The sequence below is a fragment of the Mesorhizobium sp. M1182 genome, assembly GCF_040318335.1.
Taxonomy (GTDB): domain Bacteria; phylum Pseudomonadota; class Alphaproteobacteria; order Rhizobiales; family Rhizobiaceae; genus Mesorhizobium.
In genome coordinates this window covers 345,497-544,464 of sequence record NZ_JAMYMD010000001.1, presented here as the reverse complement: position 1 = coordinate 544,464, position 198,968 = coordinate 345,497, and the positions used below count along the sequence as shown (strand labels likewise).

Genomic DNA, 198,968 nt, shown 5'->3' with positions numbered 1-198,968 from the left:
TCGCAGATGCACGTCAAAGCCAAGCATGCCGCATACTCATGTCGATCCCCGGCATCGGCGCCATTACCGCAACCTCTTTCGCCACGGCCATTGAAGATCCGGGCAACTTCAAGAAGTCCCGCTCTGTTGCCGCTTGGATCGGCCTGACAACTCGCCGCTACCAATCGGGAGAAGTCGATTATGACGGCCATATATCCCGACGCGGCGATCGACATTTGCGGGGACTTCTCTATGAGGCTGCGGCGGTCATCCTGACACGCAGCTCGATCGACAGCAGCCTGCGCACGTGGGGCCTCAGGCTCCGGGAGAGGGTTTGGCTTCAAATGAGCTGCCGTGGCTGTGGCGCGCAAACTGGCGGTGATAATGCATTCGATGCTCAAGACCGAGTTCTTTGATCGAAATGCAGGCGCCACAGCATGAAATCTTGCGAATAGCGTTCAGGATCTGAGCGCCTGAGACGTCCCTGCCGGGACGTGAGCCGAGCCATTCCGCTGATGGGATTGCACCGCTGTCTCAGCAAAGTGCGTCGTCCACATTGAAGGCTCGTCCGCGGAGCTCCATCATGCGGCGACTGATGTCGACCGCGAAGACAACCATGCACCCGGCAGCGTCGTCTCAACGCAATTACATGCTTGACGTCCCAGCGGCGATTAGACAACCCCGTCAATTCGACAGGGGTGGTTGCTAGGAATTCCTCTCGGCCCGCCGGGCGGCCTAACTCTTGGCGGTCTCTCCCGCCTCACGCAGCCTGGCGTATTGCAAGGTGACACCGCGCAGGTTCTGCCTCAACCAGTCGGCCATTTTCTCTTCTTCGCTGAGATTCTGCTGAAGGGAATTGGTTGCCTGACTAAACCCTCCGGCCTCGGCGAGTACGAGCAACGAGTTGTAAGCGGCGATCTCGTAATTTTCGAATGCAAAGTTGGCGAAGCTGTTCTTGAGGATTTCGTCGCCGGCTACGGAATGTCCCATCGCGGCCATGCTGCCGACCATCGACATGGCCGTGTCCTTCAATGTGGAATGGTCCTCACCGAGGCCATCCAGAATGGATTCCAGGCGGGCCATCTGCCCTTCGGTCTCCGTGATATGCTGCTGCAGGCGGTCGGCGACCTGCGGATAGTTCTCGATCCGCTTGACCTGAGGTTTCATGATCGACAGTGCCTGGTTCTCCATGGCGTGGGCGTTGCGCAGCCCGACAATGAAGATCGAGCGGGTTTCGGAATTGACATCAGTATCCATAGGATTTCCTCGCGGTTTGACGTGTAGAACCAAACCGTGGCTATGCCGATTTGTTCCTGGCGAGGTGTTGACTGTCGAGCTTTTACACCTAACCCTGCTCTTCAAGAAGTGCAGCATAAACAGCTCTCACAACCTGCGACAGTACGTCGAAAGCATAGCCGATATGCAAACGATCGCACGGCGTATGGTAGTCTCGTTCCCCACCATATTGAGGGTAGGAATGTTGCCCACATCGGCGTGTTGCGGACGACGACGTCGGACCGGACTCGGGCCCCTCGCCAAAGAAGCTCATATCCGAGATGCCCGCGAAACAATCCGCACCAGCAGATTGCCCGGGCCATAGCGGGCGCTCGCGTCGGCCGCGATGTGCGACGCGACCGCGGGCAGCCTCGCCGATGCGGGCCGGTTCCGAAAGGTTCGTCGGCAAGCAAGGCATCGAGCCGAAGGCGGTGACGATTGCCGGTCCGGCAAACCGGCATCGGTAGACTGCCGGCAGTGTTTGATCTCGACTAGGCGAGCAACGATGTCATTTCAGCGAATAGAGGTAGGCAGCGACGTCCCGCGCCTCCTGATCGGAAATTCTGGTCGAAGGCATTGCCGTATGCGGATTGATCTCCCTTGCCGCACGGATCCAGCGGATCAGGTTCTCCGGCCTATTGCGCAAGACGCCGCCGACATAGACCCGGGTGGCCAGGCTTGCGTCGAGGCGTGGACCGACTAACCCTTGCGCGCCGGGAACGCCGGTGATGGTGTGGCAACCGGCGCAGCCATTGGCCATCATGATCGGAATGGCGCGGGCGCCGACGCCGCCGGTCGCATTGTCGGCCTTCTGCTCGACCCGACGGCTTTGCTCGAAGTACAACAAAATTCCGGCCAGGGCTGCAACGAGCACGACAATAACCGCAGCGCCGATTACGGCTTTAGACAGCGTGAAGCGCATGCGACGCCTCCCGGTCCTTTCGGCTGCTCGAGCGGATCCACAGGCCGGCCAGCAGCAACGCCGCGCCGCCATAGATCAGGCCGGCCGGAACCCACATGACCAGACCGGCGAGTTGCTGGTCCTCGAGCGGGCTAAGATTCCATAGGTCTGCGCCTGCGCCATTTTCCGGATACCACAGCCTTGGCGAGACCAGGAGCAGCACTCCGAGCAGGCCAGTGTGCAGCGACGTGAAGAAGAGGTGCATGACTGCGCTGCCACAGGCTTGTTCGCGGCCTGAACGCGGCAGCAGGACCCACCAGAACAGCAGGCCGGAACCGAAGAAGCTGGCATGTTGCGCGTAATGCAGGACACCCTGTGCAAGCGCCGCCTCGAACAGCGCCGGAATATGCCATGCCCATATGGCGACGCCGTGCAGGACGGTGGCCGTTACAGGGCGGCTGATGGTGGCCCAAACCGCCTGCAGCATCTTCGCGTGCCCGGCTGCGCCAAATGCCAGCCGCAGCTTGATCGGCAATGCCCACATCATCGCCGCCGCCGGCCGGGAGGCGACCAGCAGGGGTGCCGCCACCGCCATCAACAGTTCGTGCTCGATCATGTGGGCGGTGAAGACCCGCTCACCCAATGCATGGAGCGGACTGACCAGTGCTGCCGCCAAAATGGCCCAGCCGGTCGCAAACAGCAGGGCTTGCCGCAACCGCAACGGGCGGCTGCGGGCACTCCGCCGCCACAGCCGAAAGGCGCCTGCCGCGTAAAGCAGTGCGACCATGGTTAGCGGCAGCGTGATCGGCAACGCCAGCGTCCAGCCGGCCTGCGCGGCGCCGGCACCGTAGCAGATCGTGGTAGAGAAGAGCGCGTCGAAGCTCATCGCAGGCAGCCGTCAAGAATGAGCGAGGCGGCGCCTTGCATGACAATTACCAGCGCAAACAGCACCGCGCTGAGAATGCCGATATTGGCGACGAAATCCTCGGTGCCGCGCGTACGATCCGGTTTAAAGGCGGCGCCACCTTGCTGGCGCGCCCGCCACGAAAGCACGCCGCCGAGCAGGGCCAGCACTGTCAGCACCAGCGCAATGACCAGTATGAGGGGAACGCCGTGGGCGCACTGCCACTCCACGAACGCATAGTTCAGCTGCGTCGATACCGCCCAGGCCAAAGGCCCGGACAACAGCCCGCCCCATGATGTGCCCAAGCGAAGCGCACGCATCTCAGTCAAGCCTCGGCATCCAGTAGATCAACAGATAGATCGGGATCCAAGTCGCGACCACGAAATCCCAGTAGAAGACGTTGTCGCCAACGTCCCCGAAACGCCGGCCGTTATAGCCATGGCGCGTGAACATCAGGACCGTCAGCACCAGCGTGTCGCCGACGTCGGTAATCAGATGCGTTGTGTGGAGGCCGAGCAGGACCCACAGCATTGAGCCGTACGCATTGGTATCCCAATAGATGTTGAGGGCCGGAAATTCGAACCACCGCACGACAAGCGGTGCGATACCGAGCAGCGACATGACGATCAGGCCGATGCGCACGGGCACCATGGCACAGGCTTCGGCATAGCGGTTCAGTATGTGGTTGGGCACCACGCTGGCGAGCAGCAACAGCGTGACGATGGTGCCTGGCCAATGGTTGGGCGGCGGCACGCCCAGCGGCCATTCGGGCGACAGATAGGCAAGGTAAAGATAGGCGCCTGCGGCGAGCGCGAACCCAGTGCCCTCCAGCGCCATGAAGGCGAGAGTGCCCCACCAGGTCGGGCTGCGTGGTCCGAGCCCGAAGGTCGGGAGTTGGGAAAGATCGGCGGTAGGGCGCTGTTTCATTCCTCATCCTCCGGGTCGCCTTTCGGCCAGAACCAGCCGATCAGAGTGATGGCGATCGGCCCGGCTCCCCAGACCACCGCCCACGGGCTGAAGATCGAATAGAGAAAGGTGGCGCCGACGGCGAGCGCGGCGAACAATGGCCAGATCGACGGTGTCGCCGACTTCTCGCGCACATCTGGATGCGCCTCTGCCACGGTCGATATGACAAGTTCGCGCGCGTCGACGCGAAGCCCGGTCGCGACAGGCAGCGTGTCACGTTCGGCCCAGAGCGGCTCGGCGTGGGTAACCACCGGGATCCGAGCGAAATTATAGCTCGGCGGTGGAGAGCTCGTCGCCCATTCCAGCGTGCCAGCATTCCAGGGATTGTCCCCCGCCGGGGCGCCCCTCGAGGCGCTGTACACCAGGTTTATAGTGAACAGAACGAAGCTTAGGAACAGGATGACCGCGCCGGCTGTGATGAACAGGTTGATGTTGCCCCAGCCGAGTTCCACCGGATAGGTGTAGACCCGCCGCGGCATGCCCCACAGGCCGACAATGTGCATCGGAAAGAACGCCGCATTGAAGCCTAGGAAGGCAAGCCAGAAGTGCCAGCGTCCGAGACGTTCGCTCATCATCCGGCCGGTGATCTTGGGGAACCAGAAATAGGTCGCGCCGAGCAGCGGGAACACCGACCCGCCGATCAGCACGTAATGGAAATGCGCGACCACGAAATAGGTGTCGTGCACTTGCAGGTCCAATGGCACCGACGCCAGCATCACCCCAGTCAGGCCGCCCGCGACGAACGTGAAGAAGAAGCCGAACACAAACAGCAGCGGCGTCCGGATTATCGGGCGTCCGTCCCACAATGTCGCCAGCCAGCAGAAGATCTGCAGCCCGTTCGGGATGGCGATCAGCATGCTTGAGGCGGTGAAGAAGCTCGCGCCGAGCTTGGGCAGACCGGTTGCGAACATGTGGTGAACCCACAGGCCGAACGACAGAAAGCCGACCGCGATCAAGGCCAGTACCATGCCCAGATAGCCGAATACCGGACGCCGGGCGAAAGCGGCGATGATCGAGGACACCACGCCGGTAGCCGGCAGGAATATGATGTAGACTTCGGGGTGGCCGAAGAACCAGAACAGGTGCTGGAACAGCAAAACGTCGCCGCCCTCGGCGGGATTGAAGATATGGGTGCCGACCAGCCGGTCGAGGATCAGGAACGTCGACGTGATCATGACCGCCGGCATGGCGAACACGATTACGAAAGAGGTGACCAGCATCGCCCAGACGTAGAGCGGAATCTTATCGAGCGACATGCCCGGCGCACGCTGCTTCAGCACGGTTACGATGGTGGCGACCGCGACCGCCAGCGATGACACTTCGGTGTAAGTGATCATCTGCGCCCACACGTCGGAACGCTTGCCTGGCCCAAATTCAGGACCGGACAGCGGCACGTAGGAGAACCAGCCGACGTCGGGCGCCATGTCGAGTGCAAACGACACCCAAGCGAAGAGGCCACCGGAGAGATAAATCCAGAAGCTGAATGCATTGAGGCGCGGAAAGGCGATATTGCGGGTGCCGACCATCAGTGGCACGAGGTAGATGCCGGTCGCCTGAACGATCGGCACTGCAAACAGGAACATCATGGTCACGCCATGCATGGTGAACAGCTGGTTGTAGCGGTCGGGCCCGATCAGCCCACGCTCCGGCCCCGACAGTTGGATGCGCATGGCAACGGCGCTGAGGCCACCGAGGCACAGGAAGACGAAAGCGGTGATCAGGTAGCGCCGCGCGACAATTTTGTGGTCGACGCTCGAGAGCGCACCGATGATGCCTGGCGCCGTCTGCCATGTCCGCGCCAACCAGCCGTCAAGGCTGGCGTCGTCGAGGCCGGTATCACGAGGACCGTCGCGCTCGGGAGCTAGGTCACCCTTTTGTGCTGCGGCGCGTTGCTGGGCGAGGTCACGCCCATGGGCCAGGTCGGCGCTACTCATTTCAAGCCCTCGAGATAGGCTACGATTGCATTCAGCTCGTCCCCGTTCAGTCCCACCACGGGCATGTGGGCACCTGGCTTGATCCCTTGCGGATCGGCTATCCAGGCTGCGAGATTGCCCCGGCTCATCGCCAGCGTTCCGGCAGCGAGCGTCCGCCGGCTTGCGATATGTGTAAGGTCGGGAGCGACCGTACCGCCGGCGATGGTGCCGCCGATCTTGTGGCACATCACGCATGGCCGTTTGAGGAACAGGTCGTGGCCGGTTTTGGCCTCGGCCGACACGGGGGCGGCCGCCGGCCGCAGCTGATCGTTCAGCCAGGCGTCGAATACAGGCCGAGGTTCGGCGATGATGAAGGTGCTCATATTGGCATGCTGCGCGCCACAGAACTCGGCGCACTGGCCGCGATAGACGCCGGGTTTGTCCGCCTTCAGATCGAGAACGTTCTCGTGGCCTGGAATGAGGTCCAGCTTGCCCGAGAGGTTCGGGACCCAGAAGGAATGGATGACGTCGGTCGAGGTCACTACAAGCCGCACCGGCTCGCCCGCCGGGATGTGGATTTCATTGGCGGTCGTCAGGATGCGGTTCGGCTGATCATTTTCGTAGCGCACCTCCCACCACCATTGATGTCCGGTCACCCGGATCGTCAGCGCCGCATCCGAGCCGATAGCAGCGAGCGTCCGGTTGGCGAAGTAGCTCAGCAGGGTCAGGCCTACCAGGATCAGGGCGGTAGCGGCGAGTGCGGCGACGACAATTCGCATCTTGCTGCGCTCGGCGGCAGCGTCGAGTACAAGTGGATCGCCGAGCGGCGCCGTGCGCCGGGCCAATGGCATGATCAGCACAGCCAGCACTAGAAGCCAGACCACCGTGCACAGCGCGGTGAAGAACCAGATCAGCCACGCAAGCTCACCCGCGGCCGAGCCTTTTGGGTCGAGCGCCGATTGCCAGCCGCTGCATCCTGCAAGGAGCAGCATGAAGGCTGCGCCGCAGCACACCCTGCAAACAAGGCGGTTCACGGCGACTTCCCCAGAGTCGCGGCATCCGGCAGGCGATTTTCGGATGGATGGGGCATCATGTCGTCGTCGCGGCTCGGCGCAGCGGATTTTGGCGCGTTGCCGCTCAACGCGCGGACGAAGGCGGCAAGCTCCCAGATCTGGTCGTCCGGGATCTTGTCGCGGAAGCTCGGCATGCCGTTTGGCCGACCGTCCCTGATCGTGGCGTGGATGCTTTCGATCGAGCTGCCATAGAGCCACTTCTTGTCCATAAGGGCCGGGCCCATGCCGCCACCGCCATTGGCATGGCAACCGGAACAGTTGAACCAGTTGAACAGACGCTTGCCCTCGCTGAGGTGGAAGGCGTTGGCCTCGAACACGCCGGCCTTGGTATCGGACGAGGCCGGCCGTTGGCCGCCCGGCTCGAGGGCCGTCACGGCTGCCGGTTGGTCGCCCGAGCCGAGCGCCGACTGTGGACGCGTGTCGCGTTCCTCACGCTGGCACCCGGAAACCGCGAGGATCGCGAACACCAGCAAGGGAAGACCGCGCTTCATTTCAAGGCGCTCCGACAGGATCGAGGCGGGGCACCTGGTAGGCCGCCAGGATCGCGTCGATCTCGTCGCGGTGTCTGGTCAGGGCGGCGTTCACCTCGTTGCGCAGCGTATCGTCGCCACGGCGCACGCCCATCGAGATGTCGTAGATCATCGGCAGTTGCGGGCCGTCCACGCGCGGCGAAACCGGCGTGATCCGCAGCGCCACCTTCTGCTTGGATGCGAAGTAGCCGGCCAACGGTCCCCAGACGACGGCCATGTCGATGTCGCCATTCGCGACCGCCTCAATAATGCGCGCTGGCGGGTTCGGCGCCGAATAGTCGCCATAGACGGGGAAACCGATGAGATGGCCGACGATGCCGCGGCGGCCAAGCGCCTGGACGGGCGGCGAGTTGGCGCCGTCGTCGCCGATCAGTTGGACGCCGATGTGCAGATCGCGCAGGCGAGGATCGTTGAAGGACGTGATTTCTGGCACATCCTTGCGTGTCACGAACACATAGGAAGACCGGTAGTAGGGCGCGGTCGTGCGCAGCATCTCGAGATTGACGGGCGTGCCGGGCACCAGATCGCACAAGCCGGCTTTCAGCGTGTTGCGGACGAAGCCGCGCCGCTGTGCCCACCACGTGTAGGACACCGTCGCACCAAGCTCCCCGGCGACGAGTTCGGCAATCTTGTTTTCAAAGCCTTCCCTGGCGGCATTGGAGAACGGCATGTTGTTGGGATCGGCGCAGATCCTCAGCTCGCGCGCATCGGCAAGGGTGGCGACAAGCGAGAGCGCCAGTGCGCCAACCGCGACGGCTAACCGCCGCGAACGCGTTCTCCGTGGCCGCGCAACTCGGCCGATCGTCTCAAGGCAGCCGGAACACATACAGCGTACCTCCCGGCGTGGTTACATCCTTCAGATCTTTCATGACGTTGACGAAGCCGAGCGCGGCGGTGGCGTCGCGCGGATCGAGATCGCCGGATACGATCGCGCCGGCCCAGCCGCCGACACCCGAAAGGATCGCAACATATTGGTGCCCGTCCGGGCCGCGATAGGTGATCGGCTGGCCGATGATGCCGGACGACGTTTTGAACTGCCACAGCAGTTCGCCGGTCCTGGCGCTGACCGCCTTGAACCAGCCTTCCATGGTGCCATAGAACACGACGTTGCTGGCGGTGGCGACGGCGCCGCTCCACACCGGAAAGTTCTCCTTCAGGCTCCACGCCGGCTTGGCGGCGGCGACATCCCAGGCGGTGAAAGCACCGCGATTGCCGCCCGGCCCGGGGATCATGCGCACGTTCATGCCGACGTAGGGCGTGCCGGCGATGTAATTCACCTCGACGCCCTCTTCGTCCATGCAGAGATTGTTGTGCGGGATGTAGAGCAGACCGGTCTTGGGCGAGAATGCCGAAGGCTGCCAGTCCTTGAGGCCGGACGCGGTCGGGCAGATGTCGCGCACGACCTTGCCGGTGCCGGTTTTTTTGTCCGGATTTACAATCAGCCGGCCGGTCTTGAGGTCGACGCCCTTGCTGGAATTGACCGGCCCGAACGGCACTGCCGACAGGACCTCGCCCGTGGTGCGATCCAACAGATAGACGTAGCCGTTGCGTTCCGGCCGCACCAGCACCTTGCGGGGCTTGCCCTGCCAGGTCATGTCGAGCAGCACCTGTTCGTTGATGCCGTCGTAGTCGTGCAGATCGTGCGGGGTCCATTGATAGAACCATTTGGCTGCGCCGGTGTCGGGATCGCGGGCAAAGATGCCGGCGGTCCATTTATTGTCGCCAGGCCGCAGATCCGGATTCCACGGACCGGGATTTCCGGTGCCATGGAAGATCAGGTTGAGGTCCGGGTCATAGGAGATCCAGCCCCACACATTGCCGCCGCCGATCTTCCAGGCGTCGGGCGGCCACGACGTCACGCCGAGATCCTTGCCCTTGTCCATGTCGTAATGCGGGTTGAAATCCGGGCCGATCAGCACCTCGGTGTCCGGGCCGGTGTTGTAGGCCGTCCAGACGACGTGGCCGTCGCCGGCGTCGAGCGCCTTGATCCAGCCGCGTACGCCCATTTCGCCGCCGGAATTGCCGACCAGCACCTTCCCCTTTACCACCAGCGGCGCCATCGTGATGGTCTCGCCGACATTGATGTTGCCGATATGGGTGTTCCAGACCGGTTTGCCGGTGGCCGCATCCACGGCGATGGTGTGGCCGTCGAGCGTGTTGAAATAGATGCGCCCGTTGAAGAAGGCCGCACCGCGGTTCACCACGTCGCAACAGGCAACGCCCTGGGCGGCAGGCTCCGGATTGGGCTCGAACTTCCACTTCATCGGCGCGCCGGGCTTGGTAAGGTCAAGCGCATAGAGGATGTTGGGAAACGGCGTCACTATGTACATCGTGTTGCCGACCACCAGGGGCGCAGCCTCCTGGCCCTTGTTGACGCCGGTCGAGAAGGTGAAGGCCACCTGCAGGGTCTTGACGTTGTCTTCGGTGATTTCCGCGAGATCGCTGTAGCGGGTCGAGGCGTAGTTCTTTGCCGGCATCGCCCACTGGCCGTCGTCGGGCGGAGCGGCTGCGGCCGGCGGATTTATCGCAGGGCTTGACGTTGACTGAGCAACCGCCGCGGTAATCAGCGCGAAGCCCGCCAGCAGCGTCCATCCCAGCATCGCAGCCATAGACCTTTTTCCCCCGTTGGCTGACACACTGGTTTGCACGGCCACCTGTCGCACTTTCTTCATTTGTGTATTGACCCGCCCACGCCGGCGCCGAGCTCCGCCGCCACGTCCGCCTCACTTCCGGCACACAATGGATGCCCCCAGCCGGAGGCGCTCTTGCCGCCGGGATCGAGGTCGTAAATGATGGCGTCCTTGCGGTCTGGGTTGATGCCGGCCGGCACCTTGTCCAGCCCCAGCGCGGCGCGCACGCGCCAGGCGACATTGTGGTCGGCACAAGAGGAATCGCCGCTTATGCCAAGCGCCCCGACGATCCCCTTGGCGTCGTAAAGAGCCAGGCCGCCGCCAAATGCGACGACACCGCCGATGGGCTTTCCCAGCAACGGATCGCTGGAGCTTCCAAATGTCGAAGGATCGCCGGCATAGGCTACCGCTGGATTGACCGGATTGGTGGCCTGCAGGCCGTATAGAGGACCGCCGGGCTGCACCGGCGCATAGAGGTTCGCGGTGGACAACGCCATCTGGGCGAGGCTGAGCCCGTTGGCGGTATTGGCTTTTTCGGCGGCGATCAGCCGGCTGCCGGGCCACTGGGCGTCGGCGGTAGGCCCGCTGAACGCGACGGCGCAGACCGTTCCGTCGCGAGCCACGACTGCGGCCCATTCATGAGTATCGAAGCCGCCATTGCCCGGGCCGCCGCTTGCTTTGACGTTGGCCTTGAGAGCGGCCAACAATTTGTCGTGGTCGGCCGGGCAAGGTGCTTGAGCCCAAGCTTTTTGCTGGACGGCGCAGATCGTAAGCAGGAACAGACATAATGCTACTGAGACAATCCGATTGCGATCCATCAGCTGCGCCGTGTTTGTTGAACACTCCCAACGCGTGACAGGCGCAGAAGTGCCAAATGGAATGAAATAAATATCGGATGGGGTGAGCTAAACTCGGCGGCGGGCGCTCGGGAGGCATTCAATCCGAAATCGGAGTTATTCTCCCGGTGGTCCGGGCTCGGCTGGAACGGAGCGGTATCTATTGCAGTTGTGTCGAATGCTGTCTGCAGTCGAGCAACTGGCCCAATCGGTGAAAGAGCGACGAGCGATCCTGTTCGTTGGAGCCGGGGTGTCGATGAGCGTCGGCTTGCCGTCTTGGCAAAAGCTCATCGAGCACATGCAAAACGAGCTCGGCCTTCACGAGGACATGATAGGCGCACCAGAGGCCAGCTATCAGGCCATTGCAGAATATTACCGGCTGAAGCAGGGGAGCCTCAGCCATTTGCGCAGTTGGATGGATCGCGAATGGAGCGTCTCGCGGGAAGAAGTGCAGCGATCGGCAATCCACAAGCTGATCGTATCGCTCGATTTTCCGATCATCTACACCACCAATTATGATCGCAACCTCGAGGTGGCCTTCGAGATCCATAGCCGCCCCTTTGTCAAAGTCGCCAATGCGAAGGACTTGCCAAAGGCCACCGGCGAGGTGACGCAGATCATCAAGTTCCACGGCGATTTCGACGACGATAAATCGTTGGTCCTGGCGGAGACCGACTATTTTGAACGGCTGTCGTTCGATTCGCCGCTCGATGTGAAATTTCGAGCCGACGCGCTAGGGCGCACCATCCTGTTCATCGGCTACAGCATGTCCGACATGAACATCCGTCTGCTGCTGCATCGGCTTTGGCAGACCTGGCGCAGGTCCGGTTACGAGAAGAACCGTCCGAAATCCTTCATCTTCATGTCGCAGCCGAGCATCGTCCAGGAGGCTGTTCTCGGCCGCTGGGGCATCGATATGCTGACCGAAGAGGCCGACGATCCTGAAGACGCGCTCCTCGCATTCCTGAACGAACTCAAGGACAGGGTCGGCCGGCCGGACGGCGCGTGAGAAAACCTGCGGAAACGAATTGGTCAGGCAGTGGGAACCGGCTGATCCGATGTGAGTTCGGGAGGACTAACATAGCCGGGACCGAGCCTTGGTGGGCGCACGCAAACACAAGCGAAGAATGTATGCCAAACACGACCTGTCGGCCGAGTTGGCCTATGAGATCGATTTTTTTGCCCGCAAGTGCGGCCTGACGAGGGACGAAGCGCTCAAGATGATGCGAGATGCCGGCCAGTTGAAGGACGGCGCAAAGGCATCTTGCGAAACCGGGGCGAAGTAGCGACGTGGATCCCGCTTCGTGGACGGCTTTTGTCGGAACGGTCATCCTGATGCAGATGCCGCCGGGGCCCGACAGTCTGCTGGTGATTGCGCGCGGCATCGGGCAGGGCCGTGATGTTGCCCTGTTCACCGTCCTGGGAATGACCCTCGGCGCCGGTATGGTCCAGCTGCCGCTGCTTGCCCTCGGCATATCGTCGCTGCTCCAGGCATCGCCGTTTGCCTTTGCCATGCTTCGATGGATGGGCGCAGCCTATCTGGTTTGGCTTGGATCGCGTCTGGTGCTGCTGCCGTCGGCCGGCGTCGCCGTCGAGGAGCCCCGCAGTGTCGGGGCGCTTGTGGCCGCACGCGAAGGAATGATCGCCAATCTGATAAATCCCTGGCCGATAACCTTCATGCTAGCTTTCCTTCCACAGTTCGTCGATCCCTCCCGCGGATCGGTCACGCTGCAATTGCTGCTGCTCGGTGGCACCCAGAAAATGACCGGTGTGTTGGTGCTGGGCACATATGCACTCGCATCCGGCACGCTCGGGACCTGGGTCATGAAACGCCCGAAGGTAAGGCTCTGGCAGCAGCGCGTGGCAGGCTGCTTCGTCGTCTGTCTCGGTATCCGCATGGCAGTCGGTGGCGCGCACCGCTGAGGATCAAGCGATGCACCGGCCACCGCCGATGGAACATCCGCCGACAATTTTCGTTGACCTGCTCCACAAGGCGAGAGGTCGAACATGTCGAAGTTCCAAGCCGCTACCCCGGAGCGTTTGCAGCAGCTCAGGCTTGAGGCGACGGCGCACTTTGCGCCACTCATACTGCGCGAGGCGCTGGTGCGTCTCTGCCGGGCCTGCGGAAACGATAATCTCGACCGGTTCGAGAAGACGATGGTCGACCAAATCGAGGCATCGCGTGACGAAAAAGCCGATTTCGACACGATGAAGGAATTTGCCATCGAACAGCTCTACGGCTGGATTCGAGAGGTAAAGTCTTCACCGGACATGAAGCAGCCACTGGAGAACGTAGATACCCGAAGGACCCCCGGCCGGTCTGAAGAGCCGCAAACGCTGGAAGACCAGTTGCAGGCGGGTCTGGAGGATTCTTTCCCGGCAAGCGACCCACCGGCTGTTGTGTCCACCGCGATTCCCGGCGGATCGAAGAAGCTGGTCGGAACCGACGAGGTCCTCAGGCAGCAGCGCGAGAAAAAGGCCGAGAACGCCAATCATTCGCGATAAACCAAGCTTTGGACGGAACTGCGGGAAAACAGCGTGCCGGTTCACCCGCTGTCCGACATGAAGGCTGTCAGGCCACGCGCGTCATGCGGCTCGCCTTCGACAAGAATGTTCGCCTCCCAAGCGGCGTCGACAAATGCTTGCCGCGCTTTGCCGGCCGTAATTTCACCGGTCCGGGCGCGATTCAATACATCAGCGGCCGCCAGCGCCAGCGGAGCATTGCGCGCCGGCCATTTCTCGCTTTTCAGGCAATGTACTGCTTCGAAAACGGAACTGACCAATCGCGATCGCCCAGGCTTGCCGAAATAGATGCAAACAGGGGTATCGAACTCTGTTCTCAGCACCGTATTCCTCCCGGTTCAAGCAAGGTGGCCGCTTCAAGCAAGGTGGCCGCTTCAAGCAAGGTGGCCGCTTCAAGCAAGCTGGGCGTCTTCAGGGTCTACACGGCCGTCCGATGGGCGTTTCGGCCAGACGTCGTGGGCCTTCGCAGCTGTTGTGGGGCGTGCTGGTATTTCGGCTGCGATATCGTAGGCCAGAATGCCCGCCTTGCGGGCGAACGTATCGAACGCCGCGCGCACCGTCTCGACGTCGACCTCGTCAGCCAGCCCGGCGCGACAGGCGTCGAACGCCGCCTTGTGCGCCGGACCGCGGCTCGGCCATTCGTTTAAGACGTCATAGGCCTGCCAGATATTCTCGACATGGCGAGGGAAACCAAGGCCGACGAGAATTGGAACGGGGCGGCCAAACGATTTTTTTGTCATCTGTGTCTCCGCGAAAGAGCCTGTCGCATCAACGTCCGGGGCGGACACGAGGCTCATGCTCTTTAACGCGGGATTGCTGCACGGGTTGCAGCAGGTTTGTTCGATCGTGCGCAGCCGGTCACTTGTTGGTCCGCATCTTTTGCCGGGGATTGATACCGCCTTGCGGCGTGGTGTCGTTCTCGACATCGCCTTCGAACGTATTGTTGCCCTGATCGAGCCGGTCGCCCTCCTTGATCGTGCCCCTGGAACTGCCGATGCCGGGATCGTTGGCAAGATCGCTATCGGCCGGCGTTTTGCCTTTGGCGTGCTTGTTTCCTGTCATGGACTCCTCCTGTTTCTTGAGGTGGCGGGCCGCCCTTGAGGTCGCAGCCAAGGCTCGCTGCGAGATCGCATTTCGACGCGCCAAATGTCGGCGCGCGAATTTGTCGGACGACCTTGATTTTGAACTCCGCGATCCCGATGGTTGTTCCGTCAAAAATATCGCCGTCGGCCGGGATTGCTCAGCCAAGTCCTCTCCGGTTTCTGGAGCCGGGTGCTTTCGCCAACCGGAACGATCTTTCGCCCAATGCATTTAACTGGTCTGCGCTCACGAACTCATTCTGGACGGGAGCTGGACCATTGCCACCTGCAGCCTACGCCTTGGCGACTCGCGAAACCGAAGAAGTTTCCATCGTCGACCTCATACCCGCTTTGAGGGCTTTCGCCCGCACCTTCTGCCGCACCCCCGATGATGCCGACGACCTGGTCCAGGAGACGCTGACCAAGGGCTTGGCCAACATTGACAAATTCGAAGCTGGAACGCGCATGAAGTCATGGCTCTTTACGATCATGCGCAACACCTACTACACGCGTGTCAGGGCCGCGGTGAGGGAAGCGCCCGGCCTGCTCGACTGCGCATCGCTGCGGCCGATCTCGGAAGCGACGCAGGAATGGTCCGTGCAGGGCAAGGAGGTCCACCAGGCCATCCAGAGCCTTCCTGAGCACCAGCGCGAGGTTCTGATGTTGATAGGCGTTCTGGGCGTCAGCTATGAGGAAACGGCCGAAATATGCGGTTGCGCGGTGGGAACCGTGAAGAGCCGGCTCAACAGGGCACGCGCCGGCGTGCTGGAATACCTTGGCGAAAGTTCCTCGCAAACCCTGATGGAAAGGCGCAGCTATCTGTCCGAAGGACAACTGGACTTCGAAGCCGAGAGGCGCCGCTAATACACGTCACGTTAGTTGCTGGTCTCGCGCAAGTGCCTTTCGACAAGCGCATGCTGCAACTCGATCGCAAGTTTGGTCAGCCGGTCAGGAACCCTTTCCTGCTCGATGGCCGCAAGCAAGGAAGCGATTTCCCGGTCTATCGTCAGATCGGCACGCGTGCTGACGGAATCTTCCCTTGAGCGAGACATCGCGCTCTCTTGGCAAATGTTGGTCCCTTCACCTCACTCTGGTGGCAACAGTGCGAGTTTGCAAGAATTTGCAGGGCGTCCATGCGACCGGCTTCGGTCCTTGCACAGCTTCGTCAGCGGTTGGGTTCTCGCGGTGTTTCAATTGCTCGCCGGCTGCAAGCCATATGCCGCCGCAACGATCAGTCTTCAGGCCGCCGATCCGCTGAATGATCCTGGTACTGCTCGGACTTGACCCGATTGCCGTCGAGCCCACGCTCCTTGGTGTGCTGCTTCTTGTCTCTGTTGGACAGAACGGCGTTCTCTCCGATCTTGTCCTTGGGAAGATCCGTCATCGCGCCAGCGCCAGCGCCTTTGCCGTGACTGCCGCGACCGATGTGCTTCTTGCTTCCGGACGCCATCTTGTCCTCCTTCATACCGTCGAATAGCGGCTTTTCCCGTTCGGCATCCGAACCAGCGTTGGGCCGCAATGTTCCGCCGGAAATCGTAAGCAGGAAGGCATCGCCGTCCCAGTGCCGGAACGGCTTTTCGCCGTCGACGAGGACTTGCATGCCATTTGCGTTGGCGAAGTTATGGACATCGGCGCGATCCAGCGCCGGCGAGCCGCGATATGAATAATTCAAAAGCGCGGCCATCCCCGGCCTCTTCAGCACGCGCGCGATTTCCACGAAATGTCGCTCCGCAAGGCCGGCCAGCACCAGATAGGGAAAGCTGTCGACGGCCAGCACGCGGTCGAAGCTTGCATCGCAAAAATCGGCAAGATCGAAACCGCGCGTAGGGCGGAATTCTACGTTGCCGAGCCCGGCGCATCGCCGGCGGGCGATCGAGATCATCGCTGGGGATATATCGCTGCCAACGATTCGGTGCGACAGAGCGGAGAGCGCCTGTTCGAACCGACCGATACCACAGCCGATATCCAGTATGTCGCGGCCGGTGCCGGTAAAGCCTCGCCTCTCCAGCCATGCAACGATCTCAGCCGTAGCGGCAGAGAGGTTTTCCTCATTGCCCAGCGATGACAGCTGGACGCTCGCCGCCGGGGAGATCGCCGCCGCCGCGTCAAACCCAGCCGCCAGCCGCTTGACGATCGCATCGTCGGTCTCGTCCTCGCCACGCTCGTGCCGAACGGCGCCACCTGTTTTGCGCAGCGTGGCGAAGATCTCGGGCCTGCGCCGAAGCAGGTCGGCAATCCGTTGCAGTTTTGCCGTGTTTCGCGGGTCAGCCGAGTGCGTGTTTTGCGCAATCTTCGCCAATTCTGCAGCATCGATTCCTGTCTCGAAACGGAGAGCCAGCCTGGCGATGACGGCTTCGACGCCGGCACCGTCTGCCATGCAATCCTCCAGCACCCGCCTTGCTGATATCGACCGCCGAGATTCTGGCTGGGTCGCGCTCATCGCCCTTTGCTCCGCGTCCAGATCTTGCGCATCGTCCACCGGTCGACGGCGCCCCAGCTGTACTTGTAGGCCTCTTGTCCGCGCAGAAAATCGAACTCTTCCGCGCCTTCGCAGATCGCCTGCCTTATCGCTTGGCCGATGAGCAGCGCGCCGGGACTTTCATCGGCATAGGCCGGATCGAAGCCACCGAGATAAGCGCAAGCGCGGCCACGATGATGGAACCCGTAATAGGCGCCCACGATCGCGTTACCGATCGTGACAAGCCAGCATCGGGCAAGCACCTGTGCGACCAGCTGCGGCAGCGCCTGACGGTGGAATGCTTCCACGCGGGAATCGGACAGAACGCCGTCGCCGTGTCCGGCCCAGCGCGCGCGGTGAAGGCGGATCAGGTGGTCGAGGAATATCTGCGGATCGGACAAAGCGGGTTCGATGGAGACACTGCCGCGTCTCGACGCGGCCCTGTGGGCGCGCCGCAATTGGCGCCTCCGCCGTGCCGGAACGCAGCCTTGAAGCGTCTGGTCGCCAGCGAGGGCGAGCACCGGGCAAGCGGCGTGACCGACGGGTTGGCACGATTCGAGCGCGGCATGCCTGATGGCAAGGCCGGCGCCGCCGGGAGGCAGATCCTGCAAGATCCACTGTGACCAGCCGACGGAAAGAACGGCGCCACCGATGACTGCGCCGACCGGTTCGGCCATCTCGGGAAGACAAAGGACATCCAGATAGTCGCTCAACGAAATGCCGAGCGGAAGCAATCGCGCGCCGGCGTCGTGGCGTTCCAGATAGAGTGGCGCCAGGCCGACCAGATCGTCGCCACGCCAGACGGCGACCGTCGCTAGCTCGCCGGGAGCAAATGTCCGCCACCATGGCAGCAACCATGCGGGAGACTGGAACGGCGTCGCCGAGGGACTGCGCGACCAAAGTTCCCACCAGTGCGGCTCGAGGGCTTCGAGGTCCGCCGGATCGTCGATGATCTCACTGCGGAGCATGTCCTGCTCACCTCGCCGTCGCGAGCTGCCCGCTGTCTGTGCCGAGCCGTGCCAGCGCCCGATAGGCGTCCATGTAGGAGGAAACCATGCGGTCGAGTGAAAAGCGCCGCCGCGCCTCGGCTCGGCAGGTCTCGGGGTCCAGGCTGGGTGCGGCAGCGATGGCTTCGGCCATCTCGTCGACATCCCCGACCAGATACCCGGTCTTGCCGTGCTCGACCACATCCGGCAGTGCGCCATTCGGGAAGGCCACCACGGGGGTGCCGCAGGCGAGCGCCTCCATTGCGACGAGCGAACTGGTCTCCGCGGCAAGGCTCGGGATGACTAGGCAGCGGGCTGTATTCAGCAGGCGCCGCTTGGCGACAAAGCCGAGCGGACCAAGGAAGCGGCGCCGGTCGTCCAGCCGGGGTTCGACCTCGTCGCGAAAATACGCTGTGTGCGTTTCATAGGGGTAGACCTTGCCACCGATGACCAGCGGCACGCTGGCCTTCTTGGCTGCGTCGAGCGCCAGATGGATGCCCTTTTCCGGGCAGACGCGGCTGAGCACGAGCGCAAAGTCGTGTTTGGCCTGCGGCTCGCTCAGCGCGTCGACGTCCACTCCGTTGGGAATCGGCCCAATCAGCCTGGCTCCCGGCGGCGCGGTTCTTTGCTGAGCCGCCGATACCGCATGCAGCCACAGATCCTCCCGCGCCGGATTGAGAGCGTCGGCCGGATACCAGTCGAGCGGCAAATGCAGGGTCACCAATGTCGGCCCGTCGCCCGGCAGATAGGCATCGAAATCGATACCGTGCAAATGGACCACCTCGATTGGCCAGCGAGCGCGCGCGGTGGCAATTGCGGCGCAATGAGCACGCTGCGCCCGGCGCTTGGCCGCTTCATCGAGCACGCCCGGTTCGGCCGGCGTCTCGATGAGGACACCCGCAGCGCTCGAGCCCTGGCAGCCGATCACGATCGAGCGGTGTCCGGCCTGTACGAGCGCCTGGTCGAGCATCGACAGCACCTGCTCGGCACCACCGACCGCATCCGGCCCGACCGGGGCGAGGGGATAGGCGACGTTGAGGATGGTGAGCGTCATGGCTGGAGGGCCGAAGCTCCTCACGCTGCGGAGGCGCGCAGCCTGCAGACCGAAGGGGCAGCGATGCTGCCGGCATATCGGCGCGTCATTGCCGCGCAGAAGTCGGCGAATTCCTCCGGCACCAGCGGCGGACTGCTGTGGTGCGGCATCATTCCGCGGTGTTCCGGCGTGAAGCAGAAAGTAACCGTCACGTCGAAGTCGGCCAAAGCCTCCATCTGCCGGTCGAACCAGTCAAGTGCGTTCGGCCTGAAGCTGTCGGCCCAGGAAAGCCCGGTACGCAGATTGGTGACGCCGAGGCGTTTCATCCAGGCAACGGCGTCGTCCAGCCGGTGATCTTCGAAATGGAACCACTGCACCAGTCCCATTGCCGGCGTGTGGTGAAGGAACTCCTCGAGCGCGGGCTTTGGCGTGCCGTCCTGGCGGAGCAGGCCCATGTAGAAATGGCGGTAGTAAGACGAGCCTTCCGCCTCGCGATGGCGTGTCGTCGCTTCCCACTCGCGCGGCAGGTCGTAGAGGCTGTACCATTGGATGCGCGGCGCGTTGCCGATCAGCAATTCCGCGGTCCGGCGCAGGCCCCAGACCTGTACCTCCTCGGCGCCGAAGGTCGATACGCCGACCTCGCTGACCCATACCGGAAGATCGGTGACAGCCGAAATCTCGCCGATCTTCTGCGGCCATTCGTGGATCTGCCAGAGGTTCCAGTCGAGCGGAAAGCCGTGCACGGCGACTGCGTCGACATGATCGAGCACGCCGAATTCCTTCATCCGTGTCATGAAGCCGGCATCGATCGGCGAGATGCCGCCAAGGACTTTGGTCAAGGCCGGATTCTCCAACGCGATCGCGTCGGCGGCCAGGATTGCCGTAGCGGCGAAGCGGCTCCAGTCGGGGTCGAGCTCGGGATCCCAGTGGGATTTGTTGTTGGGCTCGTTCCAGATCATCGCGGCTTCAATCATTTGTCGGTCCTTTCGACGGGTAGACGGCGCCGCCGCCGGCCGGCACGTCGCCGGTGCGGCAGAAATAGACCTCCTGCTCCGGTTGCAGCACGATCTCGAAGCCGGCGCTGCGCAGCATGGCTTCGGTGCAGGCGCGATTGGGAATCCACCAGTTGGTCGGGTCGTCGGCGTAACGATGCTCGATGAAATGTAGCTTTGGGAACTCCGGCCGGTCGAACAGGTCGTGGGTCCAGAAATGATAATTCTGCTCGAGCGCCGGCACGTTGGTGCTGCCGCGCTGCATCGACTGGAAGATCATCAGGTCCCGGGCGACGTGCTCCCGGATCAGATCGAGTGCGAGCAAGGGATGGCGCAAATGGTAGAGCACGCCCATGAACAGCACGATGTCGAACCGCTCATGCAGGGCGCCAACGTCGTAGACCGAGAGCTGCCGGAATTCGATGTCGCAGTCTGCTACCTCGGCGGCAAAGCGCGCCTGCGCCAGGTAAGCCTCATCGAAATCGATGCCAAGCACGCGGCCGGCGCCGCGGCGTTTCATCTCGATCGAATAGAAACCCGCATTGCAGCCTATGTCGAGCACCGCCTTGCCGGAAAGATCGGCGGGAATGGCGTCGGCGAATTTGCGCCATTTGATCAGCGGATAGTTGCCAAGGAAATGGTCGGGAGCGGTTTCGATGCCGGCCAGTTCCATATTGTGGAACCATGGGCCGAGCGCATCGATACGGCGGCGGATTTCGGCATCGGAATGCAGCATGGCTAGCCTCTTTCGCCTGCGAGGACAGGGACGTGCTGGTGGCTGGGCAGCGTAATGTCGACTTGATCGTCCCTGGTACCGGCGGCGCTTTCAAGCAGGCGAAGTGCGGTGCGGTAGCCGTTGAAGGTGCCGACGTCGACATAGGCGGTGCCAGCCTTGATGCCGCAGGCATCGCCTCCGGCGGCGAGATAGGCATTGACCAGCGTGCCGATATATTCGTCGCACCGGTCCCGTTCCCGCCACAGCGCGGCGAGCTGGTGAAGGGTGCGGCCGGGCATCTTGAACGCACCCCAGATCCAGTTCGATTGGGCATTCTGCTGCTTGACCTGGATTTGCTTCACCCGGCTGTCCTGGTCGACAACAACGGCGTCGAAGAACTCCGGCTGGTCCACCGGAAACAGCAGGAAGGACAGGCCGTCGTCCGGGAGGGCCAGGAAGCCGTCTTCGGGAAACCAGATCGTATCAGGCAACCCGACCAGAACGGTCTCATCGGCTGTGACGAGCGGTGCGGCACGGAAGATGGCGTCGCAAAGGCCGACCGGAGAGGGCTGCACCACAAACAGCGCAGTCGCGTCGGCATAGCCGGCAGAATAATATTCGAGGATATCCGACTTACCCGAGCCGATGACGAAGCAGATCTTGTCGGCCCCCGCGCGCACCATGCGGCGCACCAGGTATTCGCTGACCGCGCAAGGCCGTTCGGTGTTGCCGTCGATGCGGCTGCCGACCGGCAGAAGCTCCTTCGAAAAGCCGAGCGGCTGGATGCGGCTTCCCCGTCCGGCTGCGGGCACGATGCCCAACATCAAACTGCCTCCTTCAACGGCTCGCCATGCGTGGAGCCGTGCAGTGCATCGGACAGGATGCGGTCGAATTCCTTCGCGCGCCGTGCCGAGGTGTGTTCCTCCAGCACCCGCTCGCGCGCTCGACGGCGGATGGCGTCAAGCTCGGCGTCGGACAGGTCGAGCGCGGCGACCACGTCGTCGGTGCTGTTCGCCACGACGATCTCTTCGCCGGGCCGGAAAAAGGCCTCCAGTCCCGGCCATGTGTCGCTCACCATCGCGGCACCGCAAGCGGCGGCTTCGAACAGCCGGCCAGATGGGCACCAGCCCCTTTCTGCCATCGCCTCGCGGGTCACATTCAGAGTCAGCCGTGATGATGAAAAGAAGGCGGGGTGGTCGGCGGGCGGCAGGTGACGGACGAAGAAAATATTGTCGCTCCACGGGAATTCCTGCGGATATTGTGCGCCGCCAATGATGAAGCGGCGCTCCGGCAGGCGCGCAGCCGGACTGACCAGCAGCCTCTCGACCCCGGCCTGGCGGTCTGCCGCATAGGTCCCGAGATAGGAAAGGTCGCCGGCAAACTCCGGCCTGGGCGGAGCCGGCCGGTGTCGCTCTGGATCGACATGGCCGTAGAGCGGCATGACGTGGCGCGCACCCAGCATCGACCTCAATGCGTCGATCGCGGTTCCTCCCGTGTAGCTCAGCACGAGATCGAAATCGCGAAGCCCTTCCGGCCCGAAATAGGCCGGAGGCTCACCTTGTTCGATCCGCGCCAGCGTCACCGGCGTGTCCAGATCGTAGAACACCTTCAGTCCGCGGCAGGCCTGGTGGGCAAGGCGCGACGCGCTCACGGCATCGGGGCAATAGGAGGTGACGATGACGACATCGGCCTCACTCATCGCCTGCTCGGCAACGCTCTGGATGTCCTGCCAGTCCGGATAAAGGACAATGCTGCCGCCATCCAACTGATCGAGGTCGCGCGTCCCGGCATAATAGGGAGTGTTGCGTTCGAAGAAGGTGATGGACCAGCCCAGCCCGGCCATCGCCCGGATCAATCCGCGCCACAGTGTGGCGTGCCCATTGCCCCACGACGATGTCACGGTAAGACCGAAAATAGCCATACGCATCCGGCAATTCCTCGTCAGGCAGCTTCGTTGAGTCTGATCAGCTTCGACCCCCAGTCCCCCCAAACAACCGTGGTGATCGAGGCTGGGTCGATATCGAAGCGAAAGCAGTTCCCCAGCGACAGGCCGAGCACCTTGCACACGGCGGCCTTGATGACGTCGGCATGGCTGACCAGTGCGACGCCCTGGTTCTGGTAGGTGCCGCGGACCTGCTCGATCAATGAGACGACGCGTTGCTGCACGTCCAGCATGGTCTCGCCGCTCGGTGTTCTCGCCTGCTGACGCTGGTCGTTCCACACCCGCCAGTCGGCATCCTGGTTCAGCTCCTCGAAGGTCTTTCCCGACCAGGTGCCGAAGTCGATCTCATCGATCTCCTCGCGGATCGCGATTTCACCGGCATTGCAGGCGAGCGCGATCGGATTGGCAGTCTCCTGCGTGCGTTCGCGCGGGCTGCAGAAGATTGCCGCTATCGCCTCACGTGCCATGCGGTCTGCCAGATGCGAGGCCTGTGCCTTGCCGGCTTCGCCGAGGCAAACGCCGGCCATCCTTCCGGCAAGATAACAGCCGACATTGTCGTGCGCGGCGTGGCGCACCAGAAAGAACGTCGTCGTCATTCCGCGGCATCGAGCATCGGCTCGTCCTTGCCGGCGATAAAAGAGAGCGTGCGCTGGCGCGCTTCCGCGTCGGTGAACTGCTCGGGCGGCGATTTCATGAAATAGCTGCAGGGACCGGTCAGCGCGCCCGCGATACCGCGGTCGAGCGCCAGCTTGGCGCAACGCACCGCATCGATGACGACGCCGGCCGAATTGGGCGAATCCCACACTTCCAGCTTGAGCTCGGCATTGAGCGGTACGCCGCCGAAGGTCGTGCCTTCGACCCGGATATAGGCCCACTTGCGGTCGGTCAGCCACGGGACATGGTCGCTCGGCCCGACGTGAATGTTGCCGGGCTCCAGGGGAACGTCGATCTGGCTGGTGACGGATTGCGTCTTTGAGATCTTCTTCGATTCCAGCCGCTCGCGCTCCAGCATGTTGAGGAAGTCGGTGTTGCCGCCGAAATTGAGCTGGTAGGTGCGATCGATGCGCACGCCGCGCTCGCGGAACAGGTTGGCGAGCAGCCGGTGGACGATCGTCGCACCGACCTGGCTCTTGATGTCGTCGCCGATCAGCGGCAGGCCGTGCTGCTCGAAGCGCCGGCGCCACTCCGGCCGCGAGGCGATGAAGACGGGTATACAGTTGACCAAGGCACAGCCCGCCTCGAGCGCGCACTCGGCATAAAAGCGCGTTGCCTCCTCCGAACCGACAGGCAGATATGACACCAGGATTTCGGCGCCGCTTTCGGCGAGGATCTTGCTGATGTTGGCGACGGGTTCGTCGGCCTCCACGATCTCGTCACGCAGATATTTGCCGATGCCATCCAGCGTCGGTCCGCGTTCGACGCGGGCGCCGGTAGGCGCTACATTGGCAAAGCGGAAAGTATTGTTCGGCGCGCTGTAGATCGCGTCGGCCACATCGCGTCCGACCTTGCCCTTGGCGACGTCGAAAGCGCAGACCACTTCGATGTCCTTGACATGGTAGCCGCCAAGATCGGCATGCATCAGCCCGGGTATGGGCTCATTGCTTCTTGCGTCGCGGTAATAGGTGATGCCCTGAACAAGGGAGGAGGCGCAGTTGCCGACGCCGACTATTCCGATCCGAACTTTCTTCGATCCCACGAAACCGCTGCCTATGCTGTTGAAGGTAAGTTCTTCGTGCCAAACCGCCTGCCTCGCTGATTGTTCCTTGCCGGCTGCAAAAATCGTGCAACCGATGGTGGATCAAAGTAGCGCTCGCCGAGTTGTGCAGTGAGGCCAACCGGGACGGGACAATGATCGTCTATGGCGACCACAAGCGAATTGAGAGCGCGCGACATGTTCGCAGCTCGGCCTGCGAAGCGGCCGGGCACATTGCGGACATGCCCAGCGGGATCGAACGCCACGCAGCCCTGGTCGGCCTGTTCATCAAGACCTCGGAATTGGTCCGGGGCCTTGCCGATGCTGAATTCGAGGCCAACGGCATGGACAGGAATTCCCGACAGCGGATCGCGGGCGCAAATCTCCTGGTCGGCTTGGCCCGGGACGTGGGCAGATCGTGGAGGGCCGGATTCGCCGTCGACGGCCCGATCGATGCCGACGTGCCGCGAATGCTGGCCGAACTCGATTGCGACGGCGAAATCCTCATCGGCACGGCCGAGGGCTACGCCCATTACGCGCTCTATCCGGAAAGCTATTTGGTCGCCGCGCGGCAGTCGGGTCTCGATGCGAACACATGCGTAATCGGCATCCGCAGCATCGGCCTGGGGCTTGCAGCGATGGTGGCTGCAGCCATCGGCGCACAGGCACCCGTCGGTGTCCGTCCGATCGGTCATCCGTTTCGCAGGCGGCTTGCCGCCGATCCGGAACTGATCGGCGGCTGGAGGACAAGGCCATCGGCCCATTTCGCTGTCGTCGATGAGGGCCCGGGCCTGTCCGGCAGCTCGTTTCACGCCGTCGTCGCATGGCTGCAAGCGCTGGATATCGATGCCGGGCGCATCCATCTGTTCCCCAGCCATTCGGGTGGGCCGGGTCCCGAGGCATCGGCGGACATCCGTGAGGCATGGACGGTTTGCCAAAAACACACCGCGGATTTCGAACGGACTTTCCCCGCGGGATCCGCTCTGCCGGCGCTGCGGGATTGGGTGGCCAGGACGATCGGCCGCACAGCGGTCAGCCTGATGGAAATATCCGCCGGAGAGTGGCGTCGCTTGCATTATGGCTCGCAGGATCATTGGCCACCCGTCCACCGCGGCTTAGAGCGGCGAAAGTTTCTTGCTTCTGCGGGCCGGGAAAAATGGTCGGTCAAATTCGTCGGCCTCGGTGAAATCGGAATGCACAAGGCCGAGACTGCCAGGAGGCTGCATGACGCAGGCTTTGGCCCGGAAATTGCCGGGCTGTGCCATGGCTTTCTCGTCGAACGCTGGAGCGACGGTGCAACGCTGGAGCGGGCAAGGCATTCGAAACAAAAAATGGTCGCTCATCTGGCGCGCTATCTCGCCTGGCGCGCAGCCAATCTGCCCGCCTCCGGGCCGGGTGCCTCGCTGGAGGCGCTTGCCGACATGGCCGTGCGGAATACCAGCGAGGCGCTGGGCGAAAGCCGCGCGGCGGAGCTGCGGAACTGGTTCTCGAAACAGGCTTCACCAAAGACCATGCAGCGGGTCGAAATCGACGGGCGGCTTCATCCGTGGGAGTTCATCCTTTCGCGCGGCGGAACGCTGATCAAGACGGACGCCCTCGACCATTGCCGATCGCACGATCTGATCGGCTGCCAGGACATCGCCTGGGACATTGCCGGCGCCCGTGTCGAGTACAGCCTCTCCGACGCGGCGACTGCGGCACTGTGCAAAGCTGTCGAGGCGACTACGTCTCGTCCCGTCGATGCCAAACTGGTCCACTACTACGAGCCCTGCTATCTCGCCTTCCAGCTTGGCTTGTGGAGCATGGCTGAGCGATCGGGCGATGATCGGGAACAGATCCGGCTGGCGGCCGCGGCAAGACGTTACGCTGCCGCGCTGCTTCGTTTCCTGGAAAGCCAAGGCGACCTGCGGCCCTTCGAGCCCGATCAATCCAGCCGGCGCAGCATATCCGCTTCCTTTTCGAGGATGGCGGCTACCTCCTCGCGCTGAAGATGCGTCATCATCAGGCTCACACAACATTCCAGATAGGTGATAGAGGCGCGCCGCAGGAAGGCAGCCGTCTCCTTTGCGGCCATTTGTTCGATGTCTTTGGCGGATCGCTTCGGATGCACAGTCGTCTCCATGCCGGTACCTTGGCAGAACCAGAAGCTGGACGGGTTGTTCCCGCGACGAGAAAAAGTGACCAAATCCGAAACGACCGCGCGATCATACAGCGGCCAGACGCTCCTCGCCTCAGGCCGGCAGGTTTTGCAGCCGGCCTGATGCAGAACGCACGGTGGCGGCAATTCGACGTCTTCTGTCGATCATCTGCGCCGTCTCAAGCTCGGCAAAATAGCCGATCGTGTGCATCAAACCCTGCCTGAGCGGCACTTTTGGCGACCAGCCGAGAAGCTTTCTCGCGCGGGAAATGTCGGGTTGCCGACGACGAGGATCGTCTTGCGGCAGCGGCAGGAATTTCAGGCCCGATTTGGTTGCGGTCATGCCTCTCACCAGGCTCGCCAGTTGCAGGATGGTGAACTCCCCCGGATTGCCCAGATTAACCGGCTGGCGTGGATTGGGATCGACCTCCATCAGCCGGATCAAGCCGTCGACCAGATCGGAAACGTAGCAGAACGACCTGGTCTGCAGCCCGTCGCCGAATATCGTCAGCGGCCGTCTCTCGAGTGCCTGCATGATCAGATTGGAAACGATCCGTCCGTCCGCAGGGTCCATCCTGGGACCATAGGTGTTGAAGATGCGCGCGACACGGATATCGGCCTTTCCCATTCTCAAATAATCGAAGCATAAGGTTTCGGCGGTGCGCTTGCCTTCGTCATAGCAGGCGCGGGGCCCGATGCAGTTCACGTGGCCGACATAGTCTTCCTTCTGCGGATGCTGTTCGGGATCGCCGTAAATTTCGCTGGTGGACGCCTGCAGGAACCGGGCGCCATTGCGGGCGGCGAGCTCCAGCAGATTGAGCGTTCCGATGACGCAAGTCCGCGTCGTATGGACCGGGTCGGCCTGGTAACGCGGCGGCGAGGCCGCGCACGCCATGTTGAAGATGCGGTCAACCGGTTCGCCAAGCTCCAACGGTCGGCAAATGTCTTGCTTGATCAGCCGAAAATCCGGACGATCGGCGATCGATGCTATGTTCTCCATGCGGCCGGTAAGGAAATTGTCGACGCAGATCACGCGCCAGCCGGCCTGGAACATTGTCTCGCAAAGATGCGAACCGAGGAAACCTGCGCCGCCGGCGACAAGCACGGTCTTGGTCCGTTGCGCCTTTCTTGATAGCTGCATCTCTATCTTCTCCCGTCTGCGGGTCATGCTGCGCTCTCGACGTCCAGATCGAGAACAGAACCTGGCGATTTGGCCTGCGCCAGCAGCGAAACGAATTCGCGGGCTCTTGCGATGCTTGTGTGAGCTGCGAGGATGAGCACGCGCGCCTGCCTGGCCATGGCAAGCCGGGCGCCGTCGGATTCCCCGGACAGGATACCGACTACGTCCTCGGTCCTGCGAGCCGTGTGGATCGTCCGCTCTGGAAACAGGCTGTCCAGTCCGGCCCAGCTATCGCTGATGATCGCCGTGCCGCAGGCGGCTGCCTCGAAGAGGCGCACGCTGGGCGACCATCCGGCCGCGATCATGGAACTGCGCGTGACGTTCAACGTGTAGCGTTGGCGGCTGTAAAAGGCGGCGTGATCTGCCGGCGGCAGGTGTTCGATGCGATCCACATTGTCCGGCCAGGCGATTTCGCGCGGATATTGCGAGCCTGTCACGACGAAGCGGCGCTCTGGCATGCGACGCGCCGGTTCGAACAGCAGGGCCTCCAGCGTCGCCTGGCGGTCGGGGCTGTAGGTGCCGAGATAGCCGAGATCCCAGCGGATTGGATCACCGGTTCCGTGATGCCGTTCCGGGTCGACGGAGCAGTAGAGCGGCTCGGCCCGCCTCGCGCCGAATTCCGCCGTTAGACGGGCAAGCGTCGGCCCGCCGGTGAAGGAGAAGTAGACGTCGAAATACGGGACCTGCCGCCTGGCAATGTACTCGCAATCATCGGTCGAAAGCTTTGCCAGCGTGATCGGAGTGTCGATGTCGTAGAAGCAGAACTGACCCGTGCACAACGATGCCACGACGTCGATGATTTCAGGGCCTTCGGGAACGAAGGAGCCGACGACCACGATATCGGCATCGCGCAGGCAGCGCGCAAAATTGCGGCGAAGATCATCGATCGTTTCATAGTAGCGCAAGGCGCAGAAATCGGGATCGCGCAGATCCCGGTGACTTGCGTACCACGGCACGTCGCGTTCGAGAAAAGTGACGCGGTGGCCGAGTTCGTGGAGACCTTTAAGCAGCCCCCGAAAGGTGGTGGCATGGCCGTTTCCCCAGGATGAGGAGAGCGACAGGCCAAGAAAGACGATGTCGAGCGGCTTCGTCATTCGGCCGCCTCCACGGTCGGACGCTCGAAATGGCGCCTGAAGATGGCGTCGGCCAAAACGGCCCGTGTCGTATAGGTATGTTCGCCAAGTACCCGCCGAAGCGCCGATGCCCCGATCGCCTTGGCCCGTTCGGCACTAAGGCTTTGCATGATCTCGGCGACGTCCTCGCCATCGCGCGCGACCAGGATTTCCTCGCCGGGTTTCAGGAACAGGTCGACGCCGAGCCAGGCGTCGGTGATGAGGCATGCGCCGGCGCCCGCCGCCTCAAAAACGCGCGTCGCAGGTGAAAAGCCATTGGCCGCCATGCTGTCGCGGCTGATGTTCAGCACCGCCTTGGCCGTGACGTTCAATGCATTGTGGTCGCGCGTGCCGACATGGCCGAGCCATCGGACATTGGCGGGCATCTGCTTGTCGCCCCAGCCCGATCCGCCGAGCAGGAAGCGCTGATCGGCGGAGCGGCCGGCCGGGTCGAGGAAGAAGGCCTCGACGCGCGCCTCGCGGTCCGGCAGCCGGTTGCCGAGAAAGGCGAGATCGCAGGCAAAGCGCATGTCCTTGCCGACCGGATGATGCGTTTCCGGATCGAGCGCGTTGTAGATCGGCACGCATTCGGCCGCCCCCATTGCCCGATAGGCCCAGACCACCGGGTCGCCGCCGCCATAGGTCAGCACGAGGTCGATTTCCTGCAGCGCGCGATGCAGCGGATGGTCGGGCTCGTCGCGCAACTGGCCAAGCGTCGCCGGCGCATCGACATCCCAGAATACGGTGAGCGCATCGGCACGGGCGTGATCGAGCACCGCCCGCAACAGTGCGTCGTCGGCGAAACCGACGCCGCTCGCCTTGACGACGATATCTGCCTCCGCCGCTCGCGCCGCCACCTGCATCATGGCATGCGGAGTGGCCTCGTAGACGACGACGGCACACCAGTCCGGCGCCTCGATGTCGCGGTTCTTCTGGCGATCGTAGACATCGGGCTCATAGAAGGTGATGTCGTAGCCGAGCCTGGCCAAGGCCTTGAGCAGCCCGCGGTAATAGGTGGCCGCGCCGTTCCAGTAGGACGACAGCAGGCTTGACCCGTAAAATGCGATCTTCATTCGGCGGCCTCCTTTGCAAGGATCGTGTCGGCGGCTTGGCGGCGCCCGCATTCGGCGAGCACGCCGAACAATTGATCCGCCCGGTGCCGGCATGTGTGCCGCAAGCGGATGGTCTCGAGGCCCGATGTCGCCAGAGAAGCGGCGAGGTCCGCGTCGTGCAGCACGGCGCGAAGATGACGCCGCATCTCGGAACCGTTGTTTGCAAACAGAAAATCTACGCCGGGCCTGAACAGGCATTCGACATCGGACCACGGCGCCGAAACGAGCGGGATGCCGCAGGCGAGCGCCTCGAACATGCGGATGGTCGGGATGCCGGGCAGGCTTTCGCGGTATGGACGCCGCGGGATGTGAACCGTGATGCGGTTCGCCGCGAACGCCTTCGGCACGTCGGCATTGGCGATCCAGCCTTCGCAGCGCAGGCCGGCGGCCGCAAGGTCGGCGAGCGCCTCCCGCGGATAGCGAACGCCGTGGACGGTTCCGCTCAGGCCGAGTTCACGCACCGGGCCGACCAGGAACTCCCTGATTTCGGCACTGCGCTCGTCGTCGCCCCAATTGCCGATCCAGATAAGGTCGGAACTACGCTCGATTTCAGGATGCGGCTGGAACAGGTGGTCATCGGCTGCCTCGTGCCAGGTGAAGACCCGCTTGCCCCATCCGGCGCGAAGATAGCTTTCCCGCAGCGCCTCGCCGAAGGCGAGCACGCCGTCGTAATGTTCAAGCCGCAAGGCGGAAATCGCTTGCGTGGCCGAGATAGCGCGATGGTGCGTGTCGTGGAACAGCAGCGTGAAACGGCCGCCAGTTGCTTTCGCCCTGCCCAGCCGCGCAACAAGGTCCGGCTCGGTCCACTCATGCACGATCACCACATCGGCGTCGGAGATCCAGGCTTCGTGGTCGAAAGCGGCATCGTAGGTCACCGGCATCAACTCGGGGAAGTCCTTCCGGAATCGCTCGATTGCGAAGGACCCTTTCTCGGCCAGCAGGTTCGACCGGCTCCAGCCGTCGGCGGGCTCCAGCGCGATAGCCTGGTGCCCGCGCGCGACCAGCTCACGCATGATGCCGCGCAGGAAATGTGCGTTGCCGTGGTTCCAGTCGGAAACGATCGAATGGGTGTAGAATAAAAATCGCATAATCAATTATCCGCCATGGTGGCCAGGGCCGCCTTGTCGTAGACGCCGCGCATGGCGGTCGCCTGTCTTGCCAATGAAAATCTGCGGCTTCGGCGAGCGGCTGCTTCACCGAGCTCTCGCCGGCGCTGCGCGTCGCTGCAAAGGCTGTTGACGCATCTGGCGAGATCGCCCGGATCGCGCGCGTCGAAGAACATGGCCGCCCCGTCCCACAATTCGCGATAGGTCGAGATATCCGCGAGCACCAAAGGCGTCTTCGACATCGCGGCTTCCAGCGTGGCCAGGCCGAACGGTTCGTAGAGCGACGGCGATACGAAAATGCCTGCCCGCGCCATCAGCGAGCGCACTTCCTCATGTGGCACCGGTCCGACGGGAACGGCGTGACTGAAGCCAACATGCTGGCCGTCCGGGCCTTGCAAGGAGCCGGCGACGAAGACCGGCCATTGCGTCAGGGAGGCGGCCTGGTCCAGCACCGCCGCATTCTTTCCTTCGTCCCACCAGCGCGCGGCGGCGAAAACCACCGATTCCCGTCTTTCGCTCTTCGCGCCGGGCCGCGCCCCGTTGCCGACGACGCTCAGGCGGGCGATCGGCCCGTAGCAGGTTTCGAGCATGTCGGCATGGCTGCGGCTGGGTGCAACGACAATGCCTGTTTTGTCGAAACCGCGCCGGTTGCGGTCCTTCTGCCAGGCCCATTCGCCGTCCGCCGCCTGTCCCTTGACGGCGTGGAACCATGTCACCACGCAGGAATGCGACACCGTCACGATCGGGCAGGGCACATCGAGCCCCGCGGCCTGCGTCGGCGCGTTGAGATGGACGATTTCGACGGCGTAGTCACGTATGAGCGGGTGCAGCTCCGGCTGCAATGTATCGAGGTCGTGCTCGTTGCGGGTCATCCAGTCGGGCGGCGTGTTGAGCCAGGTCAGCGCCGCGAATGACTGGGCCTCCTCCGCCTGCTGCCTGGACGGTTCCGGACCAAGCCCGGCAAGCACGACGCTGTCGCCGCCGGCGACCAATTGCCTGGCCAGATCGAGCGCATAGCGCCAGACGCCACCGACGGCATCGACGGTCATCAGTATGCGACGCGGCGGGCTCAGCGTCCGCAACATGTGGCCTCCAATTCAGCCAGCGGACGCGGACGCTTCTCCTGGATGTCGCTGAACGTTCGGAAGGATGCGAGGTAATGTTCATGCGCGCGCTCCCAGGCGAGATCGTCCGGCTCGCCCCAAAGTTCGCGGTAGCTCGGCGAACTCGGATAAGGATAGAGCGGCACCGGTTCGTTGGCCCAAACGCCGTTGTCGATCAGGTGCTTCCGCCAATAATCGACGAGCGCGGGATCGTCCTCGACCACGCCGATCAGATTGGCCTGCACGAACGGCACGTGGCGCCTTGCGTCGACCAGCAGCGCGGCCAGCTCCTCGGTGCCCAAACGGCAGCGTTTTGCCAGCATGGCGCGGCCTTCCACAGTCAGGCTTTCGAGGCCCGCCTCGATCGAGACGCAGCCGGCGGCACCGAGCAGCTTCAGCAATTCCGGCTTCCAGAGGTCAATACGGGTCTGCACGCCGAACTTCACATCGCGATCGACCAGCGCCTCCAGCAATGCCTTTTGCGGCAGGAAGATCTCGTCGATGAAGTAGATGTAGCCGACACCCTGTGCGATCAGCCGGTCGATCTCGGCGATCACTGCTTCGTGGTTCCGGCGGCGGTAGGCATCGCGGAAATCGATCTTGGCGCAGAAGCTGCAATTATACGGGCAGCCGCGCGACGCCTCGACCTCCGCGCCAAAGCCGACCTGGTTGTCGTCGAAGCGATGATGGTGGTGCGAATGCGCGGCAATCCAGTCCGACGGCCATTCGAGCGGCGGGTGATCGATGAACGAGCTCGCATGCACGCCGCCGTTCGAGACCAGTTCTCCATCCTCGAAATAGGCCGTGGACGGCACCGCGCTCCAGTCGTCGCGCCGGGCAAGTTCCGCGACCACTTCCTCGCATTCGCCGCGCACGACGATGTCGACGCCTAGCTTGCGCAAAGTCGGCGTCGGCGTCGCCGAGCCATGCGGCCCGACGGCGACGGTGCGACCGCCGCACCCGGCAAGATGATTGAGGAAATCGGCCGGCACCCGCAACTCGGGCGGTGCGCAGCGCCAGAACAGGTAGGTCGGCGCGGTGCTGACGACGGTCATGTCAGGCTCGAATGCGGCGACGCGATCGGCGAGCGCGGCGTTGTCGAGCTTCTGGATCTGCCCGTCCAGCATCAGCACCTCGTGGCCGGCGGCGTCGAGCAGCGCTTTCGAATAGCCGAGTTCGAGCGGCAGATGCGGCTGGCGGCAGCCGAAATAGATGCTGTCCTGGTACGTCCAGGACGGATTGACCAGAGCGACCCTCATGCCACGTACCTCGCCGGTTCGGGATGCGGGTCGAGGCGATGACGCTGCAGCCAGTCGGCGAGGTCGCGGATGCCGTTTTGCCACGGGACGTGCGCTTTCCATCCCAGCGCCGCCTCGATCGCGCGTGTGTCGGCGACGAAGAACGGTTGGTCGCCGGTGCGTTCGCGGTCGTAACGGATCGGAACGTCCCGTTTCGTTATGTCGCGAATCTCGTTCAGCAGCGTGCGCAGGCTGACGGCGTTTTGTGGTCCGCCGCCGAGATTGAATGCTTGGCCGCTGATTTCCTCGATCCGGTCGAGCACGGCGCGATAGGCCGCGACCGCGTCGGCAACGTGGAGGATGTCGCGCACCTGCTTGCCGTCGCCATAGATGGTGATCGGCCGGTCCGAGAAGGCGCTAAGCAGGAAGTGGGCGACCCAGCCCTGATCCTCCGTCCCGAACTGGCGCGGTCCATAGATGCAGCTCATGCGCAGCACCGCCGTCGGCAGGTCGTATGACTTGGCGTAGTCGAGGACATACTGGTCCGCCGCGCCCTTGGAGCAGCCATAGGGCGTGCAGAAATCGAGGCCGCGCGTCTCGTCGATGCCGTGCGCATGGACGGCCGCGTCGCGAGGCGCGTATCTGCCGTCCTCTTCGCGCATGGCGAGATCGGCAAGGCGGCCATAGACCTTGTTGGTGCTGGCGAAAACGACGGGGGTGCGCTTGCCGCTGCGGCGAGCGGCTTCCAGGACGTTGAACGTCCCGCGCAGGTTGACGTCGAAATCCTCGTCCGGTCGAACCAGGCTCGTGGTGACGGCGGTCTGCGCTGCAAAGTGGAAAACCGCCTTTGAACGCGCCACCAGCGGCGCGAGCGCCTCGGCGTCGCGGATATCGGCGATTTCGATGGTCAGGCGGCTGCCGTGCTTTTGCGTCAGCCATTCCAGGTTCTGCTCGACGCCGGGACGGCTCAGGTTGTCGATGACCAGCACCAGTTCGCCATCCGACAACAGGCTGTCGGCGAGGTTGGAGCCGATGAAGCCGCTGCCGCCGATAATGGCGATGGGCATTTCGCGAAAATCGGGTGACTCCGGTCTCATGATACCAGCCCTCGCGCTTCGAGTTCCCGCTTCATCTCGGCGCTGCGATCGATGGCGACCGTGTTGCGCACCCAGGCGACGAAATCGCCGAGCGAATGCTCCAGCCGGTACTGCGGCTGGAAGCCGAGCAGTTCGCGCGCCTTGGAGATGTCGGCAAAGCAATTGCGGATATCGCCGGAGCGTGCCTTGCCGAGGATTTCCGGCTGGCGGCCAGGCACGCCCATCGCTTCGGCGAGCAGCCGGGCGACATCGCTGACCGCGTAGGCTCGCCCGCTGCCGATGTTGATGACGTGGCCGCGTGCCTGCGGCTGTTCCAGCGCCAGCCGGAAGGCGCGGGCGACGTCGCGTACATGCACGAAATCGCGCTGCTGTTCGCCGTCCTCGAAGATCAGCGGCCGCTGGCCGTTGGCGATGCGCGAGGCGAAGTTCGCGAGGACGCCGGTATACGGGTTCGAGAGCGCCTGTCCGGCGCCGAAGACATTGAACAGGCGCAGCGCCACCGCATCGACCCCATAGGCTTCGCCGAAGATCAGTACGGCGCGTTCCTGGGCGTATTTCGTCAGCGCGTAAATTGAGGCGAGATCGACCGGTTTCTGTTCGTCGGTCGGCAGCGGCGACAGGACTTCACCTTCCGGGGACAGGGGATTCCATTGGCCGCTGCGGATATCGTCCGGCTGCCGTCTTGCATTGTCGATGCGCCGGCCGTCCGGCGTCGCATAGAGACCCTCGCCATAGACGCTCATCGACGAAGCAACGACGATCCGTTCGATCGGGCGTTTGATCAGCGCTTCCAGCAACGTGGCGGTGCCGAGGTCGTTGGCGCCGACATAGCGGGCGATCTCGTACATGGACTGGCCGACGCCCACTTCAGCCGCCAGGTGAATGATCGCGTCGACATCGTCGACCGCCTCTGAGATGGCGTCGCGATCGCGAACGTCGCCTTTGATCAGCTTGGCGCCTGGCGGCAGGCTGATTGCCTCGCCACCATGCACCTGGTCCAGCAGCGCATCGAGAATTGAAACCCCATAGCCATGTTCAACGAGTTCCTGGGCGACGTGGCGGCCGATAAAACCGCAGCCTCCCGTGACCAGTATACGTTTCACGACAACTCCTCATACGAATGGCTTTGCCGCCCCAAACTTCCGGGCGAAAGGTTTGTTCCCTTGCTTCAACAAAGTTCCCGGAACGCTGCGCTCCGAAAGCGACCCCGCCTCGGGCTGGGCACGGGAACATCGAAGCGCGCTTGGTGTTAGGAGCCATAATCAACCAACCGCGCGCACATGCCGGGCAGCAATGCATCTGCTGGTTGTGTGAGGGCAGACCGGAGCAACGCGTGAGATCTCGCGGCCTGCGGTGGAATCGAAGGGAGATTGCGATGTCTGAATCCAGGACGACCACCGATCACGACGAAATCCGCCGTTGGGCCGAGGACCGCGACGGGCGACCGGCGGTGGTGCGCACCAAGGGCGAGGGAGGCATACTGCGCATCGACTTCGGCGAGCCTGAAGAGACGTTCGAGCCTGTCGAATGGGACGAGTTCTTCAGGATCTTCGATGAGAACGAACTGGCCTTCCTCTACCAGGATGAGACCAGCGGCGGAAAGACCAGCCGCTTCAACAAATTCGTCGAACGCAGCCGGAAGTAGGATCGCGGCAAACAGCGGCCACGGTCAGTGCAGCAGGTTTGGCCCGCGTGCCCTGACGATGTTTCGCATGATGCCGTTGAGCCAGTCCTCCGTGGAGGAGCCGGATCGTCTCTTGTCGATTTCGCCGATGGCCTGTTCGAGCGTTCGCTCGACCAGCCGGTCGGAGGCCTCCACATCTCCCAGCAGCAGGCGCGCCGCGAGCCTGAGCTTGGGCAGCAGCGAAAATACGTCGTCCGAGGGCTCCGACGATCGGCCTCCTTTCGATGCCGACGTCTCGGCTGGGAAGAGAGCATCGAAGACAGCCTGGCCGTTCGAGGATTTTCGGAGGCTGCTGGCATAGCGAAGGCGCTCAGGAATAACGATGTCTTCGTCGCCGCTGAAAAACACGAACGGCACGCCACGGCGCATCAACTCGTCGGCGATCGGGAATACCCGTCGTCCGTTGAGATTGACGTCCAGGATCGCGGCCTCCGCCTCGTCCGTATGTTTTGATGCCTGTTCGACCGTCGCCACCGGGCCAAGCACCACGGCGCCCATCTTGCTGAAGTAACGTGCAAGATCGCCCGCCAGCATCCATTCGTCCTCGACGATCAGGATATGCAAGCCTTGCAGGTCGCGCACCTCATTGTTCCTTCTTCCTGCGGGATTTACGGCTGTCGGCGCGGACTTCCGCAAAATGGCGGGCCAGGACCTCTTGCAACCGTTCCGCGAGCGCGAGCAGGCGAGGCGGGATGTTTTCAGATACCGGGAACTTGGTCAGATCCGGCGAGGGCAACAGGATTCGCTTGGCCGGCTTTATTTCAGGTGGTCGTCTTGCCATTGGAACCGCCTCCGAAGTCAAATGTTAATGCCCAGCCGCGGTGCTTTGTTCCGTTACTGGACTATTTACTGGCCTCAGGCTCGGCCCGGTCTTAGTCTGAGGCGTGATTAGGGTCTGAGGCCCGATTTGACGGCTTTGTGTTCGCGGCTGTTACCAGGGGCTTGGCGTGGCATCCCAGAATGGCAGATTTCCCATAGTCGGCGTCGGTGCATCGGCCGGCGGCATTCCGGCGATGGAGGGCTTGTTCAAGGGAATGACCGGCGGCACCGGCATGGCGTTCGTCGTCGTCACGCACCTCAGCCCGGAGCGGGAAAGCCTGCTGCACGAGGTCATCCGACGTTACACCGAAATGCCGGTCTTGGTGGCCGAGGAGGGGGCAGCGGTCCAACCCGACCAGGTCTATGTGATGCCGCAAAACGTCGTTCTCACCATCCGTAAGGGCGCGCTTTCGCTGCGCCGGCCGAACACGTTCAGCCGCGAGCGCAAGCCGATCGATATCTTCTTCAGCGCATTGGCCGAGGACCAGGGCGAGTATGCCGTCGGCATTATCTTGTCGGGTGGCGATTCGGACGGCACGCTCGGCGCCAGGGCAATCAAGGAGCATGGCGGGCTGACCATTGCCCAGGCCTCCAACGGTTCCGGCCCGCGCAATCCAGCCATGCCGCAGAGCGCGATTTCGAGCGGCCTGATCGACATAGCGGCGCCCGCCGAGCAGATCGGTGCAAAGCTTCAGGCGTTTGTCCGCGGTTTCGACGTGCTGAACGGCCTGACCGAAGCAGACGACGAACACAAGGCCGAGATGGATCGAGCCCGCGATGAAATCTACACCATTTTGCGCAGCCATTCCGGTCACGACTTTTCCGGCTACAAGGCCAAGACGTTCCTGCGTCGCGTAAAGCGGCGCATGCAGATAACGCAGCTGCAGTCGATCACCACCTACACAGAACGGCTGAAAAGGGATCCGGACGAGGTGGCGAAGCTGTTTCGGGACCTCCTCATCAACGTCACCAGCTTTTTTCGCGACGCCGACGCGTTCAAATTGCTGGAGGACAAGATCATACCGCAGATTTTCGAAGGCAAGAACGCCTCCGATGCGGTGCGTGTGTGGGTGCCCGGCTGCGCCACCGGCGAGGAGGTGTTCTCGATCGGCATGCTGATGCGCGAGCGCATGGAGAAACTTTCGGCGCAGCCGCGCGTCCAGATATTCGCGACCGACATCGATGAGCCGGCGCTCGCGGTGGCGCGTGCGGCACGTTATCCAGAAGCGCTGCTGCACGGGCTTTCGCCCGAGCGCAGGCAACGCTTTTTCCACAGTGACGGCGAGAGCTATGTGCTCGGCAAGGAGGTGCGCGAACTGTGCATCTTTTCGCCGCACAGCATTATCCGCGACCCTCCCTTCTCGCGCATCGACATGATTTCGTGTCGCAACCTGCTGATCTATTTCGGCCCGCAGATCCAGAACCGGGTCATCCCGATCTTCCACTACGCGCTGCGCCCGGGCGGCTATCTGTTCCTCGGGACCTCGGAAACCATCGGTCAGCACGGTGACCTGTTCGCCACGGTCGACAAGAAGCAGCGGATATTCCAGGCGCGGGAACATGCCACGCCGCGGCCGCCGGTCCTGATCGGCAATGGCCGCACGGGTGCCCTTCCGGTCGGACGCGGCGGCTCGAAGAAGGATGCGACCAGCCATTCACTGCGCCAGGCGATCGAGGCTCAGGTGCTGGAGCGGTTCGCCCCGCCTCACGTTCTGGTCAATGGCGATGGCGACATCGTCTACTATTCGGCGCGGACGGGCAAATATCTGGAAGCGCCGCAAGGCGCCCCGAGCCGGCAGTTGCTGACCCAGGCCCGCCACGGGCTGAGACTGGAACTGCGCGCCGCGTTGCGGGAAGCAGCCACGACGCGCCGCACGGTCGTGCGGGAGAATATAGCGGTCGAGGAAGACGACGAACAGCTTCAGTTCATTACATTGACGGTCGAGCCATACACGGAACGCGGTAATGGCGAGCCCCTCTACCTCGTCCTGTTCAATCCGGTGGGACAGTCCCAGATCCGCTCCGAGCCGGCACACGAAAGCCGCGGCACCGACGACGCGGCCGATCTCGAGCGGGAGTTGCGCGACACACGCGAGCGGCTGCAATCGACCATCGAGGAATACGAAACCGCGCTGGAGGAAGTAAAATCTTCGAACGAGGAACTCGTCTCCGTCAATGAAGAGGCGCAGTCGACCAATGAGGAGCTTGAGGCCTCGAAGGAGGAGATGCAGTCGCTCAATGAAGAGCTAAACACCATCAACGCGGAGCTGACCGGCAAGATAGAGGAACTCGATCGCGCCAACAGCGATCTCAGAAACTTGTTCGAAAGCACGGAAATCGCCACCATCTTCCTCGACCGCAACCTTGTGGTGCGGACCTTTACTCCCGCCGCGTCGTCGTTCTTCAACTTGCGTCCGTCCGATGTCGGCCGCCCGCTGACCGATCTTTCGAGCCGACTCGACTACCCCGAGTTGAAGCGGCACATCCAGGCGGTGTTCGAGACGGGAGAGACCCTGAACCATCACCTTGCGCGCGATGACAACGGCCGGTTTCACCTGGTTCGCATCAACCCTTATCGGGACAAGAGCGGCGGCGTCCAAGGCGTGGTCGTGACCATGATCGACGTGACGACGCTGGCGCAGGCGGAAGAGCGTCAGCAGGTGCTCATCTCGGAGCTGAACCATCGCGTCAAGAACATGCTGGCGGTCGTCGCCAGCATCACCAACCGGACCCGTGAAAACTCGGCGTCGAAAGACGAGTTCGCCGACGCCTTGATCGGCCGCCTGCAGGCGATGTCACGAGCATACAGTCTGCTCTCGCGAGAAAGCTGGACCGAAGCTTCCGTCGAGGAACTGCTGCGCCAGGAACTCGATCCCTTCGGGGCCGAACGGTTCGAACTCCATGGCAAACGGGTGAGCCTCAAGCCGGTACAAGGGCTTTCCTTCGGCATGGCAATCCATGAACTGGCGACGAATGCCGCTAAATATGGCGCCCTTTCGAAACCTGCCGGGCGGATAGTCGTGAAATGGTCGGTGGCGGACGGAACCTTCAGGCTCACTTGGCGCGAGAAGGGCGGCCCCCGCATCAAGGAGCCAACCGACAGCGGCTTCGGCCTTACCCTTCTGCGCGGAGAAATCGGCTACCGGCTGGGCGGAAAGGTTGAAACAACTTTCCACTCAAATGGTTTGGAGGCGGAAATCGCATTCCCTCTGACCCGTGAGGGCTCGTCGTGACCGGAAAGATGCGTGTGCTGATCGTCGAGGACGAATGGCTGATCGCCGACGACGCGGCGGCTTACCTGCGCAAAGCCGGCCATCAGGTGGTTGGACCTGTTTCGTCGGTAACGGCGGCACTCCGGCTCGTTGGCGAAGGCGGGATCGACGCCGCGTTGCTGGATATCCAGTTGAACGACGAGACCAGTTATCCGATCGCGGAAGCGTTACGGATGCGCGGTGTTCCGTTCGCCTTCCTCTCCGGGTATGGCGAACGCGAAATTCCAGCCGGGTTCCGCGCTTGCAGGATGGTGCAGAAGCCGGCGAGCCAGAGTGCGATCCTGAATGCCGTGGATGAACTCGCGCGAGCCGGCTGAGATCGCGATTGAAAGTCGCGCCAGGTCACATCGGCGTGGTGCGTGCCTGCCGCGAACGACGAACGCCTATGGCAATATCCGCACCGGTACCGATTTGACCGCCGGAACATGAGCCCTCTCGGCTCTGTGCCACAAAGGAACCAGCGGGTTGAGCTCGGGGTAGTAACCGGCACAATTTCCCTCCGGCACCGAGTAAGGCGTGATGCGCAGTCCGTGCACGCGGCGCCCCACACCGTCCCGCGCGTTGGCTTCGAGATCGACCTCCTGTCCCGCGCTCAAACCGAGGCGCTGGATATCCTTTTCATTCATCAACAGCACCATACGTGTGCCGCTGATGCCGCGCAGCCGGTCGTTGTAGCCGTAGACGGTGGTGTTGAACTGGTCGTTGGAGCGCACCGTGATCAGTGTCAGCACATCATCGCCGGCGACATCGATGTCGGGATCGGTTTCAAGGCCACTTGGCAGCTTGAAATTGGCCTTCTTGTTCGGCGTCTCCCACACCCGCTTGCTCGCCTTGATGTCGCGATGGAAGCCGCCGGGCGTCAGGAAACGCTCGTTGAAGTCGCGGAAATGTTGGGGGTAGCAGCGCTCGATTTCGTCGCGGATGCGGGAATAATCCCCAACCCACTCATCCCATGGGATCGAACTCCTGCCCGGCACCGTGGCCTTGGCGAGTTCGGCGACGATCCTGGGCTCTGAAAGCAGATGCGGCGAAGCCGGAGGTCGCGATCCGAACGAGCCGTGGATACAGGCGGTGGAATCCTCTACCGACACCCTTTGGTCGCCGCTTGCCTGATGGTCTCTTTCCAGCCGTGACAGGCAAGGCAGCAAATAGGTTGCCCGGCCGGCGGCCAGGTGACTGCGGTTGAGCTTGGTCGCGATCTCGACATGCAGGTCGAGCCCACGCCAGGCTTTCTCGACCAGGCCGGTTTCCGGCACGGCCCGCACGAAATTGCCGCCGAGCCCGACGAAGCCCTTGACCGATCCGTCGATGACGCCTTCGCAGGTTTCGACCGTATCGAGACCTTTTTCGCGCGGCGGTTCAAAGGCGTAGAATTCGGCGAACTTGTCGAGCGGGACGAGCTCGGGTTTTTCCGATATGCCGACGGTGCGCTGCCCCTGGACATTGGAATGGCCGCGCAGCGGCGAAATGCCGGCGCCGGGTTTTCCGATATTGCCGCGCAGCATCAAAAGGTTGCACAGCATCTGGACGTTCTCGGTGCCGTGCCGATGCTGGGTCAAGCCCATGCCGTAATTGCCGATCACCGCGTTGGCATGGCTGTAGACCTCGGCGACATGCTCCAGGTCGGTCTGCGCAATGCCGGATCGCGCGACGATATCGCTCCACTGGGTTTTGCGCAGGAAGGCTTCGAATTCGGCGAAGCCATGCGTGTGTTCGGCGATGAAAGCCGTGTCGAGGACACGCGTCCTGCCGCTTTCGCGGGCGTCGTCGTCGAGCGCCAGCAACGCCTTGGCGATACCCGTCATCGCGGCGATATCGCCGCCCGAACGAACCTGGAAGTAGTCGCTGGACATTTTGGTACCCGGTCCGGGCGACAGCATGTCGAGGGGGTTTTGCGGATTCTTGAAGCGCTTCAGTCCCCGCTCGGGCAAGGGATTGAAAGTGAAGACGGGCACGTTGCGTTGACGTGCCTCCTGCAGCGGATGCAGCAGGCGCGGCGCCGTCACCCCGGTGTTGTGCCCGAAGAAGAACATCATGTCGCATTTCGCAAAGTCTTCGAGCTGCACGGTCCCGACCGGCGAACCGATCGATTCCGGCAAGCCGACCGAGGTCGATTCGTGACACATGTTGGACGAATCGGGCAGGTTCGAAGAGCCATAGATCCGCGCAAAAAGCTGGTACACGAACGAGGCCTCGAGCGAGGCCCGGCCGGACGTGTAGAACACCACCGATTTGGGATCGAGCCGCCGCAGTTCGGCAGCGATGTCGCGGAATGCATCGTCCCAGGAAACCGGCTCGTAACGGTCGGTGGCGGCATTGTAGCGCATGGGCTCGGTAAGCCTGCCCTGCTTCTCAAGATCGTGGTCCGGCCAATCGAGCAGTTCCGTCACCGAATGCTCGGCGAAGAAAGCCGGTTCGCAGCGCAGCTTGGTCTGGTCCCACATCGTCGCCTTGGCGCCGTTTTCACAGAATTCGAAAGGCCTCGGCTGGGCTGGCTTTGCCCATGAGCAAGACACGCACATATAGCCGTCGGCCTTGTTCTGCTTGAGCAGCGTGCTCCATATCCCGGACAACAGCAGGCCTTCGCCGCGCGCCTTGCGGACCAGGGATTTGAGCGATCCCCAGCCGCCTGTCGGGTGGTCGTATTTCTTGGTTTCGATGCGATCGGTTACGGCGGGTTTCATGCGAGCCACTCCCTGTAAGAAGAGCATGCATAAGAACCCGCCGTAAGGCTGAATGTTCCGGGCCGGGTCCGTACCGTCTCGCCGGAACCATTTCCGCCATCGTTTGTTCGGCCCGAAGAAAGGAGCCGCGCGAAATGGAGCGACGTAACGCGTTAATTGCGATGGTGATTTCGGCCATCATCATCGTCGGCTTTCTCATCGGCTTTTTGTACGGCGATATGGGCTGGCGAACTTCGCCGCTCAAAAGAGCCCCTGAACAGAACCAGGGTGGCAATGCTCCGGCCGATACCTCGCCTGCCGCCGGCATCAAGAAGAACCCCAAGGAAAATACCGAAATGCCAGGCCAGCAATGAGTGAGGTCAGCAATGAAGGCAGGTAATGCCACGAACTGAAACGGGGTCCTGTTTTTGCGGCGCCATAACGGCGGAGATGCGCGGCGAGCCGTTCTGGATTTGCTCCGATCACGATGACGACTGCCGCAAGGCGATAGGAAGCCCGCTAACGGTGTGGGTCGGCTATCGGCCTTCCGAATTCACATTGCTCACCGGCACGCCCAAGACCTTTTCGAAAACCCCCGGCGTGCTCCGGTCCTTCTGTGCGGATTGCGGAACATCGATCGGCTATGTCGACCAGGGCCTGCCCGACGAACTCTATCTGTCGATCGGCTTTCTCGACCACCCCGAACGGTTTCCGCCGCAGGCCCACGCATATTGGGACATGAGGCTTCCCTGGGTCGACTTTCCAGACGAGCTGCCGCGGGTGGGAAGGTATTCGAGGCGGCGCGATCCCGCTTTCGGAAATCCGGCGGACCGCTAGCCTGCTGCCCGCTTGGAGGTGGAAAACGTACCGTTCGCAGTTTCGTACGAATACGACAATTGGCGCGCGGCCGAAAACGCGCAATTATAGGCCAATGGGCCGCCGTTTGGATGACAAGCTCGATTGCAAGGCGTGCGGGACGATCCTGATGGAAATTCCCGACAACCCGAAGGATTCGACGCCGATCTATTGCAGCAATTGCGGCGCCTATCTTGGCGAATGGGGCGATCTGCAGGAGGATTTCTTCAGGCAGGCGTTCGGTGCCCAGGCCTTCGATCTGAACAACGGAAACATCATCAAGAAATAATCCTGGATCCCGCCGGCCAAGCCACCGCCTGCGGGCCCGGCTATTCGCGGCAATTGCCGTTCGGACCGGGCCATCGGGAACCTTTCTCCCGAGCCGCTTGTTTGGGTGACGGAAGGAGACACGCCATGAGCACAAAACCTCCCCCTGTGCCGCCGAAGAACCTGAGCCCAAAGGGCACCGGTGACAAAAAACCGGTAGCAGCCGACCAGGCACCGCAATCAGCCGTTCCGGATCCCGACAAGCAGGGCCAGCAAGGCAATACGAAGGTCAACACCACCCATCAAGGCAACGTCCAGGATCGCTAGGTCATGTCCACGTCGAAGAAGACTCCTGCCAGCATCCGCCAGGGCGGTCCCGGCGCCGCGCACGAAAACGCCAAGAAGCCGCTGAGCGTCGAAAAGCCGCCGGCCGACTCCGACCGTCGCAGCCACAGCAAGGTTTCCGGCGGCGGCGGCGAACACGACAGCCACCATACCCACGACCCCGAAAAGAAAGGCGACACCCGGTCCGCGCATCAGGACAAGTGAAGTCGGCCGGCGACGCGACGATCGGTGAGGTTCGAGCGAAGTGTCAGCGGGGACGGCGCGCCGAGGCAATCGGCACGACGTTGTCGACCACCGGCAAGTCGAACAGCATCGGAAGCCCCCGCGTCGCGGCCATCTCCACGATCAGTTCTTCGATGGAGTGATCGGTCAGACGCGTCTCGACGCCCAGCCGGATCATCGCCGCCAGCTTGTGCACCGGCACCGGCACGGACTTCGCCCGGTCGTCGAGCAGCTTGCTGATTTCGATCACGACGTCGGCGTCGATATTCCTGGGCAAGTCTCGCATAAGCGCCTCCCCGCCAAACGAAACGAAAAGCCCGCCGCACCTTTCGATACGGCGGGCGATCCAGTAATGCGTACCGGCGAGGGATCGGGGTGGGCGTGCCGGCGCGCGCAGATCGCAAGTAATTTTAGTTAAATCCGTCAACTTCGATGTGTCACGGAAAAACGTCTGTACGTTTTTTACCGAACCGCGCGGATCGTTAGCTGTCCCCGCCGTGGCGCGGCGCGGCAGCACGGATGGCGCGATCCATTGCCCTCCGGACAGCGAACTCAAACAGTATACATTATAAACTTAAAACATCTTGCCAGGTGATCCAGCCTATGCTCCACTTGAGCCGGGAACATGGCTGATAGGTGGATTTCTGCCGACACGTGGCTGCATTTCAAACGGCACGACTGCGAGAACACAGCCTCAAACAATATACGAAATCTTCGCATGGGAAGGCGTGGATGACGGAAACGATAGAGCTCAAACGGGTTGGCGATGGCAATCTGCGTGCCCAGGTCTATCAACAAATCCGGCTGACGATACAGCATGGCGAATTGGCGCCTGGCCAGAAGCTCGTCGATGTCGATATTGCCGCCCAGCTCGGCATTTCCAGAATGCCTGTCCGTGACGCCTTGATGCAGTTGGTGCATGAGGGCTATCTCGTCGGCACGACACGCGGCTTCACCCTGCCCACGCTTACCGCGACGGATGTCGCCGACATCTTCGAGGTCCGCCGCCTGCTTGAGCCACGGGCCGCCGCGCACGCGGCACGGACACTTGACGCCGCTGGCCTCAAGACCCTGGCAGCCGCGCTTCGGGAGGCCGAGGCTGCGGCCGCCGCCGGCGATGCCGACCGCTTTTTCCAGGCCAATTCGGCATTCAGGAATTGTTGGCTCGGCGCCGTCGAGAACGAGCGCCTTTCCCAAACGATTGCAAGGTTCGCCGACCATGTGCTCGTCGTGCGCTTAAGGACGCTGTCGCACCAGCCGACGCAGGCCGTCATCGTTGCCGGCATGCGCGCAATCTATGAGGCATTCGTCAAGCGCGACGCCGTCGCCGCTTACGACCGCATGACCCACTTCATTCAGAACGCCGAGGAGCGTTTCATGAAGCTTAGCCCACCGTTTCAAAACTCCAACGGTGAAGGTGAGGGCATGTCGCGGCAGGGGAAAGCATGATCAGGAAGCAGCACCCGCTGAAAGGGCCGAACAGGTTCAAGCTCGGCGTATTTTCAATGAACGCCGATGGCGGCCTGGCAATGACTACCGTCCCCGAGCGCTGGCGTGCCCGCTGGGAGGACAACCTCAATTCCGCCTGCATCGCCGACCGCGCCGGCCTCGAGTTTCTGCTGCCGATCGCCCGCTGGCGCGGCTTCGGCGGTTTGACGCATGTGCGGGAATGGTCGTTCGAGACTTTCACCTGGGCGGCGGGCCTTGCTGTCGCCACGGAAAACATCGGCCTGTTCATGACGGTGCATGTGCCGCTGGTTCATCCGCTGCAGGCTGCAAAAGCGCTGGCGACGGTCGACCACATCTCCAATGGGCGGGCCGGCTTGAACATTGTCTGCGGCTGGAACCCCGACGAGTTCGCGATGTTCGGGCAGACGGTCGGCGATCGAACCTACGATCAAGCGGAGGAATGGATCAACATCATCGTGCGTGCCTATCAATCGAGGGAGCCGTTCGACTTCGGCGGCGAGTTCTATGATCTGAAGGGGGTCGTCAGCCGGCCGCCAAGCCTGCAGGCGCCGCGACCGGTGACCATGAACGCCGCCTTCGGCGCGCCGGGGCGCAACTACGCAGCGCGCCACTGCGATTATCTGTTTTCGACGTTTTCCGAAATTGCCGACGGCCGTGCGCATGTGGTCGACATCACCAACCGCGCGGCCGAAGTCGGGCGCGAAGTCGGCGTCTGTACAGTTTGTCACGTCGTCTGCCGGGAGACCCAGCAGGAAGCCGAGGATTACTACCGGCACTACGCGTTGGAATGCGCGGACGAGGGTGCGGTCGACGAGCACATGCGCAAGAAGAAGGAATTCGCGAACTCGCACGATGCGAAGGCTTTCACCGAATATCGGCAAAGGTTCGCCGGTGGTGCCGGGACGTTCCCGCTCATCGGCACGCCGGAAAAGATCGTCGACGACCTCACCGAGATCATGGAACAGGGTTATTCCGGCGCCGCCCTCACATTCGTCAACTACACCTACGAATTGCCCTTCTTCTGCGACCGCGTGCTGCCGCTGATGCGCCAGGCCGGGCTTCGAGTAAATTGATGCCGGCGGCCGCCATTCCGACGCCGTGGGTGGATGGGCACGACTCCATCAATCCGCGCGCGTTCAAGCAGGCTATGCGGGCCGTGGCGGGCTCGGTCGCCATCCTCGCGTCGGAACATGACGAGATCGGTTTTTGCGGCATCACGGCGACGGCTCTCTGCTCGTTCAGCGCCGAGCCGCCGTCGCTGCTGGCTTGTGTCAACCGCGGCAGCACCTTTGCCTCGGTCATTCACGAAGGTTTGCCGTTTTCGGTCAATCTTCCCGCCGGCGACCAGGAGAACGTTGTACGTGCCTTTGGCGGCATGACCAAAGCCAAGGGCGCCGCGCGGTTCTCGTCCGGATCATGGGTGCGTGGCGAAACCGGCGCGCCCTTGCTTGTCGGCGCACGGGCAATATTCGAATGCCGGGTGGCCGAAATCATCGTGCGGGCATCGCACATGATCGTCATCGGCATCGTGTCGGGCGTTGCGCTGGACCGCGCTCATCGATCGCCGGTCTTCTACGCGCATGGGCGGTTCCTGACAGTAGGAGATGATGCCAACTAACCGCCGTTCACGCGGCGGCGCGGCGATTGCAATTTTAGATCGAACCCGATCATGGACGAACTATCAAAGGGAGTATGGCAATGCGCATTTGGAAATCCCTTGTTCTGGCTGCACTCATGTCGGGTGTGGCGGGTAGCGCCGCGGCCGAAGAGGTCGTCCTCAACGCCGTGCATTTTACGCCGACGCAGAACGGCTACGCGCAGAGCTTCCTGAAGTTCGTTCAGAAGGTGAACGAAAAGGGCAAGGGCGTGGTCCAGATCAACGTCCGTGGCGGGCCGGAGGTCATTCCGCCGATCCAGCAGGGCGCGGCGCTCAGGAGCGGCCTGATCGATGTGATCGACACACCGGCAGGGCAGTTCCTCGAACTCGTGCCCGAAGGCGAGGTTTTCTCCGCATCGACGAAGACGCCGTGGGAGGTTCGCGACAATGGCGGCTGGGACTTCATCAGCGGGATTTTCGAGAAGAAGGCCAATGCCCATCTGCTGGCGCATGTCGACGCGGGCTCGGGCTTCAACGTCTTCACCGTCGACGAACCCAAGCTCAACAGCGAAGGCAGCATCGACTGGGGCAGTCTGAAGATCCGCTCGTCGCCGCTCTACCGCGATTTCCTTGAATCCTTGGGCGCAACGGTGATCGTGCAAGCGCCGGGGGATGTCTATACCTCGCTCGAGCGCGGCGTCGTCAATGCCAACGCGTATACCGTGTTTGGCTATGCGTCGTTCGGCTGGGACAAATTCACCAAATACCGTGTCGACCCGCAGTTCTTCAAAACCGACGTGCTGATCTCGATCAACAAGGCCAAATGGGACACGCTGTCGCCCGAAGCGCAGAAGCTGCTTGCCGACACGGCCGTCGAATACGAGCGCGCGAGCTATGACGCCAACCTTGCCCAGTCCGAAAAACAGGCACAGGCGATGATCGACGGCGGGCAGAAGGTGATCAGCTTGACCGGCGCCGGCCGCGACAAATTCCTGGCGGCTGCCACGCAGGCGAGCTGGGCGAGAATGGCCAAACGCGATCCCACCAACATCGATCAGTTGAAGAAATTCTTCCAGTAGCCCGAGCCGAGGGTGCCTTGCGTGCCCTCCATCAAAGCTGGGCCAAGAGGACGAAGGTGGACATGGGGGTCGTCGGGCATGGACAGATTGTTTGCAGCGATTGGGAAGCTGAGCCTTGCGTTGGCGGCGGCGGCAAAAGTGGTGCTTGGCCTCATCATCGTCGCGGTGGTTGCTGATGTGTGCGTCCGCAATCTGGGCCTGAGGCCGCTTGCCTGGGCGGTGTCGGCGACGGAATACGGCCTGCTCTACGCGGCATTCCTGCCGATGCCCTGGCTGGTCCACAGCAAGGGCCATGTCTTCGTCGAGTTCCTGCGCCAGGCGCTGCCGGTGCGGGCACGGGTGGTGCTTGAAAAGCTGGTCTATCTCGCCTGCATCGGCGTCAGCCTCTACCTCGGCAGCGTCGCTCTGTCTTCGCTGACAAGTGCCGTTGCGGGCGGCGAATACGAAACGCGCAGCTTCGATATGCCGAAATGGCTGGTCTTTCTGCCCATCATGCTCGCCTTCTATCTCTCGGCGCTGGAATGGCTCAGATATCTGCTCGGCCGTGACACGCTGTACACGCTCGATCCGCTGGAAATGGAAGGGCTCTGACCGGTGGCCTGGCTGTTTCCATTCGCCGTGCTCGTTGGCACCATCCTGGTGTTGATGGGCCTTGGGCTGCCGGTCGCCTTCGCGTTCTTCGTCACCAATGTGATCGGGCTGTATCTGTTCTTCGGCGGCTCGATCGGCGTGACGCAGATGGTCGCCAACTTCTCCGACGCTGTCTCGACCTACGCGCTTGCCCCGCTGCCGATGTTTCTCGTCATGGGCAGCCTGTTCTTCCGCTCCGGCCTCGGCGAGAAGGTCGTCTACGCGCTCGACCTGTGCATCGGCAATCTGCGCGGACGCCTCGCCTATGTCGTGCTGGCCGCCGGCACGATCTTTTCCGCGCTGTCGGGCTCGAGCCTCGCCAATACCGGCATGATGGGCTCGCTGATGGTGCCCGAGATGCTGAAGCGGGGCTACAAGCCGCACATGGCCTACGGCCCGGTGCTTGGCGCCGGAAGCCTTGCCGTCATCATCCCGCCATCCTCGCTGGCCGTCTTGCTCGGCTCGCTGGCCCAGATCGACGTCGGCGCGCTGCTCATAGCGGGGGCTCTGCCGGGACTGCTGCTCGTTCTCATGTACGCGGCGCTGATCTTCGCGCAGACAAAGATCGATCCGGACGCCGCTCCGCACTATCCGGTGCCCGCCGTCCCCGCGGCCGAGAAGGTGAGGGCGGTCGCCGTCAACATCATTCCGATGAGCGTCATCGTGTTCATGGTGGTCGGCACGATCATCCTTGGAATAGCGACCCCGACCGAGTCGGCAGGCCTCGGCTGTGCCGCTGTCTTCGCCTTGTTGTTTGTCTACCGGCGGTTCAGCTGGTCGGTTGTCTGGAAGTCGCTGGACGATGCGATGAAGGTCACCGGCATGACCTTCCTGATCATCTCGGCTTCGACGACGTTCTCGCAGATATTCGCCTTCTCCGGCGCCTCCAACGGCTTTATCCAGTTCATCGTCGGCTACGATCTTGGACCGTATCCCATGCTGCTCATGATGGTGCTCGTCATCCTGCTGCTCGGCATGTTCATGGATCAGGTCTCGATGATGCTGATCACGCTGCCGATCTTCCTGCCGATCGCCCAGCAATTCGGCTACGAGCCGGTATGGTTCGGGCTGATCCTGCTGCTCGCCTACGAGGTCGGCTTCACCACGCCGCCGTTTGGCCTGCTGCTGTTCATCATGATCGGCGTTGCGCCGAAAGGCACATCGCTCAAGACGGTTGCCATGGCTGCGGCGCCTTACATCGCGCTGACGCTTCTGCTGATCCTGCTGATTGTCCTCTTTCCGCAGATCGCTCTCTTTCTTCCGAATTTGATCTAGTCGAACTCGATCCAGCAGGTGTCCACATGCGCTTTGCCTATCTTGCTTTCTTCCATGATGACCGCGAGGCAAATTTGGCCATCGCCGGCGAAGATGTTGACGCCGTGCGGCGTGTGATTGCATCGACGCCGGGCCTTGCGCTTGCAAACATCTATCTGCCCGAAGTGGCGGACATGTTCAACAACGATGGTCCGCCGCCGGTCTTCGGCTTCCAGCTCTATTTCGACGAACTGGCGGACATGGAGGCGGCGCTGGCGCCGTCCGGCCATCTGCAGGCGCTTGCCGCACCTGGTATGCTGTCGAGCATCGCCGGTTCGAGGCCGACGCAACAGGCAATGTGCGTGCGTCCGTTTCCCGTCGACGACGCTGGCGTCAAGACGTCCGGGCTCCCCTGCAGCTATCTTGTCCACTATCCCGGGCCGGCCGAAGACATGAATGCCTGGCTCTACCACTATGTGACGCATCATCCGCAATTGATGCGGGGCTTCCCCGGCATTCGCCACATCGAGGTTCTGTCGCGACTGGATTGGTGCGGTTCGCTGCCCTGGCCGCGGATCGACCATATGCAGCGCAATCGCGTCATGTTCGACAGTCCCGCTGCATTGACGCACGCGCTGCAATCGCCGGCGCGGCTGGAGATGCGCGCCGACTACAAGACCTTCCCGCCGTTTTCAGGCGGCAGCCGGCATTTTCCGATGTCGACGGAAGCCGTGCATCCTTCGTCAAGGGCCACATAGGCAAACAGGTTTTTGCCGACGCCGAAAATTTCTGGAGATTTCATGTACGACTTTCGCAAGAAATGTATCTCTCTCGATCGCCTCATCGGCACCTTCTGCGCCATCCCGCACCCTGTGGCGGTCGAAGTGGCCGCCGCCAGCGGGGTCGATTTCCTGTGCATCGACTGGGAGCATTCGCAGATCGGCCGCGAACGGCTCGAGGATCTGATCCGCGCCGCCGATGTCCACAAGGTTCCCGCGATGGTGCGCGTTCCCGGCCACACGCCGGAGTGGATGGCCGCCGCGCTCGACGCCGGCGCGTCGGGTGTCCTGGTACCGCGCGTCTCCACGGCCGAGCAAGCGCGCATGGCGGTCATGGCCTGCCGTTACCCGCCGGTCGGCGCCCGCGGTGTCGGCCCGGGCCGCGCCGCCGGTTATGGCTACAGCATTCCGGACTACCTCAAATCGGCCAACGATGTCCTGACGGTCGCCATCCAGGTCGAGACGGCCGAAGGGCTCGCCAACATCGACGACATCGTCCAGGTCGACGGCGTCGACGTGATCTTCATCGGTCCCGGCGACCTGTCGGTTTCGATCGACGCCATGGGGCCGGCCGGCCAGGAAAAGCTCAATGCAGCGATTATGAGGATCGCGGCCGCGGCGCGCACGGCCCGCAAGGCCGTGGGCATCTTTCGCCCTTCGGCGGATGATGTCAGCAAATGGTCGCGGCACGGCATCAGCTTCTACATGCTGGCCAGCGACACGATGTTTCTCGGGGCCGGCCTTGCCGCCGGCGTCGCCTCGGCGCGCAGCGCCTCATAGCAAGAGTTTGCCATGAAGATCATCAAGACCGACGGTGTGCTGTCAGTCGAGGAGGAGCAGCTGCGCTACCTCGACGGCTTGAACGCCGAGTTTGTCGAAAAGACGCTGCTCACGGAAGATGCCCTGATCGAACACTGCCGCGACGCCGACGCATTGATGGTATTGCGAGAGCCGATCACGGCTCGCGTTTTGGCGGAACTGAAGGGGCTCAAGGTCATCGGACGGTTCGGCGTAGGGCTCGATTCGATCGACGTCGAGGCCGCCAGCCGTGCCGGTGTTCAGGTAACCTACGTGCCGGACGCCAATCTGGTTGAAGTCAGCACCCACGCCATGGCCCTGGTCCTGGCCTTGACGCGCAGGCTGAAGCAGTTCGACAGCGCGGTGCGCGCCGGCCGCTGGGCTGCAATGACCGACGGCGCCGGCATCACACGGCCCGACAGGCAGATCCTCGGCCTGATCGGCTTCGGCCAGATCGGGCGGCTGACTGCCGAGCGGGCGCGGGTCTTCGGCTACCACATCATCGCCTACGATCCGCATATGCCGGCCGAGCGAATCGCGGCCGGTGATGCCGAACCGGTCGGCTTCGACGAGTTGCTGGCCAGGGCCGACATCGTCTCGCTGCACGTTCCAGCGACACCGGAGACCAGAAACATCATGTCGGCGCAAGCCCTGTCGCGGATGAAGGAAGGGGCGATACTCATCAACGTGGCCCGCGGCGGCCTGGTCGACGAGGTCGCATTGGCGGACGCGATCCGGCGCGGCCATCTGGCAGGCGCCGGCATCGACACGTTCGAGCGGGAGCCGCCTTCGCCCGATAATCCGCTGCTGGCGCTGGACACCGTCCTGGTCAGTCCACACGCGGCGCACTACTCGACCCAGTCTTACGCGGAGGTTCGCAACAAGGTGTTTGCCGATGTCGCATCGGTCCTGCGCGGCGGCAAGCCTGTATATCCGGTCAACCGGATATGACCAATTCCCGATGTCGGCACCACCTCTATCCGCCTGCTCCGCGGAACCCAAGTCCTGCAAGTCGGGGTTCGCAGGGCGATAAGGGGCAGCGCAACCTGTCGCGATTTATCCGGTTTGCCACATTTTGTTCTTGCTTTGTGCCGGCAGCTATGCTACTAATTTGCGTATGGTGATGATTCACCGAGGACCCGCCGCAAGGCGGTTTTTTTGTCTTTAGGTTTCAGCGTCATCTGTCGAGGCTCTGCTCGGCTTGTCGCGACGCTCGACGATGTAGATGTGATCGGCGACCAGCACCACGTCGCCATGCTGGTTGATCACCTCGCAGCGCTCGACGACCCGGCCTGAATCGGGTCGCTTCGGGTCGTCTTCCCTAGCCGAGATGGTGGTGCGGGTCCTGATCGTATCGCCGATGAACACCGGCTTGATGAAGCGCAGCCGGTCGTAGCCATAGGAGAAGGCAACCGGGTTGACGACGCTGGCCGTCAGCCCGACGCCGACCGAAAACACCAGCGTGCCGTGGGCGATGCGCTGCCCGAACGGCGTCGTCTTCATGAACTCGGCGTCCATGTGGTGGGGAAAGAAATCACCGGTATGGCCGGCATGGACGACGAAGTCGGTCTCGGTGATGGTGCGCCCGCTGGTCATGCGCGACGAGCCGATCCGGTAGTCCTCGAAATAGACTGTCTGCTCCATGTCAGGGCCTCGCCGCTATCGGTGTTGCCGGCGCCGCGCTCGATCGGTAGGCGGCTTCGACCAGCGCCATGGTGTTCCAGCCGTCCTCGACGGAACTGACAAGCTCGGCGTCCTCGCCCGACGCGTAGCGCTGGACATTGGCCATGCGGCCGGCAAAGGCGTCCGGAAACCATGCGCCGACGAGTGGAACCGCAATCCATTCCGTGCCGCCTTTGGGGTAGATTTCGAGAATGTCCGGCTCGCCGCGCGGATAGTCGAGGTTGACGCCCAGTTTGAGGTAAGCGGCGCCTTCGGTGCCGCAGATGCGGAATTCGCAGGCCTGGTGTTTTCGACCGAATTTGTGATCGTGGTTGATCGACAGTGCACAGCGCACCGTGTCGCCATAGTCGAGGATCGCGCTGGTGCGCGTTTGCGCAACCTTGTGGCCGGGATGGCCGAGTGTCTTGGCGTGAACCCCCTTGGGGTCGCCGAGCAATTGCCGGATCAGGTCGAGATAATGGATCGAATGCATGGCGATCTCGACGCGCGGCGCCCGCAACAGGAATTCCCAGAGCTGCCAGGGTGTCGCCAGCGCCAGCCATGCGTCGAAATCGACCACTTCGCCCAGCCAGCCCTTGGCGATCGCATCCCTGAGCGCCAGCATCATCGGCGCGAAGCGCAGCTGGAAATTCACCGCCGCTTTCAGATCTTTGGCGCGGCAGATTTCGAGGATCTCGGTCGCCTCGGTGAGATTGCTGCCCATCGGCTTCTGGATCAGCGCCACCGCACCATCGGGCAACGCCCTGAGCACGCCGGCATGATGAGCCGGGGGCGTCGCCAGATCGAAGACGGCGTCCTTGATTGACGCAGCTTCCTCGACCGACCGGTAAGCGGCGACGCCCCATTTCTGCGCCAGTTTTTCCGCCTTGGCCAGGTCGGGGTCGAACAGCCCGGCAACCGGAAAACCGGCTTTCCCATAGGCCGGGAAATGCGCATCGCCGACGATCGAGCCGGCGCCGAAAATCACGATCGGCCTGGGCTTTGACGGCTGTGCCCAGGCCTGGGAAAGCGAGGCAGGATCGAAAATGTCATCAGTCATAATGGAAGACTTCGTCCATCGACGCCCACCACTCGCCGTCCTTGCGGGTCGGCAGCGGCTCCTGGCATGGCATGCAGAGCGCCCACCATTCCTGCGTCGTGGGATCGGCGGCCATCTTCGCCATGTCGGCGGCATAGTCGGTGCCGTGGTACTCGAAGGTGCTGAACAAAAGGTGCTCCGGCTCCCTCAGATAAATCGAATAATTCTTGATGTTGCAGGCGGAAATCATCTTGAGGACGTCCGGCCACACGGCAGCGTGAAGCCGCACATACTCGGCGACTTTCTCCGGCTTGAGGCCGAGCACCATTCCCATTCGCTGCATGTCCGCCTCCTACTTCACTATCGCCATGGTGAATTCCGCGATGCTCTTCGCCTTGATCGCATCCCAGTCCCAGTCGATGCCGATGCCGGGCTCGTCCGGCGCCAATGCGTGCCCGTCCTCGATACGCATTTTCTTGCCGGTCAGCTCGTCGAGCTGGGGAATATACTCGACATATCTGCCGTTCTGAACGGCGCATGTCAGGCTGACATGCAGTTCCATCAGGAAATGCGGGCAGACCGGTATGTCGAACGCCTCGGCTGCATGCGCCACCTTCAGCCACGGCGTGATGCCGCCGATGCGGCCGACATCGACCTGCACGATCGAGCACGCGCCCTTCTGCATATATTCGCGGAAATGCCGGATCGAGTAGAGCGACTCGCCGACGGCGATCGGCGTCGACGTCGCATTCGACAGGCGGATATGGCCGTCTATGTCGTCGGCCGGCAACGGTTCCTCGATCCAGGCGAGATCGAGTTCACGCCAGCGCTCGGCCCGGCGGATCGCCTCGTCGACCGAAAAGCCCTGGTTGCAGTCGGTCATGATCTCGTAGGAGTCTCCAACCGCCCGGCGCACCGCCGTCAGCCGGGCAAGATCCTCGGAGCCGTGCGGCTTGCCGATCTTGACCTTCGAGCCGCGAAACCCCTTGGCCTTGGCGGCCAGCGCATCCGCGACCAGCGCCTCGGTTTCGATATGCAGCCAACCGCCTTCGGTCGTGTAGAGCGGGCAGCGGTCCTTGGCGCCGCCGGCCAGCTGCCACAGCGGCAGCCTCTGTTTCCTGGCCCGCAGGTCCCAAAGGGCAGTGTCGATGGCCGCGAGCGCGATTGCCGTGATCGCGCCGATCGTCGTGGCATGGGTGGCGAACTCCAGCTCGTGCCAGATCGCCTCGATCCTGTCGGCGTCGCGGCCGATCAGCCGCGGCGCAAGGTGGTCGGCCAGCAGCCGCATCACCGAGGAGCCGCCGGTGCCGATCGTATAGCTGTAGCCGGTGCCGACCGCGCCGTCCGCGTCGGTGATGGTGACGATCGGTGTCTCCTGGCTGACAAAACTCTGGATGGCATCGGTGCGCTTGACCTTCGGCATCAGGTCGACCATCCGCAGTTCGATTTTCTCGATCTTTGCCATGGTTTTAACCTCGCAATGTCCTGCCCGTTTCGGCGGAAAACAGATGGGCCTGCGACAGGTCCAGGCTCATCTTGACCCGGTCGCCGGCTTTCAGCGGCTTTGGATTGAGCATCCGCGATACCCAGTCGCTGCCGTTGAATTCGGCAAACACCAGCGTCTCGTTGCCGAGCGGCTCGGTGACGGTCACCGGCAACTCCACCTGGTGGACGTCGACGTCTTCGCCGGAGCTGATGCCATGCCCGGTCGGATAGATGTCGTCGGGCCTGAGGCCGAACACGACTTTGTCGCCGGCCTCGATATTGGCCTTGAACTGGCTGGGCAAAGGCAGCCTCTCGCCGCTGGCGAACAGCAACTGTCCGTCGTCGACAACCGCCTCATGCAGATTCATCGGCGGCGAGCCGATGAAGCCCGCGACGAAGCGTGTCTGCGGCCGGCGGAAGACCTCGTCGGGTGTGCCGACCTGCTCGATGAAACCGTCACGCATGATGACGATACGGTCCGCCAATGTCATCGCTTCGACCTGGTCGTGGGTGACGTAGATCACTGTCGACTTGACCTTGGCGTGCAGCTTCTTGATCTCGGTGCGCATCTGCGTCCGAAGCTTGGCGTCGAGATTGGAAAGCGGCTCGTCGAACAGGAAGACGTCGGGATCGCGCACGATGGCGCGGCCCATGGCGACGCGCTGGCGCTGTCCGCCGGACAGCTGCGACGGCCGGCGCTCGAGCAATTGGTCGAGGCCGAGAATGCCGGACGCTTCGGCGACGCGACGGTCCATTTCTTCTTTCGCGGCGCCGGCTATCTTGAGCGAGAAGCCGAGGTTTTCGCGCACGGTCATATGCGGGTAGAGCGCATAGGACTGGAACACCATCGAGATGTTGCGCGAGCGCGGCGGCAGGTCGTTGACCATGCGGCCGCCGATCTCGATGATCCCGTCGCTGATCGCCTCGAGGCCGGCGATCATGCGCAGGGTTGTCGACTTGCCGCAACCGGACGGCCCGACCAGCGCGATGAATTCGCGGTCGGCGACCTCGAGATCGATGCCGTGCACCACCGCCACCGGACCGTAGCTCTTGGTGAGTTTCTTGAGCGATACTGTTGCCATGTCAGCCTTTCACCGCGCCGGAAGTGAGGCCGCCGACGAGGTGTTTCTGGACGATGAAGGTAAGCGTGAGCGCCGGTATGACCATGACCACGGCGAGCGCGCACATGCCGCGCCAGTCGATGGTGAATTCGGCCGTATAGTCGAGCAGGCCGACCGGCAGGGTCTTGGAGTTGATCGAGCGCGTCAGCTGCGAGGCGAGCGCGAACTCGTTCCAGGAGGTGAGGAAGGCAAAGATGCCGGCCGAGGCGATGCCGGGCCCGGCGAGTGGAAACTCGACCTGCCAGAAGGCCTGCCAGCGCGTGCAGCCGTCGATTTGCGCGGCTTCGGCGAGGTCTTTCGGCACCTGGCGGAAAAAGCCGTCGATCAGCCAGACGGTGAACGGCACGTTGAGCGCGACATAGACCAGGATCAGTCCGAAATGCGTGTCGATGATGCCGAGCCGCGCAAAGACGAAGAACAGCGGCAGCGACAGCGCGATGCCGGGCACCGTGCGCGTCAGCATCAGGCCGAGGAACATCGCCGACTTGGCGCGAAAGCGGTAGCGCGCAAAGGCATAGCCGCCGGCCATGCCGATGACGATGGCGATCACCGTCGAGGTCACCGAGATGATCAGCGAATTGCGGAAGTAGTCGAGCACCGGAATGCCGCCCTGGCCGACGCCGCTGAACATGGCGATGTAGGCGTCGAGCGAGAGTTGCTGCGGGATCCACACCGGCGGCTTGGCCATGATTTCGACGGTCGGCCGCAGCGACGACAGCACGATCCAGATGCCGGGCAGGCAGATGACCAGCATGGCCAGGAACAGTCCCATGCCGTGAACGATGCCGAGCGCTTTGTTGCCGACTCGATGCAGGCTGTTCTGGTCCATCCTCACCACTCCGCCGCGATCTGCGTCCGCGCCGCGGCGAGCTTGCGGTAGAAATAGACTGTGAACAGGATCGACAGCAGGATCGAGAAATAGGCCATGGCATTGGCCATTCCCATCCTGGCATCGCCATAGGCGGTGCGGGCGACCAGCGTCCAGACCAGTTCAGTGCGGCCGGCGGGGCCGCCGTCGGTCATGATCTTGACGATGTCATAGGCGCGCGCGACGTCGAGTGAGCGGATGGTCATGGCGATAAAGGCAAACGGCATGATGAACGGCCAGGTGACATAGCGGAATGTCTGCCACGGCGTGCAGCCGTCGACGCGGGCCGCCTCGACCGGTTCGCGCGGCATCGCCAGCAGCCCGGCCAGGATCAGGATCGCGAACACCGAGGTCGACGACCAGATCTCGGCGATCAGGATGGCGATGAAGGCGAGATTTCCGTCGATCAGCCACGGGATGGCGCGATCTGTCAGGCCGAGCCCCTGCAGGGCGTTGTTCACCAGGCCGATATTGTCGTTGAACATGAATTTGAACTGGAAGCCGACGAGGATCGGCGAAAACATCATCGGAAACATCATGATGGTGCGCAGGATCCGCTGGCCGCGCGACGCTTTCTCCACCAGCAGGGCCAGCCCGAGCCCGATCAGCATTTCCAGGTTGAGCGCCACCGTCAGCAGCACCACGGTGCGGGCAAAGGCGACCCAGAAAGCGCGGCTGGTCAGGATGGCGACGTAGTTGCGCGCGCCGATGAAGACCCAGAACGTCTCCGGCCTGGTCAGCCGGAACGGCGTGAAGCTGGAATAGAGCGAAAGCAGCAGCGGCACCACCACCACCGCCGCCAGAACGATCACCGCCGGCAGCAGGAGCAGCAATGGCGGCGAAGGTCTCCAGCCTTTCATGGCGATCCGGTTCTGTTTGGTGCCCGGACGCCGAAGGCCGCCATCGGCGAGCTGGGATCAAGACAAAGCGTGTTGCGCATGGTTCGTAAAAAGTTCGGGGACGCCGCTCTTCGATGAGCGCGGCGCCCCCTTGGGAGAATGGTCAAAGCTTGCCGGCGTCCTCGAGGATTTGCGTGGCCTTGGCGGCAGCGTCGTCCAGCGCCTGCTTGGAGGTCTTGTCGCCAAGGATGGCGGCCTGCAATTCGGGATAGACGGCGTTGGAGATTTCGATCCATTCAGGTGTCTGCGGCACGGCAAAAGCGTGCTTTGCCTCTTCCTGGAAAGCCGCCAACACTTCCTTCTTGTAAGGATCATTGGCCGCCTGCTGGATGTCCCAGTCCCACACTGCCGTGCGGGTCGGCAGTGGGCCGCTTGCCGCCTCGAGCTTCTGGCTGTCCTCATTGGTCAGGAACCAGACCAGCGATGCCGCGGCTTCCTTGCTGGCGCAGTTTTCGGTGACCGAAAATCCGTGGTGCCCCGACCAGCCGGTGCGAATGCCGGCCGATCCCTTCGGCGCCACCTTCACGCCGACATTGCCGGCGACCTTCGACGACTTCGGATCGTTGAAGAAGCCTGCCCAGCCCGGCCAGTCGAGGTTGATGGCGACGGTGCCCGAGGCAAAGCCCTGGCCGAGATCGTCCCACAGATAGTTGGTGGTGCCGGCCGGCACCGCCTTGGCCTTGTAGAGATTGACGAACCAGTCGAGCGCGTGCACGCCGGCTTCCGAGTTGAAGGCCGGCTTGCCATCCTTGTCGAGGTATTCGCCGCCGTCGGCGATGAGCATCTCGTAAAAGCGGCCGTTGATCGCCTCTTCCTTGCCGGCGAACTGGGTACCGTAGAAATCGGGCGGGCTGGCGAAGAATTCCGCCTGCTGAGCGACCTCGTCCCAGGTGTCGGGCGGTGTCAGTTCCTTGCCGTACTTGGCCTTGTAGGCGGCCTTCTTGGCTTCGTCCTGGTAGAGGCTCTTCTGGTAGTAGAGCGCCGAGACGTCGAACTGCGCGCGCGGCAGCATCACCAGCTTGTCGTCGAGCGTCGACGCCTTGATCGTCGACGGCACGAAGGCGTCGATCTCCTCCTTCGGCAGCAGCTTGTTGAGATCGGTGTAGATATCAGGATATTGCGGCGCGAAGGACGAGTGGTTCGACCCAACGCACCAGTTGATGCTGCCGGAGGCGATGTCCGACTTGATTTCCTTGTCGAGCTCGAAGTGGTTTTTCTTCGAGATCACGTTGACCTTGGCGCCGGTCAGTTTTTCCCATTCGCCGATGCGCGCGTACAGCCCTTCATATTGCTGGCCGCCGATCAGCTTGGCGTCGATGGTGACGCCGTCGAATTTGCCGGGCAGGTCGGCAGCAAGGGCACTCGCACCCAGTGCGAGCAGCGTTACGCCGGCCGACAGGCCGCAAAACAGTTTCGTCATCGGTATCCTCCCAAGAGTCCGCGTCGATCCATAGTGAGGGCGGATCGGCAGCTTCATTCATATACAAACAAAACATTTACAGGATCGTCAAGCCGAAAGTTCTTTCGGAAACAATACCGTTATGCGTATATGAAAAGTGCAATTCACTGGAGAAGCGGAATGGCAGAGGACGAGGAAGACGACCGCTATCGAGCCCCGGCGCTGGACAAGGGGCTCGACATCCTCGAGTTGCTGGCCGGTGTCGATGGCGGCCTGACGCAGGCGGAAATCGCCAAGAAGCTCGACCGCAGTCCGAACGAGTTCTACCGCATGCTGGACCGGCTGGTGCGGCGCGGCTACGTCACGCGGCCGGATGGCGACCGTTATTCGCTGACGCTCAAGCTGTTTGGCCTGGCGCAGCTGCACGCGCCGGTGCGCCGGCTGGTTTCCTATGCGACGCCGCTGATGCGCGAACTGGCCGAAACCACACAGCAGGCAAATCAGCTCGTCGTCTTCGACCGCGGTTCCGCGGTGGTGATCGCACAGCAGGAGGCGCCGGATTACTGGGGCATCTCCATCCGCGTCGGCTCGCATATCAGCCTGTTCGATACCGGCTCCGGCCATGTGTTGCTGGCGTTCCGCCCGCCGGAAGAGCGGCAGATGATGATCTCAGAACATCTGCGCAGCACCGACAAGCCACCGCAATCGCCGGAATTCTTCGCCCGCCTCGACCAGATCCGGGAACGCGGCTACGAGATGATGGCGTCGATGCAGACGGCAGGCGTGTTCAACCTATCGACACCCGTTCTCGGCTCGGACGGCAAGGCGATCGCCGCACTGTCGATCCCCTACATAACCCTGGTCAACGCACCCAAGGCGCCCGACATTACGAGGACGATTGAGCTGCTGCTGGCAGCGACCGAAAAGCTGTCGCAACTGGCGGGATCGACCGTCAAGCAATCGCGATGAATTCTTATTTGAATGAAGATTTTCTCCGTGAGATGATCTCGAAGCCCCAAGGAGGAGCGCGCCACCATGATCTTCGACACCCATCTGCACCTGATCGACCAGTCCGCGCTGCGCTATCCCTGGCTGGCCGGCGTGCCGGCACTCAACCGCGATTTCTCCTACGACGAATATGCAGTCCAGGCCCGCCGCGCCGGCATCGAGGGCGCATTGCATATGGAGGTCGATGTCGATCCTGCCGACATCGAGGCCGAAACCGGCCGTGTCAAAGCGCTGTCGCGGGAAAAGGCCAGCTTGCTGCGGGGGGCAATTGCCTCCTGCCGTCCGGAAGAGCCGGGCTTTGCCGCCTATCTCGAGCGCCAGCGCGCCGATCCTTTCGTCAAGGGCTTTCGCCGCGTGCTGCACGTCGTGCCGGATGAACTTTCGGAAGGCGCGCTGTTTCGCGAAAACATCAAGCGGCTAGCCGGCAGCGGCCTGACCTTCGACCTCGTCGTTCTGCCGCACCAGATCCCCAAGGCGATCGCACTCGCCGACCTCGCGCCAGATGTGCAGTTCGTGCTCGACCATTGTGGCGTGCCCGACATCAAGGGTGGTGCCGAGCACCCCTGGCGCGAGCACATGGCGGAGATCGCGCGGCGTCCGAACGTCGTCGGCAAAATTTCCGGTGTGGTCGCCTATGCGGATGCCGGATCCTGGACTGTCGAAACGCTGCGTTCCTATGTCGAGCACACCATCAAATGCTTCGGCTGGGATCGCGTCGTCTGGGGCAGCGACTGGCCGGTCTGCACACTCGGCGGCGGGCTTGCGACCTGGATTGCGGCAACGCATGCGCTGCTTGCCGGCACCAGCACCGATGAACGGCAGCAACTGCTGTCCGGCAACGCCAAGCGGCTGTGGAGTTTGTAGAGCATTTTGCAGCCAAGTGGAATCGGGCGTCGCACAAATGCGGCTAAAACGAATAGGTGGCCTCAGATCGTCGCCGACACGTGCCGCTCGCGACCGTAGAGCGAAACCAGGAGCACGATGACCAGGCCAAGTGCCGCCTGCACCGTCGAGGGCCGGAAGCCGAGGCCGATCAGCAGCGTGTTGATCTCCGTCAGCACCAGCACGCCGGCAATGGTGCCGAAATAGCTGCCACGGCCGCCGACAAGGGCGGCGCCGCCGACCACCACGGCCGCGATCGTCTGGAACAGATAGGGCTGGCCGACATCGCCATAGGCAGAGCCGGTGAAGCCGAGCAGTAGCACGCCGGCTGCGGCGGCGAAGAAGGCACTTGCCGCATAGGTCACGGTCCACATGCGGACCGGATCGATCAGCGCCAGCGGGGCAGCACCTGGATTGCTGCCAAGGGCGTAGAGACGGCGGCCGTATGGCGTGCGCGCCAGCACCAGCGCCACCAGCAAGGTCAGCACCAGTACGCATGGCACCAGCCCCGGCACCGGCAGCGGTCCGACCGAACCGCCGATCGAAACGAAGGCGGAAACCGCTTGCGGCGCCGATCCGGATGGAAAACCACCGGTCCACAACAGGACGGCGCCTTGCACAATCATGCCGATGCCGAGCGTGACGATCAGCGGGTGGATGTCGAGCCCGCGCGAGATCAGGCCGTTCAGCGCCCCGATCAGTAAGGCGAGCGCGCTGACGACCGCGCAGACAAGAGCAAAATTCCAGCCGACGCCGTAGAGCTGTGCGGCAACGACATTGGCAAAGCCGATGATGAAGGGGATCGACAGATCGATACCGCCCAAGATTACGACGAGGGTCTGGCCGATCGATGCCACCGCCAGCAGCGAGGCGATCACCAGCAGCGCCCGGATGGCGAACGGCTGGGAGTAGCCCGGGATGAGCAAGGTGCCAAGGAGATGCAAGGCGACAGCGACGGCAAAGGCACCGGCGACGCGGGCATTGGTGGACTGGAACCAGTTCCGGCTCATGCTTCTCAGCCTTTCCGTCCCGAGAGCCGCTCCTGCAGCGCCGTCATGATGACGGCCACAACCAGGATCGCGCCATAGGCGATCTGCAGCACATAGGTGGAGACGTTGAAGGCGGTCAGCACGCTCTGCAGCAGGAAGATGTCGACAGCGCCGATGGCGGCGCCGGCGAGCCCGCCGCGCCCGCCGGCAAGGCTGACGCCGCCGAGCGCCACCGCGGCAATCGCGATCAGCGTGTAGGTTGGCCCGATATTAGGGTCGGCCGAACCGATCAGGGCGGTCAGCATGAGGCCGGCACAGGCGGCAAGTATGCCGGTCATGACATAGGCGATGAAACGTACTTTCGTCACCGGAATGCCGGCCGTGTAGGCGGCGCGGTCGTCGCTGCCCACCGCCATCAGCTGGTCGTAATAAGGCGTCTGCCGCACCAGCCACCAGAACAGGAAGATCAGCGCCAGCGGCAGCGCCGACCAGGGTCCGGCCATTGCCTTCAGCCAGCCCGGCGCCGGGCCAATCGGCGCCGGCAGGATGGTCAGCGTCATGCCGGTGAGGATCAGATAGGTGCCGAGCGTTGCGACGATCGGCTGGATGCGGACGATGGTCGCCAGAAAGCCGTTGGCGGCGCCGACGATCGCGCCGATCAACAGCGCTGCCGGCACGATGACCAGCGGCGATGACATGCCAAGCCTGAGAAACAGCAGCTGGATCACCATCGCATTGACGAAGCCCATCAATGGTCCGACGGAAATGTCGATGCCGCCGCGCCCGGCGAGGATCACCGGAGCCGAGGCGAGCGCTGCGCCGATCAGCGGCGCGGCGAGCCCGATCAGCGCGCCCCAGGCGGCAGGATGGAAGCGCGCCGGATTGAGCAGCAGGTTGACCGCGATCAGGATGGCCAGCAGCACTGCCGCAAAGCCAGCGCCGCGCCATCGCGCCGCCATGCGCCGCAACCCGCTCATGCTGCGCGCCCGAACATGGCGGCGATCACAGTATCGCTTTTCATCGCGTCTCCGGTGATTTCAGCCGCCACCTGCTGTTCGCGGAACACCAGCACGCGATGGCAAAGCAGCAGGATCTCCTCGATCTCGCTCGACAGGATGACCAGAGCCATGCCGTCCGCCGCAAGCCTGCGGAACACATCGTAGAGGATATGGCGCGTCGCCACGTCGACACCGCGCGTCGGATCGTTGAGGAGCAGGATTGCCGGTTCCAGCGCCAATGCGCGGGCCAGCAGCACCTTCTGCTGATTGCCGCCGGAAAGCGTGGTGATCGGGGCGTCCGGCCGTGGCGCGATGATCGACAGTCTGTCCCGATAGCGTTCATAGCGCTGCCGCCGCGCGGCGAAGCTGAGCAGGCCGTACCGCGTGTCGCGCGACAGCGTCGAGACGGCAAAATTGTCGAGCACCGATTGGGTCGGAAAAATGCCGGTGGTGCGCCGGTCGCGCGGCAAATAGGCGATGCCGCCGGCGACCGCCTTGCGGAAATTGGTGATCGCGCGTGCTCCGGTTGGCGCCTCGACGGTCACCTCGCCGCCGGCCGGGCGTTCCAGGCCGGCCAGCACTTTCAGGAACCGCTCCTGTCCGTGGCCGTCGAGGCCGGCAAGGCCGACGATCTCGCCAGGCGCGATGGTTTGCGTCATGGGGCTTGCGCCCGGCGCGATCACCAGGCCACGCACCGAAAGGCTGGCGCGATCAGCCATGCGCCAGCTCCGCCGCCGTGCGTGGCGCCATCGCTCTGAGAAGTTCGGATGCGGAGGACGTGCCGCGTTCCTCAGTCGTCACCACGCTGCCGCCGCGCAGCACGGAAATCCGGTCCGAAAGCGACATCACCTCGTCCATGCGATGGGTGATGAACAGGATCAGGCAGCCTTCGGAGGCAAGCTTGCGCATCATGGCGAAGACCGCCTCGCGATCGGCAAAGTCGAGCGCCGCCGTAACCTCGTCAAGGATGAGAATGCGCGGGCTGCGCACCACGGCGCGGGCGAGCACTACCAATTGCTGAACCGCAAGCGGCAATTGCCCGGCCAACTGGTCGAGCGGGATCTCGGTCACCGCGAAGCGCTTCAGCACCGCTTGCGCGCGTTGCCGCCGCTCGGCACGCGGCACGGTGCGCGTCAGCAAGCCGTCGAGGCCGAGCAGGATGTTGTCCGTCACCGAACGGTCAGGCGCGATCAGCACTTCCTGGAACACGGTGGCGAACCCGGCGCCCTGGAACGCCGCCGGCGAGAGGCCGGTAAAGGGCGCTCCGTCGAGCAGGATCGCGCCGCTGTCCGGCTGGACGATCCCCGACAGCAGCTTGACCAGCGTGCTCTTCCCCGAACCATTCTCGCCCAGGATGGTGTGGATCGTGCCGGCGCGGAATGCGATTGAGGCATTGGCCAGCGCAATCGTTTCGCCGTAGCGTTTCGAGATGGCCTGGACTTCCAGCATGAGCAATCCTGATGGAGAAAGCCGGCACCGCCCGTGCGGAGCCGGCCTTCGTATCCTACTTGGCGCAGGCGTCCGGCACCTTCGAATAATCCCAGCCCTTGGTGGGTGCCGGATTGGCGAAGTAGGCATCGAGCCATTCCTCCGGCATCGGATCCTTCGGCGGGACCGGGAAGATCGAGACGGCGTCCGGCGTCATGCAGTCCTTGTACCAGGCGCCGAGGTCGGCATTGTGCACCGGCGGAATCGGGATCAGCAGCGTGTTGAGCTTCGCCTTCTGTCCGTCGAGCATGCGCACGCCGACACGAAACAGCGTCTCGGCCGTCCAGTGCGGCAGAACCGCATGGCCTTCGAAGCGGTATTTGTCGGGATTGGCCTTCCAGTAGCCGAGCGCATCGCCGGTGATCGAGCCGGTGATCAGCGGGGCAGGGCGGCCGGCCTCGGCAAAGGCCTCGGCGACGACGCGGCTTTCGCTGCCCGTCGTCCACACCGCATCGATCGGCGCCGGATTGGTGGCGATCGCCTGCAGCACCGCCGTCTTGGTGACGTTTGCAGTCCAGTTGCCGTTGACGCTGCGCGAGACCTTGAGCTTTGAATTTTCGGCCAGCGCCTTGTCGGCGCCCTGGCGCTCCTGCACGACGATCGGGTGACCGGCAATGCCTTCGACCAGAAGCACGCTGCCGCCGTCCGGCATTGCTTTGCCGATCGCGGTCATCATGTCGTAGCCCCAGCGCGCATAGTTGGAATCGACATTGATCGCATTCGGGCTGGTCACCGACCCAGCTGCCGTGATGAAGGGGATGCCGGCTTTGGCTGCGGCATCGATGGCATCGTCCAGCGCCGTCGCCGAGCCGGGGATCGAGGTGATGATCGAGCATTTCTTGTCGATGAAGGCGCGGATCTGGTTGATCTGCTGACTGGCGTCGTTGTTGGAATCCGACACCTCGAAGCTCGCCACGGTGCCGTCGGCGATCAGGCCGTCGACCAGCCGCTTCAACTCCTTGGTCACGGTGACGCGCCACGGATTGCCCTGGTAGGACTCGGAGTGGCACCATTTCCACGGCTTTGACGGCGGCGTGAAATTATCCCAGGCCGACGGCAGCACCTTTTGCGGCGCGCCGTCATATTGTGCCTTCAGTTCGGTCGGCAATCCAGCAATCACGCCCGAAACGTCTTGAGCGCAAGCTATGGTCGTGACCGATGCAAGTGCGGTTGCGGCCATAAGGCCGCGGATCAGGCTGTTCATGTTCTCCTCCGTTCGGTTGTTTCAGGCTCCTCCGCCGGCAACGCCGGACACCTGCGTCGAAAGGCTCTCCCGAAACAGGCGATTGAGATCGGCAACGACGCGAGCGGCATTGTGCCTTTCGCTCAGGCCGAGATTGATGCGATCGGACGCCGCCTGCTGGAACGCCATGTAGCCGTCGTGCCGCGGCCTCACCCAGGCACCTTCGAGCGTAGTCCGCGTGTCCTTGTAGAAATTGCCGGCGGCGGCGTTGACGGCGGCATCCGCCCAGGCTGCCGCATGGCCGGGCTGGCCGCCGGCCGAGGCGTAAGGGCCGCGCTGCACGTCACCGCTGGCGATCCAGTAGGCGAAGTCGATTGCTGCCTGTCCGGCCCTCGAGAAGGCCGACACGGCGATGCCGGTCCCGCCGAGCGCCGAGCCTTTGGGGCCGGCATTGCCAGCGGCCGGGATATCCGCGAAAGCCAGGCGGGTGGGTCGAAACCCGGCGATGGCATAGGAGACATAGCCATAGATCAGCGGCGCGCAGGCGATCCGCGAGCCGGATCCGGCCATTTGCTCCAGAACCGCGATCGGATCCATGCCAAGACAGGCCGGGTCGACGAGGGCTGCGATCTCGCGCATCATCTCGAAGACCTGCTTGCCCGCTGCCGGATCCACGTGGTCGCCAGGGCCTTCACCGGCGGGCCGGCCGAGATTGCCGGCAAGCGTGTAGAACACCATCAGCGAATGCGGCGGCCTCAGCGGCAACAGCACGTGGCCTTGCCGGGCCAGATCGAGGGCATCGGCCCAGCTCGCCGGCGCAGCCGAAAGCATGTCGGGCCGCCATGCCTGCACCTGGCTGGCCGCGTCGATCGGAAACGCCCACTGCCGGCCTTGCCAGTTGTAGCTCGGAAAGGACCGGCCGACACTGCCCGCCGCAAGTGCCGCGCGTTCGGCTTCCCGGCCGGCGACATCGAGCGGCGCCAGGCAATTCTCGGCGGTGATCTGGCCGACATGCGGATGGTCGACGACGATCAGGTCGTAGGCACGGGCCAGTTCCTCGACCGGGAAGGATTCGAAATCCTGCAGCGAGCGCTTGTCCCATTCAACGGCGATACCAGTTTGTTGCTTCCACAGTCTCGAACAGGCGACCATCGGGTCATAGCCGCGCGGATGGCTCCAGGTCATGCCTTTGAGCGTGGCGTCGCTCACAGCCCGAACTCCGCGCGGATTTTTGCGCTGTGCTCGCCGATGCGCGGCGCGGCCCGCTCGACCTTGGCGCGGATGCCGTCGACCCTGAGCGGCGAGCGCGTGGTGAGGATCGAAACGTCATCCTCGCGCGTCACCGTCTGCAGCATGTCGAGGACCTGGAAGCCTTCGCTGGCCATCATTTCCGGCCAGGTCAAAACCTTGGCGCACCAGATGTCGGCAGGCTCGAGGATGGCAAGCCATTCGTCGACCGTCTTCGTTGCGATCTTTTGCGCGATGATCGCCTTGATCTCGTCGCGGGCAGTGAACCAGGTCGACGGCTGATCGCGGTAGGGCGCAAGTTCCTCGAGCCCGAGGAGATCGGCGAGTTTCGAGATCGGCGTCATGGCGATCGCCAGATAGCCGTCCTTGGCCGGATAGACGCCGTAGGGCGCCGAGAGATAGGCGTGCGCGCTGCGGAAGCTCGACCGCCGCGGCAGCCGGCGCCCGTCATTGAGGTGCGTGGTCAGCACCTCGAATTGGAAGTCGACCAGCGCTTCGAGCAGGCTGGTCTCGACATGGCTGCCCTTGCCGGTCACGCCGCGCCGCACCAGTGCGGCGAGGATGCCTTGCGCGGCGGCGGAACCCGCCAGCATGTCGGCGATCGCCAGGCCGAAGGGCACCGGCCCTTGGTCCTCGTCGCCGTTCAGCCACATCACGCCGGAGCGCGCCTGCGCCAGCAGATCCTGCCCCGGCCGCTTGACCCACGGGCCTTCCTCGCCATAGCCACTGATCGAGGCATAGACCAGGCGCGGATTGATCTTGCGCACCGCCTCGTAATCGAAGCCCAGGCGTTCGATGACGCCGGGCCTGAAATTCTGGATCAGCACGTCGGCCTTGGCCAGCAGGCCGCGCAGCGCCGCAAGGTCGGCCTCGTCCTTCAAGTCGATGGCAAGGCTTTCCTTGGCGCGGTTGATCGCATGGAAAATGGTGGAATCGCCGCCGATCTCGGTGTCGCTGAGATAGAGCCGGCGCGACAGGTCGCCGCCGTCAGGCCGTTCGATCTTGATGACCCGAGCGCCGAGGTCGAGCAGCCGCAGCGAGCAGTAAGGCCCGGACAAGAACTGGCTCATATCGACAACGATGAGCCCGGTCAGCGGCAGTTCGGCAATGGCAGCCATTGCCTATTTCTCCGTCTTACCGGCGAAATCGGCCGGATTGCGGTACTTCACCGTCTGCAGGTGCTCGCAATAAAGCACGAGCTCGCCTTCACCCTTGAAGACTTCATAGCTGGCGCGGATCAGCCCCATTTCCTTGTATTTTGGCTTCTTGTCGAGGTTGGAGCGGATTGAATAGATCGTGTCGCCTATGAACACCGGCTTGATGAAGCGCAATTTGTCGTAGCCATACGAAAAGGCGTTGACGCAATTGGTGGCGACGAGACCGAGCCCGGCCGAGAACACGAAGGCCCCTGCCACCAGCCGCTTGCCGAAAATGCCTTGCGTCTCGGCGAACATCTGGTCCTGCACGTATGGATGGATGTCGAGCACCAGCGTGTTGAACAGATGGCTGTCGCCCTCGGCAATGGTCCGGCGCAGCGAGCGGATCTTCTGGCCGACCGGCCAGTCTTCGTAGAACCAGTTCTCCGCGTTCCAGACGGGAAGGTCGGCGTGATCCCTAGGCATGTTGGCGGGGTGTGTCGATGCCACGCCCACGGTTGGCGCGAAACTGCTCATGACAACTTCCTCTGGGAGCGGGAATCGTCCATCAGGGCGCGCCGCAGACCAGCGAAATGCATGATCGATCCTCCCGTCAATCTTCTTTTGTGAATAGTATTTTCACATATGGGGTTGCGTTGCAAGCGAGTCTCGGCGAAATTTTGCCTGCTCCGTTGGGGCCAATGCCGGCGGAACAAGGGAGGAAGTGATGCAGAATGCCTGTCTGATTTTCGTCGGCAGCCTCAATCGCGACGCCCCGTATTTTCAGGGCGCGCGCGGCATCGGGCTGGGTGTCTACAGTTTCGACGAAGGGACGCTGCAGACGAAGAAACTGGCCGAGACGGGAGACATCGACAATCCCACCTTCCTGTCGGTGACGCCGGACGGCTCCCACGTCTATGCCAACTCAGAAGTGTTCACCTGGCGCGAAGGGGTGGTCTCGGCCTACCGTTTCGACAGGCAGACCGCCACGCTGTCCTACATCAAGAAGCAGCCGACGCTGGGCAGCATCACGGCGCACAACACCATCACGCGCGACCGGACCAAGCTGCTGGTCGCCAATTACGGCATGGGCGAGGGCGGCCCCGATCGCTCGGTCGTGGTCTATGGGTTGGGTGAGAATGGCGGCCTGACAGCGCCGTTGTCGAGCGTTGCCCATAGCGGGACCGGACCAGATCCTGCCCGCCAGGAGCGGCCGCATGCCCATAGCGTAACCGAGACGGTTGCCGGCGGCATGGCGATCGTCGCTGACCTCGGCATCGACCGGCTGGTGTCCTATCGCATCGGGCGCGACGGCAGCCTGACGAAACTCGCCGAGTCGGCGCTTGCGCCAGGCGCGGGTCCGCGCCATCTCGCACTGCATCCGGGCGGTCGCTTCGTGTTCGTCATGAACGAGCTGGATTCGACGGTTGTCTCGCTGGCGCTGGACGAAGCATCAGGCAAGCTTACGGTGATCGACAGCAAGCCGGCCGTGCCGCCCGAGGCGCGCGACGGCAATCACTGTGCCGACGTCCAGATCTCGCCTGACGGCCGCTTTCTCTACGGCTCCAACCGCGGTCATGACAGCATCGTCGTGTTTTCGGTCGACCAGCAAACCGGCAGGATTGCTCTTGTCGACTATACGCCTTGCGGCGGTGCCACGCCGCGCAATCTGGCACTGACGCCCTCGGGCGGCCATCTGTTCTCGGCCAACCAGAATGCCGACCGCATCTCGATTTTCGCCCGTGATGCCGCAACCGGCCGGCTGACCGACACCGGCCGATCCATCGATATTGGCACGCCGATGTGCGTGAGGATCGTGCGTTGAGCGCTGGCGGGTGAAAATTCCGCCAGTACCATGGCCATAAGAACGTGTCGTTTCAATACGAGGATCGGGACGCCCGTCGCGCGAGATAGGGAGCCACCAGCGCGCGTATGTCTGCGGCCGCTACGTCACCGGCAGCACGCAATGCGCGCTCGCAGCGCCCATATTCGTCAACTGCGCCTTCGAAATCATTGCGGCACAGTTGCTCCTTTATCAGCGCTTTGCAGATCGGTCCGGCATCTGGATAGAAGTCCAATACCGCTAGATATATCGCCCGTGCTTTGTCGGCTTGGTCGGCCGCCTCCAGCCGCTGGCCGAGCCGCAGCCCAAGATCGATCAGTTCGCGACGCACGCGCTCGCAAGCCGGGAGCGACCAGGAAGCGGTTCGCTCGTGCAACAACAACGGACCCGGGAATGCATGGAAGAGCGCCTCCGCGTCTGGCCGCAATCCCTCCGCATTGACCTTTGCGACAGTCTTGAGCCGTGCTTCCCAGTCGGCGAGGTCGACCCAGACCTTGTCCGATGCAAGGCGAAGCTTGCCTTCGCGCTGGACGATGAGGTCGGTCCGTCCCAACAGCTTGCGCAGCCGATGAAGCGCCTGGTCGCACGCCGCCCGCGCCTGGTCGCCGTCGAGGTTGGGCCACAGCCAGTCCTGAATGGTCTCCTGCGAGCAGGTATTTTCCTTTGAGATCGCCAGCACTCGCAGGATGTCGAGGGCCTTCGTCGGCGGCTTCGCGCCGAGCGCGAGAGGGTTTGCATCGAGTTCGAGCCGAAAGCCTCCGAGGACGTGGACCCTGAGCGGCCAGGGCCAGGCGGCGGGCCGCCGGGGCGGCGGCTCGAGCCGGCGTTCGCGGATAACGACCGGCAGAACTCGGGCTCGATGCCGCGCTCAAGCGCATCGCCAAGCAGTTCGGCGAGCAATTCCGGGACATTGAGCAGCACCATTGGCCAGCTGATGTCGCGCAGCGCTTCCAGGAAGGCCTGCAGCCGGTCGCCATAGTGCGGATCGTCGCTCCACAGGTTCTCCAATGCGGCCGCTGCCAGAATGCATATCTCGGTTCGCTTGTGGGCGCCGCCGTCCAGCCGCGGCAGCAGATCGCTGAGAAGCACGGCGGCTTCGCGCGGCTTCCTGTCCGCCAGCAGCACCTGGAACTGCGTGATGTAGTGCGGCCAGCGCTCGATCATCGGCTCGTTGGCCGCCTCGATGGCAGTCATGAAGCGCTCGCAATCCTGGTAAGCGGCCGTGAAATCGCCTTGCCTGGCATGGAGCGCGGCGTGGCAATCGGCGACGACGGCGACCTGCGTGGTGAAACGGCTGTCGGCGATCTCGGCCAAACGCTCGACCACTTGGTGGAACTCGGCAAAATCGTTGCGGACCTTCATCTGCATTTGCAAATGATAGAGCCCCCCGAACTCCACGCCCCTCAGCGATTCGCGCTCGCCAATTGCGATCGCCGCCCGCAACGCCGCTTCGGCCGACGGATAGGGAAAATCCCTTCTCTTATAGGGAAAATAACGTCCACTTTCCGCACCAAAGGCGACCAGCCACATGCCGAGAATCCAAGGCAGCACGCTCTTGTCACTCAAATCGTCAACGACGCTGTCGACGGCCTTGGCGAACAGATCGGCGCGCATGGTCGATACCGAAAGATCGATCAGCGTTTCGCTGGCAAGCAGCCGCAATCCGCTCGGATCGTGCTCGGGATTCCGGGTCAACCGCTCCAGGAGTTCGGTTTCGAGTGCTTGTCCGGCGGGGCTGCTGCGATAGCAGTCGTCGCCGAAGTTCAGCGCCCGCATCATGCCAATGCGTACCAGCATCGCTTCCTCGGAAGGTAGTTCCGGAAGCCCGCGTTCGATCAGCTCGAACGCCCGTCGCGTCCACATGGACAGACCTTCGTACGTGCGCCAGCTGGCAGTCTTGACCAACACCGCCCGCGACACAGTGAGGCACAGGCCGCGCAGATCGTCGGCCTCGCCAAAGGCTTGCCACGCCTTGGACAGCCAACGCTCCGCCGCAGCGTCGTCGGGCATGTGGGCCACGCCCAGCCAATAGAAATGCCAGCCATTCATGATGGTTTCCGGCAATCGGCCGCACCACTCGATGAAGGTCGCGCGGCTCCCTTGCGCCAGCAAGTCCTCTGCGCGGCTCAGCAGCAGGTCGCTCGCTTGGTCCCAGTCGTCGGCCTGTAAGGCGAGGCGTATGGCTTCGTCATGACGGCCCGCCCCCGCAAGGACCTTCGCCGCCTTTCGCCGGAGCGATTGCTGCTCTTCCCTGGCAATTTGCTGTGCGAAACGACGCTCGAGGAAGTCGCGCAAGAGGTCATGAAGGTGAAAGATATCGCGGTTGTTTTCCGAGCGCGTGACCAGAAACTGTCGCCTGTAAAGCCTGTCGAGCAGCTTTCCTGCTTCGCCCGACCCGATCATCTCGTCAGCCAACCCGGCGCTGATTTCGGGCAGCAGATTGAGTTTCAGCAGCATGTCCTGGTCGACGGAGGGAAGGGAAAGGAAGAAATGACGACCGAGAACGTCGGGCAGCACGTTCTGCCCGCCGGGGACCGTCTCCGTTGTGCCGTCCAGTCCGGCTTTGGTGCCTTGGTCCGCGAGCAGGACGAGCCCGACCGCCCAACCGCGCGCCGCCTCGACATCGACCCGAGCGGCGTCCCTCGAACGCAGGTGGACGAGATCGCGCGCTTCCGCGGTCGAGAATTCGAGCGCGTGGCGGTCGATGACAGCCATTTTGCCCTTGAGAATGAGGTCGCCCAATTCCTCCTGGGGCAGCGTGCGTGAGACACAGATGCAGCGGACGGTGTCAGGAAGTTCACGGAACATCTCGGAAAGCACCGCCCGAAATTCTGCGGTATCGGCGTCGTGCAAATCATCGAGCACCAGAATTGTGCCGGGCTTTAGCCGAGCGAAATAGGCTCTGGAAAAGCGCCTGGCGAACTCCTTCGGCTGCTCGGCATACTCGACGCCGAAGATCGGCATGTCTCCAGCCGAGACTGAGTCCAGCGACTGCGCCAGATATTGAAAGAACCGCGCTATATCCTGGTCGCCCTCATCGACACGGTACCATATGTGCGGCGCCTCGACGCTTTCGAGATAATCGATGACCGCGGTCGTCTTGCCGTAGCCGGCCGGTGCCGCCACCCAGCATACGCTCGACCGCGACACCCGATCGATCGCTTCGAGAACGCGGTTCCGCCTCAATATCCTGGCGCTGCGCGGGGCCGCCAGCTTGGCGATCCGGCCTGTGCCCGAGAGCGGTTGCGTCGCATCGGCTTCAAAGGCATCTAAGGCGGCCATGGGGGCTCCCGCTCGACCAATCATCGAGCGACGGTCGTGCTGCCATGACCGTCCCGCCGATCCGATTGACGTTAGCCTGGCGCAGTCATGCGACAATTCGTGGGGGCTTCGTAGATGAAGCGGCACTGGCTGATCCCGGGAGGGCGGATCTCGATGGTTGCGCAACCTGAAACTGGGCAATGGACGGCGGGCGAACCTCGCACTCGGTCTTCGACCGTCGGCTCCAAATCCGGTAGAAGACCTGATCATGGCTATTCCCTCCGATTGGCAAGCTCATGGGCTGCCTGGCAGTCCTTTCCAAACGCACGAGCTCATCCTGTGCGCAGTGGCATCCGCGCACATCGGTACGGTCACCTAGTTTCCCGGCGATTGATCTCCCAGTTTTCGCAAGCGTGCCTAGTTTTCAAGGCTTGTTGGGCGCCGGGGTCTTCGGTGCCTTACGCAACCGGAAATCGGGAAGCGGACGGGACCGGATTGTGCGAGGGGATGGGCGACCGGTGGATCCCGCACTCTGTTTTCGACAATCCGCTCCAGCGGCCCGCGCGCGGATTGTCCGCACTGCCGCACGCGACGGTGCAGGGCGCACAACCGATCGAGAAATAGCCTTTTTCGATGAGCGGATGCCGGGGGAGGCGATGATGGTCGAGATAGACCTCGATCTGCTGCCGGGTGAAGCGGGCGAGTGGCTCGATCTTCAGGCGTCCGTCAGTTTCTTCCAGCGTCGCAACATCCGTGCGAACTCCGCCATGATAGCGCTTGCGGCCGGAAATCCAGGCCTTGAAACCGCTCAGGGCCTTCTCGAGCGGCAGCACCTTGCGGATGTGGCAGCACCGGTCCGGATCGCTGCGGTGCAGCGATCCAGAGCCGTCGAGCACCCGCAGGACGTTTGCCCGGGGCGTGACGATGCGCACGTCGGTGAGGCCGAGCAAGGCCGTCAATTGCGTACGATAGGCGACCGTTTCCGCAAACAGCTTTCCGGTATCGAGCGTGGCGATGGGGAGCGACCTGTCGATCGATGCGGCCATGTGCAGCAACACCGCAGATTCCGCGCCAAATGAGGAGACGAGCGCTACCTTTCCGCGGAACAAGTCGGTGACGAGTGGCGCCAGCAGCTCGGGTCCGTCGAGATGGTTCAGCTCCGCGATGATGCCTTCATGCATGGCGATTCGGTCCGGTTTTGGCGTGACGCGGCCGGTTCATAGTCTGCTCACGAAATCGAGGACCGCCTGGCGGTCGGCCTCGTCCAGGCCGAAGAAGCGGTCGCGGACGATCTGCGCCGTGCCGCCATGCGCGAACACTGCATCGCGCAGTGTGGTCGCGCGGCCGTCATGCAGGAAGCGCTGGCGCAGGCGGATGCCGACCAGCGGCGTTGTCCGCCATTCGGCGCCGATGGCGTTGCCCTGGATGATCTTGTCGTCGAGCGCCGATCCCATGTCGTGCAGTAAAAGGTCCGAGTAGAGCCTGACTTCGCCTTTTGTGCCCGCCAGCGCCGGCACATGGCATTTGGCGCAGCCGACCGAAGCGAAGAGCCTTCCGCCATCGCTGGCCAGCATTGCGCTTTCGCTCGAGACCGACGGCGAGGCCAGGAAGCCGGCCGAGAACGGGATCAGTGCGCCAGAGGCCAGGGTTGCCGACAAAAGCACTCCGCTGGAGCCGAGGCCGATCAGGCGCCACGCACCGCCGGCTTCGCCGAGACGGCCGATGCGTGTGGTGATCCCGAGCGCGACCATCACCATCAGGAACAGGAACTGGTCGACGTCGAGAATGCCGCGGCGCAATTGCGGATCGAGCGTGATTTGCGAATTGAGCATCACCACGCCGATGAAGGCGACGATGAACCACGGGAACGGGATCGGCGTTGCTCCGGGCGCGCTCTTGCGGCCGCGAAAGAACGTGCCGATGGCCAGCAGAAGCGGGATGAGCATCAGCACCTTGCTGAGCTTGACGAGGGTAGCGGTGTTCAGCGCCCCGTCCGAGACTGCGAAGGAGGCGCCGTAGACCTGCGCCAGTTCGAAGATGCTCGCGCCGACGAACACGCCGTAGAGCCGGTCGTCGAGATGCGGCAGCCAGCCGCCCAGGAACATCACGGGATAGACGAGCAGCGCCGCGGTGCCGCTGAGCGTGATCAGGGCGATCGCAACCCCCGCGCTCTGGTCGCGTGCGCGCATCAGCGCAGCCACTGAGAGAATGGCGGCTGCGCCGCAGACGGCGCTTCCGACCGCGACCAGCAACGCGATCTCGGCCTCCAGCCTGAACAGCCTACGTGCGATGGCGTAGAGCAAAGCCGCGACCAGGATCAGTTCGATGGCCGCCACCGCGAGCGGCATCAGCCCGAGATCGAGGAACAGTCGCGTCGTGATGCGGAAGCCGACAAGGACGACCGCCAGGCGCAACAGGTAGCGCTTGGTGAAGTCGAGCCCCGGGCGCAGGACGTCGGGGCAGGCAAAGCTGTTGCCGATCAGCAGCCCGAAGAGCATGGCGACGAGGACCGGATTGCGCGACAGCGGCTCGCCCAATCCGCCGGCAATCCAGCCGCCCGCAAGGGCGAGCGCGGCCGCCACGGCTATACCGGGCAAGATCGAGTGCGCTTGTTCCGGCGCATGCGAAAACGTCAGGGCGATGCTCATCGCCTGGCCTCCTCGGCCGGGGTGAGCGTTCGCAGATAGGCAGCCACCGCCTCGATCTCTCCGGACCCTTGTTCGACGGGTTGCGTGTCCGTCCCGCTGTGGCCGGAGACGACGCTGGTGATGCCGAGCTCCCTGGTGAAAGCGTCGGCGACCATCTCTTCGAGGACCGCAATGTCGGCCTTCCAGCCATAGCGGCCGACGCGCGTCGCGCCGTTGGCATCGAGGACATAGTGCGGGCGGCCCTTGATCCCGTCGCCTTTGCTGACTGCCTGCGCCTCGATGACGCTGTCGGGTATGTCGTCTATGCCAGCGACGCCGTAGAGGCTGGGCGGCATGCGCAGCGAGATGACATTGGCCTGCTGCGGCAGTGCAGCCGGTTCAGCCGCGATGCCGGCACCATCGCGCAGCATGTAGCGCCGGGCGACCGGGCTGTTGGGATGATCGATCGGGACCGTGCGCCCGGATCCCGGATCCATATGGGCTATCCTGCGCGCGAAACGGTTCTCATCCGCGCTCGCACCGCCGGGGCCGGGATGACAGGACAGGCAGGACGTCGCATTGAACAATGGTCCAAGACCGGTCCGCGGCGTGAAATCGGTGTGAAACAGCTCCCTTCCGCGAGCGGCGAGATCGGGGTTGGCGGCAGCATTTTGCGTCTGCTGGGCCGTCGCCGACACGCCGTGCTCGTCAAAAGCAGGAACCTCGAGCAGCGCTCCGTCGCGGCCGGGAAATCCGGGAAGCTCGCCGCCTATCGTTATCCAGATCCGCTGCGCGTCCGCCGACATTGCGATGGCTCGCAGGCGATCGCCGCCGAGAGGCCCAAGGCCAGGGATGTCGATCGTCGCTCGGGCGAGAAGCCGGCCGTCCTGGCTTATGCGCAGCAGCGAGCCGTCGCCGCGATTGGCGACGAACAGGTCCGACCCCCCGGCAAGCGTCGTATGGCTCGAAAAGTGCGGATTGGCGATCTCGGGGACAGCGGCGGCAATGTCGACTGGACGATCGAATTCCGGCAGCGAGACCATGCCAGCCCCGGCGACCGTGAAATGCCGCCGGTCGTCTTGCAGTTTCAGCAGCACCAGCCGGTCGCGGCCGGGGTCGGCGATGTAGAGAACACGGTCCGGGTTCCACTTGAAGGCAATGCCGATGACGCCGGGATCGTCGCCGCTGTTGCGGCCCATGCTCACCGTGCCAGGGCCGGCTAGGCCGTCGACACCGTCCTGGACATGGATCTGGACCACGCTGCCGTCCGCAGTGACCGCGCCGAACACGGCAAATCCGCTGCCGTCCGGTGACGGGCCGAGAAACGCCGTTCCGAGCGCACCGGTCTGCAGCCCGCCGGGCGTCAGTTGGCCACTTGCCCGGTAGTTCAGCCGCTTCGCCAGCCATCCGTTGGCCAGCCAGCCGCTCGCCAGCCATCCAGTGGGTTGAGCGATCTGCGCTTGTTCGCGATCGGTAGACCGGCCGGCGAACACGCCGCCGGCCTCGCGGCTTGGCGCATTGTCGAGCGGGGCTCCGTCGGGGTCGACGACGGTGACGCTGCCTTCGCCGGCCAATCCGTTCGGCGCGTTGGCGATCCAGGGCCTTCCAAAGGCGTTGTTGATCGAGATGTAGCGCGGTCCGGATGCCGCCGCCAGCCGCGCCGTTCGAGCCTGGCCATTGTAGCGCCGGTTGAGGAATGGCTCGCTCTGCGCCGTGTAGAGCTGGACTGGGCTCGCTCCGCCATAGTCGGCTAGATCTTGGTCGGTGAGATCCTGCGGAACCAGGATCGTGCCCGATTTGTCGCCGCGCGGATCGATTGACAGGATCGCGCCAGGTTTGAATACGAGATCGCATGCTGGCGCGCCGAAATTGCTGCCTACCGCGACCAGAATCCTAAGCGGATCGAGCACACGTCCTTCGCGCGTGGTCAGCAGGAATTCCGGATTTCCCGGTATCGGTCCGCCATTATGAAAACGCCCCACCTCGCGCACGCCGGCCACGCCCGGCAGCCCGACGGCGACGATACGGGCGCCCAGGCGCCAGGCGGAGATGTGATCGCTGGTGAAGCCCACCGTCGGCAGCAAGATGAAAGACACCGCTGTCATTCCGGAGATAATCCGGCCAAACGAAAGGTCCAGCGAGGCGCAGCTTCGCCGCGACCGACGAGCTCTGACGAAATCCATAAGCACCGCGGCAAGGCTCTTGCGCATTGCGACATCCCCGGCTCGATACCTCGATGCGTCTACATGCGGCCCCGAGCATGTGACGCTTATCTCGACGCAATCATTGAGCGGGTGCACTTACGTATCGTGTACGGCACCTCAACCGCCGGCCGTATCTTGCGCTTTGGGGGAAGGCGTGCGGCCGCGCGCGCTTCGCAAGGCAAGCGCTTGTCGGGCAAAGGTGATTATGGGCATGGCGAGGTTGCCGCGAACGGCAAATTTTCAGAACTCGAGCGCCTGCCTGAGTGCCGGGCCGCTCCTGACGCGCAAATCGAGGTCGGCCTCGATATGGTCGATGTGGTGCAGCATCAGCGCGCTGGCGCGTTCGGCATTGCCATTTTCCAGCGCCTCGAGGATCTGCGTGTGTTCGTTGTGGCCGCAGCTCGAGATGCCCGAGCGGCCATAGAGTGCGATCACCAGCGATGAACGAGCGACCAATTCCTCCATGAAGCGCTGCAGGATGACGTTTCCCGCGACCGACGCCAGAAGCAGGTGAAAATCCCCCGACGCCTTGATCTCCGATCGCCTTGCGTTCGGTCCGCGTTCGGCGATGAAACGGCCTTCTTCGTCGAGCTGGGCCTTGAACGCGGCGACATGCGCCGGCGTCATCCGTCCGGCGGCGGCGATCGCGATGCCTGGTTCGATGAGCCGGCGCGAAGCAAAAACCTGCCGCGCTTCCTCCGGCGACGGATTGGCGACGAAGGCGCCGCGATTGCGCTCGGTGCGCACCAATCCCTCGAAGGAAAGCATCTGCAGTGCGGCACGCGCCACGGTGCGGCTGACATCGAACAGCGTGCCGACTTCGCCTTCGGAAAGCTTTGTTCCCGGCGCCAGCCGGCGATCGACGATCGCGTCGCGCAACTGGTCGCGGATCGCCTGCGCGCGATCCTCGTTGGCGGCCTCGATAGCAGGGAAGGTCTGGTCGGCAATGTTCATGGCAGTGGTCCTGCCTTCTTCTACCCTGAATCGCATCGCTTGGACGAGAGACAAAGTGAATACAGAGATGAAAAAGATTGCATACGATCTTTGCGGAGATCGGCGGCAATCGCCTATAATTTGTGCATTGCACAAGGCCGACGTATCGGCAGCTACATAGAGGCGGCCCTGATTTCTTCGAGGATTCAGTCAGTTGGTGCGGCGGTGCGCAACTGGCACGCATGATGCTTTGGCTAATCCGACCAAAGGGGAAGCTGGATGTCCAAAGCCGCCGAAATCGACATTGTGTCCGTTTCGAAAGTCTATGGCGCGACGACTGCCGTCGAAGGCATCAGCCTGAAAATCCCTGCCGGAACCTATTGCTGCCTGCTCGGTCCGTCCGGCTGTGGCAAGACCTCGACGCTGCGCATGATCGCCGGGCACGAGAGCATATCGAGTGGCGACGTGCGTCTCGGCAACACAGTGGTCACCGACCTGCCGCCGGCCAGGCGCGGCACTGCCATGATGTTCCAGTCCTACGCACTGTTTCCGCATCTCGACCTGATCGACAACGTCGCCTTCAGCCTGAAGATGAAAGGCGTCGGCAAGGAGGAGCGCCGCGCCAAGGCGCTCGACATGCTGAAGCTGATGCAGATGGAGGCCTATGCCAGCCGCCGCCCGGCGCAGCTTTCCGGCGGGCAGCAGCAGCGCGTTGCCCTTGCGCGCGCCTTGATCACCGATCCCGAGGCGCTGTTGCTCGACGAACCGCTTTCGGCGCTCGATCCTTTCCTGAAGATCCGCATGCGAGCCGAACTGAAGAAGCTGCAGACGTCGCTCGGCATCACTTTCGTCCACGTCACCCACAGCCAGGAAGAGGCGATGGCGCTGGCCGACCTGATCGTGGTGATGAACGACGGCCGTATCGAGCAGGCGGCGCACCCTCGCACGGTGTTCGAGCGGCCGGCCACGGCCTTCGTCGCTCGTTTCATGGGCGACCACAATGTCATCTCCGGGCGCGTCGCCGGCAGTCGCGACGGCATGGTCGTTTTCGATGTGCCCGGCGGCGTCACGCTCGCCGCCAGCGGGCAGGGCAGGGAGACCGGGGAACCCATCGACATCGCCATTCGCACCGACCACGTGCGCATCGGCGAGCCGCCGGCAGCCGGGCTCGGCTTCACCGGCATTATTGCAAACGTCGAGTACCGCGGTTCGACCGTGAAGCTCTCAGTCAATGGCGCCGGCATCGAGGATTTCACGGTGATCGTCGACGACACCAGCTTCTTCGCCAGGCCGGTTGCCGTCGGCGACGCAGTGCCGATCGCCTGGGACGCCGAGGACGCGATCGTCCTTGGCCGTCTCGATTCCTGAAATCCAGCATAACCAACCAAAACAGGGGAACTGAACATGACCAACACCACCGACAAGAAGACTGGAATATCGCGACGTTCGCTGCTCAAGACAGGTGCCGCCGCCGTCGGTTTCGCCGCCGGTTCCGGCGCCATATCAGGCTTTCCGACCATCTGGGCGCAATCGAACATCACGCTGCGCCAGTTCGGCACCGGCGTATCCAACCTCAATGCCATCGCCGACAAGTGCAAGGCCGACCTCGGCATCACGCTGGAGATGACAGCAACCGATTCCGACGCCGCCGCGCAGCGCGCTGTGACGCAGCCCGACAGCTACGACATCGCCGACATCGAATACTGGATCTGCAAGAAGGTGTTCCCGACAGGCGTCCTGCAGCCGATGGATGTCAGCAAGCTGAAATATTACGACGAGCTGGTGCCGCTGTTCAAAACCGGCAAGCTGACGCCGGACAGCGTCATTGCCCAGGGCACCGCGCCGCATACCGTCGGTTACGTCGAGGCGCAGGACAGCAAGGTCTTCGCCAAGGCGCCGACCAACTGGTTCACCATGGTGCCGACGATCTACAATGCCGATACGCTCGGCATCCGCCCCGACCTCGTCGGCCGCGATATCACCACCTGGGCCGACATCATGGATCCGGCCTTCAAGGGCAAGACCGCCATCCTCAACATCCCGTCGATCGGCATCATGGATGCGGCGATGATCATGGAGGCAACGGGCAACATCAAATACGCCGACAAGGGCAACATGACCAAGGAGGAGATCGACAAGACGATCGACTTCCTGATCAAGGCCAAGCAAGCCGGCCAGTTCCGCGCCTTCTGGAAATCCTTCGACGAGAGCGTCAACCTGATGGCTTCAGGCGAAGTCGTAATCCAGTCGATGTGGTCGCCGGCCGTGGCCGCGGTCCGCTCCAAGGGCATCGCGTGCCGGTTCCAGCCGCTCAAGGAAGGCTACCGGTCCTGGGGTGGCGGGCTTGGCCTGGCAGCCCATCTCTCCGGCGCCGAACTCGATGCCGCCTATGAATACATCAACTGGTACACGTCCGGCTGGGTTGGCGGCTATCTCAACCGTCAGGGCTATTACTCGGCCAACATGGTGTCGGCCAAGAAGTTCATGTCCGAGGACGAGTGGGGCTACTGGATCGAAGGCAAGCCGGCAAAGGGCGATATCCTGTCGCCGGACGGCAAGGTCATGGAAAAGGCTGGCGCCGTGCGTGACGGCGGCTCGTTCGAAGAGCGCATGGGCAAGGTCGCCTGCTGGAACTCGGTCATGGACGAGGACCGCTACATGGTGAAGCGCTGGAACGAGTTCATCGCTGCTTGATGCCCTCTGCCTTCTCCCCTTGTGGGAGAAGGCAGATTGGCGCGCAGCGCCAAGACGGTTGAGGGGTGCTGGACGGAGCACTGTTGGTGCCAAGCTGGAACACCCCTCATCCGATCGAGCTTCGCTCGGCCACCTTCTCCCACAGGGGGAGAAGGGCACACCCCTCAGTCGCATCGCCGACTTCGACCGAGATATAGATGGCAGTAGCGCTCGAACAATCCACGCACGTTACGTCTGCAAAGCCTGCCAGACGTAGGCGCTCCTTTGCCGGAGTCGCACCCTATCTCCAGGCGGCACCGCTGGCGCTGATCCTCGGCGCGTTCCTCCTGCTGCCAATTCTGATGATCGCCGTGGTCTCATTCTGGGATTACGATTTCGCGGCGATGTATCCGGATTTCCTGACCACCAATTATTCCGACACGCTCGGCTCCTGGGTCACCTGGAAAACCTACCTGAATACGCTGAAATACGCCGCCATCGTCTGGGCGCTGACGCTGTTCATCGGTTTCTGGGTCGCCTATTTCCTTGCCTTCCATATCAGGACCACGGCCATGCAGATGGTGCTGTTCCTTGTCTGCACGGTGCCGTTCCTGACCTCTAACATCATCCGCATGATCTCGTGGATTCCGGTGCTTGGCCGCAATGGCCTGGTCAACTCGACGCTGGTGCAAATGGGGCTGATCCCGAAGCCGATCGAATGGCTGCTCTATTCCGAATTCGCCGTGGTGCTGGCCATGGTGCATCTCTATACGCTGTTCATGGTGACGCCGATCTTCAACACGCTGATGCGCATCGACAAGTCGTTGATAGAAGCCGCGCGCGACGCCGGTGCTTCCGGCTGGCAGGTTCTGTGGAACGTCGTCATTCCGCTCGCCAAGCCCGGCATGGCGATCGGCACCATTTTCGTCGTCACCCTGGTGATGGCCGACTTCTCGACGGTGCAGGTGATGTCCGGCGGGCAGAGCGCCTCCGTCGCGCTGATGATGAAGAACCAGATGTCGCTGCTGCAATATCCGGCAGCTGCCGCCAACGCCGTCGTGCTCTTGGTGCTGGTGCTGCTGATGGTCGCGGGCATCCTGCGCATCGTCGACATCCGCAAGGAGCTGTGAGGCGATGAGCCAGGACAAGCGCACCCTCGAATTCTATGTGTTGGCGGCGTTCTTCGGTCTTTTCGTGTTGTTCCTCTACGGCCCGCTTTCGGCGATCCTGATCCTCTCTTTCCAGGGCGAGAACGGCGGTCTGACATTTCCGCTGAACGGCGTGTCGCTGCACTGGTTCGCCAATTTGTTCGAGCGCCAGGCGGTCGGCGACTTCGGCGGCAGCTTCAAACGCTCGCTCGTCCTTGGCCTGATGGTGATGGTCGTCACTGTCGCCGTGTCGCTGCTCGCCGGCCTGGCCTTCCGGCAGAAATTTCGCGGCGCAACCGCACTGTTCTATCTGGCCGTCGCCAGCCTGGTCGTGCCGTCGATCATCATCAGTCTCGGCATCGGCGTCGTCTTCCAGCAGATCGGCTTCCGCCCCGCCTGGTACACCTCCGCTTTCGGCGCCCATCTGACCTGGACCTTGCCTTTCGGCGTGCTGATTATGTTTGCTGTCTTCAACCGGTTCTCGCCAGCCTATGAGGAAGCCGCGCGCGATCTCGGAGCATCGTCGTGGCAGACCTTTGCCCATGTCGTGCTGCCGATGATCGCGCCCAGCCTGATCGGCGTCGGCCTGTTCGGCTTCACTCTGTCATATGACGAGTTCGCCCGCACGCTGATGACCTCGGGCACGTTCAACACGTTGCCGCTCGAAATCTACGGCATGACGACGAATGTCACGACGCCGGTGCTCTATGCGCTGGGCACCGTGACGACCGTGTTTTCCTTCCTGGTGATCCTGCTGACGCTCGGCGCAATCGTCTATGTCGGCCGCCGCCGCGAGCGTGCCTGACAGTGCAGATCCTCGTCGTCAATCCAAACACCACCGCCAGCATGACCGACACTATCGCGGCGGCAGCCCGATCGGTCGCTGCTCAATCGACGAAGATCGTTGCCGTCACCTCGTCGATGGGACCTGTATCGATCGAAGGCTATTACGATGAAGCACTTGCCGTGCCCGGCCTGCTGGTCGAGATCGCCGCCGGCGAACGCTCCGGCGCGCAAGCCGCGATCATTGCCTGTTTCGACGACACCGGCCTCGATGCCGCGCGCGCCATGGCCAACATTCCGGTCATCGGCATTTGCGAGGCATCGCTCAGCACGGCCTCGTTCATCGCCCAGCGCTTCACCGTCGTCACCACCACCGGACGTTCGCGCGTGCCGGTCGAAGGCCTGGTGCAACGCTATGGCATGGCGGGGCGGGCACGCGTGCGCGCCGCCGACATCCCGGTTCTTGCCCTCGAAGATCCGGCGTCCGACGCACTGCTCAGGCTGCGCAGCGAGATTGCGCGCGCCATCGACGAGGATCGCGCCGAGGCGATCGTGCTCGGCTGTGCCGGCATGGCCGATCTGGCGGCGGCGCTGCAGCGGGAATTCGGGCTTCCGGTCATCGACGGCGTGGGCGCTGCCGTGAAACAGGCCGAGGCATTGATCGCCCTTGGCCTGACGACATCCAAGCGCGGCGCCTATGCAAGCCCGTTGGCAAAGTCTTATCATGGCGCGTTGAAATCCTTCGCGCCTGGCGCCGCCGAGTGATCGCAATGCCCCGAACGATCCGAACGCTCGCACGTGAAGAAGTGCAAACCCTTGTCGATTGGGCGGCGGCGGAAGGCTGGAATCCCGGCCTTAACGATGCCGCGCTGTTTCAGGCAGCCGACCCGCAGGGCTTCATCGGCGCCTTTATCGATGGCGAGATGGCGGCCGGCATTTCGGCCGTCGCCTATGGCGATGGTTTCGGCTTCATCGGCCTCTACATCTGCCGGCCGGACAGGCGTGCCCAAGGTCATGGCAAGGCGGTCTGGGATGCCGGCATAGCGCGGCTCGGCAAGCGCACGATCGGCCTCGACGGCGTTGTCGAACAGCAGGCCAACTACCGCAGCATGGGTTTTGCACCGGCCTACCGGACGATCCGGTTCATGGGGTCACCGAATGTCCCGGCAGCCGTCGGCAACGACGTTCGCGCCATAGGGCCGGAACTCGTGCCGGACATACTGGACTATGACCGCCGCTTCTTTCCCGGTCCGAGGCGATCCTTCCTGGAACACTGGCTGCGCCCGCCGCACATGGCGCTTGCGATCCTCAAGCACGGCGCCATTGCGGGATATGGCGTCGCGCGCCAATGCCGGGACGGCTGCAAGATCGGCCCGCTCTTTGCCGACAGCCTGGACGCGGCAAGCCATCTCTTCGCCGGGCTCGCGCACATGTCCGGTCCCGGAAACGTCCATCTCGACGTTCCCGAAACCAGCCGGCAATTTGCAGACTTGCTGTCGTCCGCAGGCCTTCAACCGGGCTTCGAGACGGCTCGGATGTACAAGGGAAAGGCGCCGCAGCTCGTGCAGTCCGGAGTTTTTGCGATAACGACGTTGGAGTTGGGGTGAGGCGGTACAAGCCGGCTTCCAGTGCAAAGTCGGGCAACAGGACTACGCGGTCTATTTTTCCTGAACTGAAATGCCGGAATCGTCGATGCGAAGTTCCACGCCTTTCGGCCTAGTCTCCTCGCGATAAACGTAAATCCCCAACGCAATAACGGCGACGGCCAAAGCGCCGATGATGAGATAAAGATAGTTCTGCTTCATCCGCTGTCGTTAACAACATGGTGTGGGCGAGTCTAGCAGTTCGGGTATCAGGACGGCGGCCAGAGACGCACGTCGATCAGCCATCCAGCCGGTCGCGCAGCATGCTCCAGGGGAGCACCATGTTTGGTGCATGCCGCATCAGGCTATGGAACGGGATCGGCGACGGCGGCGCAAACGGCAGCGGCAAATCCTGAGGCTTTGTTCCATCAGCCCAATCCGCAAGCACCTTGCCCATCGCAGTGGTCATGGCGATGCCGCGTCCGTTGCACGCGAAGCCGGCGATCAGCCCGGGGCCGAGATCGACGAGGTGCGGCAGGAAGTCGGGCTCGACGGCAGCCATCCCCGACCAGCTGTATTCAAGCGGCGGGATGTCCGGGAGATCGAGATATCTGGCAAGCCGCCGCCAGATCGCCCGCGGCACCCGCGTGTCGGCACCGGGGCCAAAAACATGCATGCCGCCGGTGATCAGCCTGTTTCCGCCGTCGAAGCGGAAGGTGAAGAGATTGCGTCTTGTGTCGCCGACGCCTTGCCCGCCAGGAAGCAGGCGAGTGCGTATTTCGCGCGGCAGCGGCGCTGTCGCGATCTGGAAGATTTTCAGCGGGAAATAGGTTCGCCGCAGCGCCCGATCCAGCGGCCCGCCATAGGCGTTGGTGGCGACCAGCACCTTTCCTGCGCGTACCGAACCGGAGGCCGTCTTCAAAGCCCAACCATCGCCTATGTGATCGATCGACGCGACACGCGTATTCTCGAAGATGCGCGCTCCGGCCTTTTCCGCCGCGTCGGCCAATCCGCGCGCATATTCGACCGGATTGAGGACGCCACCCGATCTGTCGATCCAGCCGCCGAGACAACCGCGAACGCCGGTCAGCTCTTCGACCGCCTGTCCGTCCAGCGCAACAGCCGGCCTTCCGCGCCTTGCCCATTGTTCGGCGCGCGATCTGGTCTTTTGCAAAGCGGCCGGTGAATGGGCTGGTTGTATCCAGCCGCTCTGGACAGAATCGCATTCGATGGCATGCCGCCTGATCAGGTCGAAGACGAGGTCGGCGCTGCCGGCGGCGAAATCGACAAGGCGTTCACCGCGTTCGGGGCCGAGCTGGGCAATGATATTGTCGGGGTCTCTTTTCGCGAAATTCGGCACGACGAAGCCGGCATTCCTGCCGGTTGCCCCCCAGGCGATGATTTCCGCCTCGAGGACGGCAACCGAGTTGCCTTTCTCGGCACTGTGCAGCGCGGTGGAAAGGCCTAAAAAACCGCCGCCGACAATTGCCAGATCGACATCGAGTGCGCCTTCGAGGGTGGGCCGGTCGCGGCGACTGCGGCTGACGGCATGCCAAAGGGAAACGCCGTGCGGCCCGGTCACGCCGTTCATGAGCCGCTCTCGCTCGGGGCCACGCGTCGACGTTTGCCGAACGTTGGACGCCGCGGCCTGTCGCCAAACAGGCCGTTCGGCCTGACCAGAAGGATGACGCACAGCATCACGCCGATGGCGACGATCTGCAGCGAAGCGGCGCGGGCCTGCTGTTCCGGCGAGAACAACATACTGGTCAAGGCTCCCGATCCGGCCCATATCGCCCAGACCAGGATGCTGCCGATGACGGCGCCGATGTTGCTGCCCGAGCCACCGACGATCAGCATCACCCAGACCTGGAAAGTCAGTGCCGGCAAATAATTGTCCGGGGCGATGAAGCCGGTGAAATGCGCCTGCAGCGCACCGGCAAGCGCCATGATGGCGCCACCGACGGCAAAGGCCTGGACGCGGTAGAACCGTGCGCTTTTGCCTAGGGATATCGCGGCCCGCTCATCCTCGCGAAGCGCCTTCAACACGCGCCCCCACGGGCTGCGCGACAGATGCTCCAGCGCGAGATAGACGATCAGCGTCACCACCGAGACGATCGCAAGGTTCGAAAGGTTGAACAGCAACGGCGTTTCGGCAAGGCCGCCGAACGGACGCGGAATAAAGCCGATGCCGAACGGCCCGCCGGTCAGCTTCTGGGCATTGAGCGCTACCAGTTGCACGACGACGGCGACGCCGAAAGTAGTGATCGCCAGATAGTCCGATCTCAAGCGTAGCGTGGCAATGCCGGTGATGGCGGCGGTGACGCCGCCCAATAGCATGGCGCCAAGCCAGCCGATAAGGATCGGCAGGTCGAAGCCGCCCAGGCGCGCGGCATCGTCGGGCGTGGTCAGCAGCGCCGAGGTGTAGGCGCCGATGGCAACGAAGCCGGCGACCCCGACATTGAAAAGCCCGGTCAGCCCCCATTGCAGATTGAGCCCGAGCGTGATGAGCGAAAAGATCAGCGCGGTGGTCAGGAAGAAGGCGCCGTAACCGAGCAGATCCATCAGCGTTCCCTCACTCCGAAAAGGCCGATGGGCCGCACGAACAGCACCGCCATCAGGATGATGAACGAGACGGCTGCCCGCCATTCGGCGCCGATCAAATGCACGGCAGCCGCTTCGGCCATGCCGATGATCAGGCCGCCGAGAACGGCGCCAGGCACGCTGCCGATGCCGCCGAGGATGGCGGCCGCGAACATCGGCAGCAGCATCTCGAAACCCATGAACGGGCGGATCTGGATGAGAATGCCGATCATGACGCCGGCGACGCAGGCCAGCGCGCCGCCGATGATCCAGGTGACGCGCACCACCCTGGCGACGTCGATGCCGACGATGCGGGCAAGTGCCGCGTTCTGACTCAATGCCTGCATCGAGCGGCCGGTCTGGGTCCGCGTCATCAGGAGATGCACGCCGAGCACCAGCACGGCGGTCAGCAGCAGCAGCGCGATCTGGTCCGGGGTGATGCGGATGCCGAAACCTATCGGCATGGCGATCTGGATCGCCCGGCTGAAATAGGTCGGACGCGAGGTGAAGATGAATTCGAGCAGGCTTCTCAGCGCCATCGAGGCGCCGAAGCTGGCCATCACCACGATGATCGCCTGGCCCTTGGCCCGCAGCCGCGCGAACAGCACCATGTCGAGCACCAGCGCCAGCAGGCCGGTGGCCGCCATGCCGATGATGAGCGCGACGATCAGCGGCCAACCGAAGGAGAGGGGCGCGATCGGCGCGATCTTGCCGAAAATCGCGCCAATGGCGCCAACCACGGCGAGCGTCGCATAGGCGCCCCAGGCCATGAAGTCGCCATGGGCGAAGTTCGAGAAGCGCAGGATCGAATAGGTGAGTGTCACGCCGATGGCGCCGAGGCCGATCATCGAGCCTGCCAGCAGTCCGTCGACGACGAATTGCAGGTTCATGCCGCGCTTCCTTGTCCAAGATCGAGGCGGCGCTGGCCAAGATAGAGTTCAGCCACGACCGGGTCGCTCCAGAGCTCGGAGGCGACGCCTTGGTGCCGCTCCTTGCCCTCAACCAGCACATAGGCGCGGTCTCCAATGGCAAGCGCTGCCTTGGCGTTCTGTTCGACCAGCAGGATGGTGACGCCGGACTTTCGGATGCCGGCCAGCATCTCGAACACCATCGCCACGAATTTCGGCGACAGGCCGGCCGACGGCTCGTCGAGCACCAGCACCTTGGGATGGACAATCAACGCCCGGGCGACGCCCAGCATCTGCCGCTGTCCACCCGACAGATTGCCCGCGGCCGTTCTGCGCTGACGGGCGAGATCGGGAAAGGCCGCATACATCTCCTCGATGCGGGCTGGGACCTCGCGCGGCCTCAGGATGCCGCAGGCGACCCTGAGATTGTCCTCGACCGACATCAGCGGGAAGATGTTCTCTGTCTGTGGCACGAAGGCAAGGCCACGGCGGACCATGATGTGAGCGGGCGACGCCGTGATATCCTTGCCGTCCAGCAGCACCGTGCCGCCGGTGATCGGGACAAGGCCGGCGATGGCCTTGATAAGGCTCGACTTGCCGGCGCCGTTGGGACCGAGAACGACGACGATCTCGCCCTGGTCGACGGTGATCGAAGCGCCGCGCACGATCGGAACGCCAGGCTCGTAGCCGGCTTCGAGATCGCGGACATCGAGTACCTTTTGGCTCATGCCGTGCCTCCGAGGTAGGCCTCGATGACGCGCGGGTCGCGCGCCACCTCCTCCGGGGTGCCTTCGCACAGAAGCTGGCCGCTTGCCATGACCAGGACGCGGTGGCAAAGCCGCGTCACCATTTCGATATTGTGCTCGATCAGCAGGAAGGTGATGCCGCGCGCATTGATGTCGCGGATGCGATCGATAATGATCTCGAGCAGGGTTGCGTTGACCCCGGCCGCCGGCTCGTCGAGCAGGATGATCGCCGGGTCGGCCATCATCACGCGGGCCAACTCGAGCAGCTTGCGCTGGCCGCCTGAAAGCACGCGCGCAGGTTCGTGCGCGAGGTGAGCGATCGTGACGAGCTCGAGCAGTTCGACGGCTCTTGTCTCGGCAGCCCTTTCTTCGGCAGCGACTCGCCGGGGCGTCAGGAAATTGGCGAGCAGTTTTTCTCCAGTCTGTCCTTGCGCGGCCAGCATGACGTTTTCGATCAGCGTCAGGTTAGGCAAGGGCCGGGGGATCTGGAACGTGCGGCCAAGGCCGCGGCCGATGCGGCGATGGGCTGCTTCCCCCGACACCGATACGCCATTGAGGAGGATTTCGCCGCTGGTCGGCAGAATGCTGCCGGCGAGCAGGTCGAACATCGTGGTCTTGCCGGCGCCGTTCGGGCCGATGAGGCCGAGTATTTCACCCGGCCGGACGTCAAACGAGACATTGTTGACCGCGACGAGGCCGCCGAAGCGCTTGACGACGTTCCTGGCCGTCAGAACCGGCGTGCGGATCTCCTCCTGCCGTTCCGTCGTGTCGCCCATGAATCCCTCAGGCCGAAAGCGATCTTCGCCGCCTATGATTTGATTTGTGATCACACTTGCTTTGATCACGCTATTCGGCTTTAATTTCTTCCGCAAGCCGAAAACGGCCAAGACCGGGATTGCCCATGCAGAAGGCCGCCATCGAAAAGAACAATGAGGTGATCGCAGCCCAGCTTACGCCGGTCGGCCGCGAGACCGTGCAGGATCGCGTCTATTCGGAGCTGCGCCGCGCCTTGATCGGCGGCCTTTTCGAGCCGAGCCAGGTGCTAACCATCCGCGGCCTCGCCGACGCGCTGGTCACAAGCACCATGCCGGTGCGCGAGGCGCTCGGACGGCTGATCACCGAGAAGGCGCTGGAGGCGCTTCCCAACCGTTCGGTGCGCGTGCCGCCGATCACGCTGGAGCGCATCGACGACCTCTTGCGGGCCCGCTCCCTGATCGAGGGCGAAGCGATCGCCCTGGCCGCCACGCGCATGAACGCGCGCCAGATTGCTTCGGTCGAGGCCATGCTCGGCGAATGGGACGAGATGCGGGCGCTGAAGCACAAGAAGGATATCGACCGCGAGGCCACGCTCAACCAGAGCTTCCACTTCGAGATCTACCGTTGCTGCGGTTCCGCCGTGCTGATCCCGATGATCGAGAGCCTGTGGTTGCAATCCGGGCCTTGCATCCGCGTTGCCATCTACGCCTTCTCCGACGCCGGCGAGGTCGATACGGCCCACTACCACCGCAGCATCGTCGCAGCGCTTGCGAGGCAGGATGCGCAAGCGGCGCGCGAGGCGCTGGTGGCCGATATCAGCCGGCCCTTCGCCTTTCTGCGCGACAAGCTCCAATCCACAAGCAAGGAAGGATTGAGGGCATGACGGCGCCTGGCATCAGCATCACCGAGCCACGCTCGAAGCTTTCCGTGACCGCGCTTCTGTTGCCTGAAAAGGCGCCCGACAACGCCGCCTTCCTGCTGGCGTATCTCGAGCAGCCGCGCGTCGTTTCCGGCATCCATGCTATGTGGACGGGGCCGGAAATCTCCTGCCCGGTTCCATCAGCCGAACTTGAGGGCCAAACCTATGCCAGGCCCTTGCCGGCGGAGAACGCAACGCTGACGCCGCAGCCGGGCGACATCGTGTTGTCCTACGTGCCGCCGCGCATGTGGGGCGGCAACCCGAATGCCATCTTTGACGTCGGCCTGTTCTACGGAGCGGGTGCACGCCTGCTGTTCCCGATCGGCTGGCTTGCCGGAAGCGTCGTCGCGCAGGTGGTGCCTGAGGATCGCGACAAATTCGCAGCTGCTTGTGGCGTGATCCGCCGCAACGGTGCCTGCGACATCACCTTCACCCGGGTGGAGATCTGAATGGCTGAGACCGACGACAGTTTTGAGCTCTTCGACCTTCGCGTCGAGGCGGTTATCCCCGAGGGCAAGCCGATCTATTGCGGCGCCAAGCCCGGCGACTATTTCGAGTTGAAGGGCGAGATGCTGTCGATGCCAGCGGGGCAAGGTTTCTCGATCTATTCCATTGCGGCAGTGTTGCCGCTTCTGGCCGCAAAGCAGCGCCCGACCCACAGGAACGACTGGATGACGTCGGACGCCGAGATCGCTTGTCCGGATCCCAATTGTGCCAGCCGGCTGAGGATCGTCAGGACCGGCAAGCGGCGGTTCAGCCATGCCGAAACGACGGCGATGCCGCTGCCGAAGGAGAATGACCGGAGATGACCGCCAAGGCTTTCGAGCTCAGCCCCGGCTATACGATCTCGCGCGTTATTCGCGGCGGCTGGCAGCTTGCCGGCGGGCACGGCGCGATCGACCGCCAACAGGCGGTAACCGACCTGATCGCCACCTTCGACGCCGGCATCAGGACCTATGATTGCGCCGATATCTATACCGGTGTCGAGGAGCTGATCGGCGCGGCACGCCTGCGCCTTGCCAATGAGCGTGGCCTTGATGCTGCCGCCAAGATGAAGGTGCACACCAAGCTAGTGCCTGACCTCGAACGGCTTTCCACGATCAGCCGCGACTACATCAGCAGCATCGTCGAGCAGTCGCTGCGGCGGCTGAAGACCGAGCGGCTCGATCTCGTGCAGTTCCACTGGTGGGACTATGCGCTGCCCGGCTATGTCGAAGCGATGGGCTGGCTCAACGAAATCCGCGGGGAAGGCAAGGTGCGCAACATCGGCACCACGAACTTCGACACGCCGCGGTTGGCCGAGATCCTGGCCGCCGGTGTGCCGCTGGTCAGCCAGCAATTGCAATACTCGGTGCTCGACCAGCGGCCAGCCAACAGCCTTGCAGCGCTCGCCAGCCGGCACGGCGTCAGTTTCCTCTGCTACGGTTCGGTGGCGGGCGGCTTCCTCAGCGAAAAATGGCTTGGCGCTGCCGAGCCGCAGACGCCGCTCGAAAACCGATCGCTGGTCAAATACAAGCTGATCATTGACGACTTTGGTGGCTGGGAGCTTTTCCAGGAGTTGCTTCGCACACTGAAGGCCGTCGCCGACCGCCACGGCGTCGATATCGCCACCATCGCCAGCGCCTGGGTGCTGGAGCAGCCGCAAGTGGCGGCCGTCATCGTCGGCGCTCGCAACCAGGCGCACGCCCTTGCCAATGCCAGAATCATGGACGTCGCGCTCGATGCCGACGACTGGGCGAGGATCGCTGCCGTGATCGCGCAAAGCCGTGGGCCGCTGGGCGACGTCTACACTTTGGAACGCGACCGTCACGGCCGCCACGGCTCGATCATGCATTACAATTTGAATGCAGGCAGGAAATGAACGCGGCCATGGACGAAAAGCCCTCCTTGCTTTCCCGCGCCAGCGCCGAGGTGGTCGATCTCCACCGCTTCTTCGTCGACTGGTTCAATGCGGCGAGTGCGGACAATTCAGATTTCAGGCGCTTCGAACGCGTCATGGGCGAAGGCTTCCGCATGGTTGTGCCGGATGGCCAGGTCCTCGATCGTGACGCGGTGCTCGACCATGTCAGGGCAAGCCGCGCCACTTGTGACGGCAATTTCACCATCTCGATCGAGGAAATCCGGGCCGGCTGGCAACAAGGCGACACGATCGTCGTCAGCTACATCGAAGCGCAGCAGCGCGCCGGCAAACATAGCCGCCGCCGCTCAAGTGCCGTTTTCACCACCAGTTCATCGGCGCCCAACGGCGTCGAATGGCGACATCTGCATGAAACCTGGCTGCAGATGCCGGAAGGCTGAACAGGCTCAAGACATCAATGAGAGTCGTGTAACGAAAGGGGAACAACAATGAAAAAGACCATACTTCAGATCACCACCGCGCTCGCACTGCTGACAGCGGCCGGCGCAGCGCAAGCCGCCGATTGCAAGATCACCGTCGGCCTCGTCATGGAACTGACAGGCCCGGCCGGCGAGTACGGCCAGGCCGGCGCCAAATCGGTCGAGATGGCCTTCCGCGACATCAACGATGCGGGTGGCGTCCGCGGCTGCGATCTCGCAACCGACACGCGCGACAGCCAGAGCCAGGGCAACATTGCGGTCGACGCCGCGACGCAGCTCGTGCAGGTCAAGAAGGTGCCAGTGATCATCGGCGGCATCATCTCCTCGGTGTCGATCCCGATCCTGACCTCGGTCACCGCTCCGGCCAAGATAGTCCAGGTGTCGCCTGCTTCCTCGTCGCCGACGCTGACGGCGCTCGGGCGCGACGGCAAGACCAACGGCATCTTCTTCCGCACCATCACATCTGATGCGCTGCAGGGCGTCGCCGCCGCCAAATATGCCATCGACAAAGGCTTCAAGAAGCTGGCGGTCATCCACGTCAACAACGACTTCGGCGTCAACATGGTGGCGGAATTTTCGCGCGCCTATAAGGCACTCGGCGGCACCATCGTCTCCGACACGCCCTACAATGAAAAGCAGTCGAGCTATGCCTCGGAAGTGACGGCGGCGATGGCCGGCGAGCCCGACGGGCTTTATCTCGTCAGCACGCCTGTCGACGGCGCAACCATCGCCCGCACTTGGATTTCGCAGGGCGGTGTCCAGAAATTCCTGCTCAATGACGGCATGAACAGCCCGGACTTCATCGAATCCGTTGGCGCGGATTATCTGAAGGATGCGTACGGCACTTCCTCCGGCACCAGCCCGACCGCATCGACCGAGTATTTCACCAAGAACTATAAGGAATTTTCGGGCATCGAACCGTCGAACCCGGCGGCCGACCGGTCGTATGATGCCGGCGCCATCGTCGGCCTGGCCATCGCCATTGCGGGCTCCGAGGATCCGGCCAAGATCAAGGAGGCGATGTACAAGGCGGTCGACCCGGCCGGCACGCCGATCTATGCCGGCAAGGATGAGTTCGCCAAGGCGCTCGGCCTGATCAAGGATGGCAAGCCGATCCGCTACGAAGGCGTCATCGGCCCGGTCGCCTTCGACAAATACGGCGACATCACCGGCCCGTTCCGCCTCTGGAAGATCGTCGACGGCAAGGTGACGACCGACGGCGAAATGACGACGGATGACGTCAACGCCCTGCAGGCGAAGCTTCAGTAAGCCGCCCATGTCTTGTCCGGCATCGATCCCATTCCATTGAGGTTGATGCCGGACACTTGCATGTCCTGTTGCTGGTCAGGCCGGCCTGGAAACGACCACCGCACCAGCCCAGAGCGGCCTCGGTTCAACGCAGCTTTGACACCACCCACGGTCGAGCCGACGAGATCGGCAATCTCTTCCAGCGAATAGTCGAAGACATCCTTGAGCAGGACGCAGGCGCGCTCCTTGGGCGGCAGATGGATCACCAGCCGCTCGATGGCGCGATCCGCGCCCTGGCCCGCCGTCCAGCGAAATGAAGCTGCCCACGATCAATTTTCTCATCGCGTGTCTCCGGTTGCGCAACAGGCATCCAGTCGGATCCAAGAACCGGCGCAAACGAACCGGCCCGACGGATGACCACAGGATGCTTGCCTGAGACGTTTCCGGTTCGACTTTGGATACGCGTGAGGACCGTTTGAGCTAATAAAGCGGCTTGGCCATGTGCCGGGGGGTCGGCCATTCCGTCGTTATCCCCGGCTGCACCGGCCGCTCGAGATAGGTCGACAGGACCACATAGCTTCGGGTCGAGGTGACGCCGGGTGTTTCGTAGAGGCGCGACAGCAGGCCCTCGAGCGCCCGCGTGTCCTCGGTGCGGACCTTGATCAGCATGCATGTGTCGCCGGCCACCGAATGGATCTCCTCGACTTCGGGGTGTTCGGAGATTGCCATCAGCTCCGGCGTCTTTCCCCACCCCTTTGTGTCGATATGGACGAAGGCAAGCAGCGGCTTGTGCACCGCCTTGGGATCGATGATGACCGCGGTGTTGCGGATGGCGCCGCTGCGCCGGAGGCGCTTGACGCGTTCATGGGCTGCCGGCGGTGAAAGGCCGACGCGGTCGCCGAGCTCGGCATAGCTGATCGTGGCGTCGTCGACCAGAACGCCTAATATTTTTCGGGTCGGTTGCATCGATATCGCGGGCGGCGGGCCTGTTCTGCGGAATGCCATCTGTTTCTTCATCCATATTAAAATTCCCGATTGATGCAGAATTTAATACGGCCATTATTGCCATATGTCGAACACTGATCAAGTCGCAACATTTACAGCAAGGCCGCCTATCCCGGCCCTCGCTTACCTCCTCACCGGATGCATTGCCGTGATCGGCTCGAACTCGCTGGTGCTCGGTCCGATCGCACCGGCGGTGGCCGCGTCCTTCGGCACAAGCGTGCCGGCGGTTATGATCGCGTCCGCCGCGTTCGGGCTCGGTACGTCGGCGAGCGCCTTGTTCCTGGCGCGCTATATCGATCGGCTTGGCGCCCGTCGCATGCTGCAAGGGGCGTTGCTGCTGCTGGCGATAGCGCTCGTCGCCAGCGCCGCTGCGCCGACCGTGACGACGCTGGTCGCGGCCCAGCTTCTCGCCGGCATCGCTGCAGGTGTCGCCATGCCGGCAATCTATGCCAGCTCCGCCGCGATTGCGCCGCCCGGTCGTGAAAGCGGCACCATAGGCGTCGTGCTGACCGGCTGGACGCTGAGCATGGTCGCCGGCGTTTCGCTGTCGGCCGTACTTGCCGATCTGGTGCATTGGCGCGCCGTTTTCGCGGCGGTCGCGGTGCTCGCAGCACTCGCATTGGCAAGCCTGGCGCTGACGTCGCAGAGCGATGTCAGGAAGAGCGGTCCGGCACCGACGCCGCTGGGTGCGTTGGCCGTTCCGGGCATAGTGCCGCTGCTGGTCGCCTGCGCCGCCTTCATGACCGCGTTCTACGGCATCTACGGCTATCTTGGCGATCACCTTCACAACGGCTTGGGACGGCCGGTCAGCGCGAACGGGCTGGCCGCGCTCGCCTATGGTGTCGGCTTTGGCGCGGCGGCGCTCCTTGACGGCGTTATCGATCGCCTGGGTGCGCGGCGTGTCATGCCGTTTGCCTACCTGCTCGTCGCGGTCGTCTATGTCGCGATTGCCGCGGCAAGCAGTAGTTTTCATCTGACCATAGCGGTGATAGCCGTCTGGGGCCTTGCCAATCATTTCGGGCTGAACGTGCTGGTGATGCGCCTGTCGGCGCTCGACCCTGCGCGCCGCGGCACGATCATGGGTTTGAACAGCGCGGTGACCTATCTTGCGGTGTTCGTCGGCACCACGGCGTTCGGACCGCTCTATTCCACGTTCGGTTTTGCGGCATCGGCGGTGGTTGCAGCCTTGCTCATGCTAATCGCTGCTGCGGCAGCGGCGTGGCGTTCGCCGAAGCTATAGCACAGCAAGGCTTGCGTCTCGGTCCCGTCCTTCGATAGATGCTTGGTGGATGGACAATACAACGCTTGAGACAACCGCCGACCCCTTGCCGCACGAGCTGGCTTTTCTCGGAGAGCGGCTTGCGGCGTTCAACGACAGTGATGTCGGCGCCTCCTGCAGGAAGGCATTGGCCGTGTTCGTGCGCGATGAGCACGGCGCTATTGTCGCCGGCATCTCGGGATACACCGCCTGGGGCTGGCTCTATGTGCAATGGCTCTGGGTCAATGAAAAACTGCGCGGTCACCGCATGGCCGGCAGGATGCTCGAGGCGGCCGAGAGGGAGGCGATCGCGCGCGACTGTCGCGGCGCCTGGATCGACACGTTCAATCCCAAGGCCGCCAAGGCCTATGAGCGCCAGGGCTATCAGCCCTTCGGCGTGCTTGCCGATTTTCCCGTCGGCCGCAGCCGCATCTTCCTGCAGAAGAGGCTGAAGCCTGACTAGCCGGCAAGGCGTCCGCCGCACATCGGCTTTGGCACGCCGGTCGTACTGGGGAAGCTGATCGGCAAGCCCCTGAGCACGCGCACTGCCAGGAACGCAAAACACTCCGCCTCCACCGCATCGCCCTTCCAGCCAAGCGCCTCGGCCGGAACCGCTTCGACGCCAGCGCGGCTGGCAAGCATGGCCATGATCGTTGGGTTGTGTCGACCACCACCGCTGACCACCAGCCGCTTCGGCCGGCGCGGCAGAAGATCGAGCGCCTTGCCGACGGCGGCCGCGGTGAAGGCCGTCAGCAGGGCTGCGCCGTCCTCGGCGTTCATTCCGTCCGCCATTGAGGCGCCGAAATCGAAACGGTCCAGCGATTTCGGGTAGGGTTTGGTCAAATACGGATGCTGCAGGAGCTTGGCCAGCCGCGCTTCGTCGACCGTGCCGGCGCGGGCAAGGGCGCCGTCGCGGTCCATTTCGCCGAGCCCCTTCGATTTGATGAAATCGTTCAGCGGTGCGTTGGCGGGCCCGGTGTCGAAGGCAACAACATTGTCCGTGCCATCCCACCAGGTGATGTTGGCGACGCCGCCGAGATTGAGCACCGCCGTGTCGCCGGTGGCGTCGGCTTCGCGCAGCAGCGCGGCGTGATAGGCGGCCGACAGCGGCGCGCCCTGGCCGCCGGCGCGCATGTCGGCCGAGCGGAAGTCATAGGCGACCCTGGTGCCAAGGATGGCATGCATCAGCTCGCCGTCGCCAAGCTGGCGGGTCTGGCCCAGTCGGCCCACTTGCGGGGCACGGTGCAGCACGGTCTGGCCGTGGAAGCCGACGACCCCTATATCGGCCATCGTCAGCCCGTGGCTTTCGACCAGATTCTTGACTGCCGCGGACTGGGCGCGCGTCAGCGCTTCCTCTGCCTCGTCGAAGATTGCCGGTTCCGGCCCTGTGAAATTCCAGCTCCTTGCCTGCCGCAGCGTCTCTTCCAGCAAGGTCCGGATCGACTGCGGGTAGGGGGCAAGCGTGTAGATGCCGAAGTCGTCAATCCGTTCGCCGTCGGTCTTGATCAGCGCGACATCGATATTGCCGTCCAGCACGGTGCCGGTCATCAGGCCGACGGCCCACATGGGTTCGCCATTTTTCGGATTCATGGTTGTCAGGCTCCGTTGACGAGATCGCCGACCGCTTGGCGAAGCGCTACGATCCCGCTGTTGAAATGACGTGTCGGATGGATCCGGTTGGTGAGCAAGGTCCAGGCTCTGCCTTTGTCGAAGTCGACCCACAGCCCGACACCGGTAAAGCCGGTATGCCCGATGGTTTCGGGGCTGCATAACCGGCCGCCGGACCAGCCTTCGTAGGGTCGCTCCCAGCCATGGGTGCGGGTTGCCGACAAGGGCGTGCGCATTAGCGCGATCGAACGCTGCGACGCGCCGGTCCCGTCCAGCAGCCCTTGCGCAAAGTCGAGGACCGAAGCCGCCGTTCCGAACAGGCCGGCGTGACCGGCACCTTGCAAGGCCGAGCAATTGTCGTCGTGGACTTCGCCGCAGAGCACGCGATGACGCCATGTGCAGTCTTCGGTCGCCGCCGCTTGATCTGGTTCGGCGGAGAACGCGAAGCCCGGACCGGGATCCATCTCGCGAATGGTCTTGCCAGACAGGCGCTCTAGGACGAAGCCGAGCAGGATGAAGTTGATATCAGAATAGACCGGCTCGCCAGCCTGCCATTCGCGCTGCAGGATGAAGGCGCGCAGCAGGTCCGGATCGTGGCCATAGGTGTAGATCGGCGCGACGGCGGGAAACGGTGTCTGATGGCCGAGACACTGGCGAAACGTTACGTTCCGTTCCCAGGCTTTTTCGTCATATTGGCGAAGGTCGGACAGGACGGAAATCAGCGGCGCGTCGAGGTCGATGACGCCTTCTTCCGCCAGTGCCAGGATACGCGACGTGGTGAAGATGACTTTGGTCAGGGAGGCCAGGTCGAACCATGTCCCGACATGCATCGGCCGTATCTTGGGCACGACTTGGGCTGAGCCGATTGCCCGGACGATGCGTTCGCCGTCCCCGTCAACTATGCCGAGCACGCAGCCCGGAATGCGCGATGCGGCCACGGCCGCTTCGAGCGGGGCGAATGCGCGGGAGAAGAAATCATGGTCGATCAACTACGCCTCCGTTTGGAAGGCAGCGAGGGGCTGTCCGTCTGACTCTGCATGCTTTCGAGCGACAATCATCACGCTTCCACCCGTGCCCTATGATCCGGCCCGAATTGCTGCCAATTGGCCGGCCCCGGCTCAAACCCCAGCGGACGCACGAGCGAGGGGACCTGGCGCGTGTCCAGCTCGAAACGTTCATGCCGCCGGTCTATAGTAGGAACGGCCGCGATAAGCTGTTTGGTATAGGAGTGCTTCGGCTCCGAGAGCACCGATCTGGCATCGCCGATCTCGACGATCTGGCCGGCATAGATGACCGCGATGCGATGGGCGATCCGCTCGACGACAGCCATGTCATGCGAGATGAACAGATAGGCCAGCCCGAATTCACGCTGCAGCTCGATCAAAAGCTCCAACACCCTGGCCTGCACCGACACATCGAGCGCCGAAACCGCTTCGTCGAGGACGACAACCGAAGGATTGAGCATCAGCGCGCGAGCGATGCACAGGCGTTGCCGCTGGCCGCCGGAGAATTCGTGCGGATAGCGCTGCAGGCTGTTTTCCGGAAGGCCGACGCGTTTCAGCAGCGCGGCCATTTTCGCCCGCGTTTCAGCAGTTATCCGTCCGCCGGTAGCGATCACAGGCTCTGCGAGGATGCTTTGGATGGTGAGTCTGGGATTGAGCGAGCCATAGGGATTCTGGAACACCATCTGCATGGGAAGGGCGCTCTGCCCGGTGACGGGCTTGCGCGCGCTGGCCGAGATCGTGCCGCGCGTCGAGCGCACCAGCCCCAGAATCGCGCGGGCGGTGGTGGACTTTCCGGAACCGCTCTCGCCGACGACCGCCAATGTCTCGCCCGGCATTAGCTCGAAATCCACACCGTCCACGGCATGGACGGCACCGCTGGTACGGCTGAAAAACCCAGCCTTGACCGGAAACCGCACTACGAGGCCATCGACCTTCAGCGCCGGCTCGGCAGCTTTTTGCGTTTCGCGTTGCACGTCCTTGCGTGCGGCACTGCCGCCGGCGAAATGCGGCACCGCATGAAGCAGATGCCGCGTATAGGGATGCCGCGGATCGTCCAATATCTGGTTCAATGCGCCCTGCTCGACAGCTTCTCCGCCTTGCATCACCATCACCTTGTCGGCGATGCCTGCAACCAGACCGATGTCGTGGGTGATGAAGATCATCGACATCCCGGTTTCCTGCTTCAACTCGGCGAGCAGCGCCATGATCTGCGCCTGCACCGTAACATCCAGCGCCGTCGTTGGCTCGTCGGCAATGAGCAGGCGCGGGTTGCACGCAATCGCCATGGCGATCATCACCCGCTGCAGCATGCCGCCCGAAAGCTGGTTGGGCGTGTATTTCAGCCGCCGTGCAGCGTCGGGAATACGCACGCGGTCGAGCGCGTCCTTGGCCGCCGCCGTCGCTCGCCGGTCGGTCAGGCCGCGATGCAGGCGAAACGATTCCTCGATCTGCCTGCCGATGGTCAGCACCGGATTGAGCGAGGTCATCGGCTCCTGGAAGATCATGCCGATTTCGCCGCCGCGGATCTTCGTCAATTGCGGCTCGGCTGCGGCTGTCAGGTCGAAGGTGCTGCCGTCGGCCCGCCTCAGCTTGATCGACCCGCCGGTGATGCGGCCGCCGCCATAATCGACGAGGCGATTGATCGACAGCGCCGTGACCGACTTGCCCGAGCCGCTTTCGCCGACGATGGCCAGCGTTTCGCCGTCGGCGAGATCGAAGCTGACGCCGCGCACGACCTCATTGGCTTGCGGGTTGCGACCGAAGCCGACGCGCAATCCGCTGACGGACAGCAGCGGGATCATGCGATCGATCTCCGCATCTTCGGGTCGAGGACATCGCGCAACGCATCGCCGAGCAGGTTGAAACCGAGGATGCCGATCATGATCGCCACGCCCGGGAAGATCATCAGCCAGGGAGCTGTCTCCATCAGATTGCGGCTGTCGCTCAGCATCAGGCCGAGCGACGCGGCGGGCGGCTGCGTGCCGAGCCCGAGGAAGCTTAAGCCGGCTTCGGTCAGCAGTGCCCAGGCCAGCGCCAGCGTCACCTGAACCGTCAGTGGCGCCACCAGATTGAGCAGCAGATGCCGTGTTACGATATAGCCCGCACTGCTGCCGAACGTGCGGGCCGCGTCGACGAACTCGCGCGCCTTGAGCGACAGAGCCGGACCTCGCACGACGCGCGTGAAGATCGGTGTGTAGACGACGGCGATGGCAATGACGCTGGTCGAGGTTCCCGGTCCCGCAACCGCGACGATCAGCAGCGCCAGCAGGATCGCCGGGAACGCCAGCACAACGTCCATGATGCGCATCACCATGCCGTCCCAGCGGCGCCCGAACCAGGCTGCCGCCAGCCCGAGCACGGTGCCGGCCAGTGTCGCAAAGGCGACCGAAAAGAAGGCCACGATGAAGGACTGGTCGATCCCGGTCATCAGCCGACTTGCGACATCGCGGCCGAACAGGTCCGTGCCCATCCAGTAGATGCCGTCAGGCGCATGCAGTCGCTCGACCCGGTGCTGCGTCAACGGATTGTGCGGCGTCAGCCCCAGCATGCCAAGCACGGCAAGCAGCAGATAAAGCGCAACGATGGCACCGCCGATCCGGCCGCTGGGATGCGCAAATATAGCCCGCAATGTCGCCATCAGTGCTCGCTTAGCCGGATACGCGGGTCGAGCGCGACATAGGCGAGGTCGACGAGGAGATTGACGATCATGAAGTTGAAGGCGATGAATAGCACGCTTCCCTGCACCAGCGCGTAGTCGCGCTGCAGGATGGCATCCAGCACCATGCGGCCGAGACCGGGCAGCGCATAGATCTGCTCGACGATGACAGCTCCGCCCAGGAGGTAGCCGAACTCTATGCCGCTCAGCGTCACGACCGGGATGAGCGCGTTGGGCAAAGCATGCCGCCAGATGACGCCGCGCGCCGAAACGCCCTTGCTGCGCGCCGTCCTGACATAGTCGTCGCTGAGCACATCGAGCATCGCCGAACGCGATATGCGGGTCACCGAAGCCGCGAAGGCAAATCCAAGCGTGACCGCAGGCAGCAACAGCTGGCCGAGATTGCGCAGCGGATCCTGCCACAGCGGCGAAAACTCGCCCATCGCCGGCAAAACGCCAAACCCCGCCGACAGCGTGTAGATGATCAGCAGGGCAAGGACGAAGTTCGGCGTCGACTGCCCGATCATTGCGACAACGCGCACGCCGAGGTCGGATAGCTTTTCATTATGGGTGGCGGCAAAAATCCCGGCCGGCATGCCGACAACCAGGGCGATGATCATCGACAGCAAGGCGAGTTCCAGCGTTAGCGGGAAACGCTCGAGGATGACGTCGAGCACCGGCCTGCCATAGGTGGACGAAATGCCGAGATTACCTTGGAAAAGACCAAGCAGCCAGCGCCAGTATTGGATGAACCAGGGCTGGTCGATGCCGAAATAAGCTGCAAGCGCATCGCGCTGCTGCGGCGTCAGCAGGCCGGCTTCGGTCCCCAGCATTGCCGTGATCGAATCGCCCGGAACCATCCTGATCGCCAGGAACACCACGATGGACACGCCAAGCAGGACGAGAGGGAAGGTCGCCAGTCGCCGCATCAGATAGTTCACGCGAAGAATATCCTCTCGTCCGGCATCAAAGCAGCTACTGGATCGTCACCTTGGCGAGGCTGAACAGCGAACCTGTCGGCACCGGTTCGAATCCTGCGATATTCTTCTGCTGTGCCGTGTAGCTGTAGGACGTGTAGAGCCAGATCCAGGGCGACATCTCAGTGATGTGCTTCTCGAAGTCGGCGAAGATCGCTTTGCGCGCTGCCGGGTCGGTCTCGGTGCGGCCCTTCTGCATAAGACTGTCCAGCGTGTCGTCGACATAGTTCGCCACCTTCTGCAGATTGCCCGTCTTGGTCCAGTAGCGGTTGTACATAGTGTAGGGATCGGCCCTGCCGCCGTTCAGCGCGACGGCCATGTCGAAATCGCCCTTCAGCCAGGCGTCGACATAGACGTTGAGCTCCATCATCTTGATGTCGAGCTTGACGCCGATTTCTGCGAGTTGCGACTGGATGACCTGGGCTTCCGCCGCTGCCGTCGGCGGCTCGCCGGTGGCGCCGATCACGGTCGCCGAAAAGCCGTCGGCATACCCGGCTTCGGCCATCAACTGCTTGGCCTTCTCAATGTCGCGCTTATAGCAGAACAACTGCTTCGGATCGGTCGCCAGTGCCGGGATGGTCAGCGGGCCGGTGACCTTGCCTTCGCCGAGCGAGGCGGTGTCCAGCACTTCCTGCCGGTCGATGGCGCAGGAAATCGCCTGACGCACCTTGAGTTCGGTCATCGGTTTGCGGGAGGGATTGAGCTGCAGCACGTGATAGGCAAGCACCGGCACGCGGTTCAACTGCAGGCTGGCTTCCTTGGGCACCAGCGTGGCGACAAGCGGATCGTTGAGCAGGGCAAAATCGATCTGCTTGGTGCGCATCGCCGCCAGGATCGCCGTCTCGTCCGGCAGCACGCTGATATCGATGCCGTCGACGCCGGTCGCGCCGCCTGCCCAGTCCTTGTTGGCGACAAGCACTTCCTTGGAATTCGGATCCCATTTTTCGAGCTTGAACGGACCCGAGCCGATCGTTGTCGTGCCGATCGAGCCAGTCGCGATTTCGCTTGCCGGGACGATCGCCGCGTTGACGTCGCTCATCGCCGTCAGGATCGGCACATCCGGCTGCGAGAGGTGGAACACGACGGTGGCTGGATCGGGCGTGTCGATGCTGGCGATCGAGAGAAAGTTCGCGCGCGCCGCAGCACCCGTCTTCTCGTCGAGTATGCGCTCGAACGATGCCTTGACGTCGGCCGAGGTCACGGCGGCGCCGTTCTGGAATTTTGCTTTCGGATTGAGCTTGAAGCTCAGCTCCTTGCCGCCCGGCGAGAACTGCCATGAATCGGCAATCGCGGGCGTGATTTGCAGGTTTGCGTCGAGCCGCACCAGCGGTTCGTAGATCAGCTCCAGCAGCCGCAGTGAGGAGAATGCCGTCTGCTTGTGCGGATCAAGACCGGTGGCGTCCTGCGACCACGCCATATGCAGCGTCGCCGCACTCGCCTGCACCGGTAGCGCGGCGATGCCAACCATTGCCGCGAGCGTCATGCCGGAAAGCAGTTTCTTGCCAATGTGCCGTACCATTGTCGTCTCCCATTATTGTTAAACCAGATGCCTTGCAGTTCCCCGGACCGCTTCAAAGGGACACACGCCCCGGAACATCGGCCCAGTATCCATGCGGTTTTACACCGTCTTTTCGCCTATCGCCTTGCGCAGGAAACCTCCCGCGTTGGCAAGCGCCTTACGTGCTTCTTCGACACCCATGCCGGTGATCGTCACGAGGATTGCCAGTTTTACATCATTGCCGGTCTGGTCGAGTGCCTGTCGTGCCTGCTGTGCCGCGCAGCCGGTCGTCTGCATCACGATCCTGACCGCCCTTGCGACAAGCTTCTTGTTGCTTGGATTGAGGTCAACCATCAGGTTCTGATAGCTCTTGCCGATGCGGATCATACTGGCGGTGGACAGCATATTGAGCACCAGCTTTTGCGCGGTTCCCGATTTCAGCCGGGTCGAGCCGGTGAGGACCTCCGGGCCAACCACCGGAGAGATGGCAATATCGGCAATGCCGGCAATGGTCGATCGAGGATTGCAGGACAACGCCACGGTGGTGGCTCCCACCTCCTTGGCATAGGTCAGGCCGCCGATGACATAAGGTGTGCGTCCGCTGACAGCGATGCCGACCACCACGTCGTCGGCGGTCAGCTTGATGTCCTGCAGCGCCTTTATTCCCTGTTTCGGATCGTCCTCGGCGCCTTCCGCAGAGTGCACCAGCGCGTCGACGCCGCCGGCGATCAGGCCCACCACCATGTCCTCGGGTACGCCGAAGGTCGGCGGGCATTCCGAGGCGTCAAGGACGCCGAGCCGGCCGCTGGTGCCAGCCCCCATATAGACAAGGCGTGCACCGTCCTGGAACGCGCTCACGATCCGGTCCACGGCCGCAGCAATATCGGGGATGACCTTCTCGACGGCTGCCGCAACGCCTTTGTCCTCGTCATTGATCTTGCGCAGCACCTCGAGGGTCGGCAACAGATCGATGTCCATGGTTTTCGGGTTCCGGTCCTCGGAAACCAGCCGCTCCAGCTCCGACATCAACCCTTGTTCGACCACTTCGCTTACTTTCAAGTGCGACTGCGAGCAGGACTGTGATGCCCACAGCAAGCGGCGTCCAGTGCCTGCACCTGGCCGTCGGCTCCGTACCGGCTGCGCCGGTTCTGTTTCGTTAACTTTTTAGAATTCGATATTCCCTGTGTCAACAGAAAGTAGGAATATTATATTCCTTGCGAGCAAGGCATCACTGGCGGCAGAGGGATTTTCTGGCCAGGATTATGGCTCCCGAAACCGCGTCGCCGTCGGCCGGCTTCAGCCGTCGGCGGACGTCGGGAGCGAGCCATGGCTCAAGCGGGCTGGACAACCCTCCGAGCAGCGTAACCCGCGGCGCGCCTTTTTCGAACAGCACCCGCACGAAGGTGTCGATCTGCTCGGCAGCGCCTTGCACGATCCGCCGACCGGCCGGATCGCCCTGATCGGCATGGCGGATCACCATCGGCGCCAGGGCGGCATAGTCAGTCGCACTGGCGCGGTCCATCCAGGCCACCGCCTCGAACGGATCGTCCTTGAAGCGCTGCATCACCTCGGCCAGCAGCGCCGTCCGCTCATGCCGACCGTCATGGGCTCGCAAGGCAAGCTGCACTGCCTTCAGTCCGAGATCGGCGCCGCTGCCCTCATCGGAAATCGGAAAACCGTAGCCGCCGACGCGCAGGTCGCGCCCTTCGACAAAGCCGAGCCCGATCGAACCGGTCCCGGCTATGACGATGGCGCCGTCTTGACCCGAATGCGCGCCAAGGCAAGCCGCGACGCCGTCGCTGACGAAGTCGATGCTCGCAAAGGGTTGTTCGATGCCATGAAACGCCTCGAGCGCACCCTTACGGCCGATGCCGGCAACACCGATACCCGCGCGGATCCTGGCGATTTCCGCCGCCGTGAACCCTCCCTCTTCGATCGCCGCGCCAAAGGCTTTGGCAATCGAGGCCCAGGCCACCTCTATACCGAGTCGCGTTGTCGCCGGGCCCGACAGGCCTTGCCCGAGCACGGTTCCTGCCTCGTCTTCGATACGCGCCCGGCAGCCGGTTCCGCCGCCATCGACGCCCAGGAAATAATGCGGAGACGCCCCACCGGCACTCATTGCCTTATTCGTTCGATCTGGGCACCGCACAGCCGGAGCTTGCGGTCCAACTGCTCGTACCCGCGGTCGAGATGATAGACGCGATTGATCGTCGTCTCGCCCTCCGACACCAGCGCTGCCAGCACCAGCGAGACGGAGGCGCGCAGGTCGGTCGCCATCACTTGCGCGCCCTTCAGCTTCTCGCCTCCGCGCACCAGCGCCATGGTGCCTTGCAGCTTGATATTCGCGCCGAGCCGCATCAGTTCAGGCACATGCATGAAGCGGTTCTCGAAGATCGTCTCGCGCAACAGCGAAGCGCCCTCGGCACAGCACATCAACGCCATGAACTGCGCCTGGAGATCGGTCGGAAAGCCCGGATATGGCTCCGTCGTCACGTCGACCGCCTTGAGCGGCCCGTCTCTCGACACGATCAGCCCGCGGTCGCCCGGCCATATTTTCACACCGGCTGCTTCGAGCAGCTGGACGATGGATGCCATGTGCTCGAGCCGCGCGTGGGTCAGCTCGAGCTGACCGCCGGTGATAGCCGCTGCGACGGCATAGGTGCCGGCCTCTATCCGGTCCGGGATGATGTCGTGCGTGGCGGCGCGCCAGTCTGTGCTGCCCCCGATCAGGATGCGGTGCGTGCCGGCGCCCTCGATCTGCGCGCCCATGTCGTTCAGGCAGGCGGCAAGATCGGCCACCTCCGGCTCGCGGGCCGCGTTGAGGATCTCGGTCTCGCCGTTTGCCGTCGTCGCCGCCATCATCGCCGTTTCGGTCGCGCCGACCGACGGCGAGCTCAAAACGATGCGCGCGCCTTTCAGTCCGCCCGGCGCAGACGCGACGATCAGTCCGTTTTCGATCGCGATATCGGCGCCAAGTGCGGCAAGTGCGGCGACATGCATGTCGACCGGCCGTGCGCCGATCGCGCAGCCGCCAGGCAGCGAGACCCGGGCATGGCCGAAGCGGGCAAGCAGTGGACCGAGAACCAGCACCGTCGCGCGCATGCGCCTGACTGTATCGTAGCTTGTCTCCCTGGAAGCGGCGGCACTGGTATCGATTGTGGCGGCATGCGCCGATCTGGTGACTTCGGCCCCATGAAGGCCGACGACGCCAAGCATGTTATCGACATCCGTCACCTCAGGCAGGTTGGTCAGCTGCAGCGGATAGGGGCTGAGCAACGCCGCCGCTATTTGCGGCAAGGCCGCGTTCTTGGCGCCGGAGATCGTAACCGCGCCCTCAAGCCTGTGCCCGCCGACGATCCGCAATTTGTCCATGGCTCTGACCTAATCCCGAGCTGTCGGCGAGTCTACGATCTTTTCATGTCCGAATCGTCGACATGCCCGAAGGCTGGGCCGCAACTGCATCAGTCGAGATTTGATGGTTCATTCTTGGCTGTCAATCAGAGACGGAATAATTTATTCCTTGGCTTGGCATTGTCGATGACAGGCAATGGGGGAACGCATGTCCGTCCTGAAGAAGATCGAGGCCAAGCTCGAAGTCATGGCGCCCGGCGACCGCGAGATCGGTCGGTATATCGTCGATAATCCCGACCAGATGCTCCGCCTGTCGACGGCGGCGCTTGCCGCCGAGATCGGCCGCAGCCAGTCGAGCGTCGTCAAGTTCAGCCAGAAGCTCGGCTATTCCAGCTATCAGGAGCTTAAGCTCGCCGTCAGCGAGGCCAAGTCGCAGGAATGGCACGTGCCGGCCGGCATGATCCACGGTTCGATCGAGGTCGGCGACAGCTATCTGGTCATCCTGCGCAAGCTGATCGGCAGCAAGCTCTTGTCGATGCAACAGACCGTCGCGGCCAACACCGAGCAGGAAATCGGCAAGGCCCTCGAAGCGTTGAACGGTGCGCGCCGCATTCATTTGGCCGGCGTCGGCGCATCCTCGCTGGTGGCGCGCGATTTTTCCTACAAGCTGATGAAACTCGGCCGCAACGTGCTGCACGACAGCGACAGCCATGTGCAAATGGCCAATGTCTCGACGCTTGGACGAGGTGACGTGCTGTTCGCGCTCTCCTATTCCGGGGCGAGCATCGAAACCCTGCGGATAGCTGAACTTGCCCGCAAACGTGGCACCACCGTGATCGCCGTCACCGGACTTCGCGACAATCCGCTGAGCCGGGTTGCCGACATTCGCCTCCACACGATCGCCGATGAAGAGCGCGCGCGCTCTTCATCGATAACTGCGCGTGATGCACAACTGACGCTGACCGACCTGCTGTTCATCCTGCTCGTGCAGAAGCAGCCTGACGCCAACGAATACGTCCACAACAGCGAATTGGCCGTCTCGGTGCTGAAGGCTTAGCGGTATTCGCGGCCTGGTGTTAAAGAGTCCCGTTTTTCGACGGAATCCCCGCGGCGTACGGACCTTCAGCGTGAGCACGATCGATACGTCGATACAGTCGCCAAGTGGACTGACTGGGCGTCGCCGAAATGCGGGCAGTCGACTGGAACGCTCAGCTTCAAACAAATATTGACAAGAGCATCTGTTGTTTAGAATATCGTACATTCAGCCTCGAATTTGGCGGGCCAGGTGAGACGATGGACGACATTGGAGCACAGGAACAAGCGGTTCTCGACCTCATTGCGGCGAATCCGTTCGCCGGCCAGCAGGATATTGCAACCGCGCTCGGCATTGCCCGCTCGACGGTTGCGGCCCACATCGTGCAACTCGTCAACAAGGGATACATTCTCGGCCGTGGTTACGTCTTGCCGACGTCAAAGCGCATGGTCTGCGTCGGCGGCGCGGTGCTCGACCGCAAATACCACGCCAAGAAGGATCTGATTTTCGAGACGTCGAACCCGGTCGACGGCTATCGCAGCTTCGGCGGGGTTGCCCGCAACGTCGCCGAAAACCTTGCCCGCCTCGGCGTCGACATAAGCTTCGTCTCGATCGTCGGCGACGATGAAACCGGCCGCTCACTGGTGCGGCATCTGCGCGACCTCGGCGCCGATGTCAGCCAGGTCATCACCACCACGGAACGGCCGACGGCGGAATACGCGGCCATCCTCGACCGCAACAACGACCTCGTGCTCGGCATTGCCGACATGGAGATCTTCGATCTGTTTTCGTCGTCCTATCTCGACCGCTTCTGGCCGCATCTGGCTTCGGCGACATGGGTGTTCATCGACTGCAATCTGCCGGCCGCGACCCTCGCAGCACTGATGTCGCGCAAGCAGGGTGCGCGCTTCAAGCTCGCCGTCGACACGGTATCGGCGCCGAAATCAGCGCGCCTGCCGAAGGACCTGACCGGCATCGATCTTCTGTTCACCAATCATGACGAGGCCAATACGATGCTCGGCATGACGGATGCCGACAGGCGGCTGACGCCGGAGGAAGCAGCGGCAGCGCTGCGCGCGGCCGGCGCCGGCGAGGTGATCGTGACCGTGGGCGCGCATGGATTTGCCGTTGCGACTGAGAGCGGTGTGACGACCATGCACTCCGTCCCGGCCAAGCCCGTCGATATCACCGGCGCCGGTGACGCGATGATCGCCGGCACACTGTACAAGGTGCTTTCGGGTGAGCCGGTCGCTCATGCCGTGCGCACCGGCGCGCTGCTTGCCACACTGACCACCGAGAGCGAAGCCAGCGTCCATCCCGATCTGTCGCCGCGCTTCCTTGCCGCCGGCATGTACCGCATTCCTGCCTGAAAGCGAGATGATATGAAACCTTTCCTTGTCCACCTGAACGATGAAGTCGCTGCTGCGCTTGATGAAGGCCGCGCGGTGGTGGCATTGGAATCGACGATCATCACCCACGGCATGCCCTATCCGGCCAATCTGGAAACTGCCCGTGGTGTCGAGACCGTGGTGCGTGAAAACGCCGCCGTGCCCGCCACAATCGCAGTGGTCGCCGGCAAGATCAAGGTTGGCCTCGACGACCGTGAGCTGGAAGAGCTGGCAGCGGCAAAGGGCGTGGTCAAGGCTTCCGGGCGCGATCTCGCCGCCATCATGGTGCGCGGCGGCTCGGCCGGAACCACCGTCTCGGCGACGATGCGGATCGCCGCGTTAGCCGGGATCGGCATTTTTGCGACCGGCGGCGTGGGCGGCGTGCATCGCGGCGCCGAAGCCACTTTCGATATCTCCGCCGACCTGACCGAACTCGGCCAAACCGGCACGACCGTGGTCTGCGCCGGAGTTAAGTCGATCCTCGATATTGCGAAGACGCTGGAATATCTGGAAACTCAGCGCGTGCCGGTGATCGCCTATGGGAGCGATGATTTTCCGGCTTTCTACACCCGCTCCAGCGGGCTCAAGGCCGATCATCGCCTCGACACGCCCGACGAGATCGCGCGAGCCATGCTGCTGCATGACGAGATGGAATCCGGCACCGGCATTCTCGTCGCCAACCCTATTCCCGAAGCGGACGCGCTCGATCCGGCGTTCATCGACGGCACGATCGCAGCGGCCGTGGCTGAGGCCGAGAAGCGCGGCATCGGGCGCAAGGAACTGACGCCGTTTCTGCTCGCACGCATCAATGAGCTTTCGCAAGGCCGCAGCCTGAAGGCCAACATCGCGCTGGTCCGCAACAACGCCGCGCTTGCTGCCCGCATCGCGGTTGCGCATGCGGAATTGAAGGGCGCGACCAGATAGAGACAGCGCCCGGCCAGCGCTACGCACCTTCGATTTCAGCCCGGCGCGAGGTCGAAGATGCGCCCGGCATTGAGGATGTTGTTCGGGTCGAAGGCTGCTTTCAGGCGCCGCATGGCCGCGATCTCGGCGTCGCTGCGCACAAGGTGCAGCCATTCCTTCTTGTCCAGGCCGATGCCATGCTCGGCCGAGACGCCGCCGCCAGCCGCGGCCACGCGCCGGTAGACGATGTCGTATGCGGCCGCCGGATCCCCGGTGCGAACCTGATAATGCAGATTGCCATCGCCAAGATGGCCGAAGACGTAGACGTCGGCGCTGCGGTCGACGGCCTTGATGACGGCTTCTGTTTCGCCCAGGAAAGTCGCCATTCTCGCCAGTGGGATGCTGATCGACGCCGATCAGGCCTGCCATCGAAAACAGGAAACGGTTGGCCTCCTCGCGCACCGCCCAGAGCGCCCGGAATTCGCGCGGCGATTGCGAGACGACCACGTCGTCGATCACGCCATCTTCAACCGCCTGCATCAGCACCGCGGCAAAACGTTCGCGGTCGCGGTCGGGCTCGCTGCCCTGTATCTCGGCAAGCACATAGACGGGCGAGCCGACCGGCAGCGGCGCCGGCGCCTCCATGCCGGCGATCATGGCGCCATAGAGCGGTGCGAAATTCACCTCATAGGCCGATAGCAAGGGCCCGAGCTTCCGCCTGAGCAGCGCAAGCAACGTGATCGCCGCGTCCAGCGAAGCAAGCGCGCAGAAGGCATTGATCTCGGTGGCCGGCTTCGGATGCAGCCGCAGGCATGCGCGCGTGACCACGCCGAGCGTGCCTTCGCTGCCGATGAACAATTGGCTGAGGTCGTAGCCGGAGTTGTCCTTCGCCAAACCCTTGAGCGAGGTCAGGATACTGCCGTCGGCAAGCACCGCTTCCAGCCCAAGCACCTGCGCCCGGTACATGCCGTAGCGCAGCACACGGATGCCGCCGGCATTGGTGGCGACATTGCCGCCGACGGTGGCCGTGCCGCGCGCTCCGATGTCGACGCCGAACAGCAAGCCGGCCGCATCGGCGGCTTCCTGCACCGCTTGCAGCGGCGCGCCGGCCTCGGCGATGATGGTCGCCGCCTCGCGGTCGATAGCCTCAACGGAAGTCATGCGCTCCAGCGACAGCACCGCTTCGCCGCGCTGGATGCGCGCCGCGCCCGCAAGACCGGTGCGGCCACCCTGGACGACGAGCCTTTGCCCGACCTCGTTGTACAGGCGCAGAATGTCCGACACCTCGCCGGTCGTGCGTGGACGCAAGACGATCGCCGGCGGCGCGCCGTCCCGGGCGCATCGACGCGGCCGGGAGAGGGAAGGGCGAGGGCTGTGAAAGCGGCCGTGGCTGATTTCTACTGTTCAGCAAATGTGCGGAAAACCCGCCAAGAATACAGCCGGTTGTCTTCGCCATGCGTCGCTCCTGTAACAGGTCGACCATAGGCGCGGCCGGCTATTTGTCAAACCTTTGACCGCAAGCGCTTACCTGCGGGCGGCCCAGTATTCTGGACCGAGGCAAACGCTCACTCACGCGTCCCAGGCGCCTCAGCCTCGGCGCAAATGAGCTTGATGTCGGCTCCCGCCGCCCAGGCGCCGATATCCTCCCGCCGCAGTGCCGCCGCCATCATGTCCGGAAACAGATCCGGGGTGCAGGCGAAGACCGGAATGCCAAGTGCCGCGAGCCGCGCTTCTCCCCGCCTCGACGCAGTATAGATAGCGGTTTGTGAAGAATTATTATAGCTCTGGCATGGTGAAGATTGGCATGCCTTGGCCCTGTTTTGATGGACCAGGACGTGCCTCAGACGCAAATAGTATCGACTGTTATTCGGCGGACAGAACGGGCTTTGGTAGCCGGCGGCCTTGGCGGAAGCTTCAGGCTCTGCCCTTCAGGAACTCGATCACCATTGCCGCGGTCCAGGTGAAGCGATTGCCGCCGAGCGGCTCGCCGTTGAGGGGATCGTAATATTCGGCAAAACCGCTCTCGGCGATCAGCTCGAGACTGGATTGCGTGATGCGTTGTGCGATTTGGCTGTGGCCGGCGACGGCAAGGCCGTCGGCGATCATGTAGTTGACCACCAGCCAGACCGGGCCGCGCCAGTAGCGCTTTGGGTCGAAGCGCCCATCCTCAGGATCGTGCGACGGGACGATGCAACGCGTTTTGCCGGCGATGCGCTCGATCGTTGCAGCGATGGTCGCTGCCCGGCTTTCCGGGATGGCCGAAAATACCGACAGAATGCCGCCGACCGACGCGCTGTCAACATGCTTTCCGGCCACTCGGTCGAAACAAATGTACTGGCCATGCGCGTCGCTCCACAGCCGTTCCATTGCCGAAAGCCCCTTTTCGGCACGGGCGCGATTGGCTTCTGCGATTTCGGTTTCGCCAAGTGCCTCGGCGAGATCGGCAAGGTCGGCGGCGGAACGGATCAGGATGGCGTTGAAGCCGGGATCGACGACCTGGAATGGCGAGGCATCGTGCAGCCGGGCATTGTCCCAGCCAAGCCCGCGGAAATGCTGCAACAGCCAGACATAGCGGTCATACTGTGCCTTGGTTGGACGATGCGCCGGATCGGCGTGCAGGATGTCGCGGCGGGTGTAGGGCTCGACGCCTTCGGTCGGCACGCGCTCGAACGCCTCGTCCCAGTCGATCGAGTTGTCGCGACCGGACTCCCATGGGTGGATTATGGCGACCAGCCCTTCGCCGTCCGGGTCGCGATTTTCGTAGAACCAGCGGTGCCAGGCATCGATTTTCGGCAACAGTGCGCGGGCGCGCTCGGCCGCCGGGGTCTTGTCCTTGGCCTGGTCGAACAAGCGGCGCACGGCAAAGCCGGCGACCGCCGGCTGGGTGATGCCGGAGGTGGCAGTCGGGCGATTGGTTCGCCAGACCTCCGGCCCGGGGAAATTGCCGTCGCTCCAGACATGGAAGACGATGTGCGGCACCATGCCGTCTGGCCATTGGTGGGCGAACAGCGTGTCGATCTCGGTCCAGGCGCGCGCCTCGTCATAGTGGGCAAGGCCGAGCGCGGTCAGGCAGGAATCCCAGTTCCACTGAAACGGGTAGAGGCCCTTGGTCGGTATGGTGTAGGTGCCTTGGTCATTTTCCCTGAGCACCTCGACGGCGCGGGCGATGGTTTCGTCGACAGCAAGAGATATCATCGGGCGTTCGTACTTTCAGAATCGAAGGGGATCAAAGGGCGTTGGTGGTTTCGGGATCGAACCAGCGGATGCGATCGGGTTTGGGCGAAAGCCGCAAGTGATCGCCGACGGCGACCGTGGCATTCGATTCGAGGATGGCGCGGAACAGGCCGCCCTCGACGCCGCAGGTGACCAGCGTGTGCGGTCCGAGCGGCTCGACAACGCGCACGGTGGCGTTAATACCTTCGTTGCCGGCGTCTACATCCTCGGGGCGAATGGCGAATTCTATCGTCTGCTTGTCCGATTTGGGGCCGGGCAGCGTCAGCCCGGCGACGGTCCAACTGCCGTCGGCCGTCTTCGTCGCCGGGATGAAATTCATCGGCGGGTTGCCGATGAAGGAGCCGACGAAGCGGGCCGCCGGATTGCGGTAGACCTCTACCGGCGAGGCGGCCTGGACGATACGGCCCTGATGCATGACGGCGATGCGGTCGGCAAGGCTCATCGCCTCGACCTGGTCGTGGGTAACGTAGATGGTGGTGGTCTTGGACGCCGCGAGCACACCTTTGAGCTCGGCGCGCATTTCGAGCCGCAGCAGCGCGTCCAGGTTGGACAGCGGCTCGTCCATCAAGATCACGTCAGGCTCCATCGCCAGGGCGCGGGCCACAGCCACGCGTTGGCGCTGACCGCCGGAAAGCTGGCCCGAATAGCGCTTCAAAAGCTGTTCGATATGCATTAGCTCGGCGGTGCGGTTGACGCGCCCGTCGACCTCCTGCTGCGGCAGCTTCTTCATGCGCAGGCCGAAGGCGATATTCTCGAATACCGTCAGGTGCGGAAACACGGCGTAATTCTGGAACACCATAGCGATGCCGCGTTCGCGCGGCGGCAGATGGTCGACGCGACGGCCGCCGATCCAGACCTCGCCCTGGCTTGGCGTTTCCAGCCCGGCGACGATCCTCAGCAGCGTGGTCTTGCCGCAACCCGAGGCGCCGAGCAGCACCATGAATTCCTGGTCGGCGATGGTCAGGTCGATCGAATGCAGCGCGGTGAAGCCGCCGAAACGTTTTGCCACCTGCTTGATGACGATCTCAGCCATCGGCGTTCTCTTTTGTGCGCGTCATCGATTGGCGATCCCCCACATGGCGAACAGATATTTGCGGACGGCAAAAATGAAGATCAGTGCCGGGATAACCAAGGCAGCACCGCCGGTGAATTTGAGGTAGAGCGGCGATTCGCCAAGGCTCTGCAGCAGGAAGGCGGTCAGCGTCCGGTTCTCGATGGTGAGCACGGCGGCGGCAAACACCTCGTTCCAGGAGATGGTGAAGGCAAACACCGCGGACGCCGCGATGCCCGGCAGCGCCAGCGGCAGAATGACTTTTCGGAATGCCTGCAATCTCGTGCAGCCGAGCGTCCAGGCCGCCTCCTCCAGCTCGACGGGAATGCCGGAGAACAGCGAGAAAGTGATCAGCACCGCAAACGGCAGCGCCAGCGTGGTGTGGACCAGCGCCAGCCCGATCGCGGTGTCGTCGAGGCCGGTGCGGATGAACATCACCGCCAGCGGCAGCGCCAGCAGCGGCAGCGGGAAGGCGCGGGTCATCAGCACGAGGAAACGGAACGTTTCCTTGCCCGGGAAATCGAAGCGCGACAGTGCGTAGCCGGCCGGTGCGCCGAAGCCGATCGAGAGGATCATCGTCAGCGTGGCGACGAGCACGGAGTTCCACAGCGCCTTGGCGATGCCGGCGAAATTGATGAAGAAAGCAAAGCTGCCGAAATCGAATGACGGGAAGAAGCGCTTGGGAAAGGCGGTCACCTCTTCCGGCGACGACAGCGCGTTGACGATCAGCAGATAGATCGGCAGCAGCACCCAGACGCAAAGCAGGATGACGGTGGCGACCAGCAGCCAGTTGCCGGCTTTGCGGGCCTCAGGCGCGGCGATCGAGATCTCCGCGACAGTGCTCATATCCGCGCCTCCTTCGGCACACGCAGCACACGCAGGAAGAACAGTGTGAAACCGATCGAGATGGCGAGGATGAACAGCGCCATGGCGGCGGCGACATTGTGGTCCTGCAGCGTGAACTGCCAATTGTAGGTCTCGCCCATCAGCACCGGCAGATTGGTGCCGCCGAGTGCTGCAACCACGGCAAAGACCTCAAAGGCAAGGATGACGCGCAGGATGATCGCCGTCTGCAGGCTTGGGCGCAGCAGAGGCAGCGTGATCTTGATGAAGCGCTTCCACGGGCTAGCGCCAAAAACCTCCGCCGCCTCGTAGTATTCCCGGGGGATCAGCCCCATGCCGGCGACCAGAATGACCATCATGATGGCGGTCGCGCGCCAGATCTCGGCCAGCGCCACGGCGATGAAGATCGTCAGCTTGCTCTGGTGCCGAGGAACATGACCGGGCTGTCGATGACGCCGAGATTGGAGAGCAAGGTGTTCAGGAAGCCGGACTGGTCGAAGATGGCGAGCCAGATCAGCCCGGCGGCCAGATCGGAGATGCCGAGCGGAATGGCGAAGATATAAAGCGCGGCGCTGCGTCCGGTTTCGAGCCGCGACACCGCGGTTGCCATCAGCAGTGCCATGACCAACTGAATCGGGACGACGACGACGCTCAGCAGTAGCGTATTGCGGACAGTGACCGGAAACTTCCAGCTGCCCGCCATGGTGCGGAAATTGTCGAGCGTAAAGCCGCCGTCGCGGGTGAACGCCTCGAAGGCGACCAACACGAACGGGTAGAGGAAGAAGACGCAGAGGAACAGCGCCGCCGGTGTCAGCAGCAGATAGGGCAGGGCCTTGCTGTGCATGGAGCGCTCTCTATTCGAAGCTTCAAAAGGGGTGGGCGCCCGGCGCGCTGGAAATCCGGACGCCCGGGAGGATTCTTAATCGACCGGGCAGGCGCCTTGCGAGGGCTTGTCGGGCGCCCAGCACGGCGCCTTGGCCTCTTCGATGATCGCTTTCAGCGCCGTCGCCTGTTCGTCGAGCACGCCGTGCACATCCTCGCCGCCGAGCACGATGCGCTCGAAGCTGTCGGTGTAGATCTGATTGAACTTGCCGCCGAGGCCGCCAAGTCCCATCGGCAGCAGCGCCGGCAACGCATCGGGAGCTCCGGTCATGGTGGCGATCACTGGGCTGAAGGCCTTCACCGAGGCCGGCATGTCGTCGGGCAGCTTGACGTCGACGATCGGGAAGAAGTTTGTCGCCTTCAGCGTCGCGATCTGGGTTTCCGGTTTCAGCATATAGGCGACCAGCGCCTTGGCCTTGTCCATGTCAGGCGAGGTCTTCGGGATAGCGACACCGGCCACCACCGGCATGTAGCCGCGGCCTGCCGGGCCAGCCGGCGCCGGGAAGGCGACAAACTCGTCGGGTTTCTGGTTGAAGGCGTCGGCGAGGCGCGCCACGTGATCGAATGCCACCCAGACTTCGCCGGTCAGCAGCGGCTCCTGCATGAAGGCATAGTTGGTCGAATTCGGGTTGGTGTATTGCCACAATTCCTTGAACTTGTTCCACGCCGTCTCGGCCTCCGCCGAGCGGAACTTCGTCACCATCGAGCCGGTATACGATGGAAGGAGAAAACCCTCGAAGAAACGGTGCTTCAGCCCTTTCGGGCCGGCCGGAAAACCGAATTTGGGCGAACCAGTCTTTTCAGCGATGTTTTTCGCCCACTCGATCAGTTGGTCATAAGTGATGGTGTTGAGATCGGTGCCGGCCGGCAGATATTGCAGCGCCTGTTTGTTGGCCGCCATCAGAAAGGTGGCCTGCATCCATGGCAGGTACTTCTGCTCGCCGGTGCCGAGCATGCCGAGCTTCTTGTAGGTCTCGTTGACCTTGACACCACCGAGATCGACGCCAGAGAGATCGACAAGGTTCGCGCCGACGGTGGAGAAGTCTCCGTGCAGGCCGCCGAGCACGCCTATGGTGCCGGCGCCGGCCTGCAGTTCGGCCTGAAGGCGGGTGAGCCAGGGCCCGTCCTCGGCGACCTGATAGTCGACCTGGCCGTCAAACCCCTTCAGCACTTCGCTGCGCATCTTCTGTGTCTCTTCCACTGGTCGCGCCTGTGTCGACCAGAACAACACCTGCTGGGCTTGTGCTGCGCCGGCAGCAAGCGACAACGCCAGCACCGCACCTGCCAATGTCCTCAACGCATTCATCGTCGTCTTCCTCCCTGGTTGTGCGCCGCTAAGGCGTCAGTTCCGTCCTGTGGGTGCCGGGCCATGGCTTGCCCGCGAGACAAGTGTCGGCCGGACCAGCCGCGTCAGTGGCGCGTCCGGCCTGTCGCCGATGACGGTCAGCAGCATCTCGCCGATCTCGCGCGCGCACCGGCGGATCGAGGCGTCGAAAGTCGTCAGCCCCGGCGGCGCATAGGCGGAGGCGGCTATGTTGTCGAAGCCGATTACCGAAAGGTCGCGAGGAATGGCAAGTCCGGCGCGCCCCGCCTCTTCCATCACAGTCAGCGCCAGCTCGTCGAACAGCGCGACAATCGCCGTCGGCCGCTCGGTGGCGTGCAGAAGCCGGTTGATTGCCTGGATGCGGGCACCGCGATCGAAACGCGGCGCCGTTGCCACATCGAGCCTGACGGACGGATCGCCCCGGCGGGCGATCGCGGCGGCGAGCCCGTCCTGTCTGAGATGGCGAAATGTCATCGGCTCGGAAATCGTCACCAGGCCGAAATGGCGGTGTCCGAGATCGTAGAGCATGTCGAAGGCCTCGCCGAATGCGTGCGCGCCATCGGTATCGAGCCAATGGTAGGCAAAGTCGCCGTCGAGCAGCCGGCCGTGCGCGACGAACGGGAAATTGCGGTGACGCAGATAGGCAAGCCGCTCGTCGACCTCGGCGATGCGGGTGACGACGACGCCGTCGGCGCGCCCGGATTCGACGACATGGCGAAGCACGGAAAGTTCCGACTGGCCTTGCGCTGCTGCGGCCAGGATCAGGTCGGAGCCGTGCGAAACCAGCCCTTCGCCCAATCCGGTGACGAATTCGCCGAGGAAGGAATCGACCAGATTGGGACCGCGGATCGGCAGTACCATGCCGACGAAGCCGCTTCGGCCGGAGACCAGCGTGCGGGCTGCGGTGTTCGGCACGTAGCCGGCCTGGCGCGCGGCCTCGGTGACACGTTGGCGCGTTTTCAAGGCAATTTGCTCGTGACCGGCAAGGGCGCGCGAAACGGTCGTGATCGACAGGCCGAGCTGCGCAGCAAGTTCCTTGAGGGTGGTAACGCGGGCCGGCATCGTTCCTCCCGAACGAAGTTTGAAACGTTTGTAATCAGTTCAAGCGAAATTGCAAACGTTTTAAATGGCGCGCGGTCGGTGTTGTTTCTTGCCCGTTGGTTAGCGCGGCCCTATTCGGCCGGCCGGCAAGCTCCTGGCCGGAGATTTAAACGCAGCGGTTGCTTGACTCGGGCGATGCGTTGTGAAAAATTTTGCAGCAACTGATAAAAATATCAAAGGGCGGAAATGGTTGGTTTTGGCAACGGCCTGCTGCGCGATGATGAGACAGGCATGGCAGCCCGTGCCGCCTGGCTTCACTATGCCGGCGGCCTGACCCAGTCGGAAGTCGCCAAGCGGCTCGGCCTGACCAGCCTCAAGGCGCATCGCCTGATCACCAAGGCCAATCAGGAAGGCCTGGTCAAAGTCTACATCGACGGCGAAGTCTCAGAATGCGTGGAGCTTGAGGATGAGTTGTCCGGGCGGTACGGCCTCGACTACTGCGAGGTGGTTCCGGACTTCGATGCCGAAGACCTGCCGCTCAAGGCGCTCGGCATTGCTGGCGCGCAGTTTCTCAAGCGCGAGATCGAACGCGGCGAAGAGGCGCTGATTGGCGTCGGCCACGGCCGCACGCTTGCCGCCTGCGTGGAATATCTGCCGCGCATATCGGCCGGCAGGATCCGTTTCGTCTCGCTGCTTGGCGGCCTGACGCGCAAGTTCTCGGCCAATCCGCATGACGTCATCCACCGCGTCGCCGAGCGGACTGGTGCGGAGGCCTATGTGATGCCCGTACCGATGTTCGCCAACACGGTCGAGGATCGAACAGTGTTGCTCGGGCAGAAAGGCGTCAGCGATGTCTTCGACCTCGCCAAGTCCGCCGACTTGCTCATCGCCGGCATCGGCACCGCCGAACGTGAGGCCTCGCTTGTCGCCACCGGTATGATCGAGAAGGGCGAGATGGAGGAGATCCGCCGCAACGGCGGTGTCGGCGAACTGCTCGGCCATTTCTTCGACGATGCCGGAAAGGCCGTTGCGACGACGCTTTCCGACCGGGCGCTGGCACTGGCGCGCGAAGAGATCAGCAACCGCAGGATTGTCGCCGTCGCCGGCGGCAAGGTGAAGGTTCGCGCCATCAAGTCAGTGCTGGAGGGCCGTTATCTCAAAGGCTTGATAACCGACGAGCGGACGGCGCGATCGCTCGTGGAACAGACGCCGGTCGGGTAGCCGGCAACCATTTCGTTGAAACTACCCTGTGGAGGAGAAGAGAAATGCATGAGAAAGAGAAAGACCTCATCGACGCATTCCTGCGTGGACAAGTCGACCGCCGTGGGCTGATCAAGGGCCTCGGTGCAATGGGCCTTGCCGCCAGCACCGCCGGCACACTGCTCAATTTCGGGCAGACCCGCGCCCTGGCGGCTGATTTCGACTGGCAGGCGCATAAGGGCAAGACCATCAAGCTGCTGCTCAACAAGCATCCTTACGCCGATGCGATGATTGCCAACCTCGACAATTTCAAGAAGCTGACCGGCATGGAAGTCGTCTATGACGTGTTCCCCGAAGACGTCTATTTCGACAAGGTTACCGCCGCGCTGTCGGCCAGCTCGCCCGAATACGATGCCTTCATGACCGGCGCCTACATGACCTGGACCTACGGTCCGGCCGGCTGGATCACCGACCTCAACGAATGGATCAAGGATCCGGCCAAGACCAACCCGAAATATGCCTGGGACGACTTTCTGCCGGGCGTCAAGAACTCCTGCGCCTGGAACGGCCAGCCGGGCGGCGCGCTCGGTTCGGCGGACGCCAAGCAATGGTGCATTCCGTGGGGCTTCGAGCAGAACAACATCACCTACAACAAGGGCATGTTCGACAAGGTCGGCGTCAGCGTTCCCGGCAATATGGATGAGATGGTCGCTACGGCGGCGAAGCTCACCAAGGACGTCGGTGGCGGCGTCTACGGCATCGGCGTGCGCGGCTCGCGCTCCTGGGCGACGATCCACCCGGGATTCCTGTCGGCTTACGCCAATTTCGACCAGAAGGACCTGAACGTCTCGGCTGACGGCAAGCTGTCGGCCGCGATGAACACCGCCGAATCCAAGGCTTTCCACAAGCAGTGGGTCCAGATGATCCAGGAGAGCGGCCCGAAGGACTGGTCGACCTACACCTGGTACCAGGTCGGCACCGATCTCGGTGCAGGTGCTTCGGCGATGATTTACGACGCCGACATCCTTGGCTACTTCATGAATGGCGGCGACAACAAGATGGCCGGCAAGCTCGCATTTTCGGCATTCAAGGCCAATCCTGCCGCCAAGGCGCCGACGCCCAATATCTGGATCTGGTCGCTGTCGATGTCCAACTTCTCCAAGGACAAGGACGCCACCTGGTACTTCATGCAATGGGCATCCGGACCCGAGCATGCATTGTTCGGTGCGACCAAGATGGACTTCGTCAATCCGGTTCGTCAGTCGGTCTGGAACGACGAGATGTTCCGCGAGAAGCTGAACAAGAGCTATCCGGGTTATGTCGAGATGTTCGACGTCTCGGCGCCGGGCGCCAGCATCAAGTTCACCCCGCAGCCGCTGTTCTTCGATCTCACCACCGAATGGGCGGCGACGCTGCAGAAGATGGTGGCCAAGGAAGTGCCGGTCGACGAGGGCCTCGACAAGCTGGCCGAGAGCATCAACAGCCAGCTCAAGGAAGCCGGGCTCGGCTAAGCCGCGGCCAAGGCTGGCCCGTCCGCGGGCCAGCCTTTGAGATGTGATACGTTTGCGACGCGGTCCCGAAAGGTGCCGCCTGCTCGCCCGACCGGCCGCCTTGCTCCCTTGGGCGGCCGGGACGGCGAAGCAACAGGATGACGGAGCAGCCGATGACTGCGGCGACAATACAAAGAAACAGGCCGTCGGGCTTCAGGATCAGCAAGCGGGTGCTGCCCTATCTCCTCAGCCTGCCGGCTCTGCTGGTCTGCATCGGCATCCTGATCCCGTTCCTGACGTCGGTGGTCTATTCGTTCCAGCGCTACCGGTTGAGCCAACCCTGGGCGCGGCAGTTCAACTGGGGCGACAACTATATCTCCTTCTTCACCGACCCGAAGTTCTGGAACACGCTGGAGATATCGCTGCTCTACGCCGGCATCACCGTTGTGCTTGAACTGCTTCTCGGTCTCGGCATCGCCAAGCTGCTGCAAAAGCGCTCGACGCTGAACAACTTCATCTCGATCATGCTGCTGATGCCGCTGATGACGGCGCCGGCGCTCGCCGCGCTGATGTGGAAGCTGATGACCAATCCCGGTTTCGGCGTGCTCAGCTATCTCGCCAGCCTGATCGGGTTGCAGGATTTCCGCTGGGCCTCGTCTCCGTCGACGGCGCTGCTCACCGTCGTGCTCGTCGACATTTGGGTCTACACCCCCTTCATCATGATCCTGCTGCTTGCAGGCCTGCGCAGCCTGCCGACGCAGCCCTTCGAGGCGGCAGCACTCGACGGCGTGCCACGCAGCTTCGTCTTCTTCCGCATCACACTGCCGATGCTGACCCCCTACATCCTGACGGCGACCCTGTTCCGCCTGCTTGATTCCATCCAGCAGTTCGACATCATCTACGCCATGACGCAGGGCGGTCCGGGCGACACGCTGACCGTGTTCCAGGTCGAGGCCTATCTCAATTTCTTCCAGTCGACCAATGTCGGCCGCTCGGCGGCACTGATGATCATCCTGTGGGCGATCACCTATTTCCTCTCGAACATTTTCATCAAGAACTGGCTGCGGCTGCGCGAACGCGCCCGCGGCCAGGCATAGGAGGCTGGCGTGGAACACACCTCGCTTCTCGAACGCATCCTGCGCGGCATTGCCCTGGCGCTGGTCGTGATCTTCTTCATGTTCCCGATCGTCTGGATCCTGATGATGTCGTTCCAGACCAACGAGACAATCCTGCGGATTCCGCCGCAGCTTGTCTTCGAGCCGACGCTCGCCAACTACACTGCCTTGATCACCGGCAAGCTGATGACGGCGGCCGGCACGCTCGACATCGCCTTCATGCGCAACCTCTGGAATTCCGTCTTCCTGTCGGTCACCTCGGTTGCCGTCGCGTTGCTGCTCGGCGTTCCGGCGGCCTACGCCTTTGCGCGGCACAAATTCCGCGGCTCGGAGGACATTGCCTTTACGCTGCTGTCGTTCCGGTTTGCGCCGGCGCTGCTGGTGCTCCTGCCGCTCACCCTCTATTTCCAGAAGCTCGGGCTGGCCAACACCTATATCGGGCTGATCTGGGTCTATCAGTTGATCTGCCTGCCGTTGATCCTGTGGATCGTGCGCGGCTATTTCGAGGACATTCCCGCCGACATCGAATACGCCTACCGCATTGCCGGACATTCCTGGTTTGCCACCTTCCGCAAGATCGCGCTGCCGCTCGCCGGCCCAGGCATTGCCGCTGCCGGTCTGCTCGCCTTCATCTTTGCCTGGAACAATTTCGTTTTTGCGCTGGTGCTCGCCTCGGCCGACAAGCAGCCGGTGACGGTCGGCGCGCTCGCCTTCATCACCTCCTCGGGCATCCAGTATGGCCAGATCTCGGCGGCGATCGTGCTGTCGATCACGCCAACGCTGGCGCTCGCGCTCTATGCGCAACGCTATCTCGTCGAAGGCCTGTCGCTTGGCGCGGTGAAAGGATAGTCCGATGGCAAGCCTCGAACTGCGAAACATCGTCAAGCGCTATAAAAGCCAGACTGTTCTCGACAATCTGTCGCTGACCGTCGCCGACGGCGAAACGCTGGTCCTGTTCGGGCCGTCCGGCGCCGGCAAGACCGTTCTGCTGCGGCTGGTGGCCGGCGTCATCGACCCTGACGAGGGAAAGATACTCATCGGCGGCGAGGACATGACCGATCTCGACGCCGAGTTCCGCGGCGTCGGCATGGCATTTCAGAACTTCGCGCTGTTCCCGCATATGACGGCGTTCGATAACATTGCGACGCCGCTGCAGGCGAAGCACTCATCGCAAGGCACGATAAAGACCGGCGTCGAGAGCGTCGCCAAGCTGTTGAAAATCGGCCATGTGCTCAGCCACAAGCCGCGGGCGCTGTCCAATGGCCAGAAGCAACGCACCGCGCTTGCCCGCGCCCTGGTCGGCTCGCCGCCGCTGCTGCTGCTCGATGATCCCTTGCGCAACGTCGATGCCAAATTGCGCTTCGAAATGCGGCTGGAACTGCCAAGACTGCTGGCGGATCGTGGCGCGACCGTCATCTATGTCACCCAGGACTACAAGGAAGCGATGGCGCTCGGCGACCGCATCGCGGTGATGTCGCAGGGCGTCGTCAAACAGCTCGGCACGCCCGAGCAGATCTATCGCGAGCCGGCCAACGTCGAGATTGCCCGGCTGTTCGGCGACCCGACCATCAACCTTCTGGACGTCAAGCCGGCGCGGGACGCCAAGGGCATCTATGTCGGCCTGTCCAACGTCCAGGTCCATCTTGCCGGCGCGCATGAGGCGGCGGTCGGCCGCGACTGCGCGATCGGGCTGCGGCCGGAGGCGCTGGTGTTTGTCGATGAACGCACGCTCGGCGCCATCCCGGTGACGGTCGAGGCCGAGACGCCGCTCAACGAGAAGATCGTCACGCTGGTGCGCACCGTGCGCGGCCGTGAAATCCTGGTTTCGCGTCCGTCCGGGACACCGGGCCAATCCGAGGGCAAGGTCTACATCGCCGTCGACAGCAAAAGCGCCCTGCTGTTCGATCGCACAAGCGGCGAGCGCATCGGCTCGAAAAACGTCGTCAATTTGCGCAGCGGAGAAGCGGCATGAGCCCGACCGCAATCACCATTTCGGGCGTCGACAAGTTCTACGGTCCGATCGACCGTGGCGTACACGCCGTCAAGAACCTGACGATGGAAATCGCCAAGGGCGAGATCGTGGCGCTGCTCGGCTCGTCCGGCTGCGGCAAGACCTCGACATTGCGCATGATCGCAGGCTTCGAAGAGGTCTCGCGCGGCAGCATCTCGGTTGCCGGCCGCAAGGTGCACATGCTGCCGCCGGTCAGGCGCAACGTCGCAATGGCCTTCGAGGGCTATTCGCTCTACCCGCCGCTGACCGTGCGCGAGAACATGGCCTTCGCTCTCAAGGCTGCCAGGCTGGCGAAGAGCGCGGTCGATGCAAAGGTTGCCAACATCGCCAAGCTGCTCGAGATCGGGGACATTCTCGAGCGCTATCCGAGCTCGATCTCCGGCGGCCAGCAGCAGCGCGCCAGCCTTGGCCGGGCGCTGATCCGCGAGGCCGACCTGCATCTGCTGGACGAGCCGATGGGCCAGCTCGAGCCGCAGCTTCGCGCCGTGCTGCGCGGCCGCATCAAGCATTTCATCAAGGAGCGTGGCCTGACCGCGATCCTGGTCACCCACGACCAGACCGAGGCCAACGCGCTTGCCGACCGCATTGCCGTCATGGAGGGCGGCGTGCTGCAGCAGTTCGATACGCCTGACAGGCTCAAGGAGCGGCCGGCAAACCTGTTCACCGGCACCTTCGTTGGCGAGCCGCCGATGAATGTCTTCGAGGCCTATGTCGGCACGGCTGCCGGCAAGATCAGTCTCAAGCTGCCCGACGGGCTTTCGCTCGACTACGACAAGGATGCGTTCAGCGGCCCGGTTCGCGACGAATTGCTCAACCGGCAGCGCGTCGTCATCGGCGTCAGGCCCTATGCGGTCCGCCGCTCGAAGGATGGTGTGCCGGCGACGGTTTCGGCCAATCAATGGCTCGGCGACCAGACCCATATCGCCGCCGATTTCGCCGGCGGTTCGCTGGTCCTGGTCGAACATGACCGAACCCGCTTGGAGCTTGGCGCGCCGATCAAGATCAGCATCGATCCGAAAAACCTTCACGTCTTCGATCAGGCGAGCGGCAATGCCATTTCGCACGGCACGGAGCTGGCTTGATGCAGGATGTGCTGATCGGCATCGACGCCGGCACGTCTGTCATAAAATCCGTCGCCTTTGACACGGCGGGCAGGCAGATCGCGTCCGCCGCGCTGCCCAATAAATACGAGACACTGCCGGGCGGCGGCGCCGAGCAGGACCTGACACGCACCTGGGCCGATACCGCGACGACCTTGTGCGAGCTTGCCGACAAGGTGCCGGATCTCGCCAGCCGGACCATTGCCATCGCCGTGACCGGGCAGGGCGACGGTACCTGGCTGATCGACAAGGATGGCGAGCCGGTTGCCAAGGGCTGGCTGTGGCTCGACGCGCGCGCTGCCGCGGTCGTCGAGGAGATCCGCGCGCGGCCGGAGGACCGGCTGCGCTTCGAAAAGACCGGCAGCGGGCTCGCTGCCTGCCAGCAGGGATCGCAGTTCGTGTTCATGAAGCGCCACATGCCCGCGATGCTTGCCAATGCAGCGACGGCGTTCCACTGCAAGGACTGGCTCTATTTCAAGCTGACCGGCCACCGCGCCACCGACCCGTCCGAGGGCACCTTCACCTTCGGCGACTTCCGCACGCGCGGCTATTGCGATGATGTGCTCGAGGTACTCGGCGTCACCGATCTCCGGCATCTGTTGCCGCCCATCGTCGATGGCACCAGGCAAAGCACCTCGCTGTCGGCGGCAGCAGCCGATGCGACCGGCCTGCTCGCCGGCACACCGGTCGTTCTGGCCTATGTCGATGTCGCCTGCACGGCGCTCGGCGCCGGCCTGTTCGATCGCGAACGCAAGCCGGGATGCTCGATCATCGGCTCCACCGGAATGCATATGCGGCTTGCCGAAACGCCGGACGAGGTTCTGCTCAACGAGGCTGCAACCGGCTACACGATGACGATGCCGGCACCCGGCGTCTTTGCGCAGATGCAGTCGAACATGGCGGCAACGCTCAATATCGACTGGGTCCTTGGCCTCGCCTCCGGCATTCTCGCCTCGCAAGGTATTACGCGGACCAATGGTGAGATGATCGCGCTGGTCGACCAGTGGATATCGTCGTCCGAGCCAGGCTCGCTGCTCTACCAGCCCTATGTCTCGGAGGCCGGCGAGCGCGGGCCGTTCGTCGATGCCAATGCCAGGGCCGGCTTCATCGGCATTTCGTCCAGGCACGGCTATGCCGACATAGTCCGCGCGGTGTTCGAGGGGCTGGCTTTCGCGGCACGCGATTGCTACGCCGCCATGGGCCCCCTGCCCAAGGAAATCCGCCTGACCGGCGGAGCGGCCAGGAGCTCGGCTCTGCGCAAGATCCTGGGTGCTGCGGTCGGCGCCGACATTCGCACCAGCGAGCGCGAGGAGGCCGGTGCTGCGGGCGCCGCAATGATTGCTGCGGTCTGCGTCGGCCAATACGCATCGATGGACGATTGCGTCAGCGAATGGGTCACGCCTTTGCTCCGTACGGCCGAACCCAGCGATCGGAAACTTGCCGCTGCCTATGAGGCGATGGCTCCGTCCTACACATTGGCGCATGAGGCGCTGCGGCCGGTCTGGCGCTCGATGGCCGCGTCCAGGCAAACCGACGTGAATTGAGAAGAGCATGCCCAAGAAAATTGCGATCATCGGCGACCGCTTCATGCTTCCGGAAGTGTTTCGCGAGAAAATCGAGGCGGCCTGCGGCGACAATCTCGACATCCGCAGCATTGAGACCGCTTGGCCCGACGAGCCGATGCAATTCGGCAATGCCGCACTTGGTCTGGACAAGGTCAAGGAGTATTTCGGCGATCCCGACGAGGTGGTGGATTTCATCGGCGACGCCGAAATCTTCGTCACCCAGCTTGCGCCGCTCTCCGAAAGCATGATGCAGCGCCTGCCCACGCTCAAGCTGGTTGCGGTCTCGCGCGGCGGACCGATCAACATCGACATGGCCGCCGCCAAGGCCCACGGCATCACCGTGGTCAATGTGCCCGGCCGCAACGCCAGCGCCGTGGCCGAGTTCACCATCGGCGCCATTCTCGCCGAAACGCGGCTGATCCGCGTCGGCCACGAAGCCTTGCGCAAGGGCGAGTGGCGCGGCGATCTCTACCGCGCCGACCGTACCGGCCGCGAGCTCAACGAAATGACCGTCGGCGTCATCGGCTACGGCAATATCGGCACCAGGCTGGTTCGGCTGCTGCGCGCCTTCGGCTGCCGCATCCTGGTCTGCGATCCCTATGTGCAATTGAGCGCCGAGGACCGCAATGCCGGCGTCGAGCTGGTTGCGCTGGACGATCTGCTGTCGCGCTCCGATGTGGTCACGCTGCACTCCCGGGTCACCGAAGAGACGCGCGGTCTGATCGCCAAGGACGCCATCGCCCGGATGAAACCCGGCGTGATCTTCGTCAATACCGCGCGCGGACCGCTGGTCGACTACGATGCGCTCTACGAGGCGCTCGTCTCGGGACACATCGGCAGTGCTATGCTGGAGACGTTCGCCGTCGAGCCAGTGCCTGCCGACTGGCCGCTATTGCAGCTGCCGAACGTGACACTGACGCCGCATATCGCCGGCGCGTCGGTACGCACCGTGACCTACGCGGCCGAGCAGGCGGCCGAGGAAGTGCGCCGCTTCATCGCCGGTCTGCCTCCGGTCAATCCATGCTGACGACAGGGCATAGAGCGAGATGAGCGGTGAAACCGAAATCGTCGACCTCTTCGTCATCGGCGGCGGCGTCAATGGCGCCGGGATCGCGCGCGATGCGGCAGGCCGGGGCCTGTCGGTCATTCTTTGCGAAAAAGACGATCTCGCCGAGGGCACCAGTTCGCGATCGGGAAAGCTCGTTCATGGCGGTTTGCGCTATCTCGAATATTACGAGTTCCGCCTGGTGCGGGAGGCGCTGATCGAACGCGAGGTGCTGCTCGAATCCGCGCCGCACATCATCTGGCCGATGCGCTTCGTGCTGCCACACAGCCCCGATGACCGGCCGGCCTGGCTGGTCCGGCTCGGCCTGTTCCTTTACGACCATCTCGGCGGCCGCAAGCGGCTGCCGGCCACGCGTACGCTCGACCTGCGCACCGCGCCCGAAGGCGCGCCGATCAAGGACGCCTTCAAGCGCGGCTTCGAATATTCTGACTGTTGGGTCGATGACGCTCGCCTGGTCGTCATCGACGCGCTCGACGCCGCTGAGCGCGGAGCCAGGATATTCACCCGCACCGCCTGCACAGCCGCCCGTCGCGAAAACGGCCTGTGGTCGGTGGAGATGCGCGACGGTCGAACCGGCGTCAGGACCACAGTCCGCGCACGGGCGCTGATCAACGCCGCCGGACCCTGGGTCAACGACGTCATCAACCGCGTCGCCGGCCAGAATTCCAGGCGCAACGTGCGCCTGGTCAAGGGCAGCCACATCGTTGTGCCGAAATTCTGGGAAGGGCGGCAGGCCTATCTCGTCCAAAACAGCGACAAGCGCGTGATCTTCATCAATCCCTACCAGGACGATCTGGCGCTGATCGGTACCACCGACATTCCCTATGACGGGCGGCCGGAGGACGTGACCGCCGATGCCAGCGAGATCGATTACCTGATCAAGGCAGTCAATCGCTACTTCAAGCGCCAGCTTGCGCGCAGCGACGTAGTCTACTCGTTTTCCGGCGTCAGGCCGCTCTATGACGACAATGCCGACAATCCGAGCGCGGTGACCCGCGATTACATATTCGAACTCGACGCACCGGCTGGGCAGGCGCCGCTGCTTTCGGTCTTCGGCGGCAAGATCACCACCTTCCGCAAATTGGCCGAGCACGCGCTCGACCGTATCGCCCCGTTCTTTCCGAAAATGGGCAAGCCGTGGACCTCGAAAGGGCACCTGCCGGGCGGCGATATCGCCAATGCCGATTTCGAGCAGTTTCTGGGCGACCTCGGCCATGAATTTCCCTGGATGCCGGCATCGCTGGTCAAGCATTACGGCAGGCTCTACGGCACAAGGACGCGCGATCTGGTCGGCGCGGCCACCTCGCTCGCCGAACTGGGCCGGCGCTTCGGCAAGGATTTTTTCGAGCGCGAAGCCAATTACCTGTTCGAGCATGAATGGGCCGAGACCGCCGCCGATATTCTCGAAAGGCGCACCAAGCACGGCCTGCATCTGTCCGCCGCGGAAAGAACCGCCTTCGAGGACTGGTGCTCGAGCCGGCTGGCAAAGGCCGGCTGATGGCCTTTACGCTTTCGCTCAACACCAATCCGCTGGTCAACCGCTTTGCGGAGCCGGACGACCTGATCGACGCGATCGCCTATCAGATCGGTATCAGGGACGTCCAACTCACCCATGAATTCGTCAATCCCGGCTGGCCGGCGGCGACGATCGCCAAATTCGTCCGCCTGTTCCGCTCCGCGCTCAACCGCACCGGTGTGCGCGTGACCTCCGCGATGACCGGCCCTTACGGCCGGCTCAATCATTTCGGCCATCCCGATGCCGACGTGCGGCGCTACTACGTCGACTGGTTCAAGACCTTTTCAGAAGTTTCGGCCGAGCTCGGCGCCGCGGGCATGGGCACGCAATTCGCGATCTTCACCCACCGGGATTACGACAATCCTGAACGTCGCGCGCGGCTTTTCGACATCGCGCTGGAATGCTGGCGCGAGGTCGCCGAGCATGCCAAAGCAGCCGGCTTGACCTACCTGTTCTGGGAGCCGATGTCGGTCGGCCGCGAATTCGGCCATACGATCGAAAGCTGCCGGGCACTGCAGCGCGAGATCGAAGCGGCCGGCATGGCCGTCCCGTTCAAGATGATGGTCGACATCGACCATGGCGACGTGACCTCGAGCAATCCGGCGGACACCGACCCTTATGCCTGGGCCGAAGCCTTTCCCAGGCAATCGCCGATCATCCACGTCAAGCAGTCGTCGATGAACAAGGGCGGCCATTGGCCGTTCACTGCGACCTACAACAACGACGGCCGTATCACGCCGGAAAAGCTCCTTCAGACGGTGCGTCGCGGCGGCGGCGTCGACAACGAGATCTGCCTCGAATTGTCGTTCCGCGAACGCGAACCCGTCGACCACCAGGTCATCGCCATGATCCGCGAGTCGGTCGACTACTGGGCACCCTTTATCGAGACCGGCCGGGCCGATCTCTTGCCGCGAGCATGATCGGATGAGCAGGAGCTGAGGCAGCTCCTGCTCAGAGCCGGAATACGTCAGCCAAATTTCGGATCGAGGCTTCCGGACTTGTAGCGCTTGGCCATTTCCGACAGCGGCAGCGGCTTGATCTTCGGTGCGTTGCCGGCGGTGCCGAATTGCTCGAAGCGCTCCTTGCACAGCTTCCGCATCGCGGCCATTGCCGGCGTCAGATATTTGCGCGGATCGAATTCGCTCGGGTTCTCGGTCAGCACCTTGCGGATTGCGCCGGTCAGCGCCATGCGGTTGTCGGTATCGATATTGATCTTGCGCACCCCGTGCTTGATGCCGCGCTGGATCTCTTCGACCGGCACGCCCCATGTCGGCTTCATCTGGCCGCCATATTTGTTGATGATCTCCTGCAACTCCTCCGGCACCGAGGACGAGCCGTGCATGACGAGATGCATACTCGGCAGACGGCGGTGGATTTCCTCGATGACGTTCATGGCCAGTACAGCGCCGTCCGGCTTGCGGCTGAACTTGTAGGCGCCGTGGCTGGTGCCCATGGCGACGGCCAGCGCATCGACACGGGTGTCGCGCACGAATTGTTCGGCCTGCACCGGATCGGTCAGCAGCTGGTCGTGGCTGATGACGCCCTCGACGCCATGGCCGTCTTCCTGCTCGCCGCCGCCCATCTCAAGCGATCCAAGCACGCCGATCTCGCCTTCCACCGAGACGCCGCCCCAATGCGCCATGTCGACGACGCGGCGGGTGATGCCGGAATTATAGGCGTAGTCGGCCGGCGTCTTGCCGTCTTCCCTCAGCGATCCGTCCATCATCACGGAGGTGAAGCCGTGCTGGATCGCGGTGACGCAGGTCGCTTCGTTGTTGCCATGGTCGAGATGCATGCAGACCGGGATATCGGGATGGATTTCGACCAGCGCGTCGATCAGCTTGGCCAGCACCACATCGTTGGCGTAGGCTCGGGCGCCGCGGCTCGCCTGCAGGATAACCGGCGATTTGGTCTCCTCGGCTGCCTCCATGATGGCGAGGCCCTGTTCCATATTGTTCATGTTGAAGGCAGGCACGCCATAGCCGTATTCGGCGGCATGATCGAGCAATTGTCTCAGTGTGATGCGAGCCACTCAGTAGTCTCCCGTATCCGGTTTCGAGCCAGTGTTTGCGGGCCGTTCGGTTGTCGTCGAGCCCCTGATGCTTCTGGCCGGATTTCCGCGGCACCGCAACCGCTGGGCGCTCGGCCGGCAGCAATTCTTGTTACAGGACGCGACCAGAAGCGTCATGATATCCCATAGAGATATAACATTATCACAAAAATTTGGTGGCTTGTGCGACGTTTGGTGTTATATCTCGGAACCGGATTGCACGAGGAAGCCGCGGAAATGAAGAGCGACGGCCGTCGGCAAGGCATCATGGATTTTCTGATGGACATCGGCACCGCCAGTGTCGACGATCTTGCCTCACGCTTCGGCGTGTCAAAGATGACTGTCCACCGCGACCTCGACGAGCTCGAGGAAAGCGGCTTCCTGCGCAAGGTGCGCGGCGGCGCCTCGATCCAGCCGAGCAGCCTTTTCGAGAGCGATTTCCGCTACCGCCAGCGGCTGGCCGGCGACGAGAAGAAGCGCATCGCCGCCGCTGCCGTGACGATGATCGAACCGGGTCAGACGGTGATCATCGACGATGGCTCAACCGCGGGCGGCGTTGCTCGGCATCTTGCCGATCTGCGTCCGCTGACGGTGATCTCGAACAATCTGGCCGTCATCCAGGATTTGGCGGGCGTTGCCGGCATCAACCTGATTGCGCTCGGCGGCCAATACAACAAGAAGTTTCACGGCTTCTTCGGCCTGCTCGCCGAGGACACGCTGAAATCATTGCGCGCCGATGTCGCGTTCCTGTCGTCATCGGCCATCCATGGTGCCTCTGCCTTTCACCAGGATCAGGAAGTGGTCCAGACCAAACGGCTGATGATGGCCGCAGCAGCGCGCAAATATCTGCTGGTCGATCATGGGAAATTCGGCCGCACTGCCTTGCACTTCCTGACAGATCTCAAGGCCTTTGACACGGTCTTCACCGGCCGCGAGCCGCAGCCGCAGATGCGCGCCGCGCTGGATGGTGCCGGCGTTTCGCTGACAGTGATCGCAGAATAGGAGGGCACGTATGGTTTATTGGGTCGGCACCAGCTGGAAAATGAACAAGACGCTCGCCGAGGCGATGGCTTTCGCCGAGGCGCTGGCGGAGTTCGTCCCCGGTTTCGACGAGCGCATCCAGCCTTTCGTCATCCCGCCCTTCACGGCGATCCGCGAGGTCAAGAAAGCGCTGTCGCCGACGCGCATCAAGGTCGGCGCGCAGAACATGCATTGGGCCGACGCCGGCGCCTGGACCGGCGAGATCTCGCCGGTCATGCTGAAAGACTGCGGCCTCGACATGGTCGAGCTCGGCCACAGCGAACGGCGCGAGCATTTCGGCGAGACCGACAACGCCGTCGGTCTGAAGACTGCGGCGGCGGTGAAGCACGGTCTCGTGCCACTCATCTGCGTCGGCGAGACCCTGGCTCAACGCGACAGCGGGCAGGCCGCTGCGGTGCTGGCCTTGCAGGTGCACGGCGCGCTGCAGTTTCTCGAAGGCGCGGCGAAGGCGGCGACGATCCTGTTTGCCTATGAGCCCGTCTGGGCGATCGGCGACAAGGGCGTGCCGGCCAGTTCGGACTATGCCGACAGGCAGCAGGCGCTAATCAAGAAAATCGCACGCGACCTGCTGCCGGTGGTGCCGCCGGTGCTTTATGGCGGCAGCGTCAATCCGCAAAATGCCGCCGAACTGGTCGGCCAGCCCAACATCGACGGCTTGTTCATCGGCCGCTCGGCCTGGCAGGCGGACGGCTATATCGACATCCTCAAGCGCGCCTCGGCGGCGATCTGAATCACCAAACAGGAAGGAAACGGAACATGAAAATTGCCATTGGAGCTGATAGCGCCGGCAAGCCGCTGCTCGACGTCATTGCCGCTCACCTCGCTACCAAGCCCGGCCTCACGGTTAGCGACCTCAGCCAGTCGGGCTACTATGCCGACCTGTCACAGAAGCTCGCGCAGACCATCCTGGACGGCGAAAACGATCGCGGCATCCTGTTTTGCGGCACCGGCATCGGCGTATCCATATCCGCCAACAAGGTGCCCGGCATTCGCGCCGCACTCACCCACGACACCTATTCGGCCGAGCGCGCGGCAAAATCCAACAACGCCCAGATCATCACCATGGGCGCCCGCGTCATCGGCCCGGAACTGGCCAAGTCGATCGTCGATGCATGGCTTGCATCGGAATTCGATGAGAAGGGACCGTCGGCCGGCAATGTCCAGGCGATCGACAGGCTCGACGCGGCGAAGCGGGGTTAAGCCAGACTGTTCCACATCGCTCTGATAATCGTCACGGCCGATGCGGCGCCGGGGTCCATATGCCCGAGCGAGCGCTCGCCGAGCCGCGATGAGCGGCCCTTGGCGGCGATCATGTCCTTGGTCGCCTCGGCACCTCGTTCGGCCGCTGCAAGTGCAGCCTCCAGGCTCTCGGACAGGCTCTTGCCGGCTTCCTGCGCGGCACCCGCTGCTTGCGCAGCCGGCAGCCAGGCGTCGACCATGGTCTTTTCGCCGAGCTCGGCCTTGCCGCGATCCTGGATGCCTTGCGCCATCGCCCGGAGCATGGCGATGGTGTCAGCGTCCTCCAGAATTGCCTTGCCTTTGACGGCGGCGGCACCGCGCATGAAGGCGGTCGCATAGAGCGGGCCTGACGAGGCGCCGACCGCGTTGAGGAAGGATTTCGCCGCAGTGTTGAGCAGCGCCGTCGGCTCGGTCGCCGCGAGGTCGAGTTGCGCTAGTGCATCGCGCGCAGCTGTGAAGCCTAGTGCCATGGCGATGCCATGGTCGGCGTCGCCGATGACGCCGTCGAGTTGGCAGAGCCTGTCCTTGTCGGCGTCGATCGCCGCCGCGATCTCATCGAACATTCTTTTCAAGCCGACTGAATCGATCGAGGTCATGATGCTTTCTCAGCCGGCGCGGAACATGGCGCCGTCGCAAGGATGGTCGAGCATCGCCTGCAACTCGCCGTCGAGATGCATCAGCGTCACCGAGGCGCCGGCCATTTCGAGCGAGGTGCAGTAATTGCCGACCCAGGTCGCATGGACGGAAATACCGACGTCATCCAGCCTCTGCTTGACGCGTCGGTTCATGATGTAGAGCTCCATCAACGGCGTTGAGCCGAGCGAATTGACCAGAACGGCGACCTTATCGCCGCGCGCCGGCGCCATCTCGTCGAGGACCTTGTCCAGCATTTCGTCGGTGATCTCGTCGGCCGTTTTCAACTTTCCGCGCGCGATGCCTGGCTCGCCATGGATGCCCATGCCAATCTCCATCTCGTCCGGTCCGATCTCGAAATTGGGCCGGCGGGTCTGCGGCAGCGAGCAGGGCAACAGCGCCACGCCCATGGTGAAGGTGTGATGGTTGGCCTTCCTGGCGATACGCTCGCATTCATCGAATGACAGCATCTGGTCGCATGCGGCACCGGCGGCCTTGAAGATGAAGAAATTGCCGGCGACGCCGCGCCGCTTCTGCCTCTGGTCGCGCGGCGCCGAGGCGACATCGTCGGTGGTCAGCACGGTGCGCACCTCGATGTCGTCCATTGCCGCCATTTCGGCGGCCATGTCGAAGTTCATCACGTCGCCGGCATAGTTGCCGTACATGAACAGCACGCCGGCGCCACCGCTGGCCGCCTTGGCGCATTCGAGGATCGGGTCCGGCGGCGGCGAGGCGAAGACATTGCCGATCGCGGCGGCGTCGGCCAGCCCCTTGCCGACGAAGCCGAGGAAGGTCGGCTCGTGGCCCGAGCCGCCACCGATGACGAGACCGACCTTGCCTGGGCGCGGTCCGTCGCGGGCGATAATGGCGCGCGGACTGCCGTCCGCGCTTCTGAGATGGCGCGGATGCGCGGCCAGGATGCCCTCCAGCATCTCGTCGACGGAGCGGTTACCGTCATTGATGATCTTCTTGGTCTGCACCGGCATCCTCCCTGGTTTTCGTGAGATACTACAGCGCCTTACCGGGATTTCCACCCGGCGGTGGAGGTTTCACGCCGCGATGTGTTCGCGTGCCGCCAGCAGTTGCACGCAGGCACTGGCCGCCTCTTTGCCTTTGACCCTGAAATGCTCGAAGAAGAAGCGGTGATGGTCCGCGCTATCATGGTAGTTGTGCGGCGTCAGCACCGCCGAAAGCACCGGCACGCCAGTCGACAATTGCACATTCATCATGCCGTCGATGACCGCGCTTGCAACAAACTCGTGCCGGTAGATGCCGCCATTGACGACGAACGCGGCGCCGAGGATAGCGGCATAGCGGCCGGTCACGGCAAGCGTCTTTGCATGCAGGGGAATCTCATAAGCGCCAGGCACATCGAAGACATCGACGGCAAAGCGTTTCTCTCCGAGAACCGCCAGTTCCGCCTCGAATGCTTCAACGCATTGGTCGACGATATCGGCATGCCAACGCGCGCGAATGACGGCAACGCGGATCGCTTCATAGTCGTTGTGGGAATGCTGATTCATGGGTCCATCCTTCCGTTTCGAACCAGAATCAGGACGCACGATACGGAGTCCGAACCGCGAAAGCGGACCGTCTTCCATTTCGTTCTCTTCCATCCGGACTGTGACCGTCGGCTCCGGAATCACACCGGATCTGCTGACCTCTCCGGCTAACCGGAAAGCGCTCGCGGGCTTGGGCCGAGACCCTTACCGCCGGTGGGGACTTTCACCCCGCCCTGAGAACATTGACGGCGTTTGTATGGAAGGGTCGGAAAGCGCTGTCAACCACCTGCGTCGTCGTCGATGGCGCAGAAATAGCGATCCGTTTCGACCTGGTCACCGTTGAGGGCGAGGGAGGAGAGCGTCAAATAGCGATCACAGGTAAGGCAGGCAGCACCTTGTCCAAGGTGATGGGAAATTCACGCACTCGCACGCCGGCCGCGTTGTAAACGGCGTTGGCGACAGCAGCCCCCGCACCGCACACGCCGAGCTCGCCGAGACCCTTTGCGCCAAGCGGGTTGGCCTTGTCGTCGTCTTCCTCGAGGAAGGCGACCTCCATATCGGGGACATCGCCATTGACCGGCACATGATACTCGGCAAGATCGTGATTGACGAAGTGGCCGTAGCGCGGGTCGAGCACCGTCTGCTCCATCAGCGCTGCACCGATCCCCCAGGTCATGCCGCCGATGATTTGCGAGCGCGCGGTCTTGGCGTTGAGGATACGGCCCGCGCCGATCACAGCCAGCATCCGGCGCATGCGGATTTCACCGGTATCGCAATCGACAGCGACCTCTGCGAAATGCGCGCCATAGGAATGCTGCGAATAGGTCTTGTATGACTGGGTGGTGGCGCCCGCGGCTACGGAGCCTTCGGCTTCGAGCCCGTCGGGAGAGATCCCTCGGATAAGATCGGCCAGGCTCGCCGATCGCTGGCCGACCCTGACCTCGCCGTCGGCAAAGCTTGCCTCGGTGGCGTTCGCGCCGCGCAACGGCGAGGCTTCGTTCGACTGCGCCGCCTCCAGGATCTGTTTCTTGAGGATGTTGCACGCATCATGCAAGGCCGAACCCGCGCTTGCTGCGCCCCAGGATCCGCCGGAGCCGGCGGTACGCGGGAAGCGGCTGTCGCCGAGCTCCACCTTGACGGACGAGATCGGCAGGCCGAGGCTCTCGGCGGCAATCTGAGTCAGGATCGTATAGGTGCCGGTCCCAATATCGGTCATGTCGAGCCGCGCCGTCACCCGACCGTCCCGGTCGATCGCAACCCGCGCCGTCGCCGCGCCGATATAGTTCGGACGGATCGCCGCCGCCATGCCGTGGCCGATAAGCTTGCGGCCCTCCCGAGTTCGGCCCGGTGTCGGGTTTCTCCGCTCCCAGCCGAAACGGCGGGCGCCTTCCTCCATGCAGGCGACGAGATTGCGGGTGGAGAACGGCACGCCGCGCTCGGGATCCTGTGCCGGTTCGTTGCGGATCCTGAGTTCGATCGGGTCCAGACCGGCGCGCTCGGCGAGCTCATCCATGGCGCATTCGAAAGCCAGCATGCCGGGCGCTTCGCCGGGCGAGCGCATCCATTCGCCGCGGTTGATGTCCAGCGGAACCAGGCGATGGCGGGTGAGACGGTTCGGCGCCGCGTAGAGCGAGCGCGCAAAAACTGCCGTTTGTTCGCAGTACTCCTCGAAGCTGGACGTTGCCGACCAGACATCGTGCGCGATCCCGGTGAGCCGCCCGTCAGTGTCCGCGCCGAGACGTACCTGTTGGACCATCTCTGCGCGATGACCGGCATTGGCGAACATCTGTTGTCGCGTCAGCGCGATCTTCACGGGGCGCTGCAGCACCTGCGCTGCAAGTGCGGCCAGGATCGTGTCGGCATGGGCAATCAGCTTGGAGCCGAAGCCTCCGCCGATGAAGGGGCTGACGATGCGCACTCGCTCGAGCGGGATGCGAAGCGTGCTGGCGACCCCGGCCCGGAAGTTCGCGAGGGTCTGCGCCGATGTTCGGATCGTCAGCTCGTTGCCTGACCAGGCAGCAAGCGTCGCATGCGGCTCCATCGGATTGTGATGTTCGAAGGGGGTCCCGTAAGTGGAATCGATCTTGATCGGCGCCGTCGCAAAGGCGCGCTCGAAGTCGCCGACCACGCTGTCGGTCTCGAAGCCGGCATTGGTCCGCTTTGGCGCGTAGGCGTCGGCGATATGTCCCGGTAGATCGTAGAGGCCCGGCTCCTCGTCGTAGCGTACTCTGATGAGGCCCGCAGCAGCGCGCGCCGCCTCGAACGTCTCCGCAACGACCAGCGCGACCGGCTCGTCGTAATACCGTACCTGATCGCTGTTGAGCGCGGGCCGGGGGCGCGCGAAGACCTCCGGCACCGTTGGCGTGACCGTTGGGCCGAAATCCGGCTGGGCCGGCGCATTCCGGTGCGTCATGACGAGCAGCACTGCCGGCGCCCGTTCGGCTTCGGCCGTGTCGATCTCGGCGATGCGGCCCTTGGCGACGGAGGCGCCGAGAATGTAGCCATAGGCTGTACCATCCAGCTCATTCTCGTAAGCGTATGTGGCGCCGCCCGTCACTTTGAGCGGACCGTCGATGCGGTCGATCGGCCGCCCGATGATGCCAGCATCGGCACGAGGTTTCACCCTTGAATGGGTGGCGGAGCCGGGCAGTCCGGGTATGGTCTCGTTCATAAGTCACCTAAAGATTTTTCATCTGGAGTTCGGAGGCATCGAGGCCGCGACGACGCGCTTCCTCGCACCTTCATGTTCGTCGCGCGGGGGCCGGAGCTCACGCGGCGATCTCGCCGAAATACTCGCGAAACTCGACCAGCCTCCCTGTTGGGCCGGCTCGCATGAAGATCGCATGCAGGCCAGTGTAGGGCGCGCCACCGATTGTCCCGCTCCCGCGATCGCAGACAATGACCCAGTCGGCGGCGAAGAGCTTGAGATCGACGGTCGATTTCGTGATCCTGTTCCCCTGCGCTTGATGCGCGGCGGTCCAGGCTGCGAGTGCCCGTTTGCCCTCTGGCGGTCCGTGTCGGCCTCGTTGCTCGCCGACAGGGAATTGGAAGGTCATCGTCTCATCGCAACAGTCAAGGAATGCCGTCCAGTCGCCAGAGGCCCAGCCGGCAAAGAAGGCGTCTACCGCGGCCTCGAGCCCGTGACGAGCTCCCGGGTCGGATGTGGCGCCCCAGGCTGTGGCGGCAGAGACGAGAAGGCCGCCACCCGCGGCGGCAACGGCGCGTCGCGTGAGTTTCATATCGATCTCCTGCTCGGCGCCGGCATCTGGGAACAGCGGTTCGGGGTCGTCGTCTCTGTCATCGCATCGCCTCATGCAGTCTCGGCGGCAGCAGCCAGCGTGTGCCGTATCGTCCGTTTCGCCAGCGGGATCTTGAAACCATTGGCGCCATGACCGACGGCTCCGGCGAGCGCGGCTTCGGCCGCGTCGCTAAAGGCGCCGTCGGATGCCGCCGCGCCTGCGAGCGTCCGCTCCGCCTCCGTCGCGCGCCAGGGTTTCGCTGCCACGCCGCCCATGGCGATCCGAGCGCTTCGGATACGGTCGCCGCTTTTCTCGACGATTGCTGCCACCGACACCAGCGCGAAGGCGTAGGAAGCACGGTCGCGCACCTTGCGGTAAACCTGTCGACCGGGTGGCGGCGGCGGCAGGGCAACCGCAACGACTATTTCGCCGTGGCCGAGCACGGTCTCCACCTGGGGCGTCGCCTCGGGCAATCGATGGAAATCGCCGATCGGGATCGTGCGGGTCTCGCCGCCGGGCGAGACGGTCTCGATCCTGGCGTCGAGCCCGGACATGGCGACCGCCATGTCGGAGGGATGGACCGCGATGCAGGCTTCGCTCGCGCCGAGTACGGCGTGCATGCGATTGAAGCCCTGAAGTGCCGCGCAGCCCGAACCCGGCTGGCGCTTGTTGCAGGGCATGTTGCGGTCGTAGAAATAGGGACAGCGCGTGCGCTGCAGGAGATTGCCGCTGGTCGAGGCCTTGTTGCGTATCTGTCCGGACGCTCCCGCCAGCAGCGCTTGCGTGAGCATCGGATAGCGCGACCTTACCCGCGGGTCGGCGGCAAGATCGCTATTGCGGACCTGGGCGCCGACCCGAAGCCCGCCTTCCGCCGTCTCCTCGATCCGATCAAGCGGCAGCCGGCTGATGTCGACGAGATGCGCTGGGCGCTCGATCTCGAGCTTCATCAGGTCGAGCAGGTTGGTGCCGCCGCTGATGAACTTGGCGTCCGGCCGGGCCGCAACCGCGGCCACCGCCTGCTCAGCACTCGCCGCACGTTCATAAGTGAAGGACTGCATTGCTCATGCCTCCTCTGCCGCGTCGCGGATTGCGGCGACAATGTTCGGATAGGCGGCGCAACGGCAGATGTTGCCGCTCATCCGCTCGCGGATCTCGGCATCGGTGAGAGCGACGGAAGCCGCTGCCACGTCGGCGCTCGCATGGCTTGGCCAGCCGGCCCGCGCCTCGCCCAGCATGCCAACCGCCGAGCAGATCTGGCCTGGCGTACAGTAGCCGCACTGGAAACCGTCGCGGGCGATGAAGGCGGCCTGGACCGGATGCAGCCGGTCACCCTCGGCAAGGCCCTCGATAGTGGTGATCTCGTCGCCTTCATGCATTGCGGCAAGCGTCAGGCAAGAATTGATCCGGCGCCCATCGACGAGCACCGTGCATGCGCCGCACTGGCCGTGGTCGCAGCCCTTCTTCGAGCCGGTGAGGCCGAGATGGTTGCGCAGGGCGTCGAGCAGCGTCGTCCGCGGGTCGAGCTCGACGGCAAGATCCTTCGCGTTGATCCGTAACGACATCGTCATCGTCGGTAGCGGCGAGGACGATGCAGCCGCCGTGACGGTCTCGGCCGGCTCGGCGTCAACCGGTAGTCCGGTAGCCAGGAGCACCCCGGTCGCAACACCGCCTTCCAATACCATCCGGCGCGTCGGCCCGCTCCTGTTGTCCGTTTTGGCCATGCATGATCTCCCAGCCGCAATGAGGCGCAGACGGCAACTTGACCCGAGCGAACCCTCGGGTTCTGTCACCCAACGACACTGGAGGTGGGAGTGCGGGCGGCGGCTTTCTTTCAAGAAACCGGCGGCACTATCAGGATTCTGGAGAAGAATTCACCCGATAGGCACGAGGCGTCATGCCCCTCAGACGTCGGAAGGTCGTGGTGAAGTGGCTCTGGCTTGAGAAGCCGAGCCGAAAGGCAATGACACCGATCGACAAACCCGTTTCGCGCAGTAGCGCCTCCGCTCGCCGCACCCGTTCCTCGATCACATAGGCGTAGGGTGCAAGGCCGGTCGTCGCCTTGAAGCGACGCGCAAAACTGTCGACGGCCATGCCCGCGGCGGCTGCCAGCTCACTTAGCGAAATGTCGGAATTCATATGCGCATCGATGTAATCCCGAACGCGACCAAGTGCCCGGCGGCTGAGACAGCCGTGACGTACAAACCGCGGTTGCTCCCGGCTCAGGTTGGCCACGCGGAGACTGACGAGGGCGACCAGATGCTCGACATAGGCAGTGTCTGGCTTGTGGCCGAGTGCCATCTCGTCACGAAGCGAACTCAAGAGCGTGGCGACGACCGCGTCTTTCTTGTTTACCAGTATAGGCAGGTTCCTCAGGCGTTCGCATCCGGGAAGCCCGATATCGGGATCGATCCACAGGGCTGAATAGGAGAGGTTTACATCGCGATAGAAGCCCTGTCGTTCCGCGCCTGCCGGGACGAAGGTGAGGGCTCCGGGACGGTCCATTCCGTCGTAAAGGGATCGTGCCTCGTGCCGGATGGATGTATGGGACGTGCCGCCTTCTTCGGTCAGCACGATCAGATGATGAGGGGCTGTCCAGCGGAGCTCCGCCTCCCGGCACGCCCACCGCCGGTTGTCGAAGACGATCGAGGAGCTGACCCATGATGCGGTTTGCAGGGGCTCCGACTTCTCGTCCTGGCTCCGAACCCGTCCGTCACCAAGCAACGGTCTGAATGACATCGCGGTATCCCGCTGGTTCACTCGCCGAGCCGTGGGCAGCCCCGGCTTCGAGCGTTGGGCGCCGCCCCGCCGCTACGCATCCGGCCGTCCATGTGGGACAGGCAACGGGCGTTTTTAACCGTGCCGTGTTCAAGAAATCGTGAGATCAGGCAAATCCGGAGCGCCCTCCCGGAAAAGCCGATCATCCGCGCTCGGGAAACATCACCCTCAGGCCTTCGCGCGAGGCCGTAGCGACACCGCGTTCGGTGATCAAGCCGGTGACCAGCCGCGCCGGCGTCACGTCGAAGGCCGGATTGGCCGCCGGCGTGCCTTCCGGGGATACGCGGACCTGGGCGATCTCGCCGGAAGCGGTCTTGCCCCAGACCAGTGAGACCTCGTCGGGCGAGCGCTGTTCGATCGGGATGTCGGCCAGCCCGTCGCCCACGGTCCAGTCGATCGTCGGCGACGGCAGCGCGACATAGAACGGCACGTCGTTGTCGGCGGCGGCGAGCGCCTTGAGATAGGTACCGATCTTATTGCAGACATCGCCGTCGGCGGTGGTCCTGTCGGTGCCGACGACGACCATGTCGATCTGGCCGCGCTGCATCAGATGGCCGCCGGCGTTGTCGACGATGAGCGTATGCGGCACGCCGTGGCCGGCCATCTCCCAGGCGGTCAATTGGGCACCCTGGTTGCGGGGTCGCGTTTCGTCGACATAGACATGGACTGGAATACCGGCTTCCGTCGCCAGATAGATCGGCGCGGTGGCGGTGCCGTAGTCGACGGTGGCCAGCCAGCCGGCATTGCAGTGGGTCAGGATATTGACTGGTTCGCCCGGCTGCTTGCGCGCCGCGATCGCCTTGATGATTTCGAGCCCATGGGCGCCGATGGCGCGGTTGAGGCCGACATCCTCGTCGGCGATCTCGCCGGCACGCCGATAGGCAGCCGCGGCACGTTCTGCCAGCGGAAGCGTCAGCAGAAAGCGCTGCATTTCGTTCAGCGCCCAGCGCAAATTGATCGCCGTCGGGCGCGTTTCGTGCAAGGTTGCCCAGACGGCGTCGAGTGCTGCGTCCGACGGATCGTCGGCCATCTGCATGGCGACGCCATAGGCGGCGGTGACGCCGATCAGCGGCGCCCCGCGCACCCACATGTCGCGGATTGCCGTGGCGATGCCGGCGACGGTATCGATCTTTTCGATACGGAAATCATGCGGCAGCCAGCGCTGGTCGATGATCTCCACCGAACGCCCGTCGTCACTCGGCCAGATGGTGCGGTAGTGGCGGTCGCCGACGTTCAAATCCTGCTCTCCCGTTCGATCAGCGCGGCCAACCGGTTGACCTCGTCGATGCTGTGGATCTGGCGCCGGTTGACGGCGAGATGACGGCCGAATTTCAGCGCCTTTGCCTCACATCTGGCGCGCAGATCCGGATCGGCAATGGTCTCGAAATCGGCATTGTGGGCAAGGCCGAGAATTCGCCGGTGAACCTCGACGCCGGCAAAGCCGAGCAGATCGGTCCAGATCGAATTCAGCATGTGGTCTAGCGCCTGCTCGGCGCCAAGCCTGTCGCCCTGATCTTCGAACAGGCTCTTCTGGTAGAGCATGCCGGTACGCTCGGTTCGCCACAGATGCGAGAACTCGGCGCGAAACACCGACCATGTCTCGACCGTAACGCCGATCAGATAGTCACGCATGGCGTCGCGGCTTCCGTCCTGTTCATGGCCGCGCTGCGAGAAGAACGCCATCCAGAAGTTGGCGAGCAGCATGCCGACGTCGAAGGCGATCGGCCCGTAGAAGGCGAATTCGGGGTCGATCATCCTCGTTTCGGTGTCGGTGACCATGATCGAGCCGGAATGCAGGTCGCCATGCAGCAGCGTCTCGGCATTGGCAGCGAAGATGTGCTTCATGCGCTGCGCCTCGACCTTGAGGTCGCGGTCGGCGCGCAGCTCGGCAACAATGCCGTCGAGCTGCGGGCTGGTGTGCCGGTTCATCTTGGCACCGAAATACGGATCCGAGAAAACCAGGTTCTCGGTGATGTCGCAGAGTTCGACATTGTCGGCGAACAGCGCCAGATCGGCCTTGCGGTCCTTGGTCGCCATATGCAGGTCCGAGCCGCGAAACAACGTGCGGGCCATGAACAAGCCGATGTCTGTCGCGATGTTGGGCAATTGCCGGCCTTCGATCAGCGCCCGCCGCAGGATAATGTGCGGCGACAGATACTCCATGATGATCAGCGCCTGGCCTTCGTCGAAGTGATAGATATCGGGCACCGAACCCGGCGCCCGCGCCTGTTGCCGCGTCAGCGCATGGTATTCGAAGAAGGAGCGTTTTAGCGGCAGCGGCCAGCTGTCGCCGACCAGCCGGACGTAGGGCAGGGCCTGCTTGACGACGGCCGCACCCTCAGCACCCTCGACGATGAACACCAGGTTCAGATTGCCGTCGCCGACTTCACGAACCTTCCACTGGCTCGTATCCTTGCCGATCTGCGAACACAGGGCCTCGTTGGCACCGAGACGGCCCGCCAGTGTCTCGACCGACAGTGCTTCGAACGGCGATTTCCCAGTCATCCTCACCTCCGCTCATGTGCTCCGATGATAGCGGAGCCAACGCGGTCGGGCCAAGCTAGGAAGCCTGCTGGCAATTGTCAATCGTGTTGACAATTGCCGATATAGCCCATAGCGTCATGTTCAGGGAGGAACGAATGGGCAATGATGCCGTGTTCCGCGTCGACGGCCTGAGGAAATCCTTTGGCCATATCGAGGTGCTTGGCGGCGTCTCGCTCGAATTGCGTGCCGGCGAAGTGACCGTGCTGATGGGCGCCAACGGCGCCGGCAAATCCACCCTCGTCAAGATCATCAGTGGTGTCTACGACCATGGCGGCGGCACGATGTCGCTTGCCGGTCACGTGTTCGACCCGAAAACGCCGGCGGAGGCGATCCGCGCCGGCGTCGTTACCGTCCACCAGAACATCAATGACGGTGTCGTCGCCGACCTCGATGTCGCCACCAACCTTACCCTCGACAGGCTGAGCGGCAGCGGCGTGCCGACCCTGTTCAATCCAGGCCGGGTGCGTCGCGAGGCAAAGGCGGTGGCCCACCGCATGGGACTGGCCATCGACCTCAAGGCCCGGATCAGCGATCTCTCTCTGGCCGACCGCCAGATGGTGGCGATCGCCCGCGCCATGGCGCACCGGCCGAAAGTGCTGATCCTCGACGAGCCGACCTCCTCGCTGTCCAGCGCCGAAGCCGACCGGCTGTTCGCGCTGCTCGACCGGCTTCGCCAGCAAGGCGTGGCCATCCTCTACATCTCGCACCGCATGTCGGATATCAGACGGCTTGCCGATCGCATCATTTCGATGCGCGATGGGGTTATCTCAGGTATCTTCGACAAGAAGCCGCTGGATTACGAAGGTCCGGTCAACGCCATGCTCGGCCGCAAGATCCAGCTCGAGCGGATCGTCGCCAGGAATTCGGCCAAAGCAATTTTCACTGCCGACGCGCTGCGGATTGCTGAAGGCGCCAGGCCGATCTCGCTGACCCTCGGCGATGGCGAGGTCGTTGCCATCACCGGCCTTGTCGGTGTCGGCAAGACCGTGCTCGCCGAGACGCTGTTCGGCCTGCGCCAGCCGCTGGCCGGGACCATGGTGCTGAACGGGAAACCCTATGCTCCGGCATCGACCGGCGAAGCGATTGCCGCCGGTGTGTTTCTCGTCGCCAAGGACCGGGGCGAAAACGGCATCGTCGGCGACTTCAACATCCAGGAGAATATCAGCCTGCCGTTCCACAGCCGCATGTCGCGTCTCGGTGTTCTCAAACGCCGTATCGAACGCGCCATTGCCCGCCAGCAGATCCAGGAGCTCGGCATCGTCTGCCGCTCGGAGAGGGACGAGATGGCGTCGCTTTCCGGCGGCAATCAGCAGAAGGTGATGGTCGCCCGCTGGATGTCGCAGGCGGCAAGGCTTTTCATCCTCGACGAGCCCTTTCAGGGCGTCGACATTTCGGCTAGGCGCGACATCGCCGCCAAGCTGCGGGCCAGCGCCCACGGCCGCGCGACGCTGCTGTTCGTCACCGAACTCGACGAAGCCCTGGAGACGGCCGATCGCATCCTGGTGATGTCGGAGCAGACGATCGTCGGCGAGCACCGCAATACCGATGTCGATCTCGAGCGTCTGCTGGCCGAAGTGGCGGGCGGGCCGTTGCACAGCGCAGCCTGACGGCGGGATGACGATGAGAATTGGAATGGAGAGGGCATGAATTCGGGTTGGATAAAGACGGTGCCGGCGTGCGGGAGCGCTGAATGATCCTGCGCGACAATGCTATTCGCTACGGCTTCATCGTTCTGTTGTTCGGGCTGATCGCCTATTTCGCCGTCGCTGCCGATGGTTTCGTCTCGCCGCAAAGTGCTGTCTTCATCCTCCAGTCGGTCGCCATCACCGGCGTTCTGGCGCTCGGCGTCACCGCCACGCTGGTCGTCGGCGGCTTCGACCTGTCGATCGGCTCGGTCGCTACCAGCGCCATGATGGCGGCTGCCTATGTCATGGTGGTGCTGGAGCAGAACGCCGTCATGGCGGTCGTCGTCTGTCTTGTGATCGGCGCCGTGGTCGGCCTGATCAATGGCTGGCTGATCGTCTATATGCGGGTTCCGGACCTTTTGGCGACGCTCGGCATGATGTTCCTGCTTGTCGGCCTGCAGCGCATCCCGACCGAAGGCCGTTCGATCGCCACCGGCATGACCATGCCCGACGGCTCGGTCGCCAACGGCAGCTTCGGCGCCGCGTTCCTGGCGCTTGGCCGCCATCGCTTCGATTTCTTCATCCCGAACCTCATTCCGGTGTCGGTCGTCGTTCTGCTCGTGCTGGCGGTGCTGATCTGGTTTTTTCTCGAATACACGCGTTTCGGGCGCATGATGTATGCGGTCGGCAGCAACGAACGCGCCGCAGAACTCGCCGGCGCGCCTGTCAAGGCATACAAAATCTGGGCCTACGTTATTTCGGGAGTTTTTGCCTCGATCGGCGGCATTTTGCTCGCTGCCCGGCTTGGACGCGGCGACATCGCCTCGGGTAATAATCTGTTGCTCGACGCGGTGGCTGCGGCACTCATCGGTTACGCGGTTCTCGGCGCCGCCAAGCCGAACGCCTTCGGCACGGCTGTCGGCGCGGTGTTTGTCGGCGTGCTGCTGCAAGGCCTGACGATGATGAACGCGCCTTACTACACGCAGGATTTCGTCAAGGGCGTGGTTCTCGTGGTCGCCCTTGTCTTTACCTTCGCCCTTTCCGGCAGGGGCAGGAGATAGGGTTCGACCGGGTCATATTTTGGGTTCAACAAGTGGAGGAAACGACGTGAACATCACAAGAAGGCTTTTGGGGAAGGCAGCGCTCGGGCTTGCCGGCGCAACATTGCTGATGCAGATGCCGGCAATAGCGCAGGACAGGCCGGCGCCGTTCGACAAGCCGGGTGCCGTCAAGATAGCGCTGGTCCGCTATCTCTCGACCGGCGACTTCTTCCAGGCCTACCTTTCCGGCGTCGAGGCGCAGGCCAAGGCGCTCGGTGTCGACCTGCGCGTGCTCGATAGCCGCCAGGACGCGGCGCTTCAGGCGGACATGGTCGACCAGGCTATCGCGCTCGGCGTCCAGGGCATCATCATCCAGCACGGACTGACGGAATCGATGAAGGACGCCGCCCAGCGTGCGGTCGACGCCGGCATCAAGGTTGTCGCCTTCGACGTCAATGTCGAAAACCCCAAGATCCCGCAGATCGAACAGTCCGACCGCGACCTCGCGCGCCTGGCGCTCGAACAGGCGGTCAAGGACAATGGCGAGAGCTGGAAGGCCGGCTATGTCTATGTCGCCGGCATCGCGCCGCTCGACCGCCGCAACGAGACCTGGGTCGAATTCAAGAAGAAATATTCGGGCATCAACGAAGCCGCCATGTTCGGCACGCTCGACAATCCGATCGCCAATTCGGTCGCCAACCAGGCCCGTTCGGTGCTATCGGCCCATCCCGACATCAAGGTGATGTTCGCGCCCTATGACGAATTCGCCAAGGGCGTGAAGATCGCGGTCGACGAGGCGGGGCTGAACAAGGACATCAAGATCTATTCGGCCGACATCTCGACCTCGGATATCGCCGCGATGCGCGAGCCGGACAGCGCCTGGGCGGCAACCGCCGCCACCAACCCGGCCGTCGTCGGCCAGGTCTCGGTGCGTGCGCTGGCGCAGCTCTTGGCCGGCGAGGATCCCGGCCACAACGTCATCGTGCCGCCGACGCTGATCACCCAGAAGGATCTGCTCGACAAGGACATCAAGAACATGGAGGACCTCTCGGCCAAGCTGCCGCAATTCGCCCATGCCGATGTCGCGATGCCGACCTGGATGCCGAACCCGAACGCGAAGTGACTTTCGGCACGAGCAAAACAATAGCCGTCTGCAGCAGCTTGTTGCAGGCGGCCTTTTTGTCGAAGATGTCTGGCGTGCCGGACCGCCGAATTGCAATTGTCGCAGCCGCCGGCTTTGTGGGCCGATTGGACAATCGAAACCCAGGGATTGACGGGTACATGGAGATGCGGGCGGTAGAGGAAAGTCTTACCGGCGCCGTCGCCGGAACATGTTTTCGATGCTTGAAGGCCACCACGGGCGTTGTGGTGTTGGGTGGATCGAGCGGCCGTGTTGACGTCGGTCGCGCGCGGCTCTTTGCAAATGCGGGTGCATCGGCCTTGGCTCTGCAGTGGTTTGGCGGTGAAGGCCAGGTTCCCGGAATATGTGAGATTCCCCTGGAAACGTTCTTTGCGGCAACCGATTATCTCATTGAAACAGGATGCCGTCATATCGTCTATGTGGGCACGTCTAAGGGTGCCGAGGCGTCATTGCTTGCCGCCGTCCATGACCAGCGAATTGATGCGGTGGTCGCGATTAGCCCGTCATCCGTAGTTTGGGGAAATGTCGGTGCGGGCCGCGATGGTGTCAGCTGGCCTGAACGATCCTCATGGTCGCTCGACGGCATCGCGCTGCCGTTTGTGCCGACAGATCCAGATTGGACACCAGAGTATGTCGATGGCCAGGTGTCCTACAGGGGGCTTTTCGAAAGTTGTTTGAAAACGTTCAAGCGGGAAGCGAATGCGGCGACCATCCCTGTTGAGACCGCATCGGCCGAGCTTCTGCTCGTCGCCGGTGGCGGCGATGCACTGTGGCCTTCCGTATCGTTCGCCCGAGATATTGTTGGGCGGCGCGGCGAAGCAGGCAAGGTCACGCATCTCATTTCGTCGCCGGATGCCGGTCACCGCATTCTCTTGCCAGGCGAGAACACACCACGCTCGACTTTGCATGCACACGGAGGCAATGACGAGGCCGATTCAAAGCTGGGCCGAAAGGCTTGGGAAGGCATCCGAGAACTACTTTAGCAAAATTCTCAAATGCGCACCTGTCTCGGCTACTCGTTGAACAGATCGGAATGTGAGCCGGTGCGAGCAAGCTGTAGCTCGTCACCGGCAACACGATAGATCAAGAGCCAGTCCGGTTCTATGTGAGCGTCACGAAAGCCTTTCCAATCGCCTTTCAGCGAGTGGCCCTTATAGCTCGCCGGTAGCTCATCTCCGGCGAGCAGAAGGCCTAGCAGTTCGCGCAATTTACCAAGGTCTTTGCCGCGCTTCTCCGCACGTTTCACGTCCCGGCGGAATTGCCCGGAGCGAACGGGCGTCAGCACGTCAGATGCCCAGATCCTTGAACAACTCATCGGCCGAGGCGAAGCGCTTGCCCTTGCCACGCTCCAATTCCGTCATCGCCTTCCGAGTGATTGCGTTCGGCACTTTCACCGGAAAGGGAAACTCCTTGTCGGCGGCGACGCGGACCAGCAGCAGGCGGATGGCGTCGGAAACGGACAATCCCATTGCCGCCAAGGCCTCCGTTGCCTGATCCTTTGTCGCCGTATCGATCCGAGCGCGGACCACGGTATCCGTTGCCATGTTGTGACTCCTTAAGAGAGCCACAATGTAGCTACAAAATACCAATTACGCAAGTGTGATCCCCGATCGCGCCTACCTCAACGCCGCCGCGATGTTGCCGCCATCGACCGTCGTCACATCGGCGGTGGTCCGCTCGGCCAGCGCCTGATGCAGGAAGGCCTGGGCGACGTCTTCTGCCGTCACTTCCTGCCCGAGCAGGTTGCCCGACATGTACTCCTTCTCCGACACGCCGCGCGCGCCCGAGCGGCTGGCGATCATGGCGTCGGTCAACAGCCCCGAACGGATGCGGTCGGCGTTGACGGCATTGGAGCGGATGCCATGCGCGCCGTAGTCGAGGGCATATTGCCTGGACAAAAACAGCGTTGCCGCCTTGGGAATGCCATAGGCGCCGAACTTCGGCCCCGGATTGACCGCCTGCTTGGAGGTATTGAACAACAGCGCGCCGCCGGTGCCCTGTTCCAGCATGATGCGCACGGCATTCTGCGCCGCCGACTGGTGGGCGAAGAAATTGAGTTCGAAGCTTTTGCGCAAGGTGGCGTCGTCGAGCTCGCCGATCCGGCCCTCCCAGGCAGCACCGGCATTGGACACGAGAATGTCGAGGCCGCCGTAGACGTCGACCGCCTTGTCGAAGGCGGCGCGCATCTGCACCGGATCGGTGATGTCGGCGCCAATGCCGATCGAACCGTTACCGGCCTTTTTTGCCGCCTCGGCAGCCCTTGACCCATCGAGATCGACGACGACGGCATGGGCACCGTTGTCGGCGAACAGCTTTGCCGTGGCAGCACCGATCGCGCCGGCGCCGCCGGTGACCAGCATCACCTGGCCGGTCAGCGGCTTCGGTTTGTTGGCGGCAAGCTTGGCCTGTTCGAGCGACCAGTATTCGAGCGGGAACAGGTCGGCTTTGGAGAGCGGGCGGAAATCGCCTACGGCTTCGGCGCCGCGTACCGCCTCGATCCACATTTCGCCGACGTCGGAGGCGATCTTCGCATCCTTGAGCGTGCGACCGTGGCCGAACATGCCGAGGCCGGGCACCAGCGTCAGCCGCGGCATCGGGTCGAGCATGGTGCGCTTCACGCCGTCGAGCGCATCATTGGTTTCGAAATAGGCGCGATAGTCCTTGGCGAATTTCTCGACATGCTGGCGGATGACGGATTTGTAGTCGCCGACCTTGTCCGCGTCCGGCGCCGGCAGTGCCATCGGTCCGGTCTTGATGCGGATCGACAGGTCGGGTGTCGACACGCCGCGTCCGGCATAGTCGGCAATTTTTGCCGAATTGATGAAATCGACGATCGCATCCGAGGTACGGAAATCGCTGATCATGCGGTCGAAGCGGCCTTCGCCGCGTGCCACCGCCACCGCGCCGCGCAGCATCGGCGCAATCTCCGCGGGCTTGGCCAGCCTGGCCGGCAGTGCCACTTTTTCGGTGCGCGGCTTGCCGTTCCCAGCGATGAAATCCTCGGCGACGTTCACATAATGGATCATCCGGTCATAGGCCTGCCTGGCATCGTCGCCGAAGGTGAAGATGCCGTGCTTGTCGAGGATCAGACCTTCGACCGTCGGATCGGCGTCGAATACATCGGCGGCCGCCTTGGCCAGATCGAAGCCCGGCATGATGTAAGGCACGAATCCCATTTTCGCGCCGAACACCTTCCGGCTCAGCGCTTCACTGTCCTCCTGGTCGACGATGGCCAGGATCGCCGTCGAATGGGTGTGGTCGACGAATTTGTGCGGCAGGAAGGCGTGCAGCAGCGTCTCGACCGAAGGGTTGGGCGAGGACGGATCGATGAGGTTCGCCCGCTGCAGCGCGACCATGTCCTCGTCGGAGAGCTTCTTGAGCGACCGCGCCTTCAACAGCGCGCCGAGCTTGACCGCCGGCAGGCCCTGCGGCTCGATGACGCCCATGTCCCAGCCGCTGCCCTTGACGCAGAGCACGTCCCATTCGTCGCCGACAAGGTCGGTGGCCTTGGTCTTGCACGATGTGTTGCCGCCGCCATGGAGGACGAGCCGCGGCTCGCCGCCCAGCAGCCTGGTCGTATAGACGCGCAGCGCCAGGTCGCGGGCCACACCCTTCTTTGCATAGTCGGCGACCAGCTTCTCCGCCTCGCCGTCATTCCACAGGTTCTTCATGTCAGCTTCGTCCGATTTCTCTTTTATTGTGAACAGGAATACCGCGACGCCTTGATGACAATGCGTCGGCGGCTCTAGGTATCAGGCGACCTCTTTTGCTGCTGCTCCGGCATGGTCGAGCAGCCGTCGCGCCATGCGCGCGCCTACGACCAGATGGGTGCAGAGCCCGCCGGCGATCGCCGCGACGAGCGGTTCGAACTTGCTGTCCTCCTGCACCACCACAAGGCGCTTTTCGATACTGCGCAGCGATGACAGCTCTGCCGAAATCAGCCGGCGGTTGTAGCTGCAGTCGAGCGCCTGGCCTCGGGCGTCGATGATCTGCCCGGCAATGACGCCGGCCGCACCCGCCTTGCGCAATGCAGCCATTTCGCTCTCGGTCAGCGCGCCGCATTTGACCAGATGGCTGTCGGTGTCCACCGAGCCGACCGAATACAGCGCCAGGTCGCACTCACCGATGCCCGACAATTGCTCGCGGATCACCGGCTCGGCGCGCAGGCCGCGTGCCAGTTCTTCCGTCGTCAGCACCAGCGGCGCGTAGAAATTCAGCCCCTTGGCGTTGAGCCGGCGCGCGATTTCCATCGTGCATTGGTCCGGCCGGTACGAATAGGGGGCGCCCAGATTGCCGCAGAGCTGCACCACGGTGACGTCCTGCAGATCGGCATAGGACATGATGTCGGCGATGGTGTAGATGGTCCGCCCCCAGGCGACGCCGATGCGGTCGCCCTTCCTGACCAGCTCGAGAAAGACGCTCGCCGCCAGCACCGCGATGTCGGTCGAGGGGTCGGCGACATAGCCGTTTTCCGGTGCTATCCAGACGGCGTCGAGTTGCAGTGCGTCTTCGAGCTTGCGCGCCAGCACGTCGTCGGTGAAAAGCTGGGTCGAGGTCGAGATGTTGACGATGCCGGTCTCGCGCGCCTTGCGCAGATACATCGCCACCGAGGCACGGGAAATCTTGAGCTGGCTGGCCACCTGGTCCTGGCGCAGGCCGTGTGCATAGTAAAGCCAGGCGGCCTTGTGGATAAGCTGTTCTGCCGGTCGGATCGCCATGCCATCTCCTCACTGACATTATTCACGGCTCTCGACAAAAGTCAAACCTTAGGCTGCGCACCTGATCCGACACCTGGCATTCCGGATGTCAGTAATTGCGCATTTATTGTTATCTCGGTACAATAAACCGATCAGGAGGTCCGACAATGAACGTATCACTGGGAGAGCGTTGGGAAACCTTTGTTTCCAACATCGTCAAGCGCGGCCGCTACGGTTCTGCCAGCGAAGTCGTCCGCGAGGGCCTGCGCCTTGTCGAAGAGCGCGAGGAAAAGCTGAAGGCGCTCCGTGCCATGGTGGACAAGTCGTTTGCTGAAGGCGGCGAAGCCACCGAGCAGGATATTGACGCCGCCTTGGAAGCCAAGGCCAAGCAACTCGCAAGGGAAGGCTTTTAGGAGTGCCACGGCTGCGCATGCTGCCGTCGGCACAAGCAGATTTGGTCAATATCCTTGAATACCTCACTCGTGAAAGCGGCAGCCTGTTTATTGGCGGGCGTTTTGTGGATGCTCTGCGCCAGAAATGCCGTGATCTGGCGAGCTTGCCGGCGACGATTGGTCGTGCTCGTCCCGAACTCCGGCCGGACGTCCGAAGTTTCGCTTTCAGGGGATACGTGATTTTCTTCCGCTATAATGGCGACTTTTTCGAAGTGGCGAATATCGTGGAAGGGCATCGGGACATCGACGCTTTGTGGCCGGAGGGTGAGGGCGGGGAGGGGCGTCCCAAGTAATGGGCGAAGGTGGTAAGAAGGCTCGACCAGACATTCGGAGGACGGGATGGGCAATCCCTACGAACAGGATCTCGACAGGAATCCGGCCAACCACCAGCCGCTGACGCCGCTGACCTATTTTGAGCGGGCGGCAAAAACCTTTCCCGACCAGACCGCCATCATCCATGGCCGCCAGCGCACGACCTATCGCGATTTCTGGAAGCGCTCGCTGAGGCTTGCCTCGGCGCTGGCGAAGCGCGGTATCGGCAAGGGCGACACCGTCACCGTCATGCTGTCCAACACACCGCCGATGCTGGAAGCGCATTTCGGCGTGCCGATGACCAGGGCGGTGCTCCATTCGCTCAACACCCGCCTCGACGCCGCCGTCATTGCCTTCCAGCTCGATCATGCCGAAAGCAAGGTGCTGATCGTCGACCGCGAATTCGCCGGCGTGGTTCGGCAAGCGCTGACGCTGGCCAAGGTCAGGCCGCTGCTGATCGATTACGACGATCCCGACTATGCCGCCGATGCGCCCTATGCCAAGGGCGAGCGGATCGGCACGCTCGACTACGAGGCGTTTGTCGCCGACGGTGACGAGGATTTCGCCTGGTCGATGCCGGACGACGAATGGGACGCCATATCGCTCAACTACACCTCCGGCACCACAGGCAATCCGAAGGGCGTCGTCTGCCACCATCGCGGCGCGGCACTGATGGCCTATGCCAACACCATCCATGCCGGCATGGGCAAGCACCCGGTCTATCTGTGGACGTTGCCGATGTTCCACTGCAACGGCTGGTGCTTTCCCTGGACGCTTGCCGTGCAGGCTGGCACCCATGTCTGCCTGCGCTGGGTGCGGCCGAAGCCGATCTACGACGCCATCGCTGATCACGGCGTCACCCATCTCTGCGGTGCACCCATCGTCATGTCGGTGCTGATCAACGCCTTGGACGAGGACAAGCGGCAATTCCCGCAGACCGTCACCTTCAACACCGCCGCAGCGCCGCCGCCTGAGGCGGTGCTGTCGGGCATGGCCGATGCGGGCTTTGCCGTCACCCATCTCTACGGCCTGACCGAAACCTATGGCCCGGCCGTCGTCAACGAATGGCATGGCGAGTGGGACCTGCTGGAGAAAGGGGCGAGGGCGGCGAAGAAGGCCAGGCAAGGCGTACGCTATGCCGCGCTCGAAGGCCTGACGGTGATGGACCCGCAGACGATGCAAGAGACGCCGGCCAACGGCGAGACGATCGGCGAGGTGATGTTCCGCGGCAACATCGTCATGAAAGGCTATCTCAAGAACCGCAAGGCGAGCGACGAGGCCTTTGCCGGCGGCTGGTTCCATTCGGGCGACCTCGGCGTCATGCACCCGGACGGGTACATCCAGCTCAAGGACCGTTCCAAGGACATCATCATCTCCGGCGGCGAAAACATCTCCTCGATCGAGGTCGAGGAGGCGCTGTACAAGCATCCCGCCGTCGCTTCTTGCGGCGTTGTCGCCCGATCCGACGACAAATGGGGCGAGGTGCCGGTCGCCTATGTCGAGCTGAAGCCGGGCAAGGCGGCGACCGAGGCGGAGGTAATCGAGCACTGCCGCGCGCTACTCGCCCGCTTCAAGGTGCCGAAAGCGGTGATCTTCGCGGAAATCCCGAAGACTTCGACGGGCAAGATCCAGAAGTTCCGGCTGCGGGAGATGGCAAAGCAGCCTTAGGTAGTTCAGACCATCGCCTGCGAACCCTGCTGCCGTTCGGTTCGCGCGATCATGTGCCGCCTTGAGCGCGGATTGACTCTTTGGAGAGTTGTAAGGGCTGCTCAAATATTAATCGGTAAACTTGCTCCAGAGAAGTACAGCCGCTCGAAATGAAGTTATTCGCAACGAGAACTGATAGGAAATGTCTAAAGCTTATTGGTACAACATCTCATCTTTCTTTGCGACTGCAGATTTAACTTCAAGAAACAATCCTACGATGCTAAAGGCAGACGCAAAAATGCGTTTTAGCCCATTTTTTCCCTTCAATCCCTCCAATAAAATGTCCCTTTTCGCAAGAACATGCCCCAATGACGCAGCTTTGTATAGAAATACGTCCACCTCCGGATTGGATGGGTTCATCTCTTTTGTCAGTCTATAACACCAGTACGCCGCCGACGGGCTCTTGTCCGAAATTTTCTTAAAGGTTTCCAATGCTTCAGCTGCTTTTCCGGTTCTATGTTGGATGCCACCAATTCTGTATGTCGCGAGATCGCTGCCAAGGTATTCTGATATCGAATAATACTTCATAGCTAAGTCTATGTTCTGACAGGTGCCGCGCATATCATAAACTATGCCCAGTGAATACGCGGCGGCTGCTTTCTTAACGTCATACTTCATGGCATCTAAGAGTATCGATATCGCTGTCCCCATATCACCTCTCCCGAGTGCCTGCTTAGCCTGCAACAAATGAATATCCTCGTCAGACATACGGTTCTCTCTCACTTTGGTCGTCTGCGATCCGGGTATCGTGACTTCATCAATATCAATTGGGCCGGTACATCTACCAGTGGGGGCTTCTGAACCGACGTTGCGCTTGAATTCAGTATGCGCCCATTAAGTCGAAATCAGAACCGATTTCGGAAAACACCATACGGAAATCAAAGTACCACAGCGTCTTTGCGGGCCCAAAGAACATGCGAGGCTGTAGGCGCTCCGGGGGGCTTAGCAGATGGCTCGAGAACCACTCTCAGGCCACGCCTTCACAAGCGGACTCCCCTCGGACGATGTCACCATCTGTCACTAATAGCCAAAATCGCGGCTTGACAGGTGATGGTTTTCAATTTACGAGTGACGAAATTCTAAATTCGTCAGTCGTAAATTTGGCCAACGAGATGCTTGAAACCCTAGACACCACCGCCGATTCCGCCCGCCAGGAAAATGTCACGCGCATCCTGGATTGCGCGGAGCGATTGTTTCGCCACTACGGCTACGGCAAGACCAACGTCGCCGACATTGCGCGCGAACTCGGCATGTCGACTGCCAATATCTATCGCTTCTTCGCCTCCAAGGTGGAAATCCACCAGGCGGTTTGCGGCCGCATGCTCGAGACCTGCTACCGGTTGAGCTACGAGGCCTGCCATGGTTCCGGCACCGCCAGCGAGAAGCTCCGCCGCTACGTGCATACGCACTATCAGTGGACGCTGGAAACCATGATCGACCAGGAGAAGGTGCACGAGATGGTCATCGTCGCCATCGAGCGCGACTGGCACGTCATCGAAAAGCACATCGACAGCATCCATGAACTGGTCGCGGAAGTGATCCGCGAGGGAATCGCTACCGGCGAGTTCATCGATCAGGATCCGGTGATCGCTTCCCGGTGTTTCGGCGCTGCCATTATCAGCCTCTCTCATCCGCAGATAATGGCCCAGTGCCTCGCCAAGAAGAACCGGGCGACGCCGGACGAGCTTACCGAGTTTGCCATCAGAGCCTTGAAGAAATGACCATTGCCGCCCGTCGGGCGGTGATGTCGGCAATTCATCTCCACAGTTCGGGAGTACGAAAAGTGTCTTTGTCCAAGTCCATCACCTACAGGCGACCGGCCGCCGGCCTGGCACTGATTGTCGTTGCCGCTCTCGGCCTCGCCGGCTGCTCGCAGGAGAAAGCCGAGGTCACCGAGATCATCCGCCCGGTCAAGGTGGTCGAGATCGCCAAGGCGAGCGATACCCGTCAGCTTTCCTATTCCGGATCGGTGCGTGCCCGCACCGAGATGAATCTCGGCTTTCGCATCAACGGCAAGATCACCGAGCGCCTTGTCGACATCGGTGACCGCGTCAAGCCGGGTGACGTTCTCGCCCGCGTCGATCCCACCGACTACGAGCTCTCGGTGAGAAGCTCTCAGGCCAGCCTCGATGCTGCCGACCGTCAGGTCGAGACAGTCGAGCTTACGCGCAAGCGGGCCGAACAGCTCTACGCCAAGAATTTCGCCCCGAAGTCGCAGCTCGAGCAGGCGACGCTCGCCTATAATCAGGCGGTCGCCACGCGAGACTCCGCCCGCTCGCAGCTTGCCCAGGCACAGAACCAGGTCCGCTATACCGATCTCAAGGCGGACAAGAACGGCATCGTCACATCAGTTGCCGCCGATGTCGGCCAGGTGGTCGGCTCCGGCACGCCGGTGGTGACCGTTGCCATCGACGGCGAGAAGGAAGTCCTGATCGCTGTTCCGGAAACCGATATCGCCGAATTCAAGCCGGGCAAGACCGTCAAGGCTGGCTTCTGGTCCGATGAGGCGCTGACGCTCGACGGCAAGGTCCGCGAAGTCGCCGGCAGCGCCGATCCGCAGTCGCGCACCTTTGCCGTTCGCGTCAGCCTGCCCAACGATCCTCGCGTGCTGCTAGGCATGACCGCCTCCATCGAAGCCGCGGTGGACAACCGGCAGCAGCTGGTGTCGATCCCGCTGGCCGCGTTGGCGCAAAAGGACAGCCAATCGATCGTCTGGACAGTCGACCGCAACGGCGGGACCGTCCATGCGCATCCGGTCAAGGTCGCCGCCTTCACCCCCGACGGCGTCAGCGTCGCCGATGGGCTGAAGCCGGGGGACGTCGTCGTCGCCGCCGGCACGCAGTTCATGACCGAGAATCTGAAAGTCAAGCTGACCGGTGATGCAGCGCAACAGTCGGCGTCGGCCGATGACGCTGCAAGGCGCTTGCGCTGACGGCCAGGCAATTCACGGTTTCCGGGCGGCAGGCGCCCCCGATTTTCGAGATCTCAGGTCGATGTAACCCCCACGTCGATCCTCGCGTCCCACCGCGATGTAGATCTCTCAACTCGGAAAGCCACGCCGCCCGGAAGCCCACATCGGAAGTTCCTTGGGCATGCGAAAGCGCGTGCTCTGTTGATCAAATTGAAACGGACTGACGCCGATGACCATCGACACCAATGAAAAGCGGTCTTTCAATCTTTCGCGCTGGGCAATCGGCCATCCGAGCATTGCCCGCTTCCTGTTCGGGCTGATCATCGTCGCCGGTGCACTCGGCCTGATGCGCATGGGCCAGAAGGAAGACCCCGATTTCACCTTCCGCGTCATGGTCGTCCAGGCGATCTGGCCAGGCTCCTCGATCAAGGAGATGGAGGACCAGGTGGTCAACAAGATCGAGCGCAAGCTGCAGGAAACGCCGCACCTCGATTTCGTCCGCTCCTACACCCGCGCCGGCAGCGCCATCATCACCTTGCAGGTCAAGGGCGACACCAATCCAGCGCAGGTCGCCGATGCTTTCTATCAGGTGCGCAAGAAGGTCGGCGATATCGCCAATGAGCTGCCGCAGGGGCTGCTCGGGCCTTACTTCAATGACGAATTCGGCGACACGTTCATCACCCTGCATTCGATCAGCGGCGACGGCTACAGCTATCCCGAGCTGAAGAAATTCGCCATCCAGGCGCGCGACATGCTGCTGACGACGCCCGGTGTCGAGAAGGCCGTGATCATCGGCGACCAGCCGGAAAAGCTCTACATCGACGTTTCATCCAAGGTGCTTGCCGAACGCGGCCTGACGTTGACCGACCTGCAGAATGCGATCCAAGGCCAGAACAATGTCGACCCGGCAGGTTCGGTCGACACCGGCCAGCGTTCGGTGCGCATTTCGGTCGAGGGCGATGTTACCAGGGCGGCCGACATCCGCGAGCTTCGCCTGCGCGCCGGCAACCAGGTGACGCGCCTCGGCGACATCGCCACCGTGACCTCCGGCCTCGAGGATCCGTACCAGCGCAAATACCGTTTCAACGGTCACGACAGCGTCCAGCTCGGCGTCGTCATGGCCAAGGGCTTCAACGTCACCGACGTCGGCAAGGACGTCGAAGCGACCTATAAGCGCTTCGAAGAGGCGCTGCCCTATGGAGTTTCCGTCGATCAGATTTCCGACCAGCCGCATGTCGTGAAGGAGGCTGTGAGCGAGTTCATGGAAGCGCTCGGCGAAGCGCTGCTGATCGTGCTTTTCGTATCGTTCCTGTCGATCGGCTGGCGCTCGGGCCTGGTGATCGCGATCGTCATTCCGCTGGTCCTGGCCGCCACGTTCGCCATCATGTACGAGCTCGGCATCGACCTGCAGCGCATTTCGCTCGGCGCGCTGATCATCGCCCTTGGCCTCTTGGTCGACGACGCGATGATCGTCGTCGAAATGATGGAGCGAAAGCTCGAGGAAGGCTTGGTCAAGGTCGAGGCGGCGAGCTTCGCCTATTCCTCGACCGCCTTCCCGATGCTGACCGGCACGCTGATCACCACGGCCGGCTTCATCCCCGTCGGTTTCGCGGCCTCGACGGCCGGCGAATATGTGCGCACCCTGTTTTACGTCGTCGGCATCGCGCTGGTCGTGTCCTGGTTCGCGGCGGTCTATTTCACGCCGTGGCTCGGCCACATGATCCTGAAGCAGCGCAAGCACGCCGGCAACCATCACGATGTCTTCGACACGCGCTTCTACCGCCGTCTTCGCTCGACCGTTGCATGGGCGGTGCGCCACCGCATCATTGTCCTGGTGATGACGCTGATGACGTTTGCCACCAGCCTGTGGGCGTTCCAGTTCATCCCGCAGAATTTCTTCCCGCAATCGTCGCGCCCGGAAATCCTTGTCGACCTCTGGCTGCCGGAAGGCACCAGCATCAAGGAAGTCGAGACCCAGGCCAAGGCGCTCGAAGCCAGGATGATGGACGACAAGGACAAGCGCTTCATCGCCACCTATGTCGGCGAAGGCGCGCCGCGCTTCTTCCTGCCGCTCGACCAGCAGCTTCGCAATCCGAACTTCGCCCAGCTTCTGGTGATGGCCAATGACGAACCGGCCCGCGAGCGGCTGATTGTCAAGCTGCGCACCATCCTGGCCAATGATTTCCCATCGATCCGCGCCAAGGTCGACCGCCTGTTCCTTGGTCCGCCGACCGGCTGGCCGGTGCAGATGCGCGTCATGGGTCCGGATCGCCAGGAGGTGCGCCGCATCGCCGACGAGGTGAAGGCGAAGTTCCAGGCAAATCTGCTGCTCGGCGCCATCCACGACGACTGGCTGGAGCCGGTGCCGACGATGAAGCTGGTGATCGACCAGGATCGCGCCCGTGCGCTCGGCGTCACCTCGCAGCGCATCCGCCAGACGCTGCAGGCGGCCATGTCGGGAGCGCCGCTCGATGACTTCCGCGACGGCGAGGAGACGGTTTCGATCGTCGCCCGTGAGCCGGAGGCAAGCCGTCAGCTGCTGTCGGCGGTCGACTCCGTCTACATCCCGACCGATTTCGGCGGCTCCGTGCCGCTGTCGCAGGTCGCCAAGGTGGTCCCGGTGCTGGAGCAAGGCGTCGAATGGCGGCGCGACCGCTTGCCGACCATCAGCGTACGCGCCACGCTGCCGGACGGCGTGCAGCCGAACGATGTCGCCATGAAAATGTACAGCGAGATGCAGGGCCTGCGCGCCAGCCTCGCACCCGGCTACAAGATCGAGATCCAGGGCGGCGCCGAGGATGCGGCCGAAAGCCAGGCCTCGATTGCGGCGAAAGCGCCGATCATGCTGGCCGTCATCGTCGTGCTGCTGATGATCCAGCTGCAGCATTTCGGCAAGGCCATGCTGGTGCTGGCCACCGGTCCGCTCGGCATCATCGGCGCGGCGGCGGCACTTTTGATCAGCGGCGCCCCGTTCGGCTTCGTCGCCATCCTCGGTGTCATCGCCCTGCTCGGCATCATCATGCGCAACTCGATCATCCTGGTCGATCAGATCGACCAGGACATCGCCGCCGGCGTGGAGCGTTCCGAGGCCATCATCGGCTCGGCGGTGCGCCGCTTCCGGCCGATCGTGCTGACGGCGCTGACGGCGGTGCTGGCGCTGATCCCGATCTCGCGCGGCGTCTTCTGGGGGCCGCTCGCCTACGCCATGATGGGCGGCATTCTCGTCGCCACGGTGCTGACCATCCTTGTCCTGCCGGCAGCCTATGCGCTGTTCTTCGGCAGGGAGCCCAAGAAGGTGGTGGCAACGGAAGAGGCGGCCAAGGTGGCAGAAGAAAGCGAAAGGCCGCAACTGGCCCTGGCGGCCGAATAGAGCTGTTGGCAAATGTGACCTCCGGCGGTTTAATCCGCCCACCAGGCGTAGGCGCCGGAGGAGGACCGTCATGACCATGGCTCAGACAAAGGCACCGCTGCGGCTGCCGATCGACGGGCGCCATCGCCGGATGCTCATCGGCGACGGCTGGGTCGATGCCCGCTCCGGCCGGACCACGGAGAGCCGCAATCCCGCCACCGGCGCGGTCATCGCCACGGTGCCGCGCGCCGACCGCCAGGACATCGACTTGGCGGTGACTGCTGCGCGCAAGGCGTTCGAGGGCCCGTGGAGCCGGTTCAAGCCTTATGAGCGCCAGGTGCTGCTGCTGAGGATCGCCGACCTCTTCGAAAAGCACTGGGAAGAGATCAGCCGCTCCGACACCACCGACATGGGCATGCCGATCATACGCACCCGCGCCAATCGCAACCGGGTCATCGGCATGCTGCGCTACTATGCCGGCATGGCGACGGCGCTGCACGGCGAGACGATCGACAACTCGCTGCCCGGCGAAATCGTCTCTTTCACCCGCAAGGAGCCGGTCGGCGTCGTCGGCGCCATCATTCCCTGGAACGCGCCAACGGCGGCGTCGATCTGGAAGATCGGCCCGGCGCTGGCGACCGGCTGCACCATCGTGCTGAAACCATCGGAAGAGGCGCCGCTGACGCCGCTTTTGATCGCCGACATCATGAACGAGGCCGGCGTCCCGGAAGGCGTCGTCAACATCGTCACCGGCACCGGCACCGAGGCAGGTGCCGCACTCGCCGAGCACATGGGCGTCGACAAGATCGTCTTCACCGGGTCGACGGCGACCGGTCGGTCGATCGTGCGGGCCTCGGCCGGCAACCTCAAGCGCGTCTCGCTGGAGCTCGGCGGCAAGTCGCCGGTCATCGTCTGCGCCGATGCCGATCTCGACAAGGCGGTGCCGGTGGCGGCGATGTCGGTGTTCGCCAATTCCGGCCAGATCTGCATCGCCGGTTCGCGCCTTTTCGTCGAACGCGCCGTCCATGACGAGTTCGTCGAGCGGCTCGCGGCATACGCCAAGGGTCTCAGGGTCGGCGACGGCATCGACCCGGCGACCGAGATCGGTCCGCTCGTCTCCGAAAAGCAGCTGCAACGGGTCACCGGTTACCTCGAGGCCGGCACCGCGGAAGGGGCGAAACTCGTCACCGGAGGCACCCGGCTTGTGGAAGGCGCGCTTGGCGCCGGCAATTTCGTCGCGCCGACCGTCTTTGCCGGCGTCTCGGACGACATGAAGATCGCCCGTGAGGAGATCTTCGGGCCGGTAATTTCAGCCTTGCCGTTCGATACGCTGGACGAGGCAGTCGAGCGGGCCAACAACACGCCTTACGGCCTGGCTGCAGGGGTCTTCACCCAAAATCTCGCCACCGCCCACCAGCTGTCGCGCAAGATCCGCGCCGGCTCGGTCTGGGTCAATACCTATCACGCCATCGATCCGGCCGTGCCCTTCGGCGGCTACAAGATGAGCGGCTACGGCCGCGAGGGCGGCGCCGAGCACCTCGCCGAATATCTTAACACCAAGGGCGTGTTCATCAAGATCGATTGATCGGTCCGCCGCCCGCACAAAAAATGCTCCCCGACGCCGGTTTTGCAAAACAGAATTCCTTCCCATGGCCGCAAAGCCATCCCATGCTCGAGCAATTGGAGCGTTACGCTCGTCGTCATCGGTGCGTTTTTCCATGGCAGAAAATCGACAATTGCGGCTTGGCGCTTTCATGCGGCCCGTCAGCCTTCATACCGGCGCCTGGCGCTACCCGGGCGCCTATCCCGACGCCAACTTCAATTTCGCGCATCTCAAGCACTTCGCGCAAAGGCTGGAAGCGGCAAAGTTCGACGCCTTCTTCATGGCCGACCACCTGGCCGTGCTCAACATGCCGATCGAGGCGCTGCGGCGCAGCCACACGGTCACGTCCTTCGAGCCGTTCACGCTGTTGTCGGCGCTTGCCGCCGTCACCGATCGTATCGGGCTGATCGCAACCGCCTCGACGACGTTCGACGCGCCGTACCACATCGCCCGTCGTTTCGCCTCTCTCGACCATATCAGCGGCGGGCGCGCCGGCTGGAATATCGTCACCACATCCAATCCCGACGCCGCGCTGAATTTCGGCCTCGACGAGCATGTCGAGCACGACGAGCGCTATCGCCGGGCGCGGGAGTTTTACGATGTCGTCACCGGCCTGTGGGACAGTTTTGCCGACGATGCCTTCATCCGCGACGCCGAAAGCGGGCTCTATTTCGATCCGGCGAAGCTGCATGTGCTCGACCATAAGGGCGAATATCTTTCGGTGCGGGGACCGCTCAATATCGCGCGGCCGGTGCAGGGCTGGCCGGTCATCGTGCAGGCCGGCGCGTCGGAGGCCGGACGGCAGCTCGCGGCGGAAACGGCCGAGGTGATCTTCGCCGCCCATGCCGATCTCGCCTCGGGGCAGCGCTTCTTTGCCGACGTCAAGAAACGTGCGCAAAAACTTGGCCGGTCGCGCGACGACATCAAGATCCTGCCCGGCGCCTTCGTCATTGTCGGCGAGACCGTCGAGGAGGCGCAGACGAAGCGGGCCAAGCTCGACAGCCTCGTCTACTACGAGAGCGGCGTCGCCTCGCTGTCGATCGCGCTCGGCCACGACGCGTCGCGGTTCGATCCGGATTCAGTCTTGCCCGAAATCCCGGAAAGCAACGCCAGCAAGAGCGGCCGCGAGCGCGTCATCGAACTGGCGCGCAAGGAAAACCTGACCGTCAGGCAGCTTGCGCAGCGGCTGGGCGGCTATTCCGGTCTTGCCTTCGTCGGCACTTCGAAAACCATCGCCGACGAGATGGAGGAATGGCTGGTCACCGAAGGCTCGGACGGGTTCAACGTCATGTTCCCCTATCTTCCCGCCGGATTGGATGATTTCGTCGAGAAAATCGTGCCCGAATTGCAGCGGCGCGGCATTTTCAGGAGCGAATACGAAGGATCGACCCTGCGCGAAAATCTTGGCCTGAAGCGGCCGCCAAACCGGTTCTTCCAACCTGAGACGGCAGCGATCCGCAAAGCTGGCTAGAACCGGTAATGATTTTAGACCGTGGCAAGCATCCGTTCTTTTCGTTCGGCCCGAATGTCCATAGGGTCAGCAGCGGGCTGGCAGCCCGAAATCATCGCGAGGGCTTTGCATCATGACCAATCCGGCCGTTGTCGGTTTCTCAGGCAATTTCACCCGGCCGTCCAAGACGCGCGGCTTCGTCGATCGTATCGTGAACGAGGTAGCCGGCAGATATGGCCTGGCCGCCAGCACGCATGACGTCGTCGACCTCGGCCCCAGCCTCGGTGGCGCCAAATGGGCGCGTGAACTGGATGCGCAAGCGGGCGATATCCTCAAGCGCGTCGTCGCGGCGGACGTGCTCGTCGTTGGCTCGCCCACCTACAAGGGCAGCTATACCGGCCTGTTCAAACACTTCTTCGATCTTGTCGACCCAACGGCGCTCAGGGGCAAGCCGGTGGTGCTGCTGGCGACCGGCGGCGGCGACCGGCATGCGCTGATCATCGAGCACCAGCTGAGACCGCTGTTCGGCTTCTTCGAGGCCTTTACGCTGCCGACCGCGATCTACGCTTCGGACAGGGATTTCATCGACGGCGTGCTTGCGTCCGAGACGATCCAGGCGCGCGTCGGACAGGTCCTCGAGGATATCGGTGCAGCGCTTGGCGGTCGCTCCCGCGCCGGCACCGCTGCCGAATAGCCCCTAAAAAGAAAAACCCGCCTCAGCGGCGGGTCTCGGGGCGAATCAGCACCATACGAAAATTATTAGCATAGCTGCCGGCACAAAGCAAGAACAAAATGCAGGAATCGAGCGCGCCTTGCGTGCCCGATCCCTCAACGCAGCCGTCAGATGACGAACAGCCAGTTGGCGAGCAGCATCACCACGACGCCGGCGACCAGCGTCAGATAGGGCAGCATCCCCGCCTTTTTCACCGCAAGGTCGGACGAGCTCATGCCGAGATCGGCCAGCATGTGGTCGGGGAATTTGCCCTTGTCCTGGATGTAGTGCCGGAAGCAGAACACCGGGATGATCAAGGCTGCCGTGATCAGCCCGGCCCACAATGCCATCGGGTTCCAGACCTTGGCGCCGGCGCCCATGAAGACCGCGTTGACGTAGGCAAAGATGGCGCCGAGGCCGAGCAGCCAGCTCGGCGCCCTCCATGGCCGCGCGATGTGGCCATTGTCGATGCGGTGGATCCAGCCGGCATTGAGGTTAAGGAAGTTGAAGATGATGTAGCCGCAATTCGACACGGCGAGGATGAAGAAGAAGCTTGTTGCGTCGGCCGAGGCGATGGCCAGCACGATCAGGTTGAAGATCAGGTCGGTCCACATCGCCCGCGTCGGGGCGCCGTGCTCGTTGACATGGCTGAGATAGCGCGGCAGCCAGCCGTCGACCGAGCCTTGATAGAGCGTGCGCGAGGAGCCGGCCATCGCCGTCATGATGCAGAGCACCAGCGCCAGGATCATCAGCATCACCAGCAGGCTGTGGATCAGCTGTCCGCCGCCGACCATACCGGCCAGCGCATCGGCAACGCCGGAGCCGTCGACGATCGGCGTCGCCAGCATGCCGTTCAAGCCGAGCACGCCCTGGAAGGTGAACGGCACCAGGATGAACAGCAGCATGCACAACAGGCCGGAATAGAAGATCGCCTTGAAGGTATCGGTGCCCGGGTTTTTGAACTCGGAGGTGTAGCAGACCGCGGTCTCGAAGCCGTAGGTCGACCACGCCGCGATGAACATGCCGCCGAGCACCAGCGTCCAGCCGGCGATGTTCCACGCGCCGGGCTCCGGCGCATAGGCTGCCGCGAGCGGCACCAGCGGCGAGAAGTTTGCCCAGTTGATCTGGCCGGTGACGATCGGCACCACGCCGACGATCAGCATCGGGATGATGACCAGCAGGCCGATATATTTCTGCACGTTGGCCGTGCCCAGGATGCCGCGATGCTGGATCGAGAAGATGATCAGCATCAGCACCGCGCCGATGAAGAAGGTGGCGTTGAAGGTGAAGGAAACCGGGCCAAGCGTGTGACCGTAGAGCGTCCAGTTACGGATCGCCGGCGTCGCCGCCGCGGTGACCGCGGTGATGGCGTCGGCGGCGCTGGTTCCGGCATGGGCCGCGATATAGGCGGCGACCTCCGGCGACGTGTCGGTGAACAGCGGCACCGGCGCCAGTGCGTTGAGGATATAGGCGGCGGCGATCGAGCAGCCGAGCGACAGCACCGGCGACCAGGCGAACCAGTTGCACCACACCGAAAGCGGCGCGATGAATTTCGAATAGCGCAGCCACGCGGTGGCGCCGTAGACCGAGGCGCCGCCGGATTTGTTCGGGAACAGCCCGGCGATCTCCGCATAGGTGAAGGACTGCAGGAAGCCCATGACCATGGATACGGCCCAGATCAGGAAGGCCAGTGTTCCGGTGGTGCCGGCGATGCCGCCGATCGAAAACAAGACAAGGGCCGGAACGCCGCTTGCCACCCAGAAGGCGCCGCGCCAATCGATGTTCCGGTGCAGCTGCCCTTCGGCAGGCGGCACCAAGGTGGTGACTATCGTGCTCATTTACGTGGATTCCCCATTTTTGATGTTCCCCATCGGCAACAGCCGCAATCTCGCGAGGCGTCATCGACGCTCACGTTGAACGGCCCCAGGCGTTTTCCGCTCAGTAGTATTTTTTTCTTAGCAGTGAAGATTGACCCAAGGCGCTTTCACGTCAAGTGGTTTGTGACGCTGTGCACATTGCGTTTGTGAAACAGTCGAGCTTCGCTGGCGCTGCCAACGGGTGCGGTCTTTCTCCCCTTGTTGTGGGAGAAGGGAAGAACCAGACAGCGTCGATCAGGAGCGCGGCCTGGTCTTTTGCGGGTCGTAATGGGCGAAGGCGACGACGCGCGCCGGCAGCCGCTTGCTGTGACCATCGAGCTTGCCGATTTCGACCTCGGTGCCGATCGCCGAATGCGTGACGTCGAGCCTGGCCAACGCGATGGTCTTGTTCAGCACCGGCGAGCGCATGCCCGAGGTGACGACGCCGATCTGGGCCCGGCCGACATGCACGCAGTCGCCGTGGCCGACCGCGATATTGGCGTCGACGTCGAGGCCGACCAGCTTCTTCTGCGGGTTTTCCTTGCGCCGGATCAGCGCCTCGCGGCCGATGAAATCGTCGCTCTTGGTCTTCAGCGGTACGGTGAAGCCGATGCCGGCCTCGAACGGATCCGTCTGGTCGGAAAACTCGTGAGCAGCAAAGATCAGCCCGGCCTCGATGCGCACCATATCGAGCGCCTGCAGCCCCATCGGCTTCAGGCCGTGCGGTTGGCCGGCCTGCCAGATCGCGTCGAACACCTTTTCGGCGTCGCGCGGATGGCACCAGATCTCGTAGCCGAGCTCGCCGGTGTAACCGGTGCGCGAGACAACGACCGGAATGCCGTTGCCGCCGCCGATGCGGGCGACGGCGAAACGGAACCATTCGAGTTCGTCGATCGACGGCTGCAGCGGCGAGGTCCAGATGATCTGCCGCAGGACGTCGCGGCTTTTCGGTCCCTGCACGGCAACATTGTGCATCTGGTCGGTCGAGGAGCGCACCAGCACGGTGAGGCCGAGTTTTTGCGCCGTTTCCCGCAGCCATTGGCCGGATAGATCGTCGCCGCCGACCCAGCGGAAATTATCCTTGCCGAGCCTGAGCAGCGTGCCGTCGTCGATCATGCCGCCATGCTCGTAGCACATGGCGGAATAGACGACCTGGCCGACGCCGAGCTTCTTGATGTCGCGGGTCAGCGTGTATTGCAGCAGCGCCTCGGAGTCCGGCCCGGTGACCTCGAACTTGCGCAGCGGCGACAGGTCCATGATCACGGCGTCCTGCCGGCAGGCCCAGTATTCATCGATCGGGCCTTGCTTGGCGAAGGAATTGGCGAGCCAATAGCCCTTGTACTCGACGAAGTTGCGGGTGTGCTTGGCAAAGCTCGAATGAAAGGCGGTCTCGCGGGTCATTTTCGGTTCCGAATCGGGCGTCATGCGTCTGGCGATCGCTCGCGAGAATTTGTGCTGGCCGGGATAGGTTCGCACATGGATGTCGGTCAGGTTCCAGCCATTGGCCGGCGTCGTATCGTCGGGGCAGGCGGACGAGACGCAGACGATGTCCGTGAGCGCCTTGAGTAGCACATAGTCGCCGGGCCGCGACCACGGCTCGTCCGACACCACGACGCCATGCGCGTCGATGGCCGTGTTGAAGAAGAAGTTGATCGCCATCCAGCCAGCGCGAGGCGTGACACCCTTGTCGGCCAGCGCGCGGTTGAAATTCTCCGAGCAGTTGGGATGGCCGGGATAACCGATGTCGTCGTAATATTTGGCCGCGCAGGCGAGCGCGAATGCATCGTGGCGGCCGCAAGTGTCCTGCACAACCTCGACCAGCGGCTCCATGTCCTGGTCGTAGTATTTTGAGTGCAGACCGGGCATCGGATAGCTCGAACCCATCAGCGTGCGCGTCGTCGTCACGTCGAGCGGATGATCGCGGCCCCTGTCCAGCTTGCGCGCCGAAAAGCACTGAAAGTCGGTGCATTGGCGCCCGTCGACATCGATGATCTGCAGATAGTCGCCCGCCTTGACGAAGTAGGCCTCCGCCGTCGCCGAATGGACGCGCAGGTCGAGCACGGGATCGGCCAGCGGGTCGGCAAGCCTGGATTTCGCTGCTGGGCGGATGGTGGCGCGGCGGACGATGACGCTAAGCGGCGTCGCCGTATCGTGGCCGTCGACCAGCATCGGCCCGCCGGGCGCGGCAATCAGCATCGACCCATCGCGGGCGACGGTAAAAGCCTGTTCGGTACCGGCAGGGGTGGCGCCGCCGAAAACGCGAACCGCCTTCGCCTGGTCGAGCTGCACCTGGCGCCGCTCGAGCCCCCGGCGCAAGGATGCGAGGCTGTCGTCGCCTTCGGCCAGCAGCGCCTTGATGCCGGCGGCATTGCTGTTCGATTTCTCGCCGAGAATGCCGGGATCGGTCGCGTCGCTGCTGTCCCATGCCAGCAGCTCGCAGGCCTGCCCGCCCTCGACATCGCGCACGGTGACAATGTCGCCGGCCTCGAACTCGATCAGCACCGCGCCATTGCCCTGAACCGTGTAGCGCTCCATCCCGGCCGGCAACGCAATCTGCCCTGGCCGCAGGATCACGCTCGGCCGGGGCGGTCCGGCGACGACGGCGGGGTAGGGCGACTGGCTCATCTCAACCTTGGTTTCGAGAAACAAGTTTGCCTGTGTGTGAAATTATTTTAGCGGGAAGAATAGCAGGGGGATCGGGTTTGGCAAGGTGAAGGTGGCACAAGCTCCACCTTCTCCCCCTGTGGGAGAAGGTGTCGCCGAAGGCGACGGATGAGGGGTGTTCCAGGGAACGCCAGCCTCTCACTCCGCTGGAACACCCCTCATCCGTCTCGGCGCTGCGCGCCGATCCACCTTCTCCCACAAGGGGAGAAGGAAAGACGCGCCAAGGCTATGCCAACTCCTCGCTGTGGCTGATCTCGACGCCATACTCGGCGGCAGCGTCCAGCATCGTATGCGACAGGCTTTCCGCGAAGGTGGCGAACACCAGAAGATTGAACACCGCCTGTCCGTCCGGCCGGTCATTGCCGCGCCAGAGATTGATGCTGGTGTGATCGACCGAGGTCGCCGCAGCGGTGCCGGCCGGGAACGCCGCGGGGTGCAGGTCTAGTGACGACAGTTTGGCCAGCATCGCGCGCGCCTTTTCTCCGGAAACGCTGATCAGCGCGCGAGCATGCGACTGGTCGGACAACGAGGCGGATTGCGCAAACGTCTGGCTCAGCGGTTCGCTCGCGTGCTTGCCGCCATTGGACAGGACCAGGAACTGATCCGGTCCCGACCAGATCAGCGTAGCGTCGGGAGTTCGGGTCGCCTTGGGCGTTTCCGGGGCGGCAACGCCGAAGCGGGTTTCGGCGGCCTTCGCCAGTTCTGCCGCTTTGCCGCGCCGCGCCATCACCTGGATCAGGTCGAAATTGCGGATCTCGGTGAGCGATACGCCGGCCGCCGTGCCGCGCGCGCCATAGGCGCCGACAACGAGCGCTTTCTCCAGCGGACTGCGGGCAATCCAGGAAAACTCAGCCACGCTGGCGCCCTCCATCCGGATCGTAGAAGGCCGGGCTGCACAGCTCGACGTCGTAGTCTTCGCCGCGCAGCGGGTCATGCGCATGGACGATCTCGCCGATGCGCTCGCGGCCACGCTCAACAAGCGCCAGCCCGATCCACTGGTCGAGCATGGGCGAGAAGCAGACCGAAGTGACATAGCCCTGGTCGTTGCCGGGACCGGGCGTCTCGCCTTTCGGAATGATATGCGCGCCGGAGCGCAGGCGGCGCGTCTTGTCGACCGGCTTGATGCCGACGACGACCTGCCGGTCTGGGGCAATCAGCGCCTCGCGCCCGGCCATGACGCGGCCGATGAAATCTTTTTTGGTCGACATCATCTTGCCGAGGCCGAGGTCGGCGGCGGTCGTCGTGCCGTTCAGCTCCGGGCCGGCGACATGGCCCTTTTCGATGCGCATGACGCCGAGCGCCTCGGTACCGTAGGGCGTAACGCCGAACGGCTTGCCGGCCAGCATCAAATTGCGCACCAGCGCCTCGCCATAGCGGGCGGGAACCGAAATTTCGAACGCCATTTCGCCCGAAAACGAGATGCGGAACAGCCGCGCCTTGATGCCACCGCGAAGCGCGACTTCCCGCGCCCCCATGAAGGGAAAGCCCTCGTTCGACAAATCCTCCGCCGGATCGACGATTTCCCGAAGCAGGTCCCGGGTCTTCGGCCCGGCGATCGAGAACTGCGCCCATTGATCGGAGACGGATGTCAGCTGCACGTCGAATTCGGGGAACAGCACCTGCCGGCAGAATTCGAGATGCTGCATCACCAGCCCGGCCTTGGCGGTGGTGGTGGTCAGGAAATAGTGGTCCTCGGCCAGCCGCGACGTCGTGCCGTCGTCATAGACGATGCCGTCCTCGCGCAGCATCAGCCCGTAGCGGGCTTTGCCGACGGCGAGACTGGAGAAGGTGTTGATGTAGACGCGGTCGAGAAAGGCGCCGGCATCCGGGCCGTGCACGTCGACCTTGCCGAGCGTCGAGACATCGCAGAAGCCGACGCCGGAGCGCACCGCCTCGACCTCGCGGGTGACCGATTCCAGCCAGTCCTTTTCGCCGGCGCGCGGATACCATTGCGCGCGCTTCCACAGGCCGGTGTCGACGAACACCGCGCCCTGTTCGGCTGCCCAGTGATGCGACGGCGTCAGCCTCGTCGCATGGAAGTCTTCGTCGCGATGATGGCCGGCGAAGGCGCCGATGGCGACCGGCACATAGGGTGGGCGGTAGATCGTCGTGCCGGTTTCGGGGATCGATTTGCCGCTGATTGCCGCCATGATGGCGAGACCGGCGACGTTCGAGGTCTTGCCCTGGTCGGTGGCCATGCCGAGCGTCGTATAGCGCTTGAGATGCTCGACCGATTCGAAACCTTCGCGCTGCGCCAGCTCGATGTCGGACGCGGTCACGTCATGCTGGTAATCGACGAAGGCTTTCCCTTTGCCGGCCACATACCAAAGCGGCGTCAGCGAAAACGCCTCCCTGTCGGCGACCGGCGATGTGCCGGCATTGCCGCCGCGTCCAGCACTCTGCGCTGCCGCAGCACCCGCGGCAAAGCCCTGGCGCAGGCAGTCGCCCAGCCCGAAGGCGCCGTTGGCGGCGCCGACGGCCATCATGCCGGGCGGCGCACCATCCGGCACGAAGGCTGCGATATCGTCTTGCCATTTCGGCCGGCCGCGATGATAGGAGGTCAGCCCGACCGCCGGATTCCAGCCGCCGGACACGGCAAGCCCGTCGGCTTCGACTTCCGCCCGTGCGCCGCCGGTCAGCGCCACCACGATTTTCCGGACCCCGTCCTTGCCGCCTTCGACCCCGCTGACCGAGCCGTTGAGCACGGCAAAGCCGCCCTTGGCGGCAAGCGCTCGATGCGCGGCGGAGACGTCCGGGCGCGCATCGACGACCGCCGCGATCTGCAAACCGGCGCCAAGCGCGGTCTCGACCGTGCGCCAGCCATCCTCATTGTTGGTGAACAGCGCGATCCTCCTGGCAGGGGTAACCGCGTAGCGCGCGACATAGGTCCGCATAGCCGAAGCCATCATCACGCCCGGCGTGTCGTTACCGGCAAAGACGATCGGTCGCTCGATGGCGCCGGCGGCGACGACGCAGCGCTTGGCCACGATCCGCCACAACCGCTGGCGCACCTGGTGCTCGGGCGGCGAGGGCAGGTGGTCGTTGACCCGCTCGATGGCGCCATAGGTGCCGCCATCATAGACGCCGAACAATGTCGTGCGGGTCATGATGCGGACATCGTGCAGTGCGGCGAGTTCGGCCAGCGTGCGCGTAATCCATTCGGCCGCCGGCGCGCCGTCGATCATGCCGCCGTCGGCGAGCAGACGGCCGCCAAGCGCAAAATCTTCCTCGCACAGGATGACGCGGGCGCCGCCGCGCCCGGCCGCCAGTGCCGCAGCCAGCCCGGCCGGGCCGGACCCGGCAATCAGCACGTCGCAATGCGCCCACGCCTTGTCGTAATGGTCGGGATCGGCGACGCCTGCAGCGCGGCCGAGGCCGGCGGCGCGGCGAATCGTTGGCTCGTAGATCGTTTCCCAGAATTTCGCCGGCCACATGAAGGTCTTGTAGTAGAAGCCGGCGACGAAGATCGGCGCGAACAGCTGGTTGACCGCCATCAGGTCGTGGCGCAGCGACGGCCAGCGGTTCTGGCTGGCGGCTTCGAGCCCGTCATAGAGTTCGGCCGTGGTCGCCTTGGTGTTCGGCTCGCGCCGCGCTCCGCTGCGCAGTTCGACCAGCGCGTTGGGCTCCTCCGAACCAGCGGTCAGGATGCCGCGCGGCCGATGGTATTTGAACGAGCGGCCGACCAGCTTGACGCCATTGGCGATCAGCGCCGAGGCCAGCGTGTCGCCTTGGAAGCCGGCAAAGCTCTTGCCGTCGAAGCGGAAGGCCAGCGGCGCGGCGCGATCGATGAGACCGCCTGATACGAGACGATAGGGCTGGCTGGAGGTCACGTTTGCTGGCCCTTAAGCAGGAGCGCCGCGCTGCCCCTCATCACCCTGCCGGGCACTTCTCCCCGTATAGGGACGGGGAGAAGGGGGCTGGCCGCAACCTCGGCGCCTTTCAGGGAACGTCGATGATTGGCGAAACAATCGATGGCGGCGCCCCTCTCCCCGTCTCTATACGGGGAGAGGAGGCCGGCAGGCAGGTGAGGGGCGGCGCTAACCTGGACAGAATTCATCTTGCAGCCTGCCTTGCACCAACGCCTGCAGCCGGTTCGACCGCCGAAATCTCGTGCGTCAGCGTGTTGCGGGCGACCTTCAGCCAGGCCCGGCAGCCGCCGCCATGGTACCAGTATTCGCTCATCGGCCCGGCGATGTTGTCGCGCAGATAGACGTAGTCGAAGACCTCGTCGTCGATGGCGCCGGCCGCCGGACGCACCGGCTTGGCGTCGCCCAGATAGGTGAACTCCCCGAGTTCGCGTTCGCCGCAGAAGGGACAGACAATGCGCATGCTTCTTCAGCCAGCCTTTAATGCAGGTTCGGTTGGGCGCCTTGGCCCTTTTCGTCGATCATCGCACCTCGCCGGAAGCGGTCGAGACGAAAGCGGGCAGCCTCCTTGTGCGGCTCGTCGCGCGCCAGCAGATGGGCAAAGACCAGGCCGGAGCCGGGCGTCGCCTTGAAGCCGCCATAGCACCAGCCGGCGTTGAGATAGAGCCCGTTGACCGGTGTTTTGTCGATGATCGGCGAGCCGTCCATCGACATGTCCATGATGCCGCCCCACTGACGCAGCAGCCGTATCCGGCCGATCATCGGCATCAGCGCCATTCCGCCCTCGCACACGTCTTCCATGACAGGCAGATTGCCGCGCTGGGCATAGGAATTGTAACCGTCTATGTCGCCGCCGAAGACCAGGCCGCCCTTGTCGGACTGGCTGACGTAGAAATGCCCGGCGCCGAACGTCATGACGTTGGGGATCAGCGGCTTGATCGCCTCGGAGACGAAGGCCTGCAGCACATGGCTTTCGATCGGCAGCCGCATGCCGGCCATCGCCGCGACGCGCGACGAGGAGCCGGCGACCGCCATGCCGACCTTGGCCGCGCCGATCCTGCCGCGGCTCGTCTCGACGCCGGTCACCTTGCCGCTGCCATCGCGGACAAAACCGGTCACCTCGCAGTTCTGGATGATGTCGACGCCGAGCGCGCTCGCCGCATGCGCATAGCCCCAGACCACGGCGTCGTGCCGCGCCGTGCCGCCGCGCCGCTGCAAAAGCCCGCCCTGCACCGGGAAACGTGCGTTGTCGAAGTTCAGGAACGGCATCATCTTCCTGACCGCCGTCAGATCGAGCAGTTCGGCATCGATGCCGTTGATGCGCATGGTGTTGCCGCGCCGCGCATAGGCATCGCGCTGCGCGTCGGAATGGTAGAGGTTGATGACACCGCGCTGGCTGACCATGGTGTTGTAGTTGAGGTCCTGCTCCATCCGCTCCCACAGCTTCATCGACAGCTCGTAGAAGCCGGTATTGCCGGGCAGCCCGTAATTGGAGCGGATGATGGTTGTGTTGCGGCCGGCATTGCCGGAGCCGATCCAGCCTTTTTCCAGCACGGCGACATTCCTGATGCCGTATTCGCTGGCGAGGAACCATGCCGTCGCCAGGCCATGGCCGCCGCCGCCGATGATCACCACGTCGTAGTGGCTCTTCGGGCTGGCGTCGCGCCAGGTGCGCTGCCAGTTCTTATGGCCGGAAAATGCCGCCCGGGCGAGGGAGAAGATCGAGTATTTCATGAACCTGTTTCGCGCCGGGCGTGCAACAATTCCGGATCAGATGTCGAGCGTGTGGTCGCGCTCCCACTGGGTGAAGTGGGAAGCATAGGAATTCCATTCCTGCTGCTTGAGCTTTAGATAGGCCGACGAGAATTCCTCACCCAGCGCCGCCTTGAGCGATTTGTCGTTGTCAAACTCGCGCAACGCGTCGAGCAGGTTGAGCGGCAGCTTCGGCGCGCCCTCGACCGTATGGCCGAACTGGTACATGTCGATATCGTAGCGCCGGCCGGGGTCGGCCTTCGAGCGGACGCCGTCAAGGCCGGCGGCGATGATCACCGCCTGCAGCAGATACGGGTTTGCCGCGCCGTCCGGCAGGCGCAGCTCGAAGCGGCCGGGGCCGGGCACGCGCACCATGTGGGTGCGGTTGTTGCCGGTCCAGGTCACCGTGTTCGGCGCCCAGGTGGCGCCGGAGATGGTGCGCGGTGCGTTGATGCGCTTGTAGGAATTGACCGTCGGGTTGGTGATGGCGGCAAGCGCGGACGCATGTTTCATAATGCCGCCGAGGAAATTCCTGCCCTTGGCCGACAGGCCGAGCTCCATCGCATTGTCGGCAAAGACATTGGTCTTGCCGTCTTTGTCCCACACCGAGATATGCGCATGGCAGCCATTGCCGGTCAGGCCCTGGAAGGGTTTAGGCATGAAGGTTGCGCGCAGGCCGTGCTTTTCGGCGACCGATTTCACCATGAATTTGAAGAAGGAATGCTTGTCGGCGGTCGCCAGCGCATCGTCGAAGGCCCAGTTCATCTCGAACTGGCCGTTGGCGTCCTCGTGGTCGTTCTGGTAGGCGCCCCAGCCGAGCGCCAGCATGTGGTCGCAGATCTCGGCGATCACGTCGTAGCGGCGCATCACCGCCTGCTGGTCGTAGCAGGGCTTCGACGCCGTGTCATATTCGTCGGAAATCGTCTTGCCATCCGGCGAGATCAGGAAGAATTCGGCCTCGACGCCGGTCTTGATGTGCATGCCGTCGCCAGCAGCCTCCGCGATCAACCGCTTCAGCGTGTTGCGCGGCGCCTGCTCGACCGATTTGTCGTCCATGATGCAGTTGGCGGCGACCCAGGCGACCTCCGGCTTCCAAGGCAACTGGATCACCGAGGCCGGATCCGGCACCGCCAGCATGTCGGGATGCGCCGGCGTCAGATCGAGCCAGGTGGCAAAGCCGGCAAAGCCGGCACCGTCCCGCTGCATGTCGGCGATCGCCTGCGCCGGCACCAGCTTGGCGCGTTGTCCACCGAACAGGTCGGTGTAGGATATCATGAAATATTTGACGCCCTTTTCCTTGGCGAAGGCGGCGAGATCGTTCCCCATTATAGTTCCTCGCTTACTGGCATTTGGTTTGTCTTAGAAGCCGTTCTTGCCCGGTATCCAGTTGGTGCCGGCCAGCGGCACGCCGGCCATGGCGGCGGCTTCGATCGTCAAGGCCACAAGATCCTCGGGCTCGAGATTGTGCAGGCTGTTTTTGCCGCAGGCGCGGGCGATTGTCTGAGCCTCAAGTGTCATCACCTTAAGATAATTCGCCAGCCGTCGGCCGGCCGCGATCGGATCGACCCGTTTCATTAGCTCGGGATCCTGCGTGGTGATGCCGGCCGGGTCGCGACCCTCATGCCAGTCGTCATAGGCGCCGGCGGTGGTGCCGAGCTCGTTGTATTCCGCCTCCCAGCGCGGGTCGTTGTCGCCGAGCGCGACAAGCGCTGCCGTGCCGATCGACACCGCATCGACGCCGAGCGCCAGCGCCTTGGCGACGTCGGCGCCGTTGCGGATACCGCCGGAGACGATCAGCTGCACCTTGCGGTGCATGCCGAGGTCCTGCAGCGCCTGCACGGCCGGCCTGATGCAGGCAAGCGTAGGCTGGCCGACATTTTCAATGAACACTTCCTGGGTCGCCGCAGTGCCGCCCTGCATGCCGTCGACGACGACGACATCGGCGCCCGATTTCACCGCAAGCGCGGTGTCGTAATAGGGCCGCGCGCCGCCGACCTTGACGTAGATCGGCTTTTCCCAGTCGGTGATCTCGCGCAGTTCGAGGATCTTGATCTCGAGGTCGTCCGGCCCGGTCCAGTCGGGGTGGCGCGAGGCCGAGCGCTGGTCGATGCCTTTCGGCAGCGTGCGCATTTCGGCGACGCGGTCGGAGATCTTCTGGCCGAGCAGCATGCCGCCGCCGCCTGGCTTGGCGCCCTGGCCGACGACCACTTCGATCGCGTCGGCGCGGCGCAGGTCGCGCGGGTTCATGCCGTAGCGTGACGGCAGATACTGGTAGACCAGCGTCTTCGAATGGCCGCGCTCTTCCTCGGTCATGCCGCCGTCGCCGGTCGTCGTCGAGGTGCCGGACAGCGTCGCGCCGCGGCCAAGCGCTTCCTTCGCCGGGCCGGACAGCGAGCCGAAGCTCATGCCGGCAATAGTGATCGGGATTTTCAGTTCGATCGGTTTTTTCGCATAGCGCGAGCCGAGCACGACGCTGGTGTCGCAGCGCTCGCGATAGCCTTCGAGCGGGTAGCGCGAGATCGAGGCACCGAGGAACAGAAGGTCGTCGAAATGCGGCAGCTTGCGCTTAGCGCCGGCGCCGCGGATGTCATAGATGCCGGTCGCCGCGGCGCGGCGGATCTCGGAAAGCGTGTAGTCGTCGAAGGTCGCGGATTTGCGCGGCGTCGTCGGCGGGTTGCGATAGGTCATTGAGCCTCAATACGCGTCGGCGTTGTCGATATTGAAATTGTAGAGGGTACGAGCCGAGCCATAACGCTTGAACTCCGCCGCCTTGACGCCGGTCACACCGGCGCGGTCGAGCAAGCCTTGCAGCAATTCGAGATGCTCGGGCCGCATCTCCTTGGCGATGCAGTCGGCGCCGAGGCTTTCGACCTTGCCGCGCACGAAAAGCCGCGCCTCGTAGATGGAATCGCCGAGCGCATCGCCGGCGTCGCCCAGCACCACGAGGTTGCCGGACTGCGCCATGAAGGCCGACATGTGGCCGATATTACCATGGACGACGATGTCGATGCCTTTCATCGAGATGCCGCAGCGCGACGACGCGTTGCCTTCGATGACGAGCAACCCGCCCCGGCCGGTGGCGCCGGCATACTGGCTGGCATCGCCTTTGACGACGATCTGGCCGGACATCATGTTCTCGCCGACGCCGGGCCCGGCCGAGCCATGCACGGTGATGGTGCCGCCGTCGTTCATGCCGCCGCAATAATAGCCGACGCTGCCGCGCACATCGATGGCGACCGGCTGGTCGACGCCGACGGCGACCGAATGGCTGCCTCGCGGGTGGAGCACCTCCCAGGCGGTCTCGTTCGAACCGGGCGCCAGATCGTGCAGCGCCTGGTTGAGCTCGCGCAGCGACATTTCGGCCAGATCGAAGACCCGTGATGCATGGCCCGGCTCGCGAGCCGCCTTGGAGAGGTTAATTGCCGGCATTGGTTCAATGCTCCCAAAAATAGACGGTTGCGGGCTCGGGTTCCCAGACCTTCGCATTGTCTATGCCGGGCAGTTTGGTGAGCGCACGATATTCCGAGCCGAAGGCGACATACTGGTCGGTTTCGGCCATTACGGCGGGCTTGCAGGCGATCGGGTCGCGCACCACGCCGAAGCCGTTCTTGGTGCCGACGACGAAGGTGAAAAACCCGTCGAGATCACTCAGCGTGCCTTCCAGCGCCTCGCCGAGGTTCTTGCCATGCGCCATCTGCGAGGAGAGATAGGCGGCAGCGACCTCGGTGTCGTTCTCGGTCTCGAATGTCATGCCTTCGCGGATCAGCTCGCGGCGGACATTGTTGTGGTTGGACAGCGAGCCATTATGGACCAGGCACTGGTCGGCGCCGGTCGAGAACGGATGCGCGCCCATCGTCGTCACCGCCGATTCGGTCGCCATGCGGGTATGGCCGATGCCGTGCGTGCCGGTCATCTCGCGGACGCCGAAACGGTCGACGACCGCTTCGGGCAAGCCGACTTCCTTGTAGATTTCGACGACGTCGCCGGCGCCCATGATGCGGATGTCGGGGCGCAGCGCCTGGATCGTCTCGCGTGCTTCGTCGATCTTGGCAGGCGTCGTCCGGACCACGGCATGCGTCGACTTCGCAGCAATGCTCACCGGCGCGCCGATTGCCTTGGCGAGTTCGGCGTCGAGGCTGCGGAAATCGCGCTCCGGCTTGGCCGACTGGATGGTGATCTTGGCTTCATTGGAGGGCGCGCCATAGATGGCGATGCCGGCGCTGTCGGGACCGCGATCGCTGAGCGAGATCAGCATCTCCGACAGCATCGCGCCAAGCTGGGGCTCGAGCGACTTGTCCTTCAAAAACAGTCCGACGATTCCGCACATGTCAGCCTCCGCGAGTTTGTTCCCTCCGAGATGTATCGAATGAGTCCCGGGAATTCAATTGGTATGAAAAAAATTTTCCTGTCGTTATATATCGGCTGAGGCGCCGCCGGGCGCACTATCGCTGCGCTGGCCGCCATTGTGAACCCATTTGGCATAGCGGATGCGGGCGATCTTGTAGGCATCCAGGATCGACAGGGCATAGATCAGGAAGCCGCCGGCATGGCGTCCGACGAAGCTGGCGTCGGGCGGCGCGATCTTGGCGGTGACCCAGGCGAGGATCACCATGAAGAACAGGAATTGTAGGCCGCGCACCGGCACGCCGAGCACGACATGCCCGCTCGCCGGCAAAACGATCGCAGCGCCCAGAACCAGATAGGGGCTCGGTGGTGCGGGGGAGGTGGTGATCTGGCTGGTCATGCCGCTTGCCGTTCGCTTTGATTGATGGCATCGCGCAGCGCCGAAGCCGACGACAGCAGCCTCTCGATCAGCACCGGATCGAGCCTGACCGTGCCGAATTCGGCTTGCCGGAATACGCCGTAGCGCGCCCGCTCGGCCTCGGCCAGCAGCCAGACGATGCGCACGCCGTTCGGCGTGATCAGCAATTCCTTGGCGCGCTCCTCGGCAAAGACATCGAGGTGGCCGGCGATGATGGCTTCGGGGAAGCGCACGCCCTTGCGGTCGCTCCGCAGCACCGCCTCGGCCGGAAACCCCGCCGCCTTCGGCAGCGGGTGGACGAGATGATCGAAATTGGAAAAAGTCGTCGGCGATCCCGGCCGCATCATCATATCGAAAGTGCCTGGTATCGCGACCTTTTCGGTGATCGAAACGCTAAGCCAGCGCGCCGGCAGCTTCCTGATCGCCAGCGTGTCGACGATGGTCCGCACCTGCACCCGCCGGCCGTTCCACGAGCCGGCGAAGGTGACGACGCCGGCAGTGCCGTCCGAGACGTTGGCCGCGTCGGGGACGACGACGCGGACGCCGGCTTCGTCGGCGGCAAGCCCGGTCGAAGCCTTGGCGCGGCTGGCCCGCGCAAGCCAGGCTATATGGAGGACGAGAGCCAGGGCAACCGCCCCGGCGAGCAATGCTGAGATCACCTAACGCACCTCGTCACGCAAATGCCCGCCCAGACCGGGCGCGCCGTCAGTAGCCCTGCGGCTTCGGCCACGGCATGGTGAACTGGGCGCCACGGCGCACGAATTTGTAGCGGTAGAAGTGGAACCACAGCGAGATCAGGAAGTAGAAGGCGACCATGGCGATCAGCTGCGAGCCGAAGCCGAGGAAGATCGCAAAGAAGGTGACGACGCAAAGGCAGAACAAGACGATCGCCGGCAGCGGATGGAACGGATGGGTGTAGCCGCGGCGGATCGAGCCGAGCGGCCACTTTTTCCTGAACATGATGATGTTGATGCTCATGAAAGTGTATTGCAGCACGCCCGACAGGATCGAGAAGGTGATCGCCTGGTTGAGGTCGGCGATGAAGGCGAAGGCGAGCGCGATCGGCAGCAGAAACAGGATCGAGCGATAGGGCGTGCGGTATTTCGGATGCACCGCCGAGAACCAGGTCGGCAGATAGCGGTCGCGGCCGAGCGAAAACCAGGCGCGCGCGGCGTCGTTGATGCAGCCATTGGCGGAGGCGAGCGCGGCAAGCAGCGTCGCGATGAACAACAGGTTCTCCAGCAGCGCACTGCCGGTCAGTTTGCCTGCATCCCACAGCGGATAATAGGTGATGCCGAGATATTCCCAGGGCATCATCGAGGCGCAGACATACCAGGTCATGGCGGCGGCGATCAGAAGCGTGATCATACCGGCCATCGTGCCGTAGGGCAGCGAGCGCGCCGGCGAGCGCACTTCCTCGGCGGCCTGCGTGGTGCCCTCGATGCCGAGATAATACCAGATGCCGAACTGGAAGGCGGCGATGACGCCGATCCAGCCGTAGGGCAGGGCGTTGCCCGGGGTCACCAACTCGTTGAGCTTGAGCACGGCGCCTTGCGTCCACGGGCTGACCGAGAAGAACAGGATGACGATCGAGACATAGGCGATGGCGGTGATGACGAAGTTGACGTTGAGCGTCATCAGCACGCCGCGATAGTTCAGCCATGCCAGCACGACGATTGTCGCGGCGATGAAGGAATTGTGGTTGAGGCCCTCGACGCCGGCCTTGGCGACGATGGTGTCGCCGAGCAGGATCGCGTCCGACACTTCGAGCATGGTGTAGGCAAAGACCAGGAACAGCGCGACGTTGAAGGCCATCAGCGGCCCGACAATGTGCTTGGCCTGCGCATATTGGCCGCCGGCGGCGGCAACCGTCGAGGTAACTTCGGAATCGATCATCGCGACCGAGGTGTAGAGCAGGCCGACGATCCAGCAGACGATCAGCGCCGCCAGCGCGCCGCCCTTGTCCGCCGCGAAATTCCAGCCGGTGAATTCGCCGACCAGAACGATGCCGACGCCGAGCGCCCATACATGGGCGGGGCCAAGCACCCTGAGCAGTGAAACCCTGTCGCCCTGCACTTGCACCGCTGGTTCAGCCGTGATCGTCATCGCTCAATCCCCCACTCAGATCCGGTGTTTTTCGGACACGGCTTCAAGTTCGCCTTCCCTGGACGAGGTCAGCATCTCTTCGGAATAGGTCGTGTCGATCTTGAACCAGTCGTAGAGCATCCACAGCGCGAGCACGATCGAGATGCCCCAGCATGCGTAAGAGAGTGCCACCCACATGACGATGCTTCCTATCTATTTGTCGCCGAACTTTTCGTCGATGACGTCGCGGTATTCGCGGTCCGATGCGCGGAACAGAAAGATGAAATAGCCGATCAGCACCGCCGCCATGATGATCAGCGTCGGCCAGTCGATGATGTAGTGGAACCGGTTCTGGATGATGTCGTGCGCGGTTTCCGGCGTGTAGCCGAGCTTTTCCCAGATCGAGGCCATGGTCGGGTTCTGGCCGAGCGCTTCCCACGTCTTGGCGTCGAGCGCGTCGATGGATTTTGCCGCCCCTGCCAGACCTAGTTTCAGCGGCAGCCACAGCGCAACGAAAATCGCGACCACGACGACGGCGATATCGAAAACCTGTCCGGCCTTGCTCTGTTCGGGCGGTGTATAGCGGGCCATGCGTCTCCCCCTCAGGACTTGCGGTTGCGGTAGGCGTCGGCGTTCTTGATGTCGAGGCCGTAGATGAAGTCCTTGTCTTCCTTGTAGTGGTTGACCATCGCCAGGATGGCGGCCGTGTTGAAGATCAGCACCGCGGCGGCGGCGACCGCGACGACGAGCTTGATGCCGGCGTCGGGGACGTATGGCCATGTCATGAACAGGACAAAGAGGATCGTCGCCCACAGGCAGACGATCAGGAGCACGGATCCACGCACGTCGGAACGGTACAACGCTTCCACGCGCTGTTGCAGGTCGGACATCGGCTTTCCCCTTTTTCAACGCCGGTCCAGATTGGCCGGTCATTGCCCTCTTTCAAGAGAGTGAAATTTTTTTCATAAAATCCGGCCGAATTGTGGAATTGTCAAGACGATTTTACGCGACGTTAACCGTTTGTTTGGGCGCGCCGGATTTGCCTGACAATGAAATTATTTGCTTACGGGTATTGCAGGCTCCCGGCGTTTGCGATCAATATTCAAGCCAACGCTCCCGCCTGTGTGCAGGGAGCAGGGGAAAGCAAAAAAGTTTCTTTCGAACGGAGGACAGCGGATGACGGCATCCTGGAGATTTTCGACGCTTGCGGACCGCCATCGCGCGCTCGGCTCGAAGCTCGAGGACTGGAGCGGCATGGGCACCGCCTGGACCTACGACAAGGACGCCGACGAAGAGTATATCGCCATCCGCACCAAGGCCGGCCTGATGGACGTGTCCGGCTTGAAGAAGGTCCACATCACCGGGCCGCACGCCTCGCACCTGATCGACCTGGCGACGACGCGCGACGTCGAAAAGATCTATCCCGGCAAGTCGGCCTATGCCTGCATGCTCAACGAGGCCGGCAAGTTCACCGACGACTGCATCCTCTACCGCACCGGCCCGAATTCCTGGATGGTCGTGCATGGCTCGGGCACCGGCCATGAAGAGTTGCAGCGCGCTTCCGTCGGTCGCGACGTGTCGCTGCGCTTCGACGACAATCTGCACGATCTTTCGCTGCAAGGCCCGACCGCCGTCGATTATCTGGCAAAGCATGTGCCCGGCATTCGCGACCTCAATTATTTCCACCACATGCAGACCCAGTTGTTCGGCTTTCCGGTGATGATCTCGCGCACCGGCTACACCGGCGAGCGCGGCTACGAGATCTTCTGCCGTGGCCAGGACGCCCGGACGATCTGGGACAGGATCCTCGACGAGGGCAAGAGTGCCGGCATCATCCCGTGCCGCTTCACCACGCTCGACATGCTGCGCGTCGAGAGCTACCTGCTGTTTTACCCCTACGACAATTCGCAGAAATACCCGTTCGAGAACGAAGGCCCCGGCGACACACTGTGGGAGCTTGGTCTCGACTTCACCGTCAGCCCCGGCAAGACGGGCTTTCGCGGTGCCGAGGAGCACTACCGCCTCAAGGGCAAGGAGCGCTTCAAGATCTTCGGCGTGCTGCTCGAAGGCAAGGAGCCGGCCGACGAGGGCGCGCCGGTCTATCGCGACGGCAAAAAGGTCGGCGTGGTGACCTGCGCCATGTATTCGCCGCTGGTCAAAAAATCGATGGGCATTGCCCGACTCGACGTCGACTGCGCGGTGCAGGGCACCAGGCTCGAGATCCGCAACAAGAGCGGCACCATCAGCGCAACCGCCGAGCCGCTTCCTTTCGATGATCCGAAGAAGACCAAGCGCACGGCGAAAGGCTGAGGCATACTGCGGGTATGGCAGCGAAAAGCATCATCAGTCGCCCGGTCTATGGGACCCTGTCTCCGCAGCCTGGCAAGCATCATCTTTTCATAGCGGATGCAGAGGGAGCGCTGGCGATTGCCGATCTGGCCGCCAAGGCACCGGCGGATTTCTTCGGTGGCGCCCACATCATCTTCATTCCCGGCCGCGACGGCAAATACGCCGATGCGCTCGAAGCCCTGAAGCCGGCACAGTTCTACCTCGGCCATTCCTTTGCCAGCGCCCTGCCGCGGCTGAAGCAGACGCTGGCCAACGCGCATATGGGACTCAGGCTCTATCTTGCCGGCACCGAGGGGCTGATCGGCCAGGCCATGCAGGCGGCGCTGGAAGCCGGCATCGACCACACCTCGGTTCAGACCGAGCATCGCGGCTCGCTGGCGCGCCGCATGCAGTGCGTCCACTGCAAGGGCATCACCGAGAACGTGACGACGCAGCCGGCAACCTGTTCGCATTGCGGCCTCTTGCTTCTGGTGCGCGATCACTATTCGCGGCGCCTCGCCGCCTTCCAGGGCGTCTGCATCAACGCCGAGGACCGCAGCGAAATTCCTCCGATCGAGGAGGTCTTTCGATGAGCACCGGCACCACCAAACTCGATGTCGTCGTCAGCGATGTCGTCCCGGTCAACGAGCTGGTGACGCGCTTTCATTTCCGCCGGCGCGACGGCGAGCTTTTGCCGACCTTCTCCGGCGGCGCCCATGTCGTCGTCGAGATGCGCGATGGCGAACGCACCAGGCTCAATCCCTATTCGCTAATGGGCTCGCCGCTCGACACCAGCGAATACACCATCTCGGTGCGCCGCGACGACGCCGGCCGCGGCGGCTCGCTGTTCATGCACAGGCAGGTCAGGCCGGGCACGGAGATGGTGGTCAGCTACCCCGTCAACCTGTTCTCGCTCGATCTGCGCGCCAGGAAGCATCTGATGCTGGCCGGTGGCATCGGCATCACCCCGTTCATGGCGCAGACCGCGCAGCTGGCGGCGGAAGGCGGCAATTTCGAATTGCACTACACCTGCCGCACCGCCTCGCTCGGCACCTATGCCGACCTGCTGAGAGAGCGCTACGATCGCCGGGTCAGGCTCTATCACGATGACCGCGACGAGCGCGTCGATCTCGACCGGCTGCTGTCGTCGCAGCCGCTCGGCACGCATCTCTATGTCTGCGGCCCGTCCGGCATGATCGACTGGGTGCGCGATCGCGCGGCTGCCTTAGGCTGGCCTGCCGAGACCGTGCATTTCGAGCATTTCGCCGCACCCCAGCCCGGCGCGCCCTTCGACGTGACGCTGGCGCTCAGCGGCAAGACAATCCGTGTCGACGAGCAGCAGAGCCTGCTCGAGGCGATCGAGGCGGCCGGCGTCGATCCGCCCTATCTCTGCCGCGGCGGCGTCTGCGGCCAGTGCGAGACCAACGTCATTTCGCATGACGGCAAATTCATCCACAACGACCACTGGCTGAGCGAGGAAGACCACCATTCGGGCTGCAAGATCATGCCCTGCGTCTCGCGCTTCGAGGGCAGGTCGCTGGTGCTGGAAAGATAGGAGGCGAGCTTGGGCATCACCTTTCGTAAGGAAACCTTCCGCGACGACTTCACGTTCAGGAACAGCCCCGAGCACATCAGGCGGTTCCCGTTCCCGTTCCATGAAGACAGCTACATGTATGCCGTCAACATCGAGCCGCATGTCGTCGGGCCGAAGGGCAGCGTGCTGGAGAATTTGATCGACGTCGACGAGCACTATGTCGCCGAGATGCAGGACCGCGCTTTGGTGCTGGCCGAGGATCCGCTGCGCTGCCAGTCGCTGCCGCACATGACGCTGGCCGGCTGGGATCTGCTCGAGCTTTTGATGGAGCAGCAGGCGCTGGGCTATCCCGAGCATTTCACGCTGACGCGCCATGGCGACCGCTGGCGCTGGATCAACCGGCCGCTCGGCATCGACGACAGCTTCACATTCGGCGACGTCTCGACGCTGCCCTATGGGCCGATGGAATACATCACCCGCCAGAGCCAGGGCGATTTCTGCATTCTCGACCAGCGCGACGGCAATCTGTGGATGGATGCCGGCATGGTCACCACCCAGGCCGACTGGTCGCTCGATTTCGACATCGGCATGAACTTCTTCGAATGGCACGCGCCGGTGCCGCTGGCGCATGAGAAGGGCATCTTCGTCCGGGCGCTAAAATTCCTCACCAACATCCAGCAGGGCAAGCCGGCGCGCCGGCTGAACTGGACGATGACCATCAATCCGCGCCTCGATACCAGCCCGGAAAATTATCACAAATGGGGTCCGGACCGGACCACGGTGACGCCCAAAAACGTCGGCGACAAGGTCCATCTGCGCGTCGAGCTGCAGAGCTTCTGGCGGCTGCCGCGCTCGAATGCGATCGTCTTCCCGATCCGCTGCTACCTGATCAAGATGGACGAGCTGGTGACGCAGCCGAAATGGGCAAGGCGCCTGCACCGCGTCATCCGCGACCTTCCCGACGAACTCGCCAACTACAAAGGCCTGACGCGCTACCGCGCGACGCTGGTCGAATGGCTGTCGAAGCTGGATGACGGCAGTGCGACATCGCCAGGGTTCGGGCCGGATTGAGGTTCTGTTTGCGAGGTTCGCGCTGCCCGTCAAGCTGCCAATCTCCCCCCAAGAGGGGGAGATGCCCGGCAGGGCAGAGGGGGGCGCCGTAGAGCGCCGGCCTTTAGCCCCCTTGCGACCAATCGAGGACGAGCTTGCCCTGCAGTTCAACGTAGCAGAGACCCTAGGATCCATGCCGTTACCGTGGCCGTGGAGTGCAGCGATCCAGGATTGCTTGCGCGCCCTCATCTCCGGCTCACCCCGCGCTGCTCTGCGGATAACAGATGATCGACAAATACCGCATCGGCAGGACGCTCAGCACTTCCGGTCCGTGCGGCGCATCGGCGTCGAAGAACAGGCTGTCGCCAGGCCTCATCGGGTAGAGATTGCTGCCGTGCCGGTAAACCACCTCGCCCTCGAGCATATAGAGGAATTCCATGCCTTCATGCTGGAAGGTCGGGAACACGTCGGAATCCTCGGTCAGCGTGATCAGATAGGGTTCGACGACGACGCCGCTGGTGTTGGAGCCGATATGGCCGAGCAGATTGTACTGGTGGCCGGCGCGCGTGCCGCGGCGTTCGACGTCGAGGCCTTCGCCGGCCTTGACGAAGACGGCACTGCGCTCTTCCTCGAAGCGTCGGAAGAAGGCGGTGACGGGAACGCCGAGCGCCCGCGACAGCGCCTGCAACGTGGTCAGCGATGGCGAGGTGATGCCGTTCTCGATCTTCGACAGCATGCCAAGCGAAATGTCGGTGGCGGCAGCCAGATCGGCGACGGTGATGCCGAGCTTCTTGCGGAAGGCCCGCACCTCGCGGCCGATCGCGACCTCCAGGACTTTTTCGCGGGTGTCGCGAATGGCGTGCGGGTTCTGGGTGAGCGGCGCGCGTATCTTGCGCGGATCGACTGCAGCGACCGACGGCTTGGCCTTGGCGGCGACGACGGCCGCAGCGGGCTTTAGACTGGATGCTTTTTTCGCCATGTTGCCACCCCGGACCTTGCCGATTCATTTCACTCACGGTGAACATATTCGGTGCCGATACAGAAGCGCAACTGCCACGGCAAGCCACCCGTGTCGAATTGCGCAATGTCCGGATTTCGCCCGAGCTACTGCGTCGCTTGGAAATCCAGCTGGGCGAAACGCGGTTTCGCGACAAGCCCTGTTGACAGCATCGAAGGGGCAATTACTGTCCTGTCAGTGAAATTTGTTTCGTTAGGGAAATGAGATCGGGAGGCCCGCAATGAAAGATCGTGTTGCCGTCATCGGAGCCGGGCCGTCCGGCATGGCCCAGCTCAGGGCCTTCAAGTCGGCCGCCGACAAGGGCGCCGACATTCCCGAAATCGTCTGCTTCGAAAAGCAGTCCGACTGGGGCGGCCTGTGGAACTACACCTGGCGCACCGGCCTCGACGAGCATGGCGACCCAGTGCACGGCTCGATGTACCGTTACCTCTGGTCGAACGGCCCGAAGGAATGCCTCGAATTCGCCGACTACACCTTCGAGGAGCATTTCGGCCGGCCGATCGGCTCCTATCCGCCGCGCGCCGTGCTGTGGGACTACATCAAGGGCCGCGTCGAAAAATCCGGCGTGCGCCAATGGGTGCGCTTCAACAGCCCGGTGCGCATGGTCACCTTCTCCGAAACGACAAAAAAATTCACCGTCACCGCGCATGACCGCACCAGCGACGTCACCTACTCGGAAGAGTTCGACCATGTCGTCGTCGCCTCGGGCCATTTCTCCGTGCCCAACGTTCCCTATTTCGAGGGCTTTTCGACCTTCAACGGCCGTATCCTGCACAGCCACGATTTCCGCGACGCCATGGAATTCAAGGGCAAGGACATTTTGATAATCGGCCGCTCCTATTCAGCCGAGGACATCGGCTCGCAATGCTACAAATACGGCGCCAGATCGATCACCTCCAGCTACCGCTCGAAGCCGATGGGCTTCAAATGGCCGGAGAACTGGAAGGAAGTGCCGCTTCTGCAGAAGGTCGTCGGCAAGACGGCGCATTTCAAGGACGGCAGCACCAAAGACGTCGACGCCATCATCCTGTGCACCGGTTACCTCCATTCCTTCCCGTTCCTCACCGAGGATTTGAAGCTGAAGACCGCCAACCGCATGTGGCCGGACGGGCTCTACGAGGGCGTCGTCTGGGAGAAAAACCCGAAGCTGTCCTATATCGGCATGCAGGACCAGTTCTACACCTTCAACATGTTCGACGCGCAGGCCTGGTTCGCCCGCGACGTCATCATGGGCCGCATCAATCTGCCCTCAGCCGACGCCATGGCCGAGCACGGCCGGAAATGGCGGGCACGCGAGGAAACGCTTGAAGACGCCGAGCAGATGATCTGGTTCCAGGGCGACTACACCAGGGAGCTGATGGAGCAGACCGACTATCCCGGCTTCGATGTCGAGGCTGTCAATCAGACCTTCATGGAGTGGGAGCACCACAAGGCGCAAGACATTATGGGCTTCCGCGACCATGCCTACCGCTCGCTGATGACCGGCACGATGGCGCCGCTGCATCATACGCCGTGGCTGCAGGCGATGGACGATTCGATGGAAAGCTACCTCGAGATGAAGGGCGTGGCGGCGGAGTAGCAGTCCGAACGGCGATTGACTTGCCTCAGACAACTTCCCGCGCCGGGTCGGCTGCCAGCGCCAGGGAATTTGCGACGTGCTCGAGGTGCTCCTCGTCCAGAATGCTGGTCGCGACGCGGACAGCGTTCGTTTTTCCGGTCGAAAACTTCGCTCCGGCATGGACCGCGATGCCGTGGGCGGCCAGCGTGACCATTGCGTAAGGTTCCGAAGCAACCGGAATGAGGACGCTGAGACCGTGTCCGGCGTCGATATCGACATTGCGTTTGGCCAGTTCGCCGGCGAGCCGTTCGCGACGGCCGCGGTATACCTCCTTCGCCTGCTCCACCAGGGCGGCCGTGGCCGGGTCTTGCAGCAGCCAGGCGGTGGCCGCCTGCAGGATGCGGCTGGTCCATCCCGAGCTGAAGCTGCGGTAGGACTGGATCTGCTCGACGATCGTCGCCGATCCGGACAGCACGGCGAGCCGCAAATCCGGGCCGTGGGTCTTGGAATAGGACAGGATATGGACGACGCGATCGGGAAAACGCCGGCCAAGCGAAATGCGCGGCGCCGAGGCAATATCGCCGACGCCGTCATCTTCGACAATCAGCACGTCGGTGCCGGCGAGCAGGTCGCCGATGACTTCCAGCCGCGCCGACGACATGCAGGCGCCGGTCACCGAATGGACGCGCGGCTGGAACAGGAACGCGACGGGCCGCTGCCGCAGAGCGTTGGCAAGTGCATCCGGCAAGGGACCGTCGCTGTCGCAGTCTACCGGGATGATCGGCACATCGAGATCCTCGAGGATGTCGAGCAGGCGAAGCGCCGTCGGGTTCTCGATGGCCACCGGCGCTCCCGGCGGGACCAGCGCATGCAGCAAGGTGTAGATGGCGTTGTAACCGCCATTGGTGGCCAGGAACGCGCCGGGATCGTACGGCCATGACGGGCGCACTGCCGCCTCCAGCTCGGGCAGGATGCGCACCCGCTCGTAGCTGTTGAGCTTTTCGGCGCGCGCACCATGCGCCAGCGCGATGTCGAGCGGCGGCAAGAGCCTCACATCGGGCTCCGCGATCGCCAGGTTCAGAACATCCTGTCCGTAATTGCCGCCGCTCATGTGGCGCTCGGGCCGGGCGGCAAAGCGGTTGCCCATGATCCAGGTGCCGTTGCGTCCGCGGCCGCCGATGATCTTGTAGCGCCGCAACTCGCTCCACGCCTGCGAGACCGTCGCCGGGCTGACGCCAAGCACATAGGCCAGATCGCGCACCGGCGGAAGCTTTGCGCCGACAGGCAGCGCGCCGCTTCTGATCAGCGCTCCGGTCTCGCGCGCGATGCCGCGCATCGTGCGGTCGCCAAGGCGTTCAGCGAACCATCCTGCATCGAAATCCATCGGCACCCGCGACCATCAAAGCTAATGTTCAATAACATAATAACATTTGATCGGCCAAAAATAAACATTTACCAATCGCCGGTCAAACATAGCTTTGAAGTTCATGCCGATGCCCGTCTCCATCACCATAGCCACCCGCGATTGGGACTATCTCACCCCTTTGGTGCTGGGTGACGTCGCTTCGAGCCGCTTGTCGGTGAAGGTTGACCGCGTCGCCACGCTCATTCCGGATCTCGGCACCGATCCGAACTACGATGCGGCGGAGGTCTCATTCAGCCGTTATGTGTCGGCCATGGCTTCGGGCAGGGATACGGTGGTTGGAACACCGTGCTTCATCATGCGCGGCTTTCGCCATCGCTGCATCATAACGGTCGAGGCCAGCCCGCTGGAACGGCTTTCCGACCTTGCCGGCAAACGCATCGGCGTGACCGGCTGGCGCGATTCCGGCAACACATGGACGCGCGCGGCACTTCGCCGGGCAGGCGTCGGCGTCGAGGATGCCTATTGGTTCGCCGGCAGGCTGACATCGGAGCACCCGATCGCCGATCGCCTCGACGGATTCGGCAGGCCGGGGCGCATCGAAGCAGCACCAGGCGAGCGCCCGATGATCGAGCTGCTGTCGCAAGGCGAGCTCGACGCCGTTTTCACGCCCTTCATGCCGGACGGCTTTTTCGGCCCGGCTTCCGGCTTCCGGCAAGTGCTGCGCGATTTTCGCGCGGCCGAACGCGCCTATTTCGCCGACGTCGGTTATGTCCCGGGCATGCATCTGGTCGCCGTCAAGGCCGCAGTGGCCAGGGAGCACCCCTGGCTGCCGCAGGAACTCGCCAGGCTGATCAACGAAAGCCAGCGCGTCTGGACGGCAAAGCGCCGAAAATATGCCGATACCTCGCCCTGGATCCTCGAGGAGCTGCTTCATGCGGGGCGCGACCTGCCTGCCTCCTGGAACGCCAGCGGCCTGCCGGCCAACCGGCGCATGATCGAGGATTTCGTCACCGAGCTCCATGCCCAGGGCATTCTGGCGGAACCGATTTCCGCCGAAGCCTTGTTTCCTTTCGAGGCCAGATCGCGGGCCACCGCAGCCTGACAACGTACAACGAAGAACACGAAGGAGAATGCCATGAGGACAATCAGCTTCATATTCGCCTCGCTCGTCACCATGCTGGCGCAGGCCAGCTTTGCCCAGGATATCCAGAAGCAATCGGTGAACGAGGATTTGCGGGCCCGGCTGCCGGAAGAGATCCGCACGGCGGGAAAGATCACAGCCGTCAACAACGGCTCGTTCCCGCCCTATGAGATCGTCACCGGCACCGAACTGTCGGGGGCGACCAGGGACATTTCCGACGCCATCGGCCAGCTGCTCGGTGTCGAGATCGATCATGCCTCGGTCGCCGGCCTGCCGGCTTTGCTGAGCGGCATCAATGCCGGCCGTTATCAGTTCGCGATGGGGCCTGTCGGCGACTATCCCGACCGGCAGAAATCCAACGACTTCATCGATTGGGTGCGCGAATACGTCGTCTTCGCCGTCGAGAAGGGCAACCCGCAAGGCATCACCTCGCTCGACACCGCGTGCGGCAAGCGCATCGCGGTCATGTCGGGTGGCTCGGCCGAAAAGGTCATCAAGCAGCAGGCGCAGAAATGCACCGAGGGGGGCAAGTCGGTCGTCGAGGTGCAATCCTTCACCGACCAGCCGAGCTCGATACTGGCCGTCCGGTCGAAACGCTCCGACGCATTCTTCTCCTCGCAGGCGCCGCTGACCTATTTCGTCGAGCAGGCGAAGGGCCAGCTGGAACTCGCCGGGATCGGCCAGGCCAACGGCTTCAAGGACATCTATCAAGGCGCCGTCGTCAAGAAGGGCTCTCCGCTGGGCGGCGTGCTGCTCGACGCGTTCAAGATCCTGATGAAGAACGGCACCTACGCCGCGGTCATGAAGAAGTGGGGTCTCGAGAAGAACATGATCGATGCGCCAGGCATCAACCAGGGCCAGTAGAGGCTGCCATGACCGACGCCACCGCTGCCTACGCGGCCGGGCTGCCGCGACGTCCCGACGACGCGCTGCGCGACGTCAAACGAGCCCACCGGCCGTTTCCGCTCGCCCGGCTGGCGCTCTGGGCGTTCACCGTCGCCGTGGCAGCCGGCTTCGCCTATATCGTCGCGGTCAACCCGAATTTCGGCTGGCCGGTCGTCGCCCAGTATTTCTTCGATCCGACGGTCATGCAGGGGCTTTCCGTAACGCTCGGCCTGACGGTGGTGGCGATGATCCTGGGTATCGTGCTCGGCCTGCTGCTCGCCATCGCGCGCATGTCGAACGACAGGCTGGCATCCCTTCTCTCCGGCCTGTTCATCTGGTTCTTCCGGGGAACGCCGCTGCTGGTGCAACTGATCCTGTGGTACAACCTTTCGACGCTGTTTCCGCGCATTTCCATCGGCTTCGCCAGTTGGAACACCAACGACCTGATCACGCCTTTGACGGCCGCCGTTCTTGGTCTGGCGCTGAACGAGGCCGCCTACATGGCCGAGATCATCCGTGGCGGGCTGCTGTCGGTGGACAAGGGACAGGCCGAAACGGCTGAAGCCTTCGGCATGACCCGCGCGCGGGCCTTGCGGCGCATCATCATCCCGCAGGCGATGCGGTCGATCGTGCCGCCGACCGGCAATCAGCTGATCAGCATGATCAAGGCGACGTCGCTTGTCAGCGTCATCGCCATGGCCGACCTGCTCTACTCGGTGCAGTCGATCTACAACCGCACCTTCGAAATCATTCCGCTGCTGATGGTTGCAGTGCTGTGGTACCTGCTGATCACCTCGGTCCTCAATGTCGCGCAAGGCGCGATCGAACGCCACTACAGCCGCGGCGATCGCGGTGCGCGCGAGAAGACGGCGACCGCCACCCTGGAGGCCGCCAATGAGCGCGCATGACACGCCCCTGGTCCGGGCGCGCAACGTTCACAAGGCCTTCGGCCCGCTCGAGGTGCTGAAGGGCATTGATCTGGACGTCGCGCCTGGCGAGGTGGTGGTCATTCTCGGACCGTCCGGCTCCGGAAAGTCGACCTTCCTGCGATGCATCAATCATCTCGAGGCGATCGACCAGGGGTCGATCGAGGTGGACGGCGAGCAGATCGGTTACCGGTTGCACGACGGCCGCCTCGACAAACTTTCCGACCGCGCGATCGCCGCGCAGCGGCGCAAGATCGGCATGGTGTTCCAGCAGTTCAATCTCTATCCGCACATGACGACCCTGCAGAACGTCATCGAGGCTCCGGTCGGCGTTCACCGGGAGAACCGCAAGGAGGCGATCGGCTACGCCCGCGAACTGCTGACCCGTGTCGGTCTTGCCGACAAGATCGACGCCTATCCGCGCCAGCTTTCAGGCGGCCAGCAGCAGCGCGTCGCCATCGCCCGTGCGCTCGCCATCCGCCCGAAATTGATGCTCTTCGACGAGCCGACCTCGGCGCTCGATCCGGAGCTGGTCGGCGAGGTGCTCGCCACCATGCGCGATCTCGCCAGGCAGGGCTTGACCATGATCGTGGTCACGCATGAGATCGGCTTCGCCCGCGAAGCGGCGGATCGGGTGGTGTTCATGGACGACGGTAATGTGATCGAGGCCGGGCCTCCGGACGAGGTTCTCGCCAAACCCAGGCACCCGCGCACGCGGGCTTTCTTGAGCCGTTTCATCTAAAAGCAAAGCCGGCGCGGCACCTGCTCGGCCGGCAAAGGACCTTCCATGCCAAAGACCTCCAACCAGTTCGCCGATATTTCCGACTTCGCCGACAAGGCCGCCGAGCTTGCAGCGGCCCGCCAGCACCTGCACGCGCATCCCGAGCTTTCATTCCAGGAGCACGAAACGGCTGCATACGTTGCCGAACGGCTCGAAAGCTGGGGCTATGAGGTGACGCGCAATGTCGGCGGGCTCGGTGTCGTCGGTCGCCTGCGCCAGGGCAGCGGCCGCAGCATCGCCATCCGAGCCGACATGGACGCCCTGCCGATCACCGAAGCTACCAATCTCCCTTATGGCAGCCAGGCCAGCGGCAAGATGCACGCCTGCGGTCATGACGGCCACACCACGATGCTGCTCGGCGCCGCCGAATACCTGGCGCGCACACGGCATTTCAACGGCACGGTGAACCTCATCTTCCAGCCGGCCGAGGAAGCCGGCAAGGGAAGCGGGGCGCAGGCGATGATCGCCGACGGCCTGTTCGAGCGCTTTCCCTGCGATGCGATATTCGGGCTGCACAACCACCCGGGCGCGCCGACGGGTTCGTTCCTGATGCGCGCCGGGCCGCTGATGGCGGCGAGCGATACCGTCACCATCAGGATCGCCGGGCGTGGCGGCCACGCCTCGCGTCCGCACCTGACGGTCGACCCGATCGTCGCTGCCGCCAACATCGTCATGACCCTGCAGACGGTTGTGTCGCGCAACGTCAACCCGATCGAGACCGCTGTCGTCACCGTCGGCACGATTCACGGAGGCACGGCCTCCAACGTCATTCCGGAACACGCCGAAATCACGTTGAGCGTCCGCTCCTTCTCGGCCGAGATCCGCGACACGCTCGAGCAGCGTATTCGCAATATCGCAGCACTTGTGGCGCAGGCGCATGGCGCAACGGTCGAGATCGATTACGAGCGCGGCTACCCGGTGGTGGTCAATTCCGAGCGCGAGACGTCCTTTGCGACAGACATCGCTGTCGAACTCGTCGGTCAGGACAAGGTGTCCGTCTGCCCGTTGATCCCCGGCAGCGAAGACTTTTCTTATTTCCTCGAACACAAACCCG

193 protein-coding genes, 5 pseudogenes and 1 riboswitch (1 of these 199 cut by a window edge) are annotated in these 198,968 nt (G+C 63.3%); of the genes and pseudogenes, 81 read left to right on the top strand and 117 right to left on the bottom strand.

Going from position 1 to position 198,968, the window contains the following annotated elements; genetic code table 11:
- A pseudogene (locus tag NKH33_RS02570) lies at positions 1-420 on the top strand (transposase); the annotation flags it as partial.
- 294 nt (positions 421-714) lie between these two features.
- Here NKH33_RS02570 and NKH33_RS02565 read toward each other — a convergent pair.
- From NKH33_RS02565 to NKH33_RS02515, 11 genes are all read right to left on the bottom strand, one after another.
- Complete coding sequence (locus NKH33_RS02565; protein WP_352472854.1) at positions 715-1,236, bottom strand: ferritin-like domain-containing protein; 522 nt, start codon at positions 1,234-1,236, stop codon at positions 715-717.
- Positions 1,237-1,762: 526 nt separating this feature from the next.
- Positions 1,763-2,176 carry a c-type cytochrome gene (locus NKH33_RS02560; RefSeq protein ID WP_352472855.1) on the bottom strand — a complete coding sequence of 138 codons (414 nt, stop codon included), beginning with the start codon at positions 2,174-2,176 and terminating at the stop codon, positions 1,763-1,765.
- Positions 2,157-3,041 carry a cytochrome c oxidase assembly protein gene (locus NKH33_RS02555; RefSeq protein ID WP_352472856.1) on the bottom strand — a complete coding sequence of 295 codons (885 nt, stop codon included), beginning with the start codon at positions 3,039-3,041 and terminating at the stop codon, positions 2,157-2,159. The genes NKH33_RS02560 and NKH33_RS02555 overlap by 20 nt, the downstream gene beginning before the upstream one ends.
- A complete protein-coding gene (locus tag NKH33_RS02550; protein ID WP_352472927.1) occupies positions 3,038-3,379 on the bottom strand; it encodes a hypothetical protein in 342 nt (113 codons plus the stop codon). Before NKH33_RS02550 ends, NKH33_RS02555 begins: the two co-directional genes overlap by 4 nt.
- Position 3,380: 1 nt before the next feature.
- Positions 3,381-3,986 (bottom strand): cytochrome c oxidase subunit 3, encoded by a 606-nt coding sequence (locus NKH33_RS02545; protein ID WP_352472857.1) that lies wholly within the window; start codon positions 3,984-3,986, stop codon positions 3,381-3,383.
- Positions 3,983-5,959 (bottom strand): cytochrome c oxidase subunit I, encoded by a 1,977-nt coding sequence (gene ctaD, locus NKH33_RS02540; RefSeq protein WP_352472858.1) that lies wholly within the window; start codon positions 5,957-5,959, stop codon positions 3,983-3,985. The genes NKH33_RS02545 and ctaD overlap by 4 nt, the downstream gene beginning before the upstream one ends.
- Entirely contained in the window at positions 5,956-6,930 is a 975-nt protein-coding gene (gene coxB / locus NKH33_RS02535) for a cytochrome c oxidase subunit II (RefSeq protein WP_352918103.1), read from the bottom strand. Before coxB ends, ctaD begins: the two co-directional genes overlap by 4 nt.
- Positions 6,931-6,968: 38 nt before the next feature.
- A complete protein-coding gene (locus NKH33_RS02530) occupies positions 6,969-7,502 on the bottom strand; it encodes a c-type cytochrome (protein WP_352472860.1) in 534 nt (177 codons plus the stop codon).
- Position 7,503: 1 nt separating this feature from the next.
- Positions 7,504-8,367 (bottom strand): substrate-binding domain-containing protein, encoded by an 864-nt coding sequence (locus NKH33_RS02525; protein ID WP_352472861.1) that lies wholly within the window; start codon positions 8,365-8,367, stop codon positions 7,504-7,506.
- The gene (locus tag NKH33_RS02520; protein WP_352918094.1) at positions 8,348-10,150 is read right to left on the bottom strand and encodes a methanol/ethanol family PQQ-dependent dehydrogenase; all 1,803 of its coding nucleotides are present in this window, start codon (positions 10,148-10,150) and stop codon (positions 8,348-8,350) included. The genes NKH33_RS02525 and NKH33_RS02520 overlap by 20 nt, the downstream gene beginning before the upstream one ends.
- Before the next feature lie 59 nt (positions 10,151-10,209).
- Positions 10,210-10,875, bottom strand: a complete 666-nt coding sequence (locus tag NKH33_RS02515; protein ID WP_352472863.1) for a GlcG/HbpS family heme-binding protein — start codon at positions 10,873-10,875, stop codon at positions 10,210-10,212.
- A 310-nt stretch (positions 10,876-11,185) separates the two neighbouring features.
- Between NKH33_RS02515 and NKH33_RS02510 the strand changes: the two genes are divergently transcribed.
- The 4 genes from NKH33_RS02510 to NKH33_RS02495 all read left to right on the top strand — a co-directional run bounded on the left by NKH33_RS02510 (position 11,186) and on the right by NKH33_RS02495 (position 13,512).
- A complete protein-coding gene (locus tag NKH33_RS02510; protein WP_352472864.1) occupies positions 11,186-12,016 on the top strand; it encodes an SIR2 family NAD-dependent protein deacylase in 831 nt (276 codons plus the stop codon).
- Positions 12,017-12,134: 118 nt separating this feature from the next.
- Positions 12,135-12,293, top strand: coding sequence for a hypothetical protein (locus tag NKH33_RS02505; protein WP_352472865.1), 159 nt, complete (start codon positions 12,135-12,137; stop codon positions 12,291-12,293).
- A 4-nt stretch (positions 12,294-12,297) separates the two neighbouring features.
- A complete protein-coding gene (locus tag NKH33_RS02500; RefSeq protein WP_352472866.1) occupies positions 12,298-12,930 on the top strand; it encodes a LysE family translocator in 633 nt (210 codons plus the stop codon).
- A gap of 84 nt (positions 12,931-13,014) precedes the next feature.
- Positions 13,015-13,512 (top strand): hypothetical protein, encoded by a 498-nt coding sequence (locus NKH33_RS02495; protein ID WP_352472867.1) that lies wholly within the window; start codon positions 13,015-13,017, stop codon positions 13,510-13,512.
- 41 nt (positions 13,513-13,553) lie between these two features.
- Here the strand turns inward: NKH33_RS02495 and NKH33_RS02490 are convergent, their stop codons facing one another.
- From NKH33_RS02490 to NKH33_RS02480, 3 genes are all read right to left on the bottom strand, one after another.
- Positions 13,554-13,853: a DUF982 domain-containing protein gene (locus NKH33_RS02490; protein WP_352472868.1), complete on the bottom strand. Its 300-nt coding sequence runs from the start codon at positions 13,851-13,853 to the stop codon at positions 13,554-13,556.
- Positions 13,854-13,922: 69 nt separating this feature from the next.
- Positions 13,923-14,327, bottom strand: coding sequence for a DUF982 domain-containing protein (locus tag NKH33_RS02485; RefSeq protein WP_352472869.1), 405 nt, complete (start codon positions 14,325-14,327; stop codon positions 13,923-13,925).
- Between the two features lie 61 nt (positions 14,328-14,388).
- Positions 14,389-14,592, bottom strand: a complete 204-nt coding sequence (locus NKH33_RS02480; protein ID WP_292657608.1) for a hypothetical protein — start codon at positions 14,590-14,592, stop codon at positions 14,389-14,391.
- Between the two features lie 317 nt (positions 14,593-14,909).
- On the opposite strand from NKH33_RS02480, the gene NKH33_RS02475 reads away from it, so the two are divergent.
- Positions 14,910-15,473 (top strand): sigma-70 family RNA polymerase sigma factor, encoded by a 564-nt coding sequence (locus tag NKH33_RS02475; RefSeq protein WP_352488584.1) that lies wholly within the window; start codon positions 14,910-14,912, stop codon positions 15,471-15,473.
- A gap of 50 nt (positions 15,474-15,523) precedes the next feature.
- Positions 15,524-15,652 (top strand): hypothetical protein, encoded by a 129-nt coding sequence (locus tag NKH33_RS02470; RefSeq protein WP_352451525.1) that lies wholly within the window; start codon positions 15,524-15,526, stop codon positions 15,650-15,652.
- Between the two features lie 188 nt (positions 15,653-15,840).
- Here NKH33_RS02470 and NKH33_RS02465 read toward each other — a convergent pair whose 3' ends face one another.
- The 10 genes and pseudogenes from NKH33_RS02465 to NKH33_RS02420 all read right to left on the bottom strand — a co-directional run bounded on the left by NKH33_RS02465 (position 15,841) and on the right by NKH33_RS02420 (position 24,431).
- The gene (locus NKH33_RS02465; protein WP_023676213.1) at positions 15,841-16,059 is read right to left on the bottom strand and encodes a hypothetical protein; all 219 of its coding nucleotides are present in this window, start codon (positions 16,057-16,059) and stop codon (positions 15,841-15,843) included.
- Positions 16,060-16,284: 225 nt separating this feature from the next.
- A pseudogene (locus tag NKH33_RS02460) lies at positions 16,285-16,986 on the bottom strand (class I SAM-dependent methyltransferase); the annotation flags it as partial.
- A gap of 59 nt (positions 16,987-17,045) precedes the next feature.
- Positions 17,046-18,035, bottom strand: a complete 990-nt coding sequence (locus NKH33_RS02455; protein ID WP_352472870.1) for a GNAT family N-acetyltransferase — start codon at positions 18,033-18,035, stop codon at positions 17,046-17,048.
- Positions 18,036-18,042: 7 nt separating this feature from the next.
- Positions 18,043-19,107: a glycosyltransferase family 4 protein gene (locus tag NKH33_RS02450; protein ID WP_352472871.1), complete on the bottom strand. Its 1,065-nt coding sequence runs from the start codon at positions 19,105-19,107 to the stop codon at positions 18,043-18,045.
- Positions 19,108-19,127: 20 nt separating this feature from the next.
- On the bottom strand, positions 19,128-20,060 hold the full coding sequence (locus tag NKH33_RS02445) for a glycoside hydrolase 5 family protein (RefSeq protein ID WP_352542039.1): 933 nt from the start codon (positions 20,058-20,060) through the stop codon (positions 19,128-19,130).
- Positions 20,053-20,814, bottom strand: coding sequence for a TIGR04290 family methyltransferase (locus NKH33_RS02440; RefSeq protein WP_352472873.1), 762 nt, complete (start codon positions 20,812-20,814; stop codon positions 20,053-20,055). Before NKH33_RS02440 ends, NKH33_RS02445 begins: the two co-directional genes overlap by 8 nt.
- A 2-nt stretch (positions 20,815-20,816) precedes the next feature.
- A complete protein-coding gene (locus NKH33_RS02435; RefSeq protein WP_352472874.1) occupies positions 20,817-21,617 on the bottom strand; it encodes a nucleotidyltransferase family protein in 801 nt (266 codons plus the stop codon).
- A complete protein-coding gene (locus tag NKH33_RS02430; protein ID WP_352472875.1) occupies positions 21,617-22,720 on the bottom strand; it encodes a CgeB family protein in 1,104 nt (367 codons plus the stop codon). The genes NKH33_RS02435 and NKH33_RS02430 overlap by 1 nt, the downstream gene beginning before the upstream one ends.
- Positions 22,721-22,734: 14 nt before the next feature.
- Complete coding sequence (locus NKH33_RS02425; protein WP_352472876.1) at positions 22,735-23,331, bottom strand: histidine phosphatase family protein; 597 nt, start codon at positions 23,329-23,331, stop codon at positions 22,735-22,737.
- Positions 23,328-24,431, bottom strand: coding sequence for an inositol-3-phosphate synthase (locus NKH33_RS02420; RefSeq protein ID WP_352472877.1), 1,104 nt, complete (start codon positions 24,429-24,431; stop codon positions 23,328-23,330). Before NKH33_RS02420 ends, NKH33_RS02425 begins: the two co-directional genes overlap by 4 nt.
- A 239-nt stretch (positions 24,432-24,670) precedes the next feature.
- Here NKH33_RS02420 and NKH33_RS02415 point away from each other — a divergent pair, with 239 nt between their 5' ends.
- On the top strand, positions 24,671-26,416 hold the full coding sequence (locus tag NKH33_RS02415) for a hypothetical protein (RefSeq protein WP_352918091.1): 1,746 nt from the start codon (positions 24,671-24,673) through the stop codon (positions 26,414-26,416).
- Here NKH33_RS02415 and NKH33_RS02410 read toward each other — a convergent pair.
- The 9 genes from NKH33_RS02410 to NKH33_RS02370 all read right to left on the bottom strand — a co-directional run bounded on the left by NKH33_RS02410 (position 26,353) and on the right by NKH33_RS02370 (position 35,616).
- Entirely contained in the window at positions 26,353-26,550 is a 198-nt protein-coding gene (locus NKH33_RS02410; protein ID WP_352542038.1) for a hypothetical protein, read from the bottom strand. The two genes, NKH33_RS02415 and NKH33_RS02410, sit on opposite strands and share 64 nt — an antisense overlap.
- A gap of 109 nt (positions 26,551-26,659) precedes the next feature.
- Positions 26,660-27,706: a UDP-glucuronic acid decarboxylase family protein gene (locus NKH33_RS02405; protein WP_352472879.1), complete on the bottom strand. Its 1,047-nt coding sequence runs from the start codon at positions 27,704-27,706 to the stop codon at positions 26,660-26,662.
- 23 nt (positions 27,707-27,729) lie between these two features.
- Positions 27,730-28,839: a CgeB family protein gene (locus NKH33_RS02400; protein ID WP_352472880.1), complete on the bottom strand. Its 1,110-nt coding sequence runs from the start codon at positions 28,837-28,839 to the stop codon at positions 27,730-27,732.
- Positions 28,836-29,930: a CgeB family protein gene (locus tag NKH33_RS02395; protein WP_254818801.1), complete on the bottom strand. Its 1,095-nt coding sequence runs from the start codon at positions 29,928-29,930 to the stop codon at positions 28,836-28,838. The genes NKH33_RS02400 and NKH33_RS02395 overlap by 4 nt, the downstream gene beginning before the upstream one ends.
- On the bottom strand, positions 29,927-31,057 hold the full coding sequence (locus NKH33_RS02390) for a CgeB family protein (protein ID WP_352472881.1): 1,131 nt from the start codon (positions 31,055-31,057) through the stop codon (positions 29,927-29,929). Before NKH33_RS02390 ends, NKH33_RS02395 begins: the two co-directional genes overlap by 4 nt.
- A 2-nt stretch (positions 31,058-31,059) precedes the next feature.
- Positions 31,060-32,160: a glycosyltransferase family 4 protein gene (locus NKH33_RS02385; protein ID WP_352918090.1), complete on the bottom strand. Its 1,101-nt coding sequence runs from the start codon at positions 32,158-32,160 to the stop codon at positions 31,060-31,062.
- Positions 32,145-33,437 carry a TIGR04295 family B12-binding domain-containing radical SAM protein gene (locus NKH33_RS02380; protein ID WP_352472883.1) on the bottom strand — a complete coding sequence of 431 codons (1,293 nt, stop codon included), beginning with the start codon at positions 33,435-33,437 and terminating at the stop codon, positions 32,145-32,147. The genes NKH33_RS02385 and NKH33_RS02380 overlap by 16 nt, the downstream gene beginning before the upstream one ends.
- A complete protein-coding gene (locus NKH33_RS02375) occupies positions 33,434-34,513 on the bottom strand; it encodes an NAD-dependent epimerase/dehydratase family protein (RefSeq protein WP_352918088.1) in 1,080 nt (359 codons plus the stop codon). Before NKH33_RS02375 ends, NKH33_RS02380 begins: the two co-directional genes overlap by 4 nt.
- On the bottom strand, positions 34,510-35,616 hold the full coding sequence (locus NKH33_RS02370) for an NAD-dependent epimerase/dehydratase family protein (RefSeq protein WP_352472885.1): 1,107 nt from the start codon (positions 35,614-35,616) through the stop codon (positions 34,510-34,512). The genes NKH33_RS02375 and NKH33_RS02370 overlap by 4 nt, the downstream gene beginning before the upstream one ends.
- Before the next feature lie 272 nt (positions 35,617-35,888).
- Here NKH33_RS02370 and NKH33_RS02365 point away from each other — a divergent pair, with 272 nt between their 5' ends.
- Positions 35,889-36,158: a hypothetical protein gene (locus NKH33_RS02365; protein ID WP_352472886.1), complete on the top strand. Its 270-nt coding sequence runs from the start codon at positions 35,889-35,891 to the stop codon at positions 36,156-36,158.
- A 24-nt stretch (positions 36,159-36,182) separates the two neighbouring features.
- Here NKH33_RS02365 and NKH33_RS02360 read toward each other — a convergent pair whose 3' ends face one another.
- Both NKH33_RS02360 and NKH33_RS02355 read right to left on the bottom strand, forming a co-directional pair.
- Complete coding sequence (locus tag NKH33_RS02360) at positions 36,183-36,779, bottom strand: response regulator (protein ID WP_352472887.1); 597 nt, start codon at positions 36,777-36,779, stop codon at positions 36,183-36,185.
- Between the two features lies 1 nt (position 36,780).
- Positions 36,781-36,978 (bottom strand): hypothetical protein, encoded by a 198-nt coding sequence (locus tag NKH33_RS02355; RefSeq protein WP_352472888.1) that lies wholly within the window; start codon positions 36,976-36,978, stop codon positions 36,781-36,783.
- Between the two features lie 166 nt (positions 36,979-37,144).
- Here NKH33_RS02355 and NKH33_RS02350 point away from each other — a divergent pair, with 166 nt between their 5' ends.
- Both NKH33_RS02350 and NKH33_RS02345 read left to right on the top strand, forming a co-directional pair.
- Positions 37,145-40,249: a CheR family methyltransferase gene (locus NKH33_RS02350; RefSeq protein WP_352472889.1), complete on the top strand. Its 3,105-nt coding sequence runs from the start codon at positions 37,145-37,147 to the stop codon at positions 40,247-40,249.
- Positions 40,246-40,605 carry a response regulator gene (locus NKH33_RS02345; RefSeq protein ID WP_352918086.1) on the top strand — a complete coding sequence of 120 codons (360 nt, stop codon included), beginning with the start codon at positions 40,246-40,248 and terminating at the stop codon, positions 40,603-40,605. Before NKH33_RS02350 ends, NKH33_RS02345 begins: the two co-directional genes overlap by 4 nt.
- 66 nt (positions 40,606-40,671) lie before the next feature.
- On the opposite strand, the gene NKH33_RS02340 is transcribed toward NKH33_RS02345, so the two are convergent.
- Positions 40,672-42,972 carry an FdhF/YdeP family oxidoreductase gene (locus tag NKH33_RS02340; protein WP_352918085.1) on the bottom strand — a complete coding sequence of 767 codons (2,301 nt, stop codon included), beginning with the start codon at positions 42,970-42,972 and terminating at the stop codon, positions 40,672-40,674.
- A 134-nt stretch (positions 42,973-43,106) separates the two neighbouring features.
- On the opposite strand from NKH33_RS02340, the gene NKH33_RS02335 reads away from it, so the two are divergent.
- From NKH33_RS02335 to NKH33_RS02315, 5 genes are all read left to right on the top strand, one after another.
- Complete coding sequence (locus NKH33_RS02335) at positions 43,107-43,325, top strand: hypothetical protein (protein WP_352472892.1); 219 nt, start codon at positions 43,107-43,109, stop codon at positions 43,323-43,325.
- A gap of 25 nt (positions 43,326-43,350) precedes the next feature.
- The gene (locus NKH33_RS02330) at positions 43,351-43,788 is read left to right on the top strand and encodes a GFA family protein (protein WP_352472893.1); all 438 of its coding nucleotides are present in this window, start codon (positions 43,351-43,353) and stop codon (positions 43,786-43,788) included.
- Positions 43,789-43,936: 148 nt separating this feature from the next.
- Positions 43,937-44,095: a hypothetical protein gene (locus NKH33_RS02325; protein WP_023716639.1), complete on the top strand. Its 159-nt coding sequence runs from the start codon at positions 43,937-43,939 to the stop codon at positions 44,093-44,095.
- A 125-nt stretch (positions 44,096-44,220) separates the two neighbouring features.
- On the top strand, positions 44,221-44,400 hold the full coding sequence (locus NKH33_RS02320) for a hypothetical protein (RefSeq protein ID WP_352472894.1): 180 nt from the start codon (positions 44,221-44,223) through the stop codon (positions 44,398-44,400).
- A gap of 3 nt (positions 44,401-44,403) precedes the next feature.
- Positions 44,404-44,622, top strand: coding sequence for a hypothetical protein (locus tag NKH33_RS02315; RefSeq protein ID WP_352542035.1), 219 nt, complete (start codon positions 44,404-44,406; stop codon positions 44,620-44,622).
- A gap of 43 nt (positions 44,623-44,665) precedes the next feature.
- On the opposite strand, the gene NKH33_RS02310 is transcribed toward NKH33_RS02315, so the two are convergent.
- Positions 44,666-45,157: a hypothetical protein gene (locus NKH33_RS02310; protein ID WP_352472896.1), complete on the bottom strand. Its 492-nt coding sequence runs from the start codon at positions 45,155-45,157 to the stop codon at positions 44,666-44,668.
- Between the two features lie 215 nt (positions 45,158-45,372).
- On the opposite strand from NKH33_RS02310, the gene NKH33_RS02305 reads away from it, so the two are divergent.
- The 9 genes from NKH33_RS02305 (at position 45,373) to NKH33_RS02265 (ending at position 53,198) form a co-directional block, all read left to right on the top strand.
- The gene (locus NKH33_RS02305; RefSeq protein WP_352472897.1) at positions 45,373-46,089 is read left to right on the top strand and encodes a GntR family transcriptional regulator; all 717 of its coding nucleotides are present in this window, start codon (positions 45,373-45,375) and stop codon (positions 46,087-46,089) included.
- Positions 46,089-47,183 (top strand): LLM class flavin-dependent oxidoreductase, encoded by a 1,095-nt coding sequence (locus NKH33_RS02300; protein WP_352472929.1) that lies wholly within the window; start codon positions 46,089-46,091, stop codon positions 47,181-47,183. The genes NKH33_RS02305 and NKH33_RS02300 overlap by 1 nt, the downstream gene beginning before the upstream one ends.
- On the top strand, positions 47,183-47,728 hold the full coding sequence (locus NKH33_RS02295) for a flavin reductase family protein (RefSeq protein WP_352472898.1): 546 nt from the start codon (positions 47,183-47,185) through the stop codon (positions 47,726-47,728). Before NKH33_RS02300 ends, NKH33_RS02295 begins: the two co-directional genes overlap by 1 nt.
- An 80-nt stretch (positions 47,729-47,808) precedes the next feature.
- Complete coding sequence (gene dctP / locus NKH33_RS02290; protein ID WP_352472899.1) at positions 47,809-48,786, top strand: TRAP transporter substrate-binding protein DctP; 978 nt, start codon at positions 47,809-47,811, stop codon at positions 48,784-48,786.
- A 78-nt stretch (positions 48,787-48,864) separates the two neighbouring features.
- Positions 48,865-49,377, top strand: coding sequence for a TRAP transporter small permease (locus tag NKH33_RS02285; RefSeq protein WP_352472900.1), 513 nt, complete (start codon positions 48,865-48,867; stop codon positions 49,375-49,377).
- A gap of 3 nt (positions 49,378-49,380) precedes the next feature.
- The gene (locus NKH33_RS02280; RefSeq protein WP_352472901.1) at positions 49,381-50,691 is read left to right on the top strand and encodes a TRAP transporter large permease; all 1,311 of its coding nucleotides are present in this window, start codon (positions 49,381-49,383) and stop codon (positions 50,689-50,691) included.
- 26 nt (positions 50,692-50,717) lie between these two features.
- On the top strand, positions 50,718-51,428 hold the full coding sequence (locus tag NKH33_RS02275; RefSeq protein ID WP_352472902.1) for a hypothetical protein: 711 nt from the start codon (positions 50,718-50,720) through the stop codon (positions 51,426-51,428).
- Between the two features lie 42 nt (positions 51,429-51,470).
- Positions 51,471-52,229: an HpcH/HpaI aldolase family protein gene (locus NKH33_RS02270; RefSeq protein ID WP_352472903.1), complete on the top strand. Its 759-nt coding sequence runs from the start codon at positions 51,471-51,473 to the stop codon at positions 52,227-52,229.
- Between the two features lie 12 nt (positions 52,230-52,241).
- Entirely contained in the window at positions 52,242-53,198 is a 957-nt protein-coding gene (locus NKH33_RS02265; protein WP_352918083.1) for a C-terminal binding protein, read from the top strand.
- Positions 53,199-53,411: 213 nt separating this feature from the next.
- Here NKH33_RS02265 and NKH33_RS02260 read toward each other — a convergent pair whose 3' ends face one another.
- The 8 genes from NKH33_RS02260 to NKH33_RS02225 form a co-directional block, all read right to left on the bottom strand.
- On the bottom strand, positions 53,412-53,891 hold the full coding sequence (locus NKH33_RS02260; RefSeq protein ID WP_352502203.1) for a MaoC/PaaZ C-terminal domain-containing protein: 480 nt from the start codon (positions 53,889-53,891) through the stop codon (positions 53,412-53,414).
- Position 53,892: 1 nt separating this feature from the next.
- Positions 53,893-54,969, bottom strand: a complete 1,077-nt coding sequence (locus NKH33_RS02255) for a Gfo/Idh/MocA family protein (RefSeq protein ID WP_352830870.1) — start codon at positions 54,967-54,969, stop codon at positions 53,893-53,895.
- Positions 54,962-55,291, bottom strand: a complete 330-nt coding sequence (locus NKH33_RS02250) for an L-rhamnose mutarotase (protein WP_352502205.1) — start codon at positions 55,289-55,291, stop codon at positions 54,962-54,964. The genes NKH33_RS02255 and NKH33_RS02250 overlap by 8 nt, the downstream gene beginning before the upstream one ends.
- 9 nt (positions 55,292-55,300) lie before the next feature.
- A complete protein-coding gene (locus tag NKH33_RS02245; RefSeq protein ID WP_352918082.1) occupies positions 55,301-56,413 on the bottom strand; it encodes a mandelate racemase/muconate lactonizing enzyme family protein in 1,113 nt (370 codons plus the stop codon).
- A 4-nt stretch (positions 56,414-56,417) separates the two neighbouring features.
- Positions 56,418-57,515 (bottom strand): ABC transporter ATP-binding protein, encoded by a 1,098-nt coding sequence (locus NKH33_RS02240; protein WP_352502207.1) that lies wholly within the window; start codon positions 57,513-57,515, stop codon positions 56,418-56,420.
- Position 57,516: 1 nt separating this feature from the next.
- Positions 57,517-58,383 carry a carbohydrate ABC transporter permease gene (locus NKH33_RS02235; RefSeq protein WP_352502208.1) on the bottom strand — a complete coding sequence of 289 codons (867 nt, stop codon included), beginning with the start codon at positions 58,381-58,383 and terminating at the stop codon, positions 57,517-57,519.
- A 2-nt stretch (positions 58,384-58,385) separates the two neighbouring features.
- On the bottom strand, positions 58,386-59,282 hold the full coding sequence (locus NKH33_RS02230; protein ID WP_352451568.1) for a carbohydrate ABC transporter permease: 897 nt from the start codon (positions 59,280-59,282) through the stop codon (positions 58,386-58,388).
- 142 nt (positions 59,283-59,424) lie between these two features.
- Positions 59,425-60,741: a type 2 periplasmic-binding domain-containing protein gene (locus tag NKH33_RS02225; RefSeq protein ID WP_352502209.1), complete on the bottom strand. Its 1,317-nt coding sequence runs from the start codon at positions 60,739-60,741 to the stop codon at positions 59,425-59,427.
- 159 nt (positions 60,742-60,900) lie between these two features.
- On the opposite strand from NKH33_RS02225, the gene NKH33_RS02220 reads away from it, so the two are divergent.
- Positions 60,901-61,689: an IclR family transcriptional regulator gene (locus NKH33_RS02220; RefSeq protein ID WP_352502210.1), complete on the top strand. Its 789-nt coding sequence runs from the start codon at positions 60,901-60,903 to the stop codon at positions 61,687-61,689.
- A gap of 66 nt (positions 61,690-61,755) precedes the next feature.
- Positions 61,756-62,592, top strand: a complete 837-nt coding sequence (locus NKH33_RS02215; protein WP_352502211.1) for an amidohydrolase family protein — start codon at positions 61,756-61,758, stop codon at positions 62,590-62,592.
- A gap of 62 nt (positions 62,593-62,654) precedes the next feature.
- Here the strand turns inward: NKH33_RS02215 and NKH33_RS02210 are convergent, their stop codons facing one another.
- The 8 genes from NKH33_RS02210 to NKH33_RS02175 are packed head-to-tail and all read right to left on the bottom strand — an operon-like array spanning position 62,655 to position 70,189.
- Positions 62,655-63,620 (bottom strand): ABC transporter permease, encoded by a 966-nt coding sequence (locus tag NKH33_RS02210; protein WP_352502960.1) that lies wholly within the window; start codon positions 63,618-63,620, stop codon positions 62,655-62,657.
- 5 nt (positions 63,621-63,625) lie between these two features.
- Entirely contained in the window at positions 63,626-64,576 is a 951-nt protein-coding gene (locus NKH33_RS02205; protein ID WP_352502961.1) for an ABC transporter permease, read from the bottom strand.
- Complete coding sequence (locus tag NKH33_RS02200) at positions 64,573-65,316, bottom strand: ATP-binding cassette domain-containing protein (protein ID WP_352502962.1); 744 nt, start codon at positions 65,314-65,316, stop codon at positions 64,573-64,575. Before NKH33_RS02200 ends, NKH33_RS02205 begins: the two co-directional genes overlap by 4 nt.
- On the bottom strand, positions 65,309-66,046 hold the full coding sequence (locus NKH33_RS02195) for an ATP-binding cassette domain-containing protein (protein ID WP_352472918.1): 738 nt from the start codon (positions 66,044-66,046) through the stop codon (positions 65,309-65,311). The genes NKH33_RS02200 and NKH33_RS02195 overlap by 8 nt, the downstream gene beginning before the upstream one ends.
- Before the next feature lie 55 nt (positions 66,047-66,101).
- Complete coding sequence (locus tag NKH33_RS02190; RefSeq protein WP_352472919.1) at positions 66,102-67,289, bottom strand: ABC transporter substrate-binding protein; 1,188 nt, start codon at positions 67,287-67,289, stop codon at positions 66,102-66,104.
- A gap of 21 nt (positions 67,290-67,310) precedes the next feature.
- Positions 67,311-68,453, bottom strand: a complete 1,143-nt coding sequence (locus NKH33_RS02185) for an ABC transporter substrate-binding protein (protein WP_352918102.1) — start codon at positions 68,451-68,453, stop codon at positions 67,311-67,313.
- Positions 68,454-68,473: 20 nt separating this feature from the next.
- On the bottom strand, positions 68,474-69,634 hold the full coding sequence (locus NKH33_RS02180) for a CaiB/BaiF CoA transferase family protein (RefSeq protein ID WP_352472920.1): 1,161 nt from the start codon (positions 69,632-69,634) through the stop codon (positions 68,474-68,476).
- 3 nt (positions 69,635-69,637) lie between these two features.
- Positions 69,638-70,189 (bottom strand): MaoC family dehydratase, encoded by a 552-nt coding sequence (locus NKH33_RS02175; protein WP_352472921.1) that lies wholly within the window; start codon positions 70,187-70,189, stop codon positions 69,638-69,640.
- Positions 70,190-70,379: 190 nt separating this feature from the next.
- On the opposite strand from NKH33_RS02175, the gene NKH33_RS02170 reads away from it, so the two are divergent.
- Positions 70,380-71,477 carry a lactonase family protein gene (locus NKH33_RS02170; RefSeq protein ID WP_352918080.1) on the top strand — a complete coding sequence of 366 codons (1,098 nt, stop codon included), beginning with the start codon at positions 70,380-70,382 and terminating at the stop codon, positions 71,475-71,477.
- Positions 71,478-71,529: 52 nt separating this feature from the next.
- Here NKH33_RS02170 and NKH33_RS02165 read toward each other — a convergent pair whose 3' ends face one another.
- The 6 genes from NKH33_RS02165 to NKH33_RS02140 all read right to left on the bottom strand — a co-directional run bounded on the left by NKH33_RS02165 (position 71,530) and on the right by NKH33_RS02140 (position 80,541).
- Entirely contained in the window at positions 71,530-71,826 is a 297-nt protein-coding gene (locus NKH33_RS02165) for a hypothetical protein (RefSeq protein WP_352918078.1), read from the bottom strand.
- Positions 71,811-74,777: a winged helix-turn-helix domain-containing protein gene (locus NKH33_RS02160; protein ID WP_352918077.1), complete on the bottom strand. Its 2,967-nt coding sequence runs from the start codon at positions 74,775-74,777 to the stop codon at positions 71,811-71,813. Before NKH33_RS02160 ends, NKH33_RS02165 begins: the two co-directional genes overlap by 16 nt.
- A 437-nt stretch (positions 74,778-75,214) precedes the next feature.
- Complete coding sequence (locus NKH33_RS02155) at positions 75,215-75,937, bottom strand: phosphoadenylyl-sulfate reductase (RefSeq protein WP_352502966.1); 723 nt, start codon at positions 75,935-75,937, stop codon at positions 75,215-75,217.
- A gap of 36 nt (positions 75,938-75,973) precedes the next feature.
- Positions 75,974-77,404 (bottom strand): putative sulfate exporter family transporter, encoded by a 1,431-nt coding sequence (locus tag NKH33_RS02150; protein ID WP_352472925.1) that lies wholly within the window; start codon positions 77,402-77,404, stop codon positions 75,974-75,976.
- Positions 77,401-79,488, bottom strand: a complete 2,088-nt coding sequence (locus NKH33_RS02145) for a di-heme oxidoredictase family protein (protein ID WP_352918075.1) — start codon at positions 79,486-79,488, stop codon at positions 77,401-77,403. Before NKH33_RS02145 ends, NKH33_RS02150 begins: the two co-directional genes overlap by 4 nt.
- Before the next feature lie 339 nt (positions 79,489-79,827).
- On the bottom strand, positions 79,828-80,541 hold the full coding sequence (locus tag NKH33_RS02140; protein WP_023676076.1) for a GntR family transcriptional regulator: 714 nt from the start codon (positions 80,539-80,541) through the stop codon (positions 79,828-79,830).
- Positions 80,542-80,799: 258 nt separating this feature from the next.
- On the opposite strand from NKH33_RS02140, the gene NKH33_RS02135 reads away from it, so the two are divergent.
- From NKH33_RS02135 to NKH33_RS02110, 6 genes are all read left to right on the top strand, one after another.
- Complete coding sequence (locus NKH33_RS02135) at positions 80,800-81,888, top strand: ABC transporter ATP-binding protein (RefSeq protein ID WP_352472207.1); 1,089 nt, start codon at positions 80,800-80,802, stop codon at positions 81,886-81,888.
- Between the two features lie 36 nt (positions 81,889-81,924).
- A complete protein-coding gene (locus NKH33_RS02130; RefSeq protein WP_352472208.1) occupies positions 81,925-83,214 on the top strand; it encodes an ABC transporter substrate-binding protein in 1,290 nt (429 codons plus the stop codon).
- Between the two features lie 197 nt (positions 83,215-83,411).
- A complete protein-coding gene (locus NKH33_RS02125) occupies positions 83,412-84,323 on the top strand; it encodes an ABC transporter permease (RefSeq protein WP_352612193.1) in 912 nt (303 codons plus the stop codon).
- Positions 84,324-84,327: 4 nt separating this feature from the next.
- Entirely contained in the window at positions 84,328-85,146 is an 819-nt protein-coding gene (locus NKH33_RS02120; protein WP_352451583.1) for an ABC transporter permease, read from the top strand.
- Between the two features lie 2 nt (positions 85,147-85,148).
- Positions 85,149-85,889: an aspartate/glutamate racemase family protein gene (locus tag NKH33_RS02115; RefSeq protein WP_352472211.1), complete on the top strand. Its 741-nt coding sequence runs from the start codon at positions 85,149-85,151 to the stop codon at positions 85,887-85,889.
- A 5-nt stretch (positions 85,890-85,894) separates the two neighbouring features.
- Complete coding sequence (locus NKH33_RS02110; RefSeq protein WP_352502969.1) at positions 85,895-86,731, top strand: GNAT family N-acetyltransferase; 837 nt, start codon at positions 85,895-85,897, stop codon at positions 86,729-86,731.
- A gap of 51 nt (positions 86,732-86,782) precedes the next feature.
- Here the strand turns inward: NKH33_RS02110 and NKH33_RS02105 are convergent, their stop codons facing one another.
- From NKH33_RS02105 to NKH33_RS02080, 6 genes are all read right to left on the bottom strand, one after another.
- A complete protein-coding gene (locus tag NKH33_RS02105) occupies positions 86,783-86,929 on the bottom strand; it encodes a hypothetical protein (RefSeq protein WP_352452379.1) in 147 nt (48 codons plus the stop codon).
- Between the two features lie 76 nt (positions 86,930-87,005).
- Positions 87,006-88,298, bottom strand: a complete 1,293-nt coding sequence (locus NKH33_RS02100) for an NAD(P)/FAD-dependent oxidoreductase (protein WP_352918074.1) — start codon at positions 88,296-88,298, stop codon at positions 87,006-87,008.
- Positions 88,295-89,272 (bottom strand): branched-chain amino acid ABC transporter permease, encoded by a 978-nt coding sequence (locus NKH33_RS02095; RefSeq protein WP_352918101.1) that lies wholly within the window; start codon positions 89,270-89,272, stop codon positions 88,295-88,297. Before NKH33_RS02095 ends, NKH33_RS02100 begins: the two co-directional genes overlap by 4 nt.
- Entirely contained in the window at positions 89,269-90,177 is a 909-nt protein-coding gene (locus NKH33_RS02090) for a branched-chain amino acid ABC transporter permease (RefSeq protein ID WP_352502972.1), read from the bottom strand. Before NKH33_RS02090 ends, NKH33_RS02095 begins: the two co-directional genes overlap by 4 nt.
- Positions 90,174-90,923, bottom strand: a complete 750-nt coding sequence (locus NKH33_RS02085) for an ABC transporter ATP-binding protein (protein WP_352472217.1) — start codon at positions 90,921-90,923, stop codon at positions 90,174-90,176. The genes NKH33_RS02090 and NKH33_RS02085 overlap by 4 nt, the downstream gene beginning before the upstream one ends.
- Positions 90,920-91,717: an ABC transporter ATP-binding protein gene (locus tag NKH33_RS02080; protein WP_352502974.1), complete on the bottom strand. Its 798-nt coding sequence runs from the start codon at positions 91,715-91,717 to the stop codon at positions 90,920-90,922. Before NKH33_RS02080 ends, NKH33_RS02085 begins: the two co-directional genes overlap by 4 nt.
- 125 nt (positions 91,718-91,842) lie before the next feature.
- Here NKH33_RS02080 and NKH33_RS02075 point away from each other — a divergent pair, with 125 nt between their 5' ends.
- The 6 genes from NKH33_RS02075 to NKH33_RS02050 are packed head-to-tail and all read left to right on the top strand — an operon-like array spanning position 91,843 to position 96,222.
- A complete protein-coding gene (locus NKH33_RS02075) occupies positions 91,843-92,580 on the top strand; it encodes a GntR family transcriptional regulator (protein ID WP_352502975.1) in 738 nt (245 codons plus the stop codon).
- Positions 92,577-93,065 (top strand): DUF3830 family protein, encoded by a 489-nt coding sequence (locus NKH33_RS02070; protein WP_352452384.1) that lies wholly within the window; start codon positions 92,577-92,579, stop codon positions 93,063-93,065. Before NKH33_RS02075 ends, NKH33_RS02070 begins: the two co-directional genes overlap by 4 nt.
- A complete protein-coding gene (locus NKH33_RS02065) occupies positions 93,066-93,425 on the top strand; it encodes a TIGR04076 family protein (RefSeq protein WP_352918073.1) in 360 nt (119 codons plus the stop codon).
- Positions 93,422-94,477, top strand: coding sequence for an aldo/keto reductase (locus tag NKH33_RS02060; RefSeq protein ID WP_352502977.1), 1,056 nt, complete (start codon positions 93,422-93,424; stop codon positions 94,475-94,477). Before NKH33_RS02065 ends, NKH33_RS02060 begins: the two co-directional genes overlap by 4 nt.
- An 8-nt stretch (positions 94,478-94,485) precedes the next feature.
- A complete protein-coding gene (locus tag NKH33_RS02055; protein WP_352472224.1) occupies positions 94,486-94,914 on the top strand; it encodes a DUF4440 domain-containing protein in 429 nt (142 codons plus the stop codon).
- 48 nt (positions 94,915-94,962) lie between these two features.
- Positions 94,963-96,222, top strand: a complete 1,260-nt coding sequence (locus NKH33_RS02050; RefSeq protein ID WP_352472226.1) for an ABC transporter substrate-binding protein — start codon at positions 94,963-94,965, stop codon at positions 96,220-96,222.
- On the opposite strand, the gene NKH33_RS02045 is transcribed toward NKH33_RS02050, so the two are convergent.
- Together NKH33_RS02045 and NKH33_RS02040 are read right to left on the bottom strand one after the other, a co-directional pair.
- The gene (locus NKH33_RS02045; RefSeq protein WP_352503014.1) at positions 96,216-96,479 is read right to left on the bottom strand and encodes a sigma-70 region 4 domain-containing protein; all 264 of its coding nucleotides are present in this window, start codon (positions 96,477-96,479) and stop codon (positions 96,216-96,218) included. The two genes, NKH33_RS02050 and NKH33_RS02045, sit on opposite strands and share 7 nt — an antisense overlap.
- 202 nt (positions 96,480-96,681) lie before the next feature.
- Positions 96,682-97,222, bottom strand: a pseudogene (locus NKH33_RS02040) (Lrp/AsnC family transcriptional regulator).
- A 48-nt stretch (positions 97,223-97,270) separates the two neighbouring features.
- Between NKH33_RS02040 and NKH33_RS02035 the strand changes: the two are divergent.
- Both NKH33_RS02035 and NKH33_RS02030 read left to right on the top strand, forming a co-directional pair.
- Complete coding sequence (locus NKH33_RS02035) at positions 97,271-98,446, top strand: MFS transporter (RefSeq protein ID WP_352918072.1); 1,176 nt, start codon at positions 97,271-97,273, stop codon at positions 98,444-98,446.
- Positions 98,447-98,495: 49 nt separating this feature from the next.
- The gene (locus tag NKH33_RS02030) at positions 98,496-98,927 is read left to right on the top strand and encodes a GNAT family N-acetyltransferase (protein ID WP_352502980.1); all 432 of its coding nucleotides are present in this window, start codon (positions 98,496-98,498) and stop codon (positions 98,925-98,927) included.
- Here the strand turns inward: NKH33_RS02030 and NKH33_RS02025 are convergent.
- From NKH33_RS02025 to murA, 9 genes are all read right to left on the bottom strand, one after another.
- Positions 98,924-100,054, bottom strand: a complete 1,131-nt coding sequence (locus NKH33_RS02025; protein WP_352918071.1) for an anhydro-N-acetylmuramic acid kinase — start codon at positions 100,052-100,054, stop codon at positions 98,924-98,926. The genes NKH33_RS02030 and NKH33_RS02025 overlap by 4 nt on opposite strands.
- 5 nt (positions 100,055-100,059) lie before the next feature.
- Entirely contained in the window at positions 100,060-101,061 is a 1,002-nt protein-coding gene (locus NKH33_RS02020; RefSeq protein WP_352502982.1) for a serine hydrolase domain-containing protein, read from the bottom strand.
- A 68-nt stretch (positions 101,062-101,129) separates the two neighbouring features.
- Positions 101,130-102,878, bottom strand: a complete 1,749-nt coding sequence (locus NKH33_RS02015; protein ID WP_352918070.1) for an ABC transporter ATP-binding protein — start codon at positions 102,876-102,878, stop codon at positions 101,130-101,132.
- The gene (locus NKH33_RS02010) at positions 102,875-103,714 is read right to left on the bottom strand and encodes an ABC transporter permease (protein WP_352502984.1); all 840 of its coding nucleotides are present in this window, start codon (positions 103,712-103,714) and stop codon (positions 102,875-102,877) included. The genes NKH33_RS02015 and NKH33_RS02010 overlap by 4 nt, the downstream gene beginning before the upstream one ends.
- Positions 103,714-104,673, bottom strand: a complete 960-nt coding sequence (locus NKH33_RS02005; RefSeq protein WP_352502985.1) for an ABC transporter permease — start codon at positions 104,671-104,673, stop codon at positions 103,714-103,716. Before NKH33_RS02005 ends, NKH33_RS02010 begins: the two co-directional genes overlap by 1 nt.
- A 34-nt stretch (positions 104,674-104,707) precedes the next feature.
- Positions 104,708-106,228 (bottom strand): ABC transporter substrate-binding protein, encoded by a 1,521-nt coding sequence (locus NKH33_RS02000; RefSeq protein ID WP_352502986.1) that lies wholly within the window; start codon positions 106,226-106,228, stop codon positions 104,708-104,710.
- Between the two features lie 99 nt (positions 106,229-106,327).
- Positions 106,328-107,251, bottom strand: coding sequence for an N-acetylmuramic acid 6-phosphate etherase (murQ, locus tag NKH33_RS01995; RefSeq protein WP_352542256.1), 924 nt, complete (start codon positions 107,249-107,251; stop codon positions 106,328-106,330).
- Positions 107,252-107,435: 184 nt separating this feature from the next.
- On the bottom strand, positions 107,436-108,326 hold the full coding sequence (locus tag NKH33_RS01990; protein WP_352542245.1) for a glucosamine kinase nucleotide-binding domain-containing protein: 891 nt from the start codon (positions 108,324-108,326) through the stop codon (positions 107,436-107,438).
- Positions 108,323-109,579, bottom strand: coding sequence for a UDP-N-acetylglucosamine 1-carboxyvinyltransferase (gene murA, locus NKH33_RS01985; protein WP_352542244.1), 1,257 nt, complete (start codon positions 109,577-109,579; stop codon positions 108,323-108,325). Before murA ends, NKH33_RS01990 begins: the two co-directional genes overlap by 4 nt.
- 187 nt (positions 109,580-109,766) lie before the next feature.
- Between murA and NKH33_RS01980 the strand changes: the two genes are divergently transcribed.
- From NKH33_RS01980 to NKH33_RS01970, 3 genes are all read left to right on the top strand, one after another.
- Entirely contained in the window at positions 109,767-110,615 is an 849-nt protein-coding gene (locus NKH33_RS01980; protein WP_352542243.1) for a MurR/RpiR family transcriptional regulator, read from the top strand.
- 236 nt (positions 110,616-110,851) lie between these two features.
- A complete protein-coding gene (locus NKH33_RS01975) occupies positions 110,852-111,961 on the top strand; it encodes a carbohydrate kinase (protein WP_352542242.1) in 1,110 nt (369 codons plus the stop codon).
- A gap of 12 nt (positions 111,962-111,973) precedes the next feature.
- Positions 111,974-112,903: a pseudouridine-5'-phosphate glycosidase gene (locus NKH33_RS01970; protein ID WP_352918069.1), complete on the top strand. Its 930-nt coding sequence runs from the start codon at positions 111,974-111,976 to the stop codon at positions 112,901-112,903.
- A 35-nt stretch (positions 112,904-112,938) separates the two neighbouring features.
- Here NKH33_RS01970 and NKH33_RS01965 read toward each other — a convergent pair.
- The 7 genes and pseudogenes from NKH33_RS01965 to NKH33_RS01935 all read right to left on the bottom strand — a co-directional run.
- Positions 112,939-114,211: pseudogene (locus NKH33_RS01965) on the bottom strand (FAD-binding oxidoreductase); the annotation flags it as partial.
- Between the two features lie 585 nt (positions 114,212-114,796).
- Positions 114,797-116,077, bottom strand: coding sequence for an amylo-alpha-1,6-glucosidase (locus tag NKH33_RS01960; protein WP_352918067.1), 1,281 nt, complete (start codon positions 116,075-116,077; stop codon positions 114,797-114,799).
- A 31-nt stretch (positions 116,078-116,108) separates the two neighbouring features.
- On the bottom strand, positions 116,109-117,149 hold the full coding sequence (locus NKH33_RS01955; protein ID WP_352542239.1) for an ABC transporter ATP-binding protein: 1,041 nt from the start codon (positions 117,147-117,149) through the stop codon (positions 116,109-116,111).
- Between the two features lie 21 nt (positions 117,150-117,170).
- Positions 117,171-118,013, bottom strand: coding sequence for a carbohydrate ABC transporter permease (locus tag NKH33_RS01950; RefSeq protein WP_352542238.1), 843 nt, complete (start codon positions 118,011-118,013; stop codon positions 117,171-117,173).
- Positions 118,010-118,854: pseudogene (locus NKH33_RS01945) on the bottom strand (carbohydrate ABC transporter permease). Before NKH33_RS01945 ends, NKH33_RS01950 begins: the two are co-directional and overlap by 4 nt.
- 75 nt (positions 118,855-118,929) lie before the next feature.
- Positions 118,930-120,198: an ABC transporter substrate-binding protein gene (locus NKH33_RS01940; RefSeq protein WP_352542236.1), complete on the bottom strand. Its 1,269-nt coding sequence runs from the start codon at positions 120,196-120,198 to the stop codon at positions 118,930-118,932.
- Positions 120,199-120,234: 36 nt separating this feature from the next.
- Complete coding sequence (locus NKH33_RS01935; RefSeq protein WP_352575561.1) at positions 120,235-121,278, bottom strand: LacI family DNA-binding transcriptional regulator; 1,044 nt, start codon at positions 121,276-121,278, stop codon at positions 120,235-120,237.
- A 225-nt stretch (positions 121,279-121,503) separates the two neighbouring features.
- Here NKH33_RS01935 and NKH33_RS01930 point away from each other — a divergent pair, with 225 nt between their 5' ends.
- The 10 genes from NKH33_RS01930 to NKH33_RS01885 all read left to right on the top strand — a co-directional run bounded on the left by NKH33_RS01930 (position 121,504) and on the right by NKH33_RS01885 (position 133,240).
- Positions 121,504-122,478 (top strand): sugar-binding transcriptional regulator, encoded by a 975-nt coding sequence (locus NKH33_RS01930; protein WP_352918064.1) that lies wholly within the window; start codon positions 121,504-121,506, stop codon positions 122,476-122,478.
- Positions 122,479-122,522: 44 nt separating this feature from the next.
- Positions 122,523-123,968 carry an ABC transporter substrate-binding protein gene (locus NKH33_RS01925; RefSeq protein ID WP_023676027.1) on the top strand — a complete coding sequence of 482 codons (1,446 nt, stop codon included), beginning with the start codon at positions 122,523-122,525 and terminating at the stop codon, positions 123,966-123,968.
- 152 nt (positions 123,969-124,120) lie between these two features.
- On the top strand, positions 124,121-125,044 hold the full coding sequence (locus tag NKH33_RS01920; protein WP_352918062.1) for a carbohydrate ABC transporter permease: 924 nt from the start codon (positions 124,121-124,123) through the stop codon (positions 125,042-125,044).
- A gap of 9 nt (positions 125,045-125,053) precedes the next feature.
- Positions 125,054-125,911, top strand: a complete 858-nt coding sequence (locus NKH33_RS01915) for a carbohydrate ABC transporter permease (RefSeq protein ID WP_023676025.1) — start codon at positions 125,054-125,056, stop codon at positions 125,909-125,911.
- 4 nt (positions 125,912-125,915) lie between these two features.
- Positions 125,916-127,034 carry an ABC transporter ATP-binding protein gene (locus NKH33_RS01910; RefSeq protein WP_352918060.1) on the top strand — a complete coding sequence of 373 codons (1,119 nt, stop codon included), beginning with the start codon at positions 125,916-125,918 and terminating at the stop codon, positions 127,032-127,034.
- Complete coding sequence (locus NKH33_RS01905) at positions 127,031-128,155, top strand: ABC transporter ATP-binding protein (protein ID WP_352918058.1); 1,125 nt, start codon at positions 127,031-127,033, stop codon at positions 128,153-128,155. Before NKH33_RS01910 ends, NKH33_RS01905 begins: the two co-directional genes overlap by 4 nt.
- Positions 128,155-129,717, top strand: a complete 1,563-nt coding sequence (locus NKH33_RS01900; protein WP_352918056.1) for an FGGY-family carbohydrate kinase — start codon at positions 128,155-128,157, stop codon at positions 129,715-129,717. The genes NKH33_RS01905 and NKH33_RS01900 overlap by 1 nt, the downstream gene beginning before the upstream one ends.
- 7 nt (positions 129,718-129,724) lie before the next feature.
- Positions 129,725-130,765 carry a 2-hydroxyacid dehydrogenase gene (locus NKH33_RS01895; protein ID WP_352796129.1) on the top strand — a complete coding sequence of 347 codons (1,041 nt, stop codon included), beginning with the start codon at positions 129,725-129,727 and terminating at the stop codon, positions 130,763-130,765.
- Positions 130,766-130,784: 19 nt separating this feature from the next.
- Positions 130,785-132,302 carry a glycerol-3-phosphate dehydrogenase gene (locus NKH33_RS01890; protein WP_352918054.1) on the top strand — a complete coding sequence of 506 codons (1,518 nt, stop codon included), beginning with the start codon at positions 130,785-130,787 and terminating at the stop codon, positions 132,300-132,302.
- Positions 132,302-133,240, top strand: a complete 939-nt coding sequence (locus NKH33_RS01885; protein WP_352918100.1) for a sugar phosphate isomerase/epimerase family protein — start codon at positions 132,302-132,304, stop codon at positions 133,238-133,240. Before NKH33_RS01890 ends, NKH33_RS01885 begins: the two co-directional genes overlap by 1 nt.
- 47 nt (positions 133,241-133,287) lie before the next feature.
- Here the strand turns inward: NKH33_RS01885 and fba are convergent, their stop codons facing one another.
- Positions 133,288-134,352, bottom strand: coding sequence for a class II fructose-bisphosphate aldolase (fba, locus tag NKH33_RS01880; RefSeq protein ID WP_023676018.1), 1,065 nt, complete (start codon positions 134,350-134,352; stop codon positions 133,288-133,290).
- Between the two features lie 255 nt (positions 134,353-134,607).
- Here fba and NKH33_RS01875 point away from each other — a divergent pair, with 255 nt between their 5' ends.
- From NKH33_RS01875 to derI, 3 genes are read left to right on the top strand one after another with little or no spacing between them, the layout of a single operon-like run.
- The gene (locus NKH33_RS01875; RefSeq protein WP_023676017.1) at positions 134,608-135,372 is read left to right on the top strand and encodes a DeoR/GlpR family DNA-binding transcription regulator; all 765 of its coding nucleotides are present in this window, start codon (positions 134,608-134,610) and stop codon (positions 135,370-135,372) included.
- 10 nt (positions 135,373-135,382) lie between these two features.
- Positions 135,383-136,141 (top strand): triose-phosphate isomerase, encoded by a 759-nt coding sequence (locus tag NKH33_RS01870; RefSeq protein ID WP_352472271.1) that lies wholly within the window; start codon positions 135,383-135,385, stop codon positions 136,139-136,141.
- 26 nt (positions 136,142-136,167) lie between these two features.
- Positions 136,168-136,611: a D-erythrulose-4-phosphate isomerase gene (derI, locus tag NKH33_RS01865; protein ID WP_023676015.1), complete on the top strand. Its 444-nt coding sequence runs from the start codon at positions 136,168-136,170 to the stop codon at positions 136,609-136,611.
- Here the strand turns inward: derI and dhaL are convergent.
- The 10 genes from dhaL to mtnK form a co-directional block, all read right to left on the bottom strand.
- Positions 136,608-137,246: a dihydroxyacetone kinase subunit DhaL gene (gene dhaL / locus NKH33_RS01860; RefSeq protein WP_352472272.1), complete on the bottom strand. Its 639-nt coding sequence runs from the start codon at positions 137,244-137,246 to the stop codon at positions 136,608-136,610. The two genes, derI and dhaL, sit on opposite strands and share 4 nt — an antisense overlap.
- Positions 137,247-137,255: 9 nt before the next feature.
- Positions 137,256-138,263 carry a dihydroxyacetone kinase subunit DhaK gene (locus tag NKH33_RS01855; protein ID WP_352918052.1) on the bottom strand — a complete coding sequence of 336 codons (1,008 nt, stop codon included), beginning with the start codon at positions 138,261-138,263 and terminating at the stop codon, positions 137,256-137,258.
- 69 nt (positions 138,264-138,332) lie between these two features.
- Positions 138,333-138,806 carry a 6,7-dimethyl-8-ribityllumazine synthase gene (locus NKH33_RS01850; protein ID WP_352918050.1) on the bottom strand — a complete coding sequence of 158 codons (474 nt, stop codon included), beginning with the start codon at positions 138,804-138,806 and terminating at the stop codon, positions 138,333-138,335.
- A gap of 77 nt (positions 138,807-138,883) precedes the next feature.
- A riboswitch (FMN riboswitch) is annotated at positions 138,884-139,030 on the bottom strand.
- 116 nt (positions 139,031-139,146) lie between these two features.
- Positions 139,147-141,456 (bottom strand): xanthine dehydrogenase family protein molybdopterin-binding subunit, encoded by a 2,310-nt coding sequence (locus NKH33_RS01845; RefSeq protein ID WP_352542230.1) that lies wholly within the window; start codon positions 141,454-141,456, stop codon positions 139,147-139,149.
- Between the two features lie 97 nt (positions 141,457-141,553).
- Positions 141,554-142,024 (bottom strand): nuclear transport factor 2 family protein, encoded by a 471-nt coding sequence (locus NKH33_RS01840; RefSeq protein WP_352503006.1) that lies wholly within the window; start codon positions 142,022-142,024, stop codon positions 141,554-141,556.
- Between the two features lie 71 nt (positions 142,025-142,095).
- Positions 142,096-143,082 carry an FAD binding domain-containing protein gene (locus NKH33_RS01835; protein WP_352918048.1) on the bottom strand — a complete coding sequence of 329 codons (987 nt, stop codon included), beginning with the start codon at positions 143,080-143,082 and terminating at the stop codon, positions 142,096-142,098.
- Between the two features lie 3 nt (positions 143,083-143,085).
- Entirely contained in the window at positions 143,086-143,745 is a 660-nt protein-coding gene (locus NKH33_RS01830; protein WP_352918047.1) for a 2Fe-2S iron-sulfur cluster-binding protein, read from the bottom strand.
- A 130-nt stretch (positions 143,746-143,875) separates the two neighbouring features.
- The gene (locus tag NKH33_RS01825) at positions 143,876-144,760 is read right to left on the bottom strand and encodes a helix-turn-helix domain-containing protein (RefSeq protein ID WP_031211585.1); all 885 of its coding nucleotides are present in this window, start codon (positions 144,758-144,760) and stop codon (positions 143,876-143,878) included.
- 181 nt (positions 144,761-144,941) lie between these two features.
- Positions 144,942-146,036, bottom strand: a complete 1,095-nt coding sequence (gene mtnA, locus NKH33_RS01820) for an S-methyl-5-thioribose-1-phosphate isomerase (RefSeq protein WP_352612266.1) — start codon at positions 146,034-146,036, stop codon at positions 144,942-144,944.
- Complete coding sequence (mtnK, locus tag NKH33_RS01815; protein ID WP_352918045.1) at positions 146,033-147,304, bottom strand: S-methyl-5-thioribose kinase; 1,272 nt, start codon at positions 147,302-147,304, stop codon at positions 146,033-146,035. The genes mtnA and mtnK overlap by 4 nt, the downstream gene beginning before the upstream one ends.
- A 134-nt stretch (positions 147,305-147,438) precedes the next feature.
- On the opposite strand from mtnK, the gene NKH33_RS01810 reads away from it, so the two are divergent.
- The 4 genes from NKH33_RS01810 (at position 147,439) to NKH33_RS01795 (ending at position 152,132) form a co-directional block, all read left to right on the top strand.
- Entirely contained in the window at positions 147,439-148,950 is a 1,512-nt protein-coding gene (locus tag NKH33_RS01810; RefSeq protein WP_352918043.1) for a sugar ABC transporter ATP-binding protein, read from the top strand.
- 83 nt (positions 148,951-149,033) lie between these two features.
- Complete coding sequence (locus NKH33_RS01805; RefSeq protein WP_352918042.1) at positions 149,034-150,029, top strand: ABC transporter permease; 996 nt, start codon at positions 149,034-149,036, stop codon at positions 150,027-150,029.
- 46 nt (positions 150,030-150,075) lie between these two features.
- A complete protein-coding gene (locus NKH33_RS01800; protein WP_352472282.1) occupies positions 150,076-151,131 on the top strand; it encodes a substrate-binding domain-containing protein in 1,056 nt (351 codons plus the stop codon).
- 158 nt (positions 151,132-151,289) lie between these two features.
- Positions 151,290-152,132 (top strand): acyl-CoA thioester hydrolase/BAAT C-terminal domain-containing protein, encoded by an 843-nt coding sequence (locus tag NKH33_RS01795; protein WP_352918098.1) that lies wholly within the window; start codon positions 151,290-151,292, stop codon positions 152,130-152,132.
- 29 nt (positions 152,133-152,161) lie between these two features.
- Here the strand turns inward: NKH33_RS01795 and NKH33_RS01790 are convergent, their stop codons facing one another.
- The 4 genes from NKH33_RS01790 to NKH33_RS01775 form a co-directional block, all read right to left on the bottom strand.
- The gene (locus NKH33_RS01790; RefSeq protein WP_352918040.1) at positions 152,162-152,434 is read right to left on the bottom strand and encodes a type II toxin-antitoxin system RelE/ParE family toxin; all 273 of its coding nucleotides are present in this window, start codon (positions 152,432-152,434) and stop codon (positions 152,162-152,164) included.
- A 1-nt stretch (position 152,435) separates the two neighbouring features.
- A complete protein-coding gene (locus NKH33_RS01785; RefSeq protein WP_352918038.1) occupies positions 152,436-152,693 on the bottom strand; it encodes a type II toxin-antitoxin system RelB/DinJ family antitoxin in 258 nt (85 codons plus the stop codon).
- Positions 152,694-152,765: 72 nt separating this feature from the next.
- Entirely contained in the window at positions 152,766-154,820 is a 2,055-nt protein-coding gene (locus NKH33_RS01780) for a bifunctional aldolase/short-chain dehydrogenase (RefSeq protein ID WP_352918037.1), read from the bottom strand.
- Between the two features lie 81 nt (positions 154,821-154,901).
- The gene (locus NKH33_RS01775; RefSeq protein ID WP_352472287.1) at positions 154,902-155,867 is read right to left on the bottom strand and encodes a sugar-binding transcriptional regulator; all 966 of its coding nucleotides are present in this window, start codon (positions 155,865-155,867) and stop codon (positions 154,902-154,904) included.
- Between the two features lie 146 nt (positions 155,868-156,013).
- On the opposite strand from NKH33_RS01775, the gene NKH33_RS01770 reads away from it, so the two are divergent.
- Genes NKH33_RS01770 through NKH33_RS01760 form a run of 3 tightly spaced genes read left to right on the top strand, consistent with a single transcriptional unit; the run spans position 156,014 to position 158,278 of the window.
- Entirely contained in the window at positions 156,014-156,259 is a 246-nt protein-coding gene (locus NKH33_RS01770; RefSeq protein ID WP_352453248.1) for a type II toxin-antitoxin system ParD family antitoxin, read from the top strand.
- Between the two features lie 17 nt (positions 156,260-156,276).
- Positions 156,277-156,591, top strand: a complete 315-nt coding sequence (locus tag NKH33_RS01765; RefSeq protein WP_352472289.1) for a type II toxin-antitoxin system RelE/ParE family toxin — start codon at positions 156,277-156,279, stop codon at positions 156,589-156,591.
- A gap of 46 nt (positions 156,592-156,637) precedes the next feature.
- Positions 156,638-158,278, top strand: coding sequence for an acyl-CoA synthetase (locus NKH33_RS01760; RefSeq protein WP_352612278.1), 1,641 nt, complete (start codon positions 156,638-156,640; stop codon positions 158,276-158,278).
- A 192-nt stretch (positions 158,279-158,470) separates the two neighbouring features.
- Here the strand turns inward: NKH33_RS01760 and NKH33_RS01755 are convergent, their stop codons facing one another.
- Complete coding sequence (locus NKH33_RS01755; protein ID WP_352472291.1) at positions 158,471-159,025, bottom strand: tetratricopeptide repeat protein; 555 nt, start codon at positions 159,023-159,025, stop codon at positions 158,471-158,473.
- Between the two features lie 404 nt (positions 159,026-159,429).
- Between NKH33_RS01755 and NKH33_RS01750 the strand changes: the two genes are divergently transcribed.
- The 6 genes from NKH33_RS01750 to msuE all read left to right on the top strand — a co-directional run bounded on the left by NKH33_RS01750 (position 159,430) and on the right by msuE (position 168,324).
- A complete protein-coding gene (locus NKH33_RS01750; RefSeq protein ID WP_352502064.1) occupies positions 159,430-160,038 on the top strand; it encodes a TetR/AcrR family transcriptional regulator in 609 nt (202 codons plus the stop codon).
- A 62-nt stretch (positions 160,039-160,100) separates the two neighbouring features.
- A complete protein-coding gene (locus tag NKH33_RS01745) occupies positions 160,101-161,249 on the top strand; it encodes an efflux RND transporter periplasmic adaptor subunit (protein WP_352542218.1) in 1,149 nt (382 codons plus the stop codon).
- 208 nt (positions 161,250-161,457) lie between these two features.
- A complete protein-coding gene (locus NKH33_RS01740) occupies positions 161,458-164,598 on the top strand; it encodes an efflux RND transporter permease subunit (protein ID WP_352918035.1) in 3,141 nt (1,046 codons plus the stop codon).
- Positions 164,599-164,668: 70 nt separating this feature from the next.
- Positions 164,669-166,162 carry an aldehyde dehydrogenase family protein gene (locus NKH33_RS01735; RefSeq protein ID WP_352542216.1) on the top strand — a complete coding sequence of 498 codons (1,494 nt, stop codon included), beginning with the start codon at positions 164,669-164,671 and terminating at the stop codon, positions 166,160-166,162.
- 133 nt (positions 166,163-166,295) lie between these two features.
- Complete coding sequence (locus NKH33_RS01730) at positions 166,296-167,651, top strand: LLM class flavin-dependent oxidoreductase (protein ID WP_352455214.1); 1,356 nt, start codon at positions 166,296-166,298, stop codon at positions 167,649-167,651.
- 112 nt (positions 167,652-167,763) lie between these two features.
- Positions 167,764-168,324 (top strand): FMN reductase, encoded by a 561-nt coding sequence (msuE, locus tag NKH33_RS01725; RefSeq protein WP_352455213.1) that lies wholly within the window; start codon positions 167,764-167,766, stop codon positions 168,322-168,324.
- A gap of 146 nt (positions 168,325-168,470) precedes the next feature.
- Here the strand turns inward: msuE and NKH33_RS01720 are convergent, their stop codons facing one another.
- The 16 genes from NKH33_RS01720 to NKH33_RS01645 all read right to left on the bottom strand — a co-directional run bounded on the left by NKH33_RS01720 (position 168,471) and on the right by NKH33_RS01645 (position 186,217).
- Entirely contained in the window at positions 168,471-170,180 is a 1,710-nt protein-coding gene (locus tag NKH33_RS01720) for a trimethylamine N-oxide permease (RefSeq protein WP_352542214.1), read from the bottom strand.
- 273 nt (positions 170,181-170,453) lie between these two features.
- Complete coding sequence (locus tag NKH33_RS01715; RefSeq protein ID WP_352918032.1) at positions 170,454-172,823, bottom strand: trimethylamine N-oxide demethylase; 2,370 nt, start codon at positions 172,821-172,823, stop codon at positions 170,454-170,456.
- Between the two features lie 265 nt (positions 172,824-173,088).
- Positions 173,089-173,718, bottom strand: a complete 630-nt coding sequence (locus NKH33_RS01710) for a sarcosine oxidase subunit gamma (RefSeq protein WP_352542212.1) — start codon at positions 173,716-173,718, stop codon at positions 173,089-173,091.
- Positions 173,711-176,692, bottom strand: coding sequence for a sarcosine oxidase subunit alpha (locus tag NKH33_RS01705; RefSeq protein WP_352918030.1), 2,982 nt, complete (start codon positions 176,690-176,692; stop codon positions 173,711-173,713). The genes NKH33_RS01710 and NKH33_RS01705 overlap by 8 nt, the downstream gene beginning before the upstream one ends.
- A gap of 223 nt (positions 176,693-176,915) precedes the next feature.
- Positions 176,916-177,191: a sarcosine oxidase subunit delta gene (locus NKH33_RS01700; RefSeq protein WP_352918028.1), complete on the bottom strand. Its 276-nt coding sequence runs from the start codon at positions 177,189-177,191 to the stop codon at positions 176,916-176,918.
- 17 nt (positions 177,192-177,208) lie between these two features.
- Positions 177,209-178,462: a sarcosine oxidase subunit beta family protein gene (locus NKH33_RS01695; protein ID WP_352542209.1), complete on the bottom strand. Its 1,254-nt coding sequence runs from the start codon at positions 178,460-178,462 to the stop codon at positions 177,209-177,211.
- A gap of 36 nt (positions 178,463-178,498) precedes the next feature.
- Positions 178,499-179,806, bottom strand: a complete 1,308-nt coding sequence (gene glnT / locus NKH33_RS01690) for a type III glutamate--ammonia ligase (protein WP_023673983.1) — start codon at positions 179,804-179,806, stop codon at positions 178,499-178,501.
- 33 nt (positions 179,807-179,839) lie between these two features.
- Positions 179,840-181,168 (bottom strand): FMN-binding glutamate synthase family protein, encoded by a 1,329-nt coding sequence (locus NKH33_RS01685; RefSeq protein WP_023673984.1) that lies wholly within the window; start codon positions 181,166-181,168, stop codon positions 179,840-179,842.
- 6 nt (positions 181,169-181,174) lie between these two features.
- Entirely contained in the window at positions 181,175-181,909 is a 735-nt protein-coding gene (locus NKH33_RS01680) for a GltB/FmdC/FwdC-like GXGXG domain-containing protein (RefSeq protein WP_352453795.1), read from the bottom strand.
- A gap of 4 nt (positions 181,910-181,913) precedes the next feature.
- Positions 181,914-182,807: a class II glutamine amidotransferase gene (locus NKH33_RS01675; RefSeq protein WP_352542208.1), complete on the bottom strand. Its 894-nt coding sequence runs from the start codon at positions 182,805-182,807 to the stop codon at positions 181,914-181,916.
- An 84-nt stretch (positions 182,808-182,891) separates the two neighbouring features.
- Entirely contained in the window at positions 182,892-183,224 is a 333-nt protein-coding gene (locus NKH33_RS01670; protein ID WP_352918026.1) for a hypothetical protein, read from the bottom strand.
- On the bottom strand, positions 183,221-183,901 hold the full coding sequence (locus NKH33_RS01665) for a hypothetical protein (RefSeq protein WP_352542206.1): 681 nt from the start codon (positions 183,899-183,901) through the stop codon (positions 183,221-183,223). The genes NKH33_RS01670 and NKH33_RS01665 overlap by 4 nt, the downstream gene beginning before the upstream one ends.
- Before the next feature lie 46 nt (positions 183,902-183,947).
- Entirely contained in the window at positions 183,948-185,348 is a 1,401-nt protein-coding gene (locus NKH33_RS01660) for an APC family permease (protein WP_352472309.1), read from the bottom strand.
- A gap of 15 nt (positions 185,349-185,363) precedes the next feature.
- Positions 185,364-185,525: a hypothetical protein gene (locus NKH33_RS01655; RefSeq protein WP_023673991.1), complete on the bottom strand. Its 162-nt coding sequence runs from the start codon at positions 185,523-185,525 to the stop codon at positions 185,364-185,366.
- A gap of 15 nt (positions 185,526-185,540) precedes the next feature.
- Positions 185,541-185,918: a hypothetical protein gene (locus NKH33_RS01650; RefSeq protein ID WP_023673992.1), complete on the bottom strand. Its 378-nt coding sequence runs from the start codon at positions 185,916-185,918 to the stop codon at positions 185,541-185,543.
- Positions 185,919-185,929: 11 nt separating this feature from the next.
- Positions 185,930-186,217 (bottom strand): hypothetical protein, encoded by a 288-nt coding sequence (locus NKH33_RS01645; protein ID WP_352472310.1) that lies wholly within the window; start codon positions 186,215-186,217, stop codon positions 185,930-185,932.
- A 286-nt stretch (positions 186,218-186,503) separates the two neighbouring features.
- Between NKH33_RS01645 and NKH33_RS01640 the strand changes: the two genes are divergently transcribed.
- Genes NKH33_RS01640 through NKH33_RS01625 form a run of 4 tightly spaced genes read left to right on the top strand, consistent with a single transcriptional unit; the run spans position 186,504 to position 190,260 of the window.
- Positions 186,504-187,637, top strand: coding sequence for an aminomethyl transferase family protein (locus NKH33_RS01640; RefSeq protein ID WP_352918024.1), 1,134 nt, complete (start codon positions 186,504-186,506; stop codon positions 187,635-187,637).
- A gap of 14 nt (positions 187,638-187,651) precedes the next feature.
- A complete protein-coding gene (locus tag NKH33_RS01635; protein WP_352542204.1) occupies positions 187,652-188,248 on the top strand; it encodes a dimethylamine monooxygenase subunit DmmA family protein in 597 nt (198 codons plus the stop codon).
- Positions 188,245-189,210, top strand: a complete 966-nt coding sequence (locus NKH33_RS01630; RefSeq protein ID WP_352918023.1) for a PDR/VanB family oxidoreductase — start codon at positions 188,245-188,247, stop codon at positions 189,208-189,210. The genes NKH33_RS01635 and NKH33_RS01630 overlap by 4 nt, the downstream gene beginning before the upstream one ends.
- 9 nt (positions 189,211-189,219) lie before the next feature.
- Positions 189,220-190,260, top strand: coding sequence for a heme-dependent oxidative N-demethylase family protein (locus NKH33_RS01625; RefSeq protein ID WP_352502038.1), 1,041 nt, complete (start codon positions 189,220-189,222; stop codon positions 190,258-190,260).
- 235 nt (positions 190,261-190,495) lie between these two features.
- Here NKH33_RS01625 and NKH33_RS01620 read toward each other — a convergent pair whose 3' ends face one another.
- Positions 190,496-191,218 carry a helix-turn-helix domain-containing protein gene (locus tag NKH33_RS01620; protein ID WP_352502037.1) on the bottom strand — a complete coding sequence of 241 codons (723 nt, stop codon included), beginning with the start codon at positions 191,216-191,218 and terminating at the stop codon, positions 190,496-190,498.
- Positions 191,219-191,477: 259 nt separating this feature from the next.
- On the opposite strand from NKH33_RS01620, the gene NKH33_RS01615 reads away from it, so the two are divergent.
- Complete coding sequence (locus NKH33_RS01615; protein WP_352918021.1) at positions 191,478-192,836, top strand: trimethylamine monooxygenase; 1,359 nt, start codon at positions 191,478-191,480, stop codon at positions 192,834-192,836.
- A 25-nt stretch (positions 192,837-192,861) separates the two neighbouring features.
- Here NKH33_RS01615 and NKH33_RS01610 read toward each other — a convergent pair whose 3' ends face one another.
- Complete coding sequence (locus tag NKH33_RS01610) at positions 192,862-194,199, bottom strand: aminotransferase-like domain-containing protein (RefSeq protein WP_352918019.1); 1,338 nt, start codon at positions 194,197-194,199, stop codon at positions 192,862-192,864.
- A gap of 109 nt (positions 194,200-194,308) precedes the next feature.
- On the opposite strand from NKH33_RS01610, the gene NKH33_RS01605 reads away from it, so the two are divergent.
- From NKH33_RS01605 to NKH33_RS01585, 5 genes are all read left to right on the top strand, one after another.
- Positions 194,309-195,283, top strand: a complete 975-nt coding sequence (locus NKH33_RS01605) for a substrate-binding domain-containing protein (protein WP_352918018.1) — start codon at positions 194,309-194,311, stop codon at positions 195,281-195,283.
- A 72-nt stretch (positions 195,284-195,355) separates the two neighbouring features.
- Positions 195,356-196,186 carry an ABC transporter substrate-binding protein gene (locus tag NKH33_RS01600; protein ID WP_502901192.1) on the top strand — a complete coding sequence of 277 codons (831 nt, stop codon included), beginning with the start codon at positions 195,356-195,358 and terminating at the stop codon, positions 196,184-196,186.
- A gap of 8 nt (positions 196,187-196,194) precedes the next feature.
- A complete protein-coding gene (locus NKH33_RS01595; protein WP_352502032.1) occupies positions 196,195-197,115 on the top strand; it encodes an amino acid ABC transporter permease in 921 nt (306 codons plus the stop codon).
- Positions 197,102-197,875 carry an amino acid ABC transporter ATP-binding protein gene (locus tag NKH33_RS01590; RefSeq protein WP_023674014.1) on the top strand — a complete coding sequence of 258 codons (774 nt, stop codon included), beginning with the start codon at positions 197,102-197,104 and terminating at the stop codon, positions 197,873-197,875. Before NKH33_RS01595 ends, NKH33_RS01590 begins: the two co-directional genes overlap by 14 nt.
- A gap of 45 nt (positions 197,876-197,920) precedes the next feature.
- Positions 197,921-198,968, top strand: partial view of a M20 aminoacylase family protein gene (locus NKH33_RS01585; RefSeq protein WP_352821868.1) — the 5' portion only. 134 nt of this gene lie beyond the right edge of the window; 1,048 of the gene's 1,182 nt are visible here — the first part of the coding sequence; the start codon lies at positions 197,921-197,923; its stop codon lies beyond the right edge, outside the window.

Excerpts from the sequence above, each read along its gene's own strand:
- NKH33_RS02565 (WP_352472854.1), bottom strand. The coding sequence starts at position 1,236 with ATGGATACTGATGTCAATTCCGAAACCCGCTCGATCTTCATTGTCGGG.
- NKH33_RS02560 (WP_352472855.1), bottom strand. The coding sequence starts at position 2,176 with ATGCGCTTCACGCTGTCTAAAGCCGTAATCGGCGCTGCGGTTATTGTC.
- NKH33_RS02555 (WP_352472856.1), bottom strand. The coding sequence starts at position 3,041 with ATGAGCTTCGACGCGCTCTTCTCTACCACGATCTGCTACGGTGCCGGC.
- NKH33_RS02550 (WP_352472927.1), bottom strand. The coding sequence starts at position 3,379 with ATGCGTGCGCTTCGCTTGGGCACATCATGGGGCGGGCTGTTGTCCGGG.
- NKH33_RS02545 (WP_352472857.1), bottom strand. The coding sequence starts at position 3,986 with ATGAAACAGCGCCCTACCGCCGATCTTTCCCAACTCCCGACCTTCGGG.
- ctaD (WP_352472858.1), bottom strand. The coding sequence starts at position 5,959 with ATGAGTAGCGCCGACCTGGCCCATGGGCGTGACCTCGCCCAGCAACGC.
- coxB (WP_352918103.1), bottom strand. The coding sequence starts at position 6,930 with ATGCTGCTCCTTGCAGGATGCAGCGGCTGGCAATCGGCGCTCGACCCA.
- NKH33_RS02530 (WP_352472860.1), bottom strand. The coding sequence starts at position 7,502 with ATGAAGCGCGGTCTTCCCTTGCTGGTGTTCGCGATCCTCGCGGTTTCC.
- NKH33_RS02525 (WP_352472861.1), bottom strand. The coding sequence starts at position 8,367 with ATGTGTTCCGGCTGCCTTGAGACGATCGGCCGAGTTGCGCGGCCACGG.
- NKH33_RS02520 (WP_352918094.1), bottom strand. The coding sequence starts at position 10,150 with ATGGCTGCGATGCTGGGATGGACGCTGCTGGCGGGCTTCGCGCTGATT.
- NKH33_RS02510 (WP_352472864.1), top strand. The coding sequence starts at position 11,186 with ATGCTGTCTGCAGTCGAGCAACTGGCCCAATCGGTGAAAGAGCGACGA.
- NKH33_RS02505 (WP_352472865.1), top strand. The coding sequence starts at position 12,135 with ATGTATGCCAAACACGACCTGTCGGCCGAGTTGGCCTATGAGATCGAT.
- NKH33_RS02495 (WP_352472867.1), top strand. The coding sequence starts at position 13,015 with ATGTCGAAGTTCCAAGCCGCTACCCCGGAGCGTTTGCAGCAGCTCAGG.
- NKH33_RS02485 (WP_352472869.1), bottom strand. The coding sequence starts at position 14,327 with ATGAGCCTCGTGTCCGCCCCGGACGTTGATGCGACAGGCTCTTTCGCG.
- NKH33_RS02480 (WP_292657608.1), bottom strand. The coding sequence starts at position 14,592 with ATGACAGGAAACAAGCACGCCAAAGGCAAAACGCCGGCCGATAGCGAT.
- NKH33_RS02470 (WP_352451525.1), top strand. The coding sequence starts at position 15,524 with ATGCTGCAACTCGATCGCAAGTTTGGTCAGCCGGTCAGGAACCCTTTC.
- NKH33_RS02465 (WP_023676213.1), bottom strand. The coding sequence starts at position 16,059 with ATGGCGTCCGGAAGCAAGAAGCACATCGGTCGCGGCAGTCACGGCAAA.
- NKH33_RS02455 (WP_352472870.1), bottom strand. The coding sequence starts at position 18,035 with ATGCTCCGCAGTGAGATCATCGACGATCCGGCGGACCTCGAAGCCCTC.
- NKH33_RS02450 (WP_352472871.1), bottom strand. The coding sequence starts at position 19,107 with ATGACGCTCACCATCCTCAACGTCGCCTATCCCCTCGCCCCGGTCGGG.
- NKH33_RS02445 (WP_352542039.1), bottom strand. The coding sequence starts at position 20,060 with ATGATTGAAGCCGCGATGATCTGGAACGAGCCCAACAACAAATCCCAC.
- NKH33_RS02440 (WP_352472873.1), bottom strand. The coding sequence starts at position 20,814 with ATGCTGCATTCCGATGCCGAAATCCGCCGCCGTATCGATGCGCTCGGC.
- NKH33_RS02435 (WP_352472874.1), bottom strand. The coding sequence starts at position 21,617 with ATGTTGGGCATCGTGCCCGCAGCCGGACGGGGAAGCCGCATCCAGCCG.
- NKH33_RS02430 (WP_352472875.1), bottom strand. The coding sequence starts at position 22,720 with ATGCGTATGGCTATTTTCGGTCTTACCGTGACATCGTCGTGGGGCAAT.
- NKH33_RS02425 (WP_352472876.1), bottom strand. The coding sequence starts at position 23,331 with ATGACGACGACGTTCTTTCTGGTGCGCCACGCCGCGCACGACAATGTC.
- NKH33_RS02415 (WP_352918091.1), top strand. The coding sequence starts at position 24,671 with ATGCCCAGCGGGATCGAACGCCACGCAGCCCTGGTCGGCCTGTTCATC.
- NKH33_RS02410 (WP_352542038.1), bottom strand. The coding sequence starts at position 26,550 with ATGGAGACGACTGTGCATCCGAAGCGATCCGCCAAAGACATCGAACAA.
- NKH33_RS02405 (WP_352472879.1), bottom strand. The coding sequence starts at position 27,706 with ATGCAGCTATCAAGAAAGGCGCAACGGACCAAGACCGTGCTTGTCGCC.
- NKH33_RS02400 (WP_352472880.1), bottom strand. The coding sequence starts at position 28,839 with ATGACGAAGCCGCTCGACATCGTCTTTCTTGGCCTGTCGCTCTCCTCA.
- NKH33_RS02395 (WP_254818801.1), bottom strand. The coding sequence starts at position 29,930 with ATGAAGATCGCATTTTACGGGTCAAGCCTGCTGTCGTCCTACTGGAAC.
- NKH33_RS02390 (WP_352472881.1), bottom strand. The coding sequence starts at position 31,057 with ATGCGATTTTTATTCTACACCCATTCGATCGTTTCCGACTGGAACCAC.
- NKH33_RS02385 (WP_352918090.1), bottom strand. The coding sequence starts at position 32,160 with ATGTTGCGGACGCTGAGCCCGCCGCGTCGCATACTGATGACCGTCGAT.
- NKH33_RS02380 (WP_352472883.1), bottom strand. The coding sequence starts at position 33,437 with ATGAGGGTCGCTCTGGTCAATCCGTCCTGGACGTACCAGGACAGCATC.
- NKH33_RS02375 (WP_352918088.1), bottom strand. The coding sequence starts at position 34,513 with ATGAGACCGGAGTCACCCGATTTTCGCGAAATGCCCATCGCCATTATC.
- NKH33_RS02365 (WP_352472886.1), top strand. The coding sequence starts at position 35,889 with ATGTCTGAATCCAGGACGACCACCGATCACGACGAAATCCGCCGTTGG.
- NKH33_RS02355 (WP_352472888.1), bottom strand. The coding sequence starts at position 36,978 with ATGGCAAGACGACCACCTGAAATAAAGCCGGCCAAGCGAATCCTGTTG.
- NKH33_RS02340 (WP_352918085.1), bottom strand. The coding sequence starts at position 42,972 with ATGAAACCCGCCGTAACCGATCGCATCGAAACCAAGAAATACGACCAC.
- NKH33_RS02335 (WP_352472892.1), top strand. The coding sequence starts at position 43,107 with ATGGAGCGACGTAACGCGTTAATTGCGATGGTGATTTCGGCCATCATC.
- NKH33_RS02330 (WP_352472893.1), top strand. The coding sequence starts at position 43,351 with ATGCCACGAACTGAAACGGGGTCCTGTTTTTGCGGCGCCATAACGGCG.
- NKH33_RS02325 (WP_023716639.1), top strand. The coding sequence starts at position 43,937 with ATGGAAATTCCCGACAACCCGAAGGATTCGACGCCGATCTATTGCAGC.
- NKH33_RS02320 (WP_352472894.1), top strand. The coding sequence starts at position 44,221 with ATGAGCACAAAACCTCCCCCTGTGCCGCCGAAGAACCTGAGCCCAAAG.
- NKH33_RS02315 (WP_352542035.1), top strand. The coding sequence starts at position 44,404 with ATGTCCACGTCGAAGAAGACTCCTGCCAGCATCCGCCAGGGCGGTCCC.
- NKH33_RS02305 (WP_352472897.1), top strand. The coding sequence starts at position 45,373 with ATGACGGAAACGATAGAGCTCAAACGGGTTGGCGATGGCAATCTGCGT.
- NKH33_RS02295 (WP_352472898.1), top strand. The coding sequence starts at position 47,183 with ATGCCGGCGGCCGCCATTCCGACGCCGTGGGTGGATGGGCACGACTCC.
- dctP (WP_352472899.1), top strand. The coding sequence starts at position 47,809 with ATGCGCATTTGGAAATCCCTTGTTCTGGCTGCACTCATGTCGGGTGTG.
- NKH33_RS02285 (WP_352472900.1), top strand. The coding sequence starts at position 48,865 with ATGGACAGATTGTTTGCAGCGATTGGGAAGCTGAGCCTTGCGTTGGCG.
- NKH33_RS02275 (WP_352472902.1), top strand. The coding sequence starts at position 50,718 with ATGCGCTTTGCCTATCTTGCTTTCTTCCATGATGACCGCGAGGCAAAT.
- NKH33_RS02270 (WP_352472903.1), top strand. The coding sequence starts at position 51,471 with ATGTACGACTTTCGCAAGAAATGTATCTCTCTCGATCGCCTCATCGGC.
- NKH33_RS02265 (WP_352918083.1), top strand. The coding sequence starts at position 52,242 with ATGAAGATCATCAAGACCGACGGTGTGCTGTCAGTCGAGGAGGAGCAG.
- NKH33_RS02260 (WP_352502203.1), bottom strand. The coding sequence starts at position 53,891 with ATGGAGCAGACAGTCTATTTCGAGGACTACCGGATCGGCTCGTCGCGC.
- NKH33_RS02255 (WP_352830870.1), bottom strand. The coding sequence starts at position 54,969 with ATGACTGATGACATTTTCGATCCTGCCTCGCTTTCCCAGGCCTGGGCA.
- NKH33_RS02250 (WP_352502205.1), bottom strand. The coding sequence starts at position 55,291 with ATGCAGCGAATGGGAATGGTGCTCGGCCTCAAGCCGGAGAAAGTCGCC.
- NKH33_RS02245 (WP_352918082.1), bottom strand. The coding sequence starts at position 56,413 with ATGGCAAAGATCGAGAAAATCGAACTGCGGATGGTCGACCTGATGCCG.
- NKH33_RS02240 (WP_352502207.1), bottom strand. The coding sequence starts at position 57,515 with ATGGCAACAGTATCGCTCAAGAAACTCACCAAGAGCTACGGTCCGGTG.
- NKH33_RS02235 (WP_352502208.1), bottom strand. The coding sequence starts at position 58,383 with ATGGACCAGAACAGCCTGCATCGAGTCGGCAACAAAGCGCTCGGCATC.
- NKH33_RS02230 (WP_352451568.1), bottom strand. The coding sequence starts at position 59,282 with ATGAAAGGCTGGAGACCTTCGCCGCCATTGCTGCTCCTGCTGCCGGCG.
- NKH33_RS02225 (WP_352502209.1), bottom strand. The coding sequence starts at position 60,741 with ATGACGAAACTGTTTTGCGGCCTGTCGGCCGGCGTAACGCTGCTCGCA.
- NKH33_RS02220 (WP_352502210.1), top strand. The coding sequence starts at position 60,901 with ATGGCAGAGGACGAGGAAGACGACCGCTATCGAGCCCCGGCGCTGGAC.
- NKH33_RS02215 (WP_352502211.1), top strand. The coding sequence starts at position 61,756 with ATGATCTTCGACACCCATCTGCACCTGATCGACCAGTCCGCGCTGCGC.
- NKH33_RS02210 (WP_352502960.1), bottom strand. The coding sequence starts at position 63,620 with ATGAGCCGGAACTGGTTCCAGTCCACCAATGCCCGCGTCGCCGGTGCC.
- NKH33_RS02205 (WP_352502961.1), bottom strand. The coding sequence starts at position 64,576 with ATGAGCGGGTTGCGGCGCATGGCGGCGCGATGGCGCGGCGCTGGCTTT.
- NKH33_RS02200 (WP_352502962.1), bottom strand. The coding sequence starts at position 65,316 with ATGGCTGATCGCGCCAGCCTTTCGGTGCGTGGCCTGGTGATCGCGCCG.
- NKH33_RS02195 (WP_352472918.1), bottom strand. The coding sequence starts at position 66,046 with ATGCTGGAAGTCCAGGCCATCTCGAAACGCTACGGCGAAACGATTGCG.
- NKH33_RS02190 (WP_352472919.1), bottom strand. The coding sequence starts at position 67,289 with ATGAACAGCCTGATCCGCGGCCTTATGGCCGCAACCGCACTTGCATCG.
- NKH33_RS02185 (WP_352918102.1), bottom strand. The coding sequence starts at position 68,453 with ATGACCTGGAGCCATCCGCGCGGCTATGACCCGATGGTCGCCTGTTCG.
- NKH33_RS02180 (WP_352472920.1), bottom strand. The coding sequence starts at position 69,634 with ATGGCTGCCATTGCCGAACTGCCGCTGACCGGGCTCATCGTTGTCGAT.
- NKH33_RS02175 (WP_352472921.1), bottom strand. The coding sequence starts at position 70,189 with ATGAGCAGTTTCGCGCCAACCGTGGGCGTGGCATCGACACACCCCGCC.
- NKH33_RS02170 (WP_352918080.1), top strand. The coding sequence starts at position 70,380 with ATGCAGAATGCCTGTCTGATTTTCGTCGGCAGCCTCAATCGCGACGCC.
- NKH33_RS02160 (WP_352918077.1), bottom strand. The coding sequence starts at position 74,777 with ATGGCCGCCTTAGATGCCTTTGAAGCCGATGCGACGCAACCGCTCTCG.
- NKH33_RS02155 (WP_352502966.1), bottom strand. The coding sequence starts at position 75,937 with ATGCATGAAGGCATCATCGCGGAGCTGAACCATCTCGACGGACCCGAG.
- NKH33_RS02150 (WP_352472925.1), bottom strand. The coding sequence starts at position 77,404 with ATGAGCATCGCCCTGACGTTTTCGCATGCGCCGGAACAAGCGCACTCG.
- NKH33_RS02145 (WP_352918075.1), bottom strand. The coding sequence starts at position 79,488 with ATGACAGCGGTGTCTTTCATCTTGCTGCCGACGGTGGGCTTCACCAGC.
- NKH33_RS02140 (WP_023676076.1), bottom strand. The coding sequence starts at position 80,541 with ATGAACATTGCCGACCAGACCTTCCCTGCTATCGAGGCCGCCAACGAG.
- NKH33_RS02135 (WP_352472207.1), top strand. The coding sequence starts at position 80,800 with ATGTCCAAAGCCGCCGAAATCGACATTGTGTCCGTTTCGAAAGTCTAT.
- NKH33_RS02130 (WP_352472208.1), top strand. The coding sequence starts at position 81,925 with ATGACCAACACCACCGACAAGAAGACTGGAATATCGCGACGTTCGCTG.
- NKH33_RS02125 (WP_352612193.1), top strand. The coding sequence starts at position 83,412 with ATGGCAGTAGCGCTCGAACAATCCACGCACGTTACGTCTGCAAAGCCT.
- NKH33_RS02120 (WP_352451583.1), top strand. The coding sequence starts at position 84,328 with ATGAGCCAGGACAAGCGCACCCTCGAATTCTATGTGTTGGCGGCGTTC.
- NKH33_RS02110 (WP_352502969.1), top strand. The coding sequence starts at position 85,895 with ATGCCCCGAACGATCCGAACGCTCGCACGTGAAGAAGTGCAAACCCTT.
- NKH33_RS02105 (WP_352452379.1), bottom strand. The coding sequence starts at position 86,929 with ATGAAGCAGAACTATCTTTATCTCATCATCGGCGCTTTGGCCGTCGCC.
- NKH33_RS02100 (WP_352918074.1), bottom strand. The coding sequence starts at position 88,298 with ATGAACGGCGTGACCGGGCCGCACGGCGTTTCCCTTTGGCATGCCGTC.
- NKH33_RS02090 (WP_352502972.1), bottom strand. The coding sequence starts at position 90,177 with ATGAACCTGCAATTCGTCGTCGACGGACTGCTGGCAGGCTCGATGATC.
- NKH33_RS02085 (WP_352472217.1), bottom strand. The coding sequence starts at position 90,923 with ATGAGCCAAAAGGTACTCGATGTCCGCGATCTCGAAGCCGGCTACGAG.
- NKH33_RS02080 (WP_352502974.1), bottom strand. The coding sequence starts at position 91,717 with ATGGGCGACACGACGGAACGGCAGGAGGAGATCCGCACGCCGGTTCTG.
- NKH33_RS02075 (WP_352502975.1), top strand. The coding sequence starts at position 91,843 with ATGCAGAAGGCCGCCATCGAAAAGAACAATGAGGTGATCGCAGCCCAG.
- NKH33_RS02070 (WP_352452384.1), top strand. The coding sequence starts at position 92,577 with ATGACGGCGCCTGGCATCAGCATCACCGAGCCACGCTCGAAGCTTTCC.
- NKH33_RS02065 (WP_352918073.1), top strand. The coding sequence starts at position 93,066 with ATGGCTGAGACCGACGACAGTTTTGAGCTCTTCGACCTTCGCGTCGAG.
- NKH33_RS02060 (WP_352502977.1), top strand. The coding sequence starts at position 93,422 with ATGACCGCCAAGGCTTTCGAGCTCAGCCCCGGCTATACGATCTCGCGC.
- NKH33_RS02055 (WP_352472224.1), top strand. The coding sequence starts at position 94,486 with ATGGACGAAAAGCCCTCCTTGCTTTCCCGCGCCAGCGCCGAGGTGGTC.
- NKH33_RS02050 (WP_352472226.1), top strand. The coding sequence starts at position 94,963 with ATGAAAAAGACCATACTTCAGATCACCACCGCGCTCGCACTGCTGACA.
- NKH33_RS02035 (WP_352918072.1), top strand. The coding sequence starts at position 97,271 with ATGTCGAACACTGATCAAGTCGCAACATTTACAGCAAGGCCGCCTATC.
- NKH33_RS02030 (WP_352502980.1), top strand. The coding sequence starts at position 98,496 with ATGGACAATACAACGCTTGAGACAACCGCCGACCCCTTGCCGCACGAG.
- NKH33_RS02025 (WP_352918071.1), bottom strand. The coding sequence starts at position 100,054 with ATGAATCCGAAAAATGGCGAACCCATGTGGGCCGTCGGCCTGATGACC.
- NKH33_RS02015 (WP_352918070.1), bottom strand. The coding sequence starts at position 102,878 with ATGATCCCGCTGCTGTCCGTCAGCGGATTGCGCGTCGGCTTCGGTCGC.
- NKH33_RS02010 (WP_352502984.1), bottom strand. The coding sequence starts at position 103,714 with ATGGCGACATTGCGGGCTATATTTGCGCATCCCAGCGGCCGGATCGGC.
- NKH33_RS02000 (WP_352502986.1), bottom strand. The coding sequence starts at position 106,228 with ATGGTACGGCACATTGGCAAGAAACTGCTTTCCGGCATGACGCTCGCG.
- NKH33_RS01990 (WP_352542245.1), bottom strand. The coding sequence starts at position 108,326 with ATGAGTGCCGGTGGGGCGTCTCCGCATTATTTCCTGGGCGTCGATGGC.
- murA (WP_352542244.1), bottom strand. The coding sequence starts at position 109,579 with ATGGACAAATTGCGGATCGTCGGCGGGCACAGGCTTGAGGGCGCGGTT.
- NKH33_RS01980 (WP_352542243.1), top strand. The coding sequence starts at position 109,767 with ATGTCCGTCCTGAAGAAGATCGAGGCCAAGCTCGAAGTCATGGCGCCC.
- NKH33_RS01975 (WP_352542242.1), top strand. The coding sequence starts at position 110,852 with ATGGACGACATTGGAGCACAGGAACAAGCGGTTCTCGACCTCATTGCG.
- NKH33_RS01970 (WP_352918069.1), top strand. The coding sequence starts at position 111,974 with ATGAAACCTTTCCTTGTCCACCTGAACGATGAAGTCGCTGCTGCGCTT.
- NKH33_RS01960 (WP_352918067.1), bottom strand. The coding sequence starts at position 116,077 with ATGATATCTCTTGCTGTCGACGAAACCATCGCCCGCGCCGTCGAGGTG.
- NKH33_RS01955 (WP_352542239.1), bottom strand. The coding sequence starts at position 117,149 with ATGGCTGAGATCGTCATCAAGCAGGTGGCAAAACGTTTCGGCGGCTTC.
- NKH33_RS01950 (WP_352542238.1), bottom strand. The coding sequence starts at position 118,013 with ATGAGCACTGTCGCGGAGATCTCGATCGCCGCGCCTGAGGCCCGCAAA.
- NKH33_RS01940 (WP_352542236.1), bottom strand. The coding sequence starts at position 120,198 with ATGAATGCGTTGAGGACATTGGCAGGTGCGGTGCTGGCGTTGTCGCTT.
- NKH33_RS01935 (WP_352575561.1), bottom strand. The coding sequence starts at position 121,278 with ATGCCGGCCCGCGTTACCACCCTCAAGGAACTTGCTGCGCAGCTCGGC.
- NKH33_RS01930 (WP_352918064.1), top strand. The coding sequence starts at position 121,504 with ATGGTTGGTTTTGGCAACGGCCTGCTGCGCGATGATGAGACAGGCATG.
- NKH33_RS01925 (WP_023676027.1), top strand. The coding sequence starts at position 122,523 with ATGCATGAGAAAGAGAAAGACCTCATCGACGCATTCCTGCGTGGACAA.
- NKH33_RS01920 (WP_352918062.1), top strand. The coding sequence starts at position 124,121 with ATGACTGCGGCGACAATACAAAGAAACAGGCCGTCGGGCTTCAGGATC.
- NKH33_RS01910 (WP_352918060.1), top strand. The coding sequence starts at position 125,916 with ATGGCAAGCCTCGAACTGCGAAACATCGTCAAGCGCTATAAAAGCCAG.
- NKH33_RS01905 (WP_352918058.1), top strand. The coding sequence starts at position 127,031 with ATGAGCCCGACCGCAATCACCATTTCGGGCGTCGACAAGTTCTACGGT.
- NKH33_RS01900 (WP_352918056.1), top strand. The coding sequence starts at position 128,155 with ATGCAGGATGTGCTGATCGGCATCGACGCCGGCACGTCTGTCATAAAA.
- NKH33_RS01895 (WP_352796129.1), top strand. The coding sequence starts at position 129,725 with ATGCCCAAGAAAATTGCGATCATCGGCGACCGCTTCATGCTTCCGGAA.
- NKH33_RS01890 (WP_352918054.1), top strand. The coding sequence starts at position 130,785 with ATGAGCGGTGAAACCGAAATCGTCGACCTCTTCGTCATCGGCGGCGGC.
- NKH33_RS01885 (WP_352918100.1), top strand. The coding sequence starts at position 132,302 with ATGGCCTTTACGCTTTCGCTCAACACCAATCCGCTGGTCAACCGCTTT.
- NKH33_RS01875 (WP_023676017.1), top strand. The coding sequence starts at position 134,608 with ATGAAGAGCGACGGCCGTCGGCAAGGCATCATGGATTTTCTGATGGAC.
- NKH33_RS01870 (WP_352472271.1), top strand. The coding sequence starts at position 135,383 with ATGGTTTATTGGGTCGGCACCAGCTGGAAAATGAACAAGACGCTCGCC.
- derI (WP_023676015.1), top strand. The coding sequence starts at position 136,168 with ATGAAAATTGCCATTGGAGCTGATAGCGCCGGCAAGCCGCTGCTCGAC.
- dhaL (WP_352472272.1), bottom strand. The coding sequence starts at position 137,246 with ATGACCTCGATCGATTCAGTCGGCTTGAAAAGAATGTTCGATGAGATC.
- NKH33_RS01850 (WP_352918050.1), bottom strand. The coding sequence starts at position 138,806 with ATGAATCAGCATTCCCACAACGACTATGAAGCGATCCGCGTTGCCGTC.
- NKH33_RS01845 (WP_352542230.1), bottom strand. The coding sequence starts at position 141,456 with ATGAACGAGACCATACCCGGACTGCCCGGCTCCGCCACCCATTCAAGG.
- NKH33_RS01840 (WP_352503006.1), bottom strand. The coding sequence starts at position 142,024 with ATGAAACTCACGCGACGCGCCGTTGCCGCCGCGGGTGGCGGCCTTCTC.
- NKH33_RS01835 (WP_352918048.1), bottom strand. The coding sequence starts at position 143,082 with ATGCAGTCCTTCACTTATGAACGTGCGGCGAGTGCTGAGCAGGCGGTG.
- NKH33_RS01830 (WP_352918047.1), bottom strand. The coding sequence starts at position 143,745 with ATGGCCAAAACGGACAACAGGAGCGGGCCGACGCGCCGGATGGTATTG.
- NKH33_RS01825 (WP_031211585.1), bottom strand. The coding sequence starts at position 144,760 with ATGTCATTCAGACCGTTGCTTGGTGACGGACGGGTTCGGAGCCAGGAC.
- mtnK (WP_352918045.1), bottom strand. The coding sequence starts at position 147,304 with ATGACTGGGAAATCGCCGTTCGAAGCACTGTCGGTCGAGACACTGGCG.
- NKH33_RS01810 (WP_352918043.1), top strand. The coding sequence starts at position 147,439 with ATGGGCAATGATGCCGTGTTCCGCGTCGACGGCCTGAGGAAATCCTTT.
- NKH33_RS01805 (WP_352918042.1), top strand. The coding sequence starts at position 149,034 with ATGATCCTGCGCGACAATGCTATTCGCTACGGCTTCATCGTTCTGTTG.
- NKH33_RS01795 (WP_352918098.1), top strand. The coding sequence starts at position 151,290 with ATGGAGATGCGGGCGGTAGAGGAAAGTCTTACCGGCGCCGTCGCCGGA.
- NKH33_RS01785 (WP_352918038.1), bottom strand. The coding sequence starts at position 152,693 with ATGGCAACGGATACCGTGGTCCGCGCTCGGATCGATACGGCGACAAAG.
- NKH33_RS01780 (WP_352918037.1), bottom strand. The coding sequence starts at position 154,820 with ATGAAGAACCTGTGGAATGACGGCGAGGCGGAGAAGCTGGTCGCCGAC.
- NKH33_RS01775 (WP_352472287.1), bottom strand. The coding sequence starts at position 155,867 with ATGGCGATCCGACCGGCAGAACAGCTTATCCACAAGGCCGCCTGGCTT.
- NKH33_RS01770 (WP_352453248.1), top strand. The coding sequence starts at position 156,014 with ATGAACGTATCACTGGGAGAGCGTTGGGAAACCTTTGTTTCCAACATC.
- NKH33_RS01765 (WP_352472289.1), top strand. The coding sequence starts at position 156,277 with ATGCTGCCGTCGGCACAAGCAGATTTGGTCAATATCCTTGAATACCTC.
- NKH33_RS01760 (WP_352612278.1), top strand. The coding sequence starts at position 156,638 with ATGGGCAATCCCTACGAACAGGATCTCGACAGGAATCCGGCCAACCAC.
- NKH33_RS01755 (WP_352472291.1), bottom strand. The coding sequence starts at position 159,025 with ATGTCTGACGAGGATATTCATTTGTTGCAGGCTAAGCAGGCACTCGGG.
- NKH33_RS01750 (WP_352502064.1), top strand. The coding sequence starts at position 159,430 with ATGCTTGAAACCCTAGACACCACCGCCGATTCCGCCCGCCAGGAAAAT.
- NKH33_RS01740 (WP_352918035.1), top strand. The coding sequence starts at position 161,458 with ATGACCATCGACACCAATGAAAAGCGGTCTTTCAATCTTTCGCGCTGG.
- NKH33_RS01735 (WP_352542216.1), top strand. The coding sequence starts at position 164,669 with ATGACCATGGCTCAGACAAAGGCACCGCTGCGGCTGCCGATCGACGGG.
- NKH33_RS01730 (WP_352455214.1), top strand. The coding sequence starts at position 166,296 with ATGGCAGAAAATCGACAATTGCGGCTTGGCGCTTTCATGCGGCCCGTC.
- msuE (WP_352455213.1), top strand. The coding sequence starts at position 167,764 with ATGACCAATCCGGCCGTTGTCGGTTTCTCAGGCAATTTCACCCGGCCG.
- NKH33_RS01720 (WP_352542214.1), bottom strand. The coding sequence starts at position 170,180 with ATGAGCACGATAGTCACCACCTTGGTGCCGCCTGCCGAAGGGCAGCTG.
- NKH33_RS01715 (WP_352918032.1), bottom strand. The coding sequence starts at position 172,823 with ATGAGCCAGTCGCCCTACCCCGCCGTCGTCGCCGGACCGCCCCGGCCG.
- NKH33_RS01700 (WP_352918028.1), bottom strand. The coding sequence starts at position 177,191 with ATGCGCATTGTCTGTCCCTTCTGCGGCGAACGCGAACTCGGGGAGTTC.
- NKH33_RS01695 (WP_352542209.1), bottom strand. The coding sequence starts at position 178,462 with ATGAAATACTCGATCTTCTCCCTCGCCCGGGCGGCATTTTCCGGCCAT.
- glnT (WP_023673983.1), bottom strand. The coding sequence starts at position 179,806 with ATGGGGAACGATCTCGCCGCCTTCGCCAAGGAAAAGGGCGTCAAATAT.
- NKH33_RS01685 (WP_023673984.1), bottom strand. The coding sequence starts at position 181,168 with ATGACCTATCGCAACCCGCCGACGACGCCGCGCAAATCCGCGACCTTC.
- NKH33_RS01680 (WP_352453795.1), bottom strand. The coding sequence starts at position 181,909 with ATGCCGGCAATTAACCTCTCCAAGGCGGCTCGCGAGCCGGGCCATGCA.
- NKH33_RS01675 (WP_352542208.1), bottom strand. The coding sequence starts at position 182,807 with ATGTGCGGAATCGTCGGACTGTTTTTGAAGGACAAGTCGCTCGAGCCC.
- NKH33_RS01670 (WP_352918026.1), bottom strand. The coding sequence starts at position 183,224 with ATGACCAGCCAGATCACCACCTCCCCCGCACCACCGAGCCCCTATCTG.
- NKH33_RS01660 (WP_352472309.1), bottom strand. The coding sequence starts at position 185,348 with ATGACGATCACGGCTGAACCAGCGGTGCAAGTGCAGGGCGACAGGGTT.
- NKH33_RS01655 (WP_023673991.1), bottom strand. The coding sequence starts at position 185,525 with ATGTGGGTGGCACTCTCTTACGCATGCTGGGGCATCTCGATCGTGCTC.
- NKH33_RS01650 (WP_023673992.1), bottom strand. The coding sequence starts at position 185,918 with ATGGCCCGCTATACACCGCCCGAACAGAGCAAGGCCGGACAGGTTTTC.
- NKH33_RS01645 (WP_352472310.1), bottom strand. The coding sequence starts at position 186,217 with ATGTCCGACCTGCAACAGCGCGTGGAAGCGTTGTACCGTTCCGACGTG.
- NKH33_RS01640 (WP_352918024.1), top strand. The coding sequence starts at position 186,504 with ATGACGGCATCCTGGAGATTTTCGACGCTTGCGGACCGCCATCGCGCG.
- NKH33_RS01635 (WP_352542204.1), top strand. The coding sequence starts at position 187,652 with ATGGCAGCGAAAAGCATCATCAGTCGCCCGGTCTATGGGACCCTGTCT.
- NKH33_RS01630 (WP_352918023.1), top strand. The coding sequence starts at position 188,245 with ATGAGCACCGGCACCACCAAACTCGATGTCGTCGTCAGCGATGTCGTC.
- NKH33_RS01620 (WP_352502037.1), bottom strand. The coding sequence starts at position 191,218 with ATGGCGAAAAAAGCATCCAGTCTAAAGCCCGCTGCGGCCGTCGTCGCC.
- NKH33_RS01615 (WP_352918021.1), top strand. The coding sequence starts at position 191,478 with ATGAAAGATCGTGTTGCCGTCATCGGAGCCGGGCCGTCCGGCATGGCC.
- NKH33_RS01610 (WP_352918019.1), bottom strand. The coding sequence starts at position 194,199 with ATGGATTTCGATGCAGGATGGTTCGCTGAACGCCTTGGCGACCGCACG.
- NKH33_RS01605 (WP_352918018.1), top strand. The coding sequence starts at position 194,309 with ATGCCCGTCTCCATCACCATAGCCACCCGCGATTGGGACTATCTCACC.
- NKH33_RS01600 (WP_502901192.1), top strand. The coding sequence starts at position 195,356 with ATGCTGGCGCAGGCCAGCTTTGCCCAGGATATCCAGAAGCAATCGGTG.
- NKH33_RS01595 (WP_352502032.1), top strand. The coding sequence starts at position 196,195 with ATGACCGACGCCACCGCTGCCTACGCGGCCGGGCTGCCGCGACGTCCC.
- NKH33_RS01590 (WP_023674014.1), top strand. The coding sequence starts at position 197,102 with ATGAGCGCGCATGACACGCCCCTGGTCCGGGCGCGCAACGTTCACAAG.